Genomic DNA, 165,352 nt, shown 5'->3' on the forward strand with positions numbered 1-165,352 from the left:
ACCTCCCGCGGCGGCGCCGGCGGCGCCTCGGCGCGCTCCTTGCGAGCGATCTCCAGCAGGCCCGGCAGCTCCTCAGGCACCACACCCTTGAGCACGCAGAAGTTGGCCTCGGTCAGCGTCGTGCGCTCGAAGTCCCACAGCAGCTGGGCTCGGTTGCGGCGCTGCTGCGCCTCGAGCTGGTGGCGCTCCTGCTCCACCTGCTCACGCTCCTGCTTCAGGCCGCGGCGGCGGGTCAGCTCTTCCTTGGCGGCATTCAGATGCTCTTCCGTGATCTCACCGGCGGGGTTGCCGTCGAGGTCGAAGCGGCTCTTGGCCTGGGTCAGCGCGATCAGATAGCCGGTGCTGCCGGTGTGGCGGCGCAGGAAGGCGCTGAGCTGAGCCTTGCTGAACTTGCCCGGTGCGCGCTCCTGGATGTCGGCCTGCACGCGCAGCTTGACAGGCTTGGGCTTGCCGGTGAACAGGGCCGGGAACAGGGCCTTGAGCTCGGCAGTGGCATCTACCGCCGGCGCAGCGGGCGAGCCAGCAGCAGCCGGCGCGGCGTCGGCGGAAACCTCTGTCGCGCTCTCGATCTGGGGCGCGGCCTCGGGTGCGGCCGCCGGTGTGGCCTCAGGCGCAGGCACGGGTGCGGGCACAGCGGCTGCCGGTTCTTCGGACGGGGTGACGGGATCAGGAAGATCGGAATTCATCGCAAAGCCGTCGAAGCGGCAGCAAACAGGCAAGGGCCGGGATTGTCGGCCATCATGGGCTCCTGCACGCCATCCCACAGAAAGGCCAGCAAATGCACCTCGAAGGCTCATGCCATTGCGGCAGCGTGAAGTTCTCGGTCGAGGCCGACTCGCCCGTCCCTTTCATGCGCTGCTACTGCTCCATCTGCCGCAAGACGGCTGGCGCTGGCGGCTATGCGATCAACCTCGGCGCTCAGACGCACACGATGAAGGTCAAGGGCAAGCGGCATCTGCGCATCTACCGCGCCAAGCTGCCGAACAAGGAAGGCAAGGGCCGGCACAAGAGCAGCGGGCGGCGCTACTTCTGCATGAAGTGCGGCAGCGCGCTGTGGCTCTGGGACCCGACCTGGCCGGAGCTTGTGCACCCGCATGCCAGCGCCATCGACACGCCGTTGCCGACGCCACCCGAGCAAGTGCATTGCATGGTGGGTTCCAAGGCGGATTGGGTCGAGGTGGAGGGCTCGCCTCGGGACCCGCGCTTTGACGAGTACCCCGACATGTCATTGGCCGAGTGGCACAAGGCGCACTACAGGCCCTAGCCCAGCCCGCCGAAAACCTTTTTGAGGATGGCGCTGCCGGTGCCGACCGGGTCCTGCCGGATCTTCTTCTCCTCCTCGCCAATGATGCGGTAGAGCCCGTCCAGCGCCCTGGCCGTCACGTACTGCTGGATGTTGGCCTCGTCGCCCTTGACGAGGCCGAAGCCACCGGCCTTCCTGGCGACGGCGTTGTACTTGTCGGCGAGAGACACCTTCTCGGTCGCCTTGGTCACGATGGGCAGGAACTGCTGGCCCAGCGGCTCGCGCGTCTTCACGGCGAAGAACTGCGTCACCGAGTCGTCACCACCCCTGAGGATCTTCAGCCCGTCCTCGACGCTCATGTCCTTCACCGCCTTGACGAGCAGCGGCTTGGCCGCCGGCACGGCGGCTTCGGCGGCGCGGTTCATCGCTGTGACGAGCTCGTCGAGCTTCCTGCCTTGCCCGGTGGCCTTCAGCAGCTTGGCGGCGTCCCTCAGATAACCCGGCAGCTCGATCTTGACGAGCGGGTTGCCGAGAAAGCCGTCGGGACGCCCCAGCAGCGACACCGCCGAATTGGCGCCGCGCTCCAGGGCCGCGCGGATGCCGGCGTTGGCATCACCCTCGCTGAGGTTCAGTGCCCAGGCCGGGCGCAGCAGGAACAGCGCGGGGGCACTGGCGATGACGAGGCGGCGTTGCATGGCGGGCTCCGGTGAGACGGAGCGCCATCTTGCCACCGGCTCAGGCGTGGGCGTGCTGCAGGCCGCGCTTGTGGCGGTACATGCGCTGGTCGGCCAGCTCGATGAGCCGGCCGAGATCCATCCCATCCTCGGGGAAGCAGGCCGTGCCCATGCTGGCACCGACCTGCAGCAGCCGACCTTCGAACTCGAAGCCGCCGTCGAGATGCGCCGCCAGCCGCTGCATCGTCGCCTCCAGGCCGCCGTCGGCCGCCAGCGGCCGCAGCAGCACGCCGAACTCGTCACCCCCAAGCCGCGCCGCCATGTCGGACTGGCGCAGGCCGCCAACCAGGCGGCGCGCGAACTCCAACAGCGCCGCGTCGCCGGCACGGTGACCGAAGCCGTCATTGATCCGCTTGAGGCCGTTCATGTCCAGCATCATGACGGCCAGCGGCTGGCCGTCCCGCATGGCCTGGGCCAGCGAGGCATGCAGGTGATCCAGGAAGAGGGAGCGGTTGGGCAGGTCCGTCAGTCCGTCATGCGTCGCCTTGTGGAAGAGTTCGGCGGGCGCATAGCGGGTGGCGAAATACATGGCCGCGGCGACGAGCTGGGACACCAGCCCCAGCAGGGACAGATGCCGGTCAGCGAAATGACCCTCGCGTTTGGACATGGCCTTCAGCACGCCCACCGTCACGCCGTGATGACGCAGCGGCACGACGACCATGGCACGCAGGCCCAGGCGCTCGCAGGCGGCGCGGTCGCAGCGCGGATCGAGCAGTGCGTCGTCGCAGCGCAGCGCCCGCCCCTGGGCGACGCACAGGCCCGACAGGCTGTGACTGCGTTTGAGCCGCAGGCCCAGGCTGCCCTCCGCCATGCCGGCTGCCGCGCGGTAGACCATCTCGTCGCCCTCGGCCATCTCCAGGGCAGCGCCGTCCGCATCCACCAGGCTCAGGGTGCGTTTGACGACGCGGTCCAGCAGGCGCCCCAGGTCCAAGTCCAGGTCCAGCCCCAGTCCGGCCACCTCGGTCTGCAATGCGATGACCTCCAGCAGCTTGTCTCTGGTCGGCATCGATGTCTCCTCGACGCGCCGTCGCGCGACGATGCGCCTCTTCCACCCCGGGCGCTGCGGTGTCCCCCCAGTGGCCAGTGTCTCACCGGATATAAATGATGTCGATACCCGTTTGCACATCATCTATGCGTCAAGCGCGTACTAATGGAGTTCCGGATCTTGCCCTGCCGGACCATCCCGGCTTTCGCTCATGACGCACTCACTGCAGAGCCGACAGCCTCTCGGTCAGCAGCGCGAAGAAGCCGTCGGCATCGACATGGCGCAGCACCTGGGCGTTGGCAGGCAGGCCGGTGACGGCCCACCAGTCGATGACCGTCATGCCGCGCGTCAGCTCGCTCCGGGTCTCGACGCGCACATTGCAGTCCCGGCCGGTGAACAGCTCAGGCGCCAGCAGCCAGGCGATGACACAGGGGTCGTGCAGCGGGCCTCCGTCCTGGCCATATTTCTCCTCGTCAAAGCGCTCGAAGAATTCCATCCAGGCGGCCACCACGCCGCCAACGCGGTTGCCCAAGGCGCGGATGGCCTCGATGCGGGCCGACGTCGTCAGCGCCTCGTGGGTGACGTCCAGCGGCGCCATCGTGATGGGCACGCCACTCGTGAACACCTCATGGGCCGCCTGCGGATCGACATAGATGTTGAACTCGGCGGCCGGCGTGACGTTGCCGCCCTCGAAGAAACCGCCGCCCATCAGCACGATGCGGCGGATGCGCGCCGCGATGTCGGGCGCCTGGCGCAGGGCCAGGGCGATATTCGTCAGTGGCCCCAGCGGGCACAGCGTCACGGTGCCGGCCTCGCGCTCGCGCAGGGTCTGGATGATGAAGTCGACCGCATGGCGCGGGTCCAGGGCCAGCGTCGGCTCGGGCAGCTCGACGCCGTTCAGGCCGGTGTCGCCATGCACATGCTCGGCGGTGACCAGGGGCACGTCCAGCGGCCGGTCGGCACCGGCGCAGATGGGCACGTCGCGCCGGCCGGCCAATTCCAAGACCTTGCGGGCGTTCAGTGTCGTCAGCGCCAGCGGCACATTGCCGGCTACCGTGGTCACGCCGAGCAGTTCCAGCTCCGGGCTGGCAGCGGCCAGCAGCAGGGCGATGGCGTCGTCCTGGCCCGGGTCGGTGTCAATGATGATGGCTTGGCTCATACGGATGCGGGTGGCGGTGCGAGATCGATGTCGATGGCGCCGAACAGGCTGTGCTGGCCGTCGGCGGTCTTGAGGTCCAGGCGCAGGCTGTCACCGGGCGCGAGCGGCAGCTCCAGCGCGCCGAGGGCCGAGCCGGCCAACTGCCCGGCGCGCAGCGCCCGCAAGCGGGCCAGACGCGCCAGTGCGTCACCGGGCAGGGCAGCCACGTCGCGCGGATCGAGCTTGGCGCCGTTGTGCAGGGCCACCAGGCGGGCCTGCAGACGGCCGGCGCCCCAGGCCTCGCCCAACTCATCAGGCGTGACGGCCAACGGCGCGCAGTGGGTGGCGATCAATTCGCCGTCCAGGCGCCAGTCCACGGCAAAAGTCAGCAGACGCATGGCATCAAGTGCCGAGGCGGCATCACTCGCTGCCGCCAGGTCGCCCGTGATGACGGCAAGGGCCGGCTCGCAGGCCGCCGGCGCCCTCAAAGGCTGATGCGCGCCATGGAACTGACCAGCTTCGCGGCGCACGCCGCCTTCGGCGTCGGCAACGGCCCAGCCATAAGCGCGTGGCAGAGGCGCGACACATTTCTCGGGTTCGAAAGCGAAGGCGTGGCGCAGCTTGCCGTGGTTGAGCTGCACGGCCAGGTCTTCGAGCTGCGGCGACAGGAAGCCCCAGTCATCGAGGACCTGCTGCAAGCGCGTGGCGATGCCGGTGGCGTAATGCGCCTGGGTCTGGTCGCGCGACACGACGACGAGGTGGCCGTCGCGCGAGCCGTCGGCGTAGCTGGCGAGTTTCATGAGCGGGAGTTCAGGGTGATGGCAGCATTGTGCGATGCGCGCCGCCCTGCCCTCACCCCGCGCCGCCACGGTTGCACTGGCGGCCAGCCTGCTCGCCCACGCGCTGCTGCTGGGCGGTGAGCGGGTGCGCGACGACAGCGCCGCTCGGCCGGCGCGGGCCGTCAGCATCGCGTTGTTGCAGCCGCCGACGCTGCCCATGGCCCTGCCCGAGCCCACCCCATCCACCCGGCCCTTGCCTCAGGCCCGCTCGCCCCGCGCCAGCGCCAGGCCACCGATGCCCGCCGTTGAAGCCCCCATCGCCGCCCCCGAGGCCCCGCCGCTGCGCCTGGCCGGCCCAGCCGCCTGGCACTACCGGCTGCGCCAAAGCGGCCAGGACGGCGAGGCGCTGTTGGACTGGCGCCCCGAAGCCGATGGCCGCTACAGCCTGCGCCTGACCCGCCGCATCGGCGAGCGCGCGCTGCCGGCCCTGGAAAGCCTGGGCCATACCGGCAGTGCGGGCCTGGCCCCCGAACGCTTCGCGCTGCAGCGCGGCGGTCAGGACCGCCAGGCCATCAACTTCGATGCCGAAGGGCGGCGTGTCAGTTTCTCGGCCAACCCCGCCCAGCTCGAACTGCCCGAGGGCGCCCAGGACCGCCTGTCCTGGTGGCTGCAACTCGCCGCCCTGGTGCAGGCCGCCCCGACACCGGGTGGGCGCTGGCGTGTCTGGGTGGCCGGATTGCGCGGCGAACTGCGCGAATGGAGCTTCGAGACCGTGGATGCGACGCCTGAAGACGCCGGCAGCCTGCATCTGCGACGCCTGCCGCTGGGTGAGCGAGACCCTGGCGTGGAGCTGTGGCTGGACCCCAACCGCGGCTACTGGCCGGTCCGCCTGCGCCAGGGCGACCCCGAAACGCGCGGTTTCGAGATCCGTCTGTCCGACGTGAACTCCTGACGCTTCCTACACGTTGCTGGGCTATGGGATGACCCGAACAGCGGGGCGTTCTGCCAGTATCTGAACCAAGCGGGGCTTGAAACACCAGGCCTCACCCGCAGCTGAAGCCCTAAGGAGAACTCCATGCACATGCTTTACAACTCCGACAGCTTCATCGTCGTCCAGTTCGACGTCCCACACGCCGAGCTCCAGGCGGTGGAGGCCGGCCCGCAGCTGAACCGAGGCGGTTTTGAGATCGTCGACAAGTTCGCCCGCAAGGAAATCTTCATCGAAGGCGCCCTGGCCGAATCCTTCCAGCAAGGCGTGCAGGCCCTCATCGACGATGGCGAGCCTTCCGAGGACGAACTGGACGCCTTCATCGAGCGCTATGCCGTGATGGGCCAGCAACCGGTCGTGATGCACTGAACGTTTAGGGGGCCGATCTGACGTTGCTCTGCCGCCAAGCCTGATACAAGATGGGTCCGCGCCGCCGCTGCAGGCTGCGCAAGGAGCCCATCGAATGGTGAAGCGAGTCGCCGCTGAGACAGCCGCCCGGGCATCTGCCCGCTTGCTGCCCTCGCCCGGCCTGGACAGCGCTCCGGTGCTGGACCGCATGTGCTCGCAGTTCGTGCTGACGCTGACCGTCAGGCACGCCGGCCGCTTCAACCTGCGGCGCGACTTCAACGGCCTGCTGTCCTTCACGGGCCGCCATCTCGTCTGGCCCACGCGTGTGCTGCAAAGGCTGCGCGGCTATCTGGGCCAGCGCTGCGCCGGCAACGAGTTGTGGCGCGGCCACGATGCGCTGAGTGACGAGGCCTTCCTCGACCGCTTCGGCCAATGGAGCGGCCCCTTCTCGGAAGCCACACTGTTCTTCTACCTCGACGAATACGTCAAGGATGCGCCCAAGGACATGATGGCCCTGCTGGCCACCACCTGCGAGTACCTGGACCGCCAGTTGAAGCGCGAGTCGACGCTGGTCGAGAAGAACATCGCTGCGCTGGGCACGCTGCTGCAGCTCAACCCCGCCGAGCGGGCCATCCTGCTGTACGGCACCCTCGCCCGCTACCAGCGTGAGCTGCGCGGGGCGCTGGTCGAGTTCAAGGTCAACACCGCGCAGGAAGCCTTCGCGGCAATCGCCGCCGTTGCCGGCGTGGACGAACGCGAGGTCGCCGAGGCGCTGCGCGCCGGTTCACGCCTCGAGCGCATCGGCATGGTCGAGAACCTGATCTCCGAGCACAACATCACCGACCTGGCCGACCTGATGAAAGTCAGCGACCAGCTGCCGCCGGTGCTGATGCGCGAATACCAGGGCCCGCATGACCTGATGGCCGTCTTCACGCGGCCCGCCACGCTGAGCACGCTGGGCGCCAGCGATTTCCAGTTCGTCAGCGACGACCTGGGCTTGCTGCAAGGCCTGTTGCGCCAGGCCGTCACCACGCACGCGACCGGCGTCAACGTGCTGCTGTACGGCCCGCCGGGCACGGGCAAGACGGAGCTGGCCAAGGTGGCTGCCGCAGCTGCGGGGCTGGATCTGTACGAGGTCGAGTATGCCGACCGCGATGGCAACTCACTGTCGGGCCGCGACCGCTACCGTTCGCTGCAGATCAGCCAGGTCTTCCTGAAGGCCAGCGCCAATGTGGCCCTGCTGTTCGATGAGGTCGAGGACGTCTTCCCGCCGCTGTCCAGCGACACAGCCTCGCTGCTGAACCGGCTGGACGCCAGCGGCGAAGGCGGGGTCGGCAACTCGGTCAGCGGCAAGGCCTGGGTCAACCAGATCCTGGAAACCAACCCGGTGCCGGTCATCTGGGTCACCAACCGCATCGAGCAGATCGACCCGGCCTTCCGGCGCCGCTTCCAGTACCACCTGGAGCTGAAGTCGCCGCCGCCCGGCGCCCGCAAGGGGCTGGTGGCCAAGGCGCTGGGCGAGGTGCCCGTCAGCGAAGGCTTCATCGCCAAGCTGGCGGAACGCCCGGGCCTGACGCCCGCGCAGATCCGCACAGCCGTGCGCTTCGCCCAGCTGGCCGGCTCGGCCGACGACGCCGAGAAACTGATCGAGCGCCAGCTGCTCAACGCCGACAAGGCCCTGGGCCGCGACGACGGCAGCAGCATGGCCCGGCCCTGCGTCACCAGCTACGCACTGGATCTGCTGAACTGCGAAAGCCGCTTCGAGATCCCGCGCATCGTCGAGGCATTGCGCCGCAAGGGCGCGGGTCAACTCTGCTTCTACGGGCCACCCGGCAGCGGCAAGACCGCCCTGGCCGAGCACATCGCCCAGGCCCTGGGCCGGCCGCTCATGGTCAGGCGCGCCAGCGACATCGCCAGCAAATTCGTCGGCGAGACCGAGCAGAACATGGCGCGCATGTTCGAAACGGCCCAGACCGAAGGCGCCGTGCTGCTGCTGGATGAAGCCGACAGCTTTTTGCGCAGCCGCAAGCATGCCGAGCGCAACTACGAGGTGTCGGAGGTCAACGAGATGCTGGCCGGCATGGAGCGCTTCAGCGGCCTCTTCATCTGCACGACCAACCTCTTCGACGACCTCGACGAGGCGGCGCTGCGGCGCTTCGCGTTCAAGATCCGCTTCAAGGCGCTCAAGCCCGAACAGCGCGTGGCGATGTTCGAGCGCGAGGCGGGCGCCGCCCCGGCCGATGAGCAGCGCTCACGGCTGGTGGCGATGGACTGCCTGACGCATGGCGACTTCGCGGCCGTGCGCAACCAGGTCGAGATCCTCGGCGAGGCATTCACGCCGGATGAGTTCCTGGCTCAACTGGAGGCGGAGCATCGAGCGAAGCCTGAAGTCCGCGAACGCAGAGGCATCGGGTTCAGAGCGGCTTGAAGTAGTAGGTCGTCGAGCAGAACGGCCCTTCCGGCATCAATGCGTAGTTCGGAATGTCGCCCGCTCGCTGCCAACCCGTTCTCTCATAGACCCGCGAAGCATCGCTGCCGGTGACGGTGTCCAGCACCAGCGTCGTCTTGCCCAACTCACGAGCCTTTACCTCCAGCGCCCGCAGCAGGTGTTCGGCCACACCCTGCCGGCGCGCGCTGCGATGAACCAACATCTTGGACACGTCGGCCCTGTGCGGCTGGTTGTCGGGCATGTCGACGACGAGAGACAGCGTGCCGCACACCCGCCCGGCGTCATCCAGCGCCACGAACAGGTGCCGCTTGCCGTCAGCCACCTGCCCTGCCACGCCTTGCCAGAACACCCGAGCACGTTCGGTCGACAGGTCGGCCATGAAGCCCACTGAGGCGCCACCCGCCACGCAGTCGAGCAGCACAACGGCCAGTTCGTCCATGCGCGCCTCGGCCTGCGCCGCATCCAGTTCTTTGATCGTGACGGCCATGTCTAGTTCCTTGCCAAAACACACCGCCGCCGCGTTGCCTGCGTAGCGGCCGAAGTTGTCGATGCGCCGGTAGCCATGCCGCTCGTAGAACGACACGGCGCGGGTGTTCACGGCGCGTGTTTCCAGCCACAGGGCGCGGTAGCCCAAGTGCCTCGCAGATGACTCCAAATGAGTCAGCAACGCCGCGCCGACACCGTGCGAGCCGGGGCGGGCGTACATGCGCTTGAGTTCCGCCACGCCATCTTGCAGCGGTCGCAGGGCGCCGCAACCCAGCGCCGCGCCGGCCTCGTCCTGTGCGATGACGAAACGGCTGCGCGGCCCGCGCACGTCGTCGGCCGCGAAACCGCTGCGCCCGCTGTCGCCGGTGATCGCCTGCAGTGCAGCGGACAACTCGTCCAGCAGCAAGCGCGCGTCAGTGTGGTCCGGAGCGACAGTGACGAGGTTCAGCGCCATGACTTGGCCCCGCTCAAGGCCACGAGGTAGCGCGCCGGCTTGCTTCCAGGATTGTGGAAACGGATGGGCGCATCCAGCCGCATCGCCAGGCAGTCGCCCGGGTTCAGCTGCCACTGCTCGCTGCCGTGGCCGATCTCCATGGCGCCATCGATCATCCAGACGAGCTGGTGGATGTCGGCATCACGCTCCGAGGTTTCGAAGGAGACGCGCTGGCCGGCCGGGAAGATGACGTCCACCAGTTGCAGTGGCGACACGCCGGCGGGCGACACATTGCGGCGGCGGTAACCCGAGGCCGGGTCGTCCCAGACGGGTTGCTCGGCTACACGCGCCAGCGGCGAGGGTGTGGTCGGTGCCGGACCAGCCTCGAACATCGACGCGACGCTGACGCCGAGCGCCGACGAAAGCTTGTCGAGCACCACGGCCGTCGGGCTGCTCTGACCGCGCTCGATCAGCGAGATGTTGGAGCGGCTGACGCCGCTCTTGTTGGCCAGTGCGTCGAGCGACAGGCCGGCAGCCGAGCGCAGTTCGTGCAGGCGGCGGCCGATGCGTTGCGTGATATCCATTCATCCAGTTTACTGGAATTTGTTTTCCATCAAAATGGAATTGCGCGTTCGACGGCGCGGCGCCAGGCAGGGTCAGGCCAGCGCCGGCCCAGGCGCCAGGCGGCGTGGGTGAGCTTGATGACATGGGCATCGTCCTGTTCGCAGGCCGCCGCGATCAGCGCCGGCCAGGGGCGGCTGGGTGGGCGGTCGAGCATCAGCGCCGGCTCGGCGCCGCTGGCCAGCAGGCCGGCAGCAGCGGCGACGCTGAAGCCCCGCGCCAGCTGGGGCGCCGGCCACCAGGGCTCCAGCACCACCATCGCGTGGCTGGCCGTCAGCAGATGCAGCACGGTGAAGTTGCCGGTCGCCGCATAGGTGCGGGCCGCCAGCAGCGCCAGGTCGCGCAGTGCGTCCGGCCCATGGCGCAGCCGCCCGGCGACTGCGGCGAAATCCGGCGATTCGCCCCAGGCCTGCATGCGGCCGTGGATCAGCGCACCTGCCGGGTAGGCCGGACGCGACAGCTTGCTCAGCGCCGGCAGCCAATCGGCCAGTTCCAGCGGCGGGCCGTCTGCCGTGGTCGGCAGCGGCAGGAAGTGGGCCGCCCAGTGCGCAAGGCCAGCGGCCAGCTCGCCCTCGTGGCCGGCCAGCACCGCATGGCCGGTGCGGATCAGGCCATGGAAGGCGATGGCACCGACACCAGGCAGCAGCAGGGACAGAGCCTTGCGCAACGTGCCGGCCGCACCGATCTCCGCAATGCGCGCCGCGAAGTGAGCATGCCAGGCGGTCTCGCTGTCGGGTCGGCCCAGGTCGCGCTCGACCGTGACGCTGCCCGGGCGAGCAGCGACGCGTGGTTCGAGGTGGACTTCGTAGCTTTCGGTCCAGGCCTGCAGCCGCGCCGCCGAGGCGCCCAGCTCCAGCAAGGCCTGCTGGGCCATGGGCAGGTGGTTGCTCAGTCGGCCCCGGTAGGTGGGCGCCAGCGCCGCACCGGCGTCGAGCAGATGGTGCAACTGGGCCAGCGTGGCGGGCGCGGGTGTGGCGGTCTTGGTCAGCATGGCGAATGTCGGCTGTGGGAACATGGCGCCATGCTCGAAGTTCAAGTGGACTTGAAGTCAAGTGCCATGGAGCCCGCCGCACCGCTGACCATCGGCCAGTTGGCCAAGCGTGCCGGCGTGGCGGCCAGCGCACTGCGCTTCTACGAGGCCGAGGGCCTGATCGCCGGCGGCCGCAGCGCTGGCGGGCACCGGCAATACCCGCGCCACGTGCTACGCCGGGTGGCCTTCATCCGCGCAGCCCAGGTGGTGGGGCTGACGCTGCCGCAGATCAAGGCGGCGCTGGCCACCCTGCCCCAGGGCCGCACGCCCACCAAGGCGGATTGGACGCGGCTGTCGGCCGGCTGGGCACCGTTGCTGGACGAACGCATTGCGGCCCTGCAGCAGCTGCGTGAGCGGCTGACGGGCTGCATCGGCTGCGGCTGCCTGTCGCTGAAGGCCTGTGCCCTTTACAACCCTCAGGACGTCAAGCGCAGTGAGGGTGCCGGAGCGAGGCTTCTGCGCATCGAAACCGCGACTTGACCCCTTGGCGACGGCGGGTGAGCACTTCCCGGCGAAAATACCCGGGTTAACCCGCCAAACCGTCCGCCCAACCGTCCGCAAGAACGACCGCCATGAGTGCCTTCCACGAAGAGACCGTCCTGACCGTCCACCACTGGACCGACCGCCTGTTCAGCTTCACGACGACGCGCGACCAGGCCCTGCGTTTTTCCAATGGCCACTTCACGATGATCGGCCTCAAGACCGAGACGGGCAAACCGCTGCTGCGCGCCTACAGCATCGTCAGCGCCAACTATGAAGAGCAGCTGGAATTCCTCAGCATCAAGGTGCCGGACGGCCCGCTGACCTCCAAGCTGCAGCACATCAAACCGGGCGACAAGATCATCGTCGGCCGCAAGCCCACGGGCACGCTGCTGATCGACTATCTGCTGCCGGGCAAGAACCTCTATCTGCTGGGCAGCGGCACGGGCCTGGCACCCTTCATCAGCGTCGCGCGCGACCCCGAGACCTATGAGCGCTTCGAGAAGGTCGTCGTCGTGCACGGCGTGCGCCATGTGAACGAGCTGGCCTATCACGACCACCTCACGGTCGACCTGCACCAGCACGAATTCCTCGGCGAATTCGCTGCCGAGCAGCTGCTGTACTACCCGACGGTCACGCGCGAGCCCTTCAAGAACATGGGCCGCATCACCGACCTGATCCAGACCGGCAAGCTGCAGGCCGACCTGGGCCTGCCGCCGCTGGACCCCGAGACCGACCGCATCATGCTGTGCGGCAGCCCCGCGCTGCTGAAAGACATGCAGGAGATGCTGGAGATCCGCGGCTTCAAGGAAGGCAGCACGACGACGCCGGGCGACTACGTCATCGAGCGCGCTTTCGTCGAGAAGTAGGGGGCCCCTCGCCTGGTCTTGCCCTGCTGAACGCGGGCAAGCCCAGTCGGTCCCCCGAGGGGACGGCGATGCAAGCGGCATTGAGCCGCTCGCACATCGCCAGACGGGCCGGCTTGGGAGCGGCCCGGCGCTCGGCCCGCAAGGCAACGCAAACGTTCCTCGCAGGCGCCTGGACCTACATCCCTTTGAACAGGTGCGTATAGCTGCGGCTGACTTCGAGCTTCTCGGTCAGTCCCCGCACGCCCACCAGCTGGCGGCCGCGGAAGTCGCGGGTGATGCCGTCGATGGCGCGGGCGTTCACCAGCGTGGAGCGGTGGATCTGCCAGAAGACCTGCGGGTCCAGCTCGTCCACCAGCTCCTTGATGGGCTTGCGGATCAGGGCCTCGACCTTGGCTGTCTGCACCCGGGTGTACTTCTCGTCGCTGATGAAGAACAGCACGTCCTCGACCGGGATCATCTGGATGGCCTGGCCGACCGTGGCCTGGATCCACTGCAGATATTGCGGCTTGCCAGCCGGGTTCATCTGCCCCGACAGCTTGTGCAGTAGCTGCTGCAGCGGCACCGGCGCGCTGTCGCTGAAGTCGTTGGAGGGCGCCTCGCGCTGGGCCAGGCGCTTCTTGATGCGAGCCACCGTCAGCTGCAGGCGCTCGCGCTCGGCGGGCTTGAGCACGTAGTCGGCCACACCCTGCTCGAAGGCTTCGACGGCGTACTGGTCGTAGGCCGTGATGAAGACGATCTCGGGCACCAGCCAGTCGTCGTCCCCCGAGCCCTCCCCCTCATCTCCCATTTGGGCGATCTGGCGGGCGGCTTCCACACCGGTGAGGCCCGGCATGCGGATATCGAGGAAGACGATGTCGGGCTTGTGCTCCTTGGTCAGCTCGACCGCCTCGAGGCCGTTCTTGGCCTCGGCGACGATGTCCAGCTCGGGCCAGACCTCGGTCAATCGGGCGCGCAATTGCTCGCGCATCAGTCTTTCGTCGTCGGCCAGAACGGCGCGGATGGGTGCTGCAGTGTTCATGCCGACGATGCTACTAGCTCAGACCGGCGTCGACCTGCTCGCGTTCGCGCGGCGGCGGTTGCGCATGACGACGAAGAGCAGCAGGCCGAGCAGGATCAGCGGCGAGCCGAGCACGGCGCCGACGCCCAGCAGGCTGGCCACGACCAGGGCCAGCACGCCGCCGACGATGAGCAGCGGCAGGGCCACACCCAGCAGCAGCACCAGTGGCACGACGATGACGCAGATGATGCCGGCGACGAACAGGCCGATGGTCGCGCCCAGCCAGTCGCCGACATCGCTGCCGCCGAGGAAGAACTCGCCGTCGTCCAGCACGATGTGCATGTCGGGGCCGCCATGGTGCAGCAGCGCAAAGCCGCCGAACATCGCCATCAGGACCATCAGCGCGGTGCCGATGAACAGAATCTTGAACAGGGTTTTCATGCCGTGGCTCCTTCGTCGTTGCGGCTGCGATAGGGCACGGTGATCGTGACGACCGTGCCACTGGGTTGGTTCTCGGTGACGGTGACGCTGGCGCGGTTGCCGTGCAGCAGTTGCAGGCGTTCGCGGATATTGGCCAGGCCCACGCCGGTGCCCGAGGTGGCGGCCCGGCCAAACCCCAGGCCCGTGTCGGCGACCGTGACGGCCAGCTTGCCGTGCACGATCTCGGCCTTGACCTTCAGCGTGCCGCCCTCGGCCTTGGGCTCCAGGCCATGCTTGATGGCGTTCTCGACCAGGCCCTGAATCATCATGGGCGGGAATTCGGCCGACAGCAGGCCCTCGGGCACATCGATCTCGGTCTGCAGGCGCTCTTCCATGCGCACCTTCAGGATCTCGAGGTAGGGCTTGATGACGGCCAACTCGCGGCCCAGGTCGCGGGTGGCGGTGGCGTTGGCCTCACGCATGGTGGGCATGGAGGCCCGCAACAGCGCGATGAGGTTCTTCTGCATCTGGCTGGCACGCGGCGGGTCGGTCTCGATCAGGTGGTCGATGGAGGCCAGCGTGTTGAACAGGAAGTGCGGCTCCACCTGGGCCTGCATGGCGGCCATGCGGGCCTCGATGACCTGGCGCTTCAGGGCCTCGCTCTCGGCGTTCTCGGCCGCCTGGGCGGCCTTGACCTCGGCCTGAATGCGGCCCTTGTACATGGCCTTGATGACGGCGGAGGCCAGAATCCACAGGATGGCCAGGTCGACCAGGGAGTCGCCGGCATGCACGATGGTGACGCGCTTGCGGCTCTGGGCGTCCTTGGCTTCCTCGGCGGCCTGCTGCAGGGCGGCCTGGGCGTCGGCGGCGGCTTCCTGGGCTTCCTTGACCTCCTCGGCCTCCTGCTTGAGCTGGCTGAGCTGCTCCTTGGCCTGGTCGATGGCGGCGCGGATGTCCTCGGGACGGGCGCTCTTGGGGAAGTCGATGGAAATGGCCGGGGCCTCGTTGGCCTTGGGCTCGCCGTCGTCGCCTTCGGCGGCGCTGGCTGCCGAGGCTGCGGAGCGCACGGGCTGGATGCGCACACCACGCTCGTCGATCTTGACCTCGTAGTGAACGCCCTTGTCGGCCACCTTCTTGCCGCCCTTTTCGGCCCTGTCGACCGCCTTGCGGGCCTGGTCGGCAGCCTTCTTTGCCTCGGCCTCGAGCTTGGCCTGGCGGCGCACGGCGCCGTGGTCATGCTCCTCGACCTGCTCGCTGATGCGCCAGGTGAAGGGAGGCAGGTTCTTCAGCACGTTGACGCCGATCAGCAGCGCCAGCGACAGCAGCACGAAACGCTTCCAGCTGATGCCGACCAGCCAGCCGGCGTAGATGTGGAAATACCGCACCACGGTGGCGGAAAAACGCTGCCAACGCTCGATCCAGAGCTTTTGCTGGGGGCTGGGGGAGAAGGAGGGAGTCATGGCCGGGGTCTGTCGTTGGGAGTCACTGTACGCAGGGGCTCGGCGCCCTGTGGGGCGGAAGCGACGCGCCGGCGCGGTCACGGGACGAACTGCAGGGGAGGGCGACAGGCCGCGTACCCATTACAGACAGGGCCGCGAAGGCCCCGGCAATAGTTCACGGATCACACAGCAAAAAGCCCGCCAGAGGCGGGCTTGCAGAGGGCGTCGGCAGGCAGATTACTGCTTGATGGCCTCCACCTGGACCAGCAGGCGGATGGCGTCGGGCGTGACGGCCGGCATCGCATAGACGATGCCCCACTGGCTGCGCTGGATGGTGGTCTCGAAGTCGCCGCCGCAGACCTCGCGCTTCAGGCGCGGGTTCTCGTAGCAGTTGAAGTTGGTGGCCGTCAGCGTGACCGGGTTGGTCTTGCCGCGCAGCGTCAGCTCGCCGGAGACGCTGGCCACCTTGTCGCCGTTGAAGCTGAACTTGTCGCCGACGAACTTGGCCGTCGGGAACTCCTCGACGGCGAAGAAGTCCTTGCTCTTCAGGTGGCCGTCGAACGGGGCCGTGCCGGTCGTGAGGGAGGCCATGTCGATGGTGAACTCGACCTTGCCGGTCTTGGCGGCCTTGTCCAGCGTGACCGTGCCTTCCTTCTTGTCCCAGCGGCCGCGCAGCGTGCTGGTGCCGAAATGCTTGGCTTCGAAGGTGACCGCGGTGTGGCTGGGATCAATGGCGTAGGTGGCGCTTTGGGCTTGAGCGGCGCCAGCGGCGGCGATCAGGGTGGCAAGCAACAGGGCATTCTTCATCGTGAAGGTCTCCGGGGGGTGGGAAGAGAGGGGTGGGAGGTTACAGGCCGGCTAGATGCCGGAAAAGGACAGTTTGAACTTCACGGTCACGTCGTTGGCGACCATCGACGTGTCGGCCCATTCGCCGTCACCGATCTTGAAATCCAGGCGCTTGATGGCCACGCTGCCGCTGGCCACGCCAGAGGCCAGCGTGAGGGGCACGACGACATCGCGGCTGGCGCCCTTGATGCTCAGCTTGCCGGCCACGTCGTACTTGCCGGGGCCGGTGGCCTTGATGCCGCTGGACACAAATGTGGCCTTGCCGTTGCGCTTGGTGTCGAACCAGGGCGTCTTGGCGAGCTCGGCGTCGAAGCTGGCGTCGCCCAGGGACACGCTACCCAGGTCCACCGTGAAGGCGATCTTGCCGGCCTCGGGCTTCTTGGTGTCGAAATCGAGCTGGGCTTCGAACTTCTTGAACTTGCCGTCCACCGGCACGCCCATCTGCTTGAAAGTGAAGCTGAGGTCGCTCTTCTCGGGCTGCAGCGTGGCGGCCTGGGCGGCCAGGGCGCTGGTGGCGATCAGCAGGGCGGAGATCAGGCGTTTCATGAAGTCCTTTCAGGTGCGGTTCAGTTGCGACCCAGGCCCATGCGGGCAAGCAGGCCATCACGGTCGATGAAGTGATGTTTGAGGGCGGCGCCGACATGGCCGGCGACGAGTAGGCCCAGGCCGTAGGCGGCGAAGTGGTGCACCAGCTTCAGCGTCTCGGCGAGTTCCTTGTCCTTGCCCACGAAGTCGGGCAGCGGCAGCACGCCGAACCAGACGATGGGAAAGCCCGCCGCCGAGCTGTAGGCCCAGCCGGACAGCGGCACGGCAAAGAACAGCACATAGAGCAGGTTGTGCGTCACATGGGCGGCGCGCAGCTGCCAGGCCGGCATGGGGATGTCGGCTGGCGGGCGATGGGTGAGGCGCCACAGCAGGCGCAAGGCGGACAGCGTCAGGATGGTGACGCCGGCCCATTTGTGCCAGTTGTAGAGCTTGAGCCGTGTCGGCGAGAACGGCAGGCTGGTCATGTACAGGCCCACGCTGAAGGCGCCGACGATGGCCAGCGCCAGCAGCCAGTGCAGCGCGATGGCGATGGGGGTGTAGCGGGTGGCAGGGCTCATATGGGTTCGCAGTGTGTTCCCGGCAGAGGGGGGAGCGGTTCATTGGCGTTGTCGCCAATGTTCAGCGATTTTGAACGGCTCGGGGGTGGTGCGTGCAATCCCGTGGGTTTGACCCAGTTGCGCACCGACTGCGCCCAGCCAGACTCAGCCTCAGCGGCACGCGCCCGGCCGCAGGTTCTGTTGGAGGCGCATTCAAAACATCCATTGGAGACAGCCCATGACCCAGAAACCCAGCGCTCGCCGTCGTTTCATCAAGACGGCCGCGGCCACGACGGCCGGGGGCGCCGCCCTGGCAGCCCCCATGATCTCGAAAGCGGAGACCGTCAGCCTGCGCTTCCAGTCGACCTGGCCGGCCAAGGACATCTTCCACGAGTACGCCCAGGACTTCGCCAGGAAGGTCAACGACATGGCCGGCGGCCGCCTGAAGATCGAGGTGCTGCCGTCCAACGCGGTGGTGCCGGCCTTCCAGCTGCTCGAGGCCGTCAACAAGGGCACGCTGGACGGCGGCCACGGCGTGGTGGCCTACCACTACGGCAAGAACTCGGCGCTGGCGCTGTGGGGCTCAGGCCCGGGCTTCGGCATGGATCCGAACATGCTGCTGGCCTGGCACAACTACGGCGGTGGCGAGGCCCTGCTGGAGGAGATCTACAAGTCCATCAGCATGGAAGTGGTGTCTTTCCTGTACGGCCCGATGCCGACCCAGCCCTATGGCTGGTTCAAGAAGCCGGTGGCCAACCTGGACCAGATGAAGGGCGTCAAGTTCCGCACCGTGGGCCTGGCGGTGGACCTCTACACCGAGCAGGGTGCGGCCGTGAACCCGCTGCCGGGCGGCGAGATCGTCGCGGCGCTGGACCGCGGCCTCATCGATGCGGCCGAGTTCAACAACGCCACCAGCGACCGCATCCTCGGCTTCCCCGACGTGGCCAAGAACTGCATGCTGCAGAGCTTCCATCAGAGCACCGAGCAGTTCGAGATCCTGTTCAACAAGGGCAAGTACAACGCGCTGCCGGCCGAACTGAAGAAGATCATCGACTACGCGGTGCAGGCTTCCAGCGCCGACATGAGCTGGAAGGCCATCGACCGCAACTCCAAGGACTACGCCGAGATGAAGAAGGGCGGCGTGGCCTTCTACAAGACGCCGGACGCCATCCTGCGCAACCAGCTCGAATCCTGGGACAAGGTGATCGCCAAGAAGTCGGCCGAGAACCCGCACTTCAAGAAGGTGCTGGACAGCCAGCGTGCCTTCGCCCTGCGTGCCGGCCAATGGCAGAACGACTACCTGGTCGACTTCAAGATGGCCTGGAACCACTACTTCGCCAAGAAATAGGCCCACCCCTACGGCCTGACGGCCGCCCCTCAAGGGGCAAGCCAGGTGGACCGGCAAAGCCGGATCCACCGGCTTCGCTCGGTCGCTGGAAACAGTGTCATTGCTTGAAGGCTCGTATGTCTTTGCAGAAGATTCTTCACACCGTCGACGGCATCAGCACGTGGGTCGGCAAGGCCTCCGCCTGGCTGATCGTCGTGCTGATGCTGATGGTGGTGGCCGAGGTGTTCAAGCGCTACGCGCTGAACATGCCGACGGCCTGGATCTTCGACGCGAGCAACATGCTCTACGGCACGCTGTTCATGATGGGCGGCGCCTACGCGCTGGCCCACGACGGCCATGTGCGCGGCGACTTCCTCTACGGGCGCATGCAGCCGCGCACCCAGGCCTGGCTGGACCTCGTGCTCTACGTCGTCTTCTTCCTGCCCGGCATCGGCGCGCTGACCTGGAGCGGCTGGACCTACTTCGGCGACTCGCTGCGCATCCACGAGACCACCTTCAACGCCACGCCGCTGCCGGTCTACCCCTTCAAGGCCATCATCCCGATCGCCGGCGCGATGGTGATGCTGCAGGGCCTGTCCGAGATCCTGCGCTGCATCGTCTGCATCCGCACGGGGGCGTGGACGCCACGGCTGCGCGACGCCGAGGAGATCGACGTCGTCGAGCAGCAGCTGGCGGCCAGCACGCACGTCGACGCCGACGCGGCCCGCGAGGCGATCGAACGGACCAAGAGCATCGACGAAATCGCGCGCCAGCGCAGCACCACTGGAGGCAACCCGCATGAGTAACGCCGCCCTCGGCCTGACCATGCTCAGCCTCATCGTGGTCGTCATCCTGCTGGGCTTCCCGACGGCCTTCACGCTGATGGGCCTGGGCATGCTGTTCGGCTTCGTCGCCTTCTACGACCCCGGCCAGCCCTGGCTGGACAACCGCATCTTCGACCTGATGGTGCAGCGCGCCTACGGCGCGATGAACAACGACACGCTGCTGTCGATACCGCTGTTTGTGCTGATGGGCTATGTGATGGAGCGCGGCGCGCTGGTGGACAAGATGTTCCACAGCGTGCAGTTGGCCTTCCGCCGCCTGCCCGGCTCGCTGGCCGTCACGACGCTGGTCATCTGCACCTTCTGGGGCATCGCCAGCGGCCTGGTCGGCGCCGTCGTCGTGCTGATGGGCGTTATCGCGATGCGGCCCATGCTGAAGGCCGGCTACGACACGCGCCTGGCCGCGGGCGTCATCACGGCCGGCGGCACGCTGGGCATCCTGATCCCGCCCTCCGTGATGATCATCGTCTACGCGGCCGTGGCTGGGCAGTCGGTCGTCAAGCTCTACGCAGCGGCGATGTTCCCGGGCTTCTTCCTGGCCTTCCTGTACCTGGTCTACGTGATCGGTTGGTGCATGATCAACCCGAAGGTCGCGCCGCAGTTGCCGCCGGAGCAGCAGCGCGCACCGATCTCGCCGGCCATCGCCGCACTGGCCGATCGCTATTCGCCGCGCATGCTGTGGGCACTGCTGAAGGCGGTGCTGTCCCCTTCAGGCGCACCCATGGGCTGGGGCCGGCTGCTGGCCAGCCTGCTTCGCGCTCTGGTACCCGTGTGGCTGGCCCTGGTCTGCCTCGGCACGACCTGGTGGTACGTCACCGACTACACGCAAAAGACCGAGGTCAGTGCGCCCGCGGCGATGCAGAAGCTGGATGCGCCGGCCGCACCCGGCGGGCTGCAGGAGCCGCCGAGCCCATCGGGCGGCCTGGCCGAACCGCCAGGGGCCAGCGGCGGGTTGCAGGAACCGCCCGGTGCCCTGGCCGAACCGGGCGCAGCCAAGCCCGCCGCCGACGAGCCGCTGCAGCGCATGGGTGGCGCAGTCAGCGAAGCACCCCGACCCGAGGCCGTACCGAAGAACTTCTACACGGGCTTCGCCATCGTCTGCGTGCTGACGGCCCTGCTGCTGGCCTGGTACTACTGGCGCTTCGACGCCGAGCAGTACGAGATCCTGACCATGCTGGTGTCGTCGGTGATGCCGCTGGGCATCCTGACGCTGGTGGTGCTGGGCGTCATCCTGTTCGGCATCACCACCGCCACCGAATCAGCCGCAGTGGGTGCGGCAGGTGCCTTCCTGATGGCCTGGCAGGCCGGCTCGCTGACCTTCAAGAAGACCCGCGAGGCGGTGTTCCTGACCGCCAAGACGACGGCCATGGTCTGCTGGCTCTTCGTCGGCTCGGCGTTGTTCTCGGCCGTGTTCGCGCTGCTGGGCGGGCAGGCGCTGGTGGAGCGCTGGGTGCTGTCGATGGACCTGACGCCGCTGCAGTTCATGCTGCTGTCGCAGGCCATCATCTTCGTGCTGGGCTGGCCGCTGGAGTGGACCGAGATCATCGTCATCTTCGTGCCCATCTTCCTGCCGCTGCTGGCGCACTTCCAGATCGACCCGATGCTGTGGGGCGTGCTGGTGTTCGTGAACCTGCAGGCCGCTTTCCTGAGCCCGCCGGTGGCCATGTCGGCCTTCTACCTGAAGGGGGTGAGCCCGCCGCATGTGACGCTGAACCAGATCTTCGCGGGCATGATGCCCTACATGCTCATCGTCATCCTGTGCATGGTGTTCATGTACGTGTGGCCGGAGATGACGCTGTGGCTGCCGGGCTACCTCTACGGGCGCTGACTAGGAAGACGCCGGCCATCACCAGCGTCGTGCCGAACACGATCCAGGCGTTCATCGGCTCGCCAAGGATGAAGACGCCCATCAGGATGGTGCTCATCGGCCCGACCATGCCGACCTGCGACGACAGCGGCGCGCCAATGCGGGCGATGGCCAGCATCACCATCAGCACCGGCGCCACCGTGCAGGCGGTGGCATTCAGCAGCGACAGCCACATCACCGGCTCGGGCACGATGAAGCCGGAGGCGGGCTTGAGCAACGCGAACTGCGCGATGCACAGCACGCAGGCCACGCTGCTGGCCAGGCCTGCCAACCGCATTGAGCCCAGGCGCTGCACGACCTTGCCGGACAGCGCCAGATAGACGGCATAGCTGACGGCACTGCCGAACACCAGGGCCGCCCCGAGCGCCGTGTCGGCCCCCTGGAAGCTGAGTTCATGCGCGAACACCGCCACGACGCCGGCATAGCTGATGGCCAGCGCAATGACCTGCCGCGCCTGCAGCCGGTGGTGGAAGAAGACGACCGACAGCAGCAGCACCAGCGTCGGGTTGAGGTAGAGGATCAGCCGCTCCAGGCTGGCCGTGATGTAGGCCAGGCCGGCGAAGTCGAGGTAGCTCGCCAGGTAGTAGCCGGTGAAGCCGAGCACGCCGATGTCGCGCCAGTCGCGACGCGTCAGCACCGGCTTGCCGCGGCCGGCCCACCAGGCCAGCGCCACGAAGAAAGGCAGGGCCAGCAGCATGCGCCACATCAGCAGCGTGACCGCGTCGACGCCGTGGCGATAGGCCAGCTTGACGATGATGGCCTTGCCCGAGAAGCCGATGGCGCCCAGCACCGCCAGCAGCAGGCCCAGCCACCTGCGGCGGTCAGCGGCGGGCTGGAGCGGCGGCGGGGTCGGCATCATCCTGGCGCATGGTGCGGCCCAGTCTAGGCCGGCGCCGCGCGACGACGGCACTTGACTGGTGAAGCCTCGCTTGCCCGGCAGCCTCAGCGCCCGCAGCGCCCCAGTTCGCGCGGCGGATTTTGCTGACGATAGAGCTCGGCCTGCTGGCGATGCAGCTGCTGCAGTTCGGCTGCGTAGCCGGGCTGCAGCAGATAGTCCCGCACCTGCGCGGCGGCCGACACGCCCGGCGATTGCCGCGATATCTGCAGGTACAGCCCTGCCGCGCCGAGGCCACGCGGCAGCACGCGCACCTCCTGCTCGCAGCCCACGGCGCGCAACAGTTGCTCGCCCGATTCGCGCGCCGTGGCAACCGCATCCAGGCGGCCCAGCAGCAATTTGCGCAGGTTCAGCTCCTCGCTGAGCGCGTTGTCCACCAGGGCATGATGGGCAAGTTGCTGGTCCACCTCCGTTCCCAGGCTGACGCCCAGGCCCACGCCGATGCGAAGGCCGGCGAGATCGGTCCAGCCCTCAAAGCGCAGCGGGTTGTCCCGCCGCACGAAGAGTGCGCCCTCATTGCGTGCCAGCGCCGGCTCCACGACCACGGCGTACCCGCGCCGCTTGGGGGTGTCGAAGGCGCAGACCATCACGTCCACTTCGCCGCGCTCGACCAGGGCCTGGCAGCGGGACCAGGGCCCGACCGGTTCGACGGCAAGCGTCCATCCGGCGGCAGCGAAGGCGCGACGCGCGACCTCGACGCAGACGCCGTGCAGCCGGCCCTGCTGCTCCCAGCTCATCGGCTGGGCGGCCGGATGGGCACAGGCGCGCAGCTGCCGTTCCGCGCTGGCTGGTGACGCCAGCAGGGCGGACAGGCACAAGGCCAGCAGCAGGCGGGTGCGGGTCATGGGGAACTCCGGGCACGGGGTGCGGCTGGATCGTAGTGCGCCCCGAGGCCAACCCGCCTGCTCGTGTCAGCCGCGCACGACGGCCAGCATTTCGTGCACGTCGTGGCACATGACGGCAAGGTAGGCGGCCAGCACGAGGTAGTAGGTCGCGTACTCCCACTTCACGGCCGCGGGCACGGCGTAATAGGTCTGCGCCTCGGGGCTGTCGCTGCGATGCCGCCAGGCCTTGATGAGCTGGGGCCAGGCCAGCAGGGCCATCAGGATCAGCATCGGGCTGGGCCGCCAGAAGAACAGCGCCACGAGCATGGGCGCGCCGAGCAGCCAGATGCGCGGCGACAGCACGGCCGTGATGCGGCCGCCGTCGAAAGGCGAGATCGGGATCAGGTTGAACAGGTTCAGGAAGAAGCCGCTGTAGGACACGGCCAGCAGCCAGTCGGCGCCCCAGCTGCGCGCCATCAGATAGGTGACCGTGGCGCCGACCGTGCCCAGCATCGGCCCGGCCAGGCCGACGAAAGCCTCGGTCTGCGCGTCATGCGGCATATCCTTCAACTCGACCCAGGCGCCGACGAAGGGGATGAAGGTCGGCGCGCCGACGTTCAGGCCCTTGTAGCGCGCCGCGATGAAGTGGCCCATCTCATGCACGAAGAGCAGCGCGATGAAGCCTGCCGCATAGCGCCAACCGTAGATCCAGGCGTAGACGACCAGCGAGATCAGCATCGTCCCTCCGGTGGTCAGCAGCTTGCCGAGCTTGGCTCCCGACAGCAGCAGCGCAATGAGCTTGAACATCAGGTCGTCGGCTTGTCGCGCTTGAAGAACTTGGTGATGGCCGCGCCGAAGCCGACGACGGCGAGCAGGATGATCTTGGCGAACTTGGCGACGAAGGCGAAGGCCACAGCCAGCAGGCCGAGCTTCTTCGCGCCGACGCCCACGACCAACGCCGCCAGGCCGTACTCGGCGACATGGTCGGTGGCCGAATCGAAGTCCTCGTAGCGCTTGCCCTTGTCGAACTCCAGCGCCCCGAGCAAGGCTTTCGCATCGGGCTTCTGGGCCGGCAGCTCCTTCAGGTCGGTGACGAAGTTCAGGCTCAGATAGCCCTCGCGGCCCAGCGCATAGGTGTTGTAGTTGACGCCCTGGCCCGCGTCGGCCGGCGCGCCCTTTTCCTTGGAGCTCATGGCCCAGACGAGTCGATGCTGGGTCGCTTCATAGGCCGGCGGCTCGGCCCAGCCGGTGATCTCGATGGGCGCCACGCCCATCTTCTGGCGCTCGTCGTTGCTGGCCTCGGTGCCTTCCTTGTAGCTGGCCAGCAGGTCATCGGCCTTCCACTCCTTGGCGTCGCCGTCCTTCACGTAGCCGGAGGCGATGTAGCGCAGCGTGGCGAACCATTCGCCGTCGCCCTTGGGGAAGATGAGGCCGGCCAGTTCGGTGTGTTCGCCCGGGTTGCCCATCGCGGTCAGCAGCTTGCCGGCCTGGGGCTGGGGGATGAAGATGCGGCCGGCCGGCAGGTGCAGCGTGGCCTGCCCTGCGATGGCGACGTCGGCCGGGCCTTCCTTGGCCGCGGCCTTGGCCTCGGTCCAGGCCGCGTTCTCGGGTGGGGCGTCGGCGGCCTGTGTGGACAGGCTCAGCAGCAGGCCGACAGCGGCCAGCAGGCCGCGCAGCATCGTCTTCATTGGTTCTCCCTGTTGGAAAGGGCGCAGTCTAGGCACCCCCGGACGCGGCCCCGTTCAGGGATTGCCCCGCGACGGGCAGATTCACAATTCGCACCACAACGCAGGGGGGCTGAACATGGCAATGATCAACAAGATGCGCCGCGTGCTCGCTGCGGCGACATGCCTGTTGCTGATGCTGGCCGGCAGCGGCTGCACGACGAAGCGCACGGTGGTCGTGTCACCGCCGCTGCGTTGCGACCAGCCCGGCAGCAACTGCGCCAACGACCTGATTCAGGCACTGGAAGACTGGAAGGACGCCTACAACAGCCGCGACGCACGGCGACTCCAGCAGCTGTATGCCCCGGGCGCGCTGATCACCGACGACGAATACACGGCCGTGCCGCTGGACGGCGTTGCACTGCCGGTGTTCTTCGAGCAGATGGCGCAACGGCCGACGGCGCGCATGCGCTGGATCGTTGGCAACCTGCAGCTGTTCGGCGACACGGCGGTGCGGTCGGGCCAATACGAGTTCAGCGAGCTGGTCGAAGGCCAGACCAAGACGCGGCCGGCGCGCTACAGCTTTGCCTATCAGCGCATCGACGGTCGCTGGCTGATCGTGCTGCAGCACTCCACTATCAGGCCCTGAACGGCAAAGCGCTGCGCGCGGTCAGAACTTGGCCAGCAGCGCATCCCACTTGGCGCGGGCGGCCTTCTCGTGGCGCTCCTTCACGTGGCCGTAGCCGCGGATGTCTTCCGGCACGCGGGCCAGCTCAACCGCATCGGCCAGCTTCTCGGTCGTCAGGCCGGCCAGCGCCTTGTCGACACCGGCGCGGTAGTCGGCGATCCAGCGGCGCTCCATCTTGCGCTCCGCGGTGTGGCCAAAGATGTCGAAAGCCGTGCCGCGCAGGCCCTTCATCTTGGCCAGCAGGCCGAAGGCGGGGCGAATCCATTGGCCGAACGGCTGCTTGACCAGCTCGCCCTTGTTGTTCTTCTTGGCCAGCAGCGGCGGCGCGAGGTGATGCACCAGCTTGTAGTTGCCCTCGAACATGCCGGCCACCTTCTCGGCAAAGCCCATGTCGGTGTGCAGGCGGGCGACCTCGTACTCGTCCTTGTAGGCCATCAGCTTGAACAGATAGCGCGCGACCGCTTCCGTCAGCTTGGTCGTGCCGCCCAGCTTGGCTTCGGCCGCGCGCACCTTGTCGACGAAGGCCTTGTACTCGGCCGCGTAGGCGGCGTTCTGGTAGCCGGTCAGAAAGTCCACGCGCTTGGTGATGAGCTCGTCGACGCCCTGGCGCTTGACCATCTGGATGACCTGCTGCGCGGCATACAGCGCCTGCACGCTCTTCAGGTCCTGCGCACAGCGACGGCCCCATTCGAAGGCGATCTTGTTGTTGTCGATCTGCACGCCGTTGAGCTCGATGGCGCGCATCAGCGCGTCGTAGCTCAGCGGGATGCGACCCTGCTGCCAGGCATAGCCGAGCATCAGCGGGTTGGTGTAGAGCGAGTCGCCCACCAGCTTGACGGCCACTTCCTCGGCGTCGAAGGAGCCGAGGTGATCGCGGCCCACCGCATTGCCGACGGCCTGCTCGCAGGCGGCGCCGGGGAAGCTCCAGTTGGCGTCATTGACCAGCGTCGCCGTCGGCGAGCCATGCGTGTTCAACGCCACATAGGTCCGGCCCTCGCGCATGACGGCCAGCGTGGCCTTGTTGGCAGCGACGATGGCGTCGCAGGCGATGACGAGGTCGGCCTCGGCGGTGCCGACCTTGGTGCAGAAGATCGCTTCCGGGCTGTTGGCGATCTGGATGTGACTCCAGGTCGCGCCGCCCTTTTGCGCCAGGCCCGCGGCGTCCTGCGTGATGACACCCTTGCCTTCGAGATGGGCCGCCATGCCCAGCAGCTGGCCGATGGTGATGACGCCGGTGCCGCCAACGCCACCCACGACGATGCCCCAGGCCTTGTCGGGGTTGGGCACGATGGGCATGGTCAGCGGTGGCAACGCCGCATCGAAGGGGCTCTTGCGCGCTTCCTTCTTGGGCTTCTTCAGCTCGCCGCCTTCCACCGTGACGAAGCTCGGGCAGAAGCCCTTCACGCAGGAGTAGTCCTTGTTGCAGGTGTTCTGGTTGATCTGGCGCTTGCGGCCGAAGTCGGTCTCCACCGGCTCGATGGACAGGCAGTTGGACTGCACCGAACAATCGCCGCAGCCTTCGCAGACCAGCTCGTTGATGACGACGCGCTTGGCCGGGTCCACCAGCTTGCCGCGCTTGCGGCGGCGACGCTTCTCGGTGGCGCAGGTCTGGTCGTAGATGATGACCGTGGTGCCTTCGAGCTCACGGAACTGGCGCTGGATCTCGTCCAGCTCGTCGCGGTGGTGCACGGTGACGCCCGGCGCCAAGGCCACGCCTTCGTACTTGAAAGGCTCGTCGGTGACGATGACCAGCTTCTTCACGCCTTCCGAGATCACGCTGTTCATGATCTGGATGACGGTGTGGCCCTCGGGCCGCTCGCCGACCTGCTGGCCACCGGTCATCGCAACCGCGTCGTTATAGAGGATCTTGTAGGTGATGTTGACGCCCGCAGCGATGCTCTGGCGGATGGCCAGGCTGCCGCTGTGGAAGTAGGTGCCGTCGCCCAGGTTGGAGAAGATGTGCTTCTCGTCGGTGAACGGCGCCTGGCCGACCCAGGGCACGCCCTCGCCGCCCATCTGCGTGAAGGTGGCCGTGTTGCGGCCGGGCATCCACGTGACCATGTAGTGGCAGCCGATGCCGCCGACGGCGCGCGAGCCGTCGGGCACGCGGGTGGAGGTGTTGTGCGGGCAGCCGGAGCAGAACCAGGGCGTGCGGTCGGCGCCGCCGGCGGTCTTTTCCTCGGCCTTCAGCGAGTTTTCCTTGGCGTCGATGATGGCCAGACGCGCGTCCAGGCGGGCGGCGATGTCACTGTCCACGCCGATCTTCTTCAGGCGTTTGGCAATGGCGCGGGCAATGATGGCTGGCGTCAGGTCGGCCTGCGGGCGCAGCAGCCAGTGCTCGCTCGGGTTGGGCACGCTCCACTCGCCGCCCTCGCCGCCGTCACCGGCGTCGAACTTGCCGAGCACATTGGGGCGCACGTCGGCGCGCCAGTTGTAGAGCTCTTCCTTGACCTGGTATTCGATGATCTGGCGCTTCTCTTCGACGACCAGGATCTCCTGCAGGCCCTTGGCGAAGTCGCGCGTGATCTGCGCTTCCAGCGGCCACACGACGTTGACCTTGTGCAGGCGGATGCCGATGCGACGGCAGGTGTCGTCGTCCAGGCCCAGGTCGTGCAGCGCCTGGCGGGTGTCGTTGAAAGCCTTGCCGCTGGTGATGAGGCCGAAGCGGTCGTTCTGGCCCTCGATGACGTTGTAGTTCAGCTTGTTCGCGCGGATGTAGGCCAGCGCTGCGTACCACTTGTAATTCATCATCCGCGACTCTTGTTCGAGCGGCGGGTCCGGCCAGCGGATGTGCAGGCCACCGGCCGGCATCTGGAAGTCTTCCGGCAGGATGATGTTGACGCGATCCGGGTCGACGCTGACCGAGGCCGAGGATTCGACGATCTCCTGGATCGTCTTCATGCCTGCCCAAACGCCCGAGAAGCGGCTCATCGCAAAGGCGTGCAGGCCCATGTCGAGGATGTCCTGCACGCTGCTGGGGAAGAAGGTCGGGAAGCCGACCGCCTTGAAGACGTGGTCGCTCTGGTGTGCGGCCGTCGAGCTCTTGGCGATGTGGTCGTCACCCGCGATGGCGATGACGCCGCCGTGCTTGCTCGTGCCGGCCATGTTGGCGTGCTTGAACACGTCGATGCAGCGGTCCACGCCCGGGCCCTTGCCGTACCAGAGGCCGAAGACGCCATCGAACTTGGCCTTCTCGGGGAAGAGATCGAGCTGCTGCGTGCCCCAGACGGCAGTCGCGCCGAGTTCCTCGTTGACGCCGGGCTGGAAGACGATGTTCTGCTTGGCCAGATGCTTCTTGGCCGCCATCAGCGCCTGGTCGTACGTGCCCAGCGGCGAGCCGCGGTAGCCGCTGATGAAACCTGCCGTGTTCAGCCCGGCGATCGCATCGCGCGTGCGCTGCAGCATCGGCAGCCGCACCAGGGCCTGCACGCCGCTCATGAAGGCACGGCCGCTATCAAGCGCGTATTTGTCGTCGAGGGAGACAGTCTGCAGCGCGCGCAGGATGTGTTCGGGCAGCGGGGCGTTCATCAGTGGGAGCTCCTGAATGGCGACCCGAGAGGCCAGCCCTTGTGAGGCAGGCGCGCGGGCCATGGGCCAGTATGGCCGGACCGATCAGTGTAGGGAAATGGGGGTGAGCAGTGCTTTCTCAATTTCGCTCGAAACCAGTCACTCTCGCAATCTTCTTGCTCAAATCTGCCAAATTCGCTTCAAATTGCATCGCCACTTCGCCGATCAGGGCAAACCATGAGTTCTCAAGTCGTCGATTCCAGCGCCACTCCCGAAGCCCTCGACCGCCACCACATCGCCATCCTGGCCGAGTTGCAGGCCGATGCTCGCCTGTCCAACGCCGAACTGGCCCAGCGCATCGGCCTGTCGGCCGCGCCCACCTGGCGGCGCGTCAAGTGGCTGGAGGACCAGGGCTACATCACCGGCTACCGTGCCGAGATCGACCGCAGGAAGCTCGGCCTGGGCGTGCTGGCCTTTGTGCGCGTGGACGCCGAGCGCAGCGCAGGCGCCGCCACCAAGCCGCTGGAAGACGCCATCCGCCAGCTGCCCGAGGTCATCGCCTGCCACTACATCTCGGGCGCCGGCACCTTCGAATTGCAGGTCATGGCGACCGACCTGGACGCCTTCTCGCGTTTCTCCATCGACACGCTGCTGAACTTGCCCAACGTGAAAGACATCCACACCAGCTTCTCGCTTGGTGAGGTCAAGGCCAGCGGCGTGTTGCCTCTCGGTCACTTGGGCGGCTAGTCTCGAGACCATGCGCATCGCCCTCGTCTCAGACATCCATGGCAATCTGCCCGCCCTTGAAGCTGTTGCCGCCGACATCCGCCGCCGTGGCGTCGACCAGATCCTGTGCCTGGGCGACAACCTCTCCGGCCCGCTGCTGCCGCGCGAGACGGCGCAGTTCCTGATGGCCTCGGGCTGGCCCATCCTGGCCGGCAACCACGAACGCCAGATCCTCGAATGGCAGCCCGATGCCGGTGGCGCCTCCGACGGCTATGCGCTGTCCACGCTCGGCACGCCGGAGCTCGACTGGCTGCGCAGCCTGCAGCCGATGTGGCAATGGGCGCCGGACATCTTCCTGTGCCACGGCACGCCACGCAGTGACTGCGAGCACTTCCTGGAAACCCCGCGCGGCGGCGTACTCGGCCTGGCCACGGCCGCCGAGATCGCCGAGCGCCTGGGCGATCAACGCAGCGCACTCATCGCCTGCGGCCACAGCCATCTGCCGCGTTTTCTGCGCGTGGTCAGCAACCAGGTTCTCGTCAACCCCGGCAGCGTCGGCCTGCAGGCCTATGTGGACGATGAGCCGGAGCGCTATGTCGTCGAGCGCGGCACGCCCGACGCGACCTACGCCATCGTCGAGAAGCTCGACGGCGCCTGGCACTGTGCCCAGCACGCGGTGCCCTATGACCACGGCGCGATGGCCACATTGGCCGCGCGCAACGGCCGGCCCGACTGGGCGCAAGCGTTGCAGACCGGCTACGTGGGCTGAAGGCTCGAACAAGGACGCAGGCGGGCAAGGCCCGGCACCGCCGGCGCGGTAGGCTAGCGCCATGGCGATGTCGCACCTCCGTCGGCTCGGCGACCTGTGGCTGGGCAGCGAACCAGCCCAGCGCCTGCGGCTGCGCCAGACCTCGCTCGCGATGGCGCTGATGGGCATCAGTGCGGTGATGCTGTATTACGCCGTTGACGTCAGCGGCCGGGAATTCGGACCGCTGCTCTGGGCCTGGACGGGCTATTCCCTGGGGGGCATGGCGCTGATCTATGCCGCCATCCGCAGCGGCTGGTCGCGGCGCTTCACCGACCCCTCGCTGACCAGCGTACAGATCGGCTTCGCGATCAGCTGCGCGGCCCTGGGCTATGCGCAGGCCGGGCTGCTGCGCGGTGGCGCCTTCCCGGTGCTGACGCTGATCCTGATGTTCGGCATGTTCCAGCTGCGCGCGCGCAGCGCCTATGTGCTGAGCTTCTTTGCACTCGCGCTGTTCGCCATGGTCATGGGCACCATGGCCTGGCTCCAGCCAGCGACCTACCCACCCGAAGTCGAGTTCGGCCACTTCGTCATGCTGGCCTGCATGCTGCCCGCCGTGGCCGTGCTGACGGCGCGGCTCAGCCGCATCCGTCGCCGCCTGTCCGAGCAGCGCGAGGAGCTGGCCCGGGCGCTGGCCCAGCTGCAGGCCATCGCCACGCGTGACGAGTTGACCGGCCTGCCCAACCGCCGCCAGGTGCAGGCGCTGATGGACCAGGAGCTGTTGCGATCGCTTCGCCACCCCCACGACTTCTGCATCGCCCTCGTCGATCTGGACCACTTCAAGCGCGTCAATGATGAGCACGGCCATGCGGCCGGCGATGCCGTGCTGCGCGCCTTCGCCCAGGGCGGCCAGACCGCCATGCGCGGCACCGACGTGCTGGCGCGCTGGGGCGGCGAGGAGTTCCTCGTGCTGCTGCCCGACACCGCCATGCCGCCGGCCGTGGCCGGCATGGAGAGGTTGCGCCAACAGACCGCCGCCTTGCGCATCGACATTGGTGACGACAAGCAGGTGGCGATCACCGTCTCCATCGGCCTGACCGGGCACCGCCGCGGCGACACCCTGGCCCAGACCCTGGAGCGCGCCGACCGCCTGCTCTACAAGGCCAAGGCGGAAGGGCGCAACCGCACCTGCATCGACTAGCGGTCGGAGTGCCGCAGATGCTCGCAGCGGCCCATGCGGGCGCCGTGCTTCACTTCGTCGACGAACTCGCTCGGGAAACCGACCTCGGTCGAGTTGCCATGCTTGCAGACGAAGGCCTTCTTCAGGTCGACATACCAGCTCATCGGGTAGCCCGGGATGCCGCCGACGATCTCGTTGCCGGCCGCGTTCATCGACGCCGGGCCGTCCAGGCCGTAGCGATAGGCCTCGGCCACGCCCTGGGTGCGGAAGAAGTCGCTGAGCTGGATCCAGCCGATGTCCTCCAGCCACAGCACGCCGCGCAGGCCGCTGAACCAGACACCGGCCGAGCCGATCATCATCTTGCCGTCGTCGCTGATGTCGGCCACCTGCACGGGGATGGCGCCGAACTGCTGCTGGATGGCTGCGGCGCCCTCGCTCTCGCAGGTCACGTCCAGGCCCAGCAGCGGCATGTCCACACACCACTGCATCTGCCTGAACTTCGTGAAGGCGCTGGCCTTGCTGCCCTTGTTGGCATTCCAGAACACGACGCCGTCGCGCTCCGTGTTCAGCGCCACGCGGCCAGCGTCGGGAGTCATCGCATAGCCGTCGATGGCACCGACGGCCTTGTAGAGGTCGATCGGCTTGCCCTCGTCAATCCAGGCATAGGCCTTCATGAAGTTGCTGTTGCCCAGCACGACGCGGCCATCGGACGACACCGCATGCGCCCGGTGCCAGGGCTCGGCGCTCAGGTCCACGCCGTCCAGGCTCAGCGCCCGCATGCCGCGGCCCGCCGTCCAGATGAAGGGGATGACCTCGCCGCCGATGGCGGCGTCGCCGAACCAGCCACCTTCGCAGCTGCCATCGCCATTGCGGTCCACATAGGCCGTGCCGACGGCCGTGCGGCCGGTCGAATCGAGCGCCCAGCCGTAGCTGCTGCTGACGCCGATCTGGCTGCTGCCGCCGCAGCGGTCGCGGTTGAGGTTGCCCAGGTCGGTCAGGCCGCCGGTGCGGGTGTCCCAGATCGTGGCCGAGTTGGTCTTCACCGGCTGGCCTTCGCCATCGGTGCCGATGACGTTGCCGTTGAGGTCGGCCTGCACGATGAGCTTGCGGCCGTCGCGCGTGATGCTGGTGTTGACGCCCGCGACACCGTCCGGCGCCCATTCAACACCGCTGCGCGAGTCCCAGACGAAGGGCTTGTTGTCGATCCAGCCCGCCGCGCGCTCGCCGTCCTTGGACATGCTGCCCAGGAAGCCGTAGACGATGGGCGTGTACTGCACGCCGTCCTTGTAGCCATTGAAGTAGAAGTTGGCCGTCTTGGTGACACCCGCCTCGGCCGTGATCGCGCTGGCCGTGCAGGCGCGGTCGTTGGCCGCGTTGGACTGCTCGTTGCTGTTCCAGTACTCGGCCTCGGAGACCAGCGCGGTCGGCGTCGTCGGATAGCCGCCGGCGACGATCTCCTCCAGGTAGAGCACGTACTTCTGCCCGGGCTTCAGGTTGTTGATGCGAAAGCGCCCGTCGGGGCCGACCAGGCCCTGCGTCTTGTCGCCGCTCATCGCCGAGATCGCGTCGCCGAGCGGGTCGGCAACGTTGCGGGCGACGATATTGATGCCGCCATAGGGCGTGCGGCCATCCTTCAGGAACAGCGTGCCAGCCACCGAGCCGCGCGTCTTCAGGTAGGTTGCGCTCGGGTAGAGGTCGGAGATGCCCGCCATGTCGTCGCTGCGGTCCACCGTACTTTGCTCGTAACCGGCGTTGCGGCCGTTGGCATCGGGGAAGGTCGGGTCGATGAAGGGGAACATCGTCTCGATGTACTTCGGGTCGATCTTTTTCGCCGCCGGATCGTCGTCGCGCCAGGAATGCAGGGCCGGCACGCAGCCGGGCACGCCGGGGAAAGCCTCGTAGTAGTAGGGGTGGCTGAAATAGGCCATGGTGCCGTTGACCTGCGAGTGCGACAGGTTGATGGCGTGGCCGAACTCGTGCGTGAACACGCCGGCGATGCGCTTGCCGTCGATGTCGGGCGGCGGCATCCAGGGCTGGTCTGGGTCCAACGGCTCATGCGGCACGACATAGCCGTTCATGACGGCCGTGGCCTTGACGATGGTCTCGGGGTAGCCGTCGCCGTCGCGGTCCTCGGCGATCTCGGCGAAGGCGATGCCCAGCACCTGGTCCTTGGGCACGCCGAAATACTCCTCGATGACCTGGCCGCGCTGGTCGTAGATGACGTAGATGCCGCCCTCCAGCGCCTGGCCATAGACGCGCTTGGCGGTCTCGCCGTCCTTCACGTCCACGCCGACGCCCGCGAGCTGGCTGAACTTCTTGAACTTGGCCGGGTCGGTGACGGCTTTCCAGGTCGAGGTCGGTACATCGCTCCACTGCTTCAGCGCAAAGGCGGTGATCCTGTCGGCCTGGGCGTTGCTGAGGAACTCCGTGCCGCTGTCGCGGTAGGTCAGCGGTCCGATGTCGGTGTAGACCTGGATGGGCTTGCTCGTGTCCCAACGCAGCGGCTGCGGGTTGCGTGGGTGCTCGGTCAGCAGCAGTGGGCCGGCGGCCTGGGCCAGGGAAGCCGCCGCGAACAGCGCGGCCAGCGGGAATTTGAGGAAGGCGTTCATCAGCGCATCACTCCCTTGGCGATCCAGTCTTCGCGCACCGCGCGCTTGACCAATTGGTTCAGCACGCCACCGTCGACGGCGCCGCTGTTGCGGGTCAGCATCTCGGCCTCGAGCGAGCTCAGCACCGCCGGGTCCACGCTCATGCCCTGGAACAGGCCGCGGTTGTCGAAGGCATTGGCCAACTTGGCGCCACTGCCGGTCAGCTTGCCCTGGGCCAGGCCCACCGGGCTGGTCAGGCCCGTGCGGACCGAGGGCTTGTTCATGAAGACGGTCACCTTCTCGCCGACCGTCCAGCCCGGCAGGCCCTCGATGCGTGTGGCCAGCAGGTATTTGCCATCGGCCATGCGGCGGTTCTTCAGCAGGCCGTACTGGCGGAAGCGGTAGCTGCTGTCCGTCGCCAGCTCACGCTTGACGCTGCCCTTGACCTTGAGCGTCACTTCCGTGAACGGCACGCCGCGGTCGATGCCGTCACTGACTTTGGCGACATCGCCACTGACGATGACGTCGGCGGCCGCGATCATCTGCTTGAGGTTCTGGTGCACCAGCTGGGTGGCGTGCGCGGCTGGCACCAGCAAGGCGGCCAGTCCGCCCAGCAGGGCCAGACGCCGCAGCGCGGAAAGGGGTTCTCGGTTCATGGCGAAAAGCGGTTGGGTTTGCGGGCGGACAGCGCTCCGCCAACCCAGGGCCCGCGCTCATGCCGCCGGCCCGGGCTCGTGGTCGTCTTGTCCGGGGTGAGGGCACTGTGCGGCCGCCTCCCGACCCCGCCCATCCCCCGCGGCGGGGGACCCGCGAGCGCGGGGAGGAAAAACCCGGTCAGCCCGCCACGCCGATGACTCCCAGCGCCCGCGCTCGCGTCACCGCGTGCTTGCGCGAGCCGGCCTCCAGCTTGGCGTAGATCTTCTTCAGATGCGACTTGACCGTCTCGTCGCTGACCGCCAGCGCCGTGGCGATTTCCTTGTTGGCGTAGCCGCGCGCCACCAGCACCAGCACCTCGCGCTCCTTGGGGCTGAGCAGGCGCTCGGCGGCCGTTGCGCCCGCGCCCTGCGGCACGGCGCCGCGGCGCAGCGCCGCCGGCGTCTGGCTGAGCCGCATGCGCTCGGTCTCGCCGTCCTTCAGCGCCAGGGCCTGGCGGGCATGGCCATAGGCCCGGCCCATGTCGCCGGCCGCGGCCCAGTCCTCGGCCAGGGCTACGTGCAGGGAGGCCGGCGCCTTCCAGCCGACGATCTTCAGCCCCTCGGCCAGCGTCGCCTCGCCGTGGTGCAGCGTCGCGTTTGGCAACACCAGGCCGGGCGGCGGCGCCAGGTGCGGGTACCGGCGGTGGATCTCGGTCAGCGCCTCCTGCACGCCGACGACCAGCGCGTTGAAGCCATGGCGTGCGATCAGCTGCTCCGCTTCATCCAGCGCAGCCTGCGCCGCGTCCACCTGGCCTGCCGCCGACAGCGCCCGCGCCAGGCCCAGCAGGTTGACCGTCAGGTTGTCCGTAGAGCGCACCGCGCGGTACATCGCGATCGCCTCGGTCATGGGGCCGACCGCCTCGACGCCGCGGCCCAGGGCCAGCAGCGTCTGGGCCAGTTCGGCACAGGCGTTGGCCTTGTTGATGCCAGGCGGCACGCCCGCCAGCGAGGCCAGCGCGTCGCCCAGCAGCACGAGCGCTTCATCGAGGCGGCCGATCTCCTTCAGCAGCGCGCCCAGCCGCGTCTCGCAGGCGCCGATCAAGGCCGGCCAACCGGCCGCGCGCGATTCCAGCGTCGCCTGGTCGTAGCAGGCAGCTGCGCGGTCAAACTCGCCCAGGCCCTGCAGGGCCGTACCGGCATTGATGGTGCAGACCAGGGCGTGCCGCAGCAGGCCCCAGTGGCGGGCCGCATCGGCCGCACGCAGGAAGAGCGCCGCTGCGCGCGCCGGGTCGCGGCGGGACAGCGGCAGCGCCAGCGCAGCGTCGGCAAAGGCAGCCGCAGCGGGCTCGGCCGCGGGTGCGTCCGCATCGGCTGGCGTCGCGAAGGACTGCTCGTAGGCCAGCCAGGCGCTCGCGATGGCCTGGCGGCGCGGGTCAGGCCCGCGTGCGTGGCAGGCCGCAGCACGGGCATAGGCGCCCAGCTCGCGCTCGCGCTGGCCGCGCGCCTTGGCGACGACGGCCTCGGCCAGCAAGGCATCACCCTCCAGCGTGGCCCCGCCGCCGCTGCGCCGAGCCTGCGCCAGCTGCGTTTCGGCCTCGTCGAGCCGCCCCTGCAGGGCGGCGATCTCGCAACGCGAGAGCGCCAGCCGGGCCTGCAATGAAGGCGTGAGACCTGCCATGGCCAGAACCTGCTCACACAGGGCCAGCGCGCGGCGGCTGTCGCGCTGGCGCAGCTGCCAGGCCAACTCGGCCAGCGCTGCCGCCTCGCCGCCCTGCGCGGCCGCTTCAAGGCCGGCCAGCGCCGTGGCGGGAACGAGGAAATCCATGGCAAAAATTGTAGAAGTGCCTCCGCCTAGACTGCCTCCATGTCATCCCCCTCCGCACAGACCCTGCCGCTGCGCCATTTCCTGCTCGCACTGGCGGTCGTGGCGATCTGGGGCAGCAATTTCGTCGTCATCAAATACGCCCTGCACACGCTGCCGCCCATGACGCTGGCCGTGCTGCGCTTCAGCTTCGCCCTGGTGCCGGCCTGCTTCTTCCTGCGCCGGCCGCAGGTGGGCTGGGGCAATCTGGCGGGCTACGGCATCCTCATCGGCGTGGGCCAGTTCGGCCTGCTGTATCTCGCCATGCGCAGCCAGATCTCGCCCGGCCTGGCCTCGCTGGTCGTGCAGACCCAGGTGTTCTTCACGCTGCTGCTGGCGGTGCGCATCCGCAAGGAGAAGGTGCTGGGCGCGCAATGGCTGGGCCTGGTGCTGGCAGCCAGCGGCATCGTCGTCATCGCCTCGCACACCGACGGCACCACCACGGCGGTGGGCATCGCCATGGTGCTGGCGGCCGCCTTCTCGTGGGCCTGCGCCAATTTGCTGACGCAGCGTGCCGGCCGCATCGACATGCTGGCCTACGTCGTCTGGAGCAGCGCCTTCGCAGTGCCGCCGCTGCTGCTGCTGGCACTGCTGATCGACGGGCCGCAACAGATGGCCGCGGGCCTGGCGGCGTCGGACCTCGGCACCTGGACGGCGGTGCTGTGGCAGTCGGTCGGCAACACGCTGTTCGGCTATGGTGTCTGGAGCTGGCTGCTGGCCCGCCACCCGGCCGGGCGCATCGTGCCCATGGCGCTGCTGGTACCGGTGTTCGGCATGGGTTCGGCCGCGGTGCTGCTCGGCGAGCCGCTGCCGGCCTGGAAGCTCATCGCGGCAGCCCTGGTGCTGGCCGGTCTGGCGATCAACCTGTTCGGGCCGCGGCTTTTGGCGGCCAAGTCCAAGGCCGTTGAGGAATAAGCTGGGCGCATGAAGCGCCGCCTCCTGCTCCTGCTGGCCCTGGTTGCGCCCTGGGCCACCGCCGCCCCACCCGCCGTGCAGCTCATCGTCGAGCTGCGCTGGGTGGATTCCAACCTGCCGCCCGCCGCACAGGCCGCCGTGCGCGACGGTGCGGTCGTGGTCGGCACGGCGGGCTCGATCTCGCCGCGCGGCGCCGGCATCGTCACCTCGACCGCGGCGCCAGCGCCCCAGCAGATCCAGCGCCTGAACGTGCTGAACGGCCAACGCGGCATGCTGCGCCTGACGACCCGCGAGCCTCTGCAGTGGGTGGATGCCGTCGTCGAGCTCGACCCGACCACCCGCACGCCTCAACGCGTCTACGCCAGCCCGCGCAGCGCCGAGCGCCGCTCGGTGCAGAGCTTCACCGTGACGCCTACCTGGCCCGGCGGCAAGGCGCCGGTGCAGGTCGAGTTCGACATCGACCAGGACGACCACGCCTTCCAGTCGACGCTGCAGCTGGCGCTGGACCGCTGGCAGACCGTCGCACGCAGCGGCAGCGCGGCATCCCCCGCTCCCAAGGGCACCTTGAGCAGCGCGGATGCCGCCGGCCGGCCCGAGCGTGAACTGCAGCTGCGGGTGTCGCTTCAGCCTTGAGCCGAAGCCAGGGCGCCATTGATCTGCGGATAGGGCGCGGCGCCGTCGAACAGCTCAGTGCCAGCACCATGCTCAAGGAAGCCCGTCGCCGCACGCTGCGCCCGGCCCCAGGCCGCCTCGGCGATGGCGCTGCCGGCCGAGATGCGGCGCACACCCAGGCGCTGGAGTTCGTCAAGGCCCGGCAGCACCGGCCGCGCCATCACGTTCAACGGCAGGGGCTGGCCGCCCACCAGGGCCTCGATGTCTGCCACGGCCGTCACACCAGGGGCAAACAGGCCATCGGCGCCCGCCGCTGCATAGTCGCGCGCCCGCAGCAGCACTTCCTCGACCGCCCGGCCGGGCGCCAGGTTCTTCAGCCAGACATCGCAACGCGCATTGATGAAGATATCGACACCGGCCCGCGCCGCGGCGGCCTTGATGGCCTCGATCTTGCGGCACAGCAGGGCGGGCGCTCCGGCACCGTCCTCGATGTTGATGCCGGCGGCGCCGGCTTCGGCGAACTTCAGGATGTTGTCGGCCACCACCGCCGGGTCGTCGCTGTAGCCGGCCTCGCTGTCAGCCGACAGCGGCACGCGGGCGACGCGGGCGATGCGGCGCAGTGCCGCGGCATGCTCGTCGACCGGCAGGTGGTTGCCATCCGGGTAGCCCAGGGCCCAGGCCAGGCCGGCGCTGGTCGTGGCCAGGGCCGGCACGCCCAAGGCCTGGACCAGGACGGCGCTGCCGGCGTCCCAGACGTTGGCGATCTTCAGGAGCCCGGGGCCCTGGTGGAGCTGGCGGAAGTTCATGGTGTCTTTTGCGGGGTTGGCGAGATAGATTGGCGATGCTGCCGAGCCCCGCTGCCAGACCATGGCAGCAGGCCGGCGGCGGGTACATCGAGTAACAGGTGCCGCCAGACCGGCAATGTGCCAAGTCTTGCGCGTTTATGGTCACGTCTTGCGTGTAACGTCAATCCTTTGCAGAACTCCCCGCCTTTCCGACCATGAAGCTTGCCTTGATCGCCCACGATGGCAAAAAGGACGCCATGATCTCCCTGGTCGCCGACTTCCTGCCGCTGCTGCGCCGCTGCCAGCTGATGGCCACCGGCACCACGGGCACCCGGCTGAACGCAGCCCATGGCCTGACCATCGAGCGCGTGCTCAGCGGCCCGATGGGCGGTGACCTGCAGATCGGCGCGCGGCTGGCGGTGGGCGACCTGGACGGCGTCATCTTCCTGCGCGACCCCATGACACCCCAGCCGCACGAGCCCGACATCAACGCCCTGGTGCGCGCCTGCGATGTGCACGACGTGCCCTGCGCCACCAACGTGGCCACCGCGCGGCTGCTGCTGACGCGCTGGAGCGCTGCATGACGCCTGAGATGCCGTCGGCCCCATGAGCAGCCTCGACAGGCCCCTGAGCCGGCTGTCGCGGCGGCTGCGCATACGCACCCGCCTGGGCCTGGCCTTCGGTCTGCTGCTGCTGCTGCTGATGGGCCTCGCCGCCCTGTCGGTTTATCGCCTCACGGGGCTGTCGGATGCGCTGAACCGCATCGTCGACGACCAGGCCGTCATCCGCGACTCGGTCAACGAGATCAACCGCAATGCCGAGGCCGTCGCCCGCAAGCTGCTGGTGCTGATGAGCCCCGACGCCGAGCTGCGCGTGTCGGCCTACCCCGAGATCGCGTCGGCCAACAATCGGCTCGACGACGCCATGCAGCGTCTGGCCATGGTGCTGCCACTGGGGCCCCGCACCGATCGCCTGTCCGAGGTGCGCCTGCGCCTGGCCGACTACCGCGCCAGCTATGTCGACGTGCGCAACCTCATCGAGCGCGACGATTTCCAGGCCGCCCGCGCCCTGCTGGGCAGTGACACCGAATCGGCCCTGTCCCTCTTTGTCAGCGCCATCCACCAGCTCGCGGCCAGCGAGGAGCGTGCGGGCACGGCCCAGGCCCGTGAGCTGCGCGACCAGATCGACGTCGACCGCACCGGCGTGCTGGCCCTGTGCATCGGCGCCCTCGTCGCCGGGGCGCTGCTGGCGGTGGGCGTCACGCGCTCCATCGTCATCCCGCTCAAGCGCGCCGAGGACGGCGCCGAGCTGATCGCGCAGGGCCAGTACGGCCACCGCATCGAGGTGGACTCGGCCGACGAGCTCGGCCACATGGCCGCGGCGATGAACACCATGGCCGCAGCCGTCGGCGAGCGCGAGGCCGAGTTGCGCCGCCTGGCCGACATCGACCTGCTGACCGGCCTGCCCCAGCGCGCCCGCTTCATCGCCGACGGCGACCGGCTGCTGGCCAACCTGCCCGAGCGCGAGCAGCTGGCCGTGTTGATCTGCATCGACGTCGACCGGCTCAAGGCGGTCAACAGCGTGCTGGGCTTTGACGCGGGCGACGCGTTGCTGCGCGGTGCGGCAGCCAAGCTGGAGGGCCTGTTCGAAGGCGTCGCCGCCTACGGGCGTCTGGCCGGCGGCACCTTCGCGGCCCTCGCCCCCGTGGCACGGCTGGACCATGCCAACGCGCTGGCCGCCCAGTTGCGCGAAGAGGTCGAGCACAAGCTCAGCTGGCAGGGCCAGTCGCTGGACCTGTCGGTGTCGCTCGGCGTAGCCCATTGGCCGGAGCATGCCGCTGACACCGAGGCCCTGCTGCGCCGTGCCGAGCAGGCCATGTTCGAGGCCAAGCGCCTGCGCCAGGACGTTGCCGTCTTCAACCCCAGCGCCGAGGCCTCGCGCGCCCTGCACCTGAGCTTGCTGTCTGACCTGGCCACTGCCATCCAGCAGGACCAGCTGCGCCAGTTCCTGCAGCCCAAGCGCTGTCTGAAGACCGGCCGCATCACCGGCGCCGAGGCCCTGGTGCGCTGGCAGCATCCGCAGCGCGGCTGGTTGCCACCGGGCGACTTCGTGCCCTTTGCCGAGCGCAGCGGCCGCATCCGCCAGATCACCGACTGGATGCTGGCTCGCGCCGTGCGCACCCTGGCAGCCTGGGAGGCCGAGGGCCGCGAGCCCATGAGCATTGCCGTCAACATCTCGACGCTGGACATCCAGGACCAGACCCTGCCGGCCCGCCTGGCCGCCCTGCTGGCCGAATACCGCGTCGACCCCGGCCAGCTGCAGCTGGAGGTCACCGAGACCGGCCTGATGTCCAGCGGCACCGATCCCATCGCCGTGCTGAACGCGCTGAAGGCCTGGGGCGTGAGCCTGGCCATCGACGACTTCGGCACCGGGCAGTCGTCGCTGGCCTATTTGCAGCACCTGCCGGTGGACGAACTCAAGATCGACCGCAGCTTTGTGCAGGACGTGGACGGCGACCCACGCCGCCAGGCCCTGCTGAAATCCATCGTCGGCGTTGGCCAGGGCCTGGGCCTCAAGGTGACCGCCGAAGGGGTGGAAAACGCCGCCGAACTGGACTGCATCACGGCCTGCGGCTGTGATCTCATCCAGGGTTATCTGCTGGCCCGGCCGATGGATCTACCGGACTTTGAAGCCTGGTTGGGCCGAACAGGCTAAAATCCGCGCCTTTCGTCGCTGTTTTGCGTTTCGCCCCTGCTGTGGGCTTTTGTTTACGGAGCCATCATGGGCAACAAGATCATCACCGAAGCGGCTCGCCGCGCCACCCCCCGTCCCGAAGCCCCCAAGGGCGTGACCTTCACCGCCGGCAAGGGCCAGCTGAGCAGCCTGGAGCGCGGTTCGCACACCCGCTCCAAGAAGAACCCGGGCAAGCGCCCGCATTCGGGTTGATTGACGGGCTGATCGCCTGACGATCTTCCCCACACACAGGCCCTGCGGGGCCTGTTTGTTTTTGTTGTCGGCTAAATCCTGACCACCATGATCCGCATCACCGAACTCCGCCTGCCGCTCAGCCATACCGAAGACGCGTTGCGACCCGCCGTGCTGGCGCGGCTCAAGCTCGCCGACACCGAGCTGGCCACCATCCAGGTGTTCCGCCGCGGCTATGACGCCCGCAAGCGCAGCGACATCCAGCTCGTCTACACGCTGGACTGCACGCTGAGCGAAGGCACCGACGAAGCCGCCGTGCTGGCGCGCTTTGCCGGCGACCACCAGATCCGGCCCACGCCCGACACCGGCTACCACTTCCTCGCTCAACGCGGCGATTTCACGGGCCCGCGGCCCGTCGTCGTCGGCTTCGGCCCTTGCGGCCTGTTCGCCGCGCTGATCCTGGCGCAGATGGGGTTGAAGCCCATCGTGCTGGAACGCGGCAAAGCCGTGCGCGAGCGGACGCAAGACACCTGGGGCCTGTGGCGCGAACAGAAGCTCCACCCCGAGAGCAATGTGCAGTTCGGCGAAGGCGGCGCCGGCACCTTCTCCGACGGCAAGCTCTACAGCCAGATCTCCGACCCGCGCCACCTGACGCGCAAGGTGCTGACCGAGTTCGTCAAGGCCGGCGCGCCCGACGAGATCCTGTTCGTCAGCAAGCCCCACATCGGCACCTTCCGCCTGGTCAGCATGATCATCAAGATGCGGGCCGACATCGAGGCGCTGGGCGGCGAGATCCGCTTCCAGCAAAAGATGACCGATCTGCTGATCGAAAACGGCGCGGTGCGTGGCGTGCAGCTCGAATCCGGCGAGCAGATAGCCACCACCCACGTCGTCATCGCGCTGGGCCACAGCGCCCGCGACACCTTCACGATGCTGCATGCCCGCGGCGTGCAGATGGAAGCCAAGCCCTTTTCCATCGGCTACCGCATCGAGCATCCCCAGAGCCTGGTCGACGCGGCCCGCTTCGGCGTCCACGCCGGCAACGAGATCCTCGGTGCGGCCGACTACAAGCTGGTGCACCACGCCAAGAACGGCCGCTCGGTCTACAGCTTCTGCATGTGCCCCGGCGGCACCGTGGTGGCTGCCACCAGCGAGCCCGACCGCGTCGTCACCAACGGCATGAGCCAGTACTCGCGCAACGAGCGCAATGCCAACGCCGGCATCGTCGTCGGCCTGACGCCCGAGGACTACCGCCAGGACGGCAAGCGCGACGGCAGCCCCGTGAACCCGCTGGACGGCATGGCCTTCCAACGCATCTGGGAAAGCCGCGCCTATGAGCTGGGCGGCGGCGGCTACCTGGCGCCGGGCTCGCTGGTGGGGGACTTCGTCAAGCGGCAGGTCAGCAAGGAATTCGGTGACGTCGCGCCGAGCTACAAGCCGGGCGTGACGTTGACCGACCTGCAGCAAAAGGGCCGCGGCTCGCTGCCGTCGTATGCGCTGGAGGCGATCCGCGAGGCCTTGCCTGCGTTTGCGCGCCAGATCCGCGGCTTCGACCGGCCGGACGCGGTGCTGACCGGCGTTGAGACGCGCACGTCGTCACCACTGCGCATCAACCGCGGGCGGGACTACCAGAGTGTCAATGTGCGCGGGCTGTTCCCCGCCGGAGAAGGTGCGGGGTACGCGGGCGGGATCATGAGCGCCGGTGTGGACGGCATCGAGGTCGCCGAAGCGTTGGCGGCGGATCTGCTGGGCATGTCGGACGCGCCGGTGCTGCAGGGCAAGGGGGCGAAGGCAGGCGGGCAGGTTTGAGGAGACCGCCAGACGGCTCGATCAGCGCGATTTCGCCTTCACAGTGCGGCCTCGCATGGCGCTCGCCAACAGCAGGCCGCCAGCCGCCAGCAGCAGCGCAGAGGCAGGCTCGGGCACAGGCGCGGCGACCATGTTCCAGGTGCCAACCGAAGGGCCCAAGCCGAAGTTGAAGGGGTCGGTGGTGGTGTCCATGCCCCATCGCAACAGGCCGGAACTTCCCGCGGCGGCAAACTGACTACCGTCGGTCAGCGTCCACAGCATCGAGCCGGACAAGGGAGCCCCAACCGGCAGCGCCGGGAAGGGATTGGGCGCGCCAGGCAGGCTCATGCCGAAATAGACGACGTTGTCCCGCGGCGTTCCATAGCCGGTGCCCGCGTCATGGGCGAAGTTAATGGACACGTTGCCGACCTTGAAGTCGTTCTGCCACAGCAGCCAGCTGTTGACCAGATGGGCCGGGTTCACGGCGAACAGGTCATAGACGAAGAGCGCATGGTTTTCGCCGAGCGCTGGCGTGCCGGCATCGATGAAGCCCGAGCCGGTAACGAGCACGTGGGTGGCGTCGACGCGCTGGATGTCCAGGTGGACGGCGGCCTGGGCCGAGCCGCAGGCAGCGAACAAGCCAGCCATCAAGCCAGCCAGCGAGGCGCTTCGGGCGCGAGCAGGAGCGGTCATCAATTCCTCCCTGGACGATGCTGTCCAGTTGACAAGGGGCGCATCCTAAAGTGGGCCTGCAGCGGCCTGGCCGGGACAAACCCGAAAGCCCCTGCAATGAAGGGATGCCTGCCCTCAATGCTCGGGAATGCGCTCACGCCAGAGCGCCGCTAGCCGCGGCTCCTCGTCGACGCGCCGAATTGCCGCGGTCATCGCTGGCGCCACCTCATAGAACCGCTCTCGCCACGGCCCGAAGCGGGAGATGACGGCGACGTAGAGGTCCAGCACGGTCAGCTCTTCGCCTAGCAGATAGCGTCCAGGCGTCAGCTGCCGGTCCATGTTGGACCAGCAGAAGGCGATGCGCTCATGCACTGCATGGATGACGGCGTCTCGCGAGCTTTCGGGCGCACCGATGCGCTTCACGTCAGGCTTGATCCAGTGCAGCGAATAGATGGCCGACGACACGTACAGCATCCAGCGCAGGAACTGTCGGCGCAGCGGGTCGCTGGGCGAGGGAGCCAGCCGCGCCTCGGGATGCAGGTCGGCCAGGTAGATCAGGATGGCTGCGCTCTCGGTCATGACCTCGCCATCGGGCAGCAGCAGCGTCGGGATCTGCCGCATGGGGTTGGTCGGCGCGACGCGCTCGCGGGCCGAGGACTCGGCCCAGGTGGCCCCCTCAATCAGCGTGTAGGACAGCCCGAGCAGCGTCAATGCGGCTTCGACAGCGACGGAGCCGGAGGCCGCGGCGCCATACAGCGTCAGCCCAGATGTTTCGATGGCGCTCATGTCGTCTCGCCTCCACGCTGTTGCCGGCGCGCGATCTCTTCCGCCCGTTGCGCGTAAAGCCGCAACGCCACCGTCTCGAAATCGCCGATCAACCAACGTGCCAAGGGCTCGGCATACCAGTTGAACTGCGTGCTGACACGGTAGCTCATGGCCACCTTCAGCCGCGTGCCGGCCCCCTCGGGCTCCAGCGTGTAGACGGTGTCGACCAGATCGAAATGGCGCCCCCCGATGCGGACATGGTCGTCCATCGCGCGCGGCGGAAAGGAGTCGGCCGTGAAGCGGTAGGTCCAGCGCACGCGGCGCGCCGGCTGCCAGTCCGTCGAGACCTGGTCGAAACGGATGCCCCGACCCATCTCGACGTGGCGCACCAGCGTCCCGCCGTCCTGCCGCGTCACACCGGACACGGGCGGTGGCACACCGATGCGGTACATCCAGCCGTCCTTCATCTCATCGGGCCGGATGACCGGCATGTCCATCAATTGCTTCCAGACCTGCTCGGGCGCCGCCGCGATCAGGCGCTCGTGCTGCAGGCTGCCAAAGCGGTCCGGCAATGACATGGGCGCTTCAACGGCGGCCATCAGCAACGGCAGGATTGCCACTGCGCCCACGCTCGACTTGGGCCAGTTCATGGTGTGGCACACCCAACCCATGGCCAAGCCGCCCAAGCCGCCGATCAGCGCCAGCAAAGGCACGATCAGGATGGCGCAGATCAGACCCTCCAGCAGGATGGCCAGCGTGCCCAGCACCAGGAAGACATTGGCCAGAAAGCCCGCTCGGAAGTGGTAGCCCGCCGTTCTGCGCTCGCTGCGTTCCGCCACATAGACGGTCACTGCGCCCACGGCGAAGGGCACGATGACGATGAAGCTGAACATCATGGGATAGAGGCCGAAAGGAAGGCGGGCCTCGGCCAGGAGGCGTACCGCCAAGCCGAACAGGACGCCAGCGACCACCGGCCACGCGCGGGAAAACGGCAGCTTGGTCCTAGGTCGTCCGGGTTGGACTCTGGCCCATTCAGGCAAGGGAGGCAGGGCGTCCATCGGTCGAAGTTTCCAAGATTGAGCTGGGGGCGGCTTGAAGCAGGGTCGCGCCGGGGCGCTGCAGGCGCCAGACCAGCCCGCACCTCGCCAACGCGAGCAACAACCACCAGCCCGGATCCCACTCGCCCGACCGCACACCCAGGCGGGCCGAGCCGGGGTCGGCATGGTGGTTGTTATGCCAGCACTCGCCCATCGTGATCAGCGACAGCCATGGCAGGTTGCGACCCTGCACGGCCACGCCCGGCAGCAACACCGGCTGGCGGCCATGGTTGTGGGCGAAGTAGCCGATCAGCCAGTGCCCCAGCACGCAGGCCGACACGCGCGCACACAAGCCCCACCACACGAAGCCCCAACCGCCGAGCACCCACAGCGGCAGCGCCGTCAGCAGCACTTGCAGCATCCACGTGCGCTCCAGCCAACGCAGCACGGCGTCTTGCAGCAGGCCACGCGGGTCGCCCAGCGGCGGCGGGTCTTCGAGCACCAGGTCGCAGTGCAACTGCCACCAGGCATCCTTCCAGAACGGCTGGCCGTGGCGCAGATAGGGGTGGCAATCGGACCGGCGCTGGGCCAGGTCGCGCAAGTCATGCTGGCGCTTCAGGCCGAGTGGCCCGGCCAGGCCCACCTGCACACCCCACCACACCAGGACCATCTCCAGCCAGCGCGGGCAGCCAAAGCTGTCGTGGATCAGCTTGCGATGGCTGCCCAGCGTGTGGCCCAGCAGCAGCGTCAGCAGCGTGAGCCCGACGAACAGCGTGAACGTCGCCACGCCCAAGGTGGGAATGCCGCCAGCGACGGCTCCGATCAGCATGGCGACCAGCCAGAGCGACTTGACCGGCGCGTAACGCATGCGCCCGGTCATCACGTCGCCCCGCATCGGCTCAGGCATCGAGCATCTCGATCAACTCCTTCGCAAACGCCAGCGCTTCCTCTGGCGTCTCGAAGTGCATCTCGTTGTTGAGTTCGACGACCTCGCCGTCTGGCCCCTTGTGCACGACCGCCCAGCCGCCCGCGCCGCCGTCGATGGCGAGCACGCCGAATTGCCCGGGGTCGAGATCCCGGGCGCTGCCGCCGGTGATGACGATGTCGCGGCCGAGGTGGGAGTGGTAGCGTCTCATCCCTCAATTCTCCCGGAGCAGACGATGAAGGCAGTGTGGAACGGCGTAACCATCGCCGAGAGCGACGATACGGTGGTCGTCGAAGGCAACCACTACTTTCCGGCCGAAGCGCTGAAGAAGGAATACACGACCTTCTCCAACCACCGCAGCGGCTGCCCCTGGAAGGGTCAGGCGCAGTACCTGAGCCTGTTCGTCAACGGCGAAATGAACCCGGATGCGGTCTGGTACTACGCCGACCCGCTGCCCGCCGCAGCCGAGATCAAAGGTCGCTACGCCTTCTGGAAGGGCGTCAAGGTTTCGGAGTAAATCCGTCGGGCCACAGCGCCCACAGCCGCAGCGCCTGCTTGGTGCGGCCGGCCTGCAGCGCGGCGTCTTCACCCCAGCCCCAGAACAGGTCGGCGCGCACGGCGCCCTGGATGGCACTGCCGGTGTCCTGGGCCAGCACGAGGCGACGCAGCGGTGTCGTCGACAGCGGCGCGGTGCTGTCCAGCCACAGCGGCGTGCCCAGCGCGACGTAGCTGCGGTCGATGGCGACGGAACGGCCCGGCGTCAGCGGCACGCCTTGGGCGCCGCGCGGGCCCTGGTTCACATCGGGCAGGGGCTCCTCGCGGAAGTAGACGACGCGCGGGTTGACGGCCAGGGCCTCGCGCACCTTGGCCGGGTTGCGGCGCGCCCAGTCGCTCAGGGTTCGTGGTGTCGCGTCGCCCACCTCGCCACGGTCCAGCAGCGCGCGCGCGACGGACTGGAAGGGCTGGTCGTTGTGGCCCGCGTAGGCGACGCGGCTGATGCGCTCGGCGCCAGCCGCATCACGCACGACGAGACGGCCCGAGCCCTGGATCTGGATTTGCAGCAGCGCAAAAGGGTCGTCGACATAGGCCAGCTCCAGCGCCGTGAAGCGCGGATGGGTGTCGATGTCGCGGCGCGGCGTGCGACGCAGCGCGGCATCGGCGGGCAGCGCATGCAGCGCCCACTGGAAGGCACCCTGGCGCGTGCGGCTGGCCGCGAGCTGGGGCTCGAAATAGCCCGTCAGCAGCCCGGCGGCCTCACCGCCTTCGCCCTGCAGCCGCCAGGGGCGCAGATGCTTCATCAGGAACAGCGTGGCCTCCAGCGGGTCGGCGGGCGCCTGCAGCGCGGCGCGGGCACAGAACTCGGCCCAGCCCGGCGCGGGGCGCTGGCAGCTGGCCAGCAGGGCCGGCCAGGCGGCCAGCAGGTCATCGCTCCCCCAACCAGGCAGATCCTTCCAGTCGGCGGCGACCCAGCGCTGCGGCGCGGGCCGCAGCGCGGCCGGCACGGCCGGCGCCGGCTCGGGCGGCTGCAGGGGTGGCGAGGAGCAGGCGGCAAGGCTTCCTAGAATGGCGGCCAGCCCCAACCGCGCGCACCAAACCATGCTGTTACTCGCCCTCGAAGCCCTCGGCGCGCTGCTGATCTTCGTCTTCATCATCTGGTGGACCATGTTCTCGGGCCGCAAGAAGGGCGAGCGGCGCGAGGACTAACTCCTCGCAATCAGGAAGCTCAAGGGCTGGCGTCGCAGCCGCGCGCGGATAGCCGCGTAGACGCGTTTGCGGTCGGCCAGGCGCACACCGCGCGAGCGCATCGCCACCTTGAAGGCGCAGAAGAAGCTGACGCCGACATTGAGCATGCCGATGCCGGCGATGCAAAGCACGCAGGACCAGAAGGCCCAGGTCGTCATGACGCCGACACCGAGCGCCCCCACGGCGGCGGCGAGCTGGCCGGTGGACAACGTCACGTGGCGCACCTCCAGGCCCAGGCCGACGAAGCCGAACAGCGCCGGCGCCAGGCCCAGCATCAGGCCCAGGCTGATGTTGGCCGTCAGGCCGGAGATGTTGGCCCGCCACCAGTGCGACCAGCGCTGCGCGCGCGTCTGACCCAGCGTCGCGACGATGCGCGGGTTCCAGGCGATGGCGCTGTCCAGGCGGTGGAAGACGAACCAGTTCTCCACCCAGCCGGCGATCATGCTGGACGCGAACAGCAGCGTGCCGGTGAAGGCGGCAAACAGCAGCGAGGGGCCGAACAGGCTCAGCGAATGCAGCACGTATTCGGCATCCCGCACGCCCACCAGCGGCGCACCGAAGGCCAGCCAGCACAGGCCCTGCACCGCCAGCACCAGCGGCGCCACGACGGTGAGGTTGCCGATGATGCCGGCCACTTGTGAACGCACGAGATGGGTCACTTCGTCGACGAAACCGACGATGGCGTCGTCGCGGTCGATGTGCAGCAGCTTGTCGGCCATGGCCGGGGCCGTCATCGCCGGCTGCTTGGTGGCCACCGTCCAGTGCAGCAGGTGGATGAGGACGAAGCACAGCGCGTAGTTCACACCGGCCCAGAAGCCGCCCCAGAAGGCCGTGAAGCCGAGCAGGGCGATGCCGAACTTCAGGAAGGTGGTGCCGGCCAAAACAGCGCCGCCACCGGCTGCGCGACGCAGCATGTCGCGGTATTCCTCGCGGCTGCGGGTGATGTAGTGCTCGCCCGTCTCGGCGCTGCGCTCGGCCACCTTGCGCGCCATCAGCGAGTAGTGGCGCGCGAACAGCGTGCGCAGGCTGCGCCGCTCGTGCACGACGCGCACCAGGCCCGACACCAGGCGCAGCAGCTCGCGCTGGGGTTCGTGGGACAGCAGGCAGGCCAGCAGCGCATCGATGCGGTCCAGCCGCGCGGTGAGCTGCTCGACGGAGAACATCAGATCCACCGACACGCCATGCACTTCCAGATGCTCGGGCACCGTCAGCGCAGCAGCGCGGCAGCGGTCCAGCAGCGCGTGCAGGTATTGCATGACCGACCCCAGTGCGGCCGCATCGTCATCGGCGCCGGCCAGCGCGCGCTCGACGGCCGCCCAGGCGGCGGGCAGCTGGTGGAAGGGCTTGTCCTGCACCAACTCCGCATCCATGCGCACCCGCAGCGGGCCGGCCAGGCCGGCGGCATGCACGCTGCTGACCAGCACGGTGATCGCGGCGTTGGCCTCGACGCGCCAGCCGTCGTCGGGCGTGGCGGCAAACAGCAGGCCCAATCGCGCCAGCAGCTCATCGTCGATGGCGGCGATCCAGTCCTCGTCGGCCTCGTCGGGGAAGAGCAGTTCGAACAGCGCCGCGAGGTCGCGCGTGTCGGTCGTGGCCGGCAACAGGCGGCGGCGCAGCCGGCCCAGGAATTCATGCCACAGCGCCATGCGCGGCGCGAAGCCCACTTCGGCGAAAAGCGCCACCGCATCGACGTCGTTCCAGACGCCGCCGATGACATTGGCAAACGCCCAGGCGTGCTCGGGGTGGCGCTCCAGCACATTGAGCAGGTGCTTCAGGCGCACGATGGGCAGCGGCGTGCCCGATGAGGCCTCTTCACGCGGCGCGTGCCGCAGCCATTCCAGCAGGCGCACCAGCCACAGATTGCGCTCGGCGAGCGCGGCCTGCGGGTCGGCCGCGTTCAGGAGAGCTGTGAGATCCCAGGTCAATGCAGAGAAGCGCTGTCGGCGAGCAGGAATTCGTCGACCTCGGTGTGGAAGATCTCGCAGCCCTCGGTCACGCACAGGAAACGCCCGCGCATCGTGCCCTGGGGGGTGCCGATCTGGGCCCAGGAGCTGTACTGGAAGCTCTGGCCTGGGGCGAGCACGGGCTGGTGGCCGACGACGGCCAGGCCGTCGACGACCTGCATCTGGCCACGCGCATCGGTGATCTCCCAATGCCGGCCGATGAGCTGGGACAGCACATCGCCGGTGTTCTCGATCGTGATCGTGTAGCTGAAGGCGTACAGGCTTTGCTCGAGATGGGTCTGCTCGGGCAGGGTCTGCACGGTGACGCTGCAACTGAAACGGGGGTTGGCCATCGGGTGATTGTCCGTCTCGGGGGCTATGCTCGCCGCATGTTCTTCGGGGTGTGTGATCCTAAGTGCTGCGCTGGCCCTGGTTGTTGACTGCGCTGTTGAGCCTGGCGGCGCCGGCCCAGGAGCTGACGCTGCGCACGGTCCAGCAGGCCAGCTCGACAGTGAAGTACGACCCCGACGGCAGTCCGCTCAAGCCCGGTCTCTGCCTGGAAATCCTGCGCGCCGTCGAGCGGCAGGACGCAGGCCTGCACTTCACGGGCCTGGCCCAGCAGGTGCCGCTCAAGCGTGTGGAACGCCTGCTGGCCGACGGCCTCATTGATGCCTTCTTCTGCCTGCTGAAGTCGCCCGAGCGCGAGAAGCAATGGCGTTATGCGCCGGTGGCGCTGTATATCGTCCGCCACGTGGTCGTGCAGCGCGCCGACGACCCGCGCAACCCCGATTCCCTGGCCCAACTGGCCGCCTTGAGCCGCCGCAAGCCGGTGCTGGTCATGCGTGGCACGGCGCTGGCGCGCCGGCTGGTGGCGGCCAATGTGGCTGTCGCCGAGGTGAGCTCCGAGCGCGAGGCCCTGCAGATGCTGGTCATGGGCCGCGCCGACGCCATCTACGGCCAGGACATCAACCTGCAGCGCCATGTGGCACAGAGCAAGCTGGGCGACAAGCTCAGGTTCGGCCGCACCGTCTTCCAGGAGGAGCCGCAGTTCCTCGCGCTGCGCGCCGACCTGCCGGCCGCCCATGAGGAACGCCTGACCCAGGCGCTGCGCAAGCTGGAGAAGGATGGCACGCTGCGCCAACTCGCCGAAAAGTACCGTTAGCCCCTCGCCCAGTCCCGCCCCGCTGAACGCGGGCGCGCCTGGTCGGTCCCCCGAGGGGACGGCGATGCTTGCGGCATTGAACCGCAAGCACATCGCCAGCGCGGGCCGGCTAGGGAGCGGCCCGGCGCTCGGCCCGCAAAATGCGAGTGTGCAGCTGACACGTCAGTGCTCGTGTGTGTCGACACTCGGCACTTCGCAAGGAGCAGCTTCCCGATGCCGACCCGCCCCCTCTACTTGCCGCCCGACGGCCGCCCACGCTGCGCCTGGTGCGCCGCCGCGCCCGGCGATAATTTCTATCTGCGCTATCACGACGAGGAATGGGGCCGGCCCGTGGCCGACGACTTCCGCCTGTTCGAGAAGCTGTGCCTGGAGGGCTTCCAGAGCGGCCTGTCGTGGCGAACCATCCTGAACAAGCGCGAGGCCTTTCGCGCCGCCTTTGCGGGTTTCGACTACAACCAGGTCGCCAAGTTTGGCGAGAAGGACGCGAACCGCCTGCTAGCCAACGCCGGCATCGTGCGCCACCGCGGCAAGATCGAGGCGGCCATCCACAACGCCGGGCGCTGCGTGGAGCTGGTGGCTGCAGAAGGCTCGCTGGCCGCCTATCTGTGGCGCTTCGAGCCGCCCAAGAACTCGGTGGCTCACAACCTGGCCACCTCGGCGCCCTCCGAAGCCTTGTCCAAGGATCTGAAGAAGCGCGGCTGGAAATTCGTCGGCCCGACCACCATGCATGCGCTGATGCAGGCCATGGGCCTGATCAACGACCACCAGCCCGGCTGCCACCACTGGAAAGAAGCGCAGCAGGCGCGCGACAGCTTCAAGCGGCCGGGCCGCTGAAGCGGGGCAAGCGGGCTGCCTAGAATCACCCGCTATGCCCGCCGCACCGCAATACCGCATCGCCCCCAGCCTGCTGTCCGCCGACTTCGCCCGCCTGGGCGAGGAAGTGAAGAACGTGCTCGCCGCCGGTGCCGACTGGATCCACTTCGACGTGATGGACAACCATTACGTGCCCAACCTGACCTTCGGGCCGATGGTCTGCGAGGCGCTGCGCAAGCACGCCGTGAAGCCCGACGGCACGCCGGCCGTCATCGATGTGCACCTGATGGTGCAACCGGTCGACAGCCTGGCCCAGGCCTTCTGCCGCGCCGGCGCCGACGTGGTGACCTTCCATCCCGAGGCCAGCGCCCATGTGGACCGCACGCTGCAGCTCATCAAGGCCGAGGGCAAGCAGGCCGGCCTGGTGTTCAACCCGGGCACGCCGCTTGACGTGCTGGAGTGGGTCATCGACAAGGTCGATGTGATCCTGCTGATGAGCGTCAACCCCGGCTTTGGCGGCCAGAGCTTCATCCCGTCGGCACTGCAAAAACTGAAGAAGGCGCGCGAGATCATCAGCGCCAGCGGCCGGGACATCCGCCTGGAGATCGACGGCGGCGTCAAGGTCGACAACATCCGCGAGATCGCCGCGGCGGGCGCCGACACCTTCGTCGCCGGCTCGGCCATCTTCGGCAAGCCCGACTACAAGGCCGTCGTCGACGCGATGCGCACGGAACTTGCGAGATCGTGAGCCCCTCGTCCAAGGATTACCTTGGCCGGTCCCCCGCGGGGACGGCGATGCTTGCCGGTTCGACCGGCAAGCACATCACCATTGCGGGCCGGCTTGGGAGCGGCCCGGCGCTCGTCCCGCGCAACTGAGTAACTGACATGGCCGCCATCCTGCTCGTCTGCACCGCCAACATCTGCCGCTCGCCGATGGCCGAGGCCATCTTCAGGGCCAAGCTCGGCGACGTGTTCAAGACCATTGCCTCGGCCGGCGTGCATGCTGACCCGCGCGGCGGCCCGGTGGACGCCCGCGCCGCAGCGGCACTGGGCCGGCACAACTACAGCCTCGACCGCAAATGGCGCTCGCGCCGCGTCGAGCCTGAGCAGCTCGGCCAATACGACCTCGTGCTGGCCATGGAGGCTGAGCATGTCGACGCGCTGCGCACCAAGGCAGCGCCCGAGCACCACGCCAAGATCCTGCTGCTGACCGACTTCGTGCCCGAGCTGGCCGGCCAGGACATCCCCGACCCCTATTTCGGCCCGGTCGCAGGCTTTGACGCCGTCATCGGCATGCTGGAGCGCGCGGCCCAGCGGCTGCTCACCGAGAGCCGCGAAGGCCGCCTGAAACTGAGCTGATCAGGCTGCCTTGCTGGCGAAGTCCGCCACTTCGCGCACGTCCGGCCCGGTGCCGCTGAAGCGGTCCAGCGCCAGGTAGATCACGGGCGTGATGTAGAGCGTCACCGCCTGCGACAGGATCAGGCCGCCCACCACGGCCAGGCCCAGCGGCTGGCGCAGCTCGGCCCCCGCGCCCAGGCCGAGCGCAATGGGCAGCGCGCCCATCAGCGCCGCCAGCGTCGTCATCATGATGGGCCGAAAGCGCAGGATCGCGGCCTGGCGGATCGCCTCGGCCGGCTTGAGCCCCTGGCTGCGCTGCACGTCCAGCGCGAAGTCGATCATCATGATCGCGTTCTTCTTGACGATGCCGATCAGCATGACGATGCCGATGGTGGCGATGATGGTCAGCTCCATGCCGAACAGCTGCAGCGTGATCAGCGCGCCCACCGCCGCCGACGGCAGGCCGGCCAGGATGGTCAGTGGGTGGATGTAGCTCTCGTAGAGCACGCCCAGCAGCACGTAGATCACGGCCACTGCCAGCCCGATCAGCAGCAGCTGGCCGCCCTGCGAATCCTGGAACACGGCCGCATCGCCACCGTAGCTGGTGATGACGCTGGGTGGTAGCTTGATGTCGCGCGTGAAGGTGTCGATCTGCTTGGTGGCGTCGCCCAGCGGCACGTTGGGTGCGAGATTGAAGCTGATCGTGACGGCCTGCAGCTGGCCTTGGTGATTGACCGCCGTGGGCCCGAGCGTGCGCTGCACGGTGGCGAAGGCCGTCAGCGGCACCTGCGCGCCGTTCTTGCCGCGCAGGTAGATCTTGTCGAAAGCGGCTTCGCTGCTGCGGTCGTCCTCGCCGGCTTCCATGATGACCTGGTAGGTGTTGCTCTCGGCATAGATGCTGGACACCTGGCGCTCGCCGAAGGCGCCGTACAGCGCATTGCGCAAGTCCTGCATCTGCACGCCCAGGATGGCGGCGCGCTCGCGATCGATGACAAGGCTGGCCTGCAGGCCGCGCATTTGCGAGTCGCTGGTGATGTCGCGAAAGCGCTCATCGCCGCGCAGCTTCTCCTGCAGCCGGGTTGCCCAGGTGTTGAGTTCGCCGGTGGATACCGACTGCAGCGTGTACTGGTAGCGGCTCTTGCTCTGGCGGCCGCCGAGCTGCAGGTTCTGCACCGGGCGCAGATAGACCTGGATGCCGGGCACTGCGCGCAGCTTCTTGCGCAGGCCTTCCAGCACCTTGGGCATGGGCTCGCGGCTATTGCGGGCCTTCAGGTTGATGAACATGCGGCCGGTATTGGTGGCGCTGCCCGAGGGCCCACCGCCGACAGCCGAACTCAGGGCGAAAACGTTGGGATCGTTGCGCACGATGGCGGCCACGCGCTCCTGCAGCAGGGTCATCGCGGCGAAGGATGTGTCCTCGGCAGACTCGGTGCTGGCCTGTATCTGGCCGATATCCTCCTCGGGGAAAAAGCCCTTGGGGATGGTCATGTAGAACCACACCGTCGCGATGAAGCTCAGCAGCGCCACGCCCAGCACCCAGTTGCGGTGGCGCAGGGCCAGATCCAGCGTGCGGGTGTAGGTGTCCAGCGTCCATGTGAAGCCGCGCTCGAACAGGCGCCCCATCGGTCCATCCTCATGGTGCTCGTCGGCCTTCAACAACCGGCTGCACAGCATGGGCACCAGCGTCAACGACACGACGGCCGACACGAGGATGGCCAGGCCGACGACGACGGCGAACTCGTGGAACAGCAGGCCGATGACGCCCGGCATGAAGAAGATCGGGATCAGCACCGCCACCAGCGACACCGAGATCGACAGGATGGTGAAGGCCATCTCGCGCGCGCCGCGCACCGCCGCGTCGAAGGGCTTCATGCCGTCCTCGACGTGGCGGACGATGTTCTCCAGCATGACGATGGCGTCGTCCACCACCAGGCCCACGGCCAGCGTGATGCCGAGCAGCGAGATGTTGTCCAGCGAGTAGCCGAGCGCGAACAGCAGCGTGAGCGCGCCGATCAGCGAGATTGGCAGCGAGGCCGTCGGGATCAACGTGGCCACGGCGCGGCGCAGGAAGATGAAGATCACCAGCACAACGAGGCCGACCGTCAGCGCTAGCGTCACGTAGACATCGTGCAGCGACTCGCGGATGGATACCGAGCGGTCGTTCAGCGTGCTCATCTGGATGGACGCCGGCATCTGCGACGCGAAGCGCGGCAGCAGGGCCTTGACCTTGTCCACCACCTGCACGGTGTTGGCGTCGGGCTGGCGCTGGATGGCCAGCACGATGGAGCGCTCGCCCTGGTAGGTGGAGTAGGTCTTGCTGGTTTCGACGCTGTCCTGCACGTCGGCCACGTCGCGCAGCAGCACCGGCGCGCCGTTGCGCGAGGCGACGACGGTGCGGCCGAACTCGGCGGCGTTGCGCAGCTGGCGGTTGGCCTGGATGGTCAGTGTCTGGCGCGAGCCGTCCAGCACGCCGACAGGCGTGTTGGCATTGGCGGCGCGCACCGCCGTCTGCAGCTCGTCCAGCGTGATGTTGCGCTGGTTGAGCAGGTCCGTCTTGACCTTGATGCGCACCGCATAGCGCTTCTGGCCAAAGATGGACACCTGGGCCACGCCGTCGATGGTGGACAGGCCCGGCGACAGCAGGTTCTCGGCGTAGTCGTTCAGCTCGGTCAGGTCGATGGAGGGCGAGGTCAGCGCCACCAGCAGCACCGGCGCATCGGCCGGGTTCACCTTGCGGTAGCTCGGCGGCGAGGTCATCTCGGCCGGCAGCGCGCGCAAAGACCGGAACAGCGCCGCCTGCACGTCCACGGCGGCGGCGTCGATGTTGCGGGAGGGGTCGAACTCCAGCGTCAGCGAGGTGTTGCCCAGCGTGTTGGTCGACGAAATGGTCAACAGGCCGGCGATGGTCGAGAACTGCTTCTCCAGCGGCAGCGCGACGGACGAGGCCATGGTCTCGGGCGATGCGCCCGGCAGCGACGCACCGACGTTGATGATGGGCGTGTTGTAGGACGGCAGCGCCGCGACCGGGATGCGGCTCCAGGCGGCCAGGCCGGCGATGACGAGTGACAGGTTCAGCAGCACGGTCATGACCGGCCGCCGGATGAACAGCTCGGTGAGCCTCATTTGTCAGCGCCCGAAGCGGCAGACGCTGGGGCCGATGCGGCGCCCGCTCCGCCGCTGGCTTGAATGCGCAGTGGCGTGCCCGGCCGCAGGTTCTGCTTGCCTTCCATGACGACCTGGGCCGTCGCATCCAGGCCCTCCACCACCGCCTGCTCGCCCATGGCCTGACGCAGCTGCACGGGCACCAGCTTGGCGGTGTTGTCGGGCGCCACGACGTAGACCGAGCGCTCGTTGCCGCGCATGATGATGGCGGCCTGCGGCACCACGGTCACGCCCTTGAGCGTGCGCAGCGTGACGCGCACGCGCAGGTACTGGCCCGGCCAAAGCGACTGGGCCTTGTTGTCGAACTCGGCCTTGACCTTGATCGTGCCGGTGGCGCTGTCGACGAGGTTGTCCACCGCCGTGACGCGGCCCTTGATGGAGGTTGCGCCGCGCGCCGAGCCCGGCGGCGGCAGGGCCTCGACATCCAGCTCGCCGGCACGCGTGGCGCTCAGCAGCGAGCCGAGCTGGGTTTCAGGCACCGTGAAGCTGATGGCGATGGGGTCCAGCTGCGCGATGTTGACCAGCGGCAGCGCCGTCGCATTGGCCTGCACCAGGCTGCCCGGGTAGACGCTGACGATGCCGACGCGCCCGCTGATGGGCGCGCGCAACTCGTTGTAGCCCAACGTGACCTGGGTCGCCTGGATCGCGGCCTCGTCACTGCGGATCAACGCCTGGCCGGCATCGAAGTTGGCCTGAGCGGTGTCCACCGCGTTCTGGGCGATGAAGTTCTGCGCCTTCAGTTCCTTGGCGCGGTTGAGCTGGCGCTCCAGGTCGGTGAGGCTGGCGCGGTCGCGGGCCAGCTGGGCGCGTGCCTTCTCCAGCGCGGCGCGGTCGCCGCGGTCATCGAAGCGGAACAGCAGGTCACCCTTCCTGACGTTCTGGCCGTCCTTGACGAGGACCTGGGCGACGATGCTGCTCGTCTGCGCACGCAGGTCCACGCTCTGCAGCGCGGTGACGGTGCCGCTGGCCTCCACGGTGATGGGCACGTCGGCCTGCCGGACCTTGACGACACCGACGTTCTGCGCCGGCGGCGCACTCGCCACCCCCGCCGGGGCCGACGCGCCGCCTGTATCGTCCTTGCGCCCACAGCCCGCCAGAACGGCCAGCACCAGGCCACAAAGAATCACGGGGGAGGTCGCGCGCATGCAAGCCTGCTGAAAGTAATGGGGATTGACTCAGGAAACAGATCAGCTTAACCGGCCTGTTTTGCTCGCAGTTTGCTGGCCACCACCAGCTTGCGCGTTTTTCGCTTTTAGTTCTGCAGCGCGCGCGCCAGCCGAGCGCCGACGATCGCGTTGTGCTTCACGAGGGCGATGTTGGTCGTCAGGCTGCGACCACCCGTCAGCGCCTTGATGCGCGCGAGCAGGAAGGGCGTGATGGCTTTGCCGGCGACGCCTTGCGCGTCGGCTTCCGCGAGAGCCTGGGCCGTGATGGCGTCGATCTCCTCGCGCGGCATGGCCTGTGCTGCCGGCACCGGGTTGCTGACGACGACACCGCCAGCCAGGCCCAGCGTCCACTTGGCGCGGATGAAGCGGGCCTGCTCGTCGGCCGAGTCCATGCGGAAGTCCGCCTTCAAGCCGCTGTCGGGGGTGAAGAAGGCGGCGAAGTTGTCCTGGCCGACCGACAGCACCGGCACGCCGTGGGTCTCCAGGTACTCCAGCGTCAGGCCCAGGTCGAGGATAGACTTGGCGCCCGCACAGACGACGGCCACCGGCGTGCGCGCCAGCTCCTGCAGGTCGGCCGAGATGTCGAAGCTCTCGTGCCCGCCGCGGTGCACGCCGCCGATGCCGCCGGTGACAAAGACCTCGATGCCGGCCAGGTGGGCGCAGATCATCGTCGCCGCCACCGTCGTGGCACCGAGGCGCCCGGTGGCGATGGCAAACGGCAGGTCGCGGCGGCTGAGCTTCATGGCGTCGGGCGCCTGGGCCAGCTGCTGCAGTTCGGTGTCCGTCAGGCCGACGCGGATGCGCCCGCCGATGACCGCGATGGTCGCCGGCACGGCACCTTCGATGCGGATGACGTCCTCGACCTCGCGCGCCGTCTGCAGGTTCTGCGGCCACGGCATGCCGTGGGCAATGATGGTGGATTCGAGGGCCACGATCGGCCGGCCCTGCTCATGGGCGGCGGCGACTTCGGGCGAGAGCTGGATCAGTTCGTTCATCTATCGTTCTTCCAGGAACCTGGGGTTCAGTTCGGGGTGGACGCTGTCCTCGGTCTGCAGCGTCAGTGCAGCGAGGTCCAGGCCCAGGCGGGCGGCGGCGTCGAAGTCGTCGGGCGCGCGCAGCAGCGAAGCGCAGACGCCGGCCGACAGCGCGTCGCCGGCACCGGTCACGTCCACGACATGCACCTGCGGCGCCGGCCAGTGGCGTGGTGCGCGGCCCGGCGTGCTGAGCAGCAAGCCGTCGGCGCCCTTGGAGACCAGCACGCAGCCGACGCCGCGTGCGTGCAATGCATCGAAGGCCTCGTTCGCCTCTGCCGCAATGGTGGCCAGTTCACCGGCATTCATGACGAGCAGGTGCAGGCCGTCCAGGCGCTCCGGCAGTCTTTCCATCTTGGCTTCGGACACCGCCACGCCCACCAATGGGATGCCGCTGGCGCGCGCCTCGCCGAGCAGCAAGGGCCAGGCGTCGGTGGGCAGGTTGCCGTCGGCCACGACGAGGGCGGCCCCCGCGCGCAAGGCTTTGCTGGCCGCCAGCGCCCAGGGGTTCAGGCTCTCGACGAGCGGCATCGACGCCAGGCCGAGTTCCAGGCTGCCGTCTGGCGCGAGCACCGCGGTGTAGCTGTCGCTGGCGTGGCGGCGCAGCCGGATGACGGCGCGCGTGTCGATGCCGACCTGGGCGGCCTGCTCCAGCAGCATGCGCCCGCCGGCGTCGTCGCCCACCGCGGCAACCAGCGCGACCGGCAGGCCCAGCCGCGCCAGGTTTTCGGCGACGTTGCGCACGACGCCGCCAGGAGTTTCATGTGACTCGCAGGGGTTGGACGACCCGTGCAGGGAGTTGGACAGCAGCCTGAGCTTGCGGTCGATATTGAGGCCGCCGATGCAGGCAATGGGGGCGGCGGAGGTATTCATTGCTCGATTCTAGGAAGTCACCCGCCGCGCGCCCCCCGGGGCTTGCGCTAGGAACCATGCCGCCATCGCCGCTGCCAAGGCCTGCACCACCTGCGCGTCGTTGCGCCCGCTGCGCGCCCGGACATGGAAGGCGTGGTCCGCATCCTCCTCGAGATGCAGCGTGGCTGGGTCGCCCAGGCCCTGGACAACGCCCCGCAGCAAGGCCAGGTCGGCCAGCTCGTCGCGCGTGCCCTGCAGGAACAGCATCGGTACGGCGACCTGCGCCAAGTGCGCCGCCCGGTCAATGGCCGGTTTGCCGGCCGGGTGCAAGGGAAAGCCCACGAACACCAGCCCGCGCACGCCCGGCATCGCCTCGGCGGCTTGCGCCTGCGACGTCATGCGGCCGCCGAAGGATTTGCCGCCCGCGAACAGCGGTGTGTCGGGCAACCGTTTGCGCGCCGCCGCCACCGCAGCGCGAACGGCGGCGTGCGCCACAGCGGGCGAGTCGGGGCGCTTGGAGCCGCGCTCCATGCAGGGGAACTGATAGCGCAAGGTCGCCACCGACGCGTCGAACAGGGCCTGTGACAACGCCGCCATGAAGCTGTGGTGCATGCCGGCACCTGCGCCGTGGGCGAACACATAGGTCGCACGCGGCTGTGGCGGCTGCAGCCACAAGGCCGAGACCGTGGTTTGATCGTCAACGGTCAGCGTGAGGGACTCAGGCGTGCTCATGGTCACCAGCTTAGTGCGCTAGAGTCGCCCGCGGTGCGGCGCCACGCCGCCCACGTCGCTCGGACGGTTCCGGGCGCTCACGTGAACACTGCCAATGACCTCTTCTTCCGCTTCCAGCGGCAAGCGCCGCTTCGCGCGCATCGACCGTCTCCCGCCCTACGTCTTCAACATCACCGCCGAGCTCAAGCTGGCGGCTCGCCGACGGGGCGAAGACATCATCGACATGAGCATGGGCAACCCCGACGGGGCCACACCGGCACACATCGTCGCCAAGCTCAACGAAGTCTCGCAACGGCCCGACACCCACGGCTACTCGGCCAGCAAGGGCATCCCGCGCCTGCGCCGGGCGATCTCGCACTGGTACGAACGCCGCTACGGCGTCGCCATCGACCCCGACCACGAGGCCATCGTCACCATTGGCTCCAAGGAGGGCCTGGCCCATCTGATGCTGGCCACACTCGACCGCGGCGACACCGTGCTGGTGCCGGACCCGAGCTACCCCATCCACATCTACGGCGCGGTGATTGCCGGCGCCGACATCCGCGCCATTCCGGTCAGCAGCGAGGTCGACTTCTTCGCCGAGCTGGAGAAGACCATCCGCGGCAGCTACCCCAAGCCCAAGATGATGGTCTTCGGCTTCCCGTCCAACCCGACGGCGCAGTGCGTGGACCTGGCCTTCTTCGAGCGCGTCGTGGCGCTGGCCAAGAAGCACGACATCCTCGTCGTGCACGACCTGGCCTATGCCGACATCGTCTACGACGGCTACGTCGCGCCATCCATCATGCAGGTGCCCGGCGCCAAGGACGTGGCGGTCGAGTTCTTCACGCTCTCCAAGAGCTACAACATGGCCGGCTGGCGGGTCGGCTTCATGGTCGGCAATCCGGATCTCGTCGCGGCGCTGGCGCGCATCAAGAGTTATCACGACTACGGCACCTTCACGCCGCTGCAGGTCGCCGCCATCGCTGCGCTGGAGGGCGACCAGCAGTGCGTCAAGGACATCACCGCCAGCTACCAGCGCCGCCGCGACGTGCTCTACAAGGGCCTCATCGAGGCCGGCTGGGTGGTGGACTGCCCCAAGGCCAGCATGTACATCTGGGCGCCTATTCCCGAGCCCTACCGCGAGCTCGGCTCGCTGGAGTTCGCGAAGCAGTTGCTGGAGAAGGCCAAGGTCTGCGTATCGCCCGGCATCGGCTTCGGCGACCACGGTGACGGCCATGTGCGCTTTGCGCTGATCGAGAACGAGTCGCGCATCCGCCAGGCGGTGCGGGGCATCAAGGCGATGTTCAAGGCCGATGGCCAGCTGAAAACATGAAACCTCAAGCCCTCATCCTCGACCTGGACGGCACCCTTATCGACACGCTGGGCGACTTCGTTGCCGTGCTGGGCCGCGTGCTGGTCGATCTCGGCCTGCCACCGGTCACGTCGGCCTTCGTCGAGCACACCATCGGCCGCGGCAGCGAGCACCTGGTGCGCACGACGCTGGCCGAGGTGGGCGGCGCGCCGACGCTGTTCGAGCAAGCCTGGCCGCTCTACCAGCAGCACTACGCCGGCCTGAATGGCGAGCAAGCAACTGTCTACGCGGGCGTCGTCGAAGGGTTGGAAGCACTGCGAGCGCTGGGCCTGCCGCTGGCCGTGCTGACCAACAAGCCGGGCGCGCCGGCGCGCGAACTGCTCAGGCGCAAGGGGCTGGATGGTTACTTCACCCACGTCTTCGGCGGCGACGACTTCGCGCGCAAGAAGCCCGATCCGCTGCCGTTGCTCAAGACCTGCGAGGCGCTGGGCACGCCGCCCGCGGCCACCTGGATGGTGGGCGACTCACGCAACGACGCCGAGGCCGCGCGCGCGGCCGGCTGCCCGCTGGTGCTGATGACCTACGGCTACAACCATGGCGAGGACATCCGCGCCGTGCCGGCCCTGCAGCACCTGGGCCGGCTCGACGCGCTAGACCTCAGCGGCGGCGTTCGCGCTTGATGCCGAGCAGGGCTTCTTTCAGCGCATCGTCGGCCGGCTTGTCGCCCAGCCAGATGCGCAGCAGGGCCGTGAAGAACTCAGGCTCCTTGATCGGCTCGCTCAACAGCGACTTGCCGTTGACCAGCAGCGTCGACCCGAGCCCGGGCACATAGTCGACCGTGAAGTTGTCGCCGCTGTTAAGTTGCTTGCGGCTCGCGAAGACTTCGCTCAACTTGAGCACGCCATTGATGGACTTGACGAACTCGTCGCGCGGCGCGTTGGCTTCCATGCCCTTGGTGAAAAGCTTGCCGAGTTCGTTGCCGTCGATCTCGCGCAACATCTGGATATGGATGCGCTTGGGGCCGGGCGCCGCGAGCACCTCGGGCGTCGTGCTGACCTTGTGCGTCAGGTACAGGCCCGCCGTGTAGACCTTGACGACAAACTTGTAGCGCACGCCGGCGCCGTTGAGGACCAGCTTCTGGCCCGCCAGGTCCATGGCCGTCTCGTACTTCACGTTGGCCACCTCGACCGTCTCGGCCCAGGCGCTCCCCCCGCTCAGACTGCCCACGGCCACCAGGGCCGCGACGATGAATGCGCGCATGTCTCGCTCCGTTGCTGTGCCGCGATGGCGGCATCTTCGTGAACCGAAGTATGGCGTGTCAGGCTCAAAGACCCGCTGATACACTGATCCGATCATGTTCATCACGCGGAAGTACATCACGGGGTCGAGCGACCGGGGAGCCTGGCCCTGGCGTCGCTGGTTCACCGCCGACTGATGCTGCTTGGCGCGCCCTGACGCGCTTTTTCTCGCGTTGCCCGTTCTCCATCGGGCTGCACGCCAAGCCCTGAAAACTGTCTTTTCAAGGTTTGACCGTGATCACCGAACTTGAATTCCAGAGCCTCGCTGCCGAGGGCTACAACCGCATCCCGCTGATCAGCGAGGCCTTTGCGGATCTCGAAACCCCGCTGTCCCTGTACCTCAAGCTCTGCGCCGGCTCTGGCCAGGGCCGCAACAGCTTCCTGCTGGAGTCCGTCGTCGGCGGCGAGCGCTTCGGGCGCTACTCCTTCATCGGCCTGCCGGCCCGCACGCTGATCCGCGCAACGGGCCAGCTCTGCGAAGTCGTCACCGACGGCGCCATCGTCGAGACGCACGAAGGCAACCCGCTGGACTTCATCGCCGCCTACCAGGAACGCATCAAGCCCAAGATCCCGACGGGTCTGCCGCGCTTTTGCGGCGGCCTGGCCGGCTACTTCGGCTACGAGGCCGTGCGCGCCATCGAGAAGCGCCTGGACCGCGATCACGCAGGCGAGAGCCTGGGCACGCCGGACATCCTGCTGCTGCTGTCCGAGGAAGTCGCCGTCATCGACAACCTCTCCGGGCGCCTGTACCTCATCGTCTGGGCCGACCCGCGCCAGCCGGAGGCCTATTTCCGCGCCAAGAAGAAGCTGTCGCAGCTGCGCGACAAGCTGACCTACAGCGTCAGCGTGCCCCGTGTGCCGCGCGGTGAAGCCCACCCAGTCACGCGCGGCTTTGCCAAGGCCGACTACCTGGAAGCCGTCGCCAAGGCCAAGGACTACATCGCCGCCGGCGACCTGATGCAGGTCCAGGTCGGCCAGCGCATCTCCAAGCCCTACAAGGCCGAGCCGATCGCGCTGTACCGGGCGCTGCGAGCGCTGAACCCCAGCCCCTATATGTACTTCTACGACCTGGGCGACTTCCAGATCGTCGGCGCCAGCCCCGAGATCCTCGTGCGTGAAGAACATGCCGGCGACGGCAGCCGCAAGGTCACGATCCGCCCGCTGGCCGGCACGCGCCCGCGCGGCGCGACGGTGGAGCGCGACCTGGAACTGGAAGCCGAGCTGCAGGCCGACCCCAAGGAGCGCGCCGAGCACCTGATGCTGATCGACCTGGCGCGCAACGACATCGGCCGCATCGCCCGCGTCGGCAGCGTCAAGGTGACGCAGTCCTTCGCCGTGGAGCGCTATTCGCATGTGATGCATATCGTCTCCAACGTCGAGGGTGTGCTGCGACCCGAGGTCGGCCAGCTCGATGTGCTGAAGGCCACCTTCCCCGCCGGCACGCTGACCGGCGCGCCCAAGGTGAGGGCCATGGAGCTGATCGACGAACTGGAGCCCGTGCAACGCGGCATCTACGGCGGCGCCTGCGGTTATCTGAGTTTTGCCGGCGACATGGACCTGGCCATCGCCATCCGCACCGGCATCATCAAGAACGGCATGCTCTATGTGCAGGCGGCGGCCGGCGTCGTCGCAGACTCGGTACCCGAACTGGAGTGGCAAGAGACTGAGGCGAAGGCACGCGCTCTGCTGCGCGCCGCCGAACTCGTCGAGGAGGGATTTTGATGAGCCCCCACGTTCACTTCGTTCACTGCCCCCCAAGGGGGATGGCCTCCCTTGGGGCGGCCCGGCGGGAGTCCAAATGCTGCTGATGATCGACAACTACGACAGTTTCACCTTCAACCTCGTCCAGTACTTCGGTGAACTGGGCGCGGACGTGAAGGTGGTGCGCAACGACGAGATCACCGTGGCCGAGATGGCGGCGCTGGACCCGGCTCATATCGTGTTTTCGCCCGGCCCCTGCACGCCCAACGAAGCCGGCGTCTGCGTGGAAGCCATCCAGCATTTCATCGGCAAGAAGCCGCTGCTGGGCGTGTGCCTGGGCCACCAGTCCATGGGCCAGGCCCTGGGCGGCAAGATCATCCGCGCCCAGCGCCAGATGCACGGCAAGGCCAGCACGATCACGACCGATGGCCGCGGTGTCTACACCGGCCTGCCCAAGGATTTCTCGGTGATCCGCTACCACTCCCTCGTCATCGAGGAAGCGAGCTGCCCGGCGGTGCTGGAGATCACCTCGCGCAGCGAGGATGGCGAGATCATGGGCGTACGCCACCGCGAACTGGCCGGCACGGCCACGCCGTGCGAGGGCGTGCAGTTCCACCCCGAGTCCATCCTCAGCGAGCATGGGCACGCGATGCTGCGCAACTTCCTGGAGTTGAAGGCATGAGCCCCGCACGGCCGCCCGAAGGGGCTCATTCCCGCGTGGCGGGACAGCGCGAAGCGCGAAGGGTGCACCAATGACCGACTACGCGCCCGGATCGGGCGCAGCCGCCACCGGCAAGGTCGTGGATCTGCGCAGCGACACAGTCACCAAGCCGACGCCCGCCATGCTCGCAGCGATCGCAGCGGCACAAGTTGGCGACGACGTCTTCGGCGACGACCCCACCGTCAACGCGCTGCAGGAGCGCGTCGCTGCCCTGCTCGGCAAGGAGGCCGCTCTCTTCATGCCAAGCGGCACGCAGAGCAACCTCTGTGCCCTGCTGGCCCATTGCGGCCGTGGCGACGAGTACATCGTCGGCCAGCTCGCCCACACCTACCGCTACGAAGGCGGCGGCGCGGCGGTGCTGGGCAGCATCCAGCCCCAGCCCCTGACCAACCAGCCCGACGGCACGATCAGGCTCGAAGACATCGCCGCCGCCATCAAGCCCGACGACCCGCACTTCGCACGCACGCGGCTGCTGGCGCTGGAGAACACCTGGAGCGGCAATGTGCTGTCCACGCAGTACACCAACGCGGCCTGCGAACTGGCTCATGCGCGTGGCCTGGCCACGCATCTCGACGGCGCCCGCCTCTTCAACGCGGCGGTTGCCTCGGGCCGCAGCGTGGCCGACCTGGCCCGCCCTTTCGACTCGGTCTCCATCTGCTTCAGCAAGGGCCTGGGCGCGCCCATCGGCTCGATGCTGGTCGGCTCGCGCGAACTGATCGGCCGCGCCCACCGTGTGCGCAAGATGGTGGGCGGCGGCCTGCGCCAGGTCGGCCTGCTGGCGGCCGCCGCCGACCATGCGCTGACCCATCACGTCGACCGCCTCGCCGACGACCACGCGCTGGCCAAGCGCCTGGCCGAGGGCCTGGCCGCGCTGCCGGGTGTCACGGTCACGCCACCGCAGACGAATATCGTCTTTGCCCAGATCAGCGACGGCCGCACGCCGGCCCTGCTGGAGCACCTGAAGTCACGCGGCGTGCTGGCCACCGGCCTCATCGGTCTGCGCTTTGTGACCCATCTCGATGTCGACACTCCCGGCGTCGATCACGCCATTGCCGCCGCACGCGAGTTCCTGGAGCGCTGAGCCATGCCCATCACCGACACCGAAGCCCTGACCCGCGTCATCGAGCACCGCGAGATCTTTCACGACGAGATGCTGACGCTGATGCGCCGCATCATGGCCGGCGAGATGTCGCCCGTCATCTCGGCGGCGCTGCTGACCGGCCTGCGCGTGAAGAAGGAAACCATCGGCGAAATCACGGCCGCCGCGCAGGTCATGCGCGAGTTGTCCAACAAGGTGCCCTTGCATGAGATTGGGCCGCTGCCGCATCTCGTCGACGTCGTCGGCACCGGTGGCGATGGCGCACACAGCTTCAACATCTCCACCTGCTCGATGTTCGTCGCGGCGGCAGCGGGTGCGCAGGTGGCCAAGCATGGCAACCGCAGCGTCAGCAGCAAGACCGGCAGCGCCGACGTGCTGGAGGCCCTCGGCGCCAACATCCAGCTTTCGCCACGTGCCGTGGCCGCGTGCCTGGACGAGTGCGGCATCGGCTTCATGTTCGCGCCCAATCACCACCCGGCGATGAAGAACATCGCGCCGGTGCGCCGCGAGCTCGGCGTGCGCACCATCTTCAACATCCTGGGCCCGCTGACCAACCCGGCCGGCGCGCCCAACATCCTGATGGGCGTCTTCCACCCCGACCTCGTCGGCATCCAGGTGCGCGTGCTGCAGCGCCTGGGCGCCGAGCACGCGCTCGTCGTCTACGGCAAGGACGGCATGGACGAGATTTCGCTGGGCGCCACCACCCTGGTGGGCGAGCTGAAGGACGGCGCCGTGCGCGAGTACGAGATCCATCCCGAGGACTTCGGCATGGCCATGGCCAGCAATCGCAGCCTCAAGGTCGAGAACCCGGAACAGTCGCGCGAGATGCTGGTCGGTGTGCTCGACGGCAAGCCCGGCCCAGCGCGCGACATCGTGCTGTTGAACGCTGGCGCGACGCTATACGCCGCCAACGTGGCGCCGACGCTGGCAGACGGCATCGGCCGCGCCCGCGCGGCGCTGGACAGCGGTGCCGCGCGCGCCAAGCTGGATGCTTTCGTCAAGCAGACCCGGGGGCTGGGAGGAAAAGCGTGAGGGCCGAGCGCTGGGCCGCTCCCGAGCCGGCCCACATCCCCTTGGGGGATCGGCCGGGGTATTCACAGGACGAGGGGCACAAATGAGCAGCGATATCCTGAACCGCATCGTCGAGGTCAAATGGGAAGAGATCGCGGCGGCCAAGCTCAAGCGCTCGCTGGCCTCACAGCGTGAGGAGGCAGAGGCCCGCAAGGGTGAACGCCTGGGCTTCGAACGGTCGCTGCGCGCCACCATCGCGGCCGGCCACGCGGCCGTCATTGCCGAGATCAAGAAGGCCAGCCCCAGCAAGGGCGTGCTGCGCGAGGACTTCGAGCCCGGACAGATCGCCGAGAGCTATGCCCGCAACGGTGCGGCCTGCCTGAGTGTGCTGACTGACGAGCGCTTCTTCCAGGGCTCGGCCGACTATCTGCGCGAAGCCCGCGCCGCCTGCGAGCTGCCGGTGCTGCGCAAGGACTTCATGGTGGACGAGTACCAAGTCATGGAAGCCGGTGCGATGGGCGCCGACTGCATCCTGCTGATCGCCGCCTGCCTGGCCGACTCGCAGATGACCGACCTCGAGGCGGCGGCCCATGCCCTCGGGCTGGACGTTCTTGTTGAAGTCCATGACGGCGAGGAGCTCGACCGCGCCCTCCAGCTGAAGACGCCGCTGGTCGGCATCAACAACCGCAATCTGCGCACCTTCGACGTGACGCTGGACACGACGCTGGCCCTGCTCCCGCGCGTGCCGGCCGACAAGCTGCTGGTGACCGAATCCGGCATCCTCGGCGCGGCGGACGTGAAGCGCATGCGCGAGGCGAACGTCAACGCCTTCCTCGTCGGCGAGGCCTTCATGCGCGCGCCCGACCCGGGCCAGGCGCTGGCGACCCTGTTCGGATGAAGCTGCCGCTGCAACTCCCCGACACCGACTGGCGCCCCGTCGTCGAAGCCTGGGCCGCCTCGCCCGTTGGCCAGAAACTGGAAGCCTTCCTGGAAGAGCGCGCCGCCGCCGGTGCCACCATCTACCCGCCCGAGCCGCTGCGCGCGCTGACGCTGACGCCGCTGGCCAGCACCCGCGTCGTCATCCTGGGCCAGGACCCGTATCACGGCCCCGGCCAGGCCGAGGGCCTGTCCTTCAGCGTGCCGCCCGGCGTGCCGCTGCCGCCCAGCCTGCGCAATATCTTCAAGGAGATCCAGCGCGACCTTGGCAAGTCCTTCCCGCCCAACGGCAGCCTGGTGCGCTGGGCCGAGGGCGGCACGCTGCTGCTGAACGCCGTGCTGACGGTGGAGGACGGTCAGCCCGCCAGCCATGCCAACCGTGGCTGGGAGGTGCTGACCGACGCCCTCATCAAGGCCGCGGCTGAAGACCCGGCTCCCAAGGTCTTCATGCTGTGGGGTAGCTATGCCCAGGCCAAGGCGCCGCTGATCGAGGCGGCCCGCCAGGACCATCTGGTGCTGAAGGCCAACCACCCCTCGCCGCTGTCGGCACTGAAGCCGCCGCGGCCCTTCATCGGTTGCGGGCATTTCTCGACGGCCAAAACCTGGCTGGAGGAACGCGGGCGGGGTGCGCCGCGCAAGAGCTGACCGGTTTTCAAGCCGCGGATTGTTCCGCTGGCAGCAACTCGCCGTTCTCTCTGCCCCGCTTTTTCTCGCGGCGCGCAATTCCTACAGTGACAACCTATCGGCACACCCCGCTCGGCGGTGGCCGACCAGGAGAGTCACCATGAACAACACCCGATCCATTTCCACGCTGATCACCGCCGCGACGGCAGTCGCAGCGCTGGCGGCGGGCATGTTGCTGGCTATCAGCGCCCCAGCTCCGTCGGCCGAAGACTTCGGTCCGGCGGCCGTGGTCGCCAGCAGCGCGGCCGACGAGGCTTGAGCCCTCAGCTCGTCGTACAGCGCAGCTTCAGCCCGCCCATCGCCTCGCGGCCGATCAGCTCGACGACCCAGTCGACGAACACCCGCAGCTTGCTGCTGAGATGGCGGTTGGGCGGGTAGACGACGTAGACCGGCACCGGGTCGGCGTCCCATTCCTCCAGCACCCGCACCAGTTCGCCGCTCTTGAGCAGCGGGCCGGCCATGAAGCAGGTCACCTGCACGACGCCCAGGTGGGCCAGGCCGGCATTCAGATAGGCATTCGCATCGTTCACCGCCAGGATGTGGTTGCCCGCCACCTCTATTTCTTCCTCGCCGCGGCGGAAGGTGTCTGGCATGACCTTGCCGCTGCGTGCCGAGAAATAACCCACCATGCGATGTGGCGCCTGCGTCAGCTCCAGCGGATGGGCTGGCGCGCCATGGCGGCGCAGGTATTCGGGCGTCGCGCAGGTGATGAAGCGGAATTCGCCGATGCGCCGCGCGACCAGGCTCTGGTCGGTCAACTCGCCACCACGGATCACGCAGTCGATGTTGTCGCTGATCAGGTCCACCGTGCGATCGCTGACGCCAAGCTCGATCTGGATGTCGGGGTACTTGGCGTAGAAATCCGGCAGGTGCGGAATGATCATCTCGCGCCCCACCACGCCGGGAACGTCGATGCGGATGCGGCCACGCGGCGTCACACGGGCCTGGTTCATGCTGCCTTCCAGCTCCTCCAGGTCGCCCAGCAGGCGCATGGCGCGCTCGTAGTAGGCCGCGCCATCCGGCGTCACTGTCACGCGCCGCGTGGTGCGGTTCAGCAGCTTGGTGCGCAGATGGCCTTCCAGCGTCTGGATCAGGCGCGTGACGGTGGCCTTGGGCAGGTCCAGGGAATCGGCCGCCTTGGTGAAGGTGCCGGCCTCGACCACCCGAACATAGGCTTGCATCGCGGAGAGTCGGTCCATGACTTCATTGTTCCACGGCAAGGAAAAGTGAGTCACTTTCAAGGCCGTTTATCCCTAGGCCGTTGATCACTATCTTTCGGTCCATGGACAAGATCGCCTCCCCTGCCACTTTGCGCCTCGGCCCTGCGCCGGGCCTCGTGGCCCAGGTCTACACGGCGCGCCGGCCACTGGACGTCGACGGGCGCGCGCTGCTGCTCTGGCTGCACGGCGGCTGCTTCACGGACGGCTCACTCCAGGCCAGCCGGGCGCGCAGCGAGATGCTCGCCGACGCGGGCGCTGATGTCGTCTCGCTGGACTATCCGCTGGCGCCTGAGCACCCTTTCCCCAGCGGCCTGAGCGCCGCCTTCGAGGCCCTGCAGGCCCTCGCCGCCAAGCCGGCCAGGCTGACCGGCAGCCCGCACACCGCCCTGTTCGTTGCCGGCGAGGAAGCGGGCGGCAACCTCGCCGCGGCGCTCGCGCTGATGGCGCGCGACCAGCACGCACCCAAGCTCGCTGGCCAGTTGCTGATTGCGCCCATGCTGGACCCGCAACTCGGCAGCGCCTCCATGCGTGACGGCGAATGCGGCGGCTGTGAATGCCACTACGCCAAGGGCTGGCAGGCCTATCTGGGCGGCAGCACGCGCGCCGACCACCCCTATGCCGCGCCGCTGAACGCCAGCCGGCTGAGCGGCCTGGCGCCCGCGCTGATCCTCAGCGCCGCGGGCCACCCGCTGAGCGACGAGTCGCGCCGCTATGCCGTTGCACTGCGGGAGCAAGGCGGCACCGCCAAGGAGATGACGCTGCCCGCCATCGCGCCGGGCTATGCGCTGAATCCCATCCACGAATTCCTGCGTGAAGCGGCCCGCCGCGCGCTGTCCCTTCCCGCCTGATTCCTGCCTGATTGACCTTCGGAGAGAAATAGAAATGCAGTCCAACCCTCGTCTCAATCGTCGTGCCGGCCTGATCGCTGGCGCTGTCGCTCTCGTCGCCCTGGGCGCCGTGGGCTTCGCCCAGTTCGGCTCGGGCGCAGCCCAGGCCGACGCCGGCCCCACCACGCCGCCCGCCACACCGGTGTCCGTCGCCCAGGTTGTCAGCCAGGATGTATCGGCCTGGAACGAGTTCTCGGGCCGCCTGGAAGCCGTCGAGCGCGTCGATGTGCGGGCCCGTGTGTCGGGCGCCGTGCAGGCCGTGCATTTCCGCGAGGGCAGCCTCGTGAAGGCGGGCGACCTGCTCGTCACCATAGACCCCGCGCCCTACCAGGCCGAGGTGCAGCGCCTGGAAGCACAGGTGGCCGCCGCCCAGGCCCGCGTCACGTACACGCTCAGCGAGGCCCAACGCGCCAAGTCCCTGCTGGAGGAGCGCGCCGTGGCGCGCCGCGAGTTCGACGAGAAGGACAACGCCGCCCGTGAAGGTGCGGCCAACCTGCGCGCCGCTCAGGCCGCGCTGCAATCGGCGCAGCTGTCCTTGAGCTACACCCAGGTGCGTGCACCGGTGGCGGGCCGCGTTGGCAGGATCGAAGTGACGCAGGGCAACCTCGTCGCCGCGGGTGCCGGTGCGCCGGTGCTGACGACGCTGGTGTCGGTCAGCCCGATCTACGCCAGCTTCGATGCCGACGAAAAGGTGGTGCGCGAGGCGCTCGCCTCGCTGCCCGGCGGCGGCGCCGAGCGCAAAGGCATGGAGCGCATTCCCGTGGAGATGCTGGCGGGCAGCGACAAGAGCCAGACCGGCCGCCTGCAACTCGTCGACAACCAGGTGGATGCCAGGAGCGGCACGTTGCGCGTACGCGCCGTCTTCGACAACAAGGACGGCGGCCTGATCCCCGGCCAGTTTGCCAAGCTGCGCATGGGCCAGGCGAAGAACGAGGCGGCCCTGCTCGTCAATGAGCGCGCCGTCGGCACCGACCAGGACAAGCGTTATGTCATCGTCGTCGGCCAGGGCAACCAGGCCGAATGGCGCGGTGTGACGCTGGGCGCCAACGTCAACGGCCTGCGTGTCGTGACCAGCGGCCTCAAGGGCGGCGAGCGCATCGTCGTCGGCGGCGTGCAGCGCGTGAGGCCGGGGTCGGTGCTCGCACCCAAGGACGTCGCCATGGACGCCAAACCCGAACTGGCTGCCCAGCAAGCTGCCGCAAAGATCTCCTGACCTAGCCCCCCATCCCACCGCAAGCCCCGTGCAGCGGGCCGGTTCAGCCGGCCCGCGGGGGGCGTGCTGTCTGGAGCCAACATGAATCTCTCCAAATTCTTCATCGACCGCCCCATTTTTGCGGGCGTGCTGTCGCTGCTGATCTTCATCGGCGGCCTGCTGTCGATCCGCGCGCTGCCGATCTCGGAATACCCCGACGTCGTGCCGCCCTCGGTCGTCGTGCGCGCCCAATACCCCGGCGCCAACCCCAAGGTCATCGCCGAGACGGTGGCCACGCCGCTCGAGGAAGCCATCAACGGCATCGAGGACATGCTCTACATGAGCAGCCAGGCGACGACTGACGGCCTGATGACGCTGACCGTCAGCTTCAAGCTCGGCACCGACCCCGACAAGGCCCAGCAGCTGGTGCAGAACCGCGTCAGCCAGGCCGAGGCGCGCCTGCCCGAGGAGGTCAAGCGCCTGGGCGTGACGACGGTCAAGAGCAGCCCCGACCTGACCATGGTCGTGCACCTGACCTCGCCCAACGAGCGCTACGACATGACCTATCTGCGCAACTACGCGCTGCTCAACGTCAAGGACCGCCTCGCGCGCATCCCCGGCGTGGGCCAGGTGCTGATGTTCGGCTCGGGCGACTACGCGATGCGCGTCTGGCTGGACCCGCAGAAGGTCGCCGAGCATGGCCTGTCGGCCAGTGACGTGGTTACCGCCATCCGCGGCCAGAACGTGCAGGCCGCCGCCGGCGTCGTTGGCGCTTCACCGGGCCTGCAAGGCATCGACCTGCAGTTGTCCGTCAACGCGCAGGGCCGGCTGCAGACCGCTGAGGAATTCGGCGACATCATCGTCAAGAGTGGCGCCAATGGGGCCGTGACGCGGCTGCGCGACCTCGGCCGCATCGAGCTCGGCGCCAGCGAATACGCGCTGCGCTCGCTGCTGGACAACAAGTCCGCCGTCGCCGTGCCCATCTTCCAGGCTCCGGGCGGCAATGCGCTGGACATCTCGGCCAATGTGCGCGCCGCGATGGAAGACCTGAAGACGGCCATGCCCGAAGGCGTGGAATACACCATCGTCTACGACCCGACGCAGTTCGTGCGCGCGTCCATCGAGTCGGTCATCCACACGCTGCTCGAAGCCGTGGCACTGGTGGTGCTGGTCGTCATCCTGTTCCTGCAGACCTGGCGCGCCTCCATCATCTCGCTGCTGGCCGTGCCGGTGTCCATCATCGGCACCTTCGCCGTCATGCACGGCTTCGGCTTCTCGATCAATGCGCTGAGCCTCTTTGGGCTGGTGCTGGCCATCGGCATCGTCGTCGACGACGCCATCGTGGTGGTCGAGAACGTGGAGCGCAATATCGCCTCGGGCCTGTCGCCCCGCGACGCCACCTACCGCGCCATGCGTGAGGTGTCGGGCCCCATCATCGCCATCGCGCTGACGCTGATCTCGGTGTTCGTGCCGCTGGCCTTCATCAGCGGCCTGACCGGCCAGTTCTACAAGCAGTTCGCGCTGACCATCGCCATCTCGACGGTGATCTCGGCGATCAACTCGCTGACCCTGTCGCCGGCCCTGGCCGCCTTGCTGCTGAAGAGCCACGACGCGCCCAAGGACGCACTGACCCGCGGCATGGACGCCGTGCTGGGCCGTTTCTTCGGCGGCTTCAACCGGCTGTTCTCGAGCGGCTCCGCCAAGTACGGCAGTGGCGTGAAGACGCTGATGTCGCGCAAGGCCTTCATGATGGTCGTCTACCTCGTGCTCGTTGCAGCCACGGCCGGCCTGTTCAAGGCCGTGCCCGGTGGCTTCGTGCCGGGCCAGGACAAGCAGTACCTGATCGGCTTCGCCCAGCTGCCCGACGGCGCGACGCTGGACCGCACCGAGGACGTCATCCGCCGCATGACCGACATCACGCTGAAGACGCCGGGTGTGGAGCACGCGGTAGCCTTCCCCGGCCTGTCGATCAACGGCTTCACCAACAGCTCCAGCTCGGGCATCGTGTTTGCAACGCTCAAGCCCTTTGACGAGCGCAAGAGCAAGGATCTGTCCGCGGGCGCCATCGCCGGCAAGCTGAACGCGCAATACGGCGCCATCGAGGATGCCTTCATCGTCATGTTCCCGCCGCCGCCCGTGCAGGGCCTGGGCACGACGGGTGGTTTCAAGCTGCAGCTGCAGGATCGCGGCGGCCTCGGCTACGAGGCCATGGACCAGGCGCTGAAGGGCTTCATGGCCAAGGCCTACAAGACGCCCGAGCTTGCCGGCCTGTTCTCGAGCTACCAGGTCAATGTGCCGCAGCTGTTCGCCGACCTCGACCGTACCAAGGCGCGCCAGCTCGGCGTGGCCGTGACGGACGTGTTCGACACCATGCAGATCTACCTCGGCAGCCTGTATGTGAACGACTTCAACAAGTTCGGCCGCACCTACTCGGTCCGCGTGCAGGCGGACGCCGCCTACCGCGCCCGTGCCGAGGACATCGGCGCGCTGAAGGTGCGCTCCAACACCGGCGAGATGGTGCCGCTGGCCGCGCTGATGAAGGTCACGCCCAGTTTCGGGCCGGAGCGCGCGCTGCGCTACAACGGCTTCCTGGCCGCCGACATCAATGGCGGCGCCGCACCCGGCTTCTCGTCGGGCCAGGCCCAGGCCGCGGTAGAACGCATCGCCGCCGAGACCCTGCCCCCGGGCATCGGCTACGAGTGGACCGACCTGACCTACCAGGAAAAGATTGCCGGCAACTCGGGTGCGTGGGTCTTCCCGCTGGCCATCCTGCTGGTGTTCCTGGTGCTGGCCGCGCAGTACGAAAGCCTGACGCTGCCCATCGCCATCCTGCTCATCGTGCCCATGGGCCTGTTGGCGGCGATGACGGGCGTGTACCTCAGCCATGGCGACAACAACGTGTTCACGCAGATCGGCCTCATCGTGCTGGTGGGCCTGAGTGCGAAGAACGCCATCCTGATCGTCGAGTTCGCCCGTGAGCTGGAGTTCGCCGGCAGAACGCCGATGCAGGCCGCGCTGGAGGCGGCGCGGCTCAGACTGCGTCCCATCCTGATGACGTCAATGGCCTTCGTCATGGGCGTGCTGCCCCTGGTGCTGTCCACCGGCGCCGGCGCCGAGATGCGCCAGGCCATGGGCATCGCGGTGTTCGCCGGAATGATCGGCGTGACGCTGTTCGGCCTGTTCCTGACGCCGCTGTTCTACGTCATCGTGCGCCGTGTCACCGGCAATGCACCGCTGCGCCACCACGGTGGCCAGGTCGCCGCTCCTGCCGCACCCACGCAGCCCGTCATCGACGCCCTGCCGCAACGAGGAAAGTGATCAACATCATGAAATTGAACCTGACCCCACTTTTTGCAGCGCTGCTGCTGGCCGGCTGCGCGTCGGTCGGCACGGTCGACCCGTCCCAGCTGCCGCAGGCGCCCGCCGCCTACAAGGCCCAGGTTGCGAACGACGCACCTGCGCTGACCGCCAGCTGGTGGCAGCCCTTTGCCGACCCGGTGCTGGACGACCTCGTCGGCCGTGCGATGGCGGCCAACACCAGCGTGCAAGCCGCAGCCAACCGCCTGGCGCAGGCGCGTGCGGCACTGGGCAGCACCGAGGCGGCGCGTCTGCCGCAGCTCGGCGTCGCCGCCGGTGCTGGCCGCGCTGCCGACCCCGGCGCGCGCGGCATCACGCAATACAACGCCGGCCTGAACCTGGCCTATGAACTGGACCTGGGCGGCCGCCTGCTGCACGAACGCAATGCCAGCGCGCTGGACGTGCTCGCCCGCGAACAGCTGCTGGCCGATGCCCGCCTGCTGGTGCAGGCCAATGTTGCCCGCGGCTATCTGGCGCTGCGTGCCCTGGATGCCGAGCGCGAGATCGTCAGGGGTACCGTTGCGGCCTATGGCGAGACGCTGTCGCTGACCGAGAAGCGCGCCCGCGCTGGCGACGTCGCCGACCTGGACCTGGCTCGCGTGCGCGCCGAGCTGGCCGCCAACGAGGCCGAGGCGCTGGCCCTGGACCGCCGCCGCCTGGAGCTTGAAACGGCGTTGGCCGTGCTGCTGGGCGAGCCGGCCTCCAACTTCCGACTCGCGCCCACCGCGTGGGCCACTGCCCTGCCCACAGTACCCGCCGGCTTGCCGAGCGAGCTGCTGCAACGACGCCCCGACCTCGCCGCCGCACGCAGCCAGTTGCAGGCCGCGCAAGCGCGGGTTGGCGTCGCCCAGGCTGCGTGGTGGCCGAGCCTGGCGCTGACGGCGCAGGGCGGCGGCGTGTCGAGCGAGCTGTCCAACCTGCTCAAGAGTGGCGCCAGCACCTGGGGCGTCGGCCTGCTGGCCGCGCTGCCCATCTTTGACGGCGGCCGCCGCGAGGCGGGTGTCAACGCGGCCAAGACCCAGCTCGATGGCTCGGCGATTGCCTTCCGCGAGCAGTTCCTGCTGGCGCTGAAGGACGTCGAGGACCAACTCGGCGCGCTGACGCTGCTGCAGCAGCAGGGCGAGGCCAATGCGCGTGCGGTCAGCGCGGCCGGCCAGGCGCTGAAGCTGTCGGACACGCGCTACCGCAACGGCCTGGTCAGCCAGCTGGAACTGCTGGACGCGCGCCGCAGTGAGCTCGCCAACAAGCGGGCCGCGCTGCAGGTGCGCTCGGCTCAGTACCAGGCCACGGTCGGGCTGATCCGGGCCCTGGGTGGCGGCTGGAGCGAGACGGCCCCGGTCAAGCTGGCTGGCGCTTGAGCACAGCGATGTTCACGGTGGCACGCGTGACGAAGCCCAGGCTTTCGTAGAGCGCAATCGCGGCGGTGTTGCTCGTCCAGGCGTGCAGGAAAGCCTGCTCGCCGCGACGCTGGATGTCGGCCGTCACCGCGGCCGACAGCCGGCGCGCCAGGCCCCGACCGCGGAAGTCGGGGTGGGTGCAGACACCGCTGACCTCGACATGGCCGGCAAAGCGCATGCGCTCGCCGGCCATGGCCGCCAGCCGGCCGTCGATGCGGATGCCGATGAAGCGGCCCATGGTGTGGGTTCGCGGCAGAAAGGGCCCGGGCTCGGTCAACGTGGCCAGGGCCAGCATCTCGGCGGCATCGGCATCGCCGAGGACTTGCAAGTCTCCGTCTGCCGTCAAAGGTTGCGTCGCCACCATCTGCACGCCCAGCGCTTCCTTCACTGCGATCAAGCCCGGCGGCACGACGATGGGTGGCACCTGGGCCAGGAAGACGGCGTCATCGCCCGGCTGCACGAGGGCGGCGAGCGCGGCCAGGCTGGCGGCGCTTTCGTCGGGTGTCGCAGCAAAGCGGTTGATGTCGGCCTTGAAGCGTCGCGCCTTCTCGTCACCCGTGCCCCAATGCGGCTGGTGCTGCAGGCTGGCCCAGACGGGTCGGTCGAGTTCGTTCATGCCGGCCCTCGCTGCATCAGCGGCGCTTCGATCAGCGCGTCTTCCAGCGCCGCGAGCTGGGCCAGCAGGTCGCCTTCCAGCCCCGCGCAGGCCTGCGCGACGGCCGTTTCGATGGCCGGCCAGGCCTCGCGCTGCGACCGCTCGACGAGACCCTGCCCCTTCCTGCTCAGCGCGATGCGGCGTACCCGCCGGTCCTGCTCCGACGCCTCCGAGCCGATGAGGCCTTCGTCTTCCAGCCCGCGCAGCGAACGCGTGATGACGGGCTGGCTGACACCCACGGCCTGGCTCAGCTCGCCGACGCTCAGCGGCCCCAGCCGGTCCAGCGCCGCCAGCAGCGGAAACCATGCGGCCGGCTGCTCAAAGCCATGCGCCACCAGCACGGCCTGGGTCTGCGCCTGCAGCGTCTCGCCGATGCGCTTGAGGCGAGTGCCCAGGCTCAGGTGGCCCAGTTCCTTGACGACATCTTCGACCATGACGAGCTCCGCTCAACCGATATGCATATCATGCTATGCAACAGGTCCAGCGCCGTCAATGGCGGGCGTCATAGGGTGCGGCAAGCGCACCCAGCCGACAGAGGCCCCTTAGGGCTCGGCCTTGCAGTTGGGCTTGCAGACTACCTCGTTGCGGCCAAGCAGTCGGATGGACTGCAGGCTGGCCGGCGCACGATGCTTGCCGCATTTGAAGCAGGAGCGGGTGTGGCCGCTTCCAAGGAAAGGCGAACCGCCGATTTTCGACTGGTAGCGCAAGCCATCCTGGCGGACCGCGGTGACGGTGTCTTTGCTCATTCTTCAGACAGGTCGGGACGAAACGTGAATTGACGCACGGCGAAGATGACAACGCCATCTCGCAAGCCCGCGGTTGCCGCCAGCAAAGGCCGAAATCGCGGGCTTTCCCTACCCCGATCTGCGGGGTAAGCGAGCGAGGACAATGCCGCTCCGCTCCAGAAGACGACATGGCCAAGCTTTTTTTCCGCTACGCCGCGATGAATGCCGGCAAATCCACCGCCTTGCTGCAGGTGGCACACAACTACGAGGAACGCGGCCATCGGGTGCGCATCTTCACGGCTCGCCTGGACGACCGCTATGGCCACGGCTTCGTCACGTCGCGCCTCGGCCCGAAGCGTGAGGCCGAGCAATTCGACGAGACCACCGATTTCCTGGCCCTGGTCGGCCAGAACGAAGACGGGCCGGGCATCGCCTGCCTGCTGGTCGACGAGGCGCAGTTCCTGTCCAAGCACCAGGTGCAGCAACTGCACGAATTGGCGCATCTGCGCAATCTGCCGGCCATCTGCTACGGCCTGCGCACGGATTTCCAGGGCGAACTCTTCCCCGGTTCGGCCACGTTGCTGGCGCTGGCCGACGAGATGGACGAGATGAAGACCATCTGCGACTGCGGCCGCAAGGCGACGATGAACATGCGCGTGGACGCCAACAACCGCAAGGTCACCGAAGGCGCCCAGGTCGAGATCGGCGGCAACGCGCGCTACCGTTCCGTCTGCGGCCGCTGCTTCCGCCAAGGCTGAATGCAAAAAGCGCCGCCACGGCGGTCGAGGCCGTGGCGGCGCTGGGTCGTTCATGGCCCTCACGCGAGGTGAGGGGCTGACAGCCCTATTTGGCTGCTATTTGCGCATCGAGTTCCTTGCAAGAAGGCGAGCAGACGGGCTGCGACTTGCCCAACAGCTTCTTGGACTTGAGCATGGCTCGGGGGCGGTGCTTGCCGCAAAGGAAGCAAGACATCGTTGCTGCGCCGAAAGACGAGGTTGCCGCGAAGGGCGAACCGGGAGCTTTGGAGCGGTAGCGCAGACCATCCGCTTCGATGGTGGTCTTGGTGGTTTCTTTGGCCACGCTGGTCCTGTCGAAGAGTGTGTAAAGAGGGGCGCCAGGCAGGCGCGCAGGCCCCGTATTTTCCACGATGTGGCGAAAGCCCCGGCCTAGGGCTTTCAACCCCCCTTGAATCGCGCTGGTCTTTTGCCCGCCCAGGCCGCCTGACCCTCGGCAAGATCGGCCGAATCGCGCGCCTTGACGATGTCGGCCGCCAGCTGTTTCGCGTCGAGCCGCCCAGCGGCGATCGCGTTCAGGTGCTGCTTCATCGGCAGCAGGGCCAGGGGCGCCATCCCCTGCAGTTCGTCGGCCAGAGCCTGCAGCGCGGCGTCCAGCGTTGCGACGTCGGGCAGCAACTGGTCCAGATAGCCGCAGCCAAGAAGGGCGGCGGCGTCCAGCGTGCGCCCGGCCAGCAGCACCTGCTTGGCGGTGGCGAGACCCAGGCGGTCGACGAAGCGCTGCAGGCCACCGGCATAAAAATGCAGCCCGATGCGCGCCGCCGGCACGAACATCTCGACGGCCGGCACGCCGAGGCGGAAGTCGCAGGCCAGGGCCAGATCGGCGGCGCCGCCATAGACACCGCCATGCAGGCGCGCAATCGTGATGGGCCGCGCGGCCTCCAGTGCATCGGCCAGTTCCCCGAAGCGCGCGCCCGCATCAACGGCACCCAGGGCGCCGAGATCAAAGCCGCTGCAGAAATGCCTGCCTTCGCCGGCCAGGACCAGCACACGCACGGCATCGTTCGCATCCACCGCCTCGATGAAGCCGCCGAGGGTGTCGAGGTCGTCCACAGCCAGGCGATTGGCCTGGCGCGGCCGGCGCAGCGTGATGAGCGCCACGCCATCGGCCACCTCCAGCAACGGCGCCTGGCCGCTCGTCATGGCTTGCGCCGGGCGACGCGGCCCTGGGACTGGTAGCCGGCGTTCAAGCGCGCCAGATTGGCGCGGCGCTCCGCTTCCACGAACTCGCGCAGCACCTGGGCGTGGTTGGGCCGCAGGTCCCTGTCCTGGTGCAACACGAGTTCCGCCACCAGCCCCCAGTCCGCCTCCAACTCGGCCGGCCACAACGCCGCCTCGGTGGGCAGTGCCTCCAGCAAGGACGCCAAGGCATCGACTCTCGTCGCCGCGCCGACGAGAGTGACCATCTCAGGCCAGCGCGCCAGCAGTGCCGGCTGCGCGTCCAGGGGCGGCCACAGGGCGCAGAGCCACTGCGTTGCATGGTTTTCCACGTGCAGGCCATGCGCCGTCTGCGACACCTCGGTACTGGCATCGGCCACGTGCTGCGTCAACGCCGTCCAGGCCTGCGGCTGCCACTCAGCAACCAGCCGCGGGTCGGGTTCGCTGCGCGAGGCAAGGGCCTGCATGTCCAGCACCGGTGCCTCGACGGCCGTGGGCAGGGGCACCACCTTGGGCAGCTCGATGTCGTCGAGGACCTGCTGCGGGTCCGGCTCGGGCGGTGGCGGCGGGGCCCGGAAGTCCAGCACCGGCGCTTCGACGACGGCAGGGGGCGGTGCGCGGAAATCCAGTACCGGCGTTTCGACGGTGGCCGGCGGCGTGTCGAGCGACCCGGCGTCTTCCGCGACGGCGGGCGTGGACAGCGGCGGCGCGGGTGGCGGTTCAGGCATTTGCGCGACTGCGGGCTGCAGCGGCTCGTCGGGCAGCTCGACGGGTTCGATGAGCGGTTCGGGCTCGGGCTCGACCGTCGGCGGCTCCGGGTCCAACACTGCCGCTTCGACCGCAGCAGGTGGCGGAATTTCGAGCGGCTCAGCGTCCTCCACAAGGGCAGGCGCTGTTGGCAGCGGCGCGCTCAACGACTCAGGCGCCTGCGCGGCAGCGGGCTGCAGCGGCTCGTCGATCGACTCGGCGATGTCGATGAACGGCGTTGGCTCCGGCGCGAACACTTCGGGCGCTTCAACGTCTGCCATCAGCGCGGCGGCGCCCACGTCCGACGAGGGCGCTGCGAGCGCTTCGCCGCCATGCATGACCGCAGTTGCGGGTGGCGGCTCCGCCAACGCTTCATCGTCCTCAACGATCTGAGGCGGCTCGAACCGGAGATCAAGCCATGCCGCTTCGGCGGCGAAAAGCGGCGGCGCTCCAGGCGAGTCGACAGCGTCGGGCTCGGCGGGCGCCGAGGCCCTTTCCTCGAGGACCTGTGCTTCGGCTTCGAAGAGGGGCCATGGCCCCTCGACCGGCGGCGCAGGCGGCACCTCGCTCACAGGCGGCGGCACGAACTCGGCCTCGGCAAGCGGTGGCGCGGGCGAGACTTCCCGAACCAGGAGCTCGACGGCGATGCGCGGCGGCGGCGCCTCGGGCAACTCGATGTCCTCAACGTCCAGCATCTCGTAGCCACGCGCCTTCAGTCGCGCCTTCTTGGCCTCGTCGGGCCCGCTGCGGCCCGCGCGCACCAGGGACCTGAGTTCCAGGTCCAAGGGCGCCGGAGCGGGCGGGCGCCAGCCGTCCAGCAGATGCGTGGGGTCGAAGTTGACGGTTTCAGCCCTGACGAGAGGAAGCAGCGGCTCACTGCCCTGCCCATTGCCGTCGCCCTGCAGCAACGCGCCGAGCGCCAGATCCTGCAGCGGCACGGGCACAGGCGCGGGCGGACGCCAGCCGTCCAGCGCATGGGTGGGGTCGAAGGTGTCCGGTTCGGCCATGGCGTTTACAAGCCAGACATTGTGACGACGTAAGCTTGCGGACCCACTGTCACGAAAACGTCATGTTGCACACTCGCCGTCGCCTGCTGAGCCTGGCCTTCGCCGCTGCCCTGTCCGCCTGCGCAACGACGGCGCCGCCGGCCGTGGCGCCGCAAAAAAAACCCAAGCTCCTCGTCCTGGTCGTCATCGACGGCCTGCCGATGCGCCAGGTGACGGGCTACCGGGACCAGCTGGCACCTGACGGCTTCGCCCGCTTCCTCGACCATGGGCGCTGGTTTTCGCAGGCCCACTACGGCCATGGCCACACGGTGACGGCAGCCGGCCACTCGGTGATGCTTTCCGGCGCCTATCCACAGCGCAGCGGCATCATCAGCAACGAATGGCGCGACCCCGCCACCGGCGCCCAGGTCTACAACACCGGCGACGTGGCTTACCAGTACATCGACAGCCCGACCGCGCCGCTCGCCGGCACCAGCCCGCGCAACCTCAAGGTCGAGACCCTGGGCGACGTGCTGCGCACGGGTTCGCCGGCGTCCAAGGTCATCGGCATCTCGGGCAAGGATCGCGGCGCCATCCTGCCGGCCGGCCACAAGGGCACGGCGTATATGTACATGACGGAGACGGGCCGTTTCGCCTCCAGCACCTATTACATGCAGGCCCATCCGCAATGGGTGAAGGATTTCAACGCCACCAACCCGGCCGACGCCTTCTTCAAGAAGACCTGGGCTCCCCTTCTCCCGGAGGCGGCCTACGCCCGCTCCGTGCCTGACGGCCAGTCCTGGCAGATCGCCAGCGGCAACGGCAACAAGCTGCCGGCCGTCATCGGCGACAAGATGGACGGCCCCGGCCCGCGCTTCTACGGCGGCCTGCTGGCCTCGCCCTTCGGCGACGAGCTAACGCTGGCCTTCGCGCGCGCCGCCATCACGAACGAGAAGCTCGGCCAGCGCGGTGTGCAGGACATCCTGTCGGTCAGCCTGTCCAGCCACGACTACATCAACCATGCCTTCGGCCCCGAGTCGCGGCTGTCGCACGACCACACCCTGCATCTGGACCGCCATCTGCAGGCCTTCTTCCAATTCCTCGACAAGGAAGTCGGTGCCGGCAACTATGTACTCGCGCTGACGGCGGACCACGGCTTCACCGATACGCCGGAATGGGCGGCCACCCAGGGCCGCGATGCCGGCCGCTTCAACAGCTCGCCGTCACTGGCGGTCGTCAATACCGCCCTGTCGGCACGCTTTGGCGTCGACAGGCTGGCGCGCGACTTTTCCGCTTCCGGCCTGTTGCTGGACGAGAAGCTGGCCGCCGACAAGGGCCTGAAGTTCGCTGACGTCCAGGCTGCCGCCCGCGAGGAACTGCTGAAGCTGCCCGGCGTGGCCACCGTCTTCACCCGCGAGCAGTTGCTGGGAGACGACCGCACCACCCCCTACCTGGAAGCCATGCGCAAGTCCTTCGATCCGACGCGCGCCGCGCAGTTGCAGATCGTGCTGAAACGCAACTGGATCTTCAGCTACCGGCCTGGTGGCAGCACGCACGGCAGCCCTTACGACTACGACACCCATGTGCCCCTGCTGTTCTGGGGTCCGGGCTATGTCGGCCAGGGCGAGGTGAAAGAACGCGTCGAAATTGCCGATCTGGCGCCCACGCTGGCCGCCATCGCCGGCTTGCCCGCGCCGGCCCAGGCTCAAGGCCGGGACCTGAAGCTCAAGCCCTGACGATCAGTGCCGCTGCCGATTCGCCCCAGATGGCCTCGGTGAGCGTCAATGCCCCGAGGCGCTCGCCCAGCGCCGCGGCCTGGGCTGGCCCAGTGGACGGCAGCATGACGAGCAGCCGCCCGTCGTCCAGGCGCATGCAGCCATCCTCGCCACGGGTGCGCGCCAGCAGCTCGGCCGGATCGGCCTCGGGTGCCAACGTCGCCACGGACAAGGGCCAGGCGCGCGGGTCGGCCAGCAGAGCCTGCAGCAGTTCGCGGCCGGCCTGAGCCGACAGCAACTGGCCCGTCAAAGGCCGCGGCCCCGCCAGCGCGCTGATGTCCACGCCGGTCAGCGCCAGGCCGCCGTCTGGCATGCGCTGCTCCACCCACCAGAGGCGCCGGCCGTCGCGCCAGGCCTGTTCATAGCCTCGCTGCGCCATGCGGCTGCGGCGCTCCGGCACGTCGACCGGGCCGACGCCGGCCCGCTGGGCGGCCTCGACCATCTCGAGCCAGCCCGGCGATGCATCGGCAGCCAGCCCCCAGGCCTGTCGATAGGCCGCATTGGCTTGCCGCAGGCATTCGCCCGCATCAAACAGGGCCAGCAGCAGCGGGCCATCGGCCAGCGTCTGCCACCAGAGGTCGTTGGGGTTCACGGCCCCATTCTGAGGGGCCTGGGCCGTCGCGCTCTAGCGGCGGCTGATCTCGCCCGAGCCGCTGACGCTTTGGCGCAACTGCGGCCGTCCGGCGTAGCTCAGGTCGCCGGAACCGCTCAGTTGGACGTCCAGCTGTTCCGTCACCCCGACAGACACGTCGCCCGAACCGTTGATGTTGACTCGGGCTGCGCGGCCGGCAAGGGAGCGCGCGTCAACATCGCCCGAACCGCTGACCGTCCAGCTCTGCTGGTCCGCCCGGCCGGCCAGGCGCACATCGCCCGAGCCGCTGATGCTGACGCTCAGGTCCTTCAGCTCGACGGCACCGAAATGCACATCCCCCGAGCCGATGACGTTCAGGCTGAGGCTGTCGGCCTTGAAGCGCTCCACGGCCAGGTCGCCCGAGCCATTGATGGCGATGGACTGCAGGGCCCGGGCGTCGACGCGCACCGTCGGCGCGGAACGCGTCGTGAAGCCGGCGTCGCGTTTCATGCGCACCACCAGGGCATCGCCCTCGACAACGGTCTCCACCAGCGGCTCGATGTTGTCGTCGGCAACCACCGTGGCCTGGTCGCTGCCCGCCTGGGTCAGCTTGACGTCGAAGGGGCCGTCGATGCGCAGCTTGCTGAAGCTGCCGAGGGCGCGCGCCTTCTCGACCTTGACGCCCGAGCCCTTGATGCGGTTCTTGCCGCTGCCGTAGTCGATGGGACCGCTGAAGTGGGCCGTCCAGCCGTCGGATTCCTTCTTGATGCGCAGATGCCAGTCGTTGTCGCCGGCAAAGCTGCTGGTGGCAAGGGCGGCGGCAAGGGTCAGCAGGGCGAGGCGTTTCATGGGGGCTCCTGGTTCGGCGATGCGGCGGCAGTGTGTCCAGCCGGCCGGTGCGACGCCCGCGAGAGGCGACGGACTGCGTTTTGGCGGTCATGGGCCGTAGGATTGCCCGATCAGCAGGAGAGACAGCATGAAGTTGGATGGCCAGCGTGAGAGCGACAACGTCGAAGATGTCCGTGGCAGCAGCAGCGGGGGTGGCGGCCTGCCCATCGGCGGGCGCGGCCTGAGCCTGGGCGGTGTCGTCATCGCCCTGCTGGCATCCTGGGCCTTCGGCATCAACCCGCTGACGGTGCTCGGGCTGCTCGACGGCGGGGGCGGCGCTGCGCCGCAGGTCCAACCGGGCGCGCCGGCCGAGCAACACCCCAAGGATCCGGGTGCGGTATTCGTCAGCAAGGTACTGGCGGATACCGAAGACGTCTGGGGCGCCTACTTCCAACGCGCAGGCCAGCAATACCCCGCTCCCAAGCTTGTCATCTTCCGCGACCGCTGGCCCACCGGCTGCGGCACCGGCGAGGCCGCCATGGGCCCGTTCTACTGCCCCGCCGACCGCAAGGTCTACATCGACCTGGGCTTCTACGACACCTTGCGACAGCGCCTGGGCGCGCCGGGCGACTTCGCCCAGGCCTATGTCATCGCCCACGAGGTCGGCCACCACCTGCAGAACCTGATGGGCACGACCGAAAAGCTGGATCGCGCCCGCGGCCGCGTCTCCGAGCGCGAGGCGAACGCCATGAGCGTCAAGCTGGAGCTGCAGGCGGACTGCTTTGCCGGTGTCTGGGCGAATCTGTCGCAGCGCAGCAAAGGCTGGCTGGAGCAAGGCGACATCGAGGAGGCGCTGAACGCCGCCTCCCAGATCGGCGACGACACCCTGCAAAAGCGCTCCCGGGGCGCCGTCGTGCCCGAAAGCTTCACCCACGGCAGCAGCGCGCAGCGTGTTCGCTGGTTCAAGCGCGGCCTGGAAGCGGGCGATCTGAAGACATGTGACACGTTTTCGTCAGCCGCCCTCTAAGTCCCTGATTCAGGCCCACCCAATCAAGGGGGCGCCAGATGACCCCCAAAAGGCTTTGTGTGAAACACTGCCATCCAAACCGCCGAGCCCCCTATTAGCATCGGCCCGCTCTGACGCCCAGAGCGAGTTGTGCCCTAGTCTGGTGCAACCCAAAAACGGATCCACGAGGCACACTGTCATGAGCGAACGCCAAATCAACGACCCGCAGTCGACGCCCAAGGTGCCGGCCTCCGTCGACGCGTCCGCCGGCCGGCCGACCTCGACCCGGATGAACGCGTCGCGCCGACGCTTTGCCCAAGCGGGCGCGGCCACGCCGGTCGTGCTGGGCAGCCTGTTGAGCAAACCGGCGCTGGCGAGCCAGGCCTACAACTGCACCGTGTCGGGCCAGATGTCCGGCAATGCGTCGCCGCGGCCTGGCAAGGCGGACTGCAAGCTCCTCGGCAAGTCGCCCGGCTACTGGAAGAACGCAAGCACCTGGCCGGCCGGCACGCTGAAGGGCACTCTGCCCACGGCGAGTTGCAGCTTCGGCGGCAACAAGGGCACCGTCTTCGGAGGCTTCATCAGCGGTGGCCAGACACTGATGGACGCCTTCCGCTACAAGGCTGAGTCCTCGGCCTGCAATGTTTATGGCTACCGCGATTCGGCGTTCGGGTTGTGCACGAGCAAGGCCACCCTGCTGCAGGTCCTGAATACGCCCGGCGGCCAGAACGACACGATGATCTACGCGCTGGGCCGCGCCACCGTGGCGACCATCCTGAATGCGCTGAACGTCGGTACCGACTACCCGATCACAGTCGCCCAAGCCATCAAGATGTTCAATGCCGTCTGCCCGCTGGGCGGCAAATACCAGGTCAATACGACGGTCTCTTGGGACGCCAACCAGGTCATGGCTTACTTCCAGAGCCTGTACTCCTGAGCGGCCGGCACCGTCGGTGTGACACTTCGGGCGTCCGTAGCGACGCCCGAAGTCTTTCTGCAGCCACTCCGTGACCTCCACCGATCCAGTGCCAACGCCTCGATGGGCACTCACTTACGGGGCCGATCTGTCGATCAGGGTCTGGGGTGACGACTGCCTCGTGCATCACGCGCTGTCCAACGACACCCATCGCCTCGCCGCCTGGCTGGTACCCGCCCTGCGACGCCTCGCCGAGCAGCCGCCTGCGGAGTTCGACGAACTGGCTGCGCTGATGGATGCCGATTCGGAAATGACCGCCGATGTGCTGCAACAGCTCGAACAGCTGTTGTTGGTCCAGCGATGCTGACGCTGGGCATGCTGGCCCCGGCGGAACTTGGCCAACGGCTGCACGACGGCCTGACGCTCAGGACTGGCCCCTTCGCCTACCGCATCCACAGCAGCTGCCCGCCCGTGGCGGCGGGCCTGGCGGCGTTGTACGCGGATTTCGAGCTGGAACCCGAGGGCGGCATCGCCGACTTCCACGTGCATGTGCAGCCTGTCACCGGGCTGCGGCGCTGGCTTGGCGCCCAGGTGGAATTCCGGCTGGATCAGCACAGCCCCTTTCTGCCGCTGCCTGCCAACCACGCCTTCGCTCTGCTGGAATGGGGCATGAACTGGTGCCTGGCCAGCCAGGCGAATCACTACCTGCTCTTCCACGCGGCGGTACTCGAGAAAGACGGCCAATGCCTCGTCATGCCGGGCGACCCCGGTGCCGGCAAAAGCACGCTGACGGCCGCGCTGATGCTGTCGGGCTGGCGGCTGCTCTCTGACGAGATGGCCATGATCGACCGCGATGACGGGCAGGTCGCACCGCTGGCCCGTCCGGTCAGCCTGAAGAACCAGTCGATCGCCATCATCCGCCGCTTCTCCCCGCAGGCCGTCTTGGGTGAGGCGGCCCGCGACACGCACAAGGGCACGGTCTCCCATTTGCGCGCGTCGGCCGCCAGCGTGACCGGCCAGCAACAGCAGGCGCGGCCTACGCAGCTGATCTTTCCGCGCTGGCGTGCCGGCGCGCCGACGCAGCTGACGCCGGTGCCACAGGCCCAGGCCTTCGAGCGGCTGGCCGGCCATGCGTTCAACTACAGCATGCTGGGCCGGGTGGGCTTCGAGCTGACGGCAGCGTTGATCGATTCGTGCGGGTGCTGGGATTTCTGCTACTCCGACCTGGCGGAAGGGCTGGCCACGCTTGACGGGCTGAAGTCATGACGCCGGCATGGGAACCGCTGCTGCGCTCCTTGCGCGAGCCGGCTTTCATGGCTTCCCATGGCGAAGCGACCTGGGACCTGCTGCTGCGCCAGGCCGTGTCGGCCGGCTTGTTGGCCCGGCTGGGTGCGCTGGCCTGTGAGGCGGGCGTCGAGCGCTCACTGCCCTTGCCCGTGCGCCGCCAGATGCGCGCGCTGCTGGCCGTTTCCCAGGAACAGCGGCGCGCCGTGCGCTGGGAGCTGGTGCTGCTGTCCCGCGATCTGGCAAGCCTCCCCGGCCCCGTGATGCTGCTCAAGGGCGCGGCCTATGTCGCCGGCGACCTGCCGCCAGCCCCGGGCCGACTGTTCTCGGACATCGACATCCTGGTGCCGCGTGAGCAGCTCGACGAGGCGGAGGCGGCGCTGATGCTCGGTGGCTGGGCCAGTGCTGCGGGGACAGCCTACGATGAACGCTACTACCGACGATGGATGCACGAGCTACCGCCGATGGTGCACCTGCGCCGCCAGACCAACCTGGACCTGCACCACAACATCCTGCCATTGACGGCGCGCATCAAAACCCACAGCGCACCGCTTCTGGCGGCCGCCCAGCCGGTCACGGAATTCCCGCGTTTCAGCCTGCCGTCGGCGCCGGACCAGATCCTGCACAGCGCGACGCATCTGATGCACGAGGGCGAATGGGGGCACGGCCTGCGCGACCTCAGTGATCTCGACAGCCTGTTGCGCCGCCATGCTGCCGAGCCTGGCTTCTGGAACACCTTGCTGGCGCGCGCCGCAACCCTGTCGCTGGGCCGGCCGCTGTTCTATGCCCTTTGCCTGTGCCGGCGCCATCTGCACACACCCATCCCCGAGGATGTGCTGGAGCGCTGCCCTGCCCGGCCCGGCCCTCTGTTGCGCTGGCTGATGCAGGGCTTGCTGAGGCGGGCCCTGACCAGCGCCCACCGCGGCTCGATGGCGCCGGGCACGCGCGTTGCCGAGTTTGCGCTCTTCGTTCGCAGCCATTACCTTCGCATGCCACTGCATCTGCTCGTGCCTCATCTCGTCGTGAAAGCGGTCAGCCGGCCGCCTGCGAGCCCGTCCCGGCGCGACGACATCGATCCGCTGGAGCAGCGTTGAGGAGGAGGTCCTGATGGAAAAACCCAAGCCCTTTTCGATGATCCGCGAGTTCCATCTCGCCGATTGGTTCACCCTCGGCAATGCCTGCGCCGGCATGGGCGCCCTGTTCGCCGTGATGAGCTTCCTGCAGACCGGCGAGCGCCAACATCTGCAATACGCCTGTGCGTTGATTCCGCTGGCGCTGGCCTTCGACGTGCTGGACGGCCGTATTGCGCGCTGGCGCCAGAAGAGCTCGGCCCTGGGCCGCGAGCTGGATTCCCTGGCCGACGTGATCTCCTTCGGCGTCGCGCCCGCGGCGATCGCCTACGGCTGCGGCATGCAGGGGCTGTATGACCGCATCGTGCTGGTGTTCTTCGTCGCCTGCGGCGTCAGCCGGCTGGCGCGCTACAACGTGACGGCGGAAAAACTCAGCGCAGGCTCGGACAAGGTGGCGTATTTCGAGGGCACGCCGATTCCGACGTCCATGCTGCTTGTGGCTGTGCTGTGGGTGGCCGCGGTTCAGGGGGCCATCGGTGACGCGCTATGGGGTGGCGTCTGGTGGCTGGCGGGCTTCAAGTTGCACCCGCTGGTGCTGATGTTCGCGCTATCCGGCTCGTTGATGGTGAGCCGGATTCGGATTCCGAAACTCTAAGCCGTTCGGCGCGACAACCAGCTCAGCGGCGATTCCTGAATCGCGACAGACGACTGGGATTCGAGGAAATCACTGGGCGGCTGGCTGCGATATTCGCTGACGCCCACGCCGTCCAAGCAGGCATCCAGGCCGAAGGCGGTGCCGAGGTCGGCGGGATCCGGCTCGCTGCGCGCAGCGACGTCTCGGCGGAAGAAGCGCAGCGCTGGAACGAATCGCATGGCAGACCTCATTGGCTTGACGGGCCGACAACAACATCAGCACCGTGAACCCAGTGTGCGGGATTCATGTGACAACCGAACCCCCCATCTGTGAGTAAATATTGCCTCGCCAGGCATTTCCGCACAGGGGCAACCCCTGTTTTTCCCAGTGTTGATGGGGTCTGCGGGCCGATGCCCCCGATCCGAGGGGAGCGTTGCGCTTTTGCAATTCTTTTCTGCGCCTCCCTAGAGCTCAGGATAGGTTCGCAGGGTCCGGCGCTTAAGCTGCCCCACCTCCAAGCCCCCCGGCTTTTTGCATGAGTTCAGAACTGTTGAAGTGGGTCGCCAGCGGCCTGATTGCCACCGTGCTCGTCTGTACGTTGTGGATGGCGAGTGCCATACATCCCGAACAGGGCGGCACCAACTTGATGCTCGCCCAGGTGGCAGCACCGACAACGGCCGCATCGGCTCCAGTGACGGCCACTCGCTGATCAGCCCAGCGCAAGCTTGGCGCCGTCCGCCAGGGCCTGGCCGATCTGATCCAGCAGGGCGCCCCGCCCTTGCAACTGCCATTGGTGCCAGTACAGCGCCACGTCGACGCCGATCTCCGGCCTGAGCACGACGAGCTGGCCGGCTTCGACAAGGGCGCGAACCTGGATCTCGGGCGCCACGCCCACGCCCCAACCCATGGCGGCGGCGCGCACATAGGCTTCGCTGGACGGCACAAAGCGTTCGCGCAGCCTTGGTCCGCGCACGCCGAAGGCCTGTGACACCCATTGCACCTGCGTGTCGTCCTTGCGGTTGAAGACGAGAAACGGGGTGTCGGCGAAGTTGCCGGCGTGCAAACCTTCGGGCAACTGGCTCGCCAGGAAACCCGGGCTGGCCACTGCCACATAACGCATGACGCCCAGGGCCTGCACCCGGCAGCCCTGCAGCGCCTCGGCCACTGTGGACATGCAGCCGAGCACCGCGCCCTGGCGCAGGCTGTCGTGGGTGAAGTCCTGGTCGTCGACGACGAGCTCCAGCCCATAGCCCTCACGCAGGCCCCGCTGCACGAGCGCGTCCAGCGCTGCGGGCACCCAGGTCGCCAGGCTGTCGGCGTTGACGGCAATGGCCAGGCGCGATTGCGGCGCGACGCGCTCGCCCAGTTCTCGTGCCACATCCACGCGCAGCGCCTGCAACTGCCGGGCAAAGCGCAGCAGCACCTTGCCCGCCTCCGTCAGCCGCAGCGGCCGCGAGCGCACCACCAGCGGCTGGCCGACCTGGGCCTCCAGCGACCGCAAGCGTTGCGACACGGCGCTCTGCGTGATCGACAGGCGCTGGGCGGCACGCTCGAAGCCCTGCTCGTCGGCCAGGGCGGCCAGGCAGTCCAGCGCGGCGTGATCGAAGTCATTCATTAGCACTGCTAATGTATGGCCAATAATATGAATGACACTTCTTGAATTGCCTGCCGATGCAGAGAATCCGCCGATGCCCGCTTCCGCTCTGGCCTCTGCAACCGCGCCCGCCGTCTTTGCGCAGGGCTGGGCCATGGGCGCCGGCCTCATCCTGGCCATCGGTGCCCAGAACGCGCTGGTGCTGCGCCAAGGCCTCAAGCGGGAACACGTCGGCGCCGTCGTCGCGGTCTGCACGCTGTCGGACTGGCTGCTGATTGCGCTGGGCGTCTTCGGCCTCGGTGCGCTGATCCAGGGCCAGCCGCTTCTGCTGGAAGTGTTTCGCTTCGGTGGCGCCGCCTTCCTGCTCATTTACGCGCTGCTCGCCGCCCGGCGCGCCTGGCGTCCCGCCCCCGGGCTGGATGCCGCAACAGCCGCGTCCAGCCTCGGCGCCACCTTGTCGGCCGCTTTTGCCTTCACCTATCTGAATCCTCACGTCTACCTTGACACCGTCGTGCTGCTCGGCGGCCTGGGTGCGCGCCAGCCGGCCGAGCTGCGCGCGGCCTTCGCGGCCGGGGCCGGCCTGGCGTCGGCGATGTGGTTTGGCCTGCTCGGTTTCGGCGCGGCGGCGGCGGCGCCGCGGTTGCGCAGCGCCCACACCTGGCGGGTCATCGATGCCCTCGTCGCTGTGCTGATGGCCGCGCTGGGTTTACAACTCCTCCTGCAACCCCTCTAAGAACTCAAAAGGACAGCCATGAAGATCGTCGTTCTCGGCGCCGGCATCATCGGCATCGCCACCGCCTGGTATTTGCTCGACGAGGGGCATGAGGTCATCGTCGTCGACCGCCAGCCGGACGCCGCGCTGGAGACCAGCTTCGCCAACGGCGCGCAGATCTCGGTCAGCTTCTGCGAACCCTGGGCCAATGCCGGCGCACCCTTCAAGGTGGCCAAGTGGCTGTTGCGCGACGACTCGCCGCTGCTGTTCCGTCCGCGCCTGGACCCCAACCAGTGGCGCTGGGGCCTGGCCTTCCTGATGCAGTGCACGAACGCCGCCTTCGAGCGCAATGTCGAGGAACTCGTGCAGCTGGGCCGCTACTCGCATGCCTCGCTGAAAGATCTTGTCGCGCGCACCGGCATCGAATATGACCGCCTGGAGCGCGGCATCCTGCATTTCTTCTCCAGCCAGGCCGACTTCGACAACGGCGCCGCCGGCGCCGAGATCATGCGACGCCATGGCGTGGACCGCCGCGTGCTGGGCCGTGAGGAGGTGCTGAAGGTCGAGCCGGCGCTGGCGGCCTTCGGCAACCGCATCTTCGGCGGCACCTTCACGCCCAGCGACGAAAGCGGTGACGCCAAGGTCTTCACGCAGAAGCTCGCCCGGCTGTGCGCCGAACGCGGCGCGCAATTCCTGTACGAGCACGACATCCTCGGACTGCAGCGTGCGGGCGACGGCATCGAGTCCGTGCAGGTTGCCCACACGCGCAGCGGCGAGCGCCTGACGTTGAAAGCCGATGCCTTCGTCGCCGCCATGGGCTCCTACACGCCGGCCCTGGTTCAGCCCCTCGGCGAGCACCTCAACATCTATCCCGCCAAGGGCTACTCGGCCACGCTGCGGCTGAAGAAGCCCGAGGCCGCCAGCGTTGTCAGCCTGCTGGATGACACCCGCAAGATCGCCATCTCGCGCCTGGGCGACCACATCCGCATCGCCGGCACGGCCGAGCTGTCGGGCTTCGACCTCAACCTCGATTCACCGACGGCCCGGGTGCGCTGTGCCGCCCTGGTCAAGCGCTACGAGGAACTCTTTCCCGGCGTGGCCGACACCAGCGAGCCCAACTACTGGACAGGCCTGCGCCCCAGCACGCCGACCAACATCCCCTACATCGGCCGCAGCAGGAAGGCTCGCAACCTGTGGATCAACGCCGGCCACGGCACCCTGGGCTGGACGCATGGCGCCGGCTCGGGCCATGCGATGGCCGAGTTGATCGCTGGCCGAAAGCCGGGCATGGCCTTCGGCTTCTACGGTTCGGTCTAATCAGAGCGTCTTCAGCAGCGCCTCGACCTGGGCCTGCTGCGGGAACTTCTTGCCCAGCTTGGCCAGGCCTTCAAGCTCCGCCTTGGCGGCCGGCTTGTCGCCGGACTGGATCAGGATCTGTGCCAGGTTGAGCTTGTAGGCCGGCTGGTCGGGCTGGTCGCTGATGAGCTGGCGCTGCGCGCTGATCGCCTTGCTGAAGTCCTTTTCGTTGGCCAGCACGGTGGCATAGGTGTCTCGCAAGGCCGCGTAGTCGGGGTTGAGCTTGAGGCCGCGCTCGGCCAGTTCGCGCGCACCGGGCTTGCCGGTCTTGCTGCGCAGCCAGGCGACGTTGTTGATGATGGGCAGCGCGTCAGGGTTGCGCTTGAGCAGCGCTTCATAGCGGCCGAGCGCCGGGTCGAGTTCGCCGCGGGCCAGCAGGATGTCGGCCGTGGCTGCCGGGAAGCTCTGGTCCTGCGGGTGCGCAGCCGCCCACTGGGTCTCGAAGGCCTGCGCCTCGTCACGCTTCTTGGCCGCCATCAGCACGGAGAACAGACGCGGTGCGGCGTCGGCCGGCTCGCGCAGGGCGACGGCCTTGCGCAGGGCCGCGATGGCTACGTCGTAGTGCTGGCGGTTGCTCTCGATCTCGGCTTCGGCCATCAGCGCAAAGGCCTCTTGCGGATTCTTCTTCTGGCGCTCGCGCAGGGCGGTCAGCGCTTCGTCGACGCGGCCCTGGCGGGCGGCGAGCTGGATCAGCAGGCGCTGGGCCGGCACAGAGGCCGGTTCGGCTTCCAGCGCGCGCTTGACCTCGCGCTCGGCGCCCGCGTCGTCCTTCTCCATGAAGCGCAGCTGGGCCAGGCCCAGCCAGCCTTGGGCGCGCGTGGGCGCCATCACCGTCAAGCGCGTATAGGTCTTGGCAGCCTGGGCCTTGTCGCCCGACGCCAGCTGGGTGCGCGCCAGGCGCTCCAGCAGGTCGGCGTTGAGCGGCAGGGCGGCCGCAGCCTCCTGCGCCGCCTGGGCGGCCTTGGTGGCGTCGCCGTTGCGCAGGTAGTGGTCGATCAACGACACGCGCAGTGCGGCCTCGGTCGGCTCCTCGCGCACGCCGGCGGCGAGCACCTCGGTGACGCGATCGACCGGCGCACGCGTCTGCGCCAGCAGGTCGGCCAGGGCCAAGCGGGCCTGCGGCGAATGCTGCTGGGTCGTGACGAAGCTCTCCAGGCGCTTGACGGCGGCCTCGCTGCGGTTGGCCTGCATGTCCAGCGTGACCAGGCCCAGCACGGCGGGCAGATAGCCGGCATCGGCCTTCAGCGAGGCTTCGAAGGAGGCTTGCGCCGCCGCCGTGTCCTTGCGGACGAGGTGGATGCGCCCACGCAGGCCGTCCGGCACCGGGCTGTCCTTCATCTTGGGCGCTAGCCTGTCCAGGGCTGCCAGGGCCGCAGGCAGGTCATTGCGCCGCAGCAGCGCATTGATCAGCATCAGGTCGTAACTGCTGCCGCTGTCCTTGGCGGCAATGTCGCGCAGCTGGTTCATGGCCGCGTCGGCTTTGGCCCGGCTGGCGCCGCCCGGCGCAGCGCTGTCGCGAATGATGGCCGACAGTGCCAGGGCCGCGGTGGTCTTGGCGTCGTCAGGGCGCAGCTTGGCGGCGGCACCGAAGGCCTGATCGGCAGCCTCGAAATTGCCCTGCATCAGCTGGGCCTTGCCGGCCATCAGCAGGGAGTCGGCGTCGGCGCGGCCGCTTTCAAGCATCGGGCGCAGCGTCTCCAGCGTCTTGGCGGGCGAGCGCCGCTGCAGCTGCAGCCCGGCGAACTGGCGGCGCAGCGCCAGGTCCTCAGGCGCGAGCTTGAGGGCCTGGTTGAGCAGGTTCTCCGCGTCGGCAAGCTCGCCCAACTGCTGATGGGCTCCCGAGGCCAGGCGCAGCAGCGGCAGGTAATTGGGCATCACCTTGAGCAGGGGCACGGCCAGCTCTTTCGCCTTGGCCGCATCACCCTTGGCCAACGCGAGCTGGCCCTGCATGAAACGACCCTGCGGCTTCTTGGCGAGATCCGGCGGCATTTCGTCGACGAGCTTGGTCGCCACGTCGATCTGCTGGCGACCGAACGCCAGGCGCAGCAGCAGCGAGCGCGCGTCGTAGGAGCGCGGATCCAGCACCAGCACTTCGCGCAGCAGCGGCTCGGCCTCATCCATCTTGCCGCGCGCCAGCAGCACCTCGGCCTTGAGCAGCAGCGCCTTGCCCGCCTTGGGGTTCTTCAGAATCAGCTGGTCCAGCGCCGCGAGGGCCTCGTCGGGAAAGCCGGCGGCCACCTTGGTGCGGGCGCTGACGATGATGGCGTCCTCGGACTCGGGCTGCAGCTGCAGGGCTCGCCCGGCCGCCGCCTTCGCTTCGGTCACGTTGCCCTGAGCCAGGAAAGCCATGGCCAGGTATTGCTGCAACGTCGACTGGGCCACGGGGTCGGCCAGGGTCTGGTCGGAGAATTCGCCGATCAACTTGCGCGACTGGCCGGACATCAGCAGCGTTTGCGCCAGCAGCGGCGCCAGTTCGTCGCGCGGCGCGCCCAGCTCCCAGGCCCGGCGCAACTCGATCTCGGCGCCGGCTACGTCACCGGCATCCAGCAGCGCCTTGCCCAGTAGATGCCGGGCCTTGGCGTTCTCGGGGTTCTGCTGCAGCAGATTCTTCAGTTCAATGACAGCACCGCCGACGTCCTTCTGCTCCATGCGCTTTTGCGCGGCGGCGAGCAGGTCCTGCTCGGAACGTTGGCCGCAGGCCGCCAGTGCGGCAGCCAGCAGGAGGGGAGCGAAATGGCGCGTCTTCATCGAATCTCCGCAAATCAGGCGCGCGATTGTGTTCCTAGAATCCGCGCCCTTTCCTCCGAACTTTTCAGGACTTGTCAGGACTGGCCTCCCAGGGCCGTAATTCGAATGATTGCCCCTCCCCCTTTTTGCGCGATTGACTTCGGCACGTCGAATTCCGCGGTGGCGGTGCCCAATGCCAGCACGGCCGCCGGCGAGATGCATCTCATCGAGCTGGAACCGGCTCAACGCACGATGCCGACCGCGGTCTTCTACTTCACCGAAGGCGCCCACGACGCCGACGGCCCGCCGCGCGCCTTCGGCCGCGCCGCCGTGGCTGCCTATGTCGAGGGCCACGACGGCCGGCTGATGCGCTCGATGAAGAGCATCCTCGGCTCGCCCCTCATCGACCAGACCACCGATGTGGGCGGCGGCCGCGGCGCCAAGTATTCGGACATCGTCGCCGGCTACCTGAAGCGGCTGCGCCGCCTGGCCGGCGAACCCGAGCGCGCCGTGCTGGGCCGGCCGGTGTTCTTCGTCGACAGTGAGCCCGAGCGCGATGCGGCCGCCCAGGCCCAGCTGGAGGCCTGTGCCCGCGCGGTCGGCTTTCGCGAGGTGCATTTCCAGTACGAACCGATCGCGGCGGCCTTCGACTTCGAGCAGCAGGCGACGCGCGAACAGGTCGTGCTGGTCGCCGACATCGGTGGCGGCACCAGCGACTTCTCCATCGTGCGCGTCGGCCCCGAGCGCATGCAGCGCCTGGCGCGCCGCGACGACATCCTGGCCAGCCACGGCATCCACATCGCCGGCACCGATTTCGACCGCCACATCGAACTCGCCGGCCTGCTGCAGGAGTTCGGCTACCGCACCACGGGACCCAGCGGACGCGAGGTGCCCAGCGGCATCTATTTCGACCTGGCCACCTGGCATCTGATCAACACCTGCTACTCGCCGCTGCGCGTGGCCGAGTGGCGCGGCATGAAGAGCTGGTTCAGCGACGTGCGCCAGCACGCCCGGCTGATGACGGTGCTGGAGGAGCGCCTGGGCCACGAGTTGGCCGCTCGCGCCGAGGGCGCCAAGATTGCCGTGTCGGGCGGCGAGGACACGACGATGGACCTCGGTCACATCGAGACCGGCCTGGTACTGCCGCTGAGCGAGAAGACCGCGGTGGACGCGCTGCGCGCCGACCTCGACCGCATCATCTCGACCGCCCACGAAACCGTGGCGCTTGCCGGCCTGAAGGCCGGCCAGATCGACGCCCTTTACTTCACCGGCGGCTCAACCGGGCTGCGCCTGCTGGTGGACGGCATGGCCGCCGGCTTCCCCGCCGCGGCGCGCGTCAGCGGCGACCGCTTTGCTTCGGTCGCGACCGGCCTGGGCCTGCACGCCCGACGGCTTTTTGGGCCGGCTGCGGCTTCAATGGCCTAGACACGTCCGCCAGCATCAACACCGCGCTGACCAGCCCCTCGACCGCTTCTTCCAGATCGGTCGGCGGCTCCAGCGACTCGATCTCCTCGAGCAGCGTATCGGCGTCCTCGAGGTCGTCCGGGTCCAGGTGCAGATAGAGGGCCGCCAGCGGCTCCAGCAGCGGTTCTTCGGGCAGCTTCATCAGCGCGGGATGGGCGTCCAGCGCATGCGCAAAGCCGGCCACCCACGGCAGCACGGTTTCGCTGGGGCTGGCGTCCTCGTCGAGCTCGAACACCCAGGGGTCGAACCACTGCCGACCGACGATGGCCAGGTTCAGCTCCTTGTGGCGGCGGCGCAGCAGCCCGATCAACTCGTCGCTGATGCGCTGGGGAATGGGTCGCCCCTCGCTGTCCAGCAGCGGCGGCAGCCATTGCTCCAGCGACACGACTGAAGGCTGCAGCAGCACGCCACAGAGATAGCCATCGGCCATGCTGACGTCCAGCGGTTCCAGCGGCGCCGGCAAGGCGTCAAGCAGAGCCTGCAGGCGCTCCAGATCGGCTTCGGACAGGGCTTCGGTGGGGCGGTGCTGGGGGGCTGACATGGCGGGATTATGGGCAGTGCAAGTGAATATTGCCCACCGGGGCGCCGGCCGAAGCTCTAGAGTGCCTCCATCCCAACGACGCCCTCTACCCTGAGGGCTTCACGACCCGGCAGCCTGCTGACCGGGTCTTTTTTTGTTGGTCACTTGGCACGCAGCTCGCTGGCGCGAGCCGCTCGGCGCTGGTGCGCCGGGACCTGCGGCCCTGTGCCAAGAGGCCCATCCGCGCCCCGTGGGGCGCGAGGCCGGTCACGTTGCACGCATCTCCCCAGCGTGAGCCGTGGGTTCCGGCACCCCTTCACGCAGCAAGCGAATGGCGCCGGGCCAATCTTGCGTCGGGCTTTCATACTGGCGGCATGTCCGCTGCCGTACTCGCGCTGCGCTTCGACCCGGCGGTCGTGGTGCTGTCCTACCTGACCGCTGCCTTCGCCTCCTATGTGGCGCTGGACCTCGCCCAACGCGTGCGCACGCCCGATGCGCTGGTCGCCCGCACCTGGTGGATTGCCGGTTCGCTGTCCATGGGCACGGGCATCTGGGCCATGCATTTCGTCGGCATGCTGGCCCTCAAGCTGCCCTTCCTCGTCGGCTATGACAGCGCCGTCACACTGCTGAGCTGGCTCGCGGCCGTGGGCGTGTCGGCTATCGCGCTGCGCGTTGCGGCCGGAGAGGCGCTGACGCCCACCCGCCTGGCCGTGGGCGCCATCAGCATGGGCGCTGGCATCTGCGCCATGCACTACACCGGCATGGCCGCCCTGGTGCTGGCCCCCGGCATCCAGTGGCACTGGGGCCTGGTGGCGGCCTCGGTCGCCGTCGCCACCGGCGCAGCCGCCGCGGCCCTCATCATCTTCTTCGGCCTGCGCAGGCTGCCGCGGGCCTGGGCCCGCTGGGGCCAGCTCGTCGCGGCCCTCGTCATGGGTGCGGCCGTGGCCGGCATGCACTACACCGGCATGGCCGCCGCCGACATTGCCGAAGGCACGGTCTGCCTCAGCGCCGACGCGCTGCGCGGCGACAACCTCGGCAATCTCGTCGCCGGCGCCACCTTCGCGCTGCTGTTGCTGACGCTGATCACCTCGGCCCTGGACGCCCGCGGCCAGCGCCGCACCAACCGGCTGCAGCAGTCCCTGCAGGCCGCCACGACCGAGCTGCAGGAAATCGCGCTGCGCGACCCGCTGACCGGCCTGGCAAACCGCCAGCTGCTTGACGACCGCCTGCAGCATGCCGCCGCGCGCGGCCAGCGCGAGGGCGCTCGTCTGGCCCTGCTGACCGTCAACCTGGACGGCTTCAAGCCCATCAACGACAGCTTCGGCCTGGCCGCCGGCGACCAGGTGTTGCGCGAGACCGCTCTGCGGCTGCAAGGCCTGGCCCGTGGCCACGACACCCTGGCCCGGCTGGCCGCCGATGAATTCGTGCTGGTGCTCGAAGGCGAGGTCGGCGAGACGACGCTGGCCCAAATCGCCCAGCGTCTGCTGGACGCACTGGCCGAGCCCATGACGGGCGTGCCTGGCGCCGGCAGCCAGCCGCTGCGGCTGTCGGCCTCGGTCGGCATCGCGCTGTACGACGGCAAGGGGCCCGGCGAGGCGCTGGTGGCCCAGGCGGATTCGGCCGCCCAGTCGGTCAAACGTGCGGGCGGCAATGGCTTTGCCTTCTTCGAGGCGCATATGCAGGCCGGCGTGCGCGAGCAGGTCGAGCTGGCCCGCGACCTGCGCGCCGCACTGGCCGGCGAAACCGGCAGCGGCCGCCTGACCCTGCACTACCAGCCCAAGATCGCCACTGCCCACGGCGAAGTCAGGGGCGTCGAGGCGCTGCTGCGCTGGCAGCACCCGCAGCGCGGTGCGATCAGCCCGGTCGTCTTCATCCCGGTGGCCGAGCGCTTCGGTCTGATCGTGCCGCTGGGTGACTGGGTCATCAAGGAGTCCTGTCGCCAGATTGCACTTTGGCGTGAGGCGGGCCTGCAGATGCGCGTGGCCATCAACCTGTCGGTGCAGCAGCTGCGCCAGCCCGACGCCCTGGTGCGCCGCTTCGAGGAGGCGCTGGCCCAGTATGGCGTCGACGCCCGCCAACTGACCTGCGAGATCACCGAGTCCGTCGCGATGGACGACGCCACCGCCACCGAACGCTCACTGCAGCGCCTGGCCGAACTCGGTCTGTGCCTGTCCATTGACGATTTCGGCACCGGCTATTCCAGCCTGGCCTATCTGCGTCGCCTGCCGGTGTCGCAGCTCAAGATCGATCGCAGCTTCATCCAGGACCTGGAGAGCAGCGCCGACGCCCGCGCCATCGTCAGGGCCGTCATCGAACTGGCCCATGCGCTAGGCCTGCAGGTGGTGGCAGAAGGGGTCGAGACCGAAGGCCAGGCCGAGGTGCTGCGCGGCAAACGCTGCGACAAGCTGCAGGGCTTTTTGTTCGCGCGCCCGATGCCGGCCGAGGACCTGACGCGCTGGGCGAAGGACGCGCAGGACGACCGGCCGCGCTTCAGCTCGTCGGTCTACGCAACGCTGGACCCCAGCATTTAGGGCCGAACGGCCCTAAACCGCCATCCGCGCCGGCGCCACGTAGAAGCGCCGGAACTCCTCGAAATCCATGGTGTCGGCCGCCTCGATGCGGGCCTGCTCGGCCAGCGACTCGGCCGCCATCTTCTCGAAGCGGCGTTGCAGCTCGTCTGGAAACGGCAGCGCCAGCAGGGCCGCACGCGTGGCGTCGCTCTGGCGGCGGGTGAAGCCGACATAGCTGTCGTCGAAGTCCTGGGCCATCACGGTCAGCACGCGCGCCGATGGGCAGAGCTCGGGCTGCTGCAGGCGCTGGCCGACGCGGCGCAGGGCCGCGCGGTAGGCGTCGCCGCCATGGGCCGCGTCAAGGGCCGCGGCGTGCACAGCGCAGGCGGCGAGGATCTCGCCGGCCCAGTCGGCGAGGCTGCGCTCACCCCCGCGCCAATGCTCCAGCATCAGGCCCGGCTCCCGGCCGCGGGCGGCCACGCGGTGCTGGTTGCGGCTGTTGGCGGCGATCTCGTCGGGCGTGTCGTCGGGGCTGTCGCTCTTCAGGCAGTGCAGCAGGAAGGCGTCCAGCACGCGGATGGCGTCGGCACCGATGCCGACCGGCTCGAAGGGGTCGAGGTCCATCAGCCGCACCTCGATGTACTCGACACCGCGCTCGCGCAGCGCATGCAGCGGCCGCTCGCCGGAGCGGATCACCCGTTTGGCGCGAATGGTGCTGTAGAACTCGTTCTCGATCTGCAGCAGGCTGGTGGAGAGCTGGTTGTAGTCGCCGCCGGGCGTCTGCACGCCAATGGCCTCATAAGGCGGATAAGGCCGGCTCAGCGCCTCCTGCAGCGAGGCCGCATAGCTCTCCAGGCAGTTGTAGGTGACGGCGATGCTGGACTGCGCGTCGCTCTGGTAGCCCAGCCGGCCCATGCGCAGCGAGGTGGCGTGCGGCAGGTAGAGGGTGTGGTTGGAGAGGCGCTGCAGGCCATGCTCGCGGTCATGCACGAAGCTGTCGCACAGCGCCGGGCTGGCGCCGAAGAGGTAGAGCAGCAGCCAGCCCTCGCGGCGGAAGTTGCGGATGGCACCGAAATAGCCCTCCGTCGACACGCCCGGCAACGACCAGTTGTAGTGAATGCCCGAGATGGTCTGCATGCGCCGGCCATAGCGCTGGCCCAGGCCCATGCGGTAGACGCTCTTGGCACGGCCGACATTGCTCGAACCGTAGCGGCCGATCGGGATGGTCTCGTCCGTGGGCAGGCCGCAGGGCATGGAGCCCACCCAGAGCCGCTCGTCGGCAAGGGCCCGGTAGACGGCCTGGTGGACCTCGGTCAGCTCCAGCAGGCAGTCGTCGACACCGGCATGCACGCCGGTGATCAGCTCCAGCTGCGACTCGCTGTAGTCGGTCGTGATGTGCGGATGGGTCAGGGCCGCGCCGAGGGCCACCGGATGCGGTGTCAACGCCAGGCCGCCCCCGGGGAGGGCGCGCAGGCTTTCCTTCTCGATGCCACGGCGGATGCCGAGCAATGTCTCTTTGTCGTTCATGGCGTCCGGGGACCGGGAATTGGGCCAAGACGGTAGCAGAAGAGCCCTACAGCTGTCCTGGGGCATCCATGTCGGCCAGACTCGGCCTCAGGGCATGTTCGCCGGCCTGGATGCCTTCGTGGTGGCTGAGGTAGAGCGAAACGTCATAGCGCTCCAGCCAACCCACGGCCTTGAGCCTGTCCAGCACCGGGCCCTTGACCTCGGAGAACTCCAGCCTCAGCCCCTCAGCCTGCAGCGCCGCATGCAGCTCCTGCAGGGCGGTCAGGCCCGACACATCGATGTGGTTGACCGGCGCCATCAGCATCAGCACGCGCTGCGGCGCGCCGACCTTCTCACGGTGCTCGCGCACATGGGCCAGCACGGCGTCGACCAGGCCGCGGGCATTGGTGAACACCAGGCTCTCGTCGACGCGCAGCCCGACGACCTCGGGCCGGCACTCGACGGCATAGCGCTCGAGGTTGCGGTAATGCTGCGTGCCCGGCACGCGGCCGATGCGGGCGACGTGGGGCTGGGCCGTGCGCTGGATCAGCAGCGCGACAGAACCCACCACGCCGATGGCCAGCGCGGCCGCGATGCTCCAGCACAGCACGGCCACCGTGACGGCCACCATCAACAACCCTTCGGCGCGCGCATAGCGCCAGGCCTCACGGTAGGGCTGCAGCGAGAAGCCGCCCAGCACGGCCACAACGATGGTTGCGGCCAGCACGGGCTTGGGCAAATGAGCCAACGGTTCGGCCAGCAGCAGCATCGCGACGAACATGAAGGCGCAGACGAACACCAGGCTCCAGCGGCTGGCCGAGCCGGCCTCGTGCAGCAGGATGCTGCGCGAGAAGCTGCCCGCCACCGGCATGCCGCCGCTGACCGACGCGACCAGGTTGGCCGCTGCCAGGCCGCGCATCTCGGCCGCCGGCAGCAGCTTTTCGCCACGCCGCTGCGCCAGCGATTCCGACACCGCCAGGCTGGAAACGAAACCCATCAGGGCCACCAGGGCTGCGGACGGCAGCAACTGCAGCCACAGCGCAGCCTCCAGCCGCGGCAAGCCGAGCGGCAAGACCAGCGACGGCAGCGCACCGACCTGGGCAACGCCCATGGCGGCGGGCGTGAAGGCCGACAGCGCCATCGCCGCAACCAGCAGCAGCAGCGGCGCCAGCCGCGCCAGCAGGCGTGGGCCGGCCCGGCGCGACAGCAGCAGCAGCGCGATGCCTGCGCCTCCCCAGACCGCGCTGGCGACGCCGAAGCCGCCCTGCGGGGCCGATGCGATCAGGTCGGGCAGCGTGAAGCCCGCCGCCGCACTGCCCAGCAACACCGGCAGCTGGCCGGCCGCGATCATCAGCGTCGCGCCGGTCTCGAAGCCGCGCAGCGCCGGCACCGACAACAGGCTGGACAGCGCATCCAGGCGCAGCAGCGCGGCCACCGCCAGCAGCAGGCCCACCTCGGCTGCGAGCACGAGCGCACCTTCGGTCGCACTGACGCTGGCCGGCAACGCGCCCAGGGCCTGCGCGATCATCAGCGCCAGCACCGCCACCGGGCCCAGGCCCAGCACCGGGCTGGAGCCCAGGGCCGCATAGGCCAGCAGCGGCAGCAGGCTGGCATACAGCCCCACCTGCGGCGGCAGGCCGGCCAGCATCGCGTAGGCCAGGCTCTGCGGGATCAACAGCACGGCGACGACGGCGCCGGCGATCAGGTCAGCGCGCCAGGTGCGCAAGAGGGACATCAATCGACCTTGGCGCCCGAGACCTTCACGACCTTGGCCCACTTGAGGGTCTCGCTGGCGATGAGCGCCGCGAACTCCGCTGAGGAGCCCCCACCAGCCACTGCGCCCTGGCCTGCCATCCGTTCGCGCAGCGCCGGCGTATTCAGCGCCGCGGCGGCTTCGCGCTGCAGGCGGGCGACCTGGTCGGCCGGCTGGTGGGCAGGCGCCAACAGGCCGAACCAGGAGCTGGCCTCATAGCCCTTCAGTGCCGCGCCACCCGCCTCGGCCATCGTGGGCAGGTCGGGCACGGCCGGGCTGCGCTGAGCGCTGGTGACGGCCAGGGCCAGCAGCTTGCCGGCCTTGATCTGCGGCAGCGCCGAGGGCAGGTTGTCGAACATCAGGTCGGTGTTGCCGGCGATCAGGTCGAGCAGGGCGGGACCCGAGCCGCGGTAGGGGAAGTGCAGCATGAAGCTGCCCGTCATGCTCTTGAACAGCTCGCCGGCCAGGTGGATGGACGTGCCGTTGCCGCTGGAGGCCATGTTGAGCTTGCCAGGATTGGCGCGCGCGACGCGGATCAGATCGGCCACGTTGCGGATGCCATAACGCGCTGCATTGGCAGGGTTTAGCACCAGCACATTGGGCACGGCCGCGACCAGCGTGATGGGCGCGAAGTCCTTCGCCGGGTCGTAGGGCAGCTTGGGGTAGAGAGACGCGTTGATCGCATGCGTGCCGACCGTGCCCATCAGCAGCGTGTGGCCGTCCGTGGCCTTGGCGACCTCGGCCGAACCGATATTGCCGCCGGCGCCAGGCTTGTTGTCGACGACGACAGCCTGCCCCAGGCGCTGCTGCAGTTCGGGCGCCATCGCCCGTGCCAGCAGGTCGGTCGTACCACCGGGCGTGAAGGGCACGACAAGACGGATGGGCTTGCTCGGCCACGGCGCTTGGGCGGCGGCAGGCAGCGCGAGGCTGCCGGCCAAGGCGGTGACCTGGCGGCGGTTCAGGCTCATGACGTCTCCTCGTTGAAGTCAGCGGTCTACCTTGACGCCCGAAAGCTGGACGACGCGCGCCCACTTGGCCGTCTCGGCGGCAATCAGCGCAGCGAACTCCGGCCCGCCGCTGCCATGCACGAGCATGCCACGTGCGGTCAGCCGCTCGCGCAGCGCGGGACTGGCGAGTGCGGCAACGCTGTCACGCTGCAGGCGGGCAAGCTGCTCCGCCGGCTGGCCGCTGGGAGAAAACAGGCCGATCCAGGCACTGGCCTCATAGCCCTTGAGCGCCGGCCCGCCGGCTTCTTCGACGGTGGGCAGCTCCGGCAGGCTGGGGCTGCGCCGCGCGCTCGTGACGGCCAAGGCCAGCAGCTTGCCGGCCTTGATCTGCGGCAGGGCCGAGGGCAGGGAGTCGAACATCAGGTCCATGTTGCCGGCGATGACGTCCTGCTGGGCCGAGGCCGCGCTGCGGTAGGGGAAGTGCAGCATGTAGGTCTGGGTCAGTCGCTTGAAGAGCTCGCCGGACAGGTGCGTCGGGTTGCCGTTGCCGCCGGAGGCGATGTGCAGGCGCCCGGGCTGGGTGGTGGCGGCGTGCACCAGGTCGCTCACGCTGCGCACGCCCAAGGCTTGAGCGACACCGGGGTTGATGACGAGCACCAGCGGCACGGTCGCGACCAGGCTGATCGGCGCGAAATCCTTCACCGCGTCATAGGGCAGGCGGCGCCACAGCAGCGGGTTGATGACATGCGTGCCAACGCTGCCCATCAGCAGCGTGTGGCCATCGCTGGCGCCGGCGACTTCGGCAGTGCCGATATTGCCGTCGGCGCCGGGCTTGATGTCGATGGTCACCGGCTGGCCCAGGCTCTTCTGCAGCTCGGGCGCGAGCTGACGGGCGGCGACGTCGGCCGCGCCGCCCGCTGCATAGGGCACGACGATGCGCAGCGGCCGCGTCGGCCATGGACCACTGGGCTGGCTGTAAGCCGATGGGGCCGACGAGGCGGCCAGCCACATCAGCAGGCTACGGCGCTGCAGCGGCGGCAGTGTCATGCTTGCCACTCCGCATGGGGGCCCGCGGGCCGAGCGCCGGGCCGCTCCCTAGCCGGCCCGCCATGGCGATGTGCTTGAGGCTCAATGCCGCAAGCATCGCCGTCCCCGCGGGGGCTGAGGCCGGACACATCGCGCCCGGTGGGCGGGATGTGCCTGCCGAAGGGCTGCGGCTCATGCCGCAGCGCGGCCTGCAAGGCCGGCCAAGGTACTCCTTGGACGAGGGGCCTCATTGCGGCCCCGGCAACTGCCTGAGCTTGACCTGGCCATTCATGCAGGCGGCGTCGAAGTCCTGCAGCACGGCGGCCAGCGCATGGGCGTTGGGGGCCTCGACGGCACTGATGCCGACACCACGGTTGCGGCCCTCGGCCTTGGCCTGGTACAGCACCATGTCGGCCCAGTTGACGGCCTGCTCCCAATGCAGGCGCAGGCCCGCGCCGGCCGCGCCGCCGAGGGGGAAGCTCGCGAATCCGATCGAGACCGTGATGCGCAGCGGGCCCTCGGCGGTCTCGATCGGCTGGCTGCCGATGCCGCGCAGGACGCGCTCGGCCATCAGCGCGAGGTCGTCGCCAGGCAGCGCGGGCGCGAAGACGAGGAACTCCTCGCCGCCCCAGCGCACCACGAGATCGGTATCGCGCACGGCGGCGCGGATGCGGCGTGCCACCTCGACGATGACGGCATCGCCGGCCGCGTGGCCATGCCAGTCGTTGACGTTCTTGAAGTGGTCGATGTCGATCATCATCAGCGCGCCGACAAAGCCCTCGCCCTTGGCGTCGCGGGCGCTCTGGTCCATGACGGCCAGGAAGTGGCGCCGGTTGGACAGGTCCGTCAGCGGATCGCGCTCGCTCTGGGCTCGCAACAGGCTCTGGTTGGCCGTGAGGCGCGCCTGGGCGCGGCGCATGCGCACCAGCGTCACGCCGATGAGGGCGACGGACAGCAGCAGCAGCGCGCCGATGGCGAAGCCGACCTGCTGCGCGAGCTGCTGGTTGGAGATCTGCTGGTCCTTGAGCTGGCCGTCGCGGGCCAGCAGGTCGAGGTCGCGCTGCTTGGCGGCGCTGTCGTATTTGCGGCCCAGCTCCTCCAGCGCCGCCGCGCGGTTGCGCTCGTTGGCGCGGGTGTTGAGATCCCGCTCGGCATGCAGGGCCGCCAGCGCCTCCTTGTACTGGCCCGCCTCGCCCCAGGTGTCGCCCAGCTCACGCAGCTCGCGGGCGCGCGGCACCAGGTCGGCCGGGTCGGTGCCGAACTCGCCGACCTTGGCGAGCTCCTGGCGGGCCTGGTCGAACTGGCGCAGCTTGATGTGGGCCACCGCCAGGTTGTGGTGCAGGCTGCGCTCGTAGAAGCGGTCGCCGAAGCGCTGCAGCACCGGCATGGCACGCTGCCCGGCGACCAATGCCTCCTTGGCCATGCCCAGATGCATGTAGGAGTCCACCAGGTTGGAGCGCAGTTGCGCGGCCAGGTGGGGCGCGTCGGCCTGCTCGGCCAGCAGCAGCGCGGCCTCGACGGCGCTGCGCGAAGCCGCCATGTCGCGGGCGCGGCGCTCGACCGCGGCCTCGTAGTTGCGCACGCGGGCGCCGGCCACGAGGTCGCCCGCGGCCTCGGCCGCGGCGGCACGCAGCTCGGCACGCGCGGCGTCCATGCGGTCCTGGGCCTGCTGCGCCACCGCCAGCATGCCGTGGCTGAGGGCGGTCAGATGCTTGTCATCGCCGGCACGGGCCAGGGCCAGGGCTCGCCTGATGCTGGCCTCGGCGACGGCGAAGGCGCCCTGGGCGTATTGCTCGCGCTGCAGGATGCGCAGGGCCTCCCAGGCGCTGCGGAAGTCGCAGCCCTGCTCGCGCACGGCACGCACCTCATCGCCGACGGGGCAGCGTTTGTCCAGGCCCGCCAGGGCCCGGGCAGCCAGGGCCGTGGCGGATCTGCCGGTACGTTCCTGAGCCAGGGCACGCAGCACCCAGCTGCGGTCGACGCCGTCCTCGCGGCCCATCAGTTGCACGGCAACGGCATCGGCCGCCCCGGCCTGGCCGGCGGCCAGCAGCACACGGCCCCGTGCCATCAGCCAGGCGGCCTCGCGCGGCTGACCGGGTTCGGCATGGGTGGGCCAGCGCTGCTGCAGCTCGGCCAGCATGGCCTCGGGCGCATCGAAGGCGCGGCGGGTGATGTTGGCCAGCAGGGTGTCCTCGGCCACCGGGTCGGGCGCTGTGACCGGTGCTGCGGTCGCAAAGCCCGAAGCCAGCATCAGGAGCAGCAGCAACGCAATGGTTCTCATGCGTTGGCCGGCCGGCTGGCGGCGTCGGGATGGAAGCCGCTGTCGGCCGTGCGGGCCGGGCCGCTGAGGGCCTGCAGGCCCACCAGGCCCTCGGCCCAGGCGGCCTCCAGCCGGGCCGTCAACTGCGCCGCGGCCAGGGCATCCTCGGCATGAATGCGCTCGACGCCATAGGCCTTGTTGCGACCGTGCGCCTTGGCCAGGTACATGACGGTGTCGACGAGGTCGATGGCGCGCTCCCAGGACAGGCGCAGCCCGTGCGGCGCCACCGGCAGGCTGACGAAGCCGATGGAGGCCGTGACAGTCACCTCACGGCCCTCATACAGAACAGGCTTGCTGCCGACCAGGTCGAGCAGACGCTGGGCCAGCTGGTTCGCCAGCATGCCGTCGTGGCTGCGTGCCACGATAAGGAATTCCTCGCCGCCCCAGCGCACGATGAGGTCGTCGTCGCGCACGGCCTGGCGCAGCCGCTCGGCAATCTCGATGAGGACGGTGTCACCCGCGGCATGGCCGAAGCTGTCGTTGATGCGCTTGAAGTGGTCGATGTCGATGAGGAAGAGACTGGCCGCCAGACCCTCGCCGCTGGCCAGGGTCTTGATCGCGGCCTGGAAGTGGCGGCGGTTGGCCAGGCCGGTCAAGGGGTCGGTCTCGCTCTGGCGCTTCAGCGAGGCATTGCTGTGGGCCAGCGCCTCGTTGGTGCGACGCACGCGGCGGAAGGCCTGCCAGAGCAGGCCCAGCGACACCAGCACGCAGCCGCCCATGGCCGACCACAGCGTCAGCGCCAGGTTGCGCTGGTGGACCTGCTCGGCCTTGAGGGCGTTGTCGCGGTTGAGCAGCTCGATGTCGCGCGCACGCTGTTCGGCGTCCTGGCGCTCCTGGGCCTCCAGCAGCAGCTTGCGGGTCTCGTCGCGCAGCACGCGCTCGTCCATGCGGCGATGCTCGCGGTAGGCGGCGATGGCGCCGGCCAGGTCGCCGGCGCGTTCCAGATAACCCGCGAGCTCCTGCCAGCCGGCGGAGGCGTAGGACATGGCGCCCTGCTGTTCGTCCAGCGTGATGCCGGCGCGCACGTCGTCGCGGCCCTCGGCGATGCGGCCCATGGCGATCTTGGCCAGGCCGATGTTGGAGCGGGCGACGCTTTCGGCGCTGATGTTGCGCGTCGCGCGCGCCAGCGGCAGCGCCTGCTCGGCGAGTTCCAGCGCCCGCGCCGGGTGGCCCTGGCGCAGGTGATAGTCGGCGAAGTTGGCCAGGCCCAGGGCGCGCACAGAGTCGGCACCAGCGCGCGTGGCCTGTTCCAGCGCATCCGAATTGGCCTGTAGCGTGATGCTGGAGTCACTGTCCTCGGCGTAGACGATGCCACGCATCGTGTAGACCTGGTTCAGCGTCATCGGGTCCGGGTCCTTCTGGGCCTCGGTGAGCGCCTGGCCGATGAGCTGGCGGGCGCGCGCCGGCGTGTCCGCACGGCTGGACGTGAAGGCCAGGTCCACCAGCGTCAACGCCACGCGCCAGGGCCGGCCGATCTGTTCGGCCAGGCGCTGGGCAGCGTGGCCCTGGTTCAGCGACAGGTCGAGTTCACCCGAATCGCTGGCGATGGCCATGAGCTGGTGGTGGTAGCGCCAGCGGAACACGGGCGCGGCGGCATTGAGCTGGGCGGCGTCCACGGCCAGCAGCGTCTTGCGCGCCTCGCGCAGGTCGCCGTGGGAGCGCAGGTATTCGGCGCTGGTGCTGGCGGCTGCGACGGCGGCCGCGGCGCGCAGTTCACCGGCTGGCCAGTCGCGCAGGCGCTGGGTGATCTGGTCGGTCAGCGCGCGGTCGCGTGCATAGGCGGCGAGCAGGCCACGCAGGGCCAGCACGTCCAGCTCGGCGGCGCTGCCGGCTGGCAGCTTTTCGCCGCGGACCCGCAGCTCCTGCTCCAGCGCCGCGGGCTTGGCGCGGGCAGCGCGCTCGATGCGTTCGAGGTCATGGGCCAGGCCTTCGTCCGGCACGTTCGATGCGGCGGAGGCGGGCGCACCGGGACCCTCGCTGGGCGAGCAGGCGCACAGCAATGCCAATGCGGCCAGCGCCGCGCACAGCGTCGATCGTGAAGCCAGGGATTGATGCATCGAAACGGTTGGCGGCCGGGCTTGCCGGGCCGCGCTGCTGATTTCAGCGCGGTTCGGCCTGGCTGTTGCGGATCCCACGTCAGAGACCGTTGAAATTACACGCAACCGTAAGAATCGCCAGGCTAGGCCGGTCGGGCGCCGGGCCCCTGATATCCGCGCGGCACCGCGCCAAGCAGGCGGCGCGTGTAATCCTCACGCGGGGCCTGGATGATCTCGCGCGTGGGTGCCTGCTCGACAACGTCGCCGTTCTGCATCACCAGCACCTCGTCGGAGATGAACTTGACGACGGCCAGGTCGTGGCTGATGAAGATGTAGCTCAGGCCAAACTCGTCCTGCAGGTCCTTCAGCAGGTTGAGCACCTGGGCCTGCACCGACACGTCCAGCGCCGACACCGCCTCGTCCAGCACCAGCACCTCGGGCTGCAGCGTCAGGCAGCGCGCGATGGCAATGCGCTGGCGTTGGCCGCCCGAGAACTCGTGCGGGTACTTGGCCATTGCGCTCTCGTCCAGGCCCACCTTCTTCAACAGGGCGACGGCACGGGCCTCGCGGTCGGCGGTGCTGGTGCCGATGCCGTGGATCTCCATCGGCTCGCGCAGCGTCTGGCCGATTGTGAAGCGCGGGTTCAGCGAGGCATAGGGGTTCTGGAACACGACCTGGATGCGGCGGCGCATCTGCTGCCAGTCGCTTCCGCTCATCTTCAGCAGATCCTTGCCCTCGAACAGCACCTGGCCGCCGGTGGGTTCGTGCAGGCGCAGCAGCGTCAGGCCCATGGTCGTCTTGCCCGAGCCGGACTCGCCAACAACGCCCAGCGTGTGGCCCTTGCGCAGCTTGAAGCTCACACCCTTGACGGCCTTGAACTCGCGCTTGCCGAACAGGCCGTCCTTGAGCCAGAAGCTTTTCTGCAGGCCGGTCACTTCCATGATGACGGGCGCGCTGTCGTCCTTCACCTTCGCGTCGTTGCCGGCCGCCCGGCCGGCGATGTGGTCGTCGATGACCATCAGCCGCGCCGGGTTCTCCGTCAGCGACGGCCGGCAGGCCAGCAGGGCCTTGGTGTAGGCGTCCTGCGGGTCGTTGAAGATCTGCGCCACCGGTGCGTTCTCGCGCACCTGGCCGTGGCGCATGACGACGACCTGGTCCGAGATCTCACCGACGACGCCGAGGTCGTGGGAGATGAACAGCAGGCTCATCTTGTGCGATTCCTTGAGCCTGGCCATCAGCTCCATCACCTGGCGCTGGATGGTCACGTCCAGCGCCGTCGTCGGCTCGTCGGCGATCAGCAGCTTCGGGCTGCAGGCCAGGGCCACGGCGATCATGACGCGCTGTTGCTGGCCGCCGGACATCTCGTGCGGATAGGCCCTCAGGCGCCGCTTGGGCTCGGGGATGCCGACCTCGTTGAGCAGCTCCTCGGCACGCACCAGCGCCTGGCGGCGGCTCATGCCCATGTGCTTCATCAGCGGCTCGCAGATCTGCGTGGCCACGTCGAAGACCGGGTTCAGCGAGCTCATCGGGTCCTGGAAGACGCAGGCGATGTCGCGGCCGCGGATGGCCTGCAGATCGCGCAGGGAGGCCTGCAACAGGTCGCGGCCCTGGAACAGGATGCGCCCTTCGCGCTCGGCGTTGCTGGGCAGCAGGTTGAGCACGGACATCGCCGTCACGCTCTTGCCCGAGCCCGACTCGCCGACCAGCGCCACGGTGCTGTTCTCCGGCACGTCGAAGCTGACGCCTTTGACAGCGAGCGTGCGCTGCATGGCGCCGCCCTGCTTGCCCATGCGGAAGGCGACCTTGAGGTCTTGGATGCTCAGCAGCATGCTCATTCGAGACCTCGCAGCTTGGGGTCGAGGGCGTCGCGCAGCGCGTCGGTGAAGAGGGCAAACGCCGTAACGAAGACGGCCATGCAGGCCGTCACGGCGGCCAGTTGCCACCAGTAGCCCAGGATCATCTCGTTCTGCGCCTCGGCCAGCATGGTGCCCCAGCTCACCTGGTCGACGCCGACGCCCAGGCCGAGGTAGCTCAGGATGACCTCGCTCTTGATGAAGCTGACGACGTGCAGCGACAGCTGCACCAGGGCTACGTGCGACACATTGGGCAGGATGTGCTTGAACATGCGCGACCATTGCGACGCGCCGATGGCCTCGGCCGAGCGCACGTACTCGCGCACGCGATGCTTCATGAATTCGGCGCGGATGAGGCGGTAGATGCCCGTCCAGCCCGTCAGCGCCAGGATCGAGACGACCGCGCCGACGCCGCGCGGGAAGATGGCCGCGAAAGCGAAGATCAGCAAGATGCTGGGGATGGCGGTGAAGACGTTGTAGACCCACTCCAGCAGGTCGCCGACCTTGCCGCCGAAGAAGCCCGAGATGGCGCCCAGCACGGTGCCGATCAGCGTCGCGACGAGGGCCGCCGCCAGGCCGACGACGATGGACACCTCGGCCCCCTTGATGACCTTGGCCAGCACGTCGCGGCCCAGGCGGTCGCCACCAAGCGGCAGGGTCTCGGCCCTGGGCGCCTCTTCGGTCTTGAAGGCCTTGGCGCGCTCCGCCCACTCGGCGTAGCGCGGCGCCAGCGGGTCGATGTCGGACAGGTCGACGTTGGGGCCCTTGGGCGTGGCGATGGTGCCGGTGTCTTCCTGCGGCTGGGGCCCGAGCAGCGTGGGCGGCGCGTTGGGCACGCCGACCTCCTGCTGCCAGCCCGAGGCCAGCAGCTTGGTGGCCGCCAGCAGCACCAGGACGAGGAAGGCACCGACGACCCACATCGACACGACGCCGACGCGGTCGGTCTTGAGGCGCCGCCACGCGGCGGCCCAGACGCCGCCGCTCGAAGATTCCGCCGCCCGGACCGGGCCGGAGGAGTTGGACACGGCGCTCATTTGAGAACGACTCGCGGGTCAACGAGCTTGTAGAGCAGGTCCACCACGAGATTGACCGTCATCGTCAGCGCCGCGAGGTAGATGGCGAAGGCCTGGATGACCGGGTAGTCGCCGCGGTTGACCGCCAGCAGCAGCTCGCGGCCCAGGCCCGGAATGGAGAAGAACACCTCGATGAGGAAGCTGCCCACCAGCACGCCAGGCAGCAGCACGGACACATTGGTCAGGATGGGGATCATCGCGTTGCGCAGCACATGCTTGAGCAGCACCGTGCCCTCGGTCATGCCCTTGGCACGCGCGGTGCGCACATAGTCATGGCCAATTTCGTCGAGGAAGAAGCTGCGGTACAGCCGGATCTGCGGCGCCATCGACACGGCCACGGCGACCAGCACCGGCAGCGGCGCGTAGGTGGTCAGGTTGGTCCAGTGGCTGCTCGTCCAGCCCTGCACGGGGAACCAACCCAGGCGGAAGGCGAAAAGGTACTGCGCCAGGATCACGTAGACCAGCAGCGAGATGGACACGGCCACAGTCGTGCAGATCATCACCGTGCGGTCGGTCAGGCTGCCGCGCACGGTCGCCACGGCCAGCGCGAAGGGGATGGCCAGCATCACCTCGAGGATGAGGATGGGCAGCGTCACCGTCAGCGTGGCCGGCAGCCGCGTGGCGAACAGGTTGGCGACCGATTCGTTGGTCGCCCAGCTCTTGCCCCAGTCGAAGCTGACGATCTGCTTGATGAAGATCCACAGCTGCTCCCAGACCGGCTTGTTCAGCCCGAGCTGCTCGCGGATGGACTCGATCTGCTCCGGGCTGGCGTTCAGGCCGCCGAGGATGATGGCCGGGTCGCTGCCGAAGTACTTGAAGAGGAAGAACACCAGCAGCACGACACCGAGCAGGGTCGGGATCATCTGCCACAGGCGTCGGATCAGATAGGCCGCCATTCAGGGCTCCAGAAACCACAAACCCCGCTGTGGATGCGGGGTTACACGAGAGAACGGGGCGGAGTCTATGCGAGTCACCTTCGGCTTTGCGTTGACGGTTTCACTAGACTCCGCGACTTTCCTGCCACCCCGCGCACGTTGCGATGAAGCTTCCCTCCCTGCTGACCGCCCTGCTGCTGGCCTGCGCGTTGAACGTCGCCCACGCCCAGGACAAGGCGCTGCGCTACGCCTTCAAGGTGGCCGAGACCGGGTTCGATCCGGTCCAGGTGACGGACAAGTACTCCAAGGACATCCTCGGCGGCATCCTCGACGCGCCGCTGGAATACGACTTCGGCACCCGCCCCTTCACGCTGCGCCCGGCCACGCTGGCCGAGATGCCGGAGATCAGCGCCGACTTCAAGACGATCACGATGCGGGTCAAGCCCGGTATCTACTTCTCGGACGACCCGGCCTTTGGCGGCAAGAAACGCGAGCTGACCGCGGCCGACTACGTCTATAGCGTCAAGCGCCACTACGATCCCGCGCTCAAGAGCGGCAATCTCTACATCCTGGAGAACGCCAAGATCCTGGGGCTGTCGGAGCTGCGCCGCGATCTGATGAAGGCCAAGAAGCCGTTCGACTACGACCGCGACGTCGAGGGCCTGAAAACCCTGGACCGCTACACCTTGCAGATCAAGCTCGGCGTCGGCGACCCGCGCTTCATCCAGCAGTTCGCCGACGCCGGCTTCCTCGGCGCCGTCGCCCGCGAGGTGGTCGAGTTCTATGGCGACAAAATCATGGAGCACCCGGTCGGCACCAACGCCTTCCGCCTGGCCGAGTGGCGGCGCAGCTCGCGCGTCGTGCTCGAGAAGAATCCCAACTACCGCGACCAGCGCTATGCCGAGATCGCGCCGCCCGACGCGAGCGACAAGCTCAAGGCCGAGGTCGCGGCCCTGCAGGGCAAAAAGCTGCCGCTGGTGGACCGCGTCGTCATCGACATCATCGAAGAGGCTCAGCCGCGCTGGCTGTCCTTCCTGCGCGGCGAGGCCGACGTCATCGAGGAGGTACCCATCGACTTCGCCAGCGTCGCCATGCCGGGCAATCGCCTGGCGCCCAACCTGGCCAAGCAGGGCATCACGGCGACCCGCTACCCGCGCGCCGACATTCACCTGAGCTACTTCAACATGGAGGACCCGGTCGTCGGCGGCTACACGCCCGAGCGCATCGCGCTGCGCCGCGCCATCAACCTGGCCGTGGACCTGGACAAGGAAATCCGCCTCGTGCGCCGCGGCCAGGCGCTGAAGAGCCAGGGGGCCATCCCGACCACCGTGTTCGGCTACGACCCGGCCTTCAAGTCGGAGATGAGCGAGTTCAGTCTCGCCAAGGCCAAGGCCCTGCTGGACCTGTACGGTTACGTGGACCGCGACGGCGACGGCTGGCGTGAGCAGCCTGACGGCAAGCCGCTTGCCATCGAGTACTCGACGCTTGCCGACGGCGAGCGCCGACAGCTCGCCGAGCAGTGGCAGAAGAACATGGCTGCCCTGGGCGTGCGCATGACGTTCAAGATCGGCAAGTTCCCCGAGCAGCTCAAGGCGGCCAACGCCGGCAAGCTGCAGATGTGGATGGTCGGCTGGGTCGGCACGACGGCCGATGGCGACACCTTCCTGGCCCTGGGCTCGGGAAAGGCCAAGGGTCACGCCAACAAGCCGCGCTTCGAACTGGCCGCTTTCGATGCCGTCTACGACAAGCAGAAATCCCTGCCCGACGGGCCAGAGCGGCTGGCCTTGATGACCGAGGGCCAGCGCCTGCTCGTTGCCTACGCCCCCTACAAATTCCACGTCCACCGCATCTGGACCGACATGGCGCAGCCCTGGGTCAAGGGCTACAGCCGCAACCTCTTCGTGCGCGACTTCTGGAAGTACATCGACATCGACCCCGCCGCCCTTGCCAAGGCCAAGTGATGAAACAACTGCTCGCCACTCTCGCCGTCTGCCTGTCGATCGGAGCTCCCGTCCAAGCGGCCGAGCCGGTCAAGACGCTGCGCTATGCCTTCAAGATCGCCGAGACCGGCTTCGACCCGCCGCGCCTGGCGGACATCTATTCGCGCAGCATCACCGCCCACATCTTCGAGACGCTGTACGCCTTCGACCCGCTGGCAAGGCCGACGCGGCTGATGCCGCTGATCGCCGTCGGCGAGCCCGAGATCAGCGCCGACTTCCGGACCTTCACGATGAAGGTCAAGCCGGGCATCTACTTCGCCGACGACCCGGCCTTCAAGGGCAAAAAGCGCGAGGTCACGGCCGCGGATTTCGTCTACAGCATCAAGCGCTTTGCCGACCCGGCCACCAACGCCCAGGCCTGGACGAGCTACGAGGACCAGGACATCACCGGCCTGGGCGCGGCGCGCGACAAAGCCCTCAAGACCAAGCAGCCCTTCTCCTACGACACCGAGATCGCTGGCGTGCGCGCGCTGGACCGCTACACGCTGCAGATCAAGACCAATGGCCCGCGTCCGCGTCTGATCGAATCCATCTTTGCCGGCAATGACCTCTACGGCGCGGTGGCCCGCGAGGTGGTCGAGTTCTACGGCGACAAGATCATGGAGCACCCGGTCGGCACCGGCCCCTTCATGCTCAAGGAGTGGCGGCGCAGCTCGCAGATGGTGTTCGAGCGCAACCCCGACTACCGCGAGCGCCACTACGAAGCCCAGCCCGCGCCGGGCGACGCCGAAGCCCAGGCGATCTACGCGCGGTTCAAGGGCCGCCGCATCCCGATGATCGACCGCGTCGTCGTCGATGTCATCGTCGAGAACCAGCCGCGCTGGCTGGCCTTCCTGAACAACGAGCACGACTTCATCGAGAAGGTGCCCGAGGAGTTCATCACCCAGGCCGCGCCGGGCGGCAAGCTCGCACCCAACCTGGCCAAGCGCGGCATGCAGGCCGTGTTCACGCTGGCGCCCGACATGACGCTGACCTGCTTCAACCTCGAAGACCCAGTCATCGGCGGCATGACGCCCGACAAAATCGCGCTGCGCCGTGCGATCTCGCTGGCCTTCGATGTGCGCAAGGAAATCAAGAGCGCGCGGCGCGGCCAAGGGACGCCGGCCCAGGCCCCCATCGTGCCCAACACCAGCGGCTACGACCCCGCGTTCAAGAGCGAGATGAGCGACTACGACCCGGCGCGCGCCAAGGCGCTGCTGGACATGTATGGCTATGTCGACAAGGACGGCGACGGCTGGCGGGACCTGCCCGATGGCAGCCCGCTGATCCTCACGCGCAACACCGAGCCCAACTCGCTCAACCGCGCCATCGACGAGCTGTGGGAGAAGGCCCTGCGCGCCGTTGGCATCCGGCTGCAGGTCAAGATCCAGCAGTGGCCCGAGAACATGAAGGCCGCGCAGGCCGGCAAGTACCAGATGTGGCCGGTGGGCTCGACGGCGGCCTCGTCGGACGGCCAGGAGGCCATGCAGCGCCTCTACGGCCCCGCTTCGGGCACGCAGAACCTGCCGCGCTTCAAGAACGCGCGCTTCGACGAGATCTACGACCGCATGCAGGCCATGCCTGACGGCCCCGAGCGCGAGGCCCTGTTCAAGGAGGCCAAGCGCATCGCCGTGACCTACATGCCCTACAAGGTGCATGCCCACCGCATCCTGACTGACATCGAGCAGCCCTGGATGAGCGGTTTCCGCCGCCCGCTGTTCTGGCAGGACTTCTGGCAGTTCGTGGATATCGATCCCGGCAAACAGCCTGTCCATTGATTTCCGCGGGCGCGTCCCGCAGATTCGACCGACTGTCGCAACACGCTGGCCTGCACGCGCCAGGCCGCTAGGCTTCGTCCCATCAACCCCGAAAGGAGCCCCAAGATGAACGACGCAGAAGAACTCAACAAGCTGGCCGATCTGCATGCACGCGGTGTGCTCAACGACGAGGAGTTCGCCCGCGCCAAGGCCCGCTTGCTCAGCGGCCAGGCCACGGCGAGCCAAGGCAGTGCGGCAGGCCCCAACGTCGGCGCCGTCAACGGCCTGCGCCGCGCCCGCATCGACCGCTGGGTCGGCGGCGTCTGCGGCGGCATCGCCCGCACGACCGGGCTGGATTCCTGGGTCTGGCGCCTGATCTTCACGGTGCTCTTCCTGGCCTTCGGCAGCGGCATACTCCTGTACGTCCTCCTCTGGATCTTCGTGCCGGAGGAATGAAAGAGGCCCTTGGGCCGACGCCTCCAGTGACTGCCACGGAACCGGCTTTGCCGGGCCGTCGGCAGTGCCCCCTTGAGGGGGCGGCCGTCAGGCCGTAGGGGGTGGGATAAATACACCAGGAGACAGCCCGATGAAACAGCTCGCCGGCCTCGACGCCAGCTTCCTCTACCTGGAAACGCCGCAGATGCCGATGCATGTCGGCGCGCTGCACCTGCTGGAGCTGCCTGTCGGCTACGACGGTGACTACGTCGAAGACCTGCGCGAGCACATGCGGGCGCGCATGCCGCTGCTGCCGGCCCTGCGCCGCCGCCTGGTTGCGATGCCGCTGGGCCTGTCCAACCCGGGCTGGGTGGATGCCGACCCCGATCTCGAGGAGCACATCGTCGAGATCCCGCTCCCCGAAGGCAGCGGCATGGCTGACCTGGAGGCGCAGGTCGGCGCCCTGCACCCCGTGCTGCTGGACCGCAGCCGGCCGCTGTGGAAGTTCCATGTCTTCACTGGCCTGGAGCCCGGTCCCGATGGCCAGCAGCATGTGGCCCTGTACACCCAGCTCCACCACGCCGCCGTGGACGGCCAGGCCGCCGTCGCGCTGGCCCAGGTCATCCTCGACCTGAGCCCGGAGCCGCGTGCCATCGACGCCATCGCCGCGCGCGGCAAAAAGCGCGGCCAGCTCGGCACCGTCGGCATGCTGCGCGCCGCCGTGTCGCAGCAATGGAAGCAGACCGTCAAGCTGGCCCGCTCCCTGCCCAGCGCCGCCAACATCCTCGGCAACATGGCCATGGGCTACGCGGGCGGCGCCGCGGCTGGCGCCTCCATCGACAAGCTGCGCACGCTGCTGGGCGACGTTGCCGCGCAGACGACGGCGGTCGTGCGCGGCAAGACAGCTGTCTCCAGCCTGGGGCCGGCGCCACGCACGCGCTTCAATGTGAGCCTGTCTGACACCCGCTCCTTCTCAGGCGTCACGTTGCCGCTGGCCGAGCTGAACCGCACGCGCAAGCGCCACCACGCCAGCATCAACGACGCCGTGCTCTTCGTCATCGGCGGCGCGCTGCGGCGCTACTTCGCCAAGCATGGCCCGCTGCCGCGCAAGAGCCTGATCGCCGCCGTGCCCGTGTCCACACGCGCTGCCGGCGACACCACGTCCAACAACCAGGCCACCATGACCTTCATGAGCCTGGGCACGCACCTGAGCGACCCGAGCGAGCGCCTGGCCCATGTGATGGCCTCCAGCAAGGCCATGAAGGCGCAGATGAGCCAGCTCAAGAGCCTGATGCCGACCGACTTCCCCTCCCTGGGCATCCCATGGCTGATGCAGGCCGGCGCCATGCTCTACGGCCGCGCCAAGGTGGCCGAGAAGCTGCCCGTGGTCGCCAACGTCGTCATCTCCAACGTGCCCGGGCCGCAGCTGCCGCTGTACCTGGCCGGCGCCAAGATGCTGACCAACTACCCCACGTCGATTGCCGTGCACGGCCTGGCGCTGAACGTGACGGTGCAGACCTACAACCAGTCGCTGGACATCGGCCTGATGGCCTGCGGCGAGGCCTTGCCGGAGACGGCGGAGCTGTCGGCGTACGTCGAGGCGGCGTTCATGGAGTTCCAGGCGCTGCCGGTGGCGGAGGTTGTCGAGCCTGAGCCGACGCCGGTGGTGAAGAAGGCGGCGGCGAAGAAGGTGCCGGCCAAGAAGCCGGTGGCGAAGAAGGCGCCAGCCAAGCGGCGTGCGGCCGCGGCGGCCTGATCGTGCACAGGTTCGCTCGACCGATCAACGTCACCTAGGCGACACCCCGGCCCCGGGCAAGCACGCCCCGGAAACAGGCGACAGCTGGCTAACATCGCGGTGCCTGCCCGATCCCCGCTTTACGCATGCCCGCCTCCCGTTCGCCGCGCTTCTCGCACTGGCACCAGACCCCCACCACCCCTCACCCCGACTGGTCCGACTTGCGCGCACCCAACGCCTGGCTGCTGATGCTGGAGGGCCGAGCGCCCTGGGAGTACGCGGCGCTGCTGGCCACCATGCCGTGGATGAAGAAGCTGCCACATGGCGACGGCCATCCCGTGCTCGTCTTCCCCGGCCTGGGCGCGCATGACTTCACCACGGCACCACTGCGCGCCATGCTCGACTCGCTGGGCTACACCACGCAGGGTTGGGGCCAGGGCTTCAACTTCGGCCCGCGCGCCGGCGTGCTGGAGCAGACCAAGGCCGACCTCGTCGAGCTGCACCGGCGTCACGGCCGCAAGGTCAGCCTGATCGGCTGGAGCCTGGGCGGCATCTACGCCCGCGAGCTGGCCAAGGAGTGCCCGGAGCTGGCGCGCTGCGTCGTCACGCTGGGCACGCCCTTCACCGGCCACCCGCGCGCCACCAACGCCTGGCGCTTCTTCGAGATGGTCAGTGGCCATGCGTCCAACGACCCGGAGCTGATGGAACAGATCCGCCAGGCACCGCCTGTGCCGACGACCTCCATCTACTCCAAGAGCGATGGCGTCGTCGCCTGGCGCTGCAGCGTCAACGCGCCCTCGCCGCTGGCCGAGAACATCGAGGTGCAGGCCAGCCACATCGGCCTGGGCGTGAACCCGATCGCGCTGTATGCGCTGGCGGACCGGCTGGCGCAGCCGGATGGGGATTGGCAGCCGTTTGAGCCCAAGGGGGCGAGGCGGTGGTTCTACAAGACGCCGGTGCGGCCGTAGAACGCCCAGCCACCCGTCGGGCACGCATCGTGCAGCATGCACGACGGTGCTCTTGTGTGCTGTTGACAACCCCACCATGCCCTGGACCTTCGCCCACCCCGCAGCCGTCCTGCCCCTGCGGTCTCTCTGCCCCCGCTGGCTCTCGTTTCCCGGCCTGATCCTGGGGGCCATGGCCCCCGACCTGAGCTACTACGTCGGCATGCACGGCCCCTGGCGCGCCTTCTGTCACACGCCGATGGGGGTCCTGACCGTCTGTCTGCCGGCCGGCCTGCTGTTGTTGGGCCTCATGCTGCGGTGGCCGCGCCCGCTGACCGTGCTGCTGCCCGAGCCTCACCGGTCGTTGGTGCGCGGTGAGCTACAGCCGCCGCCGCGAGCGGCCGTCGCGCGCTGGGCGGTCGCCGTGCTCTCCATCCTGCTCGGCGCGGCAACCCACCTGCTGTGGGACCTCTTCACCCACCCCGTGCCGCCACTCACCGACCTGCTGCCCTGGCTGGCCCAGCCGCTGCTGACCTTCCTGGGCCGGCCGCTGACGGTCGCCCGGCTGCTGCAGCACCTGAGCACCGTGGCCGGCGCGCTGGTCCTTGCCGTCGCCTACGCCCGGGTGGTGCGCCGGCAGCCCGACCGCACGGAAGCGCCGGACCCGCGGCGCGCCCGCGTGCTGTGGGCCTGCCTGGCGGTGGCGCTCGCGGTCGGCGCACAGTCCGCCTGGGCCCTTACGCCCGACACGCTGCCCGGCTACCCGATGCGCCGGCTGGTGCGCACGGTCGTCTGGAGCACCAGTTGCTTCGCCACGCTGTTCGTCATCGGCAGCGTCGCCTGGTGGCGCCGCCTGGGCGACGCCTGACCCTTGAACCCATATTCAACCCGCTCCCGCATCTCGCGGTAAGGTATCGCCCTTAACCCGGACCCCCGACCATGCAACACCACACCCTCGCCGCCGAAGACAAGGCCGCCAAGAAAGAAGCCCCCGAGAAGATGGAAGAGCAGCTGCTCTTCAAGGGCCGCTTCGTGATGATCTTTGGCGAGATCGACGACAAGATGGCGCACGCCACCTGCCGCCGGCTGCTGGCCCTGTCGCAGGACTCCGATGCACCGATCACGCTGCTGATCTCTTCCCCTGGCGGCCATGTGGAGAGCGGTGACGCCATCCACGACATGATCCGCTTCGTGCGCGCCCCGGTGAACGTGATCGGTACCGGCTGGGTGGCCAGCGCCGGCACCCACATCTACCTCGCCGTGCCCAAGGAGCGCCGCTTCGCGCTGCCCAACACGCGTTTCATGATCCACCAGCCTGCCGGTGGCGCTGGCGGCCAGGCCAGCGACATCGCCATCCAGGCCAAGGAGATCCTGCGCGCGCGCGAGCGCCTCGCCACCACGATCTCGCGCGAGACCGGCCAGCCGCTGGAGCGCGTGCGCTCAGACATTGAGCGCGACTTCTGGATGAGTACCGAAGAGGCCATCGCCTACGGCCTGGTGTCGCGCGTCATCGAGCGCCAAGTGGACCTGGGCTGACCCGCGATGCGTGTCTCGGCCAACGGTGTGCAGATCGAAGTGGACATCCACGGCCCGGACAACGGCGAGCCCTTGCTGCTGATCATGGGCCTGGGCATGCAGCTCATCGCCTGGCCCGAGGGCTTTGTGGACGAGCTCGTGGCCCGCGGCTTTCGCGTCATCCGCTTCGACAACCGCGACGTCGGGCTGAGCCAGCCCTTCGATGAGCTCGGCACGCCCAATATTCCGATGGCGGCCCTGCTGCACACGCTGCGGCTTCCGGTGAAGGCGCCCTACCAGCTCAGCGACCTGGCGCGCGACACTGTCGGCGTGATGGACGCACTGGGCATTGCCAAGGCCCATGTCTGCGGTGCGTCCATGGGCGGCATGGTGGCCCAGCATCTGGGTTTTTCGCATGGCCAGCGGCTGAAGAGCCTGACGCTGATGATGACGACCAGCGGCGACCGCAGCGTGCCCAAGGAGAGCCTGAAGGTGCGCCGTGCGCTGCTGTCGCGCCCGCGGCCGGCCACGACGCCGCAGCAGAAGTTCGAGAACGTCCTCGACCACTACGCCAGCCTCTACGGCATCATCGGCAGCCCCGGCTACCCGCCCGAACCCAGCCAGTTGCGCGAGCGCCTCGCGAGCGGCGTGAAGCGGTCCTTCCGGCCTCAGGCAGTCGCTCGCCAGATCGTGGCCGTTGCCGCCGATGTGCACCGCGCCGAGCGGCTGCCGCGCATCACGGCGCCCACCCTCATCGTCCACGGTGAGGACGACGCGCTGATCCCGGTCGCCGCGGCGCATGACCTGGCCAAGCGCATTCCCGGCGCGCGGCTGGAAACCATTCCCGGCTGGGGGCACGACCTGCCGGAGGTGCTGTGGCCGCGGCTGGCCGCTGAAATCGCGGCCAATGCGGCCCGGGCCTGAGGGCCTCAGCCCTCGGCGCCGCCCAGCTGCTCGACCGCCTCGTAGGCCCTGACCGCAGCGTCGGCCTCGGCGGCGCGCGCGATTTTCTCCGCCTGGGCGGCGGCCTTCTCGTCGGCCAGCTTGGCCTCGTAGGCCTGCCGCTCCATCGGGGAGACCGTGCCGTCCTCGTCGGTATCGGCCGGCTCATAAGTTTGACTGGTGCTGGTGCTGACCGCGGGCGTCTCGCCGCCGGCAGGCGCCGCACCGCCGCCACTGGCATCAGCCGGGGGCGCCTTGGGCGCGCTGGCCTGTAGTTGCTGTGCTGTCACCTGGACGTCGCCGCCATCGTCCGGCCGGGCCGGAAGACCCTGGGCACTGGGCGCCGCCTGGGCGGCCTGGGTGGCAGTGCCGGCCCGCTTCGCGCCCTCTACCGAGATATTGACGACCACGGCCTGCTGGTTGCCGCTGTCCAGCTCCTTGGCGGGCTGCTCGGTGCGGCCGGCAGAGGCGCCGCCAGTCAGGGGACTGGCCGGGGCTTGGGTGTTGACGGCGGCGACCATGGGCAACTCCGGAGTAATCATGGGGTATCGGCAACCCTGGCCAGAACTGAACGGGCTTTACGCCCGCTTCACTGACCCGCGACGCTCGCCCGCTGCGGGTTGCCCAGCTCGGCATTGAGCACGACGGCCGCCTTCACCAAGGCCAACGCGGTGTCGCGCTCGAATGGCGTGTCCTCTTGCAGCTCCAGCGTGCGCAGCTCGAACTTGCCGCCGCCGCGCATGCGGGGCTCCAAATGCAGCAACCGCTTGCCGCGCCAGAAGCCGAACAGCACGCGTTCGGGCTCGGCGCGGATCAGCAGCACCGGGCCGTTGCTGAAGTAGACGAGGTGGCCCCACTTGAGCTTTTCCTCCAGGCCGGGCGCGGCCTCCTGCACGGCCGCGCGCAGCGCCACCACCTGGGCCTGTTGCCAGCCGCCGAGCGCGGCGACATAGCCGTCGGGGTCGGCGGCATCAACGATGTACATCTTCGCCATGCGTCAGCGCGCCTGCGCCTTGATCTCGACCGTCGTGCGCTGCTTGTCCTCGCCCTCGACGGTCAGCATCAGCGGCACGGTCTCGCCGGCCTTGATCGGACCCTTGAGGCCCATCAGCATGACGTGATAGCTGCCGGGCTTGAGCGCCACGGCCTGGCCGGCTGGCAGCGGCAGCGCGTCGACTGCGCGCATCTTCATGACGCCGTCGTCCATCTTCATTTCGTGGATCTCGACCATGGCCGCCACTGGCGAACTGGCCGCCACGACCTTGGCCGGCTTGGCCGAGGTCAGCTGCATGAAGGCGCCAGTGGCCTTCTGCGGCGCGACGGTGGCGCGCACCCAGGGGTCGTCAACCTTGACTTGAGCCTGGGCGGCGAAAGAGGCGAGCAGGGCAGAAGCGAGCAGCAGGCGGCGCATGGTGAAGGGCGGGAACGCTAAAGCCTGCATTGTGCGCAGTCCTTCGAGCAAGGGCTAGAAGCGGTACAGCCCCTGCAGCCAGAACCAGCGCCCAGCCAAGGGCAGATCGTTGGGCAGCACGCCGCCGGGCAGGGTCGGCTCGCGGGCGTCGGCGTTGAACGCATTGCGCAGCGAGCCCGAGACTTCCCAGCCGAGGGTAGCGGCCAGGCGCCGCACGGTCAGGTCGACGGTCGTGTAGTCGGCCACCGGCGGCCGCGCGTCGCCCGCCGCGCGCTTGCGGTCGGCGACATGGTTGGCCTGGCCGCTGACGAGCCATTGGTCAGGCAGGCGCCAGTCGACGCGCAGGTAGTGATGCTGATGCGGCGCATAGCCGGCATCAGCACCGGTCGCGCGGTCGGTGGCGCGTTGCAAGGCCAGGTGACCCGTCACGCTCAGCTGCCGCAGCGCGTCCCACCGAAGCTCGAGCTCGCCGCCGCGGCCCTTGAGCCGGCCGACGTTGCGGTAGGTCGCACCGGTGGCCGGTGCCGGGTTCGCAACGACGCGCACGATGTCGACCGCGTCGAGCCGGTAAAGGCTCAGATTGAACTGCAGTTCGGCACTCGGCGCCCAGGCGAGCACGAACTCGGTCGTCTTGATGCGCTCGGGCTTGAGGTCCGGGTTGCCGGTGCTGACCGGGTTGATCGTGTACTGCTCGCTGAAGCCCGGCGCGCGGAACGCTCGCCCATGCATCAGCTTGGCCGTCACGTCGTAGGCAGCCTCCCAGACCAGGGCCAGGCGCGGATTGGTGGTGCCGCCGAAATCGGAGTAGCGGTCGTGGCGGACGCCAGCGGTCAGGGTCCAGTCGGGCGCGACGCGCCATTCGTCCTGGCCATAGACATAGTTGCTGTCGCGCCGAGCCGGCCGGATATGGGGCTGGATGGCGTTGTAGTCGATGACAGGCCCGGTTGGCACCGGCACGCCGGTCGGCGTCAGGACGAAGTTCTTGTGCGTCTCGGCGCGGTAAAGGTCGGTGTCGTCGTGGCCGACGCCGATGCGCAGGCTGTGGCCTTGGAACCCGCCATACACCGCATGCGCGTCCACGCGCCACATGCGCTCCCAACGCGCCGGGCCGCCGATCATGCCGTCGGGAAAGAGATTCGGTCCGATGCGGACGCCGGCCGGAAACAGCACCAGGCCGCGCGGCGTCTGCTCGTGATAGTTGTGCAGCGCCGCGCTGAAACCGGCGGCCCAGTCGGGTGCGAGCTGCGCGTCGGTCCAGCCCAGATCGGCCATCAGCCGGTCCATGTCGATCACGCTGTCGGGGTCGAGGGCCGAGTTGACGCCGGCGCCGGTGCCGGCATTGCGGCGCACGACCTTGTTGACGCGCAGCCGCCACTTGTCCCAGCCGAGTTCGAGACCTGCATCAACGGCATCGTGGCCAAGATTGGCCGGCCCGGGAGCGCGGCTGGCGTGGGTGCCAAACAGGTTGTCGAGCCGCGTCGCGCCGTCGGCCGTGATCGTCGCGCCATGGCCATCGGTCGCGCCGACGCGCAAGTAGGCGGCGAGCACCAGCGGCCCGAGCTTGCCGCCATGCTGGAGCCAGGCGTCGCGGCTACGGAAGGAGCCGCCGCGCAGGCCAGCCTCGGTGCCGCGCAGATCGGCCGGGCCCTTGGTCACGATATTGATCACGCCGGCGAAGGCGTCAGCACCGTAGAGCGCCGAGCCGGGGCCGCGGATGACCTCGATGCGCGCGACGTTCTCCAGCGGCAGGCCAGCCCAGGTATTGCCCTTGTCGCCCGTGTACGCGGTCTTCATCGGCTGGCCGTTGATCATCAGCAGCACCTGCACATTGAGCGGCTGGCTCAGCAGGCCGCGCACGCCATAGAGCGGCGTGTACATGATCGGGCCGTAGCTGACATGCAGGCCCGGCACGGTGGCCAGGGCCTCGTCGAGATCGGTCGCGCCTATCGCCGCGATGTCCTGCGCCGTGATGACGGTTGCCACGGCCGGCGCACGGCGCAGGGGCTGCGCGCTGCCGGTCGCGATGCTGATGGTGCCCTTGTCGCCATAGGCCAGGGCCAGGTCTTCATCGATAGGTTCGGCACCGACACCCGCCGCCGCGAGCATCGAGATGACCAGCCAGTGCCGACGGTGTGTCTGCATCATGAGGGTCTCCGCGGGCCGAGACGCAAACCATCGTACGCCCGCGCAGACAACAAATGCTTGACATCAACTGTCCACGTGTACTATCGTACTGATACACGTAGGCAGTTAACGATGGATCCCACCCATTTCGTCCACATCAACACCGGCTCGCCCGAGCCCATCTACCGCCAGCTCATCGAGCAGGTGAAGCGGCGCGTCGCGGCCGGGCAGCTCAAGGCCGGCGACGAGATCCCCTCGGTGCGCGAGCTGGCCCAGGCCCTGGCCGTGCACCCCATGACCATCTCCAAGGCCTATTCCCTGCTGGAGTCCGACGGCGTGTTGGAGCGCCGCCGGGGGCTGTCGATGGTGGTGGCGGCGCAGCACCAGCGCGCCCAACCCACTGCCGACCGCGTCGAGCTGCTGCGGCCGACGCTGGAGAAGGCGGCCGCCGAAGCGCGGCAACTGGAGCTCCCCAAGACCCAGGCCCTGCAGCTGTTCAAAACCATCCTCGACGAGACGCAAGCATGACTGCCTCCTCCGCCCACTTTCCCCACTCCGACACCGCCACCGCCGAACTCGCTGGCGTCAGCCTCGCCTATCCCAAGGGCGAGGCCGTGCTGAAGGCGCTGGACTGGACGTTGCAGCCGGGCCAGGTGGTCGGCCTGCTGGGCCGCAACGGCTGCGGCAAGACGACGCTGCTGGAGACGCTGCTGGGCCTGCGTGAACCTCAGCAGGGCCGCGTGCAGCTGTTCGGCCAGGACGCCGCGCGGCTGGATGACGCGGCGCGCGCCCGCATCGGCTATGTGCCCCAGCAGAGCGACCTGTTCGAGAGTTTCACCGCGGCCCAACTGCTGGCCTACTTCAAGAGCTTCTACCCGCGCTGGAACGAGTCCAGGGTCGAGGGCCTGCTGTCGCGCTGGGACATCGCCCGCGACAAACCCATCCGCAAGCTCAGTGGCGGCCAGCAGCAGCGCCTGTCCATCATCCGCGCGCTGGCCCACGACCCCGACCTGCTGGTGCTGGACGAACCCGTTGCCAGCCTGGACCCCGTCGGCCGGCGCGACTTCCTGCGCGAGCTGGTCGACCAGGTGCTGGACCGCGGCACGACCGTCGTGTTCTCCACCCACATCCTGTCCGACCTGGAGCGAGTCGCCTTCAACCTCGCTTTCCTGAGCGGCGGCCGCATCGCCCTGCAGGCGCCGCTGGACGAGCTGCTGGAGCAGGTGCGCGCCTTCACCGGCACCGTCACCGAACTGGCCAGCCTGTTCGCGCGGCTGAACGCCCAGCCGCTCAAGCGCACGCCGCTGGAGGCCGGCCGCGAGCGCGTGCTGGCCCGGCTGCCGGCCGGCGTGAGCGCGCCGCTGGACGCACAGGCCGTCAACCTCGAAGACCTGTTCGCGGAGCTGACGTGATGAAAGCCGCCCCCTACAGCCAGTTGCTGCTGGCCTTCTGGCGCCAGCGCGATCGCGAATCCCCCTGGGGCCGCCGGGCGCTGTTCGCCCTGGCCGTGCTGGGCCTGGCGCTGGGCGTCTACCTGGCGCCGCAGCTGGCGGTGCCCATGCTGGCCCTTTCGGCGGCACTGGTGCTGATGTCGCTGTGGATGGCCATCATCGGCAGCCTCATGCAGCAGAACCATCCCCATGCCGCGCGCTTTGTGCCCGGCCATCTGCGCCAGACGCTGGAGTCCGCGCTCGCAGCCTGGGCCGGCTTGTCGCTGGGCAGCGCAGCCCTGCTGTGGCTTTGCCTGCCGCAGATGCCCTCTTTCGCCCTGCTGCTGCTGGGCGCCGCGGCCGTGCTGGCCTTCATGGGCTGGGCGACGCGCGAATGGCAGCTCTGGCTGGTGATCTCCATCGGGCCGGTGCTGTTCTTCGGCACCGGACTGGACCGGCGGCTGGCGCCTCTGGGCACCGCGCTGCGCGAGCTGTGGCTGGCCCAGCCGCTGTCCGTGCTCGCGCTGAGCCTGCTGGCCCTGGGCTGGTCGCTCACGCGGCTGTTCGGCAGGGGCGACGCGGCCCACGCCGAGGCCTATGCCCGCCTGGGCCGCATGCGCCGCGCCGCCGAGGACAGCATGCAGGGCAAATACGCCGGTGCCGCCGCCTTCGGCCGGGTGGGCGAATGGCTGAGCCAGCCTTTTGCGCTCGCCGTGTCGGCCTGGCAGCGCCATGTCGTCGCGCAGGCCGAACCGACGGGCCAGAGCGCCATGCGCCGCGCCGAGATCGTGCTGCATGGCCGGCAGCACTGGCTGCACCAGAGCCTGGGCGCCGTGATGGCCGTGGGCATCGCCGCGCTGAGCTTCTTCATCGCGTTTGCGCTGGCCGGCCAGGGCCTGCAGGACAACTGGACCAAAGGCGCCTACGGCATGGCCATCGGCCTGGCGAGCATCGGTTTCAACCCTTGCTTCACCCTGCCCAACATGCTCTGGCACAGCCGCCGCGAACAGGCCCTGATGCGGCTGCTGCCAGGCCTGCCGCAGGGAGAGGCGCTGAACCGCGCGGTTGCGCGGATGCAGTTGCGCCACGCCCTGGTTGCCTGGGCGCTGACGACCGCCGGCCTGGGCCTGCTGGCCTGGGCCGCGAACAATGCCGCACTGCTGTGCCTGGCCTTTGGCGCCCTGCCACTGAGCACCGGCTGGCTGCTGCGCGCGCCTTCGCGCATGAAGTCGCCCACGGCCTGGACCACCGTCGTGCCCATCCTGGCCTTCATGCTGATGGGCTGGGGCATGTTCCTGCTGCAAAAGGATCTGGGCGCGCCGCTGCCTCTGCTGGCAGGCATCAGTGTTGCGTTCAGCGCCGCGCTGGGCGCATGGCGCTGGCGCACGCTGAGCGCTGCGCCAACGGCCTTGCCGGCCGGTCGCCTGAGCTGAAAACGCTCGGCGCAAGCCCGCCGCAAGCTTCAAAAACCGCTCGTCGCGGGCCTCGCGCCGCTCGCCGGGCGGGGGTCTCGGTTCGTGAACTGACGCACGGACAAAACACGGCTTACATCCGCACACTGCGTCCCATGCAGTCGGCAAACCCGTCGAAAGGCGGGGACGCAAAGCCACCGGTCTTCGTGCTCTGACAGGAGCAAAAGACAGCGGGGCCGCCCTGGGCGGACAAGGACATGTCCGCAGCGTGGCACACGGGGAGGTGCCGGCTACTGCCCAGTAGCCCCACCCTTTGCATCAACCCGAAAGACCACGCCATGAAGTTCCAAGCCACTGCCTTCGCTGCCCTCGCCCTCTTCGCCCAGGCCGGCTTCGCCGCCGACCCGACGGCCCAGCTCACCGGCCTCGTGCGCATCGTCAAGAGCGACGGTCAGACCGTCCTCGCCCAGGCCGCGCCCATGCTCGTCGCCGCCAACGGCACGGCCACGGGCGCCATGCCCCAGATCACCGTCAGCGAGAAGGATGCCTTCATCTCCAGCCTCGGCCGCTGCGCCTTCAACTTCAAGTACGACGAGGTCAGCGCCTCAGCCGTGGCCGCCAGCACCAACCGCATCTACAGCAACGACACACTGATCGCGCAGAACACGCAAATCGCGCTGACGCCCAAGGTCGTCAAGACGATCTGGACCCAGCCCTATCTCTTCGCCGGCGCGAACAACGTGAAGGTCGTCGTCAATGTCGACGGCGTGCCGAGCACGGGCTGGGTGCGCATCAACGTGAGCGGCACCTGCGGCAAGCCCGCCGCGGCACCAGCTCCGGCACCCGTGGCCGCACCGCCCGCACCGGCCCCGTCGCCCGCTCCCGCACCGGTCGTCTATGTCCAGCCCGGCTCGGGCGACTGGAACAACCTCAACAACGCCTGGGGCTACAGCAACTACGCGGCAACCCAGCTCAAGGGCAAGGGCTATGCGAAGTACGCCGAGATCGTGCGCCTGAACGCCGCCCTCACGACGGCGATCAACGCCAAGAAGATCTCGACCGGTGACTACGGCAGCCTGATGGCGGCCTGGAACGCACTGATGGCCGACCCCGCCTTCAAGGCCGCGATGGCGGCCATCGTGCCGACACCTGGCGTCAAGTAAAGACCCCTCGTCCAGTCCCGCTCCGCTGAACACGAGCGGGCCTAACCGGCCCCCGAGGGGGCGGCGATGCTTGGCGGCATTGAGCCGCAAGCACATCGCCATGGCGGGCCGGCTAGGGGCGGCCCGTCGCTCGGCCCGAGCGCACCACGTTACTGGTTGATTTCCGGCTCGGCCAGCTGGGCCAGCAGGGTCAGCGACTCCTGCCAGCCCAGGTAGCAGGCCTCGGCCGGGATCATGGCCGGGATGCCTTCCTGCTTGATGTGCACCTCGGTGCCGCAGAACACGGCGCGCAGCTCGACGGTCGTCGTCATCTCGCCGGGCAGGTTGGGATCGTCGAAGGCTGCCGTGTAGCGCAGCTTCTGGCCGGGCACCAGCTCCAGGTAGCGGCCGCCAAAGCTGTGGCCGCCGCCGGTCGTGAAGTTGGTGAACGACATCTTGTATGTGCCGCCCACCTTGGCGTCCATTTCATGAACGGTGCCGGTAAAGCCATGGGGCGGCAGCCACTTGGCCATGGCGGCCGGCGTCGTGAAGGCGCGGTAGACGCGGTCGGGCGGGCAGCGCAGCACGCGGTGCAGGGTGACGGTGTTGGTCATGGTCGATTCCGTGGTTGGACAGAGGATGGCCCTCTGTCATGACGACGATCAGAGCCCGACCGGATCGACAACGCCAACCCGGAAAAAACCCTAGATCGGCAACTCGGTGAAATAACGGCCGCCGTGGAAGATCAGCGGCTGAGCGCCGAGCCGGGACGAGCAACGCTCGACTTCGCCGACGAAGATGACGTGGTCGCCCTCCTCGTAACGGCTGCGGTTGGCGCATTCGAAGACGGCAGCAGCCCCCTCCAGCACCGGCGCGCCGCCCGCGCCCTCGTGCCAGGCCACGCCGGCGAAGCGATCGATGTCACGCGTCGCGAAGCGCTGGGCCAGCTCCTTCTGGTCGGCCGCGAGGATGTTGATGGCGTAATGCGAGCCATGCGAGAACACCGGCATGGAGCCGGCGCGGCGCGCCAGGCTCCACAGCACCAGGGGCGGGTCCAAGGACACGGAGTTGAAGGAATTGGCGGTGAGGCCGACCAGGCCGCCGTCCGCAGCGCGAACGGTGACGATGGTCACGCCGGTGGCAAACATGCCCAGTGCGGCGCGGAATTGCTGGCTGTCCATGGGGTGATTGTCGCCAGTCCCGCGCCGCTGTCCTACGAAAGCCGCCATCGCCGCCCAAGCACAATGTCGGTATGGATGCCGACGACTTCCAGGTCCGCGACGACCTGCAGTTCACTGACCCGCCGACGCGCATGTTCGGCGACTGCGCCGACTGCGCCGCCGGCCGCTGCGCGCCACCGGCCCTGCGCGGCCGCCGCCTGTTCACAGGGCTGCTCGCCGCTACCGGTGCCGCAGCGTTCATGCCAGCCTGGGCACGCGAAGGCGTGGAGGTCGGGCCCAAGAGCAAGTTCACCGGCTTCGTGTCGGCCGACCAGCTGGAACAGGCCGGTGGCCAGCAGTACGCGCTGATGATGCGCGAGGCCGGCCAGCAGCGTGCCCTGGCGCCGATGGACCACCCCCAGGCCCAGAGGCTGCGCTACATCGCCCAGCGCATCATTCCCTTCAGCTACGAATGGAACGACCGCGCCCGGCAGTGGAAGTGGGAAGTCAACCTGCTGGCCAGCGCGCAGCTGAACGCCTTCTGCATGCCGGGCGGCAAGATCGCGTTCTTCTACGGCATCCTCGACAAGCTCAAGCTGGAAGACGACGAGGTCGCCGCCATCATGGGCCATGAGGTCGCGCATGCGCTGCGCGAGCATGCCCGCGAGCGCGTCGGCAAGTCGGCGTTCACGAACGGCATCGTGGAATTGGGCTCGGCCTTGCTGGGGTTGGGCAACGTGGGCCGCGGCCTTGCCGGCATGGGAGCCCAGCTGGTCAACCTGCGCTTCAGCCGCGACGACGAAAGCGAGGCCGACCTCGTCGGCATCGAGCTGTCCGCCCGTGCGGGCTATGACCCCGCCGCCGCCGTGCGCCTGTGGGAAAAGATGATGACGGCCAACAAGGGCGCGCCACCGCAATGGCTGTCCACCCACCCGGCCAGCACGACGCGCATCCGCGACATCCAGGCCAACCTGCCCAAGGTCGAGGGCCTCTACAAGCGCGCAGCCAAGCCGGACCAGCGCTTCCCGGTTGCGCCGCCGCTGCAGGTCAGGTCGCGGTAGCTACCAGCGCGCTGGCAGGCTCTTGAGTCGCTGGTATTCGCCGGCCGCCACGCGCCTCAGGTAGCCGCCCAGCTCCAGGTCCTTGACGAGCTTGGACACCATCTCACGCGAGCAGCCCAGGCGCTGGGCCATGCCCTGGTGGGTGAGCGCCAGGTGGCGGCCATCGCCGGTGGTCTCGTCGACGAGGTTCTTGAGCCGGCCGTAGACATCGTTGAGCGCCAGCTGCTTGGTCGACAGCGTTGCGGCGCGGGCGCGACGGATGACCTTGGTCAGCAACTCGAAGGCAAATTCGGGGTGCTCGCTGATGTGGGTCAGCAGACTGGCCCGCGTGACCATGACCAGGCGGCTGCCTTCTTCGGTGATGACGCTGGCCGAGCGCGGCCCCCCGTCCAGGCTCATCTCGCCGACGTATTCGCCGGGGCCATAGACGCCGTAGGTGATCTCGCGGCCACGGGCGTCGCTGCTGAAGGCGCGCAGCGAGCCGGAGAGGATCAGATAGAGGTTGTCGCCGAGCGAGCTCTCCTCGATCAGCACGATGCCCTTGCGATAGCTGCGTGCAATGCCGCGCGCGGCCAGCTGCCGCAGCGAGGGCGGCAGGGCCAGGAGTTCGTTGTCGAGCGTGTCGTCAGGCATCCGGCGGCGCCGTGGGCATGAGGCCCGCGGCACGCCGGAATGTTAGTTCACCGAATCAATTGACCAGCTTGGCTGGCCGCAGCGACGAAACAAGCGGCGGCAGCAAGGCCAACTGCCGCATCAGCTCGCCGATGCTGTCGGCGCCGCTCTTGGCGCGGATGCTCTGGATCTGGCTGCGCACCGTCGAGATCGCCACGCCCTGGCGCTGCGCGACCTCGGTCGGCTTGACGCCGTTGGACAGCGCCTTCAGCACCTCGGTCTCGGCCGGCGTCAGCTGGTAGCGCAGCGCGAACCACTGTGCAGCCAGGTCGCCGCAGAGCTGGCGGCGCTCCAGGATCAGCAGCACCGCCGCCTGGTTGACATCGCGGTTCAGCGGCACGACGACGACATTGGCGCGGCCGCATTCGGCGCGATCGTCACCCAGGCGCAGCAGGCAGCGCCGGCCACTTGCCTCGGCGCCCTCCAGCGCATCGGCCAGAGGCACCGCGTCGGTCAGCAGGCGGGCCCGCAGATGCTGGCCGACGAGCTCCAGCGGGTGGTTGTCATCCAGCGACGCCCGCGCCGCGAGATTGCTGTGAAGCACACGGCCCGCGCCGTTGAGAAGCACGACGCCGTGGTCGAGCTCCTCCAGCACAAGGCCCATCCATTGGTTGGAAAGCGAGGCCGCCTGACGGCGCTCGCGAGGACGGGAGCCCGGGACCTGCCCCGGCTGCACAAACTCGGACATCCACATCGAAGCACTCCTCGGCCCACCCCATGCGAGCCCTCATCAAAGAGTAGGAGAGCACGTTTCGCTTCGGGCGTAAATGTTGCTGGATGTGTTTGTGAACGAATTACCTCCAACCGCCGTTCAAACGACATCGGCAACATAGGGATTGCTGCGGCGCTCTCTTCCGATGCTGCTTTCCGGCCCATGGCCTGGAATGAAAACGGTGTCGTCACCCATCGGCCAAAGGCGCTGGCGAATGGCGTCGAGCAGCTGCTGGTGGTTGCCGCCAGGGAAGTCGGTCCGGCCGATGCCGCCAGCGAACAGCACGTCGCCGACGAAGGCCCGCTGCGCCGAGGCGGAGTGGAAGACGACATGACCCGGCGTGTGGCCGGGGCAATGGCGCACGGCCAGGGTCTCATGGCCGATCTGAACCGTGTCGCCATCGTCCAGCCAGCGGTCGGGCTTGAAACCTTCTGCCGGCGGGAAGCCAAACATCTTGCTTTGCTGCGCCAGGCCGTCGATCCAGAACTGGTCGCCGGGGTGGGGGCCGATGATGGGCAGGCCCTGCTCGCGCGCCAGCTGGCCAGTACCGCCGGCATGGTCGATGTGCGCGTGGGTCAGCCAGATGGCCTTCAGGTTCAGCCCGCGCTCGCTGACGGCGGCCAGCAAACGCGGCAGCTCACCGCCGGGGTCGATGACGGCGGCGTCTTTCGTGACGTCGCACCAGACAAGGGAGCAGTTCTGCTGAAAGGGCGTGACGGGGACGGTCAGGTATTGCAGGGCCATTCGGGTGGAAGCTGATAACAAAGTTTCGAACTGAAGGTCAATGTATCGAATCGGCCCACCGAGCTTCACCGAATGCCAATGCCAAAGTTTCGAAGCCCTTGGGCCGCAAGCAACGTATGAATCGGAAACGAAGCAAGCTGCCGAGGGGCTAGCGCGCGTGAGCAGGCCATGCGCAGAACTCAATCCTCAAACCCGCACAAACCCGTCCGCGCTCCACGCCTGCGAGCCCACGCCGTGGTGCACGAAGAAGAGACCATCGGGGTCGTACCGCGCCTTCACGGCCCGCAGCCGCGCGGCGTTGGCGCCCCAGAACTCGCGCTGCCAGTCGGCGTTGAAGAAGTTGCTCTCCGACACATAGGAGCCCGACCTCGGCGCCACGCGGCGCAGCGCGGCGGCGGCGGCATCAATGGCGCGCGCGTTGCGGTGCGCGTTGGCCAGGTCGGGCGGGGTGCGGGCCAGGCCCGGGTAGGCGGGCGCCTCGCCGTCGGCCATGATGACCAGCGCGAACGACTCGCACACCGCCGGGTTGGTGGCCGTGTTGGCGGCGCTGGCCAGTGCCGCGGGCGGCGCGCCGGCCAAACCCTTGTTGAAGTGCAGGTCCAGGTGCTTGTGGCGTGTGCTGTCCAGCAGCGCCTGCACCATGCGGGCGCGCTCGCCGGGCTGCAGCAGCGCGGCGGGCAGCCAGAGGGACTCATAGCCGTGTAGCCAGGCGCCCACCTGGGCCTGGTCGCCTTTCCACCAGCCGTGGTGCTTGGGCGCGCCCTCGCGCGTGTCGGGGATCATGGAGCCGTTGCCCTCCATCCTCCACCAGCCGCGCGCATCGTCCGCCCACGCGCCGGGCTCCTCCACCACGCTGAAGTCCTCGGGCGAGCCCTTCACCCAGTCGAAGAACGGCGCCCACACCTGCTGCGCCTGCGCCTTTTCCAGGCCCTGGCACACCATGGAAATCTTGAGCGCGTTGTCCGGCCCGAACGACGCCTGCTCGCCCCAGTGCGGGTTGAAGAGTGAGTCGGCATAGAAGTCCACGAACCGCGCCACGAGGCGCCGGTAGGCCTCGTCGTCGCGGGCCTTGAACTTGCCCCATGCCGCGCCGAAGTGCTGCGGCAGTTCGTGCGTGCGCAGCGTCACGCGTGTCACCACGCCCCAGCTGCCACCGCCTCCGCCCTTCAGCGCCCAGAACAGCTCAGGGTCTGACCGCTCATTGACCGTGCGCACCTGCCCATCGGCCGTCACGACCTCGGCCTCCAAGAGGCTGGACGCCGCCGTGCCAAAACCCTTGGAGAAGCTGCCAAAGCCCCCGCTCTGGATGAGTCCCGCCACGCCCACGTCCGTGCAGCCGCCGCCTTGCACATAGCGGCCAGCCAATGTCGTCACCGCGTGGTACAGGTCAATCCACACCGCGCCCGCCTGCGCGGACACCGCCGGCACCGGCGCCACCTTGCCCTCGCAGCCCTTGGGCACGAAGCCGTCGTGCAACGTCACCTCGTTCATCGCCCGCGTCCAGATCAACAGCGAGTCCGGCGCGTTGGACGTGCCTTGGTAGCTGTGCCCCGCGCCCTTCACCACCAGCCGCAGGTTGTGCTCGCGCGCGAAGTTCACGCCCGCCACCACGTCCACCGTGCTGCCGGCCTTGATCACATAGGCACTCGCCGCCGGCGTCCACGCGTCCAGGTAGCCCGACACCTGTGTGCCCCCGGCCTGGTCGCCCACGAAGAACGGGTTGCGCAGGTTCTTCATCAGCACGCCGCAAGCCGCCGCGACGGGGCTGGCCGCGCACGGCGCCATCAGCGGCTCCACGGCCGACAGGCGCCCGCCCACCGCGTCCTTGAGCCGCTGCCACTGCGCGGCGTCGGGCCAGTCCGGGTCCGTCGGCCGCTTGCGCCGCCGCGCCCGGCCCTGTGCATGGGTGACCATCGGCAGCGCCGCCATGGCCGCTGCGCCTTGAAGAAGATGTCTACGAAGCAACGTGAACTCCCTGGGTCATTGGATGAGCACCAGCATTCCACGGCGCTGCGCGCCTGGCAGGCGCGTTGGGGTGAATGGTGGGGCGAGCGGGGCCAGCGGCTGGCCCGCTGGAAAGACGGGCTAAGGCTCGCAGCGCGCCGCCGGATGACCCACGGCGCGATAGAACGACGCCACATGCAGCGCCTGCGAGAACCGCCCGGCCTCGATGTCGCCGCTGATGGCCGCCTGCGCTATGAAGCTGACCTCGATCTCCTCCGACGGGTCGAGCGACTGGGCCGATGCATGGGCCAGGTCGGCCGCAGCGCCGCTGCTATTGCTTGCGGTCGCTCGGCGACCGCCCCAGGCCGAACAGCAGGACGCCACCGAGCAGAGCGGTGATCAGCGACGCCATGCCTGATCCGAACAAGGGATGGTGCCCCCACAGGGCCAGATCATGGTGCTTGATGGCATGGCCGAACGACAGGCCCAGGAAGGCCAGGCCGACGAGCGCGGCGAACAGCAGCAGCGATACGAAAGCGTGTTGAGCATTCATGTGACTTCCTCAGACTGCAACTTCGAATGGCGGTTTTAGCCAAGACACCGAAGGTTGGCGAGGCCCAGTTTGAGTGGGGCGTCATCAAGCATGAGGACTTCGCCACGTTTCCGGCACCCAAAATACTGTTTAAATCAACAGTATCATGCCGGATCGCCGTTGCCAGGTGTGAGGTGCACGCCAAGGCGTTCAATCCCGGCGGCCCAAGGGTCGCCGGGCTTTTTTGTCATCGTGGGGTCGCCAGACAATCCGCCCTGCCATGCCACGCCGACAGCGCCGCGATCACCACCACGTCTATGTCGTGCTGCTGTCTGAACGCGTCTGGAACGAGCCAGCCTTTCGCAAGGCCAACCCCGGCCATGACATCGTCAAGCCCTGCCTGTACGTTGGCATGACGGGCCTGGACCCGGATCTGCGCTTTGACAGGCACATGGCCGGCGTGCAGGCCAATCGCTTCGTCCTGAAGTACGGCGTGCGCCTGATGCCCGAGCTTTACGAGTTCTACAACCCGATGCCCTACGACGCGGCGCGCGACATGGAAGTGGAACTCGCCATCGGCCTGCGTGAGGCGGGCTACGCGGTGTGGCAGGCGTAGACGGGAAAGAGCGGCGTCAGCTCAGTCCCTGAGACCACGTGCCCAGACGCGGTCGGCAGCCTCGAACATCGTGCGGCCGTCCAGCATGGCCGGGTCGCGGACAAGGGCCAACCAGTCCAGCGTGTCGTGGTGGCTGCCGGGAATCAGGTCGGTCGACCGTTCCGCCACGAGCCAGGCATGCAGCCTGGCATACAGCGCGGGGTGGCGCGCCTGCGCCCAGGCCAGGCCAACGAGATCGCCATAGGCTTCCTCACGCCGCGTGGACCGCATGGCCAGCCAGGCCTGCTGCAGATCCGCGGCCAGGCCGTCCGGGGGCTTGGCGGCGACGAAGCCGGCCGGCACACCATGCCAGGCGCCATCGAGATAGCGGCGGCAATGGCCCAGTTCATGGGCGGCCATCAGCTCCAGGGCCGGGCCGCGCAGCGCGGGGTCGATGGCGTCGATCTGGCGCTGGCCTTCGGGGTTGCCGCGCATCGACAGCACCAGCTTGCAGCGGCCATCGACAAAACCCAGCGCGAGCGGCGCCGTGCCGGGCTCGGCCTGGGGCTGCACGACGATGTCCACCGGCAGGGCGAGCGCCTGGCGAGCATGGGCAATGACGGGCGTGATGCCCTGCAGCCAGCGCATTTCCAGGGCGGTCAGATCGGCGGCGTGAGCGGTCTGCGACAGCGCGACACACACAAAAGCAAAGGTGGAAAAAAGACGTCTCAGCACGGCAGACACTCCTTGAGAGCATCTTCGGGCGTGACCGGACGAGACTTGACTGCCCCGTGCCGCGCATCCGTGAACTATGCGGACCAAAGCCGGGCTAAGGTGTATCCATGAAAACCATGCGCGACCTGATGACGCCGCCGGCCCATATCCAGGGCCGCGTCGAGACCATCATCGTGCGCGGCGCACCGCGCGACCGGGCCCGACGCATCGAGCAGACGACGGCGTTGGCCGGCATTGGCCTGGCCGACGACCGGCTCGGCCAGCGCGGCGAGGCCGAGCTGTCGACGCGCCAGGTCACGCTGATCCAGCTGGAGCACCTGCCGCTGATCGCGGCATTTGCGCGCAGCGGCCCGATCGACCCGGTCGGCCTGCGCCGCAACCTCGTCATCTCCGGCATCAACCTGCTGACGCTGAAGAACGCCAAGGTCCGCATCGGCGCGGCGCTGATCGAGATCGTCGGCCCCTGCGCCCCCTGCTCGCGCATGGAGGAGGTCATCGGCCCGGGCGGCTATGCGGCGATGCGCGGCCATGGCGGCATGACGGCGCGCATCCTCGAGGGCGGCGCCATCCGCGTCGGTGACGTGGTGAGCGTCAGCTGACCTTGCTGCGTGCCCGATCGACGGCGCGTTGGGCACTGGCCGTCGCGCTGAGCTGGTCCCGCAGGAAATCAGCCAACCGCGGCTGCTGGCTGAAGGCCGCATTGAAGCGGATATGCGAGTCGCGAGCGCCATCGGCCGCGAAGGTGGCGCCGCGCACCAGCAGGATGCCGGCGCGAAAAGCCTCCTTCACGACGTTGTCCACGTCCACACCCGCCGGCAGCATGCCCCACAGGAAGAGGCCGCCCTCGCCCGGATGCTCAAGCAGCACGCCAGCCTGGCGCAGCTGCAGCGTTGCCGCGGCGCGGGCCGCGGCCAGGCGCTGCTGCAGGCGGTCCAGGTGCTTGCGCCAGCGGCCGGCGGCCAGCACTTCCAGCAGCACGTATTCGTTGAGCGCGGCCGTCGTCAGCACCGAGATGATCTTCTCGCGCATCAGCGCCTTCAGCAGCGCCGGCTCGGCCGCCATATAGCCCAGGCGCAGCGCCGGGCTCATGGCCTTGCAGAAGCTGGAGTAGTAGATGACGCGGTCCAGCCCCGAGAGCTGGGCCAGCCGCGTCGGCGCACCGGGGTGGAAGTGGCCCTGCACGTCGTCCTCGGCGATCAGGAAGTCGTGGCGCTGGGCCAGCATCAGCACTCGGTGCAGGTTGGCGGCCGTGCTGCCCCAGCCGGTGGGGTTGTGCAGCACGCTCTGGATGAAGAGCAGGCGTGGGCGGTGCTGCGTGCAGGCGGCGTCCAGCGCCTCCAGGTCGATGCCGTCGGGCCGTCGCGGCACCGGCACGATGGTCACGCCGGCCTGGCGCAGGCGGTCAAAGAGCAGGAAATATCCCGGCGTCTCGACGGCGACCGTATCGCCCGGGCGCAGGAAGGCGCGGCAGATCAGGTCGATGGCCTGGGTGCCGCCATAGGTCGTCAGGATGCGGCCGGCATCCACGGCCACGCCCTGGCTGCGCAGCAGCATCGCGATGCGCTCGCGCAGCTCAGGCAGGCCCTGCGGCGGGCAGCGCGAAGCCATGCCGGCCGTGGCGCGGGCCAGGCCGCGCTGCACGGCGGCCGCGGGGATGGCGTCTTCCAGCCAGGTGGCCGGCAGCGCGCCGCTGCTGGCCAGCAGCACGCCGGCCTTCTGGTCGTTCGCCTGCTGGGCCAGCCAGACAGCCTCCTGCTCCTCGCCGGCTTCCACGCGCGCCGCCTGAGTCAAAAGGTCAGGCATGGCGTCCGCCGGGCCCTCGGCGACGAAGAAGCCGGCCGTGCCGCGCGAGTCGATGAGGCTGGCAGCGACGAGGCGGTCGTACGCGACGACGACGGTGTTGGGGCTGACGCCCAGCCGCGACGCGAGCTGGCGGATGGAGTTCAGTCGGGCCCCGGGCGGCAGCTGGGCGCTGGCAATCAAGGCATGCAGGCGCTGCTCGATCTGGTCGGCCAGCGGCGTCGGGGAGTCGCGGTCCAGAGAAAACATCAGCGCAGCAGCATCAGGGCCAGCACAACCAGGGAGGTGGCCATGATGACATTGAAGGCGCGGCGGCGCGCCGGGCTGGACAGGAAGCGGGAAATGCCGACGCCGAACAGCGCCCACATCGAGACGCAGGGAAAACCGATGAGGGCGCCCGCGAAGCTGACGAACAAGGCGCCGCTGACGATGCTCCACTGCGCCGGCATGAAGACCGACGCCACCGTCACCGCGCGGATCCAGCTCTTGGGGTTCACCGCCTGGAACAGCGCGGCCTCCGCGAACCCGACCCGTTCCGGCGGCCGGCCATTGGCGGCGGGCGCCACGGCCAGCTTCCAGGCCAGCACCAGCATGTAGAGGGTGCCGGCCAGCTTCAACATTTCGTGCAGCACCGGCCAGGCCGTGAAGACGGCACCCAGACCCGCACAGGTCGCGAAGGTCAGCACGGCCACACCGGTGTTGGTGCCCAGGATGGCCGGCAGCGTGCGCCGGTAGCCGTAGTGGGCGCCGTTGGCCACCAGCATCATGTTGTTGGGGCCAGGGGTGCTGGACATCAGCAGGCAGTAGGTGGCGAAGGGCAGCATCTCGTTCATGGGGCCATTGCAGCGCCCGGCGGCTGTGACGTGAAGCTACAGCGCGCGGTGCCGTGCGGCGTGCTGTATCAATGCGGCGACCGACACAATGGCCGTATGAGCTTCACCCTTCGCGCCGCCTGGGCCCTGGCCGCTGCCGTCGCCGCACCCGTCTGGGCCGAGCCGCCCGCCTATCGCACCCAGGGCCAATGCGACGGCCTGCCCGCCATCACCTCGTTGAAGGTCGCGCCCGAGTTCTGCCTCGCATTGGCCGCCTCCAACCTGGGCCGGCCACGTGGTGTGCTGGCGCTCAGTGCCAACCGCCTGCTCGTCACCGACATGGGCAACTGGAACCCCGGCCATGGCCGGCTGCTGGAGCTGACCCGCGAGCCGGGCCAGCCCTTCAAGGTCACGGTGCTGCTGAAGGGCCTGGACCGCCCGCACGGTCTGCGCAAGGACGCTCAGGGCCATGTGCTGCTGGCCGAGGCCCACCGGATCAGCCGCGTCGAACTGCCCGCGGGCCGGCTGCAGCCCCTCGTCACCGAGCTGCCCACCCAGGGTCGCCACCCGCTCAAGTCTTTCGCCGTCGACGCCGCCGGCGCGCTCTTCGTCAACTACGGCGCGCCGAGCGACCATTGCGAGGCCATGGACGGTGTCGCGGCCGGCACGGCCCAGGGTTGCGGCCAGACGGGCGGCAAGGCGCCGCTGGCGGCGGTCTGGAAGTTCACGCCGAAAGATGGCGGCGCATGGGAGGGCCAGCCCTTCGCGTGGGGCCTGCGCAATTCCGTCGGGCTGGCTTTCCACCCCGACAGCGGCGAGCTCTGGCAGGCCGAGAACAGCCGCGACAGCCTGCCCGGCGACAAATACGACAAGGCAAGCCCGCCCGATGAACTCAATCGCGTCGAACCCGGCCGCCACTACGGCTGGCCGCATTGCACCGGCACCGACATCCTGGACAGCAGCTTCGGCGCGCACAGCTGCCAGGACTTCACCCCACCGGTGAAGCTGCTGCCGGCGCATGCCGCGCCGCTGGGCATGCTGTTCTACGGCAAGGCCGGGCCGGCGAAATGGCAGGGCAGCCTCGTCATGACCTGGCATGGCTACCAGTCGACGGGCCATCGGCTGATGGCCTGGCGCTTCGATCGCAAACACCAGCCCATGGGCGAGCAGCTGCCGCTGATCGCGGGATGGAGCGCCCAGGCCGGCAAGCACCCGATGGGCGCGCCGGTCGATGTCGACCAGGACGAGCAAGGCCGCCTGTGGATCACCGAGGACCGCAATGGCGACCTGCTGCTACTCGCGCCGCGCTAGTCCATGGACTCGCTGATCTCCGCCGCAGCCCGCGCCCTGGCCGCCGGCGATGCGCTGGCGGCACTGAAGCGCGTCGCGCTGCGCGAGGACCCGCCTGCGCTGGCCTTGCGCGGCATCGCGATGGCCCAGCTCGGCGAGCTGGCCCGGGCGCGCGAGCTGCTCAGGCGCGCGGCCCAGGGCTTTGGCGCGCAGGAGGCCACGGCACGGGCGCGCTGCGTCGTCGCCGAGGCAGAGGTGGCGCTGGCCATGCGCGACTTCAGCGCCGCACCGCGCGCGCTGGAGGCCGCCATGGCCGCGCTCGAAACGCGCGGCGACCGCGTCAACGCGCTGCAGGCCCGACTGATCGCGGCGCGGCGGCAATTGCTGTTGGGCCGACTCGATGCCGCCTCGGCCTTGCTCGCGCCGCTTGACGACCAGGCATTGCCACCCCTGCCCGCTGCCGTGGCCGCCCTGGCCGGCGCGGAACTGGCGCTGCGCTCGCTGCGCATGGCCGAGGTGCACGCCGCCCTCACACGCGCTCGCGACGCAGCCGCACGGGCCGGCGTGCCGGCGCTGATGGCCGAGGCCGCCGACGCTGCTGCCGTGCTCGACCACACCGCCGCACGCCGGCTCGTGGCCGGCGCCTGGCAGCCGCTGCGCCTGCACGAGGTGGCCGCGCTGATGGACTCGGGCGCCGTCGTTGTCGACGCATGCCGCCACGCGCTGAGTGCCGGGGAGTTGCGCGTGCCACTCGCCCGCCGCCCCGTCCTGTTCACGCTGTTGCGGGCCCTCGCCGAGGCCTGGCCGGGCGAGGCCGAGCGCGACACGCTGATTGCCCGCGCCTTTCGCATCCGCGAGGTCGACGAAACCCATAGAGCGCGGCTGCGCGTCGAGATTGGAAGGCTGCGTGCCCTGGTCAAGCCCGTCGCCGGCATCGAGGCGACCGCACGCGGTTTTGCGCTGCGCGCTCCGGAGGTGGCCGTGCTCTCGCCACCGATGGAAGGCGAGGCCAGCGAGCTGCTGGCCCTGCTGTCCGACGGCGCCGCCTGGTCCACCTCGGCCCTGGCCCTGGCCCTGGACGCCAGCCAGCGCACCGTGCAACGCGAGCTGGCCGAACTGGAGGCCGCAGGCCGCGTGCGCGCCATCGGCCAGACGCGCTCGCGGCGCTGGCTGGCGCCGCCGCTGACCGGATTCACGACGATCTTGTTACTCCCCGCCGCGCTGCAGCTTGGCTAAGGTTCGCCCATCGCAAGGAGCAAACCATGAACACCGTGATCCACCCCGCCGAGATCGTCCGCGAATACGGCCCCTTCGAAGGCGGCAAGAGCGTCGCCGGCGTCACCCACGACGGTCGGCGCGTCTGGGCCGCCACCGGCGCCGCCCTGGTCGCCTTCGACCCCGCCAGCGGCGAGGCCCAGCAGCGCATCGAGCGCCCCTGCGACGCCGGCACCGCCTTCGACGGCCGCTACCTCTGGCAGCTCGCCGAAGCCCGCATCGACAAGATCGACCCCGCCACGGGCAGCGTCGTTGCCTCCATCCCGGCGCCGGGCCAGGGTGGCGACTCCGGCATGGCCTGGGCCGAGGGCAGCCTGTGGGTGGGCCAGCACCGCGGCCGCAAGATCCACCAGATCGACCCCGCCACCGGCGCCATCCAGCGCACCATCGAGTCCAACCGCTTCGTGACCGGCGTGACCTGGGTCGATGGCGAGCTCTGGCACGGCACCTGGGAGGACGACGCCAGCGAGATCCGCCGCATCGACCCCGCCGATGGCCGCGTGCTTGAAAGTCTGCAGATGCCCGCCGGCACCAATGTCAGCGGCCTCGAATCCGACGGCGCTGACTTGTTTTACGCCGGCGGCGGCGGCGCGGGCAAGGTCCGCGCCGTGCGCCGCCCCAAGCGCGCCTAACCACTGATTCCCCCTGAGCAGAACTCACCCGAACCCCGGGTGGAGCCGCTGCATTGCCTTCACCCACCCAAGGAGCCTTTGATGAACGCCCCCATTTCTCATCCTGTCGTCACCCGCGATCTCTGGATCGCCGAACGCAAGAACCTGCTCGCCCGCGAGAAGGAACTGACCCGGCTGCGCGACCAGGTCGCCGAAGAGCGCCGCACCCTGCCCTGGGTGCGCCTGGACGACAACACCTACGTCTTCGACACGCCGGCCGGCCCGCGCAAGCTGAGCGAGCTGTTTCAGGGCAGGCGCCAGCTGTTGGTACAGCACTTCATGTTCGGCCCCGGCTGGGAGCAGGGCTGCAAGAGCTGCTCTTTCATGGCCGACCACCTGGACAGCATGGCGCCCCACCTGGCCCAGCGCGACATCGCGCTGCTGGCGGTGTCGCGCGCGCCGCTGGCCGACCTCGAGGACTTCAAGCGCCGCATGGGCTGGCAATTCGCCTGGGCCTCGTCCAACGGCAATGACTTCAACCGCGACTTCCACGTCAGCTTCACGCCGGCGGACCGGGTCGACGGCGAGGTCTATTACAACTTCCACATGACGCCCTTCCCGAATGAAGAGGCGCCCGGCATCAGCATCTTCTGCAAGGATGACGACGGCCAGGTCTTCCACACCTACTCGACCTTCGGCCGTGGCGTGGAAGTGATGATGGGCAGCTACAACCTCATCGACCTGACGCCCAAGGGCCGTGACGAGGCGGGCCTGAGCTACACCATGGAGTGGGTGCGCCACCACGACCGCTACGAGTCGCAGGCGCCAGCAGCAGCGGCTTGCTGCGGCCAGAAGGCCTGACGGTCATGAGCGCCACCAGCCTCTGGCCGTGGCTGGCCCTGGCCGGCGCCGGCGCCCTGCACGGCTTGAACCCGGCCACCGGCTGGGGCCTGGCCGCCTGCTCGCAGAACGCGCGCCGGGCCTTGCTGCCTATCGCGCTCGGGCATGCCGGCGCAATCGGCGGCGTGGCGGTGCTGGTGGCGCTGGGCGGGTCCATGGGCAGCGGGCAACTTTTGTGCGGCCTGCTGTTGCTGCTGGCGCTGGCGCTGCGGCGCGCCAAGGCCGGGCTGGCGTTGTGGTCCTGCCTGGTGGCCAGTGCCCATGGCAGCGGCATGATGCTGGTGCCAGCATTGGTGCCGCTATGCCTGAGTGCCTCGCCGGCCCGCGAGATCACTGCCTCGGGCTCGCTGCTGCTGGCCTTGGCGGCCGTGGCCGTCCACATGGCGGCGATGCTGGCCGTGACGGCAGCCCTGGCCCTCGTGGGGAAACGGTGGATTTCTATACTGGCCGCCCTTGCCAACCGCCTGCGCGGCGCCCGCCATGACCCAAGCCCTCACTCCTCCGTCAACGCCCGCGCCCGGTGATGAACTGCAGGCTGTCGTCGAGGCCTTGCGCGACGAACGCAGGCGCTGGCGCGAGGCGCACCGCCGCGGCGGCGACGGCCGCGAGCTGCCGTCGCGCGAGCTGCTGGCAGGCATGGTGCAGTGCCTGTCGGGCGCGCTGTTCCCGATGCGCCTGGGGCCGCCAACGCTGCAGCCCGAGAACGAGGATTTCTACGTCGGCCACACCATCGGCACCGCCATGGCAACACTGCGCCAGCAGGCCGCGCTGGAGCTGCGCCACGAGGCCCGCCAGCGTGGCGATGACACACCCAGCCAGGATGCCGCCGAGCTGGCCACTCGCTTCCTGCGCACCCTGCCCGGCGTGCGCGTGCTGTTGGACAGCGACGTGCTCGCCGCCTACCAGGGCGATCCGGCGGCGCGCAGCGTCGACGAGGTGCTGCTGTGCTACCCCGGCGTGCGCGCCCTGATCAGCCACCGCCTCGCGCATGAGCTCTACAAGCTCGGCCTGCCGCTGATCGCCCGCGTCGTCGCCGAGCTGGCGCATGCCGACACGGGCATCGACATCCACCCCGGTGCCACGATCGGCAGCGGCTGCTTCATCGACCATGGCACCGGCGTGGTCATCGGCGAGACGGCCGTCATCGGCGAGCGCGTGCGCATTTATCAGAACGTCACGCTGGGCGCCAAGAGCTTCCCCACCGACGGCGACGGCAATCTCGTCAAGGGCCAGCCGCGCCATCCCATCGTCGAGGACGAGGCCGTCATCTATGCCGGCGCCACCGTGCTGGGCCGCGTCACCATCGGCCGCGGGGCCGTCATTGGCGGCAATGTCTGGCTGACGCGCAGCGTGCCGCCGGGCAGCCTCGTCACGCAGGCGGACTCCCTGGCCGGCACAACCTGAAACAGCGAGCGCCCGCCGTGGCGCTAAGGTGGTGACATGCAAGCCGATGAACAAGAGATCCGTGATCTCGTGACGACTTGGATGGCCGCCACGCGCGAGGGCGATGTCCAGGCCGTGCTCGCACTGATGACGGATGACGCCGTCTTCCTGACGCCCGGCCGGGCCCCGATGACCAAGAGCGATTTCGCCAAGGCCGCCGAGGGCCAGGCACGCGGCGAGGCGCCGAAGTTCGACGGGCACAGCGAGATGCTGGAGATCCAGGTGCTGGGCGACTGGGCCTTCATGCGCACCCGCCTGAGCGTGACCGCCACACCGCCGGATGGTTCGCCGCCGACACGCCGCGAGGGCCACACGCTGACGCTGCTGCGCAAGGACGGTGGCCGCTGGAAGCTGGCGCGTGATGCCAACCTGCTGGCGCCGGTAGCCTAGCGCTCACCCTGATCAAGCCCCAGCCAGCGCGCCAGCAGCGCCAGCGTCGGGCCCTGGATGAGCAGAGACAACAGCACGACGACGAAGGCCACGTCGAAGAAGCGCCAGCCGTTCGGCAGGCCGGCCAGCACCGGGTAGGTGGCCAGCACGATGGGCACCGCGCCGCGCAGGCCCGACCACGCCACGAAGCACTGCGAGCGCCAGCCAAAGCCCAGCGGCGCCAGGCACAGGAAGACCGCGGCGGGCCGCGCGACCAGCATCAGGCCGGCCGCCAGCAGCAGGGCCGGGCCGATCAGGCGCAGAACCTCATGCGGCGTGACCAGCAGGCCCAGCAGCAGGAACAGCACCGCCTGGGCCAGCCACGTGTAGCCGTTCAGCCCGGGCAGGCTCATCGCCGCCACGCGTTCGGCACGGTGGCGCACCAACAGGCCGGCCACATACACAGCCAGGAAACCCGAGCCGCCGCAGCGGTTGGTGACGGCGAACAGCAGGAAGCCCAGTGCCGCCATCAGCAGCGCCGTCAGCCCGTCGTGGTCATCTGTGATGGGCAGCTTGCCCACCCACCATGCGGCCAGCAGGCCGCCCAGCACGCCGGCGAGCAGGCCCAGGCCGAGCTGCTCGCCCAGCAGAGGCAGCAGGTCGACCAGGCTGTTCACCTGCGCGTCGCCCGGCTGGCCGAAGGGCATCAGCCAGGCGATCAGGCCGATGGTCAGCACCATGGCCATGGGGTCGTTCAGCGCCGACTCCACCTCGATGGTGGCCGCCAGGCGTGGCTCCAGGCGCAGCTTGCTGGCGGCGAACTGCGCGAACACGGCGGAGGCGTCGGTGGACGAGACCGCCGCGCCCAGCAGCAGGCCTTCGGTCCACGGCATGTCCAGCACCGCCTTCGCGATGCCCGCGACGATGGCGGCCGTGATCGCGACGCCTACCGTGGCCAGCAGGCTGGCCGGCAGCATCGCCCGGCGCACCTCGCTCCAGCGCGTGCGCAGGCCGCCATCGAACAGGATGAGGGCGAGCGCGAGATTGCCGACGGTGACGGCCAGCCGGTGGTCGTCGAAGGGCAGGCCCAGCGGCCCATCCACGCCGGTCAGCATGCCAACCGCCATGAAGACGAGCAGATGCGACAGGCCGAGGCGGTGGGTGTAGAGGGCGCCAGCGATGGCGACCAGAACGAGCGCAGCAATGGCCGCCGTCAGCAACTCGGGGCCGGCGGCGGCGCTGTGGATCACAAAGTTCAGCCTGCCGCGGCGGGCACGATGTCAGGCGCGTCGGGCGACGAGCCTTTGCGCGTTGGTGCCGGGCCGCCCGGCGCCGGTGACTGCAAGCCGACAACGTTGACGGTGTTGGTGGCGAACGCCAGACGGATGCCGCGCTGCTGCAACTCGCGCATCAGCGCCAGGTTCAGCGTCTGCTGGTGGTCCATGTAGACGTCATAGCTGGGATCGTTGACGCGGTAGACCACCTCGAAGTTCAACGAGTTCTCGCCAAAGCCCTTGAAGTGGGCACGCACCAGTTCCAGCTTGGGGTCGGCGTCGATCAGCGCCCTGACCAGCGGCGGCACGGCAGCAGCGTCGTCGGCGGACGCATCGGACGTGATGCCGAAGGTGAAGGCCACGCGGCGCGTCTGCAGGCGCTTGAAGTTGGCCACCGTGCGTTTGAGCAGTTCGGCGTTGGACATGACGATCTGCTCGCCGCCCAGGCTGCGGATGCGCGTCGTCTTCAGGCCCACGCGCTCCACCGTGCCGGTGACGTCGCCGACGGTGATGGAGTCGCCCACCTCGAAGGGCTTGTCCACCGCGATGGCCAGCGACGCAAACAGGTCGCTGAGGATGTTCTGCACGGCCAGCGCCAGCGCGATGCCACCGATACCCAGGCTCGCAACAAAGGCCGTGATGTTGACACCGAGGTTGGACAGCACGGCGAGCACTACCACCACCCACAGCGCGCCGCGCAGGCCCCAGCTGAGCAGCGTGGCCGAGGCCGACAGCGCCGCCGTACCGCCATGGCGCGTCTGCTGGGCCGCGAGCACCTGCGCCACCGCCTGCTGGGCCCACAGGCCGAGCTGCAGGGCCACGACGGCGAACCACAGCTGCGACACGCGGTCATGCCAGCGGTCGTCCAGCGGCAGCATGTTGAGGCCCACCAGCAGGCCCACCACCCAGATCAGCGCGCCATTGGTGCGCTCCAGCACGCTGACGAGGCCGTCGTCCAGCGTGCTGCTGGTGCGCTGCGAGAGTTTGCGCAAGCGCTGCACGACGAAGCGCAGGCCGACCTTGATGATGACGATGGTCAAGGCGCCGGCCAGCACGGCGGGCAACACGTCGGTCCAGCCCACATCGGGCCACGCGGCCTGCATGCGCGCAATGAATTCATTCCAGGTCATCGCGACCTCCTGCAGTCTTCAATCCCATGACCGTAGGTGCGCCGTTCCCGCCAGTCTGTCAGCGGGTGACAGCCGGCGGTGTGGGCCTCGGCTGACAGGGACGGCCGTCGTGGACGGGGTGTCGGCTGACACCGCGCAGCGGCGCCGACATCTAAGGTCTAAGCCTCACGGTTTCCGCCTTGAAACCCTTTGAAAGAGGATCCGCCATGGACACCACCACCCACCATGACATGCAGGCCCTGTTCTGCCAGCTCGGCCTGCCGGATTCGCCGGCCGAAATCAAGCAGTTCATCCGCCTGCACCGGCCGCTGCCGCAGACGCTCAACCTGTCGGAGGCCCCGTTCTGGAACGCCAGCCAGGTCGCCTTCATCCGCGAGCAATGGCATCAGGACGATGGTGACTGGTGCGGGCAGATCGACCAGCTGAACGCCCTGCTGCGCGAGCATCCCGACCCCTCGGAGCTGGCCCAGGCTCCAAACGACAGCACCGGCGGATGAAACAGCCCTCGTGGTCGGCGCTGCTCAACCGCAACGCCGCGCTGTTCAAGCGGGCGACCCAGCCGCTGCGCGAGCGCCATCGTCCGCCGTCCAGCGCGGGCAGCTGGTTGATGGGCCTGGTGATGGCCGCGGACGGGCCGCGCCGCTACTACCTGTTCCGGCCCGCGAGCGTGCGCTTCGGTGAGCGGCTGCCGTTGCTCGTCATGCTGCATGGCTGCCACCAGGACGCCAAGAGTTTTGCCGCCAGCACGCGCATGAATGCCGTCGCCACGCGCGAGCGCTTCCTGGTGCTCTATCCCGAGCAGCCACGGCTGTGCAACACCCAGGGCTGCTGGAACTGGTTCGACACACAGTCGGGCCGCGCCTTCGCCGAGGCCGGCTGGATCATGAAGGCCGTCGACCAGGTCTGCATGCTGTACACGGCCGACCGCGAGCGCATTGCCGTGGCCGGCCTGTCGGCCGGCGCCAGCATGGCGGCCCTGCTGGCCACGCGCTACCCGCAGCGCTTCAAGGCCCTGGTCATGCACTCGGGCGTGCCGCCCGGCACGGCGAGTTCGCCGGTCTCGGCCGTCGGTGCGATGCAGGGACGGCGCCAGCCGCTGCCACCCGGCTCGGCCCAGGACTGGCCGCCGCTGATGGTCATCCACGGTGACGCGGACCGCGTCGTGTCAGCCCGCAACGCCGGTTCTGCGGCGCTGATGTGGTCCGAGGCGGCCGGCGCGCACCAGGAGCCGGCGCAAGAACAGCGCCGCGGCAAGCGCTACCCGATGCGGGTGACGCAGTTCAAGCGCTCGCGCGAGGTGGTGGCGACGCTGGTGGAGGTCGACCGACTGGGCCACGCCTGGAGCGGCGGCGCGGCGCGCCAGCGCTTCAGCGACGCCAACGGGCCGGACGCATCACGCATGGTCTGGCGCTTTGTGGCGCGGCAGTTCGAGGCGCAGCAGACAAAGATCCAATCCCTTCGCTGAGCGCCGGCATTGCCGGACCGCTTGCACTTCAATCCATGATTCGATAATAATGGAAGTATGGATGAACAAGCCGTCGAGCAATTTGTAATCAAGGCCCTCGCCGCCCTGGCCCAGCCGCTGCGCCTGCGGGTGTTCCGCGCCCTGGTCGTCGTCGGTGATGCGGGGCTGACACCCGGCGCCATCCAGGAGGGGCTGGGCGTAGCACCAGCCACGCTGTCCTTCCATCTGAAGGAACTCGTCAACGCGGGCCTGGTGACCCAGGAGCGCGCCAGCCGCAACCTGATCTATCGCGCCCAATACGACAGCATGAACTCGCTGCTGGGCTATCTGACCGAAAACTGCTGCCAGGGCGCCACCTGCGTCGTGCCGAGCGGCACGGCATCCTGCTGCTGAGATCGCCATGACCACCCACGTCCTCATCCTCTGCACCCACAACTCCGCCCGCAGCGTGCTCAGCGAGGGCATGCTCAACCACTGGGCAAGGAAGCTCGGCCGCGACGTGCAGGCGCACAGCGCCGGCAGCGCCCCGAGTGGCCGCATCAACCCCTTTGCGCTGGAGGCACTGAGCAACGCCGGCGTCGATATTTCGGGCTACCGCAGCAAGAGCTGGGATGAATTCAGCCAGGACGGCGCACCACCGCTGTCCATCGTCATCACCGTCTGCGACAGCGCGGCCGCCGAGCAGTGCCCGGTCTTCTTCGGTGGCAGCGGCAGCCAGCCGGTCAAGGTGCACTGGGGCTACCCGGACCCTTCCAATGCCGAGGGCGGCGATGAGGGCAAGCGCCGCGCCTTCGAGCTGACGCGCCAGGCCATCGGCTTTCGGCTCCTGCAACTGCTGGCCCTGCCACTGGCCACGATGAGCAAGGCCGAGCTGCAGCAAGCCCTCGTCGGGATCTCGAAGGCATGAACCTGCCTCGCCGACTCCTCGCCGAAGCCCTGGGCACGGCCCTGCTGCTGGCCATCGTCATCGGCTCCGGCGTCATGGCCGAGCGCCTGTCCGGCGGCAACGTGGCCATCGCGCTGCTGGCCAACACGCTGGCCACGGTCGGCGGCCTGTACGTGCTGATCGAGGTTTTCGGCCCGGTCAGCGGCGCTCACTTCAACCCCGCCGTCAGCGCCGTGATGGCCTGGCGTGGCGAGCTGCCTGTCGCCGCCCTGCTGCCCTATGTCGCCGCGCAACTGACCGGCGCAATGCTGGGCGCGTGGCTGGCCCACGCAATGTTCGACATGAGCGTGCTGCAGTTCTCGACCAAGCTGCGCGCCGGCACGGGGCAGTGGATCGCGGAGGGCGTCGCGACCTTCGGCCTCGTGCTCGTCATCCTGCGCGCGCCGGGCTCGCGCGTCGCGGCCATGGTGGCGGCGTATATCGGTGCGGCCTACTGGTTCACCGCGTCGACCTCCTTCGCCAACCCGGCGGCCGTGTTCGGCCGCATGTTCAGCGACAGCTTCGCCGGCATCGCGCCCGCCAGTGCACCGGGCTTTGTCGTTGCTGAACTGGTGGGCGCCGTGATGGCCGTGGCGGTGAGCCGCGTGCTGTCAGGCACGGCCGCCGAGGTCACGGCCCGACGCGCGGCCTGACCGTGACTTGAACGCGCGGGGCTGCGAGCCCCGCCTTTTTGACCCAGGTAGTTGCTATTGACAACGAACAAAGCGGACCTCAACATGCGCCCGGATAGTTGCTATACACACCCAAATGACCGAGTCCGCCCCCGGCAGCCTGTTGCGCGAAGTGGCGCGCCTGTACACCCGCGCCCAGCGCGTCGTGGCCGACTGCTGCCGCACCACCAGCACGCAATGCCATCTGCTGACCGAGCTGGGCCGCTCCGGGCCGCTGCCGCTGTCGGAACTGGGCACGCGGGTCAGCCTGGAGAAGAGCTGGGTGTCGCGTGCCGTGGAGGCCATGGCAGCCCGTGGGCTGGTGAGCAAGGAGCCGAACCCGCTCGACGCAAGGAGCTGGCTCGTCACGCTCACCGCCGACGGCGAACGCACCGTCCGTGAGCTGAACCAGACCCTCGACGACCATGCCCAGCAGTTGCTGGCATCCCTGAGCGAGCGCGAACGCGCCGCCGTCGAGACCTCTTTGCTGACGCTCCTGAAGGCATTGCGCGAAGACCCGGCCGCGACCTGCTGCCTGCCGCCCCAAGTGCTGAAGGAGCCCATCCAGGATTCCAAACCATGCTGTTGAACGACACCCCCTCCCTGCGCCAGGCCGGCGCCGCCGACTGGCCCGCCATCGAAGCCCTGCTGCTGGCGAACAAGTTGCCCACCGAGGGCGCGCAGGCGCACCTGCCCACCTATCTGCTTGCCATCAGCAATGGCGAGGTCGTTGGCTGCGCCGGCGCCGAGGTCTACGGCCATGTCGCCGGAACCATCGCGCTGCTGCGCTCGGTGGCCATTGCGCCGGGCCTGCACAAGCAGGGCATCGGGCGCCTGCTCGTCGAGCGGCTGCTGCAGGAAGCCCGCTCGCGCGACATCGCGGCCCTCTATCTGCTGACCGTCACGGCGCCGGAGTACTTCGCGCAATACGGCTTCAAGCGCATCAAGATCGAGGAGGCGCCCCAGGCGCTGAAAGCCTCGGCCGAGTTCCAGGGCGCCTGCCCGGCCTGTGCGGCACTGATGACGCTGGTGCTGCGTGAAGCGCCGGTCGCCGATGGCGCGCTGCCGGTCGCGGTGCTTGGCGCCGGGCCGGTCGGGCTGGCGGCGGTCGCCCAGCTCATCGAGCGCGGCTTGCCGTTTGTCGCGCTGGAGGCCGGCGCGACGGTGGGCGCCAATCTCGTCGACTACGGCCATGTGCAGCTGTTCTCGCCGTGGCAGTTCGACGTCGACCCCGCGATGGCCCGCCTGCTGTTGCCCACTGGCTGGACAGCGCCGCCGGCGGCCGAGCTGCCCAAGGCCGGCGAGGTGGTCGAGCGCGTGCTCAAGCCGTTTGCGGCCCTGCCGCAGGTGGCCGGCGCGTTGAAGCTGGGCGCACGCGTCGTGGCCGTCAGCCGCGAGGGTTTCGACAAGGTCAAGAGCGCCGGGCGCGACCAGGCTGCCTTCCTGATCCGCTACGAGCAAGGCGGCGAAGTGCACGAGCTGCGCGCCCGCGCCGTCATCGACGCAACCGGCACCTGGAACCAGCCCAATCCGGTCGGCGCCAACGGCCTGCACGCCATCGGCGAGACCGAGGCAGGGGCGCAGATCTTCTACGGCATTCCGGACGTGACGGGCGCACAGCGGGCGCGCTACGAGGGGCGGCGCACCCTGGTCGTCGGCGCCGGCCACTCGGCCGCGAATGCGCTGCTGGCGCTGGCCGAACTGGCCAGGCAGTCGCCCGGCACGCGCCTGGCCTGGGCCGTGCGCACGCCGACGCTGCAGCGCGTCTTCGGCGGTGGCGACGCGGACGCCTTGCCTGCCCGCGGCGCGCTGGGCACGTCGCTGCGCCGGCTGCACGATGGCGGTGCACTGGAGTTCTTCGCTGGCCTGCGCATCACGCGGATCGAGCGCGTGGGCGGGCAGCTGCGCCTCAGCGGTTTGGACCCGAGACAGCAGCCCGTCGTCGTTGACGGTGTCGACGAAATCATCTGTGCGACCGGCCAGCGCCCCGACCTGTCGCTGGCCAGCGAGCTGCGCGTCAAGCTCGACCCGTGGCTGGAATCCACCGAAGCGCTGGGGCCGCTGATCGACCCGAACCTGCACAGCTGCGGCACGGTGCGCCCGCATGGCCACCGCGAGCTGGCCCACCCGGAGCCGGGCTTCTACACCGTGGGCGTGAAGAGCTATGGCCGCGCACCGACCTTCCTGATGGCGACGGGCTTCGAGCAGGCGCGCTCGGTCGTCGCCGCTATCGCGGGCGACCTGACGGCGGCGGACCGGGTCGAACTGGAGCTGCCGGAGACGGGTGTCTGCTCGGTCAACCTGGCGGTCGAAGGCGAAGCGTCCGGCTGCTGCGGCCCGGCAGCGGTGGTGGCCGTGGCCGCGCCCAAGTCGGGCTGCGGCCCGAGCAGCTGCGCCCCCAAGCCGGCGCCGGAGCGCGCCTCGCGCTGCTGCGGCTGAGCATGGCGGCCAGCCGCCTGCGCGTCGTCGGCTCGCTGGGCACGGCCCAGACGCTGGCCTGGGCCTCGACCTACTACCTGCCGGCCATGCTGGCGCGGCCGATGGCGGCGGAGCTGGGCGTGTCGGAGCCGACGGTGTTCGCGGCCTTTTCCGCGGCCCTGGTCGTCTCGGCGATCGTTGGGCCGCACTCGGGCCGCCGCATCGACCACTGGGGCGGCCGGCCGGTGCTGATGGTGACCAGCCTGCTGTTCGCCGTCGGCCTGGCGCTGCTGGCCCTGGCCGATGGGCCGGCCGGGCTTTTCGCCGCCTGGCTGGTGTTGGGCGTGGCGATGGGCAGCGGGCTCTACGAGGCAGCCTTCGCGTCGCTGGTGAGGCTGTACGGCCATGACGCGCGCAGCGCCATCACCGGCATCACGCTGATCGCGGGCTTTGCCAGCACCGTCGGCTGGCCGTTGACGGCGGCGCTGGAGCACACCTTCGGCTGGCGCGGCGCCTGCTGGGCCTGGGCGGGGCTGCATCTCCTGGTGGGCCTGCCACTGAACGCCTGGCTGCCCAAGGCCGCGGCGCTGGCGGTGTCCACCCAGGCGCCAGCGGCTGCGAACGGCGAAGCGCCGCCGATGCGGACCGCCGCGCTGCTGGCCTGGGTGTTCGCGGTGACGTGGTTCATCAGCACGGCGATGGCTGCACATCTGCCACGGCTGCTGGACGCCGCGGGTGCCACGCCAGCGGCGGTCATCTTGATCAGCGCCCTGGTCGGCCCGGCCCAGGTCGCGGGGCGGCTGCTGGAGTTCGGTTTCCTGCGGCGCTTGCACCCCTTGCAGTCGGCGCGCGCCGCGGCGCTGATGCATCCGCTGGGCGCGGCCCTGCTGGCCGTCATCGGCGCGCCTGCCGCCATGGTGTTTGCGCTGTTGCATGGCGCGGGCAACGGCGTGCTGACCATCGCCAAGGGCACGCTGCCGCTGGCCTTGTTCGGGCCGCTGGGCTACGGGCAGCGCCAGGGCTTGCTCGTGCTGCCGGCGCGTCTGGCGCAGGCGCTGGCGCCATGGCTGTTCGGCCTGCTGCTGGCGGACTTCGGAACCGGCGTGCTGTGGTTGTCGACCGGCCTGGGCCTGAGCGCGCTGGCGGCCCTGCTTTTCATCCATGTGCCCGCGCGCACCACCCAGCCATTCATGGAGGACCCGCCTTGAAGATCCGTACTGCCGCCCCCGAGGACGGCGCCGCCGTCGCAGCCATCTATGCGCCCATCGTGGCCCACACCAGCATCTCCTTCGAGACGGAGCCGCCGGACGCGCAGGAGATGCGCAGCCGCATCGAGAAGACGCTGGCCAGCCTGCCCTGGCTGGTGGCCGAGGACGCGACCGGCGCCATCTGCGGCTATGCCTATGCCAGCAAGCACCGCGAACGCGCCGCCTACCAGTGGTCGGTGGACACGACGGTCTACGTGCGCGAGGACACACGCGGCCAGGGCGTCGGCCGGGCGCTGTACGAGAAGCTGCTGCCGCTGCTGGCCGAGCTCGGCTACTTCCAGGCCTTCGCCGGCATCGCCCTGCCCAATGCGGGCAGCGTGGGCCTGCACGAGGCGGCGGGCTTCGAAGCCCTGGGCGTGTATCGCAACGTCGGCTTCAAGAACGGCGAGTGGCGCGACGTGGGCTGGTGGCAGAAGGCGCTCAGGCCCCTGGACACACCCTCGCCGCCCCAGGCCTTCAGCGCCCCGCGTTGATCTGCTGGATCAACGCCCGGTGGCTGGGCAGATCGGCGATGGCGCGGTCGGCAAAACGCTGGATCTTGGCGAACAGCTTGTCGGCGTCCACCATCTGCGGGAAATCGCTGCGGCCGGCGCTGAGGTCGGTGGCGAAGCCCATGCCGTAGAGGATGTACTGGTAGTTGAAGAAGGCGAAGGTTTCGGTGTCGAGCACGAAGTCGAAACGGCCCGGCGGGCGCAGCTGCCACTCCTCCAGCAAGCCGGCCAGTCGATCCGGGATGGTGGCCGGCGCGGCGTTGTCGCGCCAGAAGGGCTCCTGCCGCTGGCTCAGGCAGTAGTGCAGCTTCAGGAAGTTGATGATGTTCTCGAAGCGCGCCGTCATCAGCTCGTTGAAGCGCCGCGCCGGTGCGTGCATGGGGCCGCTGTGCGGCAGCATCTCGGCAATCATGCCGACGGCCGCCTCGATGAGGACGAGGCCGGTGGCCTCCAGCGGCTCCAGGAAGCCGGCCGACAGGCCGACGGCAACGCAGTTCTTCACCCACTGCTGCTCGCGGTAGCCGGGCGTGAAGGGGATGCTGCGCATTGCCAGGTCTTCGTTGCCCGCGCCGCAGTAGCCGCGCAGGATGTCGGCGGCACGGTCGTCGCTGAGATGGTCGCTGGAATAGACGCAGCCGATGCCGCGCGCGCCGTTCAGGCCGATCTCCCACAACCAGCCCGCCTCGTGGGCGGTAGCGATGGTGGAGCTTTCCATGACCGCATTGGCATCCAGCGGCACCTTGCAGGCCAGGGCGCGGTCGACGAAGAGCTGGTGGCGCACGGACTTGAAGTTCGAACCCATCGCCCGGCCGATGAGCTCGGCGCGAAAGCCCGTGCAGTCGATATAAAGCTCGGCCTCGAAACGGCCCAGCTGGGCGGTGTCGAGATGGGCGATGGCGCCCGTCGCATCCAGCACCACGTCCGTCACCGTGCCTTCGACGTGGCGCACGCCGAGCTCACGGGCGCGCGCGGCCAGCAGCTTGGCGAGTTTGAGCGCGTCGAAGTGGTAGGCGTAGTTCAGCGGCGCCGCATAGGGCGCCTCGCCGGCCCGCTTGGGCGCGCGGTGGGCTTCGGCAACGCGCACCTGCAGCGTCATGGCCTCGGCGAAGGGCATGCGCCCGGCCTCGTCCTGCAGCAGCCAGTAGGGCACGAGGTTGAGATCCTCCGTGTAGAAGGGCGCCTCGAAGGGATGGAAGAACTGCTGATGCTGGCCCGCGGTGGGCGTGCGCGCCCAGTCGACGAAGCGGATGCCCTGCTTGAGCGTGGCCGAGGTCTCGCGGATGAAGCGCGCCTCGTCGATGCCGAGGAATTGGAGCGTGCTGCGGATGGTGGGGAAGGTGCCTTCGCCGACGCCGACGCTGCTGATGTCGGGCGACTCCAGCACGGTCACCTCCAGGTGGCTGCGCTCGGACAGCTTGAGGGCCTTGGCCAGGTAGGCGGCGGTCAGCCAGCCGGCCGTGCCGCCGCCGACGATGAGAATGCGTCGCTTGTTCATGCTCTCGTATAGAGGTTCTTCAGCCACTGCTGGCCGGTCTGGGCGCCATGGCTCCAGTCCTCGTCCTCGTCACTGGGCTGGGCGACGTAGCCGGAGGGGTTGAGCAGCTTCACGCGCCCGACGCGGAATGCCGAGACGCGGTGGGTGACGAAGGTGAGGCCATGTTCCAGCGCCGTCGCGGCGAGCAGGCCGTCGCGGGTATTGGCATAGGGCAGCTGGGCCCGGCGGCGCACGACGGCCGCGTCCACCGGCAGCACGCGGCCTTCGAAGGCGGGAATGACGCGGCTATCGATCCAGTCGCGCACGACGAGGCCGGCGGCGCGGTCCTTGCGGCCCAGGCGGGCGGCGGCGTTCTCGATCTCCAGCAGGTTCAGCGCCGAGATGAAGAGTTTTTGGCGCGGCAGGCCGGCGGCCCAGGCGGCCAGGCCGGCGTCGGACTGGCCGGCCTTGGCCTTGCGCAGTTCGAGAACGATGCTGGTGTCGAGCAGGAACATGGCGCCCTCAGGGGAGGTTTTCGCGGTGATCCCAGGCGCCATCGGCCGCGGCGTCGGCCGCATCGATCGTCACGACCTCGGGCATGGCCAGCAGCTCCAGGATGCTCTCGCCCTCGCCGGTCAGGCGGCGGTACTCGGCAATGCTCATCAGCACATGAGTGGGCTGGCCGCGGTCGGTGATGACGACCGGCTCGACCTGCGCCGCCCGCTTGGCGAGGCTGACGTCACGGTTGAAATCGCGGCTGGTGAGCAGTTTCATGGCCTCGCCAATGTACCTACCTACCTGCAACCGCGCAATTGGGATGTAGGTACATAGGCCCGGATCTGTTCGACCCAATGGATATTGAAAACCCGGCTGGCAAAGTGTTCCACGTGGTGAGAGCGCTTTCACCAAAAGAGGCAGACAACGTTGTACAAAACCGCGCGGCGGTGCGTGGCAACGGCAAAAAATCTACAGGAACAGCCATGGAATTCGACCTTCTTGCCATCATGGGCGACGTGTTCGCCAAGCATGGTCCCGCTGCGGCCGCGGCCGCCAAGACCTACGCGCCGGGCGATTTCAGCGTCCACTTCTTCCTGCAGCTCGGGCTGATCATGCTGGCGTGCCGCGTGGTTGGCTGGGCCGGCCGCAAATTCCTGGGCCAGCCCCAGGTGGTTGGAGAAATGATCGCGGGCGTCATCCTCGGCCCGTCGCTGCTGGGCCTGTTCTTCCCCGACGTGCAGTCCGCCATCTTCCCGAAGGAGATGCGCAGCGTGCTGTACTCCGGTGCCCAGCTGGGTGTGGGGCTGTACATGTTCCTGGTCGGCACGACGCTGCGACTGGACCACTTCGCGACCAAGGCGAAGAGCGCGATGGGCGTGTCCTTCGCCGGCATCGCGGCGCCCTTCTTCATCGCCTTCCTGATCACACCGCTGCTGCTCCAGGTTCCCGGGCTGTTTGCCGAAGGCATCTCCACGGCGAATGCGACCCTGTTCATGGGCGCCTGCATCGCACTGACGGCCTTCCCGATGCTGGCCCGCATCATCAACGAGCAGGGCCTGGCCAACACCTCGCTGGGCACCCTGACGCTGACGGCCGGCGCCTTCGACGACGCCGCCTCCTGGTGCGTGCTGGCCCTGGTGCTGGCGGCCTTTGGTGCGGGCCCCGGCGTGGCCGTGCTGGCCATCGGCGGCGGCGTGCTGTGGGCGGCCTTCGTCATGCTGTTCGGCAAGAAGCTGCTGGCCCCGCTGGGCCGCATGGTCGAGCGTGATGGCCACATGAGCAACACGGTGCTGGGCATCACGCTGATCTGCTTCTGCACGTCGGCCTTCATCATGGACGCCGTCGGCATCCATGCCATCTTCGGCGGCTTCATCCTGGGCGCCGTCATGCCGCGCGGCCTGTTCGCTGCCGAGCTGAAGAAGAAGGTCGAGCCGCTGACGGTGATCCTGCTGCTGCCGATGTTCTTCACCTACTCCGGCCTGAACACGCGCCTGGACATGATCAATTCGGCGCAGCTGCTGCTGATCGCCGCCGGTGTGCTGGTCGCCTCGGTGCTGGCCAAGTTCGGCGCCTGCTATCTGGCGGCCCGCATGGCGGGTGAAGACAACCGCACCGCCCTGGGCATCGGCGCACTGATGAACTCGCGCGGCCTGATGGAGCTCATCATCATCAACATCGGCCTGCAGAAGGGCATCATCGGCCCGGCCCTGTTCTCGATGCTGGTGCTGATGGCGGTGGTGACGACCATGATGGCCACGCCGCTGTTCGAGATCTTCTACGGCCGCAAGGCGCGCGCATCGGGTGAGCTGGAAGCCGTGCCCGGCACGCCGGCCAGCAACCCGGCCTGAGGCCTCGTTTCGCTCTCCTCGCCATCGCTGAGAGGTGTCGGTGGCGTTCTCAGGGGCAAGGCTGCAGGCCTGCCCCCTTTTTTATGCCCTGAGTTGGCGCGCTCCTTGCTGCGACTCCGAGACCTGCCGAGGACATCCATGAGCGAGCTTGCTCCCGACGTCGTGGCCCGCCCGCCTGCGCCGGCGCCGGCGCCCGTCGTGCATCCGCCCACGAGGGCGCCCACTTACACCCTGAGCCAGGGCGTCCTCGCCTGCGCCGGCGTGTTCACCATCATTGGCGTGCTGGCGATCGGCTCGTTCAACCTGGGCGTGCTGCTGCTGCTGGGCTCCTTCGGCTCGACCGCAGTGATGATGTTCACCTTCCCGGAGCTGCACTTCTCGCAGCCCCGCAGCGTCATCGGTGGGCATTTCATCTGCACAGCGGTGGGCCTGGCGGTGCTGGCGGTATTCGGCCCGGCGTGGTGGTCGCTCGCCGTGGCCGCGGCGGTCTCGGTGGCATTGATGATGCTCACGCGGACGATGCACCCACCCGCGGGCTCCAATCCCGTGATCGTGTTCCTCGTCGCACCCAAGTGGGGCTTTTTGCTCTTTCCCACGCTGTTTGGTGCGCTGACGATGGTGGTCGTCGCGGTGCTTTATCACCGGGCCACGCGGCGGGCGTATCCGGCGTACTGGTACTAACGCACCAACGGACGCACCTGCTCGACCAGAGCGAGCAGGAACTTGCCGGGCTCCTCGTGGGGCGCCAGATGCGCCGAGTGCTCGAACCAGACGAGCTTCTTCACCGGCGCCTTCAGCTGGGTCAACCAGGGTTCGATGACCGAGGACGGCGTCGTCAGGTCGTGGCGGCCGAGGAACATGAAGACCGGGAAGCGCGTCTCGCGGATGCGCGTGTGGTCGACGCGCCGCATGTCGGGCAGCAGGGCCGGCACCGACAGCTGGCCGCCCTGGTCGATGGCCAGGCGGTCCTCGAACTCGTAATAGGGCGACAGCCGCGCGGCGCGGAAGTAGAAATCGGCGTTGTCGCGATAGGCGGCCAGGCCGCCATAGGCCATCACCCATTTGCGCGCGACATTGACCTTGGCGAAGGGGATCTCGCCCTCGCCGGGATAGGGCGCGATGGCTTCCAGCTCGGTCAACGCGACCGTGTCATGGCGCTTGCGCGCCTCGGCCAGCAGCGCCTTATATTGCGCCTTTTCGTTGGCCTGCAGATTCATCAACGGCCCCACACCTACATAGGCGCTGACCCAGCTCGGCTTGGCCATGGCCGCGTCCAGGCCGATGACATTGCCCCAGGAATGGCCCAGCAGGACGACGCGCTCGACCTGGAGGCGCTTGCGCACCATGGCGATCAGCTCGATGAGGTCGTCCGCCATCTGCTGGCGCGTCAGCGAGGCCTTGTTGGCCGCCTCGCCCCCATGGCGCAGCGTCTTGCCGGTGCCGCGCTGGTCCCATTGCACGACGGTGAAGAAGTCCTCCCAGCCGCGCTGGTAGGGCCAGCTGCGCCCCATCTCGGCGGCACCCGGCCCACCGTGCACATAGACCAGCACGGGGTTGGCCTTGTCGGCGCCGCGGATGGTGACCCACTGCTTGAGCCCACCCAGCTCGACGGCCTCGCTGATCTCGACCGCATTCGGCGCCACGAGGCGCTGCTGGTCGGCAATCATGGGCCGCACGGTGGCGTAGGCGGGCTCGGCAGGGGGCGGTGCGACGGGGGCGTCGGCAGCCTGGGCCAGACCCGCAAACAGCGGCAGCACGGTGGACAGGATTCGACTCACGTTCATGGCAGGAATGCAGGGAGGACGGCCCACCATAGCACCGTGAATGCAGGGACCGCCGGCGGCGCCGCACCGACGACAATCGCCGCCACAGGCCTCGGGAGGAGCGGCGTCAGCGAACGTCGGCCGACGCCACATTTCCAAGAACGGCACCAGGCCGGACCTGCCATGAACGCCCTGCAAGACGCCGCGCGCCATCTGCGCGCCGCCATCCAATCCGCCACCGTGGGCCTGGTGGGCCGCGAACCCCTGGCCGAGCTCATCGTGCTGGCCGCCGTGGCCCAGGAGCACCTGCTGGTCGTCGGGCCGCCCGGCACCGGCAAGAGCGCCGTCGTGCGCCGCGTCGCCCAGGCCCTCGGCGGGCGCTATTTCGAATACCTGCTGGGCCGCTTCACCGAGCCCTCGGAACTCTTCGGCCCTGTGGACCTGCGCAAGCTGCGCGAGGGCACGGTGGAGACCGACGTCACCGGCATGCTGCCCGAGGCCGACGTGGCCTTCCTCGACGAGGTCTTCCTCGGCTCGACGGCCATCCTCAACACATTGCTGGGCATCCTCAACGAAAGGCGCTTCCGGCGCGGCCACACCCAGCTGCCCTGCCCGCTGCGGGTCTGCGTCGGCGCGGCCAATGCCCTGCCCGACGACGAGGCCCTTGCCGCCTTTGCCGACCGCTTCCTGCTGCATGCCTTCGTCGAACCGGTGCCCGACGAGCAGCTCGAATCCCTGCTGCAGGGCGGCTGGCGCTCCGACTTCGCCCACATCGACGACAGCGGTGCCCTGGCCCATCTGGACCTGCTGAGCCGGCATCTGCAGCAGGTGCAGATGGACGCTGTGCGCCCGGCCCTGGCCGACGCGCTGCGCCAGTTGCGCGCCGTGGGCATCCGCCCGTCCGACCGCCGCATCGTCAAGGCCCAGCGCCTGGTCGCCGCGGCCGCCGTGCTGGCCGGGCGCCTGCAGGCCCAGCCCTCGGACCTGTGGCCGGTGCTGTACGCCCTGCCCACCCAGGCGGCCCAGCAGCAGGCTCGCGATGCGCTGAAGGAGGTGTTCGCGCTGGCCGAGCACCCCCATCTGCATCACGCCGTCGAGGAAGCCACGCTGCAGCCGCGCTCGCGCATCGCCCGCCTGCTCGACACCGCCCGCGCCTGCCTGGAGCCGGCGGGCGAGCCCGCCCCGGTGCGGCTGGAAACCGTGCTGCGCGAGATCGACGCCAACTTCTCGGCCGAGCAGCTGCCGGCCGAGCTGGCCGAGGTGCGCGCCCAGCTGCGCGCCCGGCTGGACGCGACGACGCCGGCGCCATGAGCGGCTGGCGCTGGCGGCCGGTGGAGCAGGCCCTCGCAC

164 protein-coding genes, 1 pseudogene and 1 riboswitch are annotated in these 165,352 nt (G+C 68.7%); of the genes and pseudogenes, 84 read left to right on the forward strand and 81 right to left on the reverse strand.

All coding sequences use genetic code 11. The features are described from left to right. Window positions 1–686: ProQ/FINO family protein (locus tag AC1DW0_RS24225; RefSeq protein ID WP_477948509.1), on the reverse strand; the 686-nt coding region annotated here is incomplete at its 3' end. Between the two features lie 92 nt (window positions 687–778). Here AC1DW0_RS24225 and AC1DW0_RS24230 point away from each other — a divergent pair. Then, window positions 779–1,264, forward strand: a complete 486-nt coding sequence (locus AC1DW0_RS24230; protein WP_477948511.1) for a GFA family protein — start codon at window positions 779–781, stop codon at window positions 1,262–1,264. Here AC1DW0_RS24230 and AC1DW0_RS24235 read toward each other — a convergent pair. The 4 genes from AC1DW0_RS24235 to AC1DW0_RS24250 all read right to left on the reverse strand — a co-directional run bounded on the left by AC1DW0_RS24235 (window position 1,261) and on the right by AC1DW0_RS24250 (window position 4,900). Then, complete coding sequence (locus AC1DW0_RS24235) at window positions 1,261–1,938, reverse strand: DUF4197 domain-containing protein (RefSeq protein ID WP_056191809.1); 678 nt, start codon at window positions 1,936–1,938, stop codon at window positions 1,261–1,263. The two genes, AC1DW0_RS24230 and AC1DW0_RS24235, sit on opposite strands and share 4 nt — an antisense overlap. 40 nt (window positions 1,939–1,978) lie before the next feature. Next, window positions 1,979–2,983: a diguanylate cyclase domain-containing protein gene (locus tag AC1DW0_RS24240; protein WP_477948514.1), complete on the reverse strand. Its 1,005-nt coding sequence runs from the start codon at window positions 2,981–2,983 to the stop codon at window positions 1,979–1,981. A gap of 199 nt (window positions 2,984–3,182) precedes the next feature. Beyond that, complete coding sequence (locus tag AC1DW0_RS24245; protein ID WP_477948516.1) at window positions 3,183–4,121, reverse strand: nucleoside hydrolase; 939 nt, start codon at window positions 4,119–4,121, stop codon at window positions 3,183–3,185. Next, the gene (locus tag AC1DW0_RS24250) at window positions 4,118–4,900 is read right to left on the reverse strand and encodes a fumarylacetoacetate hydrolase family protein (protein WP_477948518.1); all 783 of its coding nucleotides are present in this window, start codon (window positions 4,898–4,900) and stop codon (window positions 4,118–4,120) included. The genes AC1DW0_RS24245 and AC1DW0_RS24250 overlap by 4 nt, the downstream gene beginning before the upstream one ends. A gap of 34 nt (window positions 4,901–4,934) precedes the next feature. Here AC1DW0_RS24250 and AC1DW0_RS24255 point away from each other — a divergent pair, with 34 nt between their 5' ends. From AC1DW0_RS24255 to AC1DW0_RS24265, 3 genes are all read left to right on the forward strand, one after another. Next, window positions 4,935–5,831 carry a hypothetical protein gene (locus AC1DW0_RS24255; protein WP_477948520.1) on the forward strand — a complete coding sequence of 299 codons (897 nt, stop codon included), beginning with the start codon at window positions 4,935–4,937 and terminating at the stop codon, window positions 5,829–5,831. A gap of 123 nt (window positions 5,832–5,954) precedes the next feature. Next, on the forward strand, window positions 5,955–6,236 hold the full coding sequence (locus AC1DW0_RS24260) for a BTH_I0359 family protein (protein ID WP_056191800.1): 282 nt from the start codon (window positions 5,955–5,957) through the stop codon (window positions 6,234–6,236). Between the two features lie 94 nt (window positions 6,237–6,330). Continuing rightward, window positions 6,331–8,643 carry an ATP-binding protein gene (locus AC1DW0_RS24265; RefSeq protein WP_477856260.1) on the forward strand — a complete coding sequence of 771 codons (2,313 nt, stop codon included), beginning with the start codon at window positions 6,331–6,333 and terminating at the stop codon, window positions 8,641–8,643. On the opposite strand, the gene AC1DW0_RS24270 is transcribed toward AC1DW0_RS24265, so the two are convergent. The 4 genes and pseudogenes from AC1DW0_RS24270 to AC1DW0_RS24285 form a co-directional block, all read right to left on the reverse strand. Next, complete coding sequence (locus AC1DW0_RS24270; RefSeq protein ID WP_457351377.1) at window positions 8,630–9,151, reverse strand: GNAT family N-acetyltransferase; 522 nt, start codon at window positions 9,149–9,151, stop codon at window positions 8,630–8,632. The two genes, AC1DW0_RS24265 and AC1DW0_RS24270, sit on opposite strands and share 14 nt — an antisense overlap. 78 nt (window positions 9,152–9,229) lie before the next feature. Further along, window positions 9,230–9,604: pseudogene (locus AC1DW0_RS24275) on the reverse strand (GNAT family N-acetyltransferase); the annotation flags it as partial. Further along, entirely contained in the window at window positions 9,595–10,167 is a 573-nt protein-coding gene (locus AC1DW0_RS24280) for a helix-turn-helix domain-containing protein (RefSeq protein ID WP_477948522.1), read from the reverse strand. The gene AC1DW0_RS24280 and the pseudogene AC1DW0_RS24275, both read right to left, overlap by 10 nt. Window positions 10,168–10,196: 29 nt before the next feature. Further along, the gene (locus tag AC1DW0_RS24285) at window positions 10,197–11,219 is read right to left on the reverse strand and encodes a questin oxidase family protein (protein WP_477948524.1); all 1,023 of its coding nucleotides are present in this window, start codon (window positions 11,217–11,219) and stop codon (window positions 10,197–10,199) included. Between the two features lie 6 nt (window positions 11,220–11,225). Here AC1DW0_RS24285 and soxR point away from each other — a divergent pair, with 6 nt between their 5' ends. Together soxR and AC1DW0_RS24295 are read left to right on the forward strand one after the other, a co-directional pair. Then, window positions 11,226–11,714 (forward strand): redox-sensitive transcriptional activator SoxR, encoded by a 489-nt coding sequence (gene soxR, locus AC1DW0_RS24290; protein WP_457389704.1) that lies wholly within the window; start codon window positions 11,226–11,228, stop codon window positions 11,712–11,714. 92 nt (window positions 11,715–11,806) lie between these two features. Further along, window positions 11,807–12,583, forward strand: coding sequence for a ferredoxin--NADP reductase (locus AC1DW0_RS24295; RefSeq protein ID WP_457322849.1), 777 nt, complete (start codon window positions 11,807–11,809; stop codon window positions 12,581–12,583). Window positions 12,584–12,758: 175 nt separating this feature from the next. Here AC1DW0_RS24295 and AC1DW0_RS24300 read toward each other — a convergent pair whose 3' ends face one another. The 6 genes from AC1DW0_RS24300 to AC1DW0_RS24325 all read right to left on the reverse strand — a co-directional run bounded on the left by AC1DW0_RS24300 (window position 12,759) and on the right by AC1DW0_RS24325 (window position 17,388). Further along, complete coding sequence (locus AC1DW0_RS24300; RefSeq protein WP_457322850.1) at window positions 12,759–13,601, reverse strand: LytR/AlgR family response regulator transcription factor; 843 nt, start codon at window positions 13,599–13,601, stop codon at window positions 12,759–12,761. Between the two features lie 18 nt (window positions 13,602–13,619). Next, complete coding sequence (locus AC1DW0_RS24305; protein ID WP_457322851.1) at window positions 13,620–14,021, reverse strand: hypothetical protein; 402 nt, start codon at window positions 14,019–14,021, stop codon at window positions 13,620–13,622. After that, on the reverse strand, window positions 14,018–15,460 hold the full coding sequence (locus tag AC1DW0_RS24310; RefSeq protein ID WP_457445894.1) for a sensor histidine kinase: 1,443 nt from the start codon (window positions 15,458–15,460) through the stop codon (window positions 14,018–14,020). Before AC1DW0_RS24310 ends, AC1DW0_RS24305 begins: the two co-directional genes overlap by 4 nt. A 216-nt stretch (window positions 15,461–15,676) precedes the next feature. Then, window positions 15,677–16,246 (reverse strand): YceI family protein, encoded by a 570-nt coding sequence (locus tag AC1DW0_RS24315; RefSeq protein WP_056191784.1) that lies wholly within the window; start codon window positions 16,244–16,246, stop codon window positions 15,677–15,679. Window positions 16,247–16,297: 51 nt separating this feature from the next. After that, the gene (locus tag AC1DW0_RS24320) at window positions 16,298–16,831 is read right to left on the reverse strand and encodes a YceI family protein (RefSeq protein ID WP_056191782.1); all 534 of its coding nucleotides are present in this window, start codon (window positions 16,829–16,831) and stop codon (window positions 16,298–16,300) included. Window positions 16,832–16,851: 20 nt separating this feature from the next. Beyond that, window positions 16,852–17,388, reverse strand: coding sequence for a cytochrome b (locus AC1DW0_RS24325; RefSeq protein ID WP_457322853.1), 537 nt, complete (start codon window positions 17,386–17,388; stop codon window positions 16,852–16,854). Between the two features lie 217 nt (window positions 17,389–17,605). Between AC1DW0_RS24325 and AC1DW0_RS24330 the strand changes: the two genes are divergently transcribed. From AC1DW0_RS24330 to AC1DW0_RS24340, 3 genes are all read left to right on the forward strand, one after another. Beyond that, window positions 17,606–18,715, forward strand: coding sequence for a TRAP transporter substrate-binding protein (locus AC1DW0_RS24330; RefSeq protein WP_457389710.1), 1,110 nt, complete (start codon window positions 17,606–17,608; stop codon window positions 18,713–18,715). A gap of 116 nt (window positions 18,716–18,831) precedes the next feature. Beyond that, window positions 18,832–19,500: a TRAP transporter small permease subunit gene (locus AC1DW0_RS24335; RefSeq protein ID WP_457389711.1), complete on the forward strand. Its 669-nt coding sequence runs from the start codon at window positions 18,832–18,834 to the stop codon at window positions 19,498–19,500. Then, window positions 19,493–21,364, forward strand: a complete 1,872-nt coding sequence (locus tag AC1DW0_RS24340; RefSeq protein ID WP_457351214.1) for a TRAP transporter large permease — start codon at window positions 19,493–19,495, stop codon at window positions 21,362–21,364. The genes AC1DW0_RS24335 and AC1DW0_RS24340 overlap by 8 nt, the downstream gene beginning before the upstream one ends. Here the strand turns inward: AC1DW0_RS24340 and AC1DW0_RS24345 are convergent. The 4 genes from AC1DW0_RS24345 to AC1DW0_RS24360 all read right to left on the reverse strand — a co-directional run bounded on the left by AC1DW0_RS24345 (window position 21,306) and on the right by AC1DW0_RS24360 (window position 24,810). Further along, the gene (locus AC1DW0_RS24345; RefSeq protein WP_477948529.1) at window positions 21,306–22,259 is read right to left on the reverse strand and encodes a DMT family transporter; all 954 of its coding nucleotides are present in this window, start codon (window positions 22,257–22,259) and stop codon (window positions 21,306–21,308) included. The genes AC1DW0_RS24340 and AC1DW0_RS24345 overlap by 59 nt on opposite strands. Before the next feature lie 86 nt (window positions 22,260–22,345). Next, entirely contained in the window at window positions 22,346–23,143 is a 798-nt protein-coding gene (locus AC1DW0_RS24350) for a substrate-binding periplasmic protein (protein WP_056191770.1), read from the reverse strand. 66 nt (window positions 23,144–23,209) lie between these two features. Continuing rightward, a complete protein-coding gene (locus tag AC1DW0_RS24355; RefSeq protein WP_056191768.1) occupies window positions 23,210–23,929 on the reverse strand; it encodes a site-2 protease family protein in 720 nt (239 codons plus the stop codon). Further along, window positions 23,929–24,810, reverse strand: a complete 882-nt coding sequence (locus tag AC1DW0_RS24360) for a DUF2167 domain-containing protein (protein ID WP_477948532.1) — start codon at window positions 24,808–24,810, stop codon at window positions 23,929–23,931. Before AC1DW0_RS24360 ends, AC1DW0_RS24355 begins: the two co-directional genes overlap by 1 nt. A gap of 115 nt (window positions 24,811–24,925) precedes the next feature. Between AC1DW0_RS24360 and AC1DW0_RS24365 the strand changes: the two genes are divergently transcribed. Beyond that, window positions 24,926–25,435 (forward strand): DUF4440 domain-containing protein, encoded by a 510-nt coding sequence (locus tag AC1DW0_RS24365; protein WP_477948534.1) that lies wholly within the window; start codon window positions 24,926–24,928, stop codon window positions 25,433–25,435. Between the two features lie 21 nt (window positions 25,436–25,456). Here the strand turns inward: AC1DW0_RS24365 and AC1DW0_RS24370 are convergent, their stop codons facing one another. Continuing rightward, window positions 25,457–29,002: an indolepyruvate ferredoxin oxidoreductase family protein gene (locus tag AC1DW0_RS24370; protein ID WP_477948536.1), complete on the reverse strand. Its 3,546-nt coding sequence runs from the start codon at window positions 29,000–29,002 to the stop codon at window positions 25,457–25,459. Between the two features lie 216 nt (window positions 29,003–29,218). On the opposite strand from AC1DW0_RS24370, the gene AC1DW0_RS24375 reads away from it, so the two are divergent. The 3 genes from AC1DW0_RS24375 to AC1DW0_RS24385 all read left to right on the forward strand — a co-directional run bounded on the left by AC1DW0_RS24375 (window position 29,219) and on the right by AC1DW0_RS24385 (window position 31,653). Beyond that, a complete protein-coding gene (locus AC1DW0_RS24375; protein ID WP_056191761.1) occupies window positions 29,219–29,728 on the forward strand; it encodes an Lrp/AsnC family transcriptional regulator in 510 nt (169 codons plus the stop codon). Window positions 29,729–29,738: 10 nt separating this feature from the next. Next, on the forward strand, window positions 29,739–30,476 hold the full coding sequence (locus AC1DW0_RS24380) for a metallophosphoesterase family protein (protein WP_477948538.1): 738 nt from the start codon (window positions 29,739–29,741) through the stop codon (window positions 30,474–30,476). Between the two features lie 67 nt (window positions 30,477–30,543). Continuing rightward, complete coding sequence (locus AC1DW0_RS24385) at window positions 30,544–31,653, forward strand: GGDEF domain-containing protein (RefSeq protein WP_477948540.1); 1,110 nt, start codon at window positions 30,544–30,546, stop codon at window positions 31,651–31,653. Here AC1DW0_RS24385 and AC1DW0_RS24390 read toward each other — a convergent pair. The 3 genes from AC1DW0_RS24390 to AC1DW0_RS24400 all read right to left on the reverse strand — a co-directional run bounded on the left by AC1DW0_RS24390 (window position 31,650) and on the right by AC1DW0_RS24400 (window position 36,680). After that, on the reverse strand, window positions 31,650–34,241 hold the full coding sequence (locus tag AC1DW0_RS24390; RefSeq protein ID WP_477948542.1) for a hypothetical protein: 2,592 nt from the start codon (window positions 34,239–34,241) through the stop codon (window positions 31,650–31,652). The two genes, AC1DW0_RS24385 and AC1DW0_RS24390, sit on opposite strands and share 4 nt — an antisense overlap. Continuing rightward, window positions 34,241–34,876 carry a hypothetical protein gene (locus AC1DW0_RS24395; protein ID WP_477948544.1) on the reverse strand — a complete coding sequence of 212 codons (636 nt, stop codon included), beginning with the start codon at window positions 34,874–34,876 and terminating at the stop codon, window positions 34,241–34,243. Before AC1DW0_RS24395 ends, AC1DW0_RS24390 begins: the two co-directional genes overlap by 1 nt. A 178-nt stretch (window positions 34,877–35,054) precedes the next feature. Further along, window positions 35,055–36,680, reverse strand: coding sequence for a response regulator transcription factor (locus tag AC1DW0_RS24400; RefSeq protein WP_477948546.1), 1,626 nt, complete (start codon window positions 36,678–36,680; stop codon window positions 35,055–35,057). Window positions 36,681–36,743: 63 nt separating this feature from the next. Here AC1DW0_RS24400 and AC1DW0_RS24405 point away from each other — a divergent pair, with 63 nt between their 5' ends. Together AC1DW0_RS24405 and AC1DW0_RS24410 are read left to right on the forward strand one after the other, a co-directional pair. Continuing rightward, window positions 36,744–37,631, forward strand: coding sequence for an EamA family transporter (locus AC1DW0_RS24405; RefSeq protein WP_457445949.1), 888 nt, complete (start codon window positions 36,744–36,746; stop codon window positions 37,629–37,631). 9 nt (window positions 37,632–37,640) lie between these two features. Next, the gene (locus AC1DW0_RS24410; RefSeq protein WP_457389722.1) at window positions 37,641–38,264 is read left to right on the forward strand and encodes a hypothetical protein; all 624 of its coding nucleotides are present in this window, start codon (window positions 37,641–37,643) and stop codon (window positions 38,262–38,264) included. Here the strand turns inward: AC1DW0_RS24410 and AC1DW0_RS24415 are convergent. Beyond that, the gene (locus AC1DW0_RS24415) at window positions 38,255–39,049 is read right to left on the reverse strand and encodes an isocitrate lyase/PEP mutase family protein (RefSeq protein ID WP_457351233.1); all 795 of its coding nucleotides are present in this window, start codon (window positions 39,047–39,049) and stop codon (window positions 38,255–38,257) included. The genes AC1DW0_RS24410 and AC1DW0_RS24415 overlap by 10 nt on opposite strands. 194 nt (window positions 39,050–39,243) lie before the next feature. On the opposite strand from AC1DW0_RS24415, the gene AC1DW0_RS24420 reads away from it, so the two are divergent. From AC1DW0_RS24420 to AC1DW0_RS24435, 4 genes are all read left to right on the forward strand, one after another. Further along, entirely contained in the window at window positions 39,244–39,612 is a 369-nt protein-coding gene (locus tag AC1DW0_RS24420) for a methylglyoxal synthase (protein WP_457321088.1), read from the forward strand. A gap of 22 nt (window positions 39,613–39,634) precedes the next feature. After that, on the forward strand, window positions 39,635–41,743 hold the full coding sequence (locus tag AC1DW0_RS24425) for a putative bifunctional diguanylate cyclase/phosphodiesterase (protein ID WP_457321090.1): 2,109 nt from the start codon (window positions 39,635–39,637) through the stop codon (window positions 41,741–41,743). Window positions 41,744–41,809: 66 nt separating this feature from the next. Then, window positions 41,810–41,974, forward strand: a complete 165-nt coding sequence (locus AC1DW0_RS24430; protein ID WP_200955205.1) for a hypothetical protein — start codon at window positions 41,810–41,812, stop codon at window positions 41,972–41,974. Window positions 41,975–42,061: 87 nt separating this feature from the next. After that, a complete protein-coding gene (locus tag AC1DW0_RS24435) occupies window positions 42,062–43,762 on the forward strand; it encodes an NAD(P)/FAD-dependent oxidoreductase (RefSeq protein ID WP_477948548.1) in 1,701 nt (566 codons plus the stop codon). A 21-nt stretch (window positions 43,763–43,783) separates the two neighbouring features. Here AC1DW0_RS24435 and AC1DW0_RS24440 read toward each other — a convergent pair whose 3' ends face one another. The 5 genes from AC1DW0_RS24440 to AC1DW0_RS24460 all read right to left on the reverse strand — a co-directional run bounded on the left by AC1DW0_RS24440 (window position 43,784) and on the right by AC1DW0_RS24460 (window position 47,351). After that, window positions 43,784–44,434, reverse strand: a complete 651-nt coding sequence (locus tag AC1DW0_RS24440; RefSeq protein ID WP_157281041.1) for a PEP-CTERM sorting domain-containing protein — start codon at window positions 44,432–44,434, stop codon at window positions 43,784–43,786. A 114-nt stretch (window positions 44,435–44,548) separates the two neighbouring features. Next, a complete protein-coding gene (locus AC1DW0_RS24445; protein ID WP_056191736.1) occupies window positions 44,549–45,199 on the reverse strand; it encodes a glutathione S-transferase family protein in 651 nt (216 codons plus the stop codon). After that, window positions 45,196–46,125 (reverse strand): SRPBCC family protein, encoded by a 930-nt coding sequence (locus tag AC1DW0_RS24450; RefSeq protein ID WP_477948551.1) that lies wholly within the window; start codon window positions 46,123–46,125, stop codon window positions 45,196–45,198. Before AC1DW0_RS24450 ends, AC1DW0_RS24445 begins: the two co-directional genes overlap by 4 nt. Window positions 46,126–46,210: 85 nt before the next feature. Next, window positions 46,211–47,122 carry an acyl-CoA desaturase gene (locus AC1DW0_RS24455; protein ID WP_082532355.1) on the reverse strand — a complete coding sequence of 304 codons (912 nt, stop codon included), beginning with the start codon at window positions 47,120–47,122 and terminating at the stop codon, window positions 46,211–46,213. Continuing rightward, window positions 47,115–47,351 (reverse strand): hypothetical protein, encoded by a 237-nt coding sequence (locus AC1DW0_RS24460; protein WP_477948553.1) that lies wholly within the window; start codon window positions 47,349–47,351, stop codon window positions 47,115–47,117. The genes AC1DW0_RS24455 and AC1DW0_RS24460 overlap by 8 nt, the downstream gene beginning before the upstream one ends. A 24-nt stretch (window positions 47,352–47,375) precedes the next feature. Between AC1DW0_RS24460 and AC1DW0_RS24465 the strand changes: the two genes are divergently transcribed. After that, window positions 47,376–47,657, forward strand: a complete 282-nt coding sequence (locus AC1DW0_RS24465) for a DUF427 domain-containing protein (protein WP_056191728.1) — start codon at window positions 47,376–47,378, stop codon at window positions 47,655–47,657. On the opposite strand, the gene mltA is transcribed toward AC1DW0_RS24465, so the two are convergent. From mltA to apaG, 3 genes are all read right to left on the reverse strand, one after another. Continuing rightward, window positions 47,641–48,738 carry a murein transglycosylase A gene (mltA, locus tag AC1DW0_RS24470; RefSeq protein ID WP_477948555.1) on the reverse strand — a complete coding sequence of 366 codons (1,098 nt, stop codon included), beginning with the start codon at window positions 48,736–48,738 and terminating at the stop codon, window positions 47,641–47,643. The two genes, AC1DW0_RS24465 and mltA, sit on opposite strands and share 17 nt — an antisense overlap. A gap of 102 nt (window positions 48,739–48,840) precedes the next feature. Continuing rightward, entirely contained in the window at window positions 48,841–50,808 is a 1,968-nt protein-coding gene (locus AC1DW0_RS24475) for a site-specific recombinase (RefSeq protein WP_477948557.1), read from the reverse strand. Beyond that, window positions 50,805–51,179 carry a Co2+/Mg2+ efflux protein ApaG gene (apaG, locus tag AC1DW0_RS24480; protein ID WP_056192606.1) on the reverse strand — a complete coding sequence of 125 codons (375 nt, stop codon included), beginning with the start codon at window positions 51,177–51,179 and terminating at the stop codon, window positions 50,805–50,807. Before apaG ends, AC1DW0_RS24475 begins: the two co-directional genes overlap by 4 nt. A 62-nt stretch (window positions 51,180–51,241) precedes the next feature. Here apaG and AC1DW0_RS24485 point away from each other — a divergent pair, with 62 nt between their 5' ends. The 4 genes from AC1DW0_RS24485 (at window position 51,242) to AC1DW0_RS24500 (ending at window position 54,160) form a co-directional block, all read left to right on the forward strand. Then, on the forward strand, window positions 51,242–51,988 hold the full coding sequence (locus tag AC1DW0_RS24485) for a substrate-binding periplasmic protein (RefSeq protein ID WP_477948559.1): 747 nt from the start codon (window positions 51,242–51,244) through the stop codon (window positions 51,986–51,988). 213 nt (window positions 51,989–52,201) lie between these two features. After that, window positions 52,202–52,822 carry a DNA-3-methyladenine glycosylase I gene (locus AC1DW0_RS24490; RefSeq protein ID WP_477948561.1) on the forward strand — a complete coding sequence of 207 codons (621 nt, stop codon included), beginning with the start codon at window positions 52,202–52,204 and terminating at the stop codon, window positions 52,820–52,822. Window positions 52,823–52,856: 34 nt separating this feature from the next. Further along, window positions 52,857–53,549: a ribulose-phosphate 3-epimerase gene (gene rpe / locus AC1DW0_RS24495; protein ID WP_477948563.1), complete on the forward strand. Its 693-nt coding sequence runs from the start codon at window positions 52,857–52,859 to the stop codon at window positions 53,547–53,549. A gap of 137 nt (window positions 53,550–53,686) precedes the next feature. After that, window positions 53,687–54,160 (forward strand): low molecular weight protein-tyrosine-phosphatase, encoded by a 474-nt coding sequence (locus AC1DW0_RS24500; protein WP_056191718.1) that lies wholly within the window; start codon window positions 53,687–53,689, stop codon window positions 54,158–54,160. On the opposite strand, the gene AC1DW0_RS24505 is transcribed toward AC1DW0_RS24500, so the two are convergent. From AC1DW0_RS24505 to AC1DW0_RS24525, 5 genes are all read right to left on the reverse strand, one after another. Then, the gene (locus tag AC1DW0_RS24505) at window positions 54,161–57,262 is read right to left on the reverse strand and encodes an efflux RND transporter permease subunit (RefSeq protein WP_477948565.1); all 3,102 of its coding nucleotides are present in this window, start codon (window positions 57,260–57,262) and stop codon (window positions 54,161–54,163) included. Continuing rightward, window positions 57,259–58,446, reverse strand: a complete 1,188-nt coding sequence (locus tag AC1DW0_RS24510; protein WP_477948567.1) for an efflux RND transporter periplasmic adaptor subunit — start codon at window positions 58,444–58,446, stop codon at window positions 57,259–57,261. Before AC1DW0_RS24510 ends, AC1DW0_RS24505 begins: the two co-directional genes overlap by 4 nt. A gap of 107 nt (window positions 58,447–58,553) precedes the next feature. After that, window positions 58,554–59,462: a pseudouridine-5'-phosphate glycosidase gene (locus AC1DW0_RS24515; RefSeq protein ID WP_457389736.1), complete on the reverse strand. Its 909-nt coding sequence runs from the start codon at window positions 59,460–59,462 to the stop codon at window positions 58,554–58,556. Then, a complete protein-coding gene (locus AC1DW0_RS24520; protein WP_457445864.1) occupies window positions 59,463–60,371 on the reverse strand; it encodes a carbohydrate kinase family protein in 909 nt (302 codons plus the stop codon). A gap of 9 nt (window positions 60,372–60,380) precedes the next feature. After that, window positions 60,381–61,082: an alpha/beta hydrolase family protein gene (locus tag AC1DW0_RS24525; protein WP_477948569.1), complete on the reverse strand. Its 702-nt coding sequence runs from the start codon at window positions 61,080–61,082 to the stop codon at window positions 60,381–60,383. Between the two features lie 94 nt (window positions 61,083–61,176). Here AC1DW0_RS24525 and alaC point away from each other — a divergent pair, with 94 nt between their 5' ends. Together alaC and gph are read left to right on the forward strand one after the other, a co-directional pair. Then, on the forward strand, window positions 61,177–62,394 hold the full coding sequence (gene alaC, locus AC1DW0_RS24530) for an alanine transaminase (protein WP_457445862.1): 1,218 nt from the start codon (window positions 61,177–61,179) through the stop codon (window positions 62,392–62,394). Beyond that, window positions 62,391–63,053: a phosphoglycolate phosphatase gene (gene gph, locus AC1DW0_RS24535; RefSeq protein WP_477948572.1), complete on the forward strand. Its 663-nt coding sequence runs from the start codon at window positions 62,391–62,393 to the stop codon at window positions 63,051–63,053. The genes alaC and gph overlap by 4 nt, the downstream gene beginning before the upstream one ends. Here the strand turns inward: gph and AC1DW0_RS24540 are convergent. Next, entirely contained in the window at window positions 63,031–63,633 is a 603-nt protein-coding gene (locus AC1DW0_RS24540; protein ID WP_056191702.1) for a chalcone isomerase family protein, read from the reverse strand. The genes gph and AC1DW0_RS24540 overlap by 23 nt on opposite strands. 272 nt (window positions 63,634–63,905) lie before the next feature. On the opposite strand from AC1DW0_RS24540, the gene trpE reads away from it, so the two are divergent. From trpE to AC1DW0_RS24575, 7 genes are all read left to right on the forward strand, one after another. Next, complete coding sequence (gene trpE, locus AC1DW0_RS24545; protein ID WP_477948574.1) at window positions 63,906–65,393, forward strand: anthranilate synthase component I; 1,488 nt, start codon at window positions 63,906–63,908, stop codon at window positions 65,391–65,393. 76 nt (window positions 65,394–65,469) lie between these two features. Continuing rightward, entirely contained in the window at window positions 65,470–66,054 is a 585-nt protein-coding gene (locus AC1DW0_RS24550) for an anthranilate synthase component II (protein ID WP_056191700.1), read from the forward strand. 70 nt (window positions 66,055–66,124) lie between these two features. Continuing rightward, on the forward strand, window positions 66,125–67,174 hold the full coding sequence (gene ltaE, locus AC1DW0_RS24555; protein WP_477948576.1) for a low-specificity L-threonine aldolase: 1,050 nt from the start codon (window positions 66,125–66,127) through the stop codon (window positions 67,172–67,174). Between the two features lie 3 nt (window positions 67,175–67,177). Continuing rightward, window positions 67,178–68,224: an anthranilate phosphoribosyltransferase gene (gene trpD / locus AC1DW0_RS24560; protein ID WP_477948578.1), complete on the forward strand. Its 1,047-nt coding sequence runs from the start codon at window positions 67,178–67,180 to the stop codon at window positions 68,222–68,224. Between the two features lie 82 nt (window positions 68,225–68,306). Then, the gene (gene trpC / locus AC1DW0_RS24565; protein WP_477948580.1) at window positions 68,307–69,101 is read left to right on the forward strand and encodes an indole-3-glycerol phosphate synthase TrpC; all 795 of its coding nucleotides are present in this window, start codon (window positions 68,307–68,309) and stop codon (window positions 69,099–69,101) included. Continuing rightward, a complete protein-coding gene (locus tag AC1DW0_RS24570) occupies window positions 69,098–69,784 on the forward strand; it encodes a uracil-DNA glycosylase (RefSeq protein ID WP_477948582.1) in 687 nt (228 codons plus the stop codon). The genes trpC and AC1DW0_RS24570 overlap by 4 nt, the downstream gene beginning before the upstream one ends. A gap of 139 nt (window positions 69,785–69,923) precedes the next feature. After that, window positions 69,924–70,082: a hypothetical protein gene (locus AC1DW0_RS24575; RefSeq protein WP_157256194.1), complete on the forward strand. Its 159-nt coding sequence runs from the start codon at window positions 69,924–69,926 to the stop codon at window positions 70,080–70,082. Between the two features lie 4 nt (window positions 70,083–70,086). Here AC1DW0_RS24575 and AC1DW0_RS24580 read toward each other — a convergent pair whose 3' ends face one another. Next, window positions 70,087–71,022: a LysR family transcriptional regulator gene (locus AC1DW0_RS24580; protein WP_056191688.1), complete on the reverse strand. Its 936-nt coding sequence runs from the start codon at window positions 71,020–71,022 to the stop codon at window positions 70,087–70,089. 83 nt (window positions 71,023–71,105) lie between these two features. Here AC1DW0_RS24580 and AC1DW0_RS24585 point away from each other — a divergent pair, with 83 nt between their 5' ends. From AC1DW0_RS24585 to AC1DW0_RS24600, 4 genes are all read left to right on the forward strand, one after another. Next, window positions 71,106–71,891 carry an alpha/beta hydrolase fold domain-containing protein gene (locus AC1DW0_RS24585; RefSeq protein WP_056191686.1) on the forward strand — a complete coding sequence of 262 codons (786 nt, stop codon included), beginning with the start codon at window positions 71,106–71,108 and terminating at the stop codon, window positions 71,889–71,891. A gap of 34 nt (window positions 71,892–71,925) precedes the next feature. After that, a complete protein-coding gene (locus AC1DW0_RS24590; protein ID WP_056191684.1) occupies window positions 71,926–73,143 on the forward strand; it encodes an efflux RND transporter periplasmic adaptor subunit in 1,218 nt (405 codons plus the stop codon). 81 nt (window positions 73,144–73,224) lie between these two features. After that, complete coding sequence (locus tag AC1DW0_RS24595; RefSeq protein ID WP_477948586.1) at window positions 73,225–76,440, forward strand: efflux RND transporter permease subunit; 3,216 nt, start codon at window positions 73,225–73,227, stop codon at window positions 76,438–76,440. Window positions 76,441–76,448: 8 nt separating this feature from the next. Further along, the gene (locus AC1DW0_RS24600) at window positions 76,449–77,837 is read left to right on the forward strand and encodes an efflux transporter outer membrane subunit (protein ID WP_056192599.1); all 1,389 of its coding nucleotides are present in this window, start codon (window positions 76,449–76,451) and stop codon (window positions 77,835–77,837) included. Here AC1DW0_RS24600 and AC1DW0_RS24605 read toward each other — a convergent pair. The 3 genes from AC1DW0_RS24605 to AC1DW0_RS24615 form a co-directional block, all read right to left on the reverse strand. After that, entirely contained in the window at window positions 77,818–78,492 is a 675-nt protein-coding gene (locus tag AC1DW0_RS24605) for a GNAT family N-acetyltransferase (RefSeq protein ID WP_082532352.1), read from the reverse strand. The two genes, AC1DW0_RS24600 and AC1DW0_RS24605, sit on opposite strands and share 20 nt — an antisense overlap. Further along, window positions 78,489–78,965 carry a MarR family winged helix-turn-helix transcriptional regulator gene (locus AC1DW0_RS24610; protein ID WP_056191680.1) on the reverse strand — a complete coding sequence of 159 codons (477 nt, stop codon included), beginning with the start codon at window positions 78,963–78,965 and terminating at the stop codon, window positions 78,489–78,491. The genes AC1DW0_RS24605 and AC1DW0_RS24610 overlap by 4 nt, the downstream gene beginning before the upstream one ends. A gap of 108 nt (window positions 78,966–79,073) precedes the next feature. Beyond that, window positions 79,074–79,277, reverse strand: coding sequence for a hypothetical protein (locus AC1DW0_RS24615; protein WP_056191678.1), 204 nt, complete (start codon window positions 79,275–79,277; stop codon window positions 79,074–79,076). A gap of 167 nt (window positions 79,278–79,444) precedes the next feature. On the opposite strand from AC1DW0_RS24615, the gene AC1DW0_RS24620 reads away from it, so the two are divergent. Next, complete coding sequence (locus AC1DW0_RS24620) at window positions 79,445–80,014, forward strand: thymidine kinase (protein ID WP_056191676.1); 570 nt, start codon at window positions 79,445–79,447, stop codon at window positions 80,012–80,014. A gap of 85 nt (window positions 80,015–80,099) precedes the next feature. On the opposite strand, the gene AC1DW0_RS24625 is transcribed toward AC1DW0_RS24620, so the two are convergent. The 3 genes from AC1DW0_RS24625 to AC1DW0_RS24635 all read right to left on the reverse strand — a co-directional run bounded on the left by AC1DW0_RS24625 (window position 80,100) and on the right by AC1DW0_RS24635 (window position 82,962). Beyond that, window positions 80,100–80,336 (reverse strand): hypothetical protein, encoded by a 237-nt coding sequence (locus AC1DW0_RS24625; protein WP_056266878.1) that lies wholly within the window; start codon window positions 80,334–80,336, stop codon window positions 80,100–80,102. A gap of 95 nt (window positions 80,337–80,431) precedes the next feature. After that, window positions 80,432–81,193: an enoyl-CoA hydratase/isomerase family protein gene (locus AC1DW0_RS24630; protein WP_457351281.1), complete on the reverse strand. Its 762-nt coding sequence runs from the start codon at window positions 81,191–81,193 to the stop codon at window positions 80,432–80,434. After that, on the reverse strand, window positions 81,190–82,962 hold the full coding sequence (locus AC1DW0_RS24635; protein ID WP_457351283.1) for a hypothetical protein: 1,773 nt from the start codon (window positions 82,960–82,962) through the stop codon (window positions 81,190–81,192). Before AC1DW0_RS24635 ends, AC1DW0_RS24630 begins: the two co-directional genes overlap by 4 nt. 62 nt (window positions 82,963–83,024) lie before the next feature. On the opposite strand from AC1DW0_RS24635, the gene AC1DW0_RS24640 reads away from it, so the two are divergent. Next, window positions 83,025–84,677, forward strand: coding sequence for an alkaline phosphatase family protein (locus AC1DW0_RS24640; protein ID WP_477948591.1), 1,653 nt, complete (start codon window positions 83,025–83,027; stop codon window positions 84,675–84,677). Here the strand turns inward: AC1DW0_RS24640 and AC1DW0_RS24645 are convergent. Together AC1DW0_RS24645 and AC1DW0_RS24650 are read right to left on the reverse strand one after the other, a co-directional pair. After that, entirely contained in the window at window positions 84,667–85,308 is a 642-nt protein-coding gene (locus AC1DW0_RS24645) for a hypothetical protein (RefSeq protein ID WP_056191668.1), read from the reverse strand. The genes AC1DW0_RS24640 and AC1DW0_RS24645 overlap by 11 nt on opposite strands. Window positions 85,309–85,341: 33 nt before the next feature. Then, window positions 85,342–86,136, reverse strand: coding sequence for a head GIN domain-containing protein (locus tag AC1DW0_RS24650; protein ID WP_457323752.1), 795 nt, complete (start codon window positions 86,134–86,136; stop codon window positions 85,342–85,344). Between the two features lie 127 nt (window positions 86,137–86,263). Here AC1DW0_RS24650 and ypfJ point away from each other — a divergent pair, with 127 nt between their 5' ends. From ypfJ to pssA, 6 genes are all read left to right on the forward strand, one after another. Then, window positions 86,264–87,142, forward strand: a complete 879-nt coding sequence (gene ypfJ / locus AC1DW0_RS24655; RefSeq protein ID WP_056191665.1) for a KPN_02809 family neutral zinc metallopeptidase — start codon at window positions 86,264–86,266, stop codon at window positions 87,140–87,142. 178 nt (window positions 87,143–87,320) lie between these two features. Next, window positions 87,321–88,058, forward strand: a complete 738-nt coding sequence (locus AC1DW0_RS24660; protein ID WP_457351286.1) for a hypothetical protein — start codon at window positions 87,321–87,323, stop codon at window positions 88,056–88,058. A gap of 70 nt (window positions 88,059–88,128) precedes the next feature. Further along, window positions 88,129–88,404 carry a hypothetical protein gene (locus AC1DW0_RS24665; protein WP_457351288.1) on the forward strand — a complete coding sequence of 92 codons (276 nt, stop codon included), beginning with the start codon at window positions 88,129–88,131 and terminating at the stop codon, window positions 88,402–88,404. Continuing rightward, window positions 88,398–89,303 (forward strand): HprK-related kinase A, encoded by a 906-nt coding sequence (locus tag AC1DW0_RS24670; protein WP_457351290.1) that lies wholly within the window; start codon window positions 88,398–88,400, stop codon window positions 89,301–89,303. Before AC1DW0_RS24665 ends, AC1DW0_RS24670 begins: the two co-directional genes overlap by 7 nt. Continuing rightward, entirely contained in the window at window positions 89,300–90,415 is a 1,116-nt protein-coding gene (locus AC1DW0_RS24675; RefSeq protein WP_457351292.1) for a nucleotidyltransferase domain-containing protein, read from the forward strand. The genes AC1DW0_RS24670 and AC1DW0_RS24675 overlap by 4 nt, the downstream gene beginning before the upstream one ends. Window positions 90,416–90,428: 13 nt before the next feature. Beyond that, complete coding sequence (gene pssA / locus AC1DW0_RS24680; RefSeq protein ID WP_056191659.1) at window positions 90,429–91,046, forward strand: CDP-diacylglycerol--serine O-phosphatidyltransferase; 618 nt, start codon at window positions 90,429–90,431, stop codon at window positions 91,044–91,046. Here the strand turns inward: pssA and AC1DW0_RS24685 are convergent. Next, window positions 91,043–91,264 (reverse strand): hypothetical protein, encoded by a 222-nt coding sequence (locus tag AC1DW0_RS24685; RefSeq protein WP_056191657.1) that lies wholly within the window; start codon window positions 91,262–91,264, stop codon window positions 91,043–91,045. The genes pssA and AC1DW0_RS24685 overlap by 4 nt on opposite strands. 296 nt (window positions 91,265–91,560) lie before the next feature. Between AC1DW0_RS24685 and AC1DW0_RS24690 the strand changes: the two genes are divergently transcribed. Beyond that, window positions 91,561–91,734, forward strand: a complete 174-nt coding sequence (locus AC1DW0_RS24690; RefSeq protein ID WP_157281035.1) for a hypothetical protein — start codon at window positions 91,561–91,563, stop codon at window positions 91,732–91,734. Here AC1DW0_RS24690 and AC1DW0_RS24695 read toward each other — a convergent pair whose 3' ends face one another. Beyond that, window positions 91,735–92,640, reverse strand: a complete 906-nt coding sequence (locus AC1DW0_RS24695; protein ID WP_457389758.1) for a LysR family transcriptional regulator ArgP — start codon at window positions 92,638–92,640, stop codon at window positions 91,735–91,737. A gap of 73 nt (window positions 92,641–92,713) precedes the next feature. Here AC1DW0_RS24695 and AC1DW0_RS24700 point away from each other — a divergent pair, with 73 nt between their 5' ends. Continuing rightward, complete coding sequence (locus AC1DW0_RS24700; RefSeq protein ID WP_477948595.1) at window positions 92,714–93,352, forward strand: LysE/ArgO family amino acid transporter; 639 nt, start codon at window positions 92,714–92,716, stop codon at window positions 93,350–93,352. 18 nt (window positions 93,353–93,370) lie between these two features. Then, the gene (locus AC1DW0_RS24705) at window positions 93,371–94,648 is read left to right on the forward strand and encodes a D-amino acid dehydrogenase (protein ID WP_477948597.1); all 1,278 of its coding nucleotides are present in this window, start codon (window positions 93,371–93,373) and stop codon (window positions 94,646–94,648) included. Here AC1DW0_RS24705 and prsT read toward each other — a convergent pair whose 3' ends face one another. Continuing rightward, window positions 94,649–97,435 carry an XrtA/PEP-CTERM system TPR-repeat protein PrsT gene (gene prsT, locus AC1DW0_RS24710; RefSeq protein ID WP_477948599.1) on the reverse strand — a complete coding sequence of 929 codons (2,787 nt, stop codon included), beginning with the start codon at window positions 97,433–97,435 and terminating at the stop codon, window positions 94,649–94,651. A 105-nt stretch (window positions 97,436–97,540) separates the two neighbouring features. Here prsT and AC1DW0_RS24715 point away from each other — a divergent pair, with 105 nt between their 5' ends. Then, entirely contained in the window at window positions 97,541–98,839 is a 1,299-nt protein-coding gene (locus tag AC1DW0_RS24715) for an Hsp70 family protein (protein ID WP_457389761.1), read from the forward strand. On the opposite strand, the gene AC1DW0_RS24720 is transcribed toward AC1DW0_RS24715, so the two are convergent. Continuing rightward, a complete protein-coding gene (locus AC1DW0_RS24720; RefSeq protein WP_457389762.1) occupies window positions 98,751–99,419 on the reverse strand; it encodes a YecA/YgfB family protein in 669 nt (222 codons plus the stop codon). The genes AC1DW0_RS24715 and AC1DW0_RS24720 overlap by 89 nt on opposite strands. 353 nt (window positions 99,420–99,772) lie before the next feature. On the opposite strand from AC1DW0_RS24720, the gene AC1DW0_RS24725 reads away from it, so the two are divergent. Continuing rightward, a complete protein-coding gene (locus tag AC1DW0_RS24725; protein ID WP_457389763.1) occupies window positions 99,773–101,929 on the forward strand; it encodes a putative bifunctional diguanylate cyclase/phosphodiesterase in 2,157 nt (718 codons plus the stop codon). Between the two features lie 12 nt (window positions 101,930–101,941). Here AC1DW0_RS24725 and gshA read toward each other — a convergent pair whose 3' ends face one another. From gshA to AC1DW0_RS24770, 9 genes are all read right to left on the reverse strand, one after another. Then, window positions 101,942–103,435, reverse strand: a complete 1,494-nt coding sequence (gshA, locus tag AC1DW0_RS24730; protein ID WP_457320587.1) for a glutamate--cysteine ligase — start codon at window positions 103,433–103,435, stop codon at window positions 101,942–101,944. 46 nt (window positions 103,436–103,481) lie between these two features. Then, a complete protein-coding gene (locus tag AC1DW0_RS24735; protein WP_477948601.1) occupies window positions 103,482–105,149 on the reverse strand; it encodes a SulP family inorganic anion transporter in 1,668 nt (555 codons plus the stop codon). Further along, window positions 105,149–106,135 (reverse strand): tripartite tricarboxylate transporter substrate binding protein, encoded by a 987-nt coding sequence (locus tag AC1DW0_RS24740; protein WP_477948602.1) that lies wholly within the window; start codon window positions 106,133–106,135, stop codon window positions 105,149–105,151. Before AC1DW0_RS24740 ends, AC1DW0_RS24735 begins: the two co-directional genes overlap by 1 nt. A gap of 18 nt (window positions 106,136–106,153) precedes the next feature. Continuing rightward, window positions 106,154–107,161: a Bug family tripartite tricarboxylate transporter substrate binding protein gene (locus tag AC1DW0_RS24745; protein WP_477948603.1), complete on the reverse strand. Its 1,008-nt coding sequence runs from the start codon at window positions 107,159–107,161 to the stop codon at window positions 106,154–106,156. Window positions 107,162–107,387: 226 nt separating this feature from the next. Continuing rightward, window positions 107,388–109,421: a GGDEF domain-containing protein gene (locus AC1DW0_RS24750; RefSeq protein WP_457445839.1), complete on the reverse strand. Its 2,034-nt coding sequence runs from the start codon at window positions 109,419–109,421 to the stop codon at window positions 107,388–107,390. Then, complete coding sequence (locus tag AC1DW0_RS24755; protein ID WP_157281031.1) at window positions 109,418–111,517, reverse strand: GGDEF domain-containing protein; 2,100 nt, start codon at window positions 111,515–111,517, stop codon at window positions 109,418–109,420. The genes AC1DW0_RS24750 and AC1DW0_RS24755 overlap by 4 nt, the downstream gene beginning before the upstream one ends. A gap of 122 nt (window positions 111,518–111,639) precedes the next feature. Then, window positions 111,640–113,331, reverse strand: a complete 1,692-nt coding sequence (locus AC1DW0_RS24760) for an ABC transporter ATP-binding protein (RefSeq protein WP_477948604.1) — start codon at window positions 113,329–113,331, stop codon at window positions 111,640–111,642. Beyond that, complete coding sequence (locus AC1DW0_RS24765) at window positions 113,328–114,383, reverse strand: ABC transporter permease (protein WP_477948606.1); 1,056 nt, start codon at window positions 114,381–114,383, stop codon at window positions 113,328–113,330. The genes AC1DW0_RS24760 and AC1DW0_RS24765 overlap by 4 nt, the downstream gene beginning before the upstream one ends. Beyond that, a complete protein-coding gene (locus AC1DW0_RS24770) occupies window positions 114,380–115,318 on the reverse strand; it encodes an ABC transporter permease (RefSeq protein WP_056191624.1) in 939 nt (312 codons plus the stop codon). Before AC1DW0_RS24770 ends, AC1DW0_RS24765 begins: the two co-directional genes overlap by 4 nt. A gap of 143 nt (window positions 115,319–115,461) precedes the next feature. On the opposite strand from AC1DW0_RS24770, the gene AC1DW0_RS24775 reads away from it, so the two are divergent. The 8 genes from AC1DW0_RS24775 (at window position 115,462) to AC1DW0_RS24810 (ending at window position 124,586) form a co-directional block, all read left to right on the forward strand. Further along, window positions 115,462–117,258, forward strand: coding sequence for an ABC transporter substrate-binding protein (locus tag AC1DW0_RS24775; protein WP_477948607.1), 1,797 nt, complete (start codon window positions 115,462–115,464; stop codon window positions 117,256–117,258). Further along, entirely contained in the window at window positions 117,258–119,054 is a 1,797-nt protein-coding gene (locus AC1DW0_RS24780) for an ABC transporter substrate-binding protein (protein WP_477948608.1), read from the forward strand. Before AC1DW0_RS24775 ends, AC1DW0_RS24780 begins: the two co-directional genes overlap by 1 nt. 105 nt (window positions 119,055–119,159) lie before the next feature. Further along, a complete protein-coding gene (locus tag AC1DW0_RS24785) occupies window positions 119,160–119,489 on the forward strand; it encodes a PspC domain-containing protein (RefSeq protein ID WP_056191618.1) in 330 nt (109 codons plus the stop codon). Window positions 119,490–119,619: 130 nt separating this feature from the next. Then, entirely contained in the window at window positions 119,620–121,224 is a 1,605-nt protein-coding gene (locus tag AC1DW0_RS24790; RefSeq protein WP_477948610.1) for a wax ester/triacylglycerol synthase family O-acyltransferase, read from the forward strand. Window positions 121,225–121,349: 125 nt separating this feature from the next. Next, entirely contained in the window at window positions 121,350–122,171 is an 822-nt protein-coding gene (locus AC1DW0_RS24795) for an esterase/lipase family protein (RefSeq protein ID WP_477948612.1), read from the forward strand. 76 nt (window positions 122,172–122,247) lie between these two features. Next, complete coding sequence (locus AC1DW0_RS24800) at window positions 122,248–123,015, forward strand: DUF4184 family protein (RefSeq protein WP_457324301.1); 768 nt, start codon at window positions 122,248–122,250, stop codon at window positions 123,013–123,015. A gap of 71 nt (window positions 123,016–123,086) precedes the next feature. Next, window positions 123,087–123,683, forward strand: a complete 597-nt coding sequence (locus AC1DW0_RS24805; RefSeq protein ID WP_477948614.1) for an ATP-dependent Clp protease proteolytic subunit — start codon at window positions 123,087–123,089, stop codon at window positions 123,681–123,683. A 6-nt stretch (window positions 123,684–123,689) separates the two neighbouring features. Beyond that, window positions 123,690–124,586, forward strand: a complete 897-nt coding sequence (locus tag AC1DW0_RS24810) for an alpha/beta fold hydrolase (protein WP_457388998.1) — start codon at window positions 123,690–123,692, stop codon at window positions 124,584–124,586. A 5-nt stretch (window positions 124,587–124,591) separates the two neighbouring features. Here the strand turns inward: AC1DW0_RS24810 and AC1DW0_RS24815 are convergent, their stop codons facing one another. From AC1DW0_RS24815 to AC1DW0_RS24830, 4 genes are all read right to left on the reverse strand, one after another. Beyond that, a complete protein-coding gene (locus tag AC1DW0_RS24815; RefSeq protein WP_477948616.1) occupies window positions 124,592–125,125 on the reverse strand; it encodes a hypothetical protein in 534 nt (177 codons plus the stop codon). A gap of 68 nt (window positions 125,126–125,193) precedes the next feature. Further along, complete coding sequence (locus AC1DW0_RS24820) at window positions 125,194–125,589, reverse strand: DUF1801 domain-containing protein (RefSeq protein ID WP_477948618.1); 396 nt, start codon at window positions 125,587–125,589, stop codon at window positions 125,194–125,196. 12 nt (window positions 125,590–125,601) lie between these two features. Beyond that, the gene (locus tag AC1DW0_RS24825; protein ID WP_477948620.1) at window positions 125,602–126,045 is read right to left on the reverse strand and encodes a copper chaperone PCu(A)C; all 444 of its coding nucleotides are present in this window, start codon (window positions 126,043–126,045) and stop codon (window positions 125,602–125,604) included. 24 nt (window positions 126,046–126,069) lie between these two features. Further along, window positions 126,070–128,160 carry a TonB-dependent receptor plug domain-containing protein gene (locus AC1DW0_RS24830; protein WP_477948622.1) on the reverse strand — a complete coding sequence of 697 codons (2,091 nt, stop codon included), beginning with the start codon at window positions 128,158–128,160 and terminating at the stop codon, window positions 126,070–126,072. Between the two features lie 111 nt (window positions 128,161–128,271). Between AC1DW0_RS24830 and AC1DW0_RS24835 the strand changes: the two genes are divergently transcribed. From AC1DW0_RS24835 to AC1DW0_RS24850, 4 genes are all read left to right on the forward strand, one after another. Further along, complete coding sequence (locus tag AC1DW0_RS24835) at window positions 128,272–128,667, forward strand: GntR family transcriptional regulator (protein ID WP_056191605.1); 396 nt, start codon at window positions 128,272–128,274, stop codon at window positions 128,665–128,667. Then, window positions 128,664–129,551, forward strand: coding sequence for an ABC transporter ATP-binding protein (locus AC1DW0_RS24840; RefSeq protein WP_056191604.1), 888 nt, complete (start codon window positions 128,664–128,666; stop codon window positions 129,549–129,551). Before AC1DW0_RS24835 ends, AC1DW0_RS24840 begins: the two co-directional genes overlap by 4 nt. Continuing rightward, complete coding sequence (locus tag AC1DW0_RS24845) at window positions 129,551–131,002, forward strand: hypothetical protein (protein ID WP_477948624.1); 1,452 nt, start codon at window positions 129,551–129,553, stop codon at window positions 131,000–131,002. The genes AC1DW0_RS24840 and AC1DW0_RS24845 overlap by 1 nt, the downstream gene beginning before the upstream one ends. Before the next feature lie 132 nt (window positions 131,003–131,134). Next, window positions 131,135–131,225: riboswitch (cyclic di-GMP riboswitch) on the forward strand. A gap of 94 nt (window positions 131,226–131,319) precedes the next feature. Then, window positions 131,320–132,144, forward strand: a complete 825-nt coding sequence (locus tag AC1DW0_RS24850) for a hypothetical protein (protein WP_477948626.1) — start codon at window positions 131,320–131,322, stop codon at window positions 132,142–132,144. 149 nt (window positions 132,145–132,293) lie between these two features. On the opposite strand, the gene AC1DW0_RS24855 is transcribed toward AC1DW0_RS24850, so the two are convergent. Both AC1DW0_RS24855 and AC1DW0_RS24860 read right to left on the reverse strand, forming a co-directional pair. Then, a complete protein-coding gene (locus AC1DW0_RS24855) occupies window positions 132,294–132,737 on the reverse strand; it encodes an SRPBCC family protein (RefSeq protein ID WP_056191596.1) in 444 nt (147 codons plus the stop codon). A 90-nt stretch (window positions 132,738–132,827) separates the two neighbouring features. After that, window positions 132,828–133,304, reverse strand: coding sequence for a flavin reductase family protein (locus AC1DW0_RS24860; protein ID WP_056191594.1), 477 nt, complete (start codon window positions 133,302–133,304; stop codon window positions 132,828–132,830). A gap of 71 nt (window positions 133,305–133,375) precedes the next feature. On the opposite strand from AC1DW0_RS24860, the gene AC1DW0_RS24865 reads away from it, so the two are divergent. Next, window positions 133,376–134,344 carry a M48 family metallopeptidase gene (locus AC1DW0_RS24865; protein WP_082532347.1) on the forward strand — a complete coding sequence of 323 codons (969 nt, stop codon included), beginning with the start codon at window positions 133,376–133,378 and terminating at the stop codon, window positions 134,342–134,344. Here the strand turns inward: AC1DW0_RS24865 and AC1DW0_RS24870 are convergent, their stop codons facing one another. From AC1DW0_RS24870 to AC1DW0_RS24895, 6 genes are all read right to left on the reverse strand, one after another. Further along, entirely contained in the window at window positions 134,345–134,977 is a 633-nt protein-coding gene (locus tag AC1DW0_RS24870) for a Crp/Fnr family transcriptional regulator (protein ID WP_056191593.1), read from the reverse strand. Between the two features lie 55 nt (window positions 134,978–135,032). After that, window positions 135,033–135,710, reverse strand: a complete 678-nt coding sequence (locus AC1DW0_RS24875) for a helix-turn-helix transcriptional regulator (RefSeq protein ID WP_082532346.1) — start codon at window positions 135,708–135,710, stop codon at window positions 135,033–135,035. A 117-nt stretch (window positions 135,711–135,827) separates the two neighbouring features. Then, window positions 135,828–136,472, reverse strand: a complete 645-nt coding sequence (locus tag AC1DW0_RS24880) for an MBL fold metallo-hydrolase (RefSeq protein ID WP_457351349.1) — start codon at window positions 136,470–136,472, stop codon at window positions 135,828–135,830. A gap of 186 nt (window positions 136,473–136,658) precedes the next feature. Then, window positions 136,659–138,437 (reverse strand): FAD-binding oxidoreductase, encoded by a 1,779-nt coding sequence (locus AC1DW0_RS24885; protein ID WP_477948629.1) that lies wholly within the window; start codon window positions 138,435–138,437, stop codon window positions 136,659–136,661. A gap of 120 nt (window positions 138,438–138,557) precedes the next feature. Further along, the gene (locus tag AC1DW0_RS24890) at window positions 138,558–138,800 is read right to left on the reverse strand and encodes a hypothetical protein (protein WP_477948631.1); all 243 of its coding nucleotides are present in this window, start codon (window positions 138,798–138,800) and stop codon (window positions 138,558–138,560) included. Further along, window positions 138,748–138,969, reverse strand: a complete 222-nt coding sequence (locus AC1DW0_RS24895; protein WP_457351353.1) for a hypothetical protein — start codon at window positions 138,967–138,969, stop codon at window positions 138,748–138,750. The genes AC1DW0_RS24890 and AC1DW0_RS24895 overlap by 53 nt, the downstream gene beginning before the upstream one ends. 259 nt (window positions 138,970–139,228) lie before the next feature. Between AC1DW0_RS24895 and AC1DW0_RS24900 the strand changes: the two genes are divergently transcribed. Further along, window positions 139,229–139,564 (forward strand): hypothetical protein, encoded by a 336-nt coding sequence (locus AC1DW0_RS24900; protein ID WP_056191582.1) that lies wholly within the window; start codon window positions 139,229–139,231, stop codon window positions 139,562–139,564. Between the two features lie 21 nt (window positions 139,565–139,585). Here AC1DW0_RS24900 and AC1DW0_RS24905 read toward each other — a convergent pair whose 3' ends face one another. Continuing rightward, window positions 139,586–140,278, reverse strand: a complete 693-nt coding sequence (locus AC1DW0_RS24905) for a hypothetical protein (protein WP_457351355.1) — start codon at window positions 140,276–140,278, stop codon at window positions 139,586–139,588. 107 nt (window positions 140,279–140,385) lie between these two features. On the opposite strand from AC1DW0_RS24905, the gene AC1DW0_RS24910 reads away from it, so the two are divergent. Beyond that, on the forward strand, window positions 140,386–140,877 hold the full coding sequence (locus AC1DW0_RS24910; protein WP_457445824.1) for an MOSC domain-containing protein: 492 nt from the start codon (window positions 140,386–140,388) through the stop codon (window positions 140,875–140,877). Here AC1DW0_RS24910 and AC1DW0_RS24915 read toward each other — a convergent pair. Together AC1DW0_RS24915 and AC1DW0_RS24920 are read right to left on the reverse strand one after the other, a co-directional pair. Then, window positions 140,870–142,327 (reverse strand): aminotransferase-like domain-containing protein, encoded by a 1,458-nt coding sequence (locus AC1DW0_RS24915; protein WP_477948635.1) that lies wholly within the window; start codon window positions 142,325–142,327, stop codon window positions 140,870–140,872. The genes AC1DW0_RS24910 and AC1DW0_RS24915 overlap by 8 nt on opposite strands. Then, window positions 142,327–142,911, reverse strand: a complete 585-nt coding sequence (locus AC1DW0_RS24920) for a LysE family translocator (RefSeq protein ID WP_457351361.1) — start codon at window positions 142,909–142,911, stop codon at window positions 142,327–142,329. Before AC1DW0_RS24920 ends, AC1DW0_RS24915 begins: the two co-directional genes overlap by 1 nt. Window positions 142,912–143,007: 96 nt before the next feature. On the opposite strand from AC1DW0_RS24920, the gene AC1DW0_RS24925 reads away from it, so the two are divergent. From AC1DW0_RS24925 to AC1DW0_RS24955, 7 genes are all read left to right on the forward strand, one after another. Then, complete coding sequence (locus AC1DW0_RS24925) at window positions 143,008–144,201, forward strand: PQQ-dependent sugar dehydrogenase (protein WP_477948637.1); 1,194 nt, start codon at window positions 143,008–143,010, stop codon at window positions 144,199–144,201. A 3-nt stretch (window positions 144,202–144,204) separates the two neighbouring features. Beyond that, window positions 144,205–145,416 (forward strand): hypothetical protein, encoded by a 1,212-nt coding sequence (locus AC1DW0_RS24930; protein WP_056191572.1) that lies wholly within the window; start codon window positions 144,205–144,207, stop codon window positions 145,414–145,416. A 26-nt stretch (window positions 145,417–145,442) separates the two neighbouring features. Next, window positions 145,443–146,087: a Vgb family protein gene (locus AC1DW0_RS24935; protein WP_056191570.1), complete on the forward strand. Its 645-nt coding sequence runs from the start codon at window positions 145,443–145,445 to the stop codon at window positions 146,085–146,087. Between the two features lie 81 nt (window positions 146,088–146,168). Continuing rightward, window positions 146,169–146,927 carry a DUF899 domain-containing protein gene (locus AC1DW0_RS24940; RefSeq protein WP_056191568.1) on the forward strand — a complete coding sequence of 253 codons (759 nt, stop codon included), beginning with the start codon at window positions 146,169–146,171 and terminating at the stop codon, window positions 146,925–146,927. A 5-nt stretch (window positions 146,928–146,932) separates the two neighbouring features. Continuing rightward, window positions 146,933–147,490 carry a hypothetical protein gene (locus AC1DW0_RS24945; RefSeq protein WP_056191566.1) on the forward strand — a complete coding sequence of 186 codons (558 nt, stop codon included), beginning with the start codon at window positions 146,933–146,935 and terminating at the stop codon, window positions 147,488–147,490. After that, window positions 147,447–148,370, forward strand: a complete 924-nt coding sequence (gene epsC, locus AC1DW0_RS24950; RefSeq protein ID WP_056191564.1) for a serine O-acetyltransferase EpsC — start codon at window positions 147,447–147,449, stop codon at window positions 148,368–148,370. Before AC1DW0_RS24945 ends, epsC begins: the two co-directional genes overlap by 44 nt. A gap of 36 nt (window positions 148,371–148,406) precedes the next feature. Beyond that, window positions 148,407–148,799, forward strand: coding sequence for a YybH family protein (locus AC1DW0_RS24955; protein WP_457445816.1), 393 nt, complete (start codon window positions 148,407–148,409; stop codon window positions 148,797–148,799). Here AC1DW0_RS24955 and AC1DW0_RS24960 read toward each other — a convergent pair. Both AC1DW0_RS24960 and AC1DW0_RS24965 read right to left on the reverse strand, forming a co-directional pair. After that, entirely contained in the window at window positions 148,796–150,028 is a 1,233-nt protein-coding gene (locus AC1DW0_RS24960) for a potassium/proton antiporter (RefSeq protein ID WP_477948642.1), read from the reverse strand. The two genes, AC1DW0_RS24955 and AC1DW0_RS24960, sit on opposite strands and share 4 nt — an antisense overlap. A 5-nt stretch (window positions 150,029–150,033) precedes the next feature. Continuing rightward, window positions 150,034–151,182: a mechanosensitive ion channel family protein gene (locus tag AC1DW0_RS24965; protein WP_477948644.1), complete on the reverse strand. Its 1,149-nt coding sequence runs from the start codon at window positions 151,180–151,182 to the stop codon at window positions 150,034–150,036. A 206-nt stretch (window positions 151,183–151,388) separates the two neighbouring features. Between AC1DW0_RS24965 and AC1DW0_RS24970 the strand changes: the two genes are divergently transcribed. The 9 genes from AC1DW0_RS24970 (at window position 151,389) to AC1DW0_RS25010 (ending at window position 158,402) form a co-directional block, all read left to right on the forward strand. Then, on the forward strand, window positions 151,389–151,679 hold the full coding sequence (locus tag AC1DW0_RS24970; RefSeq protein ID WP_056191557.1) for a DUF2789 family protein: 291 nt from the start codon (window positions 151,389–151,391) through the stop codon (window positions 151,677–151,679). Next, on the forward strand, window positions 151,676–152,647 hold the full coding sequence (locus AC1DW0_RS24975) for an extracellular catalytic domain type 1 short-chain-length polyhydroxyalkanoate depolymerase (RefSeq protein ID WP_477948646.1): 972 nt from the start codon (window positions 151,676–151,678) through the stop codon (window positions 152,645–152,647). The genes AC1DW0_RS24970 and AC1DW0_RS24975 overlap by 4 nt, the downstream gene beginning before the upstream one ends. Before the next feature lie 57 nt (window positions 152,648–152,704). Beyond that, on the forward strand, window positions 152,705–153,040 hold the full coding sequence (locus tag AC1DW0_RS24980; protein ID WP_056191556.1) for an ArsR/SmtB family transcription factor: 336 nt from the start codon (window positions 152,705–152,707) through the stop codon (window positions 153,038–153,040). 7 nt (window positions 153,041–153,047) lie between these two features. Beyond that, window positions 153,048–153,554, forward strand: coding sequence for an arsenate reductase ArsC (locus AC1DW0_RS24985; protein WP_477948648.1), 507 nt, complete (start codon window positions 153,048–153,050; stop codon window positions 153,552–153,554). Next, window positions 153,551–154,225, forward strand: a complete 675-nt coding sequence (locus AC1DW0_RS24990) for an aquaporin (protein ID WP_477948650.1) — start codon at window positions 153,551–153,553, stop codon at window positions 154,223–154,225. Before AC1DW0_RS24985 ends, AC1DW0_RS24990 begins: the two co-directional genes overlap by 4 nt. A gap of 115 nt (window positions 154,226–154,340) precedes the next feature. After that, window positions 154,341–154,832: a MarR family winged helix-turn-helix transcriptional regulator gene (locus tag AC1DW0_RS24995; protein WP_056191549.1), complete on the forward strand. Its 492-nt coding sequence runs from the start codon at window positions 154,341–154,343 to the stop codon at window positions 154,830–154,832. Further along, window positions 154,823–156,682, forward strand: a complete 1,860-nt coding sequence (gene arsN2, locus AC1DW0_RS25000) for an arsenic resistance N-acetyltransferase ArsN2 (RefSeq protein WP_477948653.1) — start codon at window positions 154,823–154,825, stop codon at window positions 156,680–156,682. The genes AC1DW0_RS24995 and arsN2 overlap by 10 nt, the downstream gene beginning before the upstream one ends. A gap of 2 nt (window positions 156,683–156,684) precedes the next feature. After that, entirely contained in the window at window positions 156,685–157,869 is a 1,185-nt protein-coding gene (locus AC1DW0_RS25005; protein WP_477948655.1) for an MFS transporter, read from the forward strand. Beyond that, the gene (locus AC1DW0_RS25010; RefSeq protein ID WP_457445807.1) at window positions 157,866–158,402 is read left to right on the forward strand and encodes an arsinothricin resistance N-acetyltransferase ArsN1 family B; all 537 of its coding nucleotides are present in this window, start codon (window positions 157,866–157,868) and stop codon (window positions 158,400–158,402) included. The genes AC1DW0_RS25005 and AC1DW0_RS25010 overlap by 4 nt, the downstream gene beginning before the upstream one ends. On the opposite strand, the gene AC1DW0_RS25015 is transcribed toward AC1DW0_RS25010, so the two are convergent. Genes AC1DW0_RS25015 through AC1DW0_RS25025 form a run of 3 tightly spaced genes read right to left on the reverse strand, consistent with a single transcriptional unit; the run spans window position 158,386 to window position 160,668 of the window. Next, the gene (locus AC1DW0_RS25015) at window positions 158,386–159,915 is read right to left on the reverse strand and encodes a tryptophan halogenase family protein (protein ID WP_477948657.1); all 1,530 of its coding nucleotides are present in this window, start codon (window positions 159,913–159,915) and stop codon (window positions 158,386–158,388) included. The genes AC1DW0_RS25010 and AC1DW0_RS25015 overlap by 17 nt on opposite strands. After that, on the reverse strand, window positions 159,912–160,409 hold the full coding sequence (locus AC1DW0_RS25020) for a PIN domain-containing protein (RefSeq protein ID WP_056191541.1): 498 nt from the start codon (window positions 160,407–160,409) through the stop codon (window positions 159,912–159,914). Before AC1DW0_RS25020 ends, AC1DW0_RS25015 begins: the two co-directional genes overlap by 4 nt. Window positions 160,410–160,416: 7 nt before the next feature. After that, window positions 160,417–160,668: a type II toxin-antitoxin system Phd/YefM family antitoxin gene (locus AC1DW0_RS25025; RefSeq protein WP_056191539.1), complete on the reverse strand. Its 252-nt coding sequence runs from the start codon at window positions 160,666–160,668 to the stop codon at window positions 160,417–160,419. A gap of 206 nt (window positions 160,669–160,874) precedes the next feature. Here AC1DW0_RS25025 and AC1DW0_RS25030 point away from each other — a divergent pair, with 206 nt between their 5' ends. After that, window positions 160,875–162,239: a cation:proton antiporter gene (locus AC1DW0_RS25030; RefSeq protein ID WP_477948660.1), complete on the forward strand. Its 1,365-nt coding sequence runs from the start codon at window positions 160,875–160,877 to the stop codon at window positions 162,237–162,239. A 138-nt stretch (window positions 162,240–162,377) separates the two neighbouring features. Then, the gene (locus AC1DW0_RS25035; RefSeq protein ID WP_477948662.1) at window positions 162,378–162,920 is read left to right on the forward strand and encodes an HPP family protein; all 543 of its coding nucleotides are present in this window, start codon (window positions 162,378–162,380) and stop codon (window positions 162,918–162,920) included. Here the strand turns inward: AC1DW0_RS25035 and AC1DW0_RS25040 are convergent. Beyond that, a complete protein-coding gene (locus tag AC1DW0_RS25040) occupies window positions 162,917–164,023 on the reverse strand; it encodes an alpha/beta fold hydrolase (RefSeq protein ID WP_477948664.1) in 1,107 nt (368 codons plus the stop codon). The genes AC1DW0_RS25035 and AC1DW0_RS25040 overlap by 4 nt on opposite strands. Before the next feature lie 162 nt (window positions 164,024–164,185). Here AC1DW0_RS25040 and AC1DW0_RS25045 point away from each other — a divergent pair, with 162 nt between their 5' ends. After that, a complete protein-coding gene (locus tag AC1DW0_RS25045) occupies window positions 164,186–165,313 on the forward strand; it encodes an AAA family ATPase (protein WP_477948666.1) in 1,128 nt (375 codons plus the stop codon). Window positions 165,314–165,352 lie beyond the last annotated feature (39 nt).

It is taken from the genome of Roseateles sp. P4_D2 (genome assembly GCF_056401875.1).

What these genes read in the sequence shown, in the direction of transcription:
- AC1DW0_RS24615 (WP_056191678.1), bottom strand. Translation starts at nt 79,277, where the DNA reads ATGAGCAAAGACACCGTCACCGCGGTCCGCCAGGATGGCTTGCGCTAC.
- AC1DW0_RS24390 (WP_477948542.1), bottom strand. Translation starts at nt 34,241, where the DNA reads ATGAACGCCTTCCTCAAATTCCCGCTGGCCGCGCTGTTCGCGGCGGCT.
- AC1DW0_RS24380 (WP_477948538.1), top strand. Translation starts at nt 29,739, where the DNA reads ATGCGCATCGCCCTCGTCTCAGACATCCATGGCAATCTGCCCGCCCTT.
- AC1DW0_RS24310 (WP_457445894.1), bottom strand. Translation starts at nt 15,460, where the DNA reads ATGACTCCCTCCTTCTCCCCCAGCCCCCAGCAAAAGCTCTGGATCGAG.
- AC1DW0_RS24370 (WP_477948536.1), bottom strand. Translation starts at nt 29,002, where the DNA reads ATGAACGCCCCGCTGCCCGAACACATCCTGCGCGCGCTGCAGACTGTC.
- AC1DW0_RS24550 (WP_056191700.1), top strand. Translation starts at nt 65,470, where the DNA reads ATGCTGCTGATGATCGACAACTACGACAGTTTCACCTTCAACCTCGTC.
- AC1DW0_RS24805 (WP_477948614.1), top strand. Translation starts at nt 123,087, where the DNA reads ATGCAACACCACACCCTCGCCGCCGAAGACAAGGCCGCCAAGAAAGAA.
- AC1DW0_RS24445 (WP_056191736.1), bottom strand. Translation starts at nt 45,199, where the DNA reads ATGAGCGCCATCGAAACATCTGGGCTGACGCTGTATGGCGCCGCGGCC.
- ltaE (WP_477948576.1), top strand. Translation starts at nt 66,125, where the DNA reads ATGACCGACTACGCGCCCGGATCGGGCGCAGCCGCCACCGGCAAGGTC.
- AC1DW0_RS24520 (WP_457445864.1), bottom strand. Translation starts at nt 60,371, where the DNA reads ATGAATACCTCCGCCGCCCCCATTGCCTGCATCGGCGGCCTCAATATC.
- AC1DW0_RS24510 (WP_477948567.1), bottom strand. Translation starts at nt 58,446, where the DNA reads ATGCGCGCGACCTCCCCCGTGATTCTTTGTGGCCTGGTGCTGGCCGTT.
- AC1DW0_RS24985 (WP_477948648.1), top strand. Translation starts at nt 153,048, where the DNA reads ATGACCACCCACGTCCTCATCCTCTGCACCCACAACTCCGCCCGCAGC.
- AC1DW0_RS24895 (WP_457351353.1), bottom strand. Translation starts at nt 138,969, where the DNA reads ATGAATGCTCAACACGCTTTCGTATCGCTGCTGCTGTTCGCCGCGCTC.
- AC1DW0_RS24660 (WP_457351286.1), top strand. Translation starts at nt 87,321, where the DNA reads ATGAGCGAACGCCAAATCAACGACCCGCAGTCGACGCCCAAGGTGCCG.
- AC1DW0_RS24265 (WP_477856260.1), top strand. Translation starts at nt 6,331, where the DNA reads ATGGTGAAGCGAGTCGCCGCTGAGACAGCCGCCCGGGCATCTGCCCGC.
- AC1DW0_RS24820 (WP_477948618.1), bottom strand. Translation starts at nt 125,589, where the DNA reads ATGTACATCGTTGATGCCGCCGACCCCGACGGCTATGTCGCCGCGCTC.
- AC1DW0_RS24600 (WP_056192599.1), top strand. Translation starts at nt 76,449, where the DNA reads ATGAAATTGAACCTGACCCCACTTTTTGCAGCGCTGCTGCTGGCCGGC.
- AC1DW0_RS25025 (WP_056191539.1), bottom strand. Translation starts at nt 160,668, where the DNA reads ATGAAACTGCTCACCAGCCGCGATTTCAACCGTGACGTCAGCCTCGCC.
- AC1DW0_RS24745 (WP_477948603.1), bottom strand. Translation starts at nt 107,161, where the DNA reads ATGACACTGCCGCCGCTGCAGCGCCGTAGCCTGCTGATGTGGCTGGCC.
- AC1DW0_RS25015 (WP_477948657.1), bottom strand. Translation starts at nt 159,915, where the DNA reads ATGAACAAGCGACGCATTCTCATCGTCGGCGGCGGCACGGCCGGCTGG.
- AC1DW0_RS25035 (WP_477948662.1), top strand. Translation starts at nt 162,378, where the DNA reads ATGAGCGAGCTTGCTCCCGACGTCGTGGCCCGCCCGCCTGCGCCGGCG.
- AC1DW0_RS24865 (WP_082532347.1), top strand. Translation starts at nt 133,376, where the DNA reads ATGGATGCCGACGACTTCCAGGTCCGCGACGACCTGCAGTTCACTGAC.
- AC1DW0_RS24525 (WP_477948569.1), bottom strand. Translation starts at nt 61,082, where the DNA reads ATGAGCACGCCTGAGTCCCTCACGCTGACCGTTGACGATCAAACCACG.
- AC1DW0_RS24395 (WP_477948544.1), bottom strand. Translation starts at nt 34,876, where the DNA reads ATGAACCGAGAACCCCTTTCCGCGCTGCGGCGTCTGGCCCTGCTGGGC.
- AC1DW0_RS24240 (WP_477948514.1), bottom strand. Translation starts at nt 2,983, where the DNA reads ATGCCGACCAGAGACAAGCTGCTGGAGGTCATCGCATTGCAGACCGAG.
- AC1DW0_RS24250 (WP_477948518.1), bottom strand. Translation starts at nt 4,900, where the DNA reads ATGAAACTCGCCAGCTACGCCGACGGCTCGCGCGACGGCCACCTCGTC.
- AC1DW0_RS24300 (WP_457322850.1), bottom strand. Translation starts at nt 13,601, where the DNA reads ATGAACACTGCAGCACCCATCCGCGCCGTTCTGGCCGACGACGAAAGA.
- AC1DW0_RS24900 (WP_056191582.1), top strand. Translation starts at nt 139,229, where the DNA reads ATGCCACGCCGACAGCGCCGCGATCACCACCACGTCTATGTCGTGCTG.
- AC1DW0_RS25040 (WP_477948664.1), bottom strand. Translation starts at nt 164,023, where the DNA reads ATGAACGTGAGTCGAATCCTGTCCACCGTGCTGCCGCTGTTTGCGGGT.
- AC1DW0_RS24705 (WP_477948597.1), top strand. Translation starts at nt 93,371, where the DNA reads ATGAAGATCGTCGTTCTCGGCGCCGGCATCATCGGCATCGCCACCGCC.
- AC1DW0_RS24755 (WP_157281031.1), bottom strand. Translation starts at nt 111,517, where the DNA reads ATGCATCAATCCCTGGCTTCACGATCGACGCTGTGCGCGGCGCTGGCC.
- AC1DW0_RS24285 (WP_477948524.1), bottom strand. Translation starts at nt 11,219, where the DNA reads ATGTTCCCACAGCCGACATTCGCCATGCTGACCAAGACCGCCACACCC.
- AC1DW0_RS24780 (WP_477948608.1), top strand. Translation starts at nt 117,258, where the DNA reads ATGAAACAACTGCTCGCCACTCTCGCCGTCTGCCTGTCGATCGGAGCT.
- AC1DW0_RS24620 (WP_056191676.1), top strand. Translation starts at nt 79,445, where the DNA reads ATGGCCAAGCTTTTTTTCCGCTACGCCGCGATGAATGCCGGCAAATCC.
- AC1DW0_RS24770 (WP_056191624.1), bottom strand. Translation starts at nt 115,318, where the DNA reads ATGGCGGCCTATCTGATCCGACGCCTGTGGCAGATGATCCCGACCCTG.
- AC1DW0_RS24415 (WP_457351233.1), bottom strand. Translation starts at nt 39,049, where the DNA reads ATGAACTTCCGCCAGCTCCACCAGGGCCCCGGGCTCCTGAAGATCGCC.
- mltA (WP_477948555.1), bottom strand. Translation starts at nt 48,738, where the DNA reads ATGGTTTGGTGCGCGCGGTTGGGGCTGGCCGCCATTCTAGGAAGCCTT.
- AC1DW0_RS24720 (WP_457389762.1), bottom strand. Translation starts at nt 99,419, where the DNA reads ATGTCAGCCCCCCAGCACCGCCCCACCGAAGCCCTGTCCGAAGCCGAT.
- AC1DW0_RS24695 (WP_457389758.1), bottom strand. Translation starts at nt 92,640, where the DNA reads ATGAATGACTTCGATCACGCCGCGCTGGACTGCCTGGCCGCCCTGGCC.
- prsT (WP_477948599.1), bottom strand. Translation starts at nt 97,435, where the DNA reads ATGAAGACGCGCCATTTCGCTCCCCTCCTGCTGGCTGCCGCACTGGCG.
- AC1DW0_RS24995 (WP_056191549.1), top strand. Translation starts at nt 154,341, where the DNA reads ATGACCGAGTCCGCCCCCGGCAGCCTGTTGCGCGAAGTGGCGCGCCTG.
- AC1DW0_RS24330 (WP_457389710.1), top strand. Translation starts at nt 17,606, where the DNA reads ATGACCCAGAAACCCAGCGCTCGCCGTCGTTTCATCAAGACGGCCGCG.
- AC1DW0_RS24610 (WP_056191680.1), bottom strand. Translation starts at nt 78,965, where the DNA reads ATGGTCGAAGATGTCGTCAAGGAACTGGGCCACCTGAGCCTGGGCACT.
- AC1DW0_RS24670 (WP_457351290.1), top strand. Translation starts at nt 88,398, where the DNA reads ATGCTGACGCTGGGCATGCTGGCCCCGGCGGAACTTGGCCAACGGCTG.
- AC1DW0_RS24375 (WP_056191761.1), top strand. Translation starts at nt 29,219, where the DNA reads ATGAGTTCTCAAGTCGTCGATTCCAGCGCCACTCCCGAAGCCCTCGAC.
- AC1DW0_RS24870 (WP_056191593.1), bottom strand. Translation starts at nt 134,977, where the DNA reads ATGCCTGACGACACGCTCGACAACGAACTCCTGGCCCTGCCGCCCTCG.
- AC1DW0_RS24355 (WP_056191768.1), bottom strand. Translation starts at nt 23,929, where the DNA reads ATGTTCAAGCTCATTGCGCTGCTGCTGTCGGGAGCCAAGCTCGGCAAG.
- AC1DW0_RS24810 (WP_457388998.1), top strand. Translation starts at nt 123,690, where the DNA reads ATGCGTGTCTCGGCCAACGGTGTGCAGATCGAAGTGGACATCCACGGC.
- AC1DW0_RS24630 (WP_457351281.1), bottom strand. Translation starts at nt 81,193, where the DNA reads ATGACGAGCGGCCAGGCGCCGTTGCTGGAGGTGGCCGATGGCGTGGCG.
- AC1DW0_RS24880 (WP_457351349.1), bottom strand. Translation starts at nt 136,472, where the DNA reads ATGGCCCTGCAATACCTGACCGTCCCCGTCACGCCCTTTCAGCAGAAC.
- AC1DW0_RS24490 (WP_477948561.1), top strand. Translation starts at nt 52,202, where the DNA reads ATGCCGACCCGCCCCCTCTACTTGCCGCCCGACGGCCGCCCACGCTGC.
- AC1DW0_RS25030 (WP_477948660.1), top strand. Translation starts at nt 160,875, where the DNA reads ATGGAATTCGACCTTCTTGCCATCATGGGCGACGTGTTCGCCAAGCAT.
- AC1DW0_RS24795 (WP_477948612.1), top strand. Translation starts at nt 121,350, where the DNA reads ATGCCCGCCTCCCGTTCGCCGCGCTTCTCGCACTGGCACCAGACCCCC.
- AC1DW0_RS24965 (WP_477948644.1), bottom strand. Translation starts at nt 151,182, where the DNA reads ATGACCTGGAATGAATTCATTGCGCGCATGCAGGCCGCGTGGCCCGAT.
- AC1DW0_RS24340 (WP_457351214.1), top strand. Translation starts at nt 19,493, where the DNA reads ATGAGTAACGCCGCCCTCGGCCTGACCATGCTCAGCCTCATCGTGGTC.
- AC1DW0_RS24850 (WP_477948626.1), top strand. Translation starts at nt 131,320, where the DNA reads ATGAAGTTCCAAGCCACTGCCTTCGCTGCCCTCGCCCTCTTCGCCCAG.
- trpD (WP_477948578.1), top strand. Translation starts at nt 67,178, where the DNA reads ATGCCCATCACCGACACCGAAGCCCTGACCCGCGTCATCGAGCACCGC.
- AC1DW0_RS24875 (WP_082532346.1), bottom strand. Translation starts at nt 135,710, where the DNA reads ATGTGGATGTCCGAGTTTGTGCAGCCGGGGCAGGTCCCGGGCTCCCGT.
- AC1DW0_RS24335 (WP_457389711.1), top strand. Translation starts at nt 18,832, where the DNA reads ATGTCTTTGCAGAAGATTCTTCACACCGTCGACGGCATCAGCACGTGG.
- AC1DW0_RS24975 (WP_477948646.1), top strand. Translation starts at nt 151,676, where the DNA reads ATGAAACAGCCCTCGTGGTCGGCGCTGCTCAACCGCAACGCCGCGCTG.
- AC1DW0_RS24970 (WP_056191557.1), top strand. Translation starts at nt 151,389, where the DNA reads ATGGACACCACCACCCACCATGACATGCAGGCCCTGTTCTGCCAGCTC.
- AC1DW0_RS24825 (WP_477948620.1), bottom strand. Translation starts at nt 126,045, where the DNA reads ATGCAGGCTTTAGCGTTCCCGCCCTTCACCATGCGCCGCCTGCTGCTC.
- AC1DW0_RS24945 (WP_056191566.1), top strand. Translation starts at nt 146,933, where the DNA reads ATGAGCGCCACCAGCCTCTGGCCGTGGCTGGCCCTGGCCGGCGCCGGC.
- AC1DW0_RS24385 (WP_477948540.1), top strand. Translation starts at nt 30,544, where the DNA reads ATGTCGCACCTCCGTCGGCTCGGCGACCTGTGGCTGGGCAGCGAACCA.
- AC1DW0_RS24980 (WP_056191556.1), top strand. Translation starts at nt 152,705, where the DNA reads ATGGATGAACAAGCCGTCGAGCAATTTGTAATCAAGGCCCTCGCCGCC.
- AC1DW0_RS24460 (WP_477948553.1), bottom strand. Translation starts at nt 47,351, where the DNA reads ATGAGACGCTACCACTCCCACCTCGGCCGCGACATCGTCATCACCGGC.
- AC1DW0_RS24700 (WP_477948595.1), top strand. Translation starts at nt 92,714, where the DNA reads ATGCCCGCTTCCGCTCTGGCCTCTGCAACCGCGCCCGCCGTCTTTGCG.
- AC1DW0_RS24365 (WP_477948534.1), top strand. Translation starts at nt 24,926, where the DNA reads ATGGCAATGATCAACAAGATGCGCCGCGTGCTCGCTGCGGCGACATGC.
- AC1DW0_RS24760 (WP_477948604.1), bottom strand. Translation starts at nt 113,331, where the DNA reads ATGAGCATGCTGCTGAGCATCCAAGACCTCAAGGTCGCCTTCCGCATG.
- AC1DW0_RS24230 (WP_477948511.1), top strand. Translation starts at nt 779, where the DNA reads ATGCACCTCGAAGGCTCATGCCATTGCGGCAGCGTGAAGTTCTCGGTC.
- AC1DW0_RS24685 (WP_056191657.1), bottom strand. Translation starts at nt 91,264, where the DNA reads ATGCGATTCGTTCCAGCGCTGCGCTTCTTCCGCCGAGACGTCGCTGCG.
- rpe (WP_477948563.1), top strand. Translation starts at nt 52,857, where the DNA reads ATGCCCGCCGCACCGCAATACCGCATCGCCCCCAGCCTGCTGTCCGCC.
- AC1DW0_RS25045 (WP_477948666.1), top strand. Translation starts at nt 164,186, where the DNA reads ATGAACGCCCTGCAAGACGCCGCGCGCCATCTGCGCGCCGCCATCCAA.
- AC1DW0_RS25020 (WP_056191541.1), bottom strand. Translation starts at nt 160,409, where the DNA reads ATGTTCCTGCTCGACACCAGCATCGTTCTCGAACTGCGCAAGGCCAAG.
- AC1DW0_RS24505 (WP_477948565.1), bottom strand. Translation starts at nt 57,262, where the DNA reads ATGAGGCTCACCGAGCTGTTCATCCGGCGGCCGGTCATGACCGTGCTG.
- AC1DW0_RS24840 (WP_056191604.1), top strand. Translation starts at nt 128,664, where the DNA reads ATGACTGCCTCCTCCGCCCACTTTCCCCACTCCGACACCGCCACCGCC.
- AC1DW0_RS24360 (WP_477948532.1), bottom strand. Translation starts at nt 24,810, where the DNA reads ATGAAGACGATGCTGCGCGGCCTGCTGGCCGCTGTCGGCCTGCTGCTG.
- pssA (WP_056191659.1), top strand. Translation starts at nt 90,429, where the DNA reads ATGGAAAAACCCAAGCCCTTTTCGATGATCCGCGAGTTCCATCTCGCC.
- AC1DW0_RS24860 (WP_056191594.1), bottom strand. Translation starts at nt 133,304, where the DNA reads ATGGACAGCCAGCAATTCCGCGCCGCACTGGGCATGTTTGCCACCGGC.
- AC1DW0_RS24585 (WP_056191686.1), top strand. Translation starts at nt 71,106, where the DNA reads ATGGACAAGATCGCCTCCCCTGCCACTTTGCGCCTCGGCCCTGCGCCG.
- AC1DW0_RS24260 (WP_056191800.1), top strand. Translation starts at nt 5,955, where the DNA reads ATGCACATGCTTTACAACTCCGACAGCTTCATCGTCGTCCAGTTCGAC.
- AC1DW0_RS24830 (WP_477948622.1), bottom strand. Translation starts at nt 128,160, where the DNA reads ATGATGCAGACACACCGTCGGCACTGGCTGGTCATCTCGATGCTCGCG.
- AC1DW0_RS24400 (WP_477948546.1), bottom strand. Translation starts at nt 36,680, where the DNA reads ATGGATTTCCTCGTTCCCGCCACGGCGCTGGCCGGCCTTGAAGCGGCC.
- AC1DW0_RS24765 (WP_477948606.1), bottom strand. Translation starts at nt 114,383, where the DNA reads ATGAGCGCCGTGTCCAACTCCTCCGGCCCGGTCCGGGCGGCGGAATCT.
- AC1DW0_RS24595 (WP_477948586.1), top strand. Translation starts at nt 73,225, where the DNA reads ATGAATCTCTCCAAATTCTTCATCGACCGCCCCATTTTTGCGGGCGTG.
- AC1DW0_RS24515 (WP_457389736.1), bottom strand. Translation starts at nt 59,462, where the DNA reads ATGAACGAACTGATCCAGCTCTCGCCCGAAGTCGCCGCCGCCCATGAG.
- AC1DW0_RS24320 (WP_056191782.1), bottom strand. Translation starts at nt 16,831, where the DNA reads ATGAAACGCCTGATCTCCGCCCTGCTGATCGCCACCAGCGCCCTGGCC.
- AC1DW0_RS24740 (WP_477948602.1), bottom strand. Translation starts at nt 106,135, where the DNA reads ATGAGCCTGAACCGCCGCCAGGTCACCGCCTTGGCCGGCAGCCTCGCG.
- trpC (WP_477948580.1), top strand. Translation starts at nt 68,307, where the DNA reads ATGAGCAGCGATATCCTGAACCGCATCGTCGAGGTCAAATGGGAAGAG.
- AC1DW0_RS24345 (WP_477948529.1), bottom strand. Translation starts at nt 22,259, where the DNA reads ATGCCGACCCCGCCGCCGCTCCAGCCCGCCGCTGACCGCCGCAGGTGG.
- AC1DW0_RS24350 (WP_056191770.1), bottom strand. Translation starts at nt 23,143, where the DNA reads ATGACCCGCACCCGCCTGCTGCTGGCCTTGTGCCTGTCCGCCCTGCTG.
- AC1DW0_RS24425 (WP_457321090.1), top strand. Translation starts at nt 39,635, where the DNA reads ATGAGCAGCCTCGACAGGCCCCTGAGCCGGCTGTCGCGGCGGCTGCGC.
- AC1DW0_RS24790 (WP_477948610.1), top strand. Translation starts at nt 119,620, where the DNA reads ATGAAACAGCTCGCCGGCCTCGACGCCAGCTTCCTCTACCTGGAAACG.
- AC1DW0_RS24580 (WP_056191688.1), bottom strand. Translation starts at nt 71,022, where the DNA reads ATGGACCGACTCTCCGCGATGCAAGCCTATGTTCGGGTGGTCGAGGCC.
- AC1DW0_RS24855 (WP_056191596.1), bottom strand. Translation starts at nt 132,737, where the DNA reads ATGACCAACACCGTCACCCTGCACCGCGTGCTGCGCTGCCCGCCCGAC.
- alaC (WP_457445862.1), top strand. Translation starts at nt 61,177, where the DNA reads ATGACCTCTTCTTCCGCTTCCAGCGGCAAGCGCCGCTTCGCGCGCATC.
- AC1DW0_RS24410 (WP_457389722.1), top strand. Translation starts at nt 37,641, where the DNA reads ATGAAGCGCCGCCTCCTGCTCCTGCTGGCCCTGGTTGCGCCCTGGGCC.
- apaG (WP_056192606.1), bottom strand. Translation starts at nt 51,179, where the DNA reads ATGGCCAACCCCCGTTTCAGTTGCAGCGTCACCGTGCAGACCCTGCCC.
- AC1DW0_RS24845 (WP_477948624.1), top strand. Translation starts at nt 129,551, where the DNA reads ATGAAAGCCGCCCCCTACAGCCAGTTGCTGCTGGCCTTCTGGCGCCAG.
- gshA (WP_457320587.1), bottom strand. Translation starts at nt 103,435, where the DNA reads ATGAACGACAAAGAGACATTGCTCGGCATCCGCCGTGGCATCGAGAAG.
- AC1DW0_RS24835 (WP_056191605.1), top strand. Translation starts at nt 128,272, where the DNA reads ATGGATCCCACCCATTTCGTCCACATCAACACCGGCTCGCCCGAGCCC.
- AC1DW0_RS24235 (WP_056191809.1), bottom strand. Translation starts at nt 1,938, where the DNA reads ATGCAACGCCGCCTCGTCATCGCCAGTGCCCCCGCGCTGTTCCTGCTG.
- AC1DW0_RS24725 (WP_457389763.1), top strand. Translation starts at nt 99,773, where the DNA reads ATGTCCGCTGCCGTACTCGCGCTGCGCTTCGACCCGGCGGTCGTGGTG.
- AC1DW0_RS24785 (WP_056191618.1), top strand. Translation starts at nt 119,160, where the DNA reads ATGAACGACGCAGAAGAACTCAACAAGCTGGCCGATCTGCATGCACGC.
- AC1DW0_RS24295 (WP_457322849.1), top strand. Translation starts at nt 11,807, where the DNA reads ATGAGTGCCTTCCACGAAGAGACCGTCCTGACCGTCCACCACTGGACC.
- AC1DW0_RS24775 (WP_477948607.1), top strand. Translation starts at nt 115,462, where the DNA reads ATGAAGCTTCCCTCCCTGCTGACCGCCCTGCTGCTGGCCTGCGCGTTG.
- AC1DW0_RS24325 (WP_457322853.1), bottom strand. Translation starts at nt 17,388, where the DNA reads ATGAGCCCTGCCACCCGCTACACCCCCATCGCCATCGCGCTGCACTGG.
- AC1DW0_RS24940 (WP_056191568.1), top strand. Translation starts at nt 146,169, where the DNA reads ATGAACGCCCCCATTTCTCATCCTGTCGTCACCCGCGATCTCTGGATC.
- AC1DW0_RS24930 (WP_056191572.1), top strand. Translation starts at nt 144,205, where the DNA reads ATGGACTCGCTGATCTCCGCCGCAGCCCGCGCCCTGGCCGCCGGCGAT.
- AC1DW0_RS24935 (WP_056191570.1), top strand. Translation starts at nt 145,443, where the DNA reads ATGAACACCGTGATCCACCCCGCCGAGATCGTCCGCGAATACGGCCCC.
- AC1DW0_RS24280 (WP_477948522.1), bottom strand. Translation starts at nt 10,167, where the DNA reads ATGGATATCACGCAACGCATCGGCCGCCGCCTGCACGAACTGCGCTCG.
- AC1DW0_RS24435 (WP_477948548.1), top strand. Translation starts at nt 42,062, where the DNA reads ATGATCCGCATCACCGAACTCCGCCTGCCGCTCAGCCATACCGAAGAC.
- AC1DW0_RS24540 (WP_056191702.1), bottom strand. Translation starts at nt 63,633, where the DNA reads ATGCGCGCATTCATCGTCGCGGCCCTGGTGGCCGTGGGCAGTCTGAGC.
- soxR (WP_457389704.1), top strand. Translation starts at nt 11,226, where the DNA reads ATGCTCGAAGTTCAAGTGGACTTGAAGTCAAGTGCCATGGAGCCCGCC.
- AC1DW0_RS24650 (WP_457323752.1), bottom strand. Translation starts at nt 86,136, where the DNA reads ATGAAACGCCTCGCCCTGCTGACCCTTGCCGCCGCCCTTGCCACCAGC.
- AC1DW0_RS24815 (WP_477948616.1), bottom strand. Translation starts at nt 125,125, where the DNA reads ATGGTCGCCGCCGTCAACACCCAAGCCCCGGCCAGTCCCCTGACTGGC.
- AC1DW0_RS24570 (WP_477948582.1), top strand. Translation starts at nt 69,098, where the DNA reads ATGAAGCTGCCGCTGCAACTCCCCGACACCGACTGGCGCCCCGTCGTC.
- AC1DW0_RS24735 (WP_477948601.1), bottom strand. Translation starts at nt 105,149, where the DNA reads ATGTCCCTCTTGCGCACCTGGCGCGCTGACCTGATCGCCGGCGCCGTC.
- AC1DW0_RS25005 (WP_477948655.1), top strand. Translation starts at nt 156,685, where the DNA reads ATGGCGGCCAGCCGCCTGCGCGTCGTCGGCTCGCTGGGCACGGCCCAG.
- arsN2 (WP_477948653.1), top strand. Translation starts at nt 154,823, where the DNA reads ATGCTGTTGAACGACACCCCCTCCCTGCGCCAGGCCGGCGCCGCCGAC.
- AC1DW0_RS24640 (WP_477948591.1), top strand. Translation starts at nt 83,025, where the DNA reads ATGTTGCACACTCGCCGTCGCCTGCTGAGCCTGGCCTTCGCCGCTGCC.
- AC1DW0_RS24245 (WP_477948516.1), bottom strand. Translation starts at nt 4,121, where the DNA reads ATGAGCCAAGCCATCATCATTGACACCGACCCGGGCCAGGACGACGCC.
- AC1DW0_RS24920 (WP_457351361.1), bottom strand. Translation starts at nt 142,911, where the DNA reads ATGAACGAGATGCTGCCCTTCGCCACCTACTGCCTGCTGATGTCCAGC.
- AC1DW0_RS24915 (WP_477948635.1), bottom strand. Translation starts at nt 142,327, where the DNA reads ATGTTTTCTCTGGACCGCGACTCCCCGACGCCGCTGGCCGACCAGATC.
- AC1DW0_RS24315 (WP_056191784.1), bottom strand. Translation starts at nt 16,246, where the DNA reads ATGAAGAATGCCCTGTTGCTTGCCACCCTGATCGCCGCCGCTGGCGCC.
- AC1DW0_RS24925 (WP_477948637.1), top strand. Translation starts at nt 143,008, where the DNA reads ATGAGCTTCACCCTTCGCGCCGCCTGGGCCCTGGCCGCTGCCGTCGCC.
- AC1DW0_RS24440 (WP_157281041.1), bottom strand. Translation starts at nt 44,434, where the DNA reads ATGACCGCTCCTGCTCGCGCCCGAAGCGCCTCGCTGGCTGGCTTGATG.
- ypfJ (WP_056191665.1), top strand. Translation starts at nt 86,264, where the DNA reads ATGAAGTTGGATGGCCAGCGTGAGAGCGACAACGTCGAAGATGTCCGT.
- AC1DW0_RS24500 (WP_056191718.1), top strand. Translation starts at nt 53,687, where the DNA reads ATGGCCGCCATCCTGCTCGTCTGCACCGCCAACATCTGCCGCTCGCCG.
- AC1DW0_RS24690 (WP_157281035.1), top strand. Translation starts at nt 91,561, where the DNA reads ATGAGTTCAGAACTGTTGAAGTGGGTCGCCAGCGGCCTGATTGCCACC.
- AC1DW0_RS24910 (WP_457445824.1), top strand. Translation starts at nt 140,386, where the DNA reads ATGAAAACCATGCGCGACCTGATGACGCCGCCGGCCCATATCCAGGGC.
- gph (WP_477948572.1), top strand. Translation starts at nt 62,391, where the DNA reads ATGAAACCTCAAGCCCTCATCCTCGACCTGGACGGCACCCTTATCGAC.
- AC1DW0_RS24590 (WP_056191684.1), top strand. Translation starts at nt 71,926, where the DNA reads ATGCAGTCCAACCCTCGTCTCAATCGTCGTGCCGGCCTGATCGCTGGC.
- AC1DW0_RS24575 (WP_157256194.1), top strand. Translation starts at nt 69,924, where the DNA reads ATGAACAACACCCGATCCATTTCCACGCTGATCACCGCCGCGACGGCA.
- AC1DW0_RS24305 (WP_457322851.1), bottom strand. Translation starts at nt 14,021, where the DNA reads ATGAAAACCCTGTTCAAGATTCTGTTCATCGGCACCGCGCTGATGGTC.
- AC1DW0_RS24750 (WP_457445839.1), bottom strand. Translation starts at nt 109,421, where the DNA reads ATGAGAACCATTGCGTTGCTGCTGCTCCTGATGCTGGCTTCGGGCTTT.
- AC1DW0_RS24465 (WP_056191728.1), top strand. Translation starts at nt 47,376, where the DNA reads ATGAAGGCAGTGTGGAACGGCGTAACCATCGCCGAGAGCGACGATACG.
- AC1DW0_RS24955 (WP_457445816.1), top strand. Translation starts at nt 148,407, where the DNA reads ATGCAAGCCGATGAACAAGAGATCCGTGATCTCGTGACGACTTGGATG.
- AC1DW0_RS24800 (WP_457324301.1), top strand. Translation starts at nt 122,248, where the DNA reads ATGCCCTGGACCTTCGCCCACCCCGCAGCCGTCCTGCCCCTGCGGTCT.
- AC1DW0_RS24430 (WP_200955205.1), top strand. Translation starts at nt 41,810, where the DNA reads ATGGGCAACAAGATCATCACCGAAGCGGCTCGCCGCGCCACCCCCCGT.
- AC1DW0_RS24635 (WP_457351283.1), bottom strand. Translation starts at nt 82,962, where the DNA reads ATGGCCGAACCGGACACCTTCGACCCCACCCATGCGCTGGACGGCTGG.
- AC1DW0_RS24605 (WP_082532352.1), bottom strand. Translation starts at nt 78,492, where the DNA reads ATGAACGAACTCGACCGACCCGTCTGGGCCAGCCTGCAGCACCAGCCG.
- AC1DW0_RS24420 (WP_457321088.1), top strand. Translation starts at nt 39,244, where the DNA reads ATGAAGCTTGCCTTGATCGCCCACGATGGCAAAAAGGACGCCATGATC.
- AC1DW0_RS24270 (WP_457351377.1), bottom strand. Translation starts at nt 9,151, where the DNA reads ATGGCCGTCACGATCAAAGAACTGGATGCGGCGCAGGCCGAGGCGCGC.
- AC1DW0_RS24455 (WP_082532355.1), bottom strand. Translation starts at nt 47,122, where the DNA reads ATGCCTGAGCCGATGCGGGGCGACGTGATGACCGGGCGCATGCGTTAC.
- AC1DW0_RS24990 (WP_477948650.1), top strand. Translation starts at nt 153,551, where the DNA reads ATGAACCTGCCTCGCCGACTCCTCGCCGAAGCCCTGGGCACGGCCCTG.
- AC1DW0_RS24255 (WP_477948520.1), top strand. Translation starts at nt 4,935, where the DNA reads ATGCGCGCCGCCCTGCCCTCACCCCGCGCCGCCACGGTTGCACTGGCG.
- AC1DW0_RS24675 (WP_457351292.1), top strand. Translation starts at nt 89,300, where the DNA reads ATGACGCCGGCATGGGAACCGCTGCTGCGCTCCTTGCGCGAGCCGGCT.
- epsC (WP_056191564.1), top strand. Translation starts at nt 147,447, where the DNA reads ATGACCCAAGCCCTCACTCCTCCGTCAACGCCCGCGCCCGGTGATGAA.
- AC1DW0_RS24715 (WP_457389761.1), top strand. Translation starts at nt 97,541, where the DNA reads ATGATTGCCCCTCCCCCTTTTTGCGCGATTGACTTCGGCACGTCGAAT.